We start from the raw sequence: 223,648 nt of genomic DNA, 5'->3' as shown, positions 1-223,648 counted from the left end.
TCGATGATCTTGATGCCGAGGTCGATTAGGCGGTTCTTGATCTCGAGGATCGCCTTCTCGTTGCCGGGAATGGTGCGTGAGGAAAACACCACCGTGTCGCCCGCCGTCAGCGACACCGATTTCATCTCGTCGCGCGAAAGTTTTGCCAGCGCCGCCAGAGACTCGCCCTGGCTGCCGGTGCAGATGATGACCAGGTTCTCGCGCGGGATGAAGCCGAAATCCTCTTCGGCGATGAACTCCGGCAGCCCGTCCATGTAGCCGAGTTCGCCGGCGACATCGATGACCCGCTTCAGCGAGCGGCCGAGCACCAGGCACTGGCGGCCGGCATCGCGCGCCGCCTTGGCGATGGAGACGATGCGTCCGACATTGGAGGAGAAGGTGGTGACGGCGACACGGCCGACAGCGCTCTGAATGACGCCCCTGAGGCCTTCGCCGACCGCCACTTCCGACGGCGATTCGCCTTCCCTGAGCGCATTGGTCGAATCGCAGACCAGCGCCAGCACACCCTTGTCGCCATAGGCGCGAAACCGCGCCTCGTCGGTTTTCGGACCGATCGTCGGTTCCGGATCGATCTTCCAGTCGCCGGTATGGATGACGGTGCCGGCCGGCGAGGTGATCGCCAGCGACATCGGCTCGGGGATCGAGTGCGCCACCGGAATGGCCTCGATCGAGAACGGGCCGACAGTGAATGTTTCGCCTGCCCGGTAGATCGTCACCGGAATTTTCTTCGGCGCGCCCTGCTCGCCCTGGCGCTTGGCGTCCAGCAGGCCGGCGCTGAACGGTGTCATCCACACCGGCGCCTTCAGCTTCGGCCAGATGTCGAGCAGCGCCCCGTAATGGTCTTCATGCGCATGGGTGATGATGATGCCGCGCAGGCCGGCGAGGTTCTCCTCGATGAAGCGGGTATCGGGCAGGATCAGGTCGACGCCCGGGTGCGCTGCGTCGGGAAAGGTCACGCCGACATCGACGACGATCCACTCGCGCGCGCTAGGCGGCCCATAGCCGTAAAGGGCGAAGTTCATGCCGATCTCGCCGACGCCGCCGAGCGGCACGAAGACGAGTTCGGCGTTTTGCGCTTTCGCCATCAAATTTCCCTTCCCGGCCCTTGCGACCAGCCCTAAATCTTTGCCGACGCGACGGCGCCGAAATGCACGTCGCCGGCGGCTACCGTCACGACCGACCCCTCATCATCGCGGATCACGAAACGGCAGTCCGCGTCAATGGTCTCGAAGGTACCGCGCACCACATTCCCGTCAATCCTGACAGCAACCTCGCCGCCAAGCCCCGCCGCGCGCGCCAGCCAGCGACGCCGGATGGCGTCGAGCCCGCGTCCGTCGTCCCACAGCCGGGCATTGTCGGTCCAGGCATCGGACAGCGCCAAGAACAGCGTTTCGGCGTCGCATGTCGCGCCCAGTGCCTGAAGCGATGTCGCCGGATACGGCAAATCCGGCGGATGCGCCACCACATTGACGCCGATGCCCACCGCCACCGCGAAACGGCCGCCATCGAGAATGGCCGATTCCAGCAGGATGCCGGCCAGCTTGGCGCCGGAGGCCAGCACATCGTTCGGCCATTTCAGCTCGAAGCGGTTCTGCCCCTGGCTGGCGCCGTCGAGGCCGATGGCGATCCTGCCCTTCGGCACCACGGCGTCGAGCGCATCGGCCAGCGACAGGCCGGCGACGAAGCCCAGCGTCGCCGCCAGACGCAACTCACCGCCGGTGATGACCAGCAATGTCGCCGCCAGATTGCCCTCGGGCGATACCCAGGCCCTGCCGCGGCGGCCACGGCCGCTTTCCTGCTTCTTGGAAACGACCCACAATTTGCCGGGATCGCCTGCCCTTGCATGGTCCAGCGCCAGCGTGTTGGTGGAACCCACACTGTCATGCGCCTCGAGCCGGAACCCTTCCGTCTCAGAGGTTGGAGCCAGCCGAAATGCCATCCGGTCAGAAAAATGTCTTGGCGGCGGCTTCGGCGTAGGTCGCGATCGGACCGCCGATCAGCACATAGAACAGCACGAAAGCGCCGGAGACACCAAGCACGAGGCGCAGCTCAACCGCCATCGGCACGAAGCCGCCGGCCGGTTCGTCGAACCACATGATCTTGATGATGCGCAGATAGTAGAAAGCGCCCACCACAGAGGCCAGCACGCCGATGATCGCCAGCGCATAGAGGTTGGCGTTGATGGCGGCGAGGAACACGTACCATTTCCCCCAGAAACCGGCGAGCGGCGGGATGCCGGCCAGCGAGAACATCAGGATGGTCAGGATCGTCGCCATGATCGGGTTGGTCGACGACAGACCGGCGAGATCGCTGATCTGCTCGACATTGCCTTCCTTGCGCCGCATGGCGAGGATGAAGGCGAAGGTGCCGAGCGTCATGACCAGATAGATCAGCATGTAGATGGCGACGCCGCGCACGCCGGCCTGGCTGTTGGCGGCAAGGCCGACCAGCGCGTAGCCCATATGGCCGATCGAGGAGTACGCCATCAGCCGCTTGATGTTGGTCTGGCCGATGGCGGCAAAGGAGCCGAGCGCCATCGAGGCGATCGAGATGAAGACGATGATCTGCTGCCAGTCGGAAGCGATCGGCTTGAAGGCGCCCATGGTGACGCGCACGATCAGCGCCATCGCCGCCATTTTGGGGGCAGCCGCCAGGAAAGCGGTGACCGGCGTCGGTGCGCCCTCGTAGACATCGGGCGTCCACATATGGAACGGCACCGCCGAAATCTTGAAGGCGAGGCCGGCCAAAACGAAGACCAGGCCGACGACGAGGCCGAGCTGGCGCTCACCGCTGCCAAGCGCCGAGGCGATTTCCTGGAAGCCGACATTGCCGGTGTAGCCGTAAATGAGGCTGATGCCGTAAAGCAGCATGCCCGACGACAGCGCGCCCAGCACAAAATACTTCAAACCGGCCTCGGTCGAACGCAGATTGTCGCGGTTGATCGCGGCCAGCACGTAGATCGCCAGCGACTGCAGCTCGAGGCCGAGATAGAGCCCGATCATGCCGTTGGCCGAGATCATCAGCATCATACCGAGCGTGCAGAGCAGGATCAGCACCGGGTATTCGAACTTGTCGAAATGCTCCTGCCTGGCGAAGCGCATCGACATCACCAGCGTCACCGCCGAACCGATCAGCGACAGCACCTTCATGAAGCGGGAGAACGGATCCTGGATGAAGGCGTTGCCGTAGGCTGCGCCCTGTCCCGTGGGAAAGATCAGCCATAGGCCTGCGATCACCAGCACGGCGACGGCAAGGACAGTCACCAGAATGGCAGTGTTGGCGCGCGAATAGGCGCCCACCATCAACAGCGCCAGCGCGCCGATGGCGAGGATCAGCTCCGGCGTCGAGAGCGAAAGGCTGGAATAAAGGTCCGGCGTCATGGTTCGCAAAACCTCTGGTCAGTTCGCCGCCGCGGTCTGCGCGGCGCCGATGGATGCGGTGACATTGGTGACGAGCGCCTTGACCGACTGGGCCGTGGCATCGAAGACGGGAGCGGGATAGACGCCGAAGAAGATGACCAGCACGACCAGCGGGTAGATGATCGCCTTCTCGCGCGTCGACAGATCGAGCAGGCCCTTCAGGCTTTCCTTGGTCAGCGCGCCGAAGATCACCCGGCGGTAGAGCCAGAGCGCGTAGGCCGCCGACAGGATGACGCCGGTGGCGGCGAAGAAAGCCACCCAGGTGTTGACCCGGAACACGCCGAGCATGGTCAGGAACTCGCCGACGAAACCTGACGTGCCCGGCAAGCCGACATTGGCCATGGTGAAGATCAGGAACACCGTGGCGTATTTCGGCATGTTGTTGACCAAGCCGCCATAGGCGTCGATCTCGCGCGTGTGCATGCGGTCGTAAATGACGCCGACGCACAGGAACAGCGCGCCCGAGACGAGGCCGTGGCTCAGCATCTGGAAGATCGCGCCCTGCACGCCTTCCTGGTTCATGGCGAAGATGCCCATGGTGACGAAGCCCATATGGGCGACGGAGGAATAGGCGATCAGCTTCTTCATGTCCTCCTGCATCAGCGCCACCAGGGAGGTGTAGATGATGGCGACGACCGACAGCGTAAACACCAGCGGCGCGAACATTTCCGAGGCCAGCGGGAACATCGGCAGGGAAAAGCGCAGGAAGCCGTACCCGCCCATTTTCAACAGGATGCCGGCCAGGATCACCGAGCCCGCCGTCGGCGCTTCGACGTGGGCGTCGGGCAGCCAGGTGTGCACCGGCCACATCGGCATCTTCACCGCGAAGGAGGCGAAGAAGGCCAGAAATAGCCATGTCTGCATGTGGGCCGGGAAGTTGTGGGTCAGCAGCGTCGGGATGTCGGTGGTGCCCGCCTGGAAGAACATCGCCATGATGGCGAGCAGCATCAGCACCGAGCCGGCCAACGTGTAGAGGAAGAACTTGAACGAGGCATAGACGCGGCGCTTGCCGCCCCAGACGCCGATGATGATGAACATCGGGATCAGGCCGGCCTCGAAGAAGACGTAGAACAGCACGATGTCGAGCGCGCAGAACACGCCGATCATCAGCGTTTCCAAGAGCAGGAAGGCAATCATGTAGGCCTTGACGCGCTTGTCGATCGCTTCCCACGACGCCAGGATGCAGAGCGGCATCAGGAACGTCGTCAGGATGACGAACAGCATCGAAATGCCGTCGACGCCCATATGGTAGGAGATGCCGGAATCCAGCCAGGCAAACTTCTCGACGAACTGGAAGCCGGCCTGCGAATTGTCGAATCCGGTCCAGATGAACAGCGAGATGATGAAGGTGGCCGCCGTCGTCGTGAACGCGATGGCGCGGATGTTGCGACGCGCATTCGGGCTGTCATCCCTGATGAACAGGATCATCAGCACACCTACGAGCGGCAGGAAGGTGACCAGCGAGAGGATTGGCCAGGCGGTCATCAGAGCATCATCCAGGTGACGAGTGCGGCCACGCCGATCAGCATGGCGAAGGCATAGTGATAGAGATAGCCGGTCTGCAGCTTGACGACGCGGTCGGTGACGTCGACGACACGCGCCGAAATGCCGTCAGGGCCGAGCCCGTCGATGATGGTGCCGTCGCCGGTCTTCCACAAGAACCTGCCCAGCGCCTTTGCCGGCCGCACGAACAGGACGTCGTAGAGCTCGTCAAAGTACCATTTGTTGAGCAGGAAGGCATAGAGCAGCCGATGGTTGGCGGCGACGCTCCGGGGCAGTTCCGGCGAGCGGATGTAGAACTTCCAGGCGACGGCAAAGCCGATGATCATGGCGACGAACGGTGCCAGCTCGACCCACAGCGGCAATTCATGGATCTCGTGCAGGATGTGGTTGTCCGGCAGCGTGAACAGCGAGGCCTTCCAGAATTCGGCATAGGCTTCGCCGATGAAGGCACCATGGAAGATAACGCCGGCAAACAGCGCGCCCGCGGCCAGGATGAACAGCGGCACCAGCATCACCGGCGGCGATTCATGGACATGGTGCATGACGTCGTGGCTCGCCCGCGGCTCGCCGTGGAAGGTCATGAAGATCAGCCGCCAGGAGTAGAAGGAGGTGAAGCAGGCGGCGATGACCAGCAGGACAAAAGCGAGGCCGGCGACCGAATTGTGGCCGGCAAAGGCAGCCTCGATGATGGCATCCTTGGAGAAGAAGCCGGCGGTGCCGATGACGGTCACCGGAATGCCGACGCCGGTCAGCGCCAGCGTGCCGATCACCATCATCCAGTAGGTCTTCGGAATGAGCTTCCGCAGGCCGCCCATCTTGCGCATGTCCTGCTCGTCGGAGACGGCATGGATGACCGAGCCGGAGCCCAGGAACAGCAGCGCCTTGAAGAAGGCATGCGTGAACAAATGGAAGATCGCCGCGCCATAGGCGCCGACGCCGAGCGCGACGAACATGTAGCCGAGCTGCGAGCAGGTCGAATAGGCGATGACGCGCTTGATGTCGTTCTGAACCAGGCCGACGGTCGCCGCGAAGAAGGCGGTGAAGGCGCCGATGAAGGTCACCACCGTGAGCGCCGAATGCGACAGTTCGAAGAGCGGCGACAGCCGCGCCAGCATGAACACGCCGGCCGTCACCATGGTGGCGGCATGGATCAGCGCGGAAACCGGCGTCGGGCCTTCCATCGCGTCCGGCAGCCAGGTGTGCAGCGGCACCTGCGCCGACTTGCCCATGGCGCCCATGAACAGCAGCAGGCAGACGATGGTCATGGCCGCCTGCTTGTCCAGCGCATAGCCGAGGAAGGTCAGCACGGCGGCCCCTTGCGGCGCGCCTTCAGCCGGAATGAACGTCGCGGCATTGGCGAAGATGGTGCCGAGATTGACCGAGCCGAACAAAACGAAGACGCCGAAAATGCCGAGCGCGAAGCCGAAATCGCCGACGCGGTTGACGACGAAGGCCTTGATGGCAGCGGCATTGGCCGACGGCTTCTTGTACCAGAAGCCGATCAGCAAATAGGACGCGAGACCCACCCCTTCCCAGCCGAAGAACATCTGCACCAGATTGTCCGCCGTCACCAGCATCAGCATGGCGAAGGTGAACAGCGACAGATAGGCGAAGAAGCGCGGCCGGTTCGGATCGTGGTGCATGTAGCCGATCGAATAGATGTGGACCAGCGCCGACACCGTGTTGACCACCACCAGCATGACCACCGTCAGCGTATCGATCCTGAGCGCCCAGGACGCGTCCAAGCCGCCGGATTGGATCCAGCGCAGTACCGGCACGGTGAACACCTCGCCTTCGCCGAAGCCGACGGAGAAGAAGGCGACCCAGGACAGCACGGCCGAGATCACCAGGAAGCCCGAGGTGATATATTCCGATGCCTTGGCGCCGAGCGCATTGCCGAACAGGCCGACAATCAGGAAGCCGAGCAGCGGAAGGAAGACGATCGCTTGATACATGTTAGCCCCGTCAACCCTTCATCTGGTTCACGTCTTCGACCGCGATCGAGCCGCGGTTGCGGAAGAAGACGACGAGAATGGCAAGACCGATGGCCGCTTCGGCGGCCGCGACCGTCAGCACGAACAGGGCAAACACCTGGCCGACGAGATCGCCCAATGCCGCCGAGAAGGCGACGAAATTGATGTTGACCGCCAAAAGGATCAGCTCGATCGACATCAGGATGACGATGATGTTCCTGCGGTTCAGGAAGATGCCGAACACGCCGAGCGTGAACAGGATCGCCGATACGGTCAGGTAATGTGCGATGCCGACGACCATCTCAGAGCCCCTCGCCCGACTTGACCTTGCGGATTTCCATGCCTGTCGCCGGCGTGCGGCCGACCTGGGCGGCGATCGACTGCCGCTTGACCCCTTCCTTGTGGCGCAGCGTCAGGACGATGGCGCCGATCATGGCGACCAGCAGGATGAGGCCCGAAATCTGGAAGTAGTAGAGGTAGTCCGTATAGAGGATGTCGCCGAGTGCTGCGGTGTTTGTCCGCGCGGCAAGATCCGGGATGGGTTTGGAGACCGTCGAGGCCAGTTGCGGCGCGAAGGTGTAGCCGCCGAGCACCACGATCAGCTCGGCCGCCAGGATCAGCCCGACCAGCGCGCCGATCGGCGCATATTGCAGGGCGCCTTCCTTCATCTCGGCGAAGTCGACATCGAGCATCATGACGACGAACAGGAACAGCACCATGACCGCGCCGACATAGACGACAAGCAGGATCATCGCCAGGAACTCGGCGCCGGTCAGCATGAACAGGCCGGCGGCGTTGAAGAAGGTCAGGATCAGGAACAGCACGGAATGCACGGGGTTGCGCGACGAAATGACCATGAAGGCCGACGCCACCGCGACAAAGGCGAAGAGGTAGAAAAAGGCCGCCTCTAGTCCACTCAGCATTGGGGATCCCCCGGGTTCCTGTCCAAACAGGACATCCGTCCTGTTTGATTTCTGCGACCGCCTCCGGCCGGCAAGTTGCGTTGTCCTTAGACGAGGCCCCTCGCCCCGTCCATGCGTCAAATGTCAGCGGTAGGGCGAGTCCAGCGAGATGTTGCGCGCCAGTTCGCGCTCCCAGCGGTCGCCATTCGCCAGCAGCCTGTCCTTGTCGTAGTAAAGCTCTTCGCGCGTCTCCGTCGCGAACTCGAAATTCGGCCCCTCGACGATGGCGTCGACCGGGCAGGCTTCCTGGCAGAAGCCGCAATAGATGCACTTCACCATGTCGATGTCGTAGCGCACGGTGCGGCGAGTGCCGTCATTGCGGCGCGGGCCGGCCTCGATGGTGATCGCCTGCGCCGGACAGATCGCTTCGCACAATTTGCAGGCGATGCAGCGTTCCTCGCCATTGGGATAGCGGCGCAGCGCATGCTCGCCACGGAAGCGCGGGCTGGTCGGCCCTTTCTCGTGCGGATAGTTGATCGTTTCCTTCGGCGCGAAGAACTGGCGCATCGACAGGAAGAAGGCGCTGACGAAATCCTGCAGCAGCAGCGATTTTGCGGCCTGGCCAAAAGCGGACATCACGCAAACCCCGTGATTTTGAGGAAGGCCGCGGTGGCAACGACCATGAACAGGGAGATCGGCAGGAACACTTTCCAGCCCAGCCGCATCAGCTGGTCGTATCGGTAGCGCGGCACGAAGGCCTTCACCATGGAGAACATGAAGAACATCAGGCAGATCTTGAGCACGAACCAGATCACGCCGGGCACCCAGGTGAAGGGGGCGAAGTCGAAGGGCGGCAGCCAGCCGCCGAGGAACAGGATGGTGGCCAGCGCGCACATCATCACCACGGCGACATATTCGCCGAGGAAGAACAACAGGAACGGCGTCGAGGAGTATTCGACCATATGGCCGGCGACGAGTTCCGACTCGGCTTCCACCAGGTCGAAGGGCGGGCGGTTGGTCTCGGCCAGCGCCGAGATGAAGAAAATGACGAACATCGGGAACAGCGCCAGCCAGTGCCAGTCGAGGAAGCTGTTGGGCAGGCCAAGCTTGGTGCCCAGCCCATCCTGCTGCGACAGCACGATGTCCGACAGGTTGAGCGAGCCGACGCAGAGCAGCACGGTGACGATGACGAAGCCGATCGAGACTTCGTAGGACACCATCTGCGCCGCCGAGCGCAGCGCGCCGAGGAACGGGTATTTCGAGTTGGACGCCCAGCCGCCCATGATCACGCCGTAGACCTCGAGCGAGGAGATGGCGAAGACGTAGAGGATGCCGACATTGACGTTGGCGATCCCCCAGCCCGCATTGACGGGAATGACCGCCCAGGCCGAGATTGCCAGCACGGCCGACACCAGCGGCGCCAGCAGGAACACGCCCTTGTTGGCGCCGGACGGAATGACCGGTTCCTTGAAGACGAATTTCAGCAGATCGGCGAAAGCCTGCAGCGTGCCCCACGGGCCGACGACGTTCGGGCCGCGGCGCAATTGCACCGCCGCCCAGATCTTGCGGTCGGCGTAAAGCAGGTAGGCAACCCCGATCAGCAAAACGACGATCAGCACGACCGACTTTAAAAGGATGATCAGCGTCGGCACCACATAGAAGGAGAAGAAAGTGTCCATGTCTACTCTGCCGCCTGCCTGAAGCCGTTTTTCGCCAGCGCCGAGCATTCCGCCATGACGGCGGAGGCCCGCGCGATCGGGTTCGTCAGATAGAAATCCGTGACCGGCGAGGTGAAAGTGCCCTTGTTCAGCCGCCCGCCGAGCTTCGCCACCCTGGCGATGTCGTCGGGGTTGCCTGAGACAACATGATCGATGCGGGCGAGATGCGGGTATTCGCCATAGAGTTTGGCGCGCAACTGCTGCAGCGAATCGAAGGGTAGTTTCTTGCCCAGCACATCGGACAATGCCCTCAGGATCGCCCAGTCCTCGCGCGCATCGCCCGGCGCGAAGCCGGCGCGGTTGGTCTGCTGCACGCGTCCCTCGGTGTTGACATAGGTGCCGGACTTTTCGGTGTAGGCGGCTCCCGGCAGGATGACATTGGCGCGGTGCGCACCGGCGTCGCCATGCGTTCCGACATAGACAACGAAGGCGCCGCCGGTCTTGGACATGTCGATCTCGTCGGCGCCGAGCAGGAACAGAACCTCGCTCTCCCCCAGCATGCCGGCAACGTTCTTGCCGCCCTTGCCAGGCACGAAGCCGACATCGAGACCGCCGACGCGCGCGGCCGCAGTGTGCAGCACGGCAAAGCCGTTCCAGTCGGCGCGGGCAGCGTTCACGGCCGTGGCGAGTTTCGCCGCCTGGCCGAGCACCGCCGCGCCGTCGGCACGCGATAGTGCGCCCTGGCCGACGATGATCAGCGGATGCGTCGCCTTCTTCAGCACCTGGAAGAACTTGCCGTTGCCATCGGCCAAGTCTTTCAGCGACTCCGGACCGGCGCCGAGCTGTTCATAGTCGTAACGCGTGTCGCCGACCTCGCCGATGACGCCGACCGGCAGATTGCCGATCCGCCAGCGCTTGCGGATGCGGGCATTGAGCACCGAGGCCTCGAAGCGCGGATTGCCGCCGATGATCAGCACCGCGTCGGCCTGCTCGATGCCCTCGATGGTGGGGTTGAAGATGTAGCTGGCGCGGCCGAGCGCGGGATCGAGTGCGGCGCCGTCCTGGCGGCAATCGGTGTTCTTCGAGCCCAACGCAGCCATAAGCTGCTTAAGCGCGTAGATTTCCTCGACGGCGGCAAGATCGCCCGCAATCGCGCCGATTTTCTCGGGCGCCGCATTCGACACCGCATCCCTGATCGCAACGAACGCTTCGGCCCAGCTGGCCGGCGCCAGCTTTCCGTCCTTGCGGACATAGGGGCGGTCGAGGCGCTGCGTGCGCAATCCGTCCCAGATGAAGCGGGTCTTGTCGGAAATCCACTCCTCGTTCACCGCTTCATTGACGCGCGGCAGGATGCGCATCACCTCGCGGCCACGGCTGTCGACGCGGATTGCCGAGCCGACGGCGTCCATGACGTCGATGGATTCTGTCTTGGTCAGCTCCCACGGCCGCGCCTGGAAGGCGAACGGCTTCGACGTCAGCGCGCCGACCGGGCAGAGGTCGATGACATTGCCCTGCAGCTCCGAGGTCATGGCGCTTTCGAGATAGGTGGTGATCTCGGCATCCTCGCCGCGGCCGATCAGGCCAAGCTCGGAAATGCCCGCAACTTCCGTGGTGAAGCGAACGCAGCGCGTGCAGTGGATGCAGCGGTTCATAACCGTCTTGACCAGTGGGCCGATATACTTGTCTTCGACCGCGCGCTTGTTCTCGTGATAGCGCGAGGAATCGACGCCGAAGGCCATCGCCTGGTCTTGCAGGTCGCATTCGCCGCCCTGGTCGCAGATCGGGCAATCCAGCGGATGGTTGATCAAAAGGAATTCCATCACGCCTTCGCGGGCCTTCTTGACCATCGGCGTGTTGGTGAAGATTTCAGGCGCCTCGCCATTCGGACCCGGACGCAGGTCGCGCACATTCATGGCGCAGGAGGCCTGCGGCTTCGGCGGCCCGCCCTTCACCTCGATCAGGCACATGCGGCAATTGCCGGCGATCGACAGCCGCTCATGGAAGCAGAAGCGCGGCACTTCCGCGCCGGCGTCCTCGGCCGCCTGCAGCAGCGTGTAGTGGTCGGGTACAGTGATCTCTTTCCCGTCGACCTTGAGCTTTGCCATCAATTGCCCCCGGCGGTCTGCGCCGTCTCATATGCCTGAAACAGATCGCTCAGCCTGATGCCATTGATCATCATGCCGGCGACTTCAGCGTTTTCTATCTTCAAATTGCTCATATTCACATTGCTGAAAAACGCGTCCGAGAGGTTCGCGTCGTCCACAACGGCCGCCGACAGGTCGACGTTGTGAAACTGCGTGTTCGACAAGTTCACATCGTCAAATCTGGAGTTGCTGACGATGGCATTGCGCACATCGAGAACATCGCTCCTGTCGTGGATCTCCATGCCTGCCACCCCTACTTCTTCGCCTTGGCGGCCAGCGTCAGCGCCGCGGCCTGGCGGGTCCACTCGTCGCGGCCGATTCGGCCGGTGAGCGACAGGTAGTCCTCGACCCAGGCGATCTCTTCCGGCGTCCACGCCGCGATCTGGGCAAAGGTCCAGATGCCGAGGCCGTTCAGCACTTTTTCCAGCTTCGGTCCAACGCCGGTGATCGCCTTGAGATCCGACGGCTTGGCCGGACGAGCCACGGCCTTGGGCTGTCTGAAATCCTCCGGCATCAATCCGATCGTCGCGCCTTCGGCGACGGCATCGGTCTTCTCCGGCTCGGCATCGACGGTGCGAGCGGCAATATCGGTCACATCCTGGGCAAAACTCTGCGCCTCGGCGATCAGGGTTCTGGTCGCCGCGCGCGCCTTGGTGGCCGGCGCGGTCTCGGAGAACTCTTGGGTGCGCTGCTCGAAATCGTCGATGATCGGCTGGAAAATCCGCTGCGATGCCTCGGCAGCACCCGACAAGGCGCCTAGCCACACGCCAAAGGCATGGTTGGCAAGGCCGAAGCCCAGCGCCGACATGGCGGCGGCACCCGCGACAGGATGCGCGAGAAGGTTGACGGCGCTGGCCATCTCCTTCGGCATCATCCTTGTCAAATCCTGGTTCATCTTCTCAAGCTGGTCCAAATTGGGCATCAAAGGGTTCGAATAGGGCGCCATAGACATCTCCTGGTCGTTTCTTCGTCAGCCCCGCCCCTATATTTCCGTCCGGGGCTTGCGCCCGATTTCAATCTACTCAGCAGCCACCATCACCGGTTCGGCCCGGTGCGCGTTGCGCGAAAACTCGTCGATGCGCCGCTCCACCTCGCCGCGGAAATGCCGCATCAGGCCCTGGATCGGCCATGCCGCGGCATCGCCCAGCGCGCAGATCGTATGACCCTCCACCTGTTTGGTGACGTCGAGCAGCATGTCGATCTCGCGCTTCTGCGCCTCGCCGCGCACCAGCCGCTCCATCACCCGCCACATCCAGCCGGTGCCTTCGCGGCATGGCGTGCACTGGCCGCAGCTCTCATGCTTGTAGAAATAGGAAAGCCTGGCGATCGCCTTCACGATATCGGTCGATTTGTCCATGACGATGACAGCCGCCGTGCCAAGGCCGGATTTCAGGTCGCGCAAAGCATCGAAATCCATCGGCGCATCGATGATCTGCTCGGCCGGCACCAGCGGCACCGAAGCGCCGCCCGGAATGACCGCCAGGAGATTGTCCCAGCCGCCGCGAATGCCGCCGCAATGGGTTTCGATCAGCTCGCGGAACGGGATCGACATCGCCTCCTCGACGGTGCACGGATTGTTGACGTGGCCGGAGATGCAAAACAGCTTGGTGCCGACATTGTTGGGCCGGCCGAAGGACGAGAACCAGGCGGCGCCACGGCGCAAAATGGTCGGCGCGACCGCGATTGACTCGACATTGTTCACGGTAGTCGGACAACCGTACAAGCCGACATTGGCCGGGAATGGCGGCTTCAGCCGGGGCTGGCCCTTCTTGCCTTCGAGGCTTTCCAGAAGTGCTGTTTCCTCGCCGCATATATAGGCGCCGGCGCCGTGATGCATGTAGATGTCGAAATCGTATCCGGACGTGTTGTTCTTGCCGATCAGCCTGGCCTCGTAGGCCTCGTCGATGGCGCGCTGCAGCGCTTCGCGCTCGCGGATGAACTCGCCGCGCACATAGATGTAGGCGGCGACCGCGCCCATGGCGAAGCCGGCGATGAACGAGCCCTCGACCAGCGTGTGCGGATCGTTGCGCAGGATATCGCGGTCCTTGCACGTGCCGGGCTCGGATTCGTCGGCGTTGACAACGAGATAGCTCGGCCTTCCGTCGCTCTGCTTGGGCATGAACGACCATTTCAGCCCGGTCGGGAAGCCGGCGCCGCCGCGGCCGCGCAGGCCTGACGCCTTCATCTCGTTGACGATCCACTCGCGCCCCTTGGCGATGATGCCGGGCGTGTTGTCCCAGGCGCCGCGCGCCATCGCGCCGGCCAGCGACTTATCGAACAGGCCGTAGATGTTGTTGAAGATGCGGTCTTTGTCAGCCAGCATGACTTACCTCTTTCCCCGCAAGACGATCGAGAACCACACCAGCACGCCCATGCCGGTCGCGGCCATCGATTCCAGGGTATCCGAAAACGGCAATTCGACGAGGCGCCGAAGCCCCTCCAGAAGGATGTTGGCAGCAGCGATGCAGACAACGCCGATGACAATGCTGCGCAGCGACAGCAAAGATCCGGTGCTTTGCGCTTCAGCCATCAACGTGGCTCCTTGCCGAAGACGCGGATGTATTCGGCGACGCCGCCCTTGGCGAGCGCCTTGGCCTGCTTGCCCCAGTCGTCGCGCTCGATGCGACCCTGGAAAGCGAGATATCCATCCACCCAGTCGCGCTCGGCCTTATTCCAGGATGCGACCTGTGTGAAGGTGAAGATGCCAAGCGAATGAAGGATGCCCTCGATCTTCGGGCCGATGCCCGAGATCAGCTTGAGATCGTCGGCCGCAGCCGGCCTGTCGATTCCGGCTGGACGGTTCTTGTCCTCGAGCGACGGCTTTGCGGGCCTGGCTGCCGGCGCCTTGACGGCCGGGGCCACCGCGGCCTTGGCCGCTGGCGCCTTGAATTCCGGAGCGATGAAGGCAGCTGCCGGCGTGGCGGTGGTCTTCGGGCCATTACGCTGCTTGGCGACCTTCTCGACTTCAGGCGCCGCGGTGTTGGCGTTGGCGGCAGAATGCAGGGGCGCCGGGACGCTCGCCGCTTTTTCCGCCGCCGGTGCAACCTTGGCCCTGGAGGGCGACTTCAACGCCGAGCTGGTTTCCGGCGCATCGGTTTTCGGTTTGCCGGCGTTGGATGGCGCGACCGGGGCGGCCGCTGCAGGAGCGGCAGGCGCCGGAACAGGCGCTGCAATGATCGCGTCGGGCGCCGCGTGGGCAGCCTTGCTCGCCGCCCTGGCTTCCTTGTCGCGCGTCGCTTTGAGGATCGCCTTTTCGCTCTTCAGCGTCGTCAGGCCAGGCGCCGGCTCCGAGCCGGTTCTGCCATTTTGCGGTCCCGTGGGAACCGAGGCGCCCTTGCCTGCATCATAAAGATCGATGATTTCGGCCAGCCGCTCAGGCGTCAGATCCTCGAACGTGTCCTTGAAGACCATCACCATCGGCGCGTTGACGCAGGCGCCGAGGCATTCGACCTCCTCCCACGACAGCGTGCCCTTGTCGTTGGTGTGGAACTGGTCGTGATGGATTTTCGAGCGGCACACATCCATCAGCGCTTCCGAGCCGCGCAGCATGCAGGGCGTGGTGCCGCAGACCTGGACATGCGCGCGCGTGCCGACCGGATTGAGCTGGTACTGCGTGTAGAAGGTCGCGACTTCGAGCCCGCGAATGCGCGGCATGCCGAGCATGTCCGAAATCGTCTCGATCGCCGCCTTGGTGACCCAGCCTTCCTGCTCCTGCGCAATCATCAGCAAGGGAATGATCGCCGACTGCTCCCGGCCCTTCGGATATTTCTTGATCCATTGCTTCGCAACCGCCGCATTCGCCCGGTTGAAGGCGAAGGAGGCTGGCTGGACGCTTGCTTCTGCGAGACGGCGGACTGACATTTAGCGATCGGGCCCCTGCTCTGCTACGAGAGCTATTGCGGTTTCACATTCTTTCTGATGAGAAAACGGAATGCGTTCGGCAGATCGAGCAACACTCGCAAATCGCTCTGCGGGCAACATGTATTGCCACAGCCCCAGAACAGTTTGCCTTACTTGAGGCGAGATCCATGCCATGACCGCATCAGCGTCGATGTCATCGTCGAACAAGTGCTCGTAAAAAGCGACACCAGCCGCATTCCAAATCTGTTTGTTCGGGTGAACGGCAGCCCATTGGGCGAACCCGTGCATTCTACCCAGCTTGTCGACGTCATTGTCGCGGTGGGCAAGGCGCGTCTTGGGTAGCAGGGTAAAAAAGAAGTCATAGATCGAACAGTGCTGAGTCGAGTTGTAAGAAGCCTCTGCGAACTCGACCGGCAGCATGGCTTTTGCCAATTCGCGCCACCGCGGTAGGGCAGCGTCGGCATTCCCTCGAACACCGACCTGAGAGCGCACTGTAGGATTGGCTGCCGCCATCACCGATCAACCTCCCCGAAGACGATATCGAGGGAACCCAGGACGGCAGTGACGTCGGCCAGCATGTGGCCGCGGCAGAGGAAATCCATGGCTTGCAGATGCGCGAAGCCGGGCGCGCGCAGCTTGCAGCGATAGGGCTTGTTGGTGCCGTCGGAGACGAGATAGACGCCGAACTCGCCCTTCGGCGCCTCGACGGCAGCATAGACCTCGCCGGCCGGCACGCGATAGCCCTCGGTGTAGAGCTTGAAATGATGGATCAGCGCTTCCATCGAGCGCTTCATCGCCTGGCGCTTCGGCGGCACCACCTTGCCGTCGAGGTTCGACACCGGCCCGGTGCTCTCCTTGCCGAGCAGAAGGTCGACGCACTGGCGCATGATTTTCGCCGACTGGCGCATCTCTTCCATGCGCACGAGATAACGGTCGTAGCAGTCGCCGTTCTTGCCGATCGGGATGTCGAAATCCATCTCGGAATAGCATTCATAAGGCTGCGACTTGCGCAAATCCCAGGCCGCACCCGAGCCGCGCACCATGACGCCGGAAAAGCCCCAGGCCCAGGCGTCGGCAAGCGACACGATACCGATATCGACATTGCGTTGCTTGAAGATGCGGTTGCCGGTAAGCAGCCTGTCGAGGTCGTCAAGCGACTTCAGGAACGGGTCGATCCACTTGCCGATGTCCTCGACCAGCTTCGCCGGCAGATCCTGGTGCACGCCGCCGGGACGGAAATAGGCCGCATGCATGCGCGAACCGGAAGCGCGCTCATAAAACACCATCAGCTTTTCGCGTTCGACGAAACCCCACAGCGGCGGCGTCAGCGCGCCGATATCCAGCGCCTGCGTCGTCACATTGAGGATGTGCGACATGATGCGGCTGAGCTCGGAATAGAGCACGCGGATCAACTGGCCGCGCTTCGGCACTTCGATGCCGAGCAACCGCTCGGTGGCGAGCGCGAAGGCATGCTCCTGGTTCATCGGTGCGCAATAGTCGAGCCGGTCGAGATAGGGCACTGCCTGCAGATAGGTTTTGTGCTCGATCAGCTTTTCGGTGCCGCGATGCAGCAAGCCGATATGCGGATCGACGCGGTCGACCACCTCGCCGTCAAGCTCCAGCACAAGACGCAAAACACCGTGCGCCGCAGGGTGCTGCGGTCCGAAGTTGATGTTAAAGTTGCGGACGGAGGTTTCAGCCATTCTGGCGCCTCTGGCGAAGAGTCAGTAGTGAGTAGTGAGTAGTGATCATCAATCTCAATGCCTGCTTCATTCCGCCTGCTTGGCCTGCACCGTTCGGATAAGAGATCTCATCATTTTTCCAATCTCTTCGCATCGCAGCAGCAGCTCAATCTCATTGTCTTTTCGCAGCAGGCCAACCCGACATGCCAGCAGTATGTGTGTCTCCAGTTCCTTCAACGAGCCTTGCGCCATGCGCAAAAATTGAACGAACGACCCTCTGTTCTCCCGACCGTATCCCTCCGCGACGTTCGCTGCGACCGAAACCGCCGATCGGCGCATCTGAGAGGTCATGCCGTAAATCTCATCCCTCGGAAACTCTTTGGTGAAACGGTAGCAATCCTCAGCAAGCGTCATCGCCGATTGCCACACCTTCAAGTCGCGATAAGATTCGATCCGTTGCTCCAAATCTTTTGCTACTGACTACTCACTACTTCCTACTCACTGTTTCGCCTTCTCATCGCCCGGCAGGACGTAGTCCGTCCCTTCCCATGGCGAGAGAAAATCGAAGTTCCTGAATTCCTGCTTCAATTCCACCGGCTCGTAGATCACGCGCTTGGCTTCGTCGTCGTAGCGCACCTCGACGAAACCTGTCAGCGGGAAGTCCTTGCGCAGGGGATGGCCCTCGAAACCGTAATCCGTGAGGATGCGGCGCAGGTCCGGATGGCCGGAGAACAGCACGCCATAGAGATCGTAGGCTTCGCGCTCATACCAGTCGGCGCCGGGATAGACAGCGGTGAGCGACGGCACCAGCGTCTCTTCGTCGGCCTGCACCTTGATGCGGATGCGCAAATTCTGCTTCGGCGACAGCAGATGATAGACGACATCGAAACGCTTGACGCGCGACGGGTAGTCGGCGCCGCAGATATCGATGATCGAAATGAACTGGCAGCCCGAATCGTCACGCAGGAAGCTTGTCACCTCGATCAGATTGTCTGTAGCAACCGAGATCGTCAGTTCGCCATAGGCAAGCACCGCATCGGTGACGCGGCCCGGCAGCTTTTCGCCGAGATAGGTCGACAGTTCGCTCAGGGATGCGGCCATGGGTCTACCGTTCGATCGTGCCGGTGCGGCGGATCTTCTTCTGCAGGAGAAGAATGCCGTAAAGCAGAGCTTCGGCGCTCGGCGGGCAACCGGGCACATAGATGTCAACCGGCACGATGCGGTCGCAGCCGCGCACCACCGAATAGGAATAGTGATAATAGCCGCCGCCATTGGCGCAGGAGCCCATCGAGATGACGTAGCGCGGCTCCGGCATCTGGTCGTACACCTTGCGCAAAGCCGGGGCCATCTTGTTGGTCAGCGTTCCCGCCACGATCATGATGTCGGACTGGCGCGGCGACGCGCGAGGAGCCACGCCAAACCTTTCAGAATCATAGCGCGGCATCGAGGTGTGGATCATCTCGACGGCACAGCAGGCGAGACCGAAGGTCATGAACATCAGCGAGCCGCTGCGTGCCCAGGTGATCAGCGCCTCGGTCGAGGTGACCAGAAAACCCTTGTCGGCCAGTTCATTGTTGATCTCGAGGAAGAACGGATCGTCGGAACCGACCGGACGTCCGGTATTGGGGTCGATCAGGCCTTTTGGCTTCGGCGCGACGAGCGTTCCGGAACTGTCGTTCAATCCCATTCCAGCGCTCCTTTTTTCCATTCATAGGCAAAGCCGATGGTCAGCACCGCCAAAAACACCATCATCGACCAGAAACCGAGCATGCCGATCTTCGAGAACGACACCGCCCACGGAAACAGGAAGGCCACTTCCAGATCGAAGATGATGAACAGGATCGACACCAGGTAGAAGCGGATGTCGAATTTCATCCGGGCATCGTCGAACGAGTTGAACCCGCACTCGTAGGCGGAAAGCTTCTCCGGATCGGGATTGCGATAAGCCACCAGGAACGGCGCGATGATAAGCGCCAGGCCTACAACCGCGGCCACGGCGATAAAGAGGACGATGGGCAGGTATGAACTGAGGAGTACGTTCATGCTCGGCTTTCCGTTGGCGGCCAATCCACTTTGATTACAGCAACCAACCCTAATGCGGAAGCGCGACAGTTTAACCGCTGAACCGTTTTAGGTGCCTTGCTGCAACGCGGCGAGGGTTAGCGCAGGGCTTTCAGCGAAGCAAGTCAAACCTTGTTCAAAAGACAGTGCTGGACGGCAGGCCGGGAAAAACTGGTCCGATCTCCTCCTGTTTGATTTCCTTCCTTTCACTCAACTTTTGTCTCCTGACACGTCTCCCGCCATTTGCCTGCTAGAATGACCGGAATCGCCGGCTAAAGTCGGGAAAATGGTTCGAGGCAAGACACTTTGACGAAGGACAAAATCTCACTCCCCACGGCCAGGCGCATCGCGCTCGCCGCGCAAGGATTTCTCGATCCCCGCCCGGTCGGCACGCCCGATCGCCGCCACCTCGCCCGCGTGCTGTCGCGCACCGGCCTGCTGCAGATCGATTCCGTCAGCGCCGTGGTGCGCGCCCACTATATGCCGCTCTATTCGCGCCTTGGCCCCTACCCGCTCACCCTGCTCGACAATGCCGCAATCACCCGCAAGCGCACCGTGTTCGAGTACTGGGCGCATGAGGCCTCGTTCCTGCCGGTCGAGACCTACCCACTGATGCGCTGGCGCATGCAGCGCGCTGAAAGCGGCGACGAAATGTATCTGGGCCTCGCCAAATGGGGCCGCGAGCACGCCGCCTATATCGAAGAGATCTACCGCGCGGTCGCCGAGCGCGGCCCGATTGCCGCTTCGGCACTGGAGGGCCAGAAAGGTTCGGGCGGCTGGTGGGGCTGGAGCCACGCCAAGCACGCCTTCGAATGGCTCTTCTGGGCCGGACGCATCACCACGGCGCACCGCCGTGGCTTCGAGCGTTTCTACGACCTGCCCGAGCGCGTGCTGCCGCAGGCGATCCTCGACCTGCCGGTGCCGGCGGCCGAGGACGCGCACCGCGAATTGCTGCGCATTTCCGCCCGCGCCCACGGCATCGCGACGTCGGGTGACCTGCGCGATTATTTCCGCTTGTCGCCGGCCGACATGAAGGGCCGGCTGGAGGAACTGGTCGAGATGGGCGAACTGCTGCCGGTAAACGTCGAAGGCTGGGACAAGCCGGCTTACCTCTATAGGGACGCCCGCCTGCCGCGAAAGATCGAGGCCCGCGCCTTGCTGGCCCCCTTCGATCCGGTGGTCTTCGAGCGCGCGCGCACCGAGCGTCTCTTCGATTTCCGCTACCGCATCGAGATCTACACCCCGGCCGACAAGCGGCAATATGGCTATTACGTGCTGCCTTTCTTGCTCGGCGACAAGATCGTCGCCCGCGTCGACCTCAAGGCCGACCGGCCTGCGAGTGTCTTACGCGTCCACGCCGCCTATGCCGAAGCAGGCGCACCGCCTGAGACCACCGCACAGCTTTTCGAGGAACTAAAGGAGATGCAGGGCTGGCTTGGCCTTGAGCGCATCGAAGTGACGCCGGCCGGCAATCTGGGGCCGGCATTGGCTAGCGAGAGAGATGGCCAACCCTTGCAGCGTCTGTCATAGAGGCCTCAATAAGCCTCGTAGGTTGTGCAATGGCATCGGACAAAGTGCTCGACATGATCCATGGCGCCCTCATTGCGCATGGAATAGATGCAGTCCGCAGAGATAGGGACGTCATGCTCCAATCGAAGCAGCTTCGGTTTGAGGCTGAGGTGTTCGAGACGAGTTCTGACCGGCTGGTCCTGGAAATCTACATTTTTTCTCCGCTGCTTGATGTTCAGCCGGTCATTGAATCCTTTGCTGGCTTCGGCGACACGCGCGAACAGGAACTGAACCAGGCGTTTGAAAAGTTTCTCCGTGGTGTTTTCCATGTTGCCATTGAGGGACTGGCCGATCACGTCTGCGAGAACATGCAGGCCGAAATAGAGCTTTGGCAGCGAAGCAGCGCCAGTTGGAAGATCTGGCGAAAAGATGCCCGCTGGAAAATCTATAGCGGCCCGGTCATTTCCCAGGCCACAACCGAGCTATGCTCGCTGACACCAGGCTATCCAGCATTCTATGCCAAGCTGGAAAAGCTGTTCACAGCTTCGGTACCCCCCGAAAGCCATTTTGTCCGGACCTTTCTGGCAGGCTTGAAGGGCACGCTGATTAGTGCCGAAGTCCTTCTGGACAACGCGGTTTGGCATGAGGGACAGAATCTGGCTGTCGGTCATGACTGGGACTATGGCGATGGCTATCAAGCTATCCGACAGGTCATCCTGGCACTGCCGGAAGCCGGGACATGACAGCCCCTGCCGACATCGCCATGTCGTAGCCTTGCGTTGACACCGCCGCCCGCAAAAGCCTAAATCCGCTGCAGACGGTCCCCTGCCCGCAACGGCAAGGGCCAAGAGGGAATGCGGTGCGGGATTTCGGTCCCAAATCCGCGGCTGTCCCCGCAACTGTAAGCGACGAGCCAAGGCCGAAAGCCACTGGGTAACACCGGGAAGGCGGCTAACCAAGGCGACGACCCGCGAGCCAGGAGACCTGCCGTCTGAGACAAAGTATCCGATCGCCTGGCGGGTTTCCGGGCAAGGAGCACGGTTTTTGGACCAGAACAGCAGTTTTTCGGCTGGCACAGCGGACATTGCGTCCGGGGACAACGACGCCCTGACCGGCGTGACCGTCATCGTCTGCGCCTCCTGCCGCGATGAGACCGGTTCCGACGCCCATCCGCGCGCCGGCGAATTGCTGGCTGAGGACACACGCCGCGCCGCTGCCGGCGATATCCGGGTCCGCACCGCCGAATGTCTCGGCAATTGCAAGCGCCGCCTCAGCGCCGCGATCCTGCGCGATGGCTGCTGGAGCTATGTCTTCGGCGATCTGACCGCAACCAGCGGCGCCGACCTCGTTACCGGCGCAAAGCTCTTCGCGACTTCGGCCGACGGCCTCATCCCGTGGCGCGGCCGGCCCGATAGCCTCAAGCGCGGCCTAGTGGCCCGCATCCCGCCCCTCGACATCCTGAAGGACTGACCATGACCGCCAACCTCTCCCGTGTTCCCTGCACTGTCGTTACAGGCTTCCTCGGCGCCGGCAAGACGACGCTGGTCCGCCATCTCCTGGAAAATGCCGGCGGCAAGCGCATCGCCATCATCGTCAACGAGTTCGGCGACATCGGCATCGACGGGGAAATCCTGAAAGGCTGCGGCATCGACACCTGCCCCGAGCAAAACATCGTCGAACTGGCCAATGGCTGCATCTGCTGTACAGTCGCCGACGATTTCGTGCCCGCCCTCGACAAGATCCTCGCGCTGACACCGAAGGTTGACCACATCCTGATCGAGACCTCGGGCCTCGCTCTGCCCAAGCCGCTGGTCCAGGCGTTCCAGTGGCCAAGCGTGAAGAGCCGGGTGACCGTCGATGGCGTCATCGCCGTGGTCGACGGCCCGGCGCTGGCCGAAGGCCGCGTCGCCAACGACATGGACGCTTTGCAGGCACAGCGCGCTCAGGACGAAACGCTCGACCACGACGATCCGGTCGAAGAAGTCTTCGAGGACCAGATCGCCTGCGCCGACCTGATCATCCTGTCGAAAAGCGATTTGATGGATTCAGCCGGTTCGGCCCGCGCCAACGCCATCATCAATGAACATTCCGCTCGCGCGGTAAAAATCGTGCCGACTGCGCATGGCAAGGTCGACCCGTCGGTGCTGCTTGGCCTCGGTCTCGCCGTCGAAGACGACATCGAGAACCGCAAGTCGCATCACGACGGCGCTTTCGATCATGAGCATGACGATTTCGACACCTTCATCGTCGACATCCCCTCGATCGCCAATCCCGACGACCTGGCCAAGCGCGTCGCCACCGCCGCCGAACAGGAAAACGTGTTGCGTGTAAAAGGCTTCGTCGATGTCGGCGGCAAGCCGATGCGGCTTTTGCTGCAGGCCGTCGGCCCACGCGTCAACCATTACTATGACCGCGCCTGGACGGCCGAGGACGATCGCCGCTCGCGTCTCGTCGTCATTGGCCTGAAGGGGCTGAACCGTCCGGCGATCGAGCGTATACTCGCCGGTTGATCTCAGGCACGAGCCGCGATGCATATACTCGCCACGACCTCCGCCTCGCTCGACGATCTCGCCGAGCCAGTTGATCTCCGGCAGACGCCGGCGGATATCGTGGCGCTGTCCTTCACCGACAGCGACCTCGCCGGCCTCGCGGCGGCCTGGAAGGCCGATGCCGTCCGCCTGCCGTCGATGCGGCTGGCGGCGCTGCGCGACCTGCGCCATCCCATGTCCGTGGACCTCTGGATCGACAGCGTCGCCCGCCACGCCAAGGTGATTTTGGTGCGCATCCTCGGCGGCTACGACTGGTGGCGCTATGGCTGCGACCAGCTTGCCGCGACTGCCCGTGCGAACGGCATCAAGCTGGCGCTGCTGCCGGGCGAGAGCCACGACGAGGATCTCAGGCTGATCGAAGCCTCGACGCTGCCGCGCGAGGATCTGGACGGCCTGCTTGGTTATTTCCGCGAGGGTGGCCCGGAGAATATGACGGCGCTGGTGCAAAGATTGGCGGGGCTGGCGGGACGGGATGCGGGGGCGGCTGACCCGGTTAGCGTGCCGAAAGCTGGCTACTACGAGCCTGGCCGCGGCGTCGTAGGCAAGTTGAATTTTGCCGATGTCGGCGTTCCTTCACACCCCCCTCTGTCCTGCCGGACATCTCCCCCCCAAGGGGGGAGATCAGCCGTTACCAAAGGCGGCTCCTCTCCTGCTCCTTTGGAGATCTCCGCAAGGTCTGCGATTGGCGAAAACATTTATGAGAGCACAATCTGCCCCCTTGCGGGGGAGATGTCCGGCAGGACAGAGGGGGGTGGGCGGGAACTCGGCGCAGACAACATCAACCTTCCCATCATCCCCATCCTATTCTACCGCTCGATGCTGCTGGCCGCCGATGTCGCGCCAATCGATGCCCTCTTTGATGCACTCCGCCAGCGCGGCATGAGACCGATCCCGATCTTCGTCTCCAGCCTCAAAGACCCGACCTCCCTGGCCTTCGTCGGAACCGCGCTGGCCACGCTCAAGCCCACCGCCATCATCACCGCAACCGCCTTCGCTTCCGGCGCCGAACCCGGCGTCGAAACGCTCTTCGACCGCGCCGGCGTGCCTGTCTTCCAGGTCATCGTCGCCACCACCCGCCGCGACGTCTGGGACAACAACCAGCGCGGCCTGGCGCCCGCCGACCTCGCCATGCATGTCGTGCTGCCCGAACTCGACGGCCGCATCCTCGCCGGCGCAATTTCCTTCAAGGGCGAGAGCGAGACCGACCCGGCGCTCGGCCACCGCGCCTTCGCCAACCGGCCGGAACCGGATCGCGTGGCGCAAGTGGCGGACAGGCTAGCGGCGTTCACACGGTTGCAGCAGACGCCCCGCGCGACGCGTAAGTTGGCGATCCTCATTCCGGATTATCCGAGTGCGCCCGGCCGCACTGGCTATGCCGTGGGCCTGGATGTGCCGTCCAGCGTGTTGGCCATGCTGCATGACCTGAAGGAGCAGGGCTATCGCGTTGACGGGATTCCAGAAACGCCGCGTGCGCTGCTGGACGCGTTGGAGCGGAGCGATGGTGGGCTGGGGCTGGATGAGTATCTGGACTTCTCAAAGGATTTGCCGGCTGAGGCACTGGCTGCAGTCGAGGCGGCATGGGGCGCTCCTTCACCCTCCCCCTTGTGGGGAGGGTCGGTTCGCGACATTCGCGAAGCGGATGGCGCGAAACGGGGTGGGGGTAGCGGTGCACCACCCCCACCCGGCCCTGCGGGCCACCCTCCCCACAAGGGGGAGGGTAAGAGCGGCTTCCCCTTCCGCGCCGCCACCTTCGGCAACATCACTGTCGCTCTCGCCCCCGACCGTGGCCGCTCGGCCGACCGGCGCGCCGATTACCACGACCCGACGCTGCCGCCGCGCCACGATCTGCTGGCCTTCGGCCTGTGGCTGCGCAAATCGCTCCGCATCCATGCTCTCATCCATGTCGGCGCCCATGGCACGCTGGAATGGCTGCCCGGCAAGACGGTTGCGCTCTCACAAAACTGCTTCCCCGAGATCGCCACCGGCTCGCTGCCCGTCATCTATCCCTTCATCGTCTCCAATCCCGGCGAGGCGGCGCAAGCCAAGCGGCGCATAGCAGCCGTCACGCTTGGCCATCTGCCGCCACCACTGGCAGCTGCTGGCCTTGATGAAGAGCAGCACAAGCTCGAGCGCCTCGTCGACGAATACGCCCAGGCCGACGGCCTCGACCGCCGCCGGCGCGATCGTCTGGCCAAGCTGATCGTCGACACCGCGCAAAAGACCGGCCTCGCCTCCGAAGCCGGCGTCGCCGGAACCGATGCGCCCGACGAGGCGCTGCGCCGCATCGACGCCTGGCTCTGCGACCTCAAGGATTTCGCCATCAAGGACGGCCTGCACATCTATGGCCGCGCTCCCGACGACGAGCCCGACGCCGTGCGCCGGCAAAGCGCCGAAGCCGAGAAGGCCGCGCTGCTGGCGGCGCTCGACGGCCGTCACATCAAGGCGGGTCCGGCGGGCGCACCGGCGCGTGGCCGCTCCGACGTGCTGCCCACCGGCCGCAACCTGTTCACCTCCGACCCGCGCACCATGCCGACGCCGACCGCCTACGATCTGGGAAAGGCGGCGGCAGAAGAAGTCGTGCGCGGCTATATGCAGTCGCATGGCGACTGGCCGCGCTCGCTGGTCATCGACCTCTGGGGCTCGGCCTCGCTGCGCACCGGCGGCGAGGAGATCGCGCAAGGCCTGGCGCTGATGGGCTGCCGGCCGCAATGGGATTCGGCCACCGGCCGCATCACCGGCATCGAAGTGCTGCCGCCGGCCACGCTCGGTCGCCCGCGCATCGATGTCACCTGGCGGATTTCGGGTCTGTTCCGCGACATGTTCCCGACCCAGATCGCGCTGATCGACGCCGCCGCCAACGCCGTTGCCGCGTCCGACGAGGACGATTCGGAAAACCCGCTCGCCGCCAGAACCCGTGCCGATGGCAAGATCGGCCCGCGCATCTTCGGCACCTCGCCCGGCACCTACGGCGCCGGCGTCGAGGACCTGCTGTCCAGCGGCGACTGGGTCGGGCGCGAAGAAATCGGCCGCGCCTATCTCGATGCGACATCACATGCTTATGGCGGCGCAGAGGGCGAAGGCATCGCCTCCCCCGGCGCTTTCGAGACCCGCGTCGCCGAGGCCGATCTGCTGGTCCACACCGGCGACGATCCCGGCCGCGACATTCTCGAGGGCTCCGCCGACGTCGCCTTCATCGGCGGCTTTTCGGCCGCCCTTGCGGCATTGGGCCGAAATGCCGACGTCATCGTGCTCGACACCACCGACCCGCAAAAGCCGAAGCCGCGCTCGGTCGGCGAGGCTGTGTCGCGGGTTGTGCGGGCGCGAGCCGTCAATGCGCGCTTTATAGCCGGCCAGATGCGGCATGGTCCGCGCGGCGCTTCCGAGTTTGCCGAAACCGTCGACCGCCTCATCGGCTTTGCCGAAACCACGCACGCCATTTCGGGCGCGTTGATCGAGGCCGTGCATGACGCCTATGTCGGCGATCCCGATGTCCGCGCCTTCATCCTGCGTGAAAATCCGGCCGCTGCCAAAGTCATCGCCGAGCGCTTCCTGTCGGCGCGCCGGCGCGGTCTCTGGCATCCCTTGCGCAACGCGATCGACGACGATCTCGCGGCGTTGATCGCCGAGGCCGAGGCGCTCGGGGTCGCGGCATGAACGCCTTCTCGCGCCGCGGCGCCTGTCCGGCTCTCTCGGCGCCGATGCAGACCGGCGATGGCCTGCTGGTGCGGCTCAACCCGGTTGCTGGAGGGCTTTCCCCCAAGTCGCTGATCGGACTCTGCGAATCCGCCTTGAAGCGCGGCAACGGCATCATGGAAGTGACCGCACGGGGCAGCCTGCAGATACGCGGCCTGACGGCGGAAAGTGCCGTGCTGTTGGCGGCGGAGGTCGATGCACTGGGGATTGCAGTGCGTACCGGCGTGCCGGTCGAGACCGGGCCGCTGGCCGGCATCGATCCGCGGGAGATTGCCGATCCGCGAGCTTTGGCTGAGCGGATCAGGGCTGCGGTCGAGGAAGCTGGGCTGACGCCAAGGCTCGGACCGAAGGTGTCGGTGGTTGTCGATGGTGGTGGGCAGCTGACGATGGATGGGGTGACGGCCGATGTCAGGCTGAAGGCGGTGCGGGAGGGCGGCAACGTTATGTGGGCTTTGTCTGTTGCCGGCGATGGCCAAAGCGCGAGGCCGCTTGCGACGGCCGATGAGGATGCAGCGCGCGATATTGCGGTTGCTGCCCTCAGGATGACCGCGGAGAAAGGCCGGGAGGCACATGCGAGGGATTTGTCGGAGAGGCAGCTAGCGTCTCTCGCAGGTTGGCATTCCTTCGCGCCCCCCTCTGTCCTGCCGGACATCTCCCCCACAAGGGGGGAGATCAGCAGCTTCGCTGTCAGCTCTTCGCCTTCGACGTTGAAAACTGGCGAAACCGGCGGCGACAGCACAATCTCCCCCCAAGTGGGGGAGATGTCCGGCAGGACAGAGGGGGGCGCCGTAGAGCGCTCTCGCTCGCCGATTGGCCTCTTCGACTTGAACACCGGCCACGCCCTCGGCATCGGCCTGCCCTTCGGCAGCATGCCAGCGCAAAACCTTATCGACCTTGCCAGCCGAGCGTCGAACCTCGGCACCGCCGAAATCCGCCTCGCCCCCGGCCGCGCCTTGCTGTTCCTCGGCCAACCACCAGCCGCGAACCCCCTCCTCCAAACCACCGCCGCCGCGCTCGGCTTCGTCACCGCCGCCGCCGACCCGCGCACCCGCATCGCCGCCTGCCCCGGCACTCCTGCCTGCGCATCCGGCCAAATCGCCACGCGCGACATCGCCGAGACAATCGCCGCCGAAAACGCTGATATCCTCGACTTCACACTGCACATTTCCGGCTGCGCCAAGGGCTGCGCGCACCCCGGTCCGGCGGCGCTGACATTGGTCGGCGGCGAAAACGGAGCCGGACTTGTCGTGAACGCGACGGCAAAGGCCCTTCCTGCGGGCTACAGGCCGGGCTATGACGCCGCACGCGGCGTCAGTCGCGTCGCGGCGATGGTCCGCAGCGCACGATTTCAGGGCGAAACCGCCGCCGCTTGCCTGACAAGGCTCGGGCCGGCGGCAATCGCCGAAAGCTACCGACAGGAATAAGCATGGCCGCCTACGATTACATCCATGACGGCAACGCCATCTATGAGCGCTCTTTTGCCATCATCCGCGCCGAGGCCGATTTGTCCCGCTTTTCCGAGGCCGAGGCCGACGTTGCCATCCGCATGATCCATGCCTGCGGCCAGGTCGAAGCATCAAGTCATTTTGTTTTCTCCAGCGATTTCGTCGCCGCCGCCCGCAGCGCCTTGGCGGCCGGCGCGCCGATCTTCTGCGATGCCGAAATGGTCTCGCATGGCGTCACCCGCGCCAGGCTGCCGGCCGGCAATGAGGTGATCTGCACCTTGCGCGACCCGCGCACGCACGACATTGCCAAGGAGATCGGCAACACCCGCTCGGCGGCGGCAATCGATCTGTGGGGCGAGCGTATGGCCGGTTCGGTGGTCGCCATAGGCAATGCGCCGACGGCACTGTTCTATCTCCTGGAAAAATTGCGCGACGGCGCGCCGAAGCCGGCGGCGATCATCGGCATGCCGGTCGGCTTCGTCGGGGCCGCCGAATCCAAGGATGCGCTGGTGCAGAATTCCTATGGCGTGCCCTACGCCATCGTGCGCGGCAGGCTTGGCGGCAGCGCCATGACTGCAGCCGCGCTCAATTCGCTGGCGAGGCCCGGCCTGTGAACGCAGCTGTCAAAGAAGATCTGGCAAAAGGCCGCCTCGTCGGCGTCGGCACGGGGCCTGGCGACCCCGAGCTGCTGACGCTGAAGGCCGCGCGCGTTCTGGCCGAGGCCGATGTCGTCGCCTACTTCGCCAAGCGCGGCAACAACAGCAATGCGCGCGCCATCGTCGAGGCGCGCTTCCGGCCGGATATGCTGGAACTGCCGCTTCTCTACCCCGTCACCACCGAGATCGACAAGGATCACGACGACTACCGTTCGCAGATCACCGATTTCTACGAGGAGTCGGCCGAGAAGGTCGCCGAACACCTCGAAGCCGGCCGCATGGTCGCCGTGCTCTCCGAAGGCGACCCGCTGTTCTACGGCTCCTACATGCACCTGCATGTCCGCCTCGCCCATCGCTTCCCGACCGAGGTCATCCCCGGCGTCACCGCCATGTCCGGCTGCTGGTCGCAGACCGGCGTGCCTATCGTCCAGGGCGACGATGTGCTGACGGTTTTGCCCGGCACGATGAGCGAGTTCGAGCTGACACGCCGTCTCGCCGACACGGATGCCGCCGTCATCATGAAGGTCGGCCGCAATCTGTCCAAGATCAGGCGGGCACTGGACGCCACCGGCAAGCTCGCCCGCGCCGTTTATGTCGAGCGCGGCACCATGGCCGGCAGCATCTCGATGAAGCTTGCCGACAAGCCGGATGACAAGGCCCCCTATTTCGCCATCGTGCTGGTCGCCGGCTGGTCCGGCCGGCCTGGCGTTATGGGAGCCAAGCCATGAGCGGCCGCCTCACCGTCATCGGCCTTGGGCCCGGCAATGCCGATCAGGTGACGCCGCAAGCCAGCCGCGCCGTCGCCGAGGCAAAGTTCTTCTATGGCTACAAGCCTTATCTCGACCGGCTGGAGCTGCGCCCGGACCAGACCCGCGTCGCCTCGGACAATCGCGAGGAACTCGCCCGCTCCAAGGACGCGCTGGTAAAGGCGGCGGACGGCCATGACGTCGCCGTCGTCTCCGGCGGCGATCCCGGCGTGTTCGCCATGGCGGCCGCCGTCTGCGAGGCGATCGAGGCCGGTCCGGCCGAATGGCGCACCGTCGATGTCACTGTCGTGCCGGGCGTCACCGCCATGCTGGCGGTTGCCGCCCGCATCGGCGCGCCGCTCGGCCATGATTTCTGCGCCATCTCGCTGTCCGACAATCTGAAGCCGTGGGACTTGATCGAACTGCGCCTGCTGGCGGCGGCCGGCGCCGGCTTTGTCATCGCGCTCTATAACCCGATCAGCAAGGCGCGCCCTTGGCAGCTCGGCCGTGCCTTCGAATGCCTGGCCGCCATCCTGCCCGGCACCACGCCGGTCATCTTCGGCCGCGCCGCCGGCCGCCCGGACGAGCGCATCGAGGTCTTTTTGCTGGCCGATGTCGACGCGCAAAAAGCCGACATGGCGACCTGCATCATCATCGGTTCGCCGGAAACACGGATCATCAAGCGCGGCGACAAACCGGCGCTGGTCTACACGCCGCGCTCCGCGACGGGGTCGAGCAAATGATCGACCCAAAATTTATCAACAAGAGCGGCGAGTTCATCGACGGTCTCGGTCGAAGGCACCTCCGGCAGGAAGGGCCTGCGCACCATCACCACCTCGATACCGAGCGCCCGCGCCGCGGCGATCTTGCCGTAGGTGGCCTCGCCGCCGCTGTTCTTGGATACGACGACATCGATGCGGTGCTCCTCGAGCAGAGCGCGTTCATCCGCCTCGCGAAACGGCCCACGCGCCAGCAGGTAGGCCGCATCCGGCACCGCCAGTTTCGGCTCGACCGGATCGACGCTGCGGATGAGGTAGTGATGCTGCGGCGCCGCCTCGAAAGCCGCGACCTCTTGCCGGCCGAGCGCCAGGAAGGCGCGGCGCGGCGTCGATCCAAGCGCGTGCACCGCATCGCCTGTCCTATCGACCTGCGTCCAGCGGTCGCCGTCGACAGGCTTCCAGCCGGGACGGCGCAGCGCCAGGATCGGCACACCGGTCAGGCGCGAGGCTTGCGCCGCATTGGCGGATATCTGCGCCGCATAGGGATGTGTGGCGTCGATCAGCAGGTCGATGCCCGCCTCCCTGAGATAGGCGGCCAGCCCGTCGGCGCCGCCAAATCCGCCGCTGCGCACCGGCACGCCTTGCGCGACCGGGCTTTCGGTGCGGCCGGCCAGCGACAGGGTGACACGGAAATCTTCCACCAGTTTTTCGGCCAATTGGCGCGCTTCTGTCGTGCCGCCAAGGATCAGAATCTTCTTCATGAGCACCATGTTGAACAGCGTCGGCGCTGCCCCTCACCCCTACCCTCTCCCCGTGAAGAACGGGGAGAGGGAGGCGTCAGCGCCGGAGCGTCTCCCTTCTCCCCGTCACCACACGGGGAGGTGAGGAGTGGTCTGGCTGGCAGACGAAAAGTCAATTGCTTGACTTTTCGAACGACGAACGCCTCAGGCGAATGAGGGGCGGCGCGACATGTCAAAAAAACAGCCCACGCCAAAATGGCTCGCAATCGTCGGCATCGGCGAGGACGGTTTAGCGGGTCTCGGCGACGAGGCCAAGCGGCAGATCGCTGACGCCGAGACCGTCTTCGGCGGCAAGCGGCATCTGGCGCTGGTGGCTTCGCTCATCAAGGGTGAGCAGCGCCCATGGCCGGTGCCATTCGATGCCGACATGGCAGACGTGCTGGCGCTGGCCGGCCGGCGCGTCTGCGTGCTCGCCTCCGGTGATCCATTCTTCCACGGGGTCGGCGCCACCCTTGCCCGCAAGGTCAAGCCTGAAGAGATGCATGTCATCCCCGCGCCATCGGCGATTTCGCTGGCTGCCGCCCGGCTCGGCTGGGCGTTGCAGGACATCGAGACGATCTCGCTGCATGGAAGGCCGCTCGACCTGATCCGGCCGCTGCTGCATCCCAGGGCGCGCATCCTGGCGCTGACATCGGACGGCGACGCACCAGCGACAATAGCGCGCCTGCTCGTAGAGCTCGACTTCGGCGGTTCGCGGCTGACCGTTCTGGAAGCGCTGGGCGGACCGAACGAGAAGCTTCGCTCGGCACGTGCCGACGCTTTCGATCTCAGAGACATCAATCCGCTCAACGTGCTGGCGTTTGAGCTTGAATCGACACAAGAGGCCCGCATCCTGCCGCTGACCGTTGGCCGCGCCGACCATCTGTTCGAGCACGACGGCCAGATCACCAAGCACGACATCCGCGCCATCACGCTTGCGGCGCTGGCGCCGAGGCGTGGCGAATTGCTGTGGGACATCGGCGCCGGTTCCGGCTCCATCGGCATCGAATGGATGCTCGCTCACCCCTCGATGCGCGCCATCGCCATCGAGGCCAACAGCGACCGCGCCGCCCGCATCGTCCGCAACGCCGCGCATTGCGGCGTGCCCGGTCTTGTCGTGGTGGAAGGGTCGGCGCCCAAGGCACTGGCCGGGCTGGACACGCCGGATGCGATCTTCATCGGCGGAGGTGGCAGCGACGCCGGCGTACTGAACGCCGCCATCAAGGCGCTGCCATCCCGTGGCCGTCTCGTTGCCAATGCGGTGACGCTGGAGATGGAGGCGCTGCTTCTCGCGGAGCACATCAAGCGCGGCGGCGACCTTACCCGCATCACCATTTCCCGCGCTTCTCCTGTCGGTTCGATGCAGGCCTGGCGCCCGGCCATGCCGGTCACCCAGTGGAGCTGGGTGAAGCCATGATGGTGGCGGGCATCGGCAGCCGGAAGGGCGTGAGCGTCGAAGACGTGCTCGCGGCGATCGAAACCGCCCTCGAAGCGCACGGGCTGGCGATAACGGCGCTGTCGGCCTTGGCGACCGCCGCGCTCAAGAAAGACGAAGAAGCGATCTCTGCCGCTGGCCGCACGCTTCACCTTCCCGTCATCATCGTTGATGACGCAGCACTTCAGGCCGTCTCGTCGGAGGCACTCAGCAAATCCGATCTCTCGCAGGATCTCGCCGGCACACCCTCCGTCTCAGAAGCCTCCGCCCTTGCCGTTGCCGGCCCCGGTGCAAAGCTGCTTGGTCCACGCACCGTGCTCGGCCCGGTCACCTGCGCCATCGCCATCAGCGGAGACGCGCCATGACCGTGCATTTCATCGGCGCCGGTCCCGGCGCCGCCGACCTCATCACACTGCGCGGCGCCAAGCTGCTGGCAAGCTGCCCGGTCTGTCTGCATGCCGGCTCGATCGTCGCGCCGGAATTGCTGCAACACTGCGCACCGGGGACCAAACTGATCGATACGGCGCCGATGTCACTCGACGAAATCGAGGTCGAATATGTGACAGCCCACCAGGCCGGCCACGATGTCGCCCGCCTGCATTCCGGCGACCTCTCGGTGTGGAGCGCCGTGGCCGAGCAGATCCGCCGGCTGGAAAAACACGGCATTCCTTACACGCTGACGCCGGGCGTTCCCTCTTTCGCCGCCGCAGCCGCAGCCCTTCGCCGCGAACTGACCATTCCCGAGGTGGTGCAGAGTCTGGTGCTGACCCGCGTCTCGGGCCGCGCCTCGAAAATGCCGCCGGGCGAAACGCTGGCCGGCTTCGGCCGCACCGGCGCGACGCTGGCCATTCATCTCGCCATCCACGCCATCGACCGAGTCGTCGCCGAATTGTCGCCGCATTATGGCGGCGATTGCCCGGTGGCGATCGTCTTTCGCGCTTCATGGCCGGACGAGCGCGTGCTGACCGGCACGCTCGCCACGATCGAGGCACTGCTCGCCGCCGACCCGATGGAGCGCACGGCGATCATCTTCGTCGGCCGCTCGCTGGCAGCGGAAGGTTTTGGCGAGAGTTCATTGTACGACGCCCACTATCAGCGGCGTTTTCGCGGACGGGACGGATTGTGAGCGGTAAAAGCGAAAACACCACGCTCGAACAGGCCCTTGCCCGGCTGAACTTCAAGCCGCGCCGGCTTGAGCCGGGCCATGTCTGGCTGGCCGGCGCCGGCCCGGGCGATCCCGGCTGCCTGACGCTGGAAGTGCTGGCGGCATTGGCCGAGGCCGACGCCATGGTCTATGACGCGCTGGTCTCCTCTGACGTTGTCGCCGTTGCGGACAATGCCCAGCTGTTCTTTGCAGGAAAACGCGGCGGCAAACCGTCCATGAGGCAGGACGATATCACCGCTTTGCTGGTGCGGCTGGCACGCGAGGGCCGCCGCGTCGTCCGGCTGAAGGGCGGCGATCCCTATATTTTCGGCCGTGGCGGCGAAGAGGCGCTGGCGCTGGCGCGCGAAAAAATCCCGTTCCGCGTCCTGCCCGGCCTGACATCGGGGCTGAGCGCGCTGGCCGCCACCGGCATTCCCGCAACCATGCGCGGCATCAACAAGGCGATCATCCTGGCGACAGGTCATGCCGCCGGCACAGATGACGATCTCGACTGGGGCGCGATCGCCCGCACCGGCCAGCCGGTGGTCATCTATATGGGCATGGCCAATCTGCCTGTTATCGCCGCGTCGCTGCTCGAAGGCGGGCTGGCGCCGTCGACGCCGGCGGCTGTCATCGTTTCGGCGACGACACCGCAGGAGCGGACCGTCGTCGCGACACTCGCCACCATTTCCGAAGCGGCCGCCGCGGCGGAATTGGCCTCGCCGGCCCTCATTGTCGTCGGCGGCATCGTCGCCATGCGCGCAGCACTGGCGGGTAACGCATGACCCGCGCCATCATCATCGGCGCGCCGCGTTCCGGCTCCGGCAAGACCAGCGTCACCATCGGCATTTTGCGCGCGCTCGCCCGGCGCGGCATCAAGGTGCGCGGCGCCAAGTCCGGCCCCGACTATATCGATCCGGGTTTTCATACCGCCGCAACCGGTCTGTCCGGCGTCAACCTGGACAGCTGGGCGATGTCGCCTGACCTGCTCAACGCGTTGGCCGGCAATGCCACCGAGGATGCCGATTTTATCTTCCTCGAAAGCGCGATGGGCCTGTTCGACGGCATCCCGGCCGGACAAGGCCGCACCGGCTCGGCCGCCGATCTGGCGCGGCTCTACCACCTGCCGGTGCTTTTGGTGCTCGACGTCTCGGGACAGTCGACGACGGCGGCCGCCGTCGCCAAGGGTTTTGCCACCTACGACCCGGATGTGCGCATGGCCGGAATCGTGCTCAACCGTCTCGGCAGCGAGCGCCACCGCAAGCTGTGCAGCGAGGCGATCGAAACGCTCGGCCTGCCGGTCGTCGGCGCCATCCTGCGCGATCCCACGCTCAATTTGCCGGAGCGCCATCTCGGCCTCGTCCAGGCCGGCGAATATGCCGACCTGATGACGCATCTCGACCGCCTCGCCGACATGGTCGAGAAATCCCTCGACCTTGACGCCATCATGGCGCTGGCCGCGCCGTTTTCGCCGGCATCAGGCAGTTTCGAACATGCCTTGCAGCCGCCCGGCCAACGAATCGCGCTCGCCGAAGACGCCGCCTTCACCTTCCTCTATCCGCACGTCGCCGCCCACTGGCGTCAGGCCGGCGCCGAGATCGTGCCGTTCTCGCCGCTAGCCGACGAAGCACCGGTGCAGAATTGCGATGTCTGCTGGCTGCCCGGCGGCTATCCCGAGCTCCACTCCGGCAGCCTCGCGGCGGCGACCAATTTCCGAGCTGGCATGGCCAGGTTTGCCGAGACCAAGCCGATCCATGGCGAGTGCGGCGGCTTCATGGTGCTGGGCGAAGCGCTGGAGGACGCGGCCGGCGAGACGCACGCCATGCTTGGCCTGCTCGGCCATTCCACCAGCTTTGCCAAGCGCAAGATGAACCTCGGCTACCGCGAGGCACGCCTGCGCGTCGCCTGTCCGCTGGGGCCGCAAGGCGCGCTGATCCGTGGCCATGAATTCCACTATGCGCAGATGATTGCGACCGGCAATGACGAGCCGCTGGCCGACCTAGCCGATGGCCAGGGCAATCCACTCGGCGCCTCCGGCTACCGGCGCGGCCATGTCAGCGGCACCTTCTTTCATGCCATTGCGAGGAGTGCATGACCGCCGTGCCCTCGCCCCGGCAAGCGCTCGAGGACGTCGCGCTTTGCCTCGTCTTCTTCACCCGGCTGCCGCTGCCGGTCTTCGACTTTCGTGGCCGCAGCCTGGCCGATGCGATCTGGGCGGCGCCTGTCGCCGGCCTCGCCATCGCTGTGGTTGGTGCTGTCGTCTACGCAGCGGGCGTACAGCTCGGCCTTGCCCCCGGCCCGGCAGCAGCCCTTGCGCTTGCAGCAACCCTGCTCGCCACGGGCTGCCTGCATGAGGACGGGCTGTCGGATGTCGCCGACGGTTTTGGCGGCGGCAAGACGCGCGATAAAAAACTGGAGATCATGCGCGACAGCCGCATCGGCGCCTATGGCGCAGCAGCTCTTGGCCTGTCGATGCTCATCCGCTGGAGCGCGCTGTCGCAACTGGCCGATCCGACAAGCGTGCTCTTCGCGCTGATCGCCGCACACGCCGCATCGCGCGGCCTGCTCGGCGCGTTCATGCATCTGGCGCCGGCGGCGCGCAGTGACGGCCTGTCTGCCGGCGCCGGGACCGTCTCGGCCCAGACAGCTGTTCTCGGCGCCGTGCTCGGCGCCATCCCCCTTCTGACGCTGGGGCTCGGCGGCGCCTGTGCCGCACTGATCCTGCTCGCTCTCGTGTTCAGCGCCTTGCGCGCGCTCTCCCTCAACCAGATCGGCGGCCACACCGGTGACACGATCGGCGCCCTGCAGCAGCTGGGCGAGATCACTGTCCTGCTCGTCGCTTCCGTTTCCCTGTCCTGATTCTTCCCCGGAGATTCCTTCCCCATGCCATTCAAATCATTCGACGAACTGCGCGCCGCCTGTCTCGATCTGCCTGCCGGCAGCGATACCGCCGCCAACGCCGTCGCCCGCCGCCAAGACACGCTGACCAAGCCGCAAGGCAGCCTGGGCCGGCTGGAAACTCTCGCCGCCTGGCTGGCGCGCTGGCAGGGTCGCGACATGCCGAAACTCGACCGCGTCAAAGTCTTCGTGTTCGCCGGCAACCACGGTGTGACGGCGCAAGGCGTGTCGGCCTTCCCGTCGGAAGTGACGGTGCAGATGGTGGCGAATTTCGCCGGCGGCGGCGCCGCCATCAACCAGCTGGCCCGCATCGCCGGCGCGGAACTCGACGTCATCCCGCTCGATCTCGATCATCCGACCGGCGACTTCACTGACGTGCCGGCAATGGACGAAAAAACCTTCCTCGCCGCCGTCTCGGCAGGCTACGACGCGGTGACGAACGACCTCGACCTCGTCTGTTTCGGCGAGATGGGCATCGGCAACACCACGCCGGCGGCCGCCATCTCGACCGCCCTGTTCGGCGGCGGCGCTGAAAAATGGACCGGGCGCGGCACCGGCGTCGACGATGCCGGGCTGAAGCGCAAGGTCACCGCCATTGAATCCGGCCTCAAGCGCCATGCCGACGCGCTGTCCGACCCGCTGAAGATCGCCGCCGCCCTTGGCGGACGAGAACTCGCCGCCACCTTCGGCGCCACGCTCGCCGCCCGCCGCAACAATGTCCCGGTGCTGCTCGATGGCTTCGTCTGCACGGCCGCGGCAGCGCCCTTGGCGCGGCTGCACCCGTCTGGCCTCGCCCACACCATCGCCGCCCATGTCTCGGCCGAATCCGGCCACCGCCGCCTGCTCGAAGTGCTCGGCCTGCCGCCGCTGCTCGACCTCGGCATGCGGCTCGGCGAAGGCTCCGGCGCCTGCCTAGCCGTCAACATCGTCCGCTCGGCGCTGGAGTGCCACACGGGCATGGCGAGCTTTGCCGAGGCTGGTGTTTCGGAGAAGTAGCTAGAGCGATTTGACGGGAGGGCGCCGGCCCGAACCTTCACTGACCATCGTCGGGCCGATCACTGGCATTCCGGGCTGGTGGCTCGAACAGCACGGCCGCTGAAAGATTCCCCACCTTGGGGTTGGCCCGCTGCTTCTGTGGTGGGCTCTTTTTACTGGCACTATTCGCCGCCGTTGCCGACAAAATGTGATTGACGTAACGGTGACCAGGCGCAATCATTACGGATTGGGCAGGGTGAGGGCGTTTTCAATGAAACTCGTTGTCTTTGGCGTAGCAATAGTATTGGCCGCTACCGGAGCAGCTGCTGCGAAAGAGAAGAAAAAGGTGGCCACCGCTCAGGCTACAACCTCGTGTTCTACAGCTCATAAGAAGGCTGGCAGCAAGCCGACCGCGAAACCGGATTGCAAATCGACGGGCACCGTGGTTGCGCGACCGTCAAATAGGGCCGAAAACTTCCTGGATCATTATAATCCGCGCTTAGGGTATGACACCAGTCCGTGGTTTCAAACTGGCTTTAATTGATGGCGGCTTCGGCTTCCGGGCTTTTCTTAATCCAGCGCGGCCTTCACTCCTTCGCCAAATAGCGCACCGGCTTACCGGCCGCCGAGTTTAAGGCAAACCTGCCCCAGCATGTCGAGGCGCGTCAACGCGTCCGGCATTCCAAGGTCTTCCACCAACTCTTCTAGAAATTTGGTGGGTGCGCACAGGATTGAACTGTGGACCCGCTGATTAAGAGTCAGCTGCTCTACCAACTGAGCTACGCACCCACTCGACCGGTAAAACCGGCGTTGGCGGGCATATAGCCGCCGATACCGGTCCTGTCCAGCCCTGCCGGAATCATTTCCCGACAAATCGCTGAACTGCCGCAGGCGGTCACACGAACAGCCTGCCTTCCGCCACCTTGATGGCATGGCCGCCGATGCGCGCGGAGGCCAGTTTTCCGCCTTCGACAGTGAGTTCCAAGCGGATACGTGACGGGCGGCCCATCTCCAGCCCCTGCTCGATCCACAGCTGCGAAATGCCGTCGGTGGGCGCATCGAAATGCATGATGGCGCCGGCAAAGGCGGCTGCCGCCGAACCGGTCGCCGGGTCTTCATAGGACGGCGTGCCCGGCACGATCATGCGGACATGGAAGGCGCTGTCATGGTTCACCGTCTGGCGGCAATAGACATACGGGCTGGCGAAAGCCCATTCGCTCTTGCGCGGCGCCAGTTCGGACCAGGCCTGGTTATCGAGCTTGACCCGGGCCGCAGCCTCCAGATTGGCGACCGGGATGGTGACGTAAGGCACGCCTGCCGACCAGAACGACACCAGGTGATTCTCGAAGCCGATCTCGTGCGGCGCCAGCCCGAGGGCGGCGCCGATCGCCTCCGGGTCGGCATCGAGCTTCAGCGGCTCCGGCAGCTTCGCCAGGTCGAACTCGGCAAAGGTGGCGCCATCGTGCCGGCTGACGGCGCAGCGCACCGGGCCGATATTCTCCTCCAGCACGAAGATGCCGGCTTCGCCCTCGCCTGTCAGTTCGGCCAGCGCGATCGCGGCGCCAACTGTCGGATGTCCGGCGAACGGCATCTCATAGTCGGGCGTGAAAATGCGGATGCGGTTGCGATGTTTTGGATTGTCCGGCGGCAGCACGAAGACCGATTCGGACAGGTTGAACTCGCGCGCAATGGCCTGCATGGCGGCTGTATCCAGCCCTTGGCTGTCGAGTACGACAGCCAGCGGATTGCCGGCCAGCCGCTCCGTCGTAAACACATCGTAGAGCAAGTAATTGCGGGTCTGCATCTTGAAAAACCTTCCGCCTCAATCCGAACATGGCCGAAATTTAATTTGATATTCGAACCACCAAGCCTGATCTGTGCACAACTAGGGACATTACGCTTTCATAGGGGTCCGGCGTGGACCAGCTTGTCAATCTGCCAAAGACGGAATCGGATTCCGCCATCGAGGCGGCGCTCGGGCTTGATCAGAGCGGCGTGCGCAAGACGCGCCGCCGGGGCTGGCTTTACGCGCTGCTGGCGCTGATCGCACTTGCCGCCGGGTTGGCTGGCTACCAGTGGTTTGCCGGCTCCCCGGCCAAGATCGACTACACCACCACGCCGGCTACCATTGCCGACCTCACCGTCGCGGTTTCGGCGACCGGCACGCTGCAGCCCCTCACCCAGGTCGACATTTCAAGCGAGCTGTCCGGTATCATCCGCTCGGTCTCGGCCGAAGAGAACCAGCAGGTCAAGAAGGGCGACGTGCTGGCGACGCTCGACACGGTGAAACTCGAGGTCCAGATCGAACGCGCCGAAGCCTCGGCCAAGGCCGCTGCCGCCAATGTCGAGGACGCCACGGTAACCCTGAAGGAGAACGAAAGCGCCCTCACCCGCGCGGCCGAACTGACCAGGCGTGGCATGGCGACCGATCAGTCGCTCGAGGCGGCGACTGCCACGCGCGACCGCTCCAAGGCGGCGCTCGATAGTGCGCAGGCCAATCTCGCCATCGCCCAGGCCGATCTCAAGGCGCAGCAGACCGACCTTGCCAAGAGCACCATCTATGCGCCGATCGACGGCATCGTCTTGACGCGTTCCGTCGACCCCGGCCAGACGGTCGCCTCCTCGCTGCAGGCGCCGGTTCTGTTCATCATCGCCGCCGATTTGAGGAACATGGAATTGGTGGCGGCGGTCGACGAGGCCGATATCGGCGCGGTCAAACCAGGCCAGCATGCACGCTTCACCGTCGATGCCTTTCCCGAGCGGCCGTTCGACGCCGAGATCCGCGACATCTCCTACGCCTCGGTCACCACCGACGGCGTCGTCACCTACAATGCACGGTTGGAAGTCAACAATAACGAGCTTTTGCTGCGGCCCGGCATGACCGCCACGGTTTCGGTCGTCACCAGGCAGGCCAAGAGCGTGCTCACCGTGCCTTCAACAGCGTTTCGCTATCGGCCATCGGCACCTGCTGCCCGCGCGTGGAGCCTCAGCGATCTGTTCACCGGCCGCATGGGCCGTGGCGGCAACCGCCGCCAGCCGGTGAAGGCGCCCACCGACGGCTCACGCACGCTCTATGTGCTGGAGAACGGCCGGCCGCACCCGGTCAACGTGAAGATCGGCTCCACCGACGGCGAACTGACCGAGATCACCTCCGGGCTGGATGAAGGTGCAGAGGTTATCACGACCTCGCAGCTGCGGAGCTGACGCCATGGCCGCGGGCCTCATCGGTTTCGACTCGGTCTGGAAGAGCTATGGCCAGGGCGAAGCCAAGGTCCATGCGCTGGCCGGCGTCGACCTCGCCATCCAGCGTGGCGAATTCGTCGCCATCATGGGCCCGTCCGGTTCGGGCAAATCGACCGCGATGAACATCATCGGTTGCCTCGACACGCCGACGGCCGGAACCTACTCCTTCATGGGCATCGACGCCGGGCGGCTCGACCGCAACCGCCGGGCGCTTCTGCGCAATCTCTATATCGGCTTCGTCTTCCAGGGTTACAATCTGTTGCCGCGCACCACGGCGGCGGAAAATGTCGAGCTGCCGCTGATCTATCGCGGCGCGCCGGCCCGCGAGCGCCGCGATCTTGCCATGCAGGCGCTGGCGGAGGTCGGCCTGGTCGGGCGCGAACACCACACGCCGGCCGAACTCTCCGGCGGCCAGCAGCAGCGCGTGGCGATCGCGCGCGCCATCGTCACCAGGCCTACGCTGCTCGTCGCCGACGAGCCGACCGGCAATCTCGACACCGCCCGCACGCATGAGATCATGGAGTTGTTGACGCGGCTGAACCGGGAGCTCGGCTTGACCATCGCCATGGTCACCCACGAGGCCGATGTCGCCGATTATGCCGAGCGCACCATCCGCTTCCTCGACGGCCACGTCGCGTCCGACACGGCCAAGTCGGAGTTGGCGTCATGATCTGGGAAACCGTCCGCCTCTCTCTGCGCTCCATCCGCCGCAATGTGCTGCGCTCGTTCCTGACGCTGCTCGGCATCGTCATCGGTGTCGCCGCCGTCATCGCCATGCTGACCATCGGTTCGGGCACCACGGCCAAGGTCAAGTCGGACATCGCCAAGCTCGGCTCGAACCTGCTCGTCGTCCGTTCCGGCCGCCCGGCAGGCACCGGCGGACCAGGCGGGCTCGACCAGGCGGTACGGCCTCTGGCCGACAAGGATGTAGCCGCCCTCGTAGCCCACCTGACCGGAGCGCGCGCCATTGCGCCGGCGTCGCAGAAACAAGTCCGCGTCATTTTCGGCACCGAGAGCCTGACCTCGGGCGTCACCGGCACCGACAGCGCCTATCTCGACGCCCGCGACTGGAAGCTGGTGTCGGGCCGCCCGTTCTCGGATTCGGAAACACGCTCCGGCACCGGCGTCTGCCTGATCGGCGAAACGGTGCGCCAGCAATTCTTCGGCGCCGGCGAACCCGAGGGCGAGATCATCCGCGTCAACCGCACCTCGTGCAAGATCATCGGCCTGCTCGAACCCAAGGGCTATACCGGCTTCGGCCAGGACCAGGACAATGTCGTCTTGATGCCGCTTGCCGCCTATCAGCGCCGCATCGCCGGCAACCGCGACATCGACAACATCTACGTCGCCGCCGACGATCGCACCCCGACCACCGAATTGCAGCCGCGAGTCGAGGACATTTTGCGCGACACCCGCCGCATCACGCCGGACCGCGAAGACGATTTCTCAATCCGCGACATGACCCAGATCGCCGACGCCATGGCCAGCGCCACCACCACCATGACCGGCATGCTGGGCGCCGTCGCGGGCGTCAGCCTGCTGGTCGGCGGCATCGGGATCATGAACATCATGCTGGTCTCGGTCACTGAGCGCACCCGCGAGATCGGCATCAGGCTCGCCATCGGCGCGCATGAAAAGCACATCCTCATCCAGTTCCTGGTCGAGGCGACGGTGCTGTCGCTGCTCGGCGGCATTATCGGCATCCTGATCGGCCTGGCGCTGGCCGGCCTCGCCTCGGCAACGCTGGCCATACCGTTTGCGCCGAGCCCGGCGGTCATCCTGCTCGCCGTCGGTTTTTCGGCGCTGATCGGCATGGTGTTCGGCTTCTTCCCGGCGCTGCGCGGCGCCAGGCTCGACCCGATCGACGCGCTGCGCCACGAATAAGCGCCAGATCAGCTCCACCGCAACCAACCGCTATCCACAAGGATGGGTGCTTGTCGACATCGGCAATACTTGTTGTCGTCCGGTCTGCGATGCTAATTTTAGAGCAAAGCATCTGGTCAAGGAGTGGCAATGAGCAAGAAGGCGCGGCTGATTCTGACGATGGTGATCATCGAAGGCGCCCTTGCGGGACTTTGGTGGTATCTCGCCCGCTACGGCATGGCCAATCCCGATCGTGTCACCGCCGATTTTCAGGCAGTCGTCGGCCAGACGATGGGCATGGTCATGGGTGGATTGCTGGGCATCGGCGTCATCCTGTTCCTCGTCGCCGCCCGCAACAACCGCAAGGCGGCGCAGAACAATCCGCGCCGTTAGCCCCCGCCACCGCCAAAATGCCACTCGACCAGCGGCTTCATATGCGGCGCCAACCCTTCCGGCAGGTCGGCGGCGTGGCGGATGATCACCGGCCCCTCGATCTCCGGCTCGGTCTCGGTCGCGACGAAGGCGCCGATGCGCCGCGCAATCTCGTCGGCCGGCGCATCGACGTGGTAGCGGCGGAAGAGGACCGTGCCGGTCGAAGTCGACAGCGCATGGTAGCGCTTGCCGCGCGCAGCGCCTGTCAGGTCAAGCCCGGTCTCCTCGCGCACTTCACGGATCATGTTGAAATCGACATCGACGCGGCCATCGCGAAAATCGATCGGCTCGAACGAGCCGGCAGCGAAGTAGACACTGCCGGCCGGGACCGTGTGCGCGCCCATGCGGATCGCCACCAGGGCGTTGTCGCCGGCGACCAGCATGGCGTGGCCATAGGCATGCTCGGCGCCCGTCCCCTGCCGGTTCTTTCGCCACAGCAGGAAGGTCGAGTACTTCACCGCGTGACAACGCCCGACGATCCGGTTGTCGCGCCAGGCGAGCGCCGAGAGCAGCACCACCGTGCCGTCGAACAACGCCGGATTGGCCGTGACCTCGCGCCGCCAGTTGTCAGTGATCGCCTGCGCGTTGTCGCGCTCGAACGGATGCGGGCCGGGGTCGAGCCGGACGTCGATTTCGTCGACGGGCAGGATGACGTTGCGCGGCAGGTTGAAGCTCACCGTGCTCAAGCCATGTCCAGGGTAATTGCGACGGGACAATGGTCCGACGCCTTCGGCCGGTCCCAGCCGGCGCGCGGAAAGCGCTCCACCGCCTGTCCGGCCGGAAAGATGGTGCGCCAGGGCTGGCCGTTGCGGATGATGTCGGGAACCGCCGTCGCATTCTTCGCCGCCAGCCCTTTCGACAGCAGGATGTAGTCGAGCTGGCACAGATGCCGCTCCTTCGGCCCGCGCGTGTGGTAGAAACTCCAGCGGTCCATCTCCGGCCGGCGTTCGACGACATTCTCGCAAAAGCCGCCGGCGGTGAGCACATCGATACAGGACTGGCTCTCGTCGATCACCTGGAAGCGGTAGCCGTCGATAGCGTCGCCCTCGATCTTCACCCGCTGGCGGTAGTCGTTCATGTCGCCGCAGATCGCCCAGTTTTTGTCGGCTGCGTGCTCTTTGCCGAAGCGCTCCTCGATAATGCGGCGCACGGCTTGCGCCTCGGCGATGCGCACCGGCATCGTCGCCTCGCGTCCGTCGAGCCCGTTGCGCGGCGAGCCCATCGATTTGAAATGGACGAGATAAAGCGTCAGCGGCACGCCGCCGACCTTGATGTCGACCTCCAGGCAATCGCGCCGGAAGATGCGTTCATTGGCCAGGTTGCCGAGCGCCTCGAGTTCGGGCGTGTGCAGCCCGAACTGCTCGAACGTGACATAGGCATGGCTGGTCATGCGCACGAATTCGATCGGCTGACCTTGCGCTGTCTCGTTGCGCATCATCACGGCAACGTCGATGCCGCGCGAATCATTGCCGGCGGTGGTGTATTTCTGCCGGTAACCCTCGCCCACCATCTTGAAGAGATAGCCGTACTCGAAGGCCTTCAGCGCCTCGATGTTGTCGACCTCCTGCATGCAGATGATGTCCGCACGGGTGGCGGCAATGGCGAGCGCGGTCAACTGGCGCGTATCGTCGGATTGCGCGATGGCGCGCGCCTGCTCCAGCATCCGGTATTCGGCTTCGCTCTGAATGTCGAAAAGCGCCAGCGTGCGGTCTTCGTTGAGCTGGTTGCGGAAGCCCGAGTAATCGAACCTGTTCATCAGGTTTTCGACATTGAAAGTGGCGAGGCGCAGCGACATGGACTGACCTTTGCCCGCAAGCGCCAATGAAAACAAGGGCTGCTCGTCATGGCTGATGGAACCTTTCTGTTCATCCTCCGTTCAGACGCCAAGGTCCATCAATAGGCCACTTCCCTGGGGTATCCGGGCGTGGGGCCTGTATCACTTGGAGAGTGCAATGAGCTCGCTCTTTTCGTCCACAGTCAAATCCGGGCTGTTAGCGCTCGGTCTTTTCTCGGGTCTCACGGCGCCATCCGCCGCGGGCCCGATCCTGCAGCCGGACTTGTCGATGCCGGCAAGCACCGCATTGTCTGACATCACACCGGTTCGCGACAGCTGGGCGGGCGGCAATGACCGCCGCTCCTTCAACGATTGGCAGTGGCGCCGCCACGACAGCCGTCGCTTTGCCCGGTCAGGCAACTGGAACAACGGCAATTGGAATGGCGGCAACTGGAACGGCGGCGACAACTGGCGCTGGCGCCATCACCGCCACCATCGCGGCCGTGATTTTGACACCGGCGCCGCAGCAGTTCTCGGCCTCGGCCTGGGTCTCGGCCTCGGCAGCATCTACAACAACGGCTACTACAATAACGGCTATTACAATGACGGCTATTACGTGCAGCCGGCGCCCCGCCGCTATTACCGCACGCAGCGTCTGTCCAGCGCCCATGTACAGTGGTGCTACGACCGCTATCGGTCCTACCGGGCCTGGGACAACACGTTCCAGCCCTATGGTGGCCCGCGCCAGCAATGCTGGTCGCCCTACAGCTGAACTATAAACGACAATAAACGACGGCGCCGCCCCATCGCGGCGCCGTTTTCATTTGGGAAAGACGGCTGGTCTCGGTCACCGCTAACCATATGTTTATCGGCTCAGCCTATCCGTGATATCGTGCCCCATCTGACGATCGCGCCGATCCGGTCGCGAAGGACGTGCCGTCATGGCCGACAACGAATTGCGAAACAAACACCGGCAGCGCGTGCTGAAAGGCGCGACGATTCTGACCGGCCTCACCAATTCCGAGGTCAAGTGCACGGTGCGCAACATGCATGCCGGCGGCGCCGAGCTGAAAGTGTCTATAGACGCGCGCGTGCCGGACGAGTTCCTGCTCTATGTGCCGGTCGACGGCATCGGCTACAAGGCCATCGTGCGCTGGCGCCGCGACGACCGCATCGGCGTCGAGTTCACCGGCACCGAGCCGAAGCCGCATTGGCACTATGGCTGAGTATCCTGATCGATAAACCGGCATCAAAAGCCGGCGGATCGCTCCGCCGGCTCTTTGCTCCCAATCCCGACGACTGCGGGTTAGTTCTTGGCCTTGTCGACCAGCTTGTTCTTGGAAATCCAGGGCATCATGGCGCGCAGCTTGGCGCCGACTTCCTCGATCTGGTGGCTGTCATTGTTGCGGCGGATGCCCTTGAAGCGCGACATGCCGGCGCGGTATTCCTGCATCCACTCCGAGGTGAATTTTCCGGTCTGGATGTCCTTCAGCACGCGCTTCATCTCGGCCTTGGTCTCGGCGGTGATAATGCGCGGGCCAGAGACATATTCGCCCCATTCGGCTGTGTTCGAGATCGAGTAGTTCATGTTGGCGATGCCCCCTTCATAGATCAGGTCGACGATCAGCTTGACCTCGTGCAGGCACTCGAAATAGGCCATTTCGGGCGCATAGCCGGCTTCCACCAGGGTCTCGAAACCGGCGCGGATCAGTTCGACCAGGCCGCCGCAGAGCACGACCTGCTCGCCGAACAGATCGGTCTCGCATTCCTCGCGGAAATTGGTCTCGATAATGCCCGAACGGCCGCCGCCGACGCCGCAGGCGTAGGACAGAGCGAGATCGAGCGCGTTGCCGGAAGCATCCTGGTTGACGGCGACCAGGCACGGCACGCCCCCGCCCTTCTGGTATTCGCCGCGCACCGTGTGGCCGGGGCCTTTCGGCGCGATCATGACGACATCGACGGTCGACTTCGGCTCGATGAGGCCGAAATGCACGTTGAGGCCGTGCGCGAAGGCAATCGCGGCGCCGTCACGAATGTTTGGCGCGATTTCGTTTTTGTAGATGTCGGCCTGCAATTCGTCAGGCGTCGCCATCATCATCAAATCGGCCCATTTGGCAGCGTCCGTCACGCTCATCACCTTGAGCCCGTCGGCCTCGACCTTCTTGGCGGTCGCCGATCCAGCCTTGAGGCCGATGGCGATTTCCTTGGCGCCGGAATCCTTGAGGTTGAGCGCGTGCGCCCGGCCTTGGCTGCCATAGCCGATAATGGCGACCTTCTTGCCCTTGATCAGATTGAGATCGGCGTCGCGATCGTAATAGACACGCATCTTTTGCTTCCTTCCCACAGAGATTAGAGGCCTTGCGGCCCGGTTTTTGCTCCATAAAGAGCGAGAAACTGCTGCGTCGCCCGGGCGGCATCGCCGCCGATCGCCGCTTCAGTCAATTCCAGCCGGTCGCCGAGCAGGAGACGGATCTGCACGTCGCGGGCGACCAGCCCGAAAAAGGTCCGGAACGCCATTTCGGCGTCCGTAAAGTCGAGCAGCCCGGCCTGCTTGCCGGCAAGCAGCACCGGCTTCAACCGTCTGGCCAGCGCGAAACGGCCATTCTCCAGCACGATCGCGCCGAGATCGTCCTTTCCGGATCCGGTATGGCCGACCGCGACGCGGTTCAGCGCGATCGAGGTATCGCTCGAAATCACCTTCAGCCAGTCCGAGGCGAAGCCTTCCAGGCTTGCCGTCAGCGAGGCAAGATCGAGCCGCTCACCGTCGACCGGCACCACGCGCACTTTCGATGCCTGCCACTGCACGGTCGCCGTCAGCAGTCCGTCGCGGTCGCCGAACCATTTGTAGAGCGTTTCCTTCGAGCAGCTGGCGCGGCGCGCCACCGCCGTCATGGTCAGATTGTCGCCCTTCTCGACCAGCAGCCGCAAAGCCGCGTCCAGGACGGCCGTTTGCCGCTCTGTCAGCACTTCGCTGGTATCGATCTCGGCCCTTGCCTGCAACAATTTCCTGCCCATTCGATGAGCTCGCCGGGTCGCCTCAAACGGCGTACCGTACGTTACGGTTCGGCATATTGCGCAATCCTGTGCTCGACGCAAGGGGTTAGGTAGAAAAATCGTCGACGTGAGAGCCGCCGAGCAAACCACGAGATTCTGACGGATCAATCATCGGCGGGCGGATGGCGCAGCTCTCCAAGCAGGCTCGCCAGTATCTTCAGCTCCTCCGCGGAGAGTTTTGCGCCGACCAATTCCGCAATCGACCGTCCATAGACAGCCCACATCCGTCGCCGCGTCTGACGGCCCTTGGCCGAGATGCGGATGGTCTGGCCGCGGCCGTCATCGGCAACCCTGAGCTTCTCGACCAGTCCATCGGCCTCGAGGCGCGCCAGGAGCCGCGAGATGTTGTACTGCGCAAACAGAGTGCGCTCGGTCAGCTGGAATGGCCGCAGCCCGCCCTCGCCCGCCTCGGCGAGTTCATGCAGCACGTCATACCAGTCGAGCGGCGGCAAGCCGCTGGTCTTCAAAGCCTCTTCCGCCTTTTCGATGAGCTGGCGCGAAACCCGCATCAGGCGGGCCCAGGCCTTGACGGCTTCGGGCGAAGGCGTGGTTGTTTTGGTCATGACCCATCCTAGGCGATAGATGCAGTTGCATCAAGCTTGACGGTCAATGCACTTGCATCTATATGCATGCAATTGCATCAATCCGGGAAAGATCCATGAAACACGAAATCTGCAAAGTCGCCGACGTCCCACAGACGGGCAGCCTGATCGCGCCATTCTTCGGCCGCGAGGTCCATATTTGGCGCAGCGGTGAGCGCATCCGCGCCGCCGCCAATGTCTGCCTGCATTTCGGCGGGCCGCTCGACTGCAAGGACGGCAAGCTGGTCTGCCAGTGGCACGGCGCCGCCTTCGACATGACATCAGGCGACCGGATCGAAGGTCCGGCGCCAAAAGCGTCGCGACTGATGTTCCTGTCGACGCGCGTCGAGGACGGCGCGTTGAACTATGTCTGGGGAGAGTGACATGCCTGAGAAGAATGAAATGCCTGATAAGAATGAAATGACTGGCAAGCTCATTCTCGTCAGCCATCATCTATGCCCCTATGTCCAGCGCGCCGCGATCTCGCTGACTGAGAAGGGCGTGCCGTTCGAACGCGTCACCATCGACCTCGCCAACAAGCCGGACTGGTTCAAGGCGATTTCGCCGCTGGGCAAGGTGCCGCTGCTGATCGTCCACGCAAATGGCGAGAAGACAGTGATCTTCGAATCCGCCGTCATTCTCGAATTCCTCGAGGAGACGCAAGCCAATCCTCTGCATCCGGCCGACGCCTACGCCCGTGCCCGGCATCGCGCCTGGATCGAGTTCGGCTCGGCGACATTGAACACCATCGGCCGGTTCTACTCGGCTTCGACGGAGGCCGCCTTCCTGGCAGAGTCCACGGCACTTTCGGCCATGTTCGATCGTCTGGAGGACGAACTGGCCGACCAGACCGGACCGTGGTTCAACGCGAGCGCTTTTGCCTTGTCGACGCCGTCTACGGCCCGGTCTTCCGCTATCTCGACGCCTTCGACGGGATCGGCAATTTCGGCATTCTGGACGGCAAGCCATTGGTCCAGGCCTGGCGCAAGGCGTTGAGCGAACGCGCCTCGATCAAGGGTGCCGTGGCGCCGGGCTATCCGCAGCGGCTGCGTCTATTCCTGCGTGCGAGAAATTCGTTTCTCTCGACCCTGATCCCGCCGGATGATCTGGCCAGTGCACCTCCTCTAGCCCGATCCGCCTGAACGGATCGATCAGCGTGCCGGCCACCATCGAGGCAAGCACGCTTGGCACTGGCGGGATTTTGGCGATGGTTGCCACCAGCCTGTCGCGGAAGAAGGGCAGCATCGTGCCGTCCGACTGGTAGAACGGCGTCAGCGCCAGCGACAGCAGCTGGAAGATCCAAACATGCCATCGCCGCGCCCGGGCGTAGCTTTCCAGCGCTGCCTCGACGTTGCCCGTTTGTGCCAAGGCATGGCTGAGTGCTGCCGCGTCGAGCAGCGCCATGTTGGCGCCTTGCCCGAGCTGCGGGCTGGTCGAATGCGCGGCATCGCCGATCACGGCCAGCCTGCGGCCGGCCGGCAGCTTCATCGTGTGGTGGCCGTAGCGCGCCAGCGACAGCTGGTCGAAGCTGTCGATCTGGCTGGTGAACGCCTCGCACTGTGGCCACAGCGAGACCAGTCGCGCCTTCCATGCGTCGAGCCCTGCCGCGCGCACGTTTTCGGCATCCGCCGGCTTCAGGCTCCAGAAGAACGCCGCCATCTTGTCCCCGCCCGGTTCCGGTCGGCCGATCGGCAGGACGCCGATCATCACGCTGGCCTTGTCGTAGCGCTGCAGCAGCGCATTTTCGTCGAAGCCTTGGCGCCAGCCGAGCGAGGCCCAGAACGCGCCGTAAGTGAGCTGCCGCGGCTCGGCCGGATCGTTGAGGCACCGGCGCAGCTTCGAACGCGAGCCGCTGGCGTCGACCACGAGGTCGAACGGCCCTGCCCTGCGGCCCCCCACCGTTCGGTTCTGGTCGAAGATCAGGATCGCCCGCTCACCGACGTCCAGCGCCTCGATCTCGACACTGGTTTCGATGGCGATGCCTTGGCGCTGCGCGGCGCGAAACAACACGTTGAACAACGCCGCCCGGTGCACCGCCAGCCCGAAACGGCCGCCAGGCTGCGCATCGTAGCGCACGGCGAGCACGGTGCGGCCGCTCGAGGCATCGGCGCCATGCAGACGCTCGATGCGGCTCCCCAGCGCCAGAATGTCGTCGAGCAGGCCGAGATCGGCGAGCACGCTCAGCCCGGTCGGCTGCAGGATCAGTCCGGAACCGACGGGCTTGGGTTCCTCGAAACGTTCGAAGATGGTGACGTTGTGGCCCGCGCGCTTGAGATAGAGCGCGGTGGCGAGCCCCGCCGGGCCGGCGCCCGCAATCGCGATGTCGAGAGATTTTTCCATTGCCCGCCCAACTACTGGCCGGACAATCCTTCAGCGCCATTGTCAAATCAAGCCTTTGCTGCATGGACCAAAATATAGCCACCGGCGTCGAAGGCAGCGCGCGCCTTGCGCACCGCACCATGGTTGAGTTCGGCCCACAGGATCAATTGATGCAAGGCGCCGAACATCGAACGGCCGAGATCGGTCAGGCTGTATTCGACGCTTGGCGGCTTGGTCGGGAACACTTCGCGATGAACAAAGCCGTCGCGCTGCAGATCGTGGAGCGTCTGGGTGAGCATGCGCTGCGAGATGTCGGGCACCAGGCGCCGAAACTCGCCGAAACGATAGGGCTGCTCTGCGAGCGCCGCCATCAGCAGCGAACTCCATTTGCCGTTCACGCCCTGCATCACGTCGCGAACCGGGCAATCGGCAATGTTTGCGCCATCGCTGGTGGCTTTGAATATATTGAGCTTGGTTCTCAGATTGACGACCTTGCCGTCCATGGCTGCTGGTTCCCTGGCGGTGCCTACCTCCCTAAAAACTGCCTTCTTTACGGTGGCCGGTCAATTCTTATTTTAGTGCTGGTCTCTTTTTGAGACTGTCAGAAGCACCCGCCACCCGGCGCAATTTCAGGATCCCCCATGACCGCAACCCTTCTCGTCACCGGCGCTTCCGGCCAGCTTGGCCGCGGCGTCATCAACCACCTGCTGGACACATTAAAGATCTCCGCAAACCGCATCATCGCCACCACCCGTACACCCGCCAACCTTGCCGATCTGGCGGCGCGCGGCGTCGTCGTCAGAGCCGCTGACTTCAACGACCCGCAATCGCTTGCCGAGGCCTTCGCGGGAGCCGACCGGGCACTCGTCATCTCGACCAACGAACTTGAGGTACAGGGGAAGCGGCGCGAGCAGCAGCTTGCGGCGGTGACGGCGGCCAAACAGGCTGGCGTCGGCCACCTGCTGTACACCTCGATGCCCAACCCCGAGCCTGGTTCGCCGGTTGTTTTCTCGCCCGACCACTACGACACCGAACAGGCGATCAAGGCGAGCGGGATCCCCTACACAATATTCCGCAATGGCTGGTATAACGAGAACCTGTTCATGGCGTTGCCGCAGGTTCTGGCGTCGGGTCAGTGGTACACCTCCGCCGGCGACGGCGCCATTTCCTACGGCACGCGTGACGATTTCGCGGCGGCGATCGCAGCGGGGCTCGCCTCGGACAGCAGCGAAAGCGCGACTTACACGCTCACCGGCCCCAGTGCGTATACGGCTGCCGAAGTGGCGGCGTTGGTCACCGAGGTCACCAGCAAGCCGATCAAGGTCATCCAGCTTTCCGACGAAGCCCTGACCGAGGGAATGAAGTCGGCCGGCCTGCCTGAACCCTTCGCCAAGGTGCTGGTTTCATTCGACGCCGCCGCCCGCGCCGGTGACCTCGGCATGGTGACCGACGCGGTCGAAAAACTCTCCGGCCGAAAGTCGGTGCCGCTGAAGCAGTTTCTGGAGACGAACAAGGCTGCACTGGCCGGCTGAAAGCTGCCATTGCGGGACGCCGAGCCCTTAAGGTCCGGCCTCCCGCACAATTACTTACGTCGCTTGACCAGTCCCAGCCGGATCAGGCTTTCGCCCGTGGCAATCAAAGCATCTTCGCGCGAGCGTGGCGCCCAGCCGAGCACGCGCACCGCCTTGGCGTTGGTGGCGTTCTTGATCTTGCCCAGTTCCGTTGCGAGTTGTGCCGCTTCCGGATTGAACAGCCCGATGATGCGCACCAGCCAATCGGGAAACTCCCGCGTCGAGACGCGCGACGCCGCCGGCCCGAGCCGCGTCTTCAGGGTCCGCGCGATCTCGCGCACCGTCATGAAATCGCCGGCGACAGCCAGGAACCGTTCGCCCTTGGCGGCGGGGTGGGTCATGGCGCGAACATGCAGATCCGCCACGTCGCGCGCATCGACGACGCCGAAGGACAGGCGCGGCAGCCCAGGCACGGCGCCGTTCAGCATGCGCTGGACAAATTCGGTCGAGGTCGAATGGTCCGCGCCGAGCACCGGTCCAAAGATGCCAACGGGATTGACGACCGCAAGCTCCAGCGCGCCGCTCTGCTCGGCGATGAAATCCCAGGCCGCGCGCTCGGCGAGCGTCTTGGACTTCACATAGGCGCTGACCTTGCCTGCCGGATCGGTCCAGTTTTCCTCGTTGAAAGGCTGCCCATCCGCGCGCATCTTGCCATAGCCGACGGCCGCGAAGGATGAGGTGAGCACGACGCGCCTGACCCCGGCATCCCGCGCCGCCCGCAGCACGCGCAACGCGCCCTCGCGCGCCGGAAGGATCAGGTCATCCTCATGCGTGGGCACGCCGGGCGGAAAAGGCGATGCGACATGCAGCACGTAATCGCAGCCGGCCACCGCCGCCGGCCAGCCTGCGTCGGCCATCAGATCGGCATGGGCGAATGAAAGGGCGTCACCGGGCTCCGTGCCACCTGCCTTGAGCATGGCGAGCACATCGGCTTCGCGCCTGGCCGATCGCACGGAGGTGCGGACGCGGTAGCCGGCCTTCAACAGTTCGAGGATGCAGTGAGCGCCGAGGAAGCCGGACCCGCCGGTGACCAGCACCAATTCGCCGCTCATATTAGCCTCCTCGACGATTTATCCGTTCGAGACCCTCAGATCGCCACCTGCGTGCCGATCTCGACCACACGTCCGGTCGGGATCTGGAAATACTCCGTCGCATCGGCCGCCGAGCGGGCGAGCCCGATGAACAGCTTGTCCTGCCACACCGGCATGCCGGAATTGGGCGATGCCTTGAGCGAGCGCCGCGACAGGAAGAACGACGTCGTCATGATGTCGAACTTCCAGCCCTGCTTGCGGCAGATCGCCAGCGCGCGCGGAATGTTGGGCTGCTCCATATAGCCGAAGGTCAGCGTCACCCGCATGAACAGCTCGTTGACTGTCTCCATCTTGACCCGCTCGCTGTCGGGCACCAGCGGCTGCGGTGCGGTGACCACCGACAGAATGACGTTCTGCTCGTGCAGCACCTTGTAGTGCTTCAGGCTGTGCATCAGCGCTGTCGGCGCGCTTTGCGGATCGCTGGTCAGGAACACGGCGGTGCCGGACACCAGCTGCGGCTTCTTCTTCAGCAGATTGCCGGCGAGGAAATCGAGCGGGATTTCGTTGCGCCGGGTCTTGTCGAACAGATAGCGGCTGCCGCGCACCCAGGTCCACATCGCCAGAACGATGGTGAAGGCCACCGCAAGCGACGCCCAGCCGCCCTCGAACACCTTCACGATGTTGGAGGCGAAGAAGCCGATGTCGATGAAGCCGAACAGCGCCGTCATGGCGACCGCCACCCACAGCCGCCATTTCCAGATGCGGGTCATGACGACGAACAGCAGCACCGTCGTCACCAGCATGTTGCCGGTCACCGAGATGCCATAGGCGGAGGCGAGCTTGCTCGATTCGCCGAAACCGACGACCAGCAACATCACCGCCAACGCCAGCAAAACATTGACGCGCGGCATGTAGATCTGGCCCGACTGCCGTTCCGACGTGTGCAGGATTTCGAGGCGCGGCAGCATATTGAGCTGCACCGCCTGCCTGGTCAGCGAGAAGGCGCCCGATATGACCGCCTGGCTGGCGATGACCGTCGCCGCGGTTGCCAATACCACCATCGGGATCAGCGTCCAGCCTTCGTTCATCTCGAAGAATGGATGGCCGACGTGACCGTTCTTCGCCAGCACGAAAGCGCCCTGCCCGGCATAGTTTAGCAGCAGGCAGGGAAACACGATGGCCAGCCAGGCGAGCACGATGGGCTTGCGGCCGAAATGGCCGAGATCGGCATAAAGCGCTTCGGCACCGGTGACGGCGAGGAAGATGGCGCCGATGGTGACGAAGGCGACATCGGGCGAATTGATCAGGAAGGCGACGATGTAGTGCGGGCTGACCGCCCACAGGATTTCGGGATCGGCGATGATGTGGTTCAAGCCCGAAAGACCGATGGCCAGGAACCAGACCGCCGTGATCGGGCCAAAGATCAGCGCCACGCCGCCGGTGCCGAAGCGCTGCACCGAAAACAGGATCGCCAGGATGACCAGCGTCAGCGGCACGACATAGGGCTGGAAGGTCGGGGTAACGACATTCATGCCTTCAACCGCCGAAAGCACCGAGATTGCCGGCGTGATGACGGCGTCACCGAAGAACAATGACGCGCCGACAACACCGATGGCCAGGATGATCGCCGAGCGGGTCGGGAAACTGCCGCGCGCCAGCGCCATCAGCGACAGCACGCCGCCCTCGCCTCGGTTGTCGGCTCTGAGCACGAACATGATGTATTTGATGGTGACGATAATCGTCAACGACCAGATGATCAGCGACAGCACGCCCAGAATATCGCCGCGCTCGGCGATTTCGCCGCCGGAGGACGCAACAAGCGCTTCCCGGAAGGCGTAGATCGGGCTGGTGCCGATGTCGCCATAGACCACACCGAGCGCGCCCAGCATCAGAACTTTGGTGCTGTGCTGTTCGATTTCGGGATGGCTCGATTGTTCGACGGGTTCTGCCTCAATACCAGCATTGGTAAGGGCCATGGACGACACTCCGATAAGCGCGCGGTGCTCTACGCTTGCTGCGATGCAATATCAAGTGCCGTGACGGTAGGGCTACCATGTTCCCAGCGCAGGGCTTGCCCCGCAATGACCGGTGCGTGGCGTCAAAGGCTGCCGGAAACCTCAGATCGCCACCTGCGTGCCGATCTCGACCACACGTCCGGTCGGGATCTGGAAATACTCCGTCGCATCGGCCGCCGAGCGGGCGAGCCCGATGAACAGCTTGTCCTGCCACACCGGCATGCCGGAATTGGGCGATGCCTTGAGCGAGCGCCGCGACAGGAAGAACGACGTCGTCATGATGTCGAACTTCCAGCCCTGCTTGCGGCAGATCGCCAGCGCGCGCGGAATGTTGGGCTGCTCCATATAGCCGAAGGTCAGCGTCACCCGCATGAACAACTCGTTGACTGTCTCCATCTTGACCCGTTCGCTGTCGGGCACCAGCGGCTGCGGTGCGGTGACCACCGACAGAATGACGTTCTGCTCGTGCAGCACCTTGTAGTGCTTCAGGCTGTGCATCAGCGCTGTCGGCGCGCTTTGCGGATCGCTGGTCAGGAACACGGCGGTGCCGGACACCAGCTGCGGCTTCTTCTTCAACAGATTGCCGGCGAGGAAATCGAGCGGGATTTCGTTGCGCCGGGTCTTGTCGAAGAGATAGCGGCTGCCGCGTATCCAGGTGGTCATGATCAGCCCCATGAGGCAGGCAACGGATATTGACACCCATCCGCCTTCCACGATCTTGACGACATTCGCCAGGAAGAAACCCATGTCGATGGTGCCGAACAGCAGCGCCAATGCCAGGGCGAGCCCAAGCTGCCATTTCCACAAATTGCGCATGACAACGAACAGCAGAATGGTTGTCATCAGCATCTCGCCGGTCACCGAAATTCCGTAAGCGGAAGCCAGCGAACTCGAGCTGCCGAAGCCGACAACCAGCAGCATCACTCCCAGGGCGATGAGCAGGTTGACGCGCGGCATATAAATCTGGCCGCTCTGCATTTCGGACGTGTGCTGCACCTCGATGCGGGGCAGCAGGTTGAGTTGCACTGCCTGGCGTGCCAGCGAAAAAGCACCCGAGATCACCGCCTGACTGGCGATCACGGTGGCGGCCGTTGCCAAGCCGACCATTGGCATCAGCGCCCAATCCGGCAACATCTCGAAGAATGGATTGGTCGGCCTGCCGCCATTCGCCAATACAAAGGCGCCCTGGCCGAAGTAGTTGAGCAGCAGGCAAGGAAACACCACGGAAAACCACGCGAGCACGATCGGCTTGCGCCCGAAATGTCCAAGGTCGACATAAAGCGCCTCGGCCCCCGTTACCGCCAGGAACACTGCACCAACGGTCACGAAAGCGGCGGTCGGCGTGCCGGCTAAGTAGGCGATCGCATAATACGGGTTGATCGCCAACAGCACCGAAGGATCGTCCATCAGGTGGTAGAGCCCGGAAACGCCGATGGCCAGGAACCATAGCGCCGTCACCGGCCCGAATACTGCCGCCACCTTCCCCGTGCCGAAGCGCTGCACGGAGAACAGAAATGCCAGGATGACCAAGGTGATCGGAACGACATAGGCCTCCAGCGTCGGTGTCACCACTTCCAGGCCCTCAACTGCCGACAGCACGGAAATGGCCGGAGTTATGATAGCGTCTCCGAAAAAAAGCGACGCCCCGCAAAGTCCGATGCCGAGGATAAGCTTGGCGCCTTTTGGATAGGCGCTGCGCGCCAGCGCCATCAGGGACAGCGTGCCGCCCTCGCCCTTGTTGTCGGCGCGAAGCACGAAAGCGACGTATTTTATGGTGACGATAATCGTCAGCGCCCAGACGATCAGCGACAGCACGCCCAGGACATCTATACGCGTGTCGGTACCAGGCGAAGCGTGAAGCGCCTCGCGGAAGGCATAGATCGGGCTGGTGCCGATATCGCCATAGACGACGCCAAGCGCGCCCAGCATCAGAACTTTGGTGCTGTGCTGTTCAGTGTGGGAGTGGTTCGGTTGTTCGACGGGTTCAGCCTCGCTACCGATGCTGGAAAGAGCCATCGACTACTCCCCGATCACCGCGCGGTGCGCCTTGCTTGCTGTCATGCGATATCACCTTCGACACGAGCCTTCCACCGCTACCAACCGCAAGCCTTCAGAAACCGCCCCACCGTGCCGGCCATGCCATACTCCAACGCATCGGCTGTCAACCCGTGTCCGATAGACACTTCGGCCAATGCCGGAATGCGCTTTGCCAATGCCGGAAGGTTGTTCACCACCAGATCGTGCCCGGCATTGACCTGGAGCCCGGCGGCGAGTGCGGCATCCGCGGTTTTTCCCAATCTTTCCAGCTCCTTCCGCGCCTTGGCGGAATCGGAATGGTAGCTGCCGTAGGGCCCGGTATAGAGCTCGATGCGGTCGGCGCCGGTGTCGCGCGCGGCATTGACGCCGGTGGGATCCGGATCGGAAAACAGCGACACGCGGAAGCCCCCTTTTTTCAGACGCTTGACGATCGGGATAAGGAACGCCGCCTCGGCGGCAAAGTTCCAGCCATGGTCCGATGTCGCCTGCGCCGGATCGTCGGGCACCAGCGTCACCTGCTCCGGCTGGTGCCTTTCCACAAGCGCCAGAAAATCCTCGGTCGGGTAGCCCTCGATGTTGAATTCCGCCTTGGGAAACTCGTCGTCGATCAGCGCCCGGATCTCCGGCAGGTCGGAATGCCTGGTGTGGCGCTCGTCGGGCCGCGGATGAACCGTCAGCCCGTGCGCGCCGGCCGCCAGCGCCAGGCGGCCGAGCCCGGTGACGCTCGGCCACGGCAGGTCGCGGCGGTTGCGCAGCATGGCGATGGCGTTGAGATTGACCGAGAGTTTCGCGGGCATGGCGTGAGGTCCGGCTGTTTGTGCAGCGCATCTATACTGCCTTTGATGGGAACAGACAGGGGCTTTCGGGTGTTCCAGTGATGACATCTGCTCGCAAGGGGGAACCCAGCCAATGAATTTTCTCCAATCCGTGCCCGCGATCCGCCGCCTCGAAACCAACCGTGAGGACCTTTTCGCCATCGACGTCGTCGGCCATGTATCGGCCGCCGACGGCGAAAATCTGTTCGGATTGCTGGAGGCTGCCTACGCGCTGCACCCGAGGATCGACGTCTTGGTGCGGCTGGTCGACCATGAGGGCGTCGACTGGATCGATATGGACGACGAGACGCTGAAACAAGGTACGGTTCATGCGCTAGAGCATATCGCCCGGTGCGCGACGATCGGTGAGCCGGACTGGATAGCGGATGCGCGGAACTTCCTTCCGGCTTCGCCACCCATCGAGTTCAGGCACTTCGCGGCCGAGGACGAAGCGGATGCCTGGCAATGGCTGGGTGCGACGCCACTCAGCCCTGCTGCGCCGGCTGCTACCTGACGCCGGCTATCTAACGCCAGCTATCCAACGCCAGTTATCTAACAATCGTCAGCCGCTCTGCCGCCCGCGTGATGGCGGTATAAAGCCAGCGCTGGCGGGTTTCCTTGAACGCCCAGCTCTCGTCGAACAGCACGACGTCGTTCCACTGCGAACCCTGCGCCTTGTGCACGGTCAGCGCGTAGCCATAGTCGAAATCGTCAAAGCGCTTCTTCTGCTGCCAGGGGATATCGGCGTCCGGATCCTCGAAAGCCGACTTGAGCAGCTTGATCTTGGCGACGCCGCGGTCGGGATCGTCCTCCTCGGGCGAGACCAGAAGGTTGATGCCCGGCTTCACCGTCTCGCGCGACGAGGTCATCACCTTCCACAGCGAACCGTTGAGCAGGCCCTTGGCGGGGTCGTTGCGCAGGCAGACCAGCTTGTCGCCGGCCTGCGGATAATCGGCATTGAAACCCTTCAGCTCGCGCAGGCGCTGATTGTAGCGGCGGCGTGTGCGGTTGGTGCCGACCAACACCTGGTCCGCCTTCAGCACCAGCTCCTGGGTGACGTCCTCCTTGCCGATGACCTGCGCGGTGCCGTAGTCGCCGCGCATGAACTCGCGGCCCTCGCGCACGTCGAGCGCCAGCTGGATAATCGGATTGTCGCGCGCCTGGCGGTGGATTTCGGTCAAGAGCACATCCGGCTCATGCTCGGTGAAAAAGCCGCCGCCCGAGATCGGCGGCAGCTGCGCCGGATCGCCAAGCACCAGGATCGGCGTGCCAAAACTCAGAAGGTCGCGGCCAAGCTGCTCGTCGACCATCGAGCATTCGTCGATGACCACCAGCTTCGCCCGTGAAATAGGGCTTTGCCGGTTGAGCGAGAAGGTCGGCGACATCGAGGTCTTGCCCGTCACCTCGTCCGACACCGATTCCTCGCCCTTCGGCCGGTAGATCAACGAATGGATGGTGCGAGCATTGACCGCGCCCTTGGAACGCAGCACCTGCGCCGCCTTGCCGGTGAAGGCGGCGAACTGCACCTGCCCGTCGACATGCTCGGCAAAATAGCGCGCCAGCGTGGTCTTGCCGGTGCCGGCATAGCCGAACAGCCGGAAGACCTGCGGCCGGCCCTCTTTCAGCCAGCGCGCCACCGCTTTCAGAGCCTCGTCCTGTTGGGGGGAGAATTCCATCGGTTCGACAGACCGGATTCGCGAGAGAAAGACAAGCTTGGTGCTAACACCGCTTAAAACGATGGGATTGCCTCACCTTCAACGGGACAAACTAGCAGGCGCAAATGCGAACGTAAAGTGAACATGCAAGCGGATAACGAACGATTTGAATTCAGGCATTTGAACCTAGATCGGGCAATGCCACTATCACGGACATGATCGAGATGCAGATCGGCGCAGACACCTATAAGCGAGGATATTGATGAGGTCGTTCGCAGACAGGCTGATCGGAAAGTCGATAAAGAAGATCGAAATCGGCGAACCTGGTTATGGCATCGTTGTCTCCTTGTCGGATGACGCAGGGTTCGCGATATATACCGAGGTCACGGCCTGTCTGAGTGACGAAAATGCCAGAACCATAGAACGTGTTACCATCAGCGACGAGCAAGTGATCCTCCACTTGGCTGACAACGACTTCGTCGCCATTTCCAAAAACCGTGGCCGCTTCGCCGTCGTTGAGGCGTTTGTCTATGGGGACGACGAAGGCATGGTCGTCGAAAATTAGTTGCATCGGCCGCCAGATTTCAAACACCAACCACAGGCGGACTATATGTTCGCGCCGCCGCCGCTACCTCTGGTCGGCCCGGGATCGTTCTCCAACAAAATCGGCTTGCCGTGCGGGGTTGCATGCGCGGCGCGTTCCCAGGCGGCGGCGAGCGTGTCGACGTCACTTTTTCCCGCGACGCCCTTGGCCTCCAGCAGCGTCTCCAGCGCAGCCAGCCAATGCTCGTAGTAGTCGTGGCCGTCGCTTGCGGCGCCCGGCTTCTTCACTTGCGCCGACAGCGCATCGGCCCATTCGCTCCACGAAAACAGGCCCTTGTCATGCAGCGCCACCGTCATGGCGAAGGCTTCGGCCTGCCAGGGTTCTGCGAATACCGGTTCGTCCAGACCCGCCGGCAATGCACCTTCAGGCCGGCTCAAGATAGCTCTCCCAGGCATCGATCGAGACGGTCAGCGTCGGGTCGGCGCCCTCGCCCCAGATTTCCGAGCCATCGAAGACCACGGTATAGACCCATTGCGGGTTTTCACCGTTGCCATGCGCGTTGCTGTCGGGGAACACAAAACCGTCACGCACGGCCTCGACAACTCCGTGCTTGCCGCGCGCATAACGCGGCAGCCTCGTGTGGGCGGTGGGATTGAAATTCCTTGTCCGCACCGGGTCGCCGGCCTTGAAGCGCGGCGCCGTCTCGACCGGCCGGTCGCAGGGACTGCCCTTGGCCAGCACCGCCGGAACGTTTTCGGCCTTCAACACCCTTTTGGGCGTCGCCGCCGGATCGACCGCCCGACCTTCCGTCAGATCGCGCTCGCTGACGAAGCCATGGCGCTTCAGCAGCACCTCGAGCGCTTTGATCCATATCTGGTAGTAGCTTGAGGAATAATAGACGGCCGGATGCAGCGATTCCCTGGCGTGCCGGCTCTCGTCGATGTTCCACGCGCCCATGGCGCCGGCAGTCAGCGTCACGCCGAGCGCCCGCCTCTCCCAATCCGCATGAAAATACGGTTCGTCCTTTTCGGGCGCGACCGGCCCGAAACCCATCTGCCCACCGAGATCCTGCGGCCCGTTCATGCCGGTACCTTCTTTGTCCCGGGTTCTTTGGCCACCGCCGTGCCGATCATCGCATCGCGGCTGACCAGTTCGGCGAGTTGGTCCTCACTCCAGCCTTCGGTACCGTCAGGCCGCATCGGCACCACGAGATAGCGCAGTTCGGCAGTCGAATCCCAGACGCGGATGTTTTTCTCCGCCGGCAAGGTCAGCCCGAACTCCTCCAGCACGCCGCGCGGATCGATCACGGCGCGCGAGCGATAGGGCGGCGCCTTGTACCAGACCGGCGGCAGGCCGAGCACCGACCACGGATAGCAGGAGCACAGCGTGCAGACGACGAGGTTGTGCGTCTCGTCCGTGTTGAACACCGCCTGCATGTGCTCGCCCTGGCGGCCGGTGTAGCCCAGCGAGGTGATCGCCGCAGTCGCGTCGCGCTTCAGCCACTCGGCAAAGGCCGGATCGCTCCAGGCTTTCGCCACCGCCCTGGCGCCGTTGCGCGGCCCGATCTTGGTCTCGTAGGTGTCGGCGATGACGTCGATCGCCGCCGGATCGATCAGGCCTTTTTCGGTGAGGATGGTCTCCAGCGCGCGCACGCGCGCCGCAAATGGGTCGAGCTCATTGTCGTGGTCATGATCATGGGACATGACCCTCAGATTAGGATCGGCGGCACGCGGCCGCAAGCATGACAGCTTGGGCCACGGGCTATCGCCTATTCGGCGGCGGCCCTTTGCGGCTCGAGCCGATCCTCGGGAGCGAACAGCGAGGCCTGCTCGCCGCTCTCGACCGCATGCAGCTCCGGCCTGTTCTTTTTCCAAGAGAAGAAGCTCACCAGCCAGCCGGAGAAATTCTCGAAATAGACATAGATGACAGGGGTGACGAACAGCGTCAGCGCCTGCGACGCCAGGAGACCGCCAACCACCGCGACACCGAGCGGCTGGCGCAGCTCAGCACTGGCGCCGGTGCCGAGCGCGATCGGGAACGTGCCCATCAGCGCCGCCAACGTCGTCATCATGATCGGCCTGAAACGCATCAGGCACGCCTTGTGTATGGATTCCTTGGCCGACATGCCTTCTCGTCGCAGCTCCAGCGCGACGTCGACCATCATGATGCCGTTCTTCTTGACGATGCCGATCAGCATCAGGATGCCGATCACCGCGATCACCGACAGGTCCATGCCGGCAAAGCGCAGCGCGACCACCGCGCCCAGCACCGCCGAAGGCAGGCCGGTCAGAATGGTCAGCGGATGGATAAAGCTCTCATAGAGGATGCCGAGTACGATATAGATGGTCAGAACGGCGCCGCCGATCAGCAGGCCCTGATTGGCCAGCGAATCCTGGAAGGTCTTGGCGGTGCCGGCAAAGCTGGTCGAAATCGCCGGCGGCATGCCGATCTGCTCCTTCAGCGCGGCGATGCGGGCCGTGCTGTCGCCCAGCGCCACGCCTTGCGGCAGGTTGTAGGAGATGGTCACCGCCGGCAGCTGGCCGAGCTGGTTGACCGTCAGCGCGCCGGCGGTGCGGTCGACGCGGGCAAAGGCGCCGAGCGGCACCAGGCTGCCGCTTGCCGTCCTGACCTGGATGGCCAGCATGCGCTCGGGCGACCATTCGATGTTGGGATCGAGCTCCATGATGACTTCGTAGCTGTCGGCCGAGCCGAAGATCGTCGAGACCTGCTCCGTGCCGAAGCCGCCATAGAGACTGGAGCGCAGCGTGTCGGTGTCGATGCCGAGCGAGGCCGCCTTGTCGCGATCGACCACCAGCGTCGCCTGCAATGAATTGTTCTGCAAATCGCTGGTGACGTCGGTGAAATTCGCATGATCGGCCGCCATCGCATCGTCGAGCTTTTGCGCCCATGTGTCGGTCAAGCCGGTATCGAGGCCCTGAACGACGAGCTGGTAGGCGCTGGCGGAAGAACGCGCGCCAAGCCGCAGGTTCTGCACCGGCTGCATATAGGCATCGATCCCCGGCACAGTGGCCAGTTGCCGCCGCAGATCCGAGAGCACCTTGTCGATGTCGGGGCGCTGGCTCTTGTCCTTCAGCTGCACATAGAGCTGGCCCTGGTTCAGCGCATTGTTGCCGCCGCCGGCTGACCAGGCGACATGCGAGACATAGGGCGAATGCGAGAAGACACTTGCCGCCTGGTTCTGCAGCTTGACCATGGCGTCGTAGGAGATGTCCTGCCTGGCGATCGTCGTAACCGAGATCTGGCCGATATCCTCTTGCGGGAAAAAGCCTTTCGGCGAGACCTCGATCAGCCAGACCGACCCTGCCGCCGTGCCGGCGAAGACGAGGAACACCAGAAAAGTGTGGCGCAGGCAGAAGGTCAAAAGCCGGTCATAGCCGCGGGTGACGATATCCTGCTTGTGGCCGGGGGCATGCTTGTCGCGATCGGCCTTGGTCACCGACAGCAAGCGCGAACACAGCATTGGCGTCAGTGTCAGCGACACGAACATCGAAGCCAGGATGGCGACCGTCACCACGACGGCGAATTCGTTGAAGATGCGGCCGATGACGCCGCCCATTAGAAGCACGGGGATGAACACCGCCACCAGCGAGATCGAGATCGAGATGATGGTGAAGCCGATTTCGCGCGCGCCCTTCAGCGAGGCATCGAAGGCCGAGAGACCGTCCTCCTCCATGTGGCGAAAGATGTTTTCCAGCATGACGATGGCGTCGTCGACGACGAGGCCGACTGCGAGCGTCAGGCCCATCAGCGAGATGTTGTCGATGGAGAAGCCGAACAGGAACATGGCGCCGAGCGTCGCGATCAACGAGATCGGCACCGCCACGGCCGGAATGATGGTTGCAGTCACCCGGCGCAGGAAGACGAAGATCACCATCACCACCAAAGCGATGGTCAGAAGCAGCGTGAACTGGACGTCGTCGACGGCCTGGCGGATCGAGGTCGAGCGGTCGTTGAGCAGCTTTATGTCGGCTGCGGCCGGCATCTGATCCCTGAACGACGGCAGCATCGCCTTGACCTTGTCGACGACGTCGACGGTGTTGGCGTCGGGCTGGCGCTGCACCGCCAGGATGATGGCGCGCGTGCCGTCATACCAGCTTGCAGTCGTCGTGGTCTCGACCGAGTCGATGACGCGGGTCACCTCGCCCAGCCGCACCGGATGGCCGTTCTTGGTGGCGATGATGAGGTTGGAGAACCCGGCGGCATCGGTGAGCTGCGTATTGGCCGTGATGGTCAGCTGCTGCTTGTCGTTCTGCAACACGCCAAGCGGCGTGTTTGAGTTGGCCGAGGCGATCGCCGTCTGCAGCTGATCGATCGAAATGCCGCGCGCGGCAAGTGCGGTCGGATCGATCTGCACGCGCACCGCATATTTCTGCTGGCCGAAGATCGACACCTGCGCCACGCCGTCGATGGTCGACAGCGAGGGCGAGATGACGTTTTCGGCGAAGGCGTCGAGGTCGGTGAGCGGAACCGTGTCGCTGACCAGCGACATCAAAAGGATCGGCGCGTCGGCCGGATTGACCTTGCGATAGCTCGGCGGCGCCGTCATCTCGGGCGGCAGCTGGCGCTGCGTGCGCGCGATCGCTGCCTGCACATCGGCGGCGGCAGCGTCGATATCCCTGTTGAGCACGAACTGGATGGCGATCGAGGTGCGTCCCAGCGAATTGCTGGTCGAGATCGAATCGATGCCGGCAATGGTGGCGAACTGCTTGATCAGCGGCGTCGCCACCGAAGTGGCCATGGTTTCGGGCGAAGCGCCGGCCAGGGTGGCCGAGACGTTGACGACCGGGAATTCGGCGCTCGGCAGCGCCGCCACCGGCAGGAACTTGTAGGCGAACAGCCCGCCCAGCACGAGGGCGAACGACATCAGCAGCGTGGCGACAGGCCTGCGTATGCAGAATTCGGAAATCATTGGGCAGCCGCCTTGCCGGCCTCGGCGACCTTGGGAGCAGCTTGATCACCGCCGGCCGCCTTGCCTTCGTGAATGGCGGCGCCGTCCTTCAGCCTGGTCTGGCCCTCGACCACCACCTTCTCGCCTGATTTGACGCCCTCGCTGATGGCGCTGTTTTCGCCTTCGGTCAGCGCCACCTGCACCGGTCGCATCTCGACCGTGTTGTCGGGCTTGACGACATAGACGAACGGTCCCTTTTGGCTGGGCTGCACGGCAACGGTCGGGATGGATGTCATCTGCGGCATGATGCCGGCGTCGAGCACGACATTCACATATTGGCCGGGCCACAGTGAAAGATCGGCGTTGGGAATGCTCGCCCGTGTCGCGATGGTGCCGGACGCGGTGTCGACGCTGGAATCGACGAAGTCGAGCGTGCCGTTGCCGATCGGCGTCGGATCGCCATCCTTGGTCAGCGTCACCGCGCCTTGCTGCGGGTTGGCCAGCGCCTTGTGCAGCAGCGCCAGGTTGCTCTCCGGCAGGTTGAAGTTGACTTGCAGCGGATCCATCTCGGTGATCGTCACCAGCGGCGTGGCCGTGCTCGAGTTGCCGTTGCTCAAGGTGACGAGGTCACCGACCGAAACGTTGACCGCGCCCAGCCGGCCGGCAATCGGCGCCTTGATGCTGGCAAAGCCGAGCTGGACATTGTCGGCGTCGATCGTCGCCTTGTCGGCATCGACCGTCGCCGCGGCAGCCTTTTGCGCCGCCACCGCCTGATCGTAAGTCTGCTGCGTGCCGGCCTGCTTGGCGACGAGATCCTTGGCGCGCTGAAGGTCGGAGCCCGAACTGGTTAGCAGCGCCTGGTCCTTGGCGAGCGTCGCCTGATCCTTGGCAAGCTGCGCCTTGAGCGCCCTGTCGTCGAGCGAGAACAGCAGGTCGCCGGCCTTCACCATCTGGCCGTCCCTGACGTCGATCGATACGATCTGGCTGGACACGCGGGCGTTGATGTTGACCACGGCCGGCGACGACACGAAGCCGATGGCGTAACGGCGGATCGGAAAATCGGCCGTTGTCGCGGTGGCCGAGACGATCGAGGCCGAACGGGCGGCATTGCCGCCGGCGCCGGATTTGCCCCCTGCCTTGTCGGCCGAAGCCTTGTCCGATCCAGCCGGCTTGTCCGCCGCTGCCGTCTGCCTGGCGCCCGGCAGCATCTGCTGCAGACTGCTCATCGCCGCCGGCGAAAAATAGACCCATGCCGCGGCGACACAGGCCGCTGCCACCACCACCGCCAGAACGACTTTACCGCGCATCGACTAAAAGCCCTATGATCCGACACGCCGAACCCGGTGGTCTCATTCTACGCAATCACGGCGCCTTGCCGCGATCTCGCCGAAGTAGATAGGACGCACATTTGTCGGAAAAGGGCCAAAACACGGCATTACGAAGATTTAATGTGCACTGCACAATGACTATGCAGCCGGCTCAGCAGTCGGAAAACCAGCCAGGATGCGGTTGAGATCTCAGGCGGGATGCGTCTATTTCAGCATCGGCCAGAGCGTCGCCGCCAAGAGCACGCCCATGGCGATGTTGAACCATTTCAGCCGCACCGGATCCGACAGGAACCCGCGCAGCGCTGTGCCGAAACCGGCCCACATCGAGACGCTCGGCAGGTTGACGACGGTGAAGGCGATCGCGATCAGCGCCACCGACAGGAACGGGTGGTCCGGATTGGAGTAGACGGCCATGGCGGTGATCGCCATCACCCAGGCTTTCGCATTGACCCACTGGAATGCGGCTGCCTCGATGAACCGCATCGGCCGTGCCTCCGTCTCACCCTTGCTGGACAGCGAGCGCGACATGGCGATCTTCCAGGCGAGATAGAGCAGATAGGCAGCGCCGGCGATCTTCAATCCGGTGTGCAAGGCCGGAAACGCCGTAAGCACCGCGCCCAGGCCAAAGCCGACAGCAAGCAACAGCACCAGGAAACCCATGCTGATGCCCAGCATATGCGGGATGGTTCTGACCAGGCCGAAATTCACGCCCGACGCCAAGAGCATGAGGTTGTTCGGCCCCGGCGTGATCGAGGTCACGAAGGCGTAGACCAAAAGGGCAAGGAAAGCGTCGAGGGTCATGACGGCTCACAAAGGTCAGCAATGCTGACTTAAATCGACAGAGCGCTGGACGCAACCTCATTCCATTGGTCCAAAGCGCTCCGCCGTGATCCGCCTATCCCGAGCCAGCCAGGCCGGCACAGTCTACCTGCCGTGGGCCCGCGCCGACAACAGGCTGGGAGCGGCGGCGGCCTCCTGACGGCCAGCCACACGCCGCAGGCCTTTGCGCCTCGGCGTGTTCCCGGGAAGCTTCACGCCATGCGCGAGGCCGAGGGCAGCCAGGATGCGGATGAAGAGCCAGCCGAGATCGATCTGCCCGCGTTCCAGGCCGAGCTTTGCGGATTCGGGAAAAGCATGGTGATTGCCGTGGAAACTCTCGCCAAAGGTCACCAGGCCGAAACGCGGCAGGTTGTAGCCCTGCACGGCAACGCCATCGACGCGCCAGCCCTGCTGCCCGCTGCGATGTGCGAAATGCCCGACCAGCCAATGCCCGGTCAGCGACACGGAGATACGCACCGCAATGCCCCAGACCACCCAGCTCCACCCGCCGAGGAGCAAGAAAAGGATCGCCCACGGCAGTTGCTGCAGCATCCAGGTCCGCTCGACGAATTTGTAGAAGCGGTCGTTTCTGATCGACGGCTCGATGACGAAGTCAGGCGGATTGCGCAACGCTACGGCGCAATGCATTTGCCAGAAAGCGTCGGTGAAGAAAGGCCGGCGGTGGGCGTGCAGGTCGTGACAAGCCGTCTGGCGCTGCGCCCAGTCTCGTATGTCATGCGCATAGATCATGCCGAACGGACCGGCCATGCCGACGAGCGTGCCGAGATAGACCAGCGCGTGTTTGAGCCAGATGTGAACCTTGAACGAGCGATGGATGAGCAGGCGATGCATGCCGACCGAGTGTCCGGCGCAGATCGTCACCGCCGTCGTCGCTACGAACAGGGCGAAAGCGCTCCAGCTGAAGGTCAGCGGCCCGAACACCAACGCAATCAGCGTCATCGCACCGACCCAGATCGACTTGGCCGGCATCCAGACGACCTCGCCATCTTCGGCATCGCTCAAGGGCTGCGAGATCATTCTGCCTGTGGATATGGTCTTCATCGGTACCCCTCCTCTGCAGGAAACATTTCCGGACCAAAGAGCCTTGCCTTCCGGCGCGCCGGCGCTTATTTAGGCAATAAGCTAACTATCTACTATTCCGATTTAGGTATTTAGGCAATAGACTAAATACCGGAAGCGAAACGACAGAGGCAGGCGGTGATCGAAGACAATGCAGCGGATGGCGACACGGCTATCGGGGCAAGCAGCGCCATACAGCGCGTGTTCGAGGCGCTGTCATCGCAGCCGAGGCGCAAGATCCTCGCCTATCTCGCCCACTCCTCGCTGACCGCGGGCGAGATCGCGGCGCGCTTCGACATGTCGAAGCCGTCGATCTCGCAGCATCTGAGCATCCTGGAGACGGCCGGCCTCATCGCCAGGGAGCGGCAGGGACAATTCATCCGCTACTCGCTGGTCCAGAACAATCTGGTTAACACGCTGAACGGCTTCGTCCAGGACGTCTGTCCGGTATCGCGCCCGATCAAAAGGGAGAGTAAGAATCTGGCGAGCGGCAAGGTCGATCCCAAGCCGGTAAAATAGTTGGACTGAGACTACATCCCTTGCGGGCCGCGGTTCATCGCCGCCACGCCGGTGCGGCAGATCTCGACCAGGCCGAGCGGCTTCATGATGGCGATGAACTGGTCGAGCTTCGAACCCTTGCCGGTAATCTCGAAGATGAAGTGCTCGGTGTTGGCGTCGATGACCGAAGCGCGAAAAGCGTCCGCCAGACGCAGCGCCTCGACGCGGGCTTCGCCGGTGCCGGCGACCTTGACCAGCGCCAACTCGCGTTCCAGCGGCCGCTCCTGGCCGAACTCGTGCGAGCGCACGGTGAGATCGACGACGCGATGCACCGGTACGATGCGTTCGAGCTGGTGCTTGATCTGCTCCAGCACATGCGGCGTGCCGCGCGTCACGATGGTGATGCGCGACAGGTGCTTCTCGTGTTCGGTCTCGGAGACGGTGAGGCTCTCGATGTTATAACCGCGGCCGGAAAAGAGGCCGATGACCCGGGCAAGCACACCGGGCTCATTGTCGACCAGCACGGAGAGCGTGTGGTTCTCCGGCTTTTCCGTTTCCTTGGCGATGAAATAGGCGGAGCCGGTCGGTTGAAGCTGTGCGTTCATGACATGAATCTCGATTTCAGACTTTGAGCTAATTCTCTGTTTGCGCACGGCTTCTCGCGACAGCCCTGCCCCGGCTTGGACCTAGACCAGTTCCCTGCCCTTGGCGTCGATGGCGTTGGCCACGGCTTCGTCGGTCGCCTCGTCGGGCAGGAGCATTTCATTATGCGCCTTGCCCGACGGGATCATCGGGAAGCAGTTGGCGAGCGTCGCCACCCGGCAATCGAACAGCACCGGCTTCTTCACCGCGATCATCTCCTTGATCGCATCGTCCAGCTCGTCCGGCTTCTCGCAGCGAATGCCATGGCCGCCATATGCGTCGGCCAGCTTGACGAAGTCGGGCATCGCTTCGGTGTAGGAATGCGACAGACGGTTGCCGTGCAGCAGCTGCTGCCACTGGCGCACCATGCCCATATACTGGTTGTTGAGGATGAAGATCTTGATCGGCGCATTGTGCTGCACCGCCGCGCTCATCTCCTGCATCGTCATCTGCACCGAGGCATCGCCTGCGATGTCGATGACCAGCGCATCCGGGTGCGCGATCTGCACGCCGAGCGCAGCCGGCAGACCGTAGCCCATCGTGCCCAACCCGCCCGACGTCATCCAGCGGTTCGGCTTCTCGAAATGATAGTGCTGCGCCGCCCACATCTGGTGCTGGCCGACCTCGGTGGTGATGTAGGTGTCCATGTCCTTGGTCAGTTCGTAGAGCCGCTGGATGGCATATTGCGGCATGATCACATCGTGGTTCATCTTGAACGCGAGCGAGTCACGCGCGCGCCATTTGGCGATCTGCTCCCACCAGGGATGGAGCGCCTTCTTGTCGGCCTTGGCGCTCGCCCGCCACAGCCGCACCATGTCCTCCAGCACCCGGCCGACATCGCCGATGATGGGCACTTCCGTGTGCACGTTCTTGTTGATCGACGATGGATCGATGTCGATGTGGATCTTCTTCGAGTTGGGCGAGAAGGCGGTCAGCCGTCCGGTGATGCGGTCGTCGAAGCGCGCGCCGATGCAGATCATCACGTCGCAATCATGCATCGCCATATTGGCTTCATAAGTGCCGTGCATGCCCAGCATGCCCATCCAGTTCTTGCCCGATGCCGGATACGCGCCGAGGCCCATCAGCGTCGAGGTGATCGGGAAGCCGGTGAGGTCGACCAGTTCGCGCAGAAGATGGCTGGCCTCCGGACCGGAGTTGATGACGCCGCCGCCCGAATAGATGATCGGCTTCTTGGCGCTGGCCATCAGTTCGACGGCGGCCTTGATCTTTTCCAGGTCGCCCTGGACCTTCGGCTGGTAGCTGGTGCGCGGCGCCGCCTGCGGCGGCACATAGATGCCTTTGGCGAACTGCACATCCTTCGGAATGTCGACCACCACCGGGCCGGGGCGGCCGGTCGTCGCGACATGGAAGGCCTCATGGATGGTGGCGGCCAATTCGTTGACGTCCTTCACCAGCCAGTTGTGCTTGGTGCAGGGGCGCGTGATGCCGACCGTGTCGCACTCCTGGAACGCGTCGGAGCCGATCAGCGAAGTCGGCACCTGCCCGGTCAGGCAGACCAGCGGGATCGAATCCATCAGCGCATCCTGCAGCGGCGTCACCGCATTGGTGGCGCCCGGGCCGGAGGTCACCAGCATGACGCCGGCCTTGCCGGTCGAGCGGGCATAGCCTTCGGCCGCATGCCCTGCGCCTTGCTCGTGGCGGACGAGGATGTGCTCGACCTCGTCCTGCTGGAAGATTTCGTCATAGATCGGAAGCACCGCGCCGCCGGGATAGCCGAAGACATGCTTGACGCCATTGTCCTTCAGCGCCTGCACCACCATTTCGGCGCCAGTCATTTCCCTGTTTGGCATTTCGCGCCGTTCGTTCTGTCCGTTGCTCATCGGTCTGGTCCCGTACTTCTAGCCATGAGGCGATTGCTGGTCGTTTAGTCGTGTTTCGGGCAATAAAAAAGGCCCCCGATGGGAGCCTGTGTGTTGCGCATGGGAGGTTTTCGCCCGGCGGTTACACCGCCTTGCCCACGCGCTTTCCTACGAGAATGAGTGCCTTTTTCATCGTGGCGGACACTACGAGGGTGAAAGGCAAGGTGTCAACGGGAAAAACGCGCGATGCGAAAGACAAAGCAAGTGGCCCGCCGCCTCTGGTCGGCGGGCCACCGCGGCGCATACGATACCCCTCAATCGCACCGCGCCGGGAACAAGAGCCACTGCCGTGTCACGTCAGGATCAGCACGATCTTGTACGTGTCCGGGTCGACGATGACGATGCGCCCGTCGGCCAGCACGAAGTACTCATAGGATTCGTAAGCCGGGACGATCTTGACAATGCGCGCCGGCAGACGGTGCAGGCGCACTTTGTGCCGCGGCACCTCGATGCCGACCGAAATGTCGAAGTCGACGTTCTTCACCGGCTCAACCCTGGTCTCGTGGATGATCTGCGTGACCTGCGTCTTCTGCTCGACTGTCACGTTGTTGATCGAGGCCGTATTGCCCTGGTCGGTCTGGACGTTTGTGTTGCCCTGAGCGTTCTGCTCGGTGGTGGTCCCGGCCTTGCCCTGGGCCTGCTGGTCCGTGCTGGTGCCGGTCTGGCCCTGAGCGTTCTGCTCGGTGCTGGTCCCGGCTTTGCCCTGAGCCTGCTTCTCGGTGCTGGTGCCGGTCTGGCCCTGAGCGTTCTGCTCGGTGCTGGTCCCGGCCTTGCCTTGGGCCTGTTCATCCGTCTTGAGCTTGGCCTTGCCCTGAGCCTGCTTCTCGGTGCTGGTGCCGGTCTGGCCCTGAGCATTCTGCTCGGTGCTGGTCCCGGCCTTGCCCTGGGCCTGTTCATCCGTCTTGAGCTTGGCCTTGCCCTGAGCCTGCTGATCGGTCGTGGCGCCGGCCTGACCCTGAGCATTCTGCTCGGTACTGGTCCCGGCCTTGCCCTGTGCCTGTTCATCCGTCTTGAGCTTGGCTTTGCCCTGAGCCTGCTGATCGGTCGTGGCGCCAGCCTGGCCCTGTGCATTCTGATCGGTCTGTGACTTCATCTTGCCTTGCGCCTGTTCGCCGGCCTTGCCGCCCTTCTGGCAATCGGCCGCGCCGGCGGCGCAGTTGTCGCCGCCGCTCGGCTGCACAGCCTGGGTCTGGGCGATCGCGGCGCCGCACCCGACGCCAAGCGCAATCATGCTCGTGATCAACACATGTTTCATCTGCTTTCTCCTTAAAGAGTCGGTCCCTCAGCCTAGCCAACTCTGTCAAAAATACTTTGTTCCGCATTTTGCGAATAAAATCGGGCTTCTAAGAAGACCAATAAATGTAGGCAGAGTTTTGCCAACAATCAGCTACAAATTGCATCAAAAAATTAATGCAACGCAAGATTTTTGCTTTTTTCTGAGCTTGTGATCCCATAGCGATGACACCAGCCTCACAAGCTTAGAAGTACTCCCGTCGTCATGACCAGGATGGCTACCCCGAAACAGGCAAGAGCAACCATCGTGCCTGATGGACGCTGTTGTCCATTAACGCCTCCCACAAGTGCTGATCTCAACGATGCCGAGAACCCTGTGTTCCGCCCTGAGGAGGCTCTAGGACCTCTACAGCCTGGCACCAGACTTTGGTCCCTCTCCCTATAGTCCATTGGCCCGATGACGCCCGGACCGAAGCCCCACGCGGGAACGCAGCCGCGAAAAGCCCGTTCGGCTTGCGGTGTGCATCAACCTCACCAACAACCACCGTATCGGAATCGAGCTCGCGCAAGATGCATGAGCGTTGATGAAGGAGAGAATCATGACGACCATGTACCAGTCGACCGCAATTGCCGGATTCTTGCTGCTCGCGAGCGCGGGCGTAGTTGCCGCTCAAGACGTCATCATCGCGCCGGAGCAGGAAACGGTTGTGCGCGAATACGTGAAAAAGCAGCCCCTTGCGTCGGTGAAGATTCCAGGTGTCGAATTGAACGTGGGGACCGCCATTCCCGACACGGTGGAACTGCATGAAGTGCCGAGCGTCAAGTATCGCTACGTTGTGGTCGACGGGCGAACCGTGCTGGTCGACCCCGGCACGCGGAAGATCGTCAAGATCATACAGTAACGCTGATCCCACCGCCGTTCCCCGCGGGTGGCGGTGGGATCATGCCCTGAAATTGCGGTTTCCCCGGCAATTCAACCTAGCGCTTGCTCGCACCATCGACCGTTCTAGATGTAGGATGGCTTAGGCATTTTGGCGCGGCCAAAGTCGCGGGGTCGGTTGAGACGTGCGCTACATTGATAGTCTCTATCAAAACTGGAACAGGCTATCGTTGGCTTGGCAGTTCATCATAGTCGGAAGCATTGGGCTGCTGTCGCTGATGCTGGTCGTCGGCCTATGGGTCACCTCGCAAATACGAGATGGAGTGATCCGCAACTCTGCAAGCACGACCGCGCTTTACGTCGACAGTGTCATCGCGCCAATCCTGCCGGATATGCGCAAAAGCCAGCAGCTCAGCGACACCGTTAAACGGGCGCTCGATGAAACCCTGGACCAGGGTGCTCTCGGCAAAAAACTGGCGTCATTCGTGCTTTGGCGGCGTGATGGCAAGGTGCTGTACGCCAAAGACGCGGCTCTTATCGGCCAGACCTTCGAGCCAAATGCGAACTTGCTGCATGCGTTCGGTGGAAACGTGGTGGCGCAATTCAATGATCTGGACGAAAATGAAAGGAAGGAACGGAAGAGCCCCACCGCCTCGCTGCTCGAGATCTACAATCCGGTTCGAGAGCCGTGGTCGGGCGATGTTGTGGCCGTTTCCGAGTTCTACGAGATAGCCGACGATCTTCAGGGCACTTTAAACTCGGCACTATGGTCGAGCTGGCTGCTCGTGGCTGGCGCGACCGCGGTCGCCTTGGCGATGCTCTCGGGAATCGTGCTTCGCGGCAGCAGCACTATCGAAACGCAGCGTTCAGCGCTTGAGACACAAGTGGCCGAACTTCAGTTGCTTTTGGAGCAGAATTCCGCTTTGCGGGAGCGCGTCCAGCAGGCGTCGCGCCGCGCAACGGCAATCAACGAGCGTTACTTGCGTCGCATCGGGTCTGATTTGCATGACGGTCCAGCTCAGCTGGTCGCACTGGCTGCGCTGCGCATGGACAGCCCTCTGCTGCTCGATCCCGCCGCATCCCCAAGCCACCGGAAGACCGAGATCGCCGATATCCATCATACGTTGGACGAGGCGATGCGGGAGATCCGCGCCATCTGCACCGGCCTCGTGCTGCCACAGATCGAAGCTTCGACAGTCGCGGAGATATTGCGGCTTGCGGTTGCCGAACATGAACGCCGGACGGCCTCCTCCGTATCGCTTTCACTGCCATCTCGCCTGCCCGACCTGGGGACGTCCGAGAAAATAAGCATCTTTCGCTTCGCGCAGGAGGGGCTGAACAATGCCTGGCGACACGGTCTGGGCAAGGGGCAGGCTGTCAAGGCGAGAGTGACGCAGGGCAAGCTCCTCATTCAAGTGCTTGATCACGGCCCTGGATTCCAGTCGGGATCGTGTGAAGGACTTGGACTCGCCGGTATGAGGGAACGTATCGAAAGTATCGGAGGTCACTTCGAGACCTTTTCGAGCCCCAGGGGGACCCGGCTGACCATAACGCTCAACATCGAGGACCAGAAATGACCGCTCCCATAAGGATTGCCATTGTTGATGATCATCCGCTGTTTCGCGAGGGTGTGGCTCGCAGCCTCGCCGAAATCGGCGGCTTCGAAGTCGTTGGTGCGGGCGAAACCGCGACGGATGCCGAACAGCTTGCGGCCTTGGCAAATCCCGACATATTGCTGCTAGACATCAGTTTGCCGGGAGGGGGTCTGGCGGCAGCGGAAAATATTCTTGCAACTCAGCCTGACTGCAAGATCGTCATGCTCACCGTCTCGGAGGCGAACGCCGATTTGGCAACGGCGCTCAGGCTGGGCGTACGCGGATATGTGCTGAAAGGGATTGGGGCGGCATCGCTGGCCGAGGTGCTGACTTATATAGCCGCAGGAAAAAAATATGTTTCGCCGACCCTGTCAGCGCAGCTTTTGAATGAACTGATCCGGCCGGAAAAGCGCACTACCGATCTCGTTGCCAATCTCTCGGGACGCGAGCTTGGGATAATCTCCTTGGTAGGCGAAGGACTGAGCAATAAAGAAGTCGCCAAACGTCTCAACCTGCAGGAGAAAACGGTAAAACACCACATGACTCGGATATTTCAAAAGCTAAAGGTGCGAAACCGCACCGAAGCAGCCATTCTTATGCACGCGCCCAAAACGGGTCTTGTATAGGGAGATCGGGGCTTGTCTGAAGGTCGGATGCTGGTTGGCGAACCAACAGTTACAGCCCTTTCAGACGAGCAATGTCGGAGGCCCTTACGGCGCGTTCGACAATTGTCCTTCCAAGCGGATCCTTCATAGTGAAGCGGCCGGCCTCGATGCTTTCGCTGAATCCATCGCGATGCACGACCTGGATTTTGGCGCCCTGTACCGTCACCGTGTCGCCAGCGGCATTGACTTGGCTACTGGGAGCTTGGCTACCGGCGGCGTTGTCGCCGGCACCATTTTTTCCCTTTCCGTTGGCGTTGCCATTCCCGGCGTTGCCGCCTGAGCCATTACCGTTACCACTACCGTTGCCACCACCGTTACCATTGCCATTGTTTCCGCTCTTGGCGCTGGCAGCGGCGAATTCGATCTTGTAACCGTCGACATGGCTCAACCGCAGACCAAGCACCGGCATCGTCACCGCAACCGCCGCGAATACGCGCAAGCTAAAGTACGCCCGGCGACGCACGGATGAAAACAGGGGCTGCCTTTCTCCATTCATGCCACCATCACATCATGATGTGTCACGGTATTCAAGAATGAACAGCCCAAAATTGCGGCTCACAAACGCTGAGGAAACTCTCCTTTCGTGCTTGCAGCTCGATTCTCAGACCTTCGTCTGAGTCAAATATACACCGAAGTCTGACCTACTGATCTTGGGCCGCGCCGACGGATGTCGCAATAAAATCCGCGGTGACAAGGCTCGTCACCGGTAGGGATCGGCAGCGAGGCGCGAGCGCCTGCGCACGCAGACGCTCGCGGCAAGTCTGCGGCGGCATACGGTTTGCGCATGCTCGCCGTCGAAGCGGTAGCACATGCCGTTCCTTCCCCGGATTATGATCAGGCGCGATTGGCGAAGTCGCGGACAACCCGTTGCAGCAGCGGCATGTAGTCGCGAAATGCCCGGGTCTTCATGTTGGCGATCTTGCCGGCCTCGTCCCAGATGCGGACCCGAACCGCTTCCTCGTGGAACGGGTTCTTGCGGAACTCGGCCACCTCTTCGGCATTCATCGGCCCGCCTTGCAGCGACAGCGTGTGGACCGAGGCCTGCGACAGCCTGCCGAAATAGGTCGGGTCGGTAGCGCAGAGGTAGCGCTTGGCCGCGACATGCAGCCTGACGCATTCGACGATCACCGGTGGAAAGAACGGCGCCAGCACCTCGCCGCCGGCTTCGTCATGATGCTTGTCCTCGACATCGTCGGGCGAATAGGTGCCGAACTCGCTGGTGTAGTGGCCGATATCGTGCAGCAGTGCTGCCGCCACCAGCACATCGGGCGCGCCGTCCTTTTCGGCGAACCAGGCGCCCTGCAACATGTGCTCCGACATGGTGACGGGTTCGCCGAGATAGGATTCCGCCCCTCGGCGTTCGAAAATATCGGCGATGAATTCGACGATGTTGCCCGCGTTCAAATCCTGGCCGCTCATTCCGCAGCCTCCTTGAAGCTGTGTTCGATCGCCGACAGCGTCGACAAAAGGCCATCCTTGTCGGCGTAGCAGCCCTGCAGCCAGCGCTTGCCGGCGCCGGAGAATTGCTTGCGGGCATGCATGACGCGGGTGTTGTCGACGATGAAGGCCTGGCCTGCCTCGAGCCTGAAGGTGACTTCGAAGGAAGGATCCTCGATCAGTTCGGCAATCCGGCGATAGGCGGCGTAGTAGGCCTCCATCTCCGCGAACGGCACATCGACGGTCGGCGCCAGCGAGCGGTTGTTGAAACGGATGGCGATGAGTTCGCCATCCGGCCCGAGCTCGATCATCGGCCGTTTGGCCTGCAATCGCACGCCCGACGACCCCGCATATTCGAAACGCGCCGGGTATGAACTCAACAGCCGGAAGCCTTCGGGGTTTTCGGCCTGCAGCGCGGCCGCCACGGCAAAACCATCGACGACGCTGGATTCGCCGCCCTCCACGGTGTTTTCGATGCAGGACAGGATCTGCAAGGTCGGCACCGGATCGCGATAGGGATTGTCGGTATGCGCCTGCAGGCCAAGATTGGTGTAGGCCAGATTGGTTGGATTGACCTCGGCGCGCACCTCGAACCATCGGCCGTAATTGGTCTCCCTGATATAGCCGAACAGATCGGACACTTTGCACAGCGCCCCGGATTCGGGCGGCAAATCGTCCATCACCGCGAAGCCGTAGGTCTTCACCGCCGACAGCCATTGCCGCAAGACGGCGCGGTCGCGGCTGGCAGCGAGATAGCCGGCGCGCGGCACCGAATTCTGCATAGAGGCCCTGGTCCATCGCACGGTGCCCTCGCCTGTCCAGCCGGGCTGTCGGGCGGCATCGCGGTCATAGGCATTGGCGCTCAGCCATGCCGCAGGAAAGCGCACCGTCTTTCCCTCCGGTTCGAAACTGACTTCAAGCGCATCGCCCTTGATCGCGGCTGCGCCGATCCATGTCTGCGCGGGAATGTCGAGAATGGTGATCAGCCGCTGGCCGTTGCCGGCGCTGCGCGTCTTGTCGTCGAGCGCATTGTCGCGCAACCACACTGCGTGAAAGCGAGTGCGCGCGCCGTCCTTCCACCCGAGGTCGATCGTTCTTCCTTCGTCGCCGATCAGCGCCTGGCTAAGCATGGGGATCCGTTCCTGTCCGCTGCGCCCCGCAGCCAACTCCGCAGGGTTTGCGGTTGCATCGTGATGATGTCGAAGGCATAACTCAAATTATCATTTTGCAGCCAAAGGCCCTAAACGGTTTATGACTGAAACAACCCTGCCCTTGCCCCCGCTCGACTGGCTGCGCAGTTTCGAGGCCGCCGCTCGGCTGTCGAATTTCACCGCCGCCGCGGCCGAGCTTGGCCTGACCCAGGCTGCGGTCAGCCAGCACATCCGTTCTCTCGAAGAGCGGTTGAAGCAGCCGCTGTTCATCCGCCTGGCGCGCGGCGTCGAACTGACGCCGGAGGGTGCCGCCTACCTGCCGCATCTGCAATCGGCCTTCGCCGTGATCGCCAACAGCACGCGCGAGCTGTTTGAACCCAAGACCGTCCAGAGCGTGACGATACGCTCGCCGATCTCGTTTGCCGTGCTGATGATCGCGCCGAAGCTGCCGCAAATGGCCAAGGACCTGCCCTTCGTCCAGCTGCAGATCGAGACCATCCACACACCGGCCGATTATGGCGAGCGCTTTGTGGGTCTCGACATCCGATTCGGCATTGGCTCCGGCTCTTTTGCCGGACGGCAGGCCGACCGCCTGACCCGCGAAACCTTGACGCCGATGGCGTCGCCGCATCTCGCCAAGGCCAAGGATTGGACAGGATTGCCGAGACTTACAGTGGTCGGCGCGCGGGAAATGTGGGGCGAGTGGTTCGCCGTCGCCCGGATGAAGCCGGCGCTGGGGCCGACGCACAAATTCGACAGTTTCGTTACCGCACTGGAGGCGGCGAAGCACGGCGCCGGCATGGTGCTGGGATCGCGACCGTTGGCCGACGCGGCACTGCGCGAAGGATCTCTCGTCACCCTGTCCGGCTTTACGCTGTCGAGCGGTGCCGGCCACTATCTGACCGCACCTTCGGGCGCGCATCTGAGCCCGGCCGAGGAAGCGGTCCGCCGCTGGTTCGCAACGGTCTTCGGCGTCCCGATTTCCCGATAAGCCCCTGAATACGCGGCAAACTATTGGACGACGTGACGCGGCGCATAATTTGCCGCGATACTGCGCCAGGCCGGACGTCAAGCTTCGGCAGGGTTCCGCTCGCTACGGGCGGCCAGGAAAAATCGCGGAGGAAATTCAATGCTCGACAAGGCCCCCAACAAGAAGCTTTCCGACCTGCTCGATCGCTTCGGCGCGGCACTCGCCGCCGGCGACATCGACAAGGCGGTCGCCTGCTTCCAGGAGGATTGTTACTGGCGCGATCTCGTCACCTTCACCTGGAACATCAAGACGATGGAAGGCCGCGATCAGGTGCGCGACATGCTGGTCAGCCAGTTGGCCAGGACCAAACCGTCGAACTGGGCGATCGCCAGGGGCGAGGATGCCACGGAAAGCGACGGCGTGCTCGACGGCTGGATCAGTTTCGAAACGTCTGTCGCGCGCGGCTTGGGCCACATCCGGCTGAAGGACGGCAAGATCTGGACGCTGCTCACCACCATGGTCGAGCTCAAGGGCCATGAGGAGCCGGCCGGTTTCGACCGCCCGCTCGGCGCCAAGCACGGCCATGGCAAGAACCGCCCGACCTGGAAGGAGGAGCGCGAGAAGGAAGCCGCCGAGCTCGGCTTCAAGACGCAGCCCTATACGCTCATCATTGGCGGCGGCCAGGGCGGCATCGCGCTCGGCGCGCGGCTGCGGCAGCTCGGCGTGCCGACCGTCATCGTCGAGAAGAACGAACGGGCCGGCGACAGCTGGCGCAAGCGCTACAAATCGCTCTGCCTGCACGATCCGGTCTGGTACGACCATCTGCCCTATATCGACTTTCCCAGGAACTGGCCGGTCTTCGCGCCCAAGGACAAGATCGGCGACTGGCTGGAAATGTACGCCAAGGTAATGGAGCTGAACTACTGGTCGTCGACCGAGGCCATGAGCGCTGTCTATGACGAAGGGAAGAAGGAATGGACGGTGGTGGTGCGCCGCGACGGCAAGGACATCACGCTGAAGCCGAAACAATTGGTGCTGGCCACGGGGCAATCCGGCAAGGCCAACATGCCGAACTTCAAGGGCATGGACACATTCAAGGGCGACCAGCATCACTCCTCGAAGCATCCGGGACCCGATGCCTATGTCGGCAGACAAGCCGTCGTCATCGGCTCGAACAACTCCGCCCACGACATCGCCGCAGCCCTTTGGGAAGCCGGCGCTGATGTCACCATGGTGCAGCGCTCGACCACGCATATCGTCAAGTCCGACACGCTGATGGAGATCGGGCTGGGCTCGCTCTATTCGGAAAAGGCGGTCGCGAGCGGCATGACCACCGCCAAGGCTGACCTCGTCTTCGCCTCCCTGCCCTACAAGATCCTGCACGAATTCCAGATCCCGGCCTATGCCGAGATGAAGAAGCGCGACGACAAATTCTACAAGGGCCTGGAAAAGGCCGGCTTCATGCTTGACTGGGGCGATGACGGCTCCGGCCTGTTCATGAAATATCTGCGGCGCGGCTCGGGCTATTACATCGATGTCGGCGTCCGACCTGATCATCGACGGGTCGATCAAGCTGAAAAGCGGTGTCGACGTGAAGGAGATCAAGGAGCATTCGGTCCTGCTCAGCGATGGATCGGAACTGCCGGCCGATCTCATCGTCTACGCCACCGGCTATGGCTCGATGAATGGCTGGGCGGCCGATTTGATCTCACGGGAGGTCGCAGACAAGGTCGGCAAATGCTGGGGCCTCGGCTCCAACACCACCAAGGACCCAGGCCCCTGGGAAGGCGAGCTGCGCAACATGTGGAAGCCGACGCAGCAGGAGGCGCTGTGGTTCCATGGCGGCAATTTGCACCAGTCACGCCACTATTCCCAGTTCCTGGCGCTGCAGCTGAAGGCGCGCATGGAAGGCATCGCGACGCCGGTCTACGCGCTGCAAGAGGTTCATCACAAGGGTTAGGTAGCGCCGCCGATGCGCTTCCAGTAGATGAGCGTGCCGGTCAGCCCGCCATGGGGTTTCAAGGCAAAGTCCGGTATTTCGCCAGTGAGCGTGAAGCCGAGTTTTTCGTAAAGGCCGGAAGCGCCCTCCTCGGTTGCGGTGTCCAGCACCAGAAGCGTGCGGCCTTTCTCGACGGCGAGCGTTTCGGCCGCCCGCATCAGCCGGCTCGCTATGCGTTTGCCGCGGTGTTCGACGCGGGTCATCAGCTTGGCGATCTCGGCCCGGTGCGGCTGATTATCAGGAAAGTCGAGCAGCACGGTCACGGTGCCGACCAGAACCTCGCCCTTCCATGCACCCAGCACCGCTCTTTCACCTCTCTCTGCTGCCACCAACGAGTTGCCCCAGAAGGCCTCCGCCGATTGCCTGGATAAGGGATGCATGAAGCTGACGGAGCCGCCGGCCGCCACCGTCTCGATCAGGAGGTCGGCCAGCATGCCGCGCGTTTCAGCAGTCAGCGACCTGATTTCGATGGAACTCATGCCGGCACCTTCCCTTGCTAATCCAGACGCGCGACGCGGCGCCGTTTTCGTCTCGCCTTGATCGCGGCGATGCGATCGGTGTCTTTCGGCTGCAGATGCAGCCCGCGTTCGAGGATTTCGAGCGTGTATTCCTCATAGGTCAGGCCAAGCCGCTCGGCCTTTTCCATGCGCATCAGCATCACGTCACGGCTTGGCGCCTTCCACGCCTTGGCATGCGCTGCCTGCCAGGCCAGGAAGATGTAGGGATCGCCCTTGCCCCATGGCGGGCCCTTGTAATCATCGAGCGGCGGTCCGCCATTGTCGGAGCGCTTGGGACGTCTTGCCACGATTTCAGCCCCTGACCAGCGCGACCAGATAGTCGGCGGGCAGCTGCCCGACGGCATGGAACGTGCAGTCCGACGGCGCGCCGAGCGCCAGGCAGTCGCCGGGCTCGAGACTATGCACCATATCACCCTCGGTGAATTCGAGCCGCCCGGAGATCAGCCACATCTGCTGCTTGATGAAGGCATAGGACGCCGCCGGGAAACTCACACTGGCGCCAGCCGGCAGTTGCACCCGGATCAATTCGAGCGGCGTGTCTGAAACCGGCGACAGATGCCGACGGACATAGCCCGTACCGGGGTCGCGCCAAACCGGCTGCTCACTCTCGCGCAGCAGGCCGCCACCTTGCTGCTCGGCGCGTGCTATCAGCGTCGACAGCGTCATGCCGAAAGCAGCGGCGATGCGCACCAGCAGCGCGGCCGTCGGGCTGGTCATGCCGCGCTCGATAGTGCTGAGCATGGCTTTGGAGACGCCGGAGCGGTTCGCCAGGTCGGCCAACGACCAGTCCCGCAAGGCTCTTTCGGCGTGGATTCGTCTGCCTATCGTGGCCGACATGTCATTCGCTATATCAGTCATTCGTCCAATATATCGAATATTTGGATTCGGAAAAGAGGTCGGCCGGTTGAATTTTCGCTGACGGGTTAACCGCTGCTACACCATCCCGCATCACGCCACCTTAACCCCGTCTGTGTAGGATCCAGGCTCCACGGGAATGGGGATCGGATCGTATGTTTGTCGAGCGCGAAGCCTCCGTCGGCGAACCGACCTCGCAGGAGCGCCGCCGCGCAGAGCAGAGCGACAAGCGCATTCTCGGCAACGTCGTGCAGTGCGACGGTGCGCGCGCCACCATCAGCGCCTATGCCGACGACATCGAAGGCGCGGTCACCGGCCTGTGGACCGTCGGCAAGATGATCTCCATCAATCTCGGGACATCGCGCACCGTTGGTCTGGTCTACGAAATCGGCAAGTCGGATCGCGCCTGGAGCAATGAGGGACAAAACCCCATCGAGGTCAGCGTCGAGCTGATCGGCGAAGTGCGCGACGGCGCCGAACCGGGGGCCAAACCGGTGTTCGACCGCGGCATCACCACCTATCCTCATATCGGCGCCATAGCGCACCGCATCCGTACCCGTGATCTGCAGGCGATCTACGATCTCGCCGGGCGTCATTCGATCACCATCGGTACGCTGTCGCAGGATGAGTCGATCGACGCCAACATCGCTATCGACGACACGCTGGCGCGCCATTTTGCCGTTGTCGGCACAACCGGCGTCGGCAAATCCACCGCCATCTCGCTGCTGCTGCGCAAATCGATCGCCGCCCGGCCCGATCTGCGAATCCTCATTCTCGATCCGCACAATGAATTCGCGGCGTCCCTGCCTGAGTTCTGCGTCCGGGTCGATTCCAAGACGCTTGACCTGCCGTTCTGGATGTTCAGGCTTGAAGAATTCGCCGAAGTGCTGTTTCGCGGCCGAGAGGTCGTGCCGGAAGAAGTCGATGTCCTGCGCGACCTGATCCCCGCCGCCAAGAACCTCTATCGCAATCCGAGTTCAGGCTCTTACGTGCGCCGCGGCAGCGATGCGCTGACCGCCGACACGCCGGTGCCCTACCGCATGGTCGATCTCATCAAGCAGATCGACGAGCGCATGGGCCTCTTGGAAAGCAAGAACGACCGCCCGACGCTGAAATCGCTGAAGACGCGCATCGAGTCCGCCGCGTCCGACCCGCGCTATCGCTTCATGTTCAATTCGCGGCTGATCGAGGACACGATCCACGAGACGATCGGCAATATTTTCCGTGTGCCGCATCATGGCCGCCCGGTGACCTGCTTCGAGATGGCCGGCATGCCGTCCGAAGTGGTCAACTCCGTCTGTTCGGTGCTGGCTCGGCTCGCCTTCGACCTTGCGCTGTGGAGCGAGGGCCGGCTGAAGCTGTTGCTGCTGTGCGAGGAAGCACACCGCTATATGCCGGCCGATCCACGCCTTGGCTTCGCCCCGACAAGGCATGCACTGTCGCGCATCGCCAAGGAAGGCCGCAAATATGGCTGCTATCTCGGCGTCGTCACCCAGCGCCCGGGTGAACTCGATCCGACCATCCTGTCGCAATGCTCGACCTTCTTCGCAATGCGGCTGGCCAATGAGCAGGACCAGGCGATCATCCGCTCGGCGATCGCCGATTCCTCCGCCTCGACGCTGGCCTTCCTGTCCTCCATGGGCCAGCGCGAAGCCATCGCCTTCGGTGAAGGCGTGGCGACGACCATGCGGCTGAACTTCGAAAAACTGGCGGAGAACCTGATCCCCGGCACCGCCAAGCGAGAGCAGGACGAGTTCTCGCAGGACGGCAACGACGTCGATCTCGCCGCCATCGTCGAGCGGCTGCGCAACGTCCCGAAACCGCAGCAGCAGATGGCCTTCGCCGAAGCAGTGGATTCCGGCCGCCAGGCCGGCGATCCCGATTACCGCAAGCCGGCGACCGCCCAGCGCGTCCAGCCGGACGACGATTTCGACCTGCGCTACGGCCTCAAGCCCACAACCTTCGGCATGCGCCCGCAGAACGATTAGCCTGCACACCCTTCTGGCCACCGGCAAGCCGCGTCAACTTCCGAGATCAGCTTCGTCAGCCAGCTTGGGTAAATCACGCCAGAAAATTCGTCAGGCTGAGTCGGTCGGTGTCGACCTCGAGAACCGGAGCGGAGCGGACATTGAGTCCGTGAGCACCGGCCTACGCCGGCCGTAGCCATAGCTGCCGCCACCACCTCATGAGTGCTTCGGCCGGCGAAGGCCGGAAGCGCAGAAGACGGCATCAAACGGCCAGCCTCACGAATTTAATGCCGGGATTTCAGGCGCAGACGCGGTTGCGGCCTTGCCTCTTCGCCTCGTAGAGCTGGCGGTCGGCGCGGCGGTAGAATTCCTCGGCGGTTTCCTTCCGATCCCAGACGGCTAGTCCGACGCTGGTGGTGATCTTGAGGCGGACATTGCCCGACAGCACCGACATGTTGGCAATCGCTTTGCGGATGCGTTCGGCGAACTTCCCCAACAACTCCGCATCCATGTTGGGCGTAACGACGGCGAACTCCTCGCCCCCAAGCCGCGCCACCACATCGTGGTAGCGCGTCATGCCTTTGAGGCAATTGGCGACTGCCCTAAGCACCTCGTCGCCGACATCGTGGCCATGCGTGTCGTTGACCTGCTTGAAATGATCGAGGTCGAGGATCATGAGCCCGACGGGCTTTTCGATGCGGCGGAATTCCTCGAGATATTCCTTCAGCGCATCATCGAAATAGCGCCGGTTCTGCATGCCGGTAAGGCCGTCGGTCAATGCCGCATGTTGCAGCGTTTCCGAGCGGGCGCTGAGCGAAACCGTCATGGCGCGCAGCTTGCCCTCTTCCGTGGCCTGCCTACGAATCAGCGGGTAGATGAAGAACACGCCGAAGAACAGCGCTGTCGCCAGCAGCACCCCGGTGACAAACAGCAGCGTGTTGAGATAGGCGATCCTCTCGACCCGGGACGTCGCATCGTGACCGACCGCGATGGACTGCAATTGACCATAGGCATAAAGCGTCACCAGGCCTGCGGCCAGGATCACGAAAATAAAGACGAAAAATGCGGATTCCGCCTTGTGGAAACGCATCTGCTCCCCGTTGGAAAAGTACCCCCCGGATCTATGGCATGCCGGCGCCTTACGGACGGTTAATCCAGACAACCGGAGCGGGAATGTTCATTCCTACTTCTGTTTCTTTAATTGTATCAGCAGCACGAAAATCAAATCACGGCTTGCAGGCCGTCGCCGGGCTGCAATCTCAGCCATTCCGGTCCCAGCTGATGGCGAAACCACGTCGTTTGCCGTTTGGCATATTGCCGCGTCGCTGCCTTGCAGCGCGCGATGGCCTGAGGAAAGCTGATGTCACCCGCCATGGCAGCCGAAAGTTCGCGAACGCCGATCGCCTTCATCGCCGGCAGGTCGGGATCGAGGCCAAGCGCCGCAAGCCGTTTGACCTCATCGAGCGCGCCGAGATCGAGCATGCGGTCGAACCTTGTTTCGATCCGCTCGACAAGGGGGGCGCGGTCCGGCTCGATAACGAAGAACCGAGCGCTGTCGCGGTCGATCAGCGGCCGGCCGCGCGCTGCCTGCCATTCTAGGATGGAGCGGCCGGATGCGTCGAGCACCTCCAGCGCCCGCACGATGCGCTGGCCGTCGGTCGGCTTCAGCTGCATGGCGACCGCCGAATCTTCATGCATCAGGATGCGGTGCAGCTTGGCTGCGCCTTGCTCCTTTAACTCGTAGCGCCAGCGGTCGCGTACCTGCTGCGGAATGTCGGGCATTTCCGAAATGCCCTCGGCAAGTGCGCGAAAATAGAGCCCGGTGCCCCCGACGAAAATCACCGGACGTTCGAAGCCGGCGCCATCGGGTCGCCGGGCAAGCGTGCCGTCATCGATCAGCTTCATCACGTCGCGCAGCCAGGCGCCGGTGGAATAGGCGGTCGAGGGATGCACGTGGCCATAGAGAAAGTGCGGCGCGCGGGCGAGATCGGCGGCATTCGGCCGCGCCGTCAGCACGTCGAGCACCGAGTAGCCTTGCATGGAATCGGTGTTGACGATGACACCGCCCTTGCGTTCGGCGAGATCGAGCGCCAGCGCCGACTTGCCGCTGGCGGTCGGCCCGGCTATCAGGATCGCGTTCTTCACGCGGCCCTCGCCCGCCTGCCCGCCCTCGCCTAGCTGCTTGGAAGTCTCGATGCCGCTCATTGCCACGCTTGTGTCTCACCCCGTCCGCCGCGCGATGTCGGCCTCGCTTGCGAATATGGCCTCACGGTCGGTCGGCGCAAGCGCTGTTCGCTGGCTGGGCGAAGGCGTCGCCTGCGATCTGGTGTTGCCCGAGGGGGCAGAAGCCGCTGAGGCAAGTGCGGCCTTGCGCACAGCACTTGGTTCAGAGCCGGTCGACGTGATCGTTCAGCAGGCCGAAAGCCGCCGCAAGACAATCCTGCTTGCCGATATGGATTCAACCATGATCGACCAGGAATGCATCGACGAACTCGCCGACGAGATCGGCGTCAAGGACCGCGTCGCCGCCATCACCGCACGCTCGATGAACGGCGAGATCGCTTTCGAGCCGGCGCTGCGTGAACGCGTGGCGCTGCTGAAAGGCCTCGATGCCGCCGTCGTCGACCGCATCATCGCGAACCGCCTGACGCTGGCGTCGGGCGGCCGCGCTCTGGTGCAGACGATGCGCGCCAATGGCGCCTGGACGGCGCTTGTCTCCGGCGGCTTCGACGTCTTCACCAGCCGTGTCGCCGCCATGCTCGGCTTCGAGGAAAACCGTGCCAACCGCCTGATCGAGGAGAACGGGCGCTTTGCCGGCCTGGTCGCCGAGCCGATCCTCGGCCGCGCCGCCAAGGCCGATGCGCTGAACGATATCTCGGCCCGCCTCGGCCTGACGCCATTCGATGCGATTGCGGTCGGCGACGGCGCCAACGACCTCGACATGATCCGCCTGGCCGGCACCGGTGTCGCGCTCCACGCCAAGCCGGCCGTTGCTGCCGAAGCCAAGGTCCGCATCGACCATGGCGATCTCACCGCGCTGCTTTATCTCCAGGGCTACCGCCAGGAAGAGTTCGCCCAATGAAACCGATGCGCACCGAGCGCCTCATCCTGCGCAACTGGGAAGACCGCGATCGCGAACTCTTCCACCGCATCAATTCGGACGAGCGGGTGATGGAATTCTTTCCGTTCCGCCGCGACCGCGCCGAGACGGATGCCAAGATGGACGAGTTTCGGGGCTGGATCGCCGAGGACGGCTTTGGTTTTGCCGCCGCCGAGATCGCCGCGACTGGGGAATGCATCGGCTTCGTCGGTCTCTTAAAGACCGATCACGTGCCGTCCCTGCCTTCCGATACGATCGAGATCGGCTGGCGGTTGGCGCCGGAATTCTGGCGCAAGGGCTATGTCACGGAGGCCTCCGAAGCCTGGCTCGCCTTTGGCTTCGAAACGCTTGACCGCGACGAGATCGTCTCCTTCGCCGTCGCGGCCAACCGCCGCTCGACGGCCGTCATGGAGCGTCTTGGCATGAGCCCTGACCCGGCTCGCGATTTCGATCACCCATCCATCCCTGACAGCCACCCGCACCTCAAGCGGCATGTCCTCTACAAACTGTCGCGCACGGACTGGCAGGCACGAAAAAGGGCGGCTCGCTAGCCGCCCTTTCCCTGAAGACAATCGGTTATGGGGCTTTCCGGACTCAATCCATCCGGATCGTCACGAAGCGCAACTCGCCTGTCTTGGACGCCAGCATCAAGAGCGCATTCTTGCGGCCCTGCTCCTTCAGCGCGCCGATCCGGTCCATCACGTCCTTCGGGGTCGCGACCGATTCCTGGGCGATTTCGGTGATCACCTCGCCGGCCTGGATGCCGCGCTCGGCGGCGGCCGAATCCTTGGTGACGTCGGTGATGACGACGCCGGAGACGTCGGCCGCGATGCCGAATTTTTTCCGTGTGTCGTCATTGAGCTCGCCGACGGTCATGCCGAGCACCGAGGCCGTGGAGACCGCGGGCGCCTTGTCGCCGCCCTTGTCCTCATCGGTAGTGCCGTCCTCACCGGCAGCGACCTTCTCGCCGTCCTCAAGCCGGCCGAGCGTCACCTTCACCGTCTGCTCGACGCCCTTGCGCACGATGATCACGTCGACCGCCTTGCCGACCGGGCTTTCCGCCACGACGCGCGGCAGGTCGCGCATTTCATGGATGTCCTTGCCATCGAACTTGATGATGACGTCGCCGGCGAGAATTGTGCCGTTGTCGACCGGTCCGCCCTTGATGACGCCGGCCACCAGCGCGCCCTTGGCGGTCGCCATGCCGAGGCTCTCGGCGATGTCGTCGGTCACCGGCTGGATGCGCACGCCGAGCCAGCCGCGACGGGTCTCGCCGAACTGGCGCAGCTGGTCGACGACGCCCGAGGCAAGCTGCGAGGGGATGGAGAAACCGATGCCGATCGAGCCGCCCGACGGCGAGATGATCGCCGTGTTGATACCGATGACCTCGCCCAGGCTGTTGAACAGCGGCCCGCCGGAATTGCCGCGGTTGATGGCGGCGTCGGTCTGGATGAAGTCGTCGTAGGGGCCGGAATTGATGTCGCGGTTGCGGGCCGAGACGATGCCGACCGTCACCGTGCCGCCAAGGCCGAACGGATTGCCGATCGCCATCACCCAGTCGCCGACGCGCATCTTGTTGGAATCGCCGAATTTCACCGCCGTCAGCTTGTGGCCCTTCGGGTCGACCTTGAGCACCGCCACGTCGGTCTTGGTGTCGGTGCCGACCAGCGTCGCCTTCAGCGTCACGCCGTCGGAGAAATTCACCTCGATATCGTCTGCATCGGCGATGACGTGGTTGTTGGTGACGACAATGCCTTGCTCGGCGTCGACTACGAAGCCGGAGCCCAGCGACTGCACCTTTTGCGCGCCGCCATCCTTGTCGCCGCCACGGTTCTTGAAGAAGTCGTCGAAGAAATCCTGGAACGGCGAACCCTCCGGCAGCTGCGGCATCGGCACCGCGCCCGGACCTTCCGTGCCCTTCACGGTCTGCGAGGTCGAGATGTTGACCACCGCACCGAGCAGGCCTTCGGCGAGGTCGGCAACCGAAGCCGGTCCGTCCGCGGCCACCGTCGGCGTCACGAAAGCCGGAACGGCAAGCGCGCCGACCATAAGTGCCGCAGCACCTGCGATGAACGTCCGCCGCGCCGCGCGCAGAAGGGTGTTGGATGTCATCGAAAGCCTCCCGGAATCTGAAAAGAAAAAGCGCTTCGGCAAAACGCCGCGTCGCGTCATGTTGGCAAGAAATACGGCACGTTTGCGGCTATGGCCACATCAGGAGGATAAATCCTCCGTTACACCTTAGAGCGGTTCGCCGTTTCGCGGAAACGGCGAACCGTTCAATCCCTTTGCTTTTACGCAATTCCGGACGGAAAACCGCTCACACTTTCCTGGAATTGCAGATCAGCGGTCTTCAGCCACGCACCAACCAGACGATGCCGACGCCGATGGCGATCGCCACCAGCCCGACGATGCGCAGCGCAATTTCCGGCGTCGACAGCACTTCGCCGGCAAGACGTTTGGCAAGGCCGGGAAAGCCGCCATAGACCAGGCCCTCGACAACGAGGACCAGGCCTATGGCCGCAAGGAAATCCTGCACCGCCCTACTGGGCGGGTGCAGGTTGTGCAGCCGGCGCGGCAGGTGCCGTCGCCGGAGCCGCAGGCGCCGCCGGCTTCGCGTCCGTCCCGTCCGGATTGCGGAAGAAGCGGAAGAACTCCGAGTTCGGCGACAGCACCATCGTCGTCCCGGAGTTGTCCAGCGCCGTGCCATAGGCATTCATCGACCGGTAGAAGTCGAAGAACGCCGGATCGCGTTTGTAGGCGTCGGCAAAGGTCGCGCTGCGCTGGGCTTCACCTTCACCACGCAGGATTTCCGATTCCTTGCGCGCTTCGGCGACGATTTCCACCACTTCGCGGTCGGCGCGGGCGGTGATGCGCTGCGCGGCCTCTTTGCCGCGTGCCCTCAGCCGTTCGGCCTCGGCCAAACGTTCGGCCTTCATGCGGTCGAAGGTCTGCTGCGAAACCTCGGCCGTCAGATCGGTTCGGCGGATGCGCACATCCTCGATCTGCAGGCCGAGCGAGGTGGCGTCGGGCCGAAGCTGATCGCGCACTTCGCGCATCATCACGGCCCGCTCTTCCGAAAGCGCCGCCTCGAAGTCGCGCAGACCGTAGACACGGCGCAGCGCCGCATCGAGACGCGTCCTCAGTCGTGCTTCGGCCAGTGTGATCTGACCGGACACGGCTGAGCGGAACACGCGCGGATCCGAGATGCGGTACGCGATGAAAGCGTCGACCTCGTAGAACTTGCCGCCCGAAACCTGGACGCGGATGTTGTCGAGATCGAAGCGCAGCACCCTGTTTTCGATCAACTGCACGCTGTCGGCGTCGAAGAAGGCGAAAGGCGCCTTGAAATAGATGCCGGGTTCATTCTTGACGTCGACGATCTCGCCGAACCGCAGCACGAGCGCCTGCTGGCGCGCGTTGACCACGAAGACCGAGGAGTAGAGCAGGAACAGAAGCACGGCCGCGATGACCGCGATGATGGGATGACGATTGGCCATCACTGGGCTCCTCCCGTGGTCGCAGGCGGCGGCGCCTTCGGTTGCAGTGCCGGCAGCGGCAGATAGGGAACGACCCCTTGCCCATTGCCCTGTTCGACGATCACCTTGTTGGAATCCTTCAGCACCTTCTCCATCGTTTCCAGATAAAGCCGCCGGCGCGTAACATCGGGCGCCTTGGCGTATTCGTCATAGACCGAGATGAAGCGCTGCGCCTCACCTTCGGCTTCCTGGACGACACGGTTCTTGTAGGCTGCCGCGTCCTCGCGGATCTGCGCCGCGGCGCCACGCGCCTGGCCAAGCTTCTGGTTGGAATACTGGTTGGCCTGCTCGACGAACTTGTCTTCGTCCTGCTCGGCGCGCTGCACTTCGTCGAACGCGTCGGCCACTTCACGCGGCGGCGCCGCGTCCTCGATCGAAACCGCGTTGACATTCAGGCCGGCCTTGTAGCCGTCCAGCGTCGTCTGGATGATTTCACGCACCGACGCGGCGATGCCCTGACGGTCGTCGCGGAAGATGTCCTGGGCCGGTCGCCGGCCGACCGCTTCGCGCATGGCGCTCTCTGCGACCTGCTGCAGCATGCCTTCTGGGTCGGAGACGTCGAACAGATAGGCCCGGGGATCGGAGACCTGGTAGGCCACCGAAAACTGGACGTTGACGATGTTCTGGTCGCCGGTAAGCATCAGCCCCGACGAGTTGCCGCTCGTCGCGCCGCCACCACCGATATCGACGAGTTGTTCGGCGATGTTGGCCGTCTCGACGGTTTCGACGGGCCACCAATGGAAATGCAGACCTGGCTGCGACAGCTCCGCCTTCGGCTTGCCGAAGCGCAGCTCGACCGCAACCTCGTCCGGCTGCACGGTGTAGACCGCCTTGAACGCCCACAGCACGATCAGAGCCGCTGCGATCAGCGCAAAGACGGCCGGGCTGGCGCCGCCACCACCGGGCAGCGCGCGCCGCAGCCGGTCCTGGCCGCGGCGGATGATGTCTTCGAGATCGGGAGGTGACCCCGGCGGGCCGCTAGGCCCCTTCGGTCCCTGCCCCCAGGGTCCCTGATTGTTGCCGCCGCCGCCCCATGGGCCGCCGCCGCCGCTCTTGTCGTTCCAGGGCATGAATGTCCTTTCGCTTGGGATTCCCTCAGCGCCGACGTTGCGGCGCAAAATCCAGTTGTTCTTCTATAGGGACGCAGCGATGCGCTTTCAACGCGATCCGCTGCCGAGCATGTCCGTTTTGGACGTTCGCGACCCTTTTATCGTCTCAATGCACGCCGCGGCGTCGCTCGTAAACCGAATAGCGCGTCGCATGGCTGTCCTTTTCACCGGCCGGAACGTCCTGAGCGCTGACAAGGCGCCACAAATCCGGATCTATGTCGGGAAAATGCGCGTCGCCATCGACCGTCGCCAGCACATGGGTGACGTGCAGCCGGTCTGCCAGCGGTAGCGCCTGCGCATAGATCTCGCCGCCACCGATGACGCAGATTTCGTCGACGCCGGCCATGCAACGCCCGCGCACCGTGGCCAGCTGGATCGCGGCTTCCAGCGAGTGCGCCACCTCGATGCCCTCGGCGCGCCAGGCCTTGTCGCGGGTCACCACGATGTTCAATCGGCCCGGCAGCGGCCGGCCGATGCCTTCATAAGTCTTGCGGCCCATGATGACGGGCTTGCCCATCGTATCGGCCTTGAAGCGCTTGAGATCGGTGGACAGCCGCCACGGCAAGCCGCCGTCGCGCCCGATGACGCCGTTCTGAGCAATGGCGACATAGATTGCGACGTCCATCAGTTGGCTTCCCCGGCGCCGTCATCCGACGGCTCCAAAAGCAATATGTCGATGTTGTGCTCGGGATAGAAATCCTGCGCCTTCGTCTCGAAGGTCGTCGGCCCAACCTTCTTGACATTGCCGCCGCAAAACGAGATCAGCGCTTTCGGGTTGCCCTTGTCGACGGTCAGCTTGAACTTGCCGATGCTGCCATTGGCCCAGTTGCCGCCGGTGGTCAGGATATAGGCAATGCGGTTCTCGTAAAAATGCGGATAACCGTCGGCCTTGGCGGCCTGCCGCACCGCATTCTCGAAGCTGTCGTCCATGCAGTAGCGGGTCTTGTAGTTCGTGTACTGGCTGCCCTCGGTGAACTTGCCGTCATAGAAGAAACTCACCGATGACGTGCCGCCGACGCTCGGTTTGTAGCGGTGCGAGACGTGGACATCCTTGTTGGCCGGAAATATCGCGCGCCACCAATAGGTCGAGCGCAACTGCCACCACGGCGTATAGACCTTGTTCGCCTCGGTACCGTCGCTGCCCGTATCCTCGATGATGATGCCGCGGTTTTCCCAATCCTCGGCGACCGTTTTCGGCAGCTTCGCCAGGGCCGCCTTGGCCGCATCGCCGAACGGATTGAACGGCACGTTCTGCGCCTTCAGATCGGCGCCGATATCGATGCCGACAGCAAACACTTTCTGCTCGAGCTGCGGCTTTGCCGGCGCTCCGTCGATCGTCACCTCGAAGCCAAGGAAATTGTCGCTCTGGTTTTCCGGGATGGCCGGCATTTCCTCCGGATTGCCTTCGATGTCCGGCAGCGGAAAAGCGACGATGGCATTTACATCCTTGTCGGTGTTGTTGTGGAAGACGTAGTCGACCGTGATCTTTTCCGGCGAGATATAGAGGTCCTCGCTTTGCATCGACACCGCGTCGCTACGCGACAGGATCAGGCCACCTGTGCCGAGTTCGGCGGTCGTATCATTGGCCAGCGCGGGCACAGCTAAAAGCGCCAGCGCTACGGACAGAACATATTGCAACATCGAAGCCCCTCGCCAAGAATGCCGCGACCCTAGCCGTTTCAATGTGGCGTTTCAAAGCCTTCCGTCTCCCAGCAGGACGCCACAGTGTCTGGACACGCCAATCGGCGGTCTGGACTAACAGGTTTCGATCGGGCAGGAGTTCGCGTCATGCGCAAGCTTCTCGTCATCGGCATCGGCGCCGGCAATCCCGACCATATGACCGTGCAGGCCATATCAGGCCTAAACCGGGCGGACGTCCTGTTTATCCCCGACAAGGGGGCGAAGAAGAACGACCTTGCCGAATTGCGCCGCCATATCTGCGACCGTTTCGTCAGCAATCCGAAATCGCGCCGCGTCGAGTTCGACGTGCCGGTGCGCGCCGAGCCGGCGCCTTCCTATCGCTCGACCGTCGATGACTGGCACGAGGCCATCGCCCAGATTTATGAGAGCCTGGTCCGCGACGACCTTGCCGAGGACGGCTGCGGCGCCTTCCTGATCTGGGGCGACCCCTCGCTCTATGACAGCGCGCTGCGCATCCTCGCGCGCGTACGACTGAGGGGCAATGTCGCATTCGAACTGGAGGTCATTCCCGGCATCACCGCCGTCCAGGCGCTAGCCGCCGGCCACAAGATGGCGCTGAACCGCATCGGCGACCCCGTGCTGATCACCACCGGCCGCCGCCTCGCCGAACAAGGCATGCCGCACAATGCCGGCAGCGCCGTGGTCATGCTCGACGGCAAATGCGCCTTCAACACGCTGGCAGACAAGGATCTGATCATCCATTGGGGCGCCTATCTCGGCACACCGGACGAGATCATCGTTTCCGGTCGCCTGGGTGATGTCGGCGAGGAGATTGAGAGGACGAGAGAAGAAGCCCGGAAAAGAAAGGGCTGGATCATGGACACCTATCTGCTGCGTAAAGCAGGAGAGCCCGAGGAATAGCGCGCTCAAAGGTCGAGTTCCTTCGCGCCCCCCTCTGTCCTGCCGGACATCTCCCCCTCTAGTGGGGAGATTGGCCGTCACGGAGGATTTCGCCAATCGCCTAACAGATTAGCGCCCGTCTACGGGCTAGCTGATCTCCCCCCTTGCGGGGGAGATGTCCGGCAGGACAGAGGGGGGTGTGACGGATCGCAAGCTTCAACCCTCACCCAGCATCAATCTCCGCCTGCAAGGCGTCCATATGCGTGGCCGCCGCTGCCGCCGCAGCGCGCTCGATAGCGCGAAAACGGCTGACAACTGCAAGGCCAACTGAGGTCAGCTGTGCGCCGCCGCCCTTTTTGCCGCCGGTCTGCGCCGCGACCAGTGGCTTGCCGAACACACGGTTCATATCTTCCACCAGATCCCAGGCGTGCTTGTAGGACATCTCCATGCCGCGTGCCGCAGCCGAGATCGAGCCGAAAGTGTCGATCTGCTCCAGCAATTCGATCTTGCCCGGACCTATGCGCCCGTCCGGATCGAGATTTATCCGCAGGCTCAGCGACGGCATCTCTTGTCCTCCACAGTCACACTAGCCCCTCTCGACCCATAGCGCTATTCCAAAACGATATAGCGGCTATCAGCCATCCGCTTCGGCCGGCAGGCCGGCGCCGGTGTTGGCACGGTCGAAACTGACCGTCTTGATCACCGCGAACACCTTGCCGCCGAGTTGAAGGTTCAGTACCTGCCTGGATTGTTCGGTAATGCGCGCAAGCACGGTTGCGCCATTGCAGTCGATGCCGATTTCGACCGTCGGCCCCTCGCCCGAGCCGATTGCGACGATGGCGCCCGGCAGGATGTTGAGCGCACTGAGACCTTTCGGCTGTTCGGTGGCTATCATCACGTCGCGGGCGCGGATTCGGATGCGCACAGGCGCGCCGACCGAGACCGCCAATTGCGGCACCCGGATTTCGCCCGCCGCCGAGCCGAGCACGGTCATCCCGAAGATCTCATCATGGCGCAGCACCTTGGTGTCGAGAACCGCGCCGCCCTCGCCGCGTTCCTCCGCCGGCAGCAATTCGAGCCGTTGCATGATCGCGCCGGTCGGGCCTGAGGCAGCGACCTTGCCTTGCGCCATCACCACCACGTCGCTGGCCAGCCGCGCCACCTCGGCGACGGAGTGGCTGACATATACGATGGGCAGCTTGGTCTCGTCGCGCAGCCGCTCGATATAGGGCAGGATCTCGGCTTTGCGCGCATCGTCGAGCGAGGCCAGCGGCTCGTCCATCAACAGCAGTTTCGGGCTGGCAAGCAGCGCCCGGCCGATCGCCACGCGCTGCTTCTCGCCGCCCGAGAGCTTTGCCGGTCGCCGGTCGAGCAGAGGACCGATGCCGAGCAGTTCGACGACCGCGTCGATATCCGCATAGCGCTCCGCCGGTGGCGTGAACCAGCGGCCATAGCGCAGATTGCCGGCCACGCTCATATGCGGAAACAGCCGCGCGTCCTGGAACACCATGCCGATCCGGCGCTTGTGCTTCGGCACGAAAATGCCGGCATCGGTGTCGACCAGCACACAGCCGTCGACCGCGATACGGCCCTTGGTCGGCCGGATCAGGCCGGCGATCACGTTGATCAGCGTCGTCTTGCCGGAGCCCGATGGCCCGAACAGCGCCGTCAGCCGCCCGGCGCTTTCGAAACGCGCGTCGACGGCGAAACCGCCGAGCCGATGGCTGATGTCCACCAGCACGCTCATTCGATGTCCATCCGCCGGCCGACGCGCCGCGCCAGCACTTCCGAGGCGACCAATGCGGCCATCGAGATGACGATGGAGATCAGCGTCAGCCTGAGCGCCCCGTCATCGCCGCCAGGCACCTGCGTGAAGGTGTAGATCGCCGAAGGCAGCGTCTGCGTCTCGTTGGGAATGTTGGAGACGAAGGTGATGGTGGCGCCGAACTCGCCCATCGCCTTGGCGAAGGACAGGATCGAGCCGGCGATCAGCCCGGGCAGGATCAGCGGCAGCGTGATGGTGGCGAAGACCCAAATCGGGTTGGCGCCGAGCGTTCCCGCCGCTGCCTCCATTTTGCGGTCGACCGCCTCGATCGACAGCCGGATCGCCCGCACCATCAGGGGAAAGCCCATGATACCGCAGGCCAGTGCGGCGCCGGTCCAGCGAAACGAGAAGACGATGCCGAAATGCTCGGCCAGGAACGCTCCCGCCGGCCCGCGCCGGCCGAAGGTAAGCAGCAAGAGATAACCTGTCACCACCGGCGGCAGGATCAACGGCAGGTGAACCACACCGTTGAGCAGCGTCTTGCCCCAGAATTTTCCGCGGGCCAGCAAAAGCGCCATCAAGATGCCCGGCGGCAGGCTGAACAGCATCGCCACCGTCGCCACCTTGATCGACAGCCGGACCGCATTCCATTCGTCGGGAGTGAGGTCCAGCAGCCAGTTCATGCGTCAGCCGCTACCTTAATTGCTCGGCGTGAGCACGGTGAAACCCTGATCCCTAAACAGCTCCACCGCCTTGGCGGACTGCAGGCACTTCAGGAAAGCCGGGGTATCCTTGTCCTTCGAATCGGTGGTCTGGGCAACCGGATAGATGATCGGCGGGTGCGAATCCTCCGGGAAGGTGCCGACCACCTTGACTCCCTTGTCGGCATGCGCGTCGGTGGCATAGACGATGCCGAGCGCGGCCTCGCCCGTTGAAACCAGCTTCAGCGCGGCGCGCACATTCTCGGCCTGCGCCACCTTGCCTTCGACCGACGACCAGACGCCGAGCGATTCAAGTGCCGCCTTGCCATACTTGCCGGCCGGCACCGCCTTGACGTCGCCCATGGCGAGCTTGCCGTCGCTGATCAGCTTGGCGAGGTCGAAGCCTTTCTCGATCCTGGTCTCGACCTTGGAATCCTGTGGCGCCACCAGCACGATCTGGTTGCCGAGCAGTTTCACCTCGGTTTCCGGCTTGGTCAGTCTCTTGTCGGAGAGGTACTTCATCCAGTCGAGATCGGCCGAAATGAACACATCGGCGGGCGCCCCGCTTTCGATCTGCTTGGCCAGCGCCGAGCTCGCGGCGTAGGAGACGGTCGCCGCTTCACCGACATCGGCTTCGCAGGCCTTGGTGACGGCGTCGAGCCCGTCCTTGAGGCTGGCTGCGGCAAACACGATCACCTTGTCTCCCGCGTGAGCCGCCGGCATCGCGGCCATCAGAGCTACGGCAAAGCCGCCAATCGCGATTGCCCTCATACCAAAACCTTTGTGCCCCAACATGAAAACTCTCCCTGGGCTTGAAATCTGCTGGCTCGACTCCTGCCGACCGATATATCTGGATGAATATAACAAGGGAAGGCCGCCTCCTGCGAAAGCGTATGTTCGGCATCGATTGTTCTGGTTTGGACGTGCACCGAAACCCGGAAAGGAACTCCGATGAAGATCAGCGCCCGCAACATCCTCAAGGGAACGATCGTCGAGATCGTCAAAGCACCTCGCCTGTCCGCGGTGATGTCGCCGGCTCCGTCGTCACGCTTCGATCACCAACGAGGCCGTTGCCGATCTCAAGCTCGAAAAAGGCAAGCAGCCTATGCCATGATCAAGGCAACCGACGTCATGGTCGACATCGATTGAGGGTCGGAATTGATTGACGGTGGACGGATCAGACCGCGATCGGCGCCTTGATCGACGCGTCGGCAAAATAGTTTTCCAGCCGGAAATCCTCGAAGCGGAAGGCGAACAGGTCCTTCACCTCCGGATTGATCCACAGCGTCGGCAGCGCCTTGGGCGTGCGACGCAATTGCTCGCGCGCCTGCTCGAAATGGTTGGAATAGAGATGCGCATCGCCCAGCGTATGGACGAACTCGCCGGGCTTTAGCCCGGTCACCTGCGCCACCATCAGGGTCAGCAGCGCGTAGGAAGCGATGTTGAAGGGTACCCCGAGAAAAATGTCGGCCGAGCGCTGGTAGAGCTGGCAGGACAGCTTGCCGTCCGAGACGTAGAACTGGAACAGGCAGTGGCAGGGCGGCAGCGCCATCGCCTCCACTTCGGCCGGGTTCCACGCCGAAACGATCAGCCGGCGTGAATTCGGATTCCTGCGTATCTCCTTCAGAACATTGGCAATCTGGTCGATCGACCCGCCATGGCCATCCGGCGAGGAGCGCCACTGCTTGCCATAGACCGGGCCGAGATCGCCATTCTCGTCGGCCCATTCGTCCCAGATCGAAACGCCATGATCTCTAAGGTATTTGATGTTGGTGTCGCCGGCCAGGAACCACAGGAGTTCATGGATGATCGACTTCAGATGCAGCTTCTTGGTGGTGGTGACGGGAAAGCCGCGCGACAGGTCGAAGCGCATCTGGTACCCGAACACCCCACGCGTGCCGGTGCCCGTGCGGTCGCCACGGTCGGCGCCATTGTCCAGCACATGCTGCAAAAGGTCGAGATACTGGCGCATCGGCTTCGCCTCGATTCGGGGTTACCGCCATCATAACCGACTGGCCGCCGGCCGAACACAGCAAAAGGACCAGAACGCGGCTTGCCCCATCACTCTTCAAGGGTTAGCGTTGCCCCTCACCTGCCTGCCGGCATCCTCTCCCCGTATAGGGACGGGGAGAGGGGCGCTGTGATCAGCGGTTTCGCCAATCACAAGCGTTCGAGAGAGAGAGCCAAGGCTGCGGTCAGCCCTTTCTCCCCGTCACTATACGGGGAGAAATGCCCGGCAGGGCAATGAGGGGCGGTGCTGACCTCCGGTGAGGAGCAAAATCAAACGCGCGCTCTGCCTATCGGCAATAATCTCTACAAAGAGCCGAGCTTGCCCAGATCCTTGGCGACCAGATAGTAGAAAGTCACGCGGCTCTTGGAGCTGTCGGCGGCCAACGCCTTGCAGGTCTTCTCGATCGCTGAGTCGGCTTTCGCCCCGTCGGTCACGCCAAGTTTCTTGGCAACCCAGTTGGTCTTGACGCGCTCCAATTCCTTGGGGTCGGTGCAGGATACCAGCGAGGAATCGCGGTTGCGCAGCGCGATGCCCAGATGTTTCACAATCTTGGCAACCACATCGGCATTTGCGGCGGCGTCGTATTTCTTCACGTCTGCGAGATAATCGGCCATCAAATTTCCCCATGTCGGCGCCACGGGATCCGATCGATGAGGGCTGTGGCGCGCTGCCGCAACTTGTGCGCTCGGTCGATACTCCTCACCATCGCAAAGCTTCGGTTGAGACCGCCCGCGAGTCAACCCTCGGCGCCGCAGTTTGGTGCGGCCAAGAAGTGTCATTGCGGCCTTTCATTTTGTGCGCCCGCCCCCTATATTCGTTTTGTCGGCTTGACCGACTATGGCGATAAATGGGCGATGTAATAAGCCGTTCGGACCCGGGGGCGGTACCCGGCGCCTCCACCAAGAACCGTTCTGTGATCAGAGCGGCTGTTGCTGGGGGCGAAATAGGATCGACGAAGGTGTAAAGATCGTACTTTTGCCCGGCATGGTACCACCGTCATCGGGCTAAACCTGTAGTTGCAAATGACAACTATGCGGAAGCACGTCTCGCCGCGTAAGCGGTGCGATAGCTTCAAATCAAGCCCTAGAGGTTCGCACTTCTAGGCGGGGTTCGGAGGTACCTGGCAACAGAAACCTCCACTTCTCCCCTCCTCGATATCGTACGCTCAATGCCGGCTGCCGCTGGCCGGATTTCGCATGACGATGGGCCGCGAAGCCTACACCAAATTGAGCCATGAGCTGGTGCAATTTGCCGCTGGCGTCGGTCGAAGGCCGTGGTTCTGGCCGGGGCCGGATTACCCCAGACGTGAAAAAGGCCGGGATGACCCGGCCTTTCCGGTCGATTGCGGTCAGCTTACTCGGCCGGCGCTTCAACGGCTTCGCGCGAGCGGCCAAGCGTCAGTTTGGCCAGCGTGAACGAGATCACCGCGCAGAGCGTGATGCCGGCCACCATGGGCAGCGGGGTGCCGTCGAAGAAGATGCCGGCGACGCCCATCGCCAGCGCACCGATGGCGAAGTGCAGGGTGCCCATCAGCGCCGAGGCCGTGCCGGCGATCTCGCCATGCTCTTCCATGGCCAGCACCGACGTCGTCGGGATGACCAGGCCGAGGAAGCCGTAGCCGACGAACAGCAGTGCCGCCATCACATCGAGCCGGTCGACGCCGGTCGCCATGACTGCGAACAGCACCACCATCGTCGTGGCATAGCCGGTCACCGCCACCCAGACGACGCGCTTCAGCCCGAAGCGCTCCGACAGCAGTCCCGTCAGCTGCGACATGCCGATGAAGGCGACCGCATTGATCGAGAAGAACACGCTGTAGACGGAAGGCGACAGCCCGTAATGGTCGATCAGAATGAAGGACGAACTCGAGAGGTAGACGAAGAAGCTGGCGATGCCGAAGCCGGCGATCGCCACCAGGCCGAGGAAATTGCGGTCACCCATGAGGAAGCGATAGCCGGCGAGTGCGGTTCCGAAGGAGGAACCGACGCGTTCTTCCGCCGGCCGCGTCTCCTTCAGCGAGGTCGCCAGCAGAATGGTGGCCAGCAGGGCCGCGCCCGTCACCGTCCAGAATACGGCGCGCCAGCCGAAATTCTCGATGATCTGGCTGCCGGTCAGCGGCGCCAGGATCGGCGACACCGAAAACACCAGCATCAGCAGCGACATCAGCTTGGCGGCTTCGGTGCCGGTGTGCAGGTCGCGCACGATGGCGCGCGGCACCGCCATGCCGGCGCTGGCGCCCAGTCCCTGCAGAAAGCGGAAGGCGATCAGCCATTCGATGGTCGGGCTCATGGCCGAACCGATACCGCCGACCATGAACAGCGCAAGGCCGCCGTAAAGCGGCAGCTTGCGGCCGACCATGTCGGAGATCGGTCCGACGACGATCTGGCCGAAGCCCATCGACAGGAAGAAGATCAAAAGGCTCATCTGAACGGCGGCGGTGCCGGCATGCAGATCCTCGCCGATCGAAGGCAACGCCGGCAGATACATGTCGATGGCGAAGGGGCCGATAGCGGACAACAGGCCGAGCACGACCGCGATGCGGAGGAATTTGGGACTCATGATAAATTCTTTCAAGTCTGGTTGGCGCCGCCAACGCGACGACTAACCCTAGGACGTTCCATCCCGTTGAAATCCGACGGCTCAGAGCGAGATTATTCGTCTCTACGGAGCGAATTCCCATTTATTGTGTCCACAAATTTAGACAGCCTTGTCTAATTCGTCAATCACCTCTATATAGATTTCTATGAAGCTTGCCGTTTCTCCTGACATTTTCCCGCCACGCGGCCACGAGGCCAAGCGTATGTCGATCATCGATGCGGCGGCTTCGGTCTTCTGCCGGGAAGGCTTTGCCGGCGCCAATATCGACCTGATCGCGGTGGAGGCCGGCGTGTCGCGCCAGACCATCTACAATCACCACCGCGACAAGGAAAAGCTCTTCATGGCTGTGGTGCGCGATCTGACGGAGCGCTGCAATGCCGGCATCTTCGCCACCTTCGCCTCTTTCCCAGACCAGCCGAAGGATCTGGAAGCCGACCTGATCGGCTTTGCCGTGCGCATGAATCAGAACTGCATCTGCAACCGCGACGGACGCTTCCTGCGCAAGCTGATCCAGACCGAAGGCGAGCGCTATCCCGAGCTCTTCGCAGAATGGCGCGACCAAGGGCCGGGCCGGACCTGGCCCGCACTTGCCGCCCGTTTTGCCCGCCTCGCCCATGCCGGCCATCTCGCGGTCGACGATCCCGATGTCGCCGCACGCCAGTTCCTGGCGCTAGCCAACGCCGAACTGCAGACCACCTTCATGCTGGGCGGCATGCCGTCGGAAGACGAAGTGTTGCAATCCGCCACCCACGGCGTGCGCACATTCCTGCGCGCCTTCGGCAAGCGCAGATCAGCGGCAGCGGTGGAAAAACAGCTGGCCAGCGCCTGAACGTCAAAGCCGGCGATCAAATCGTCCGTTACGGGCTTCGCTTCGGCGCATCAGCGATCTATATCCGGTTTACGCCGCGCTCAAGCTTGATTACAGCTATGCGGACGATTCAACGGAACCCGACCAGCACATGGCCGACGACCACATCCGCTACGACATTCTGGCCCAGGAGGCATTGCGCGGCGTGATGCGCAAGGTCCTGGCCGAAGTCGCGCGCACCGGCCTTCCCGGCAATCATCATTTCTTCATCACATTCCTGACCGGCGCGCCGGGCGTGCGGGTGTCCTCCAGGTTGCGCGAGCGCTATCCCGAACAGATGACCATCGTCATCCAGTTCCAGTATTGGGACCTCAAGGTGACCGATACCGGCTTCGAGGTCGGGCTGTCCTTCTCCGACGTGCCGGAGAAGCTGGAAATCCCGTTCTCGGCCGTACGCGGCTTCTACGACCCATCGGTCAATTTCGAACTCGAATTCGACGTCAAGACCGACGTCCCGGCGGAAGACGATGCAGCCGCCCAGCCGGCTCCCGAGCCCTTGCCTATCGTCTCCGAGAAAAAGCCGAAGGCCGAGAAGAAGGCAGCTGCCACTGAGGCGGAGAAAAAGCCCGCCGTGGCCGATGCCGGCAAGGGCGCCGACGTCGTGTCGCTCGACGCCTTCCGCAAGAAGTAGCGGGACGGACGGCGCGACATGGGCGAAATCGTCAACCTTCGCCAGGTCCGCAAGCAGAAGGCGCGCACCGAAAAGGAAAAGCTCGCCGGCGAGAACCGCGCTCTGCACGGCCGTTCCAAAGCCGAAAGAACTCGTGACCGGCTGACATTGGACAAGGCCGAAAAATTCGTCGCCGGCCACCGCCGCGAACGCCCGGAAGACCAGGGCGATTGATGGACCGCCTGCGGTGAGCCCGGTCGAAAAACGCTCCGTGACCATCCGCGGCCATCGCACCAGCTATTCCCTCGAAAAACCCTTTTATGACGATCTCGTCGCCATCGCCGCCGCGCGCAAGCTGACCCTTGCTGCCCTGGTCGCGGAGATCGACGAGACAAGACCGCGAGATGCGAACCTGTCCTCGGCGCTCAGGCTTCATGTGCTGGACTGGGCCAAGCGCGGCGCGGTCTGAATGGTTCTTAATTGCCCAGCGACTTCAGCAGATTGTCGACGGAGAACGGATTTGTCCTGGGCTTCGGCGGCGCCGGGGCCGAACCGTCATTGACGCCGGGAAGTGAGCGGTCGACCTTCGGCGCCTGCTCCTGAGCCTTGCGCTCGGCCTCCAGCCTGGCTTTTTCCTGCGAAGCGATCCGAGCCTGTTCGGCCTTCTTCCGTTCGTCCTCGGCCTTGGCGGCGTCTTCGGCAGCCTGCTCTTCGGCCTGGGCTTTCGCTTTCGCATCGGCATTGGCCTTTGCTTCGGCATCCGCCTTGGCCTTCGCATCCGCTTCGGCCTGTGCCTTCGCATCGGCCTGTGCCTTCGCCTTGGCGTCGGCCTCGGCTTTGAGCCGTGCCGCTTCCTCCTGCTTGCGCAATTCCTCGGCGGCCTTGTCGCGCTCGGTCTGCAGGGCGGCGTAGTAGCGCACCTCGCGCCGCAGCCGCTGCTTCTCGAGCAGTGCGGCCTGCATCGCCTCGACCCGCTGCTGCTCCTTTTCCAGCGCGCGCTGGGTCAAAAATTGCGCCAGCGGCTCGCTGTCGAACTGCTTCTTCAGCGCCCCGAACGGCCCATCGACGCTGAAATTGACCGTCGGATCGGAGCCGATCAGCGCCTCGTCGCCAGGCTTGTAGGTGACAGCGCCCTTGGTGGCGACGGTGCCGTTGTTGAGGTCGGCCGTGATGTCGGCAGAAAGCGTCGCCGCCTGGTTTTCGAATTTGATCGGTGGTGCCCGCAACGTGCCGCCGGCGACCGTGAAGGCGATGTCGGCATCGCCGGCAGCAAAGCTGCCGTCGCCAGCGATCTCAGGTGCAAAGCCCGCGGTCTTGGCCACGTCGATGTCGCGCCCGATCGCATCGGCCTTGGCAATCAACGCGCCGAAGGCATCGGGATTGACGCCGGCAATGGTGAGGCCTTTCAGCGCCGCCGTGCCCGAGCCGGAGAGTGCGGCAATCATCGCGTCGACCGATTTGCCGCTGGTCGACAGCCCTGTCGAGAAATCGCCGTTGCCACTCAATCCGGCAGCCGGCAGCACAGTCGCCAGGTCAGCGCCGGCAAGCCTCATCTGGCCGGAGAACAGCCCCGTGCCGTCTGTGTTCTTCAACTCGAACAATCCGGTGAGCGCGCCGCCGAGCAGTTTTGCCTTCAGGTCCGAAACGCGGATGCCTTCCTGGTCCAGTTTCAACGACAGCGACGCATCATAGGCTGTCGCCAGCGGTCCGGCGGCAAGCGTCGCCGTCGTCAGGTCGAGATCGGCGCTGAACGGCAGGCTGGATTTCTGGCTGAATGGCGCCGTCGGCCAGTTCGCGTTGCTGCTGAGGAACGACTGGTCACCGAACAGCGCAACCGCAATCGGGTCGAGGTCCAGTTCGTCGAGCGCCAGCGCACCGGCAAAATGCGGCAGCCCCTGCTTCGCATCGATGTTGACGTCGCCCGAAATCTCCGACTCGTTGATGGATCCGCTGAGACCGCTCAACACCAGCAGGCCATTGCCGAAATCGGCATCCGCGCTGAGCGAGGTCGAGGTGCCCGTTCCCATGCCCGGCAGGCCGGCGCCGGTCGTCATCAGCCAGGGCTCGATGTCGGAGGCGTCGAGGCCGATCTTGCCCTTGGCGGTGGCGCCTTGCGGTGTCTGAGCAACGGTGCCGTCGAACGTCGCCCTGAAGTCGTCGGCGGCGAAATTGAAGCTCGTCGCCAGGCCGCCGCCAAACGTGCCTTTGGCCGAAATATCGGTGCTTGCCTGGCCGAGCATGCCGAGCGGCAGCGCCGGCAGGCCGTAGAGCGCCAGCAGCACGGTGGCGTCGGGATTTTTGGCGTTGAAGGTCAGCGTCACCGGCGCGTCGAGCAACTGGCCGACGGCACCCTTGCCCGACAGCGACGCCGAAAAGGCCGAACCGCCGGCCTTGCCTTGTCCGCTCACCGCCAGCCCGGTCGTGCCGTCGCCATTGTCGGCGGCGCTCGCCACCAGATCGACGCGCGCGTCCTGGAACAGTTCAGGATAGGCGGCCGTGCGGCCAGCCAGCCCCTTCAGCACCTGATTGTCGGGATAATGTTGCGCGGCAATGTCGATCAGCGGCTTCAGATCGACGGCGACCACCGAGGCATCGAGCTTGCCGGTCGGGCTTGCCGGAAAATCCTTGATCCGGCCGGTGGCGCTGATCGAGGCGCCGGCAAGGCCGCCAATCGACAGCCGGTCGATTTCGAGCAGCCCGTCGCGGAGCCGGAGCGCTGTGTCGACCGTGTCGGCGGTGAGCCCGCCGGCATTGACCGGCCCTGCCTTGATCTGAAAATCGAGGTCACGGTCGGAAAAGCGGTTGGCGCCCTTGTCGCTGACGAAGATCGAGGCGAAGGCCGTCAGCCCGTCGACATCGAGTTCGCCGCCCGCGAGCCGCATCAGCACCGAGGACTTGGCGGCGTCGGGCTGGTTGGAATCGATGCGGCCGGTGAACTTCGACTTGCCGAGGATCAGTTCGAGATCGCTGAACGCCTGGCGCTTCTCCGACAGGTCCACCTTGGCCTTGAAGCCGGCGGCCGGCAGCCGGCGGATCGCCTCGTCGACATCTTTCGACAACCAGGCAGCAAAGCCGGAAGGCTGCGCCACCGCCAGCAGCATGGAGCCGCTGAAACGGAAATGATCTTCGACGCTGAGCATGCCGCTGGCTTCCAGCGTCGTGCGCCCGGGCAAGGTCGCGGCCAGCGATTTCACCGACCAGCCGCCCTCGACCGGCTCGGCCGAGAGATGCACGTCGCGCACCGTGGTGTCGCCGGCCACCACCGCCGGCAGCTTGACCTCGACAGTGCCGGGGATGCTCGGCTTCGGCAGTTCGAGCAGCGCCTGCTCGATCCCGGCAATGCGCTGGTCCAGCGTCAGGCCGGCGCCCTTCTCAGCGCCCACCGCCTCGTCCAGTTGCACCTGCGCGCCATTGGCCTCGATGGCGAAGTTCGGCCTAAGGCCGAGATCGACCGAAGCCTTGCCGTCGGCTGTGTAGGGATTGTCGAGCGGCCCGGTCTCGAAGCGGAATTCGTCGACGCCAAGCTTCTGGTGGTCGAGCGAGAACTTGCCGTTCAGCCTGAACCCCGGATCGGGTTTGCCGGCGCTGATTTTGACGCTCTCGCCATCGCCGCCGCGCAGTTCGGCGCTGTTTTTGTCGTTGCCGGAAATCTTGAACTGGCCGGAATAGACGGCAGCCCCATTGACGATGCCGGCATTGCCGTCGGTTTCGATGACCAGTGGATAGGCATCGGGATCGACCTTGAGCCTCAGCCGCATCTGGCCGCTGCCTTCGGCCTTGCCGGTCGAAGCCGCAACCGTCGAACGCAGTCCGTCGAGCAGCAACGTTCCGTCCATGCGCCACGGCCCGGCCAGCGACTTGGCAGAGATGGTCGAATTGATCTCGGAAATCAGATGGCTGCGCCCGCCTGCGGCATGGCGGAGCGCAATTTCTCCCTCCGTCACCGTGAGCTTCTCGATCGAGATCTGGTTGAGATCGAAGGGCGAGGACGGCCGTATCGCCCAGTCGACCGTGCCGTTATCGGCGATGTCGATCGTCGCCTTCGGATGCACCAGCCGCATGTCGAAAATCAGCACTTCGCCACGCAGGAACGGCGCCAGTTCCGCGTCCATCGAAAAGGTCTCGACGGTCATTGCCGGCTGGCCGCCGGGGCCGCCGGCGACCGTGACGTTTGAGAAGGTCACCGAGGGGAACGGCAACAGCCGCGCCGTGGCGTCGCCTTGCACCGTCACCTTGCGGCCGAGAATGGCGCTCGCCTCGCGCTCGAATTGGGCGCGGTACCCGGTCCAATCGACAAAATACGGCACCACCAGCGCCGCTACCAGCACCAGCACAAACAAGCCACCGAAGATCACGAACAGGCGTGCGAGCATCAGCTCCGAACGGGTTGATTGAAAGTCAGCCGCACTCTACCCGCATCAGCGTGTCGATAAAGAGGCAATTCATCCAGAGTTGCTTGATCTCTGATGTATCTGGAAGAGCAGAGATTTTTGGACGCCTTTGACCGCGGTCCGGCCTGTGCGTAAGAGACTATCCTGCCATGGCCCGTCGGTGATATTCGTTCAGCAGCACCACCATCTCCTCGGGGGACAATGTCCAGCCCTGGGGTAATGCGGCTTCGGCGCCCAGGCTTTTGGTCACGCTGCCCATGACGGAGCTTTTCTTGACCCCCGGTGCGAAATTGTACCCGATCATATCGCCTATCCTGCGCCGGCGATGGACGACGAAGAAGCTTTCGATATCCTTCCAGGGGACCAGCTTGGGCGATCGAACAAGGCCTCCGCCGAGACTGAAACCTTGTCCGTTCAGCACCAGAATCTGCGGCCGCACAAGCTGCCAGGCAAACACCAACGCGACCAGCCCGAAAAAGGCCACGCACCACCAAAGGCCGGCGGTGTCGCCGTCCTCGGAGACATAAATCAGGAAAGCGCAGGCCAGGACAAAGAAGAGGCTGGCCGACAGCAGTAACAGTGTCTTGCCAAGCGATGCCCTTATAATCAGAGTATCCATTGCCGCTCCTCACATTTCGGCTATGCAGGTAATATCTTGCCTGGGTTCATGATGTCTTGCGGGTCGAGCGCTTTTTTTATGGAGCGCATGATGTCGACAGCATGGCCGAGCTCATGGCGCAGGAAGCCGATCTTGCCCTGGCCGATGCCGTGTTCGCCGGTGCAGGTGCCGTCCATGGCGATCGCCCGCATGTTCAGCCGCGAGACGAATTTCTCCGCTAGCGCGATCTCTTTGGGGTCGTTGACATCCATCAGCACCAGCACATGGAAATTGCCGTCGCCGGCATGGCCGACGATCGGCGCAACCAGGCCCATCTCGGCAATGTCGGCCTCGGTTTCGGCAACGCATTCGGCCAGCCGCGAGATCGGCACGCAGACATCGGTCGACAGGCCCTTGGTGCCCGGCCGCAGCGTCAGCGACGCCCAATAAGCATCGTGCCTGGCCTTCCAGAGTTTCGTGCGCTCCTCGGCGACGCTCGTCCACAGGAATGGCCCGCCGCCATTGTCTTCAGCAATGGCACCGAAGGTTTCGGCCTGTTCGGCGACACCGGCATCGCTGCCGTGGAACTCGACGAACAGGCACGGGCTCTCGGGGTAATCGAGCTTCGAGTAATTCTTCATCGCCCGCATCTGCAGTCCATTCACCAGTTCGATGCGCGCCACCGGAATGCCCATCTGGAAGGTCGCGATGACCGCGTTGCAGGCCGCCTCGAGGTTTGGAAACGGGCAGACGCCGCCGGAGATCGCCTGCGGAATGCCTTGCAGCTTCAAGGTCAGCGAGGTGATGATGCCGAGCGTGCCTTCCGAGCCGACCAGAAGCCGCGTCAGATCGTAGCCGGCCGAACTCTTTTTCGCCCGCTTGCCGGTCGTCACCGTCTCGCCATCGGCCATGACGGCCGTCAGCGACAGCACGTTTTCACGCATCGTGCCGTAGCGCACCGCATTGGTGCCGGAGGCCCGCGTTGCCGCCATGCCGCCGAGCGAAGCATTGGCGCCGGGATCGATGGGGAAGAACAGGCCGGTATCGCGCAGGTGCCGATTCAAATCCTCGCGCGTTACGCCAGGCTCGACCGTGCAGTCGAGATCCTCGGGGTTGACCGACAGGATGCGGTTCATGCGCGAGGTGTCGACCGAGATGCCGCCACCCGGCGCGTTGGTGTGGCCCTCCAGCGAGGAACCGACGCCGAAGGCGATGACCGGCACGCGGTGCGCGGCGCAGGCACGTACGATCTCTTGCACCTCTTCTGTCGTCTCCGGGAGCGCGACACCGTCAGGCGCCTGCGTCGGAATATAGGTGGTGGTGTGCGCATGCTGCGAGCGGATCGCCGCGCCGGTCTGGAAGCGTTCGCCGAACTGCTGCTTGAGGATGCCGAGCACCGCCGCAATGCCTTCCTCGTTGCGTTCGACCGGATTGAGGTCGCTCAGAGCCATGAATTCCTCCGCGAATGGACCAGCGTCCATGCTTGTTATGCGATTATGGATGCACATGACGCAATTCCAGGAAAAGTGTGAAGCGGTTTTCCGTCCGGGATTGCGTCAAAACAAAAACTAAAGCGGTTCACCGTTTCCGCGAGACGGTGAACCGCTCTAGTCTCAGCGGCCACGCCCTGTCCAGCACCTGAACTCGGTCCAGCACCAGAACAAGGAAGTTTCCATGCCCATCCCTGCCCCCTTCGTTTCCAAACCGATGGACATCGAGAAGGACTGGATCGACTACAACGGCCATCTCAACATGGCCTATTACAACGTGTTGTTCGACCGCTGCTCGGATGAGGCGTTCGAGGCGATGGGCATGGGGCTGGACTATGTCAAAGAGCGGCGCCTGACCATCTACACGGCCGAAGTCCATGTTTGCTATGTCCAGGAACTGCACCTCGAACACAAGGTCGTCGTATCCTTCCAGCTGATCGATCACGACGACAAGCGGCTGCGGGCCTACCAGGAAATCCGCCATGTCGATGGCTGGCTCGCCGCCACTTCCGAAACCCTGTCGCTGCATGTCGACATGTCCGGGCCGAAAGTCGCGCCCTTCCCCGCCGACGTGCAGGCCAAGGTGGAAGCGATGCGCGCCGCCCACTCTGCACTGCCGATGCCCGAACGCGCCGGCCGTTCGATCGGTATTCGCCGCAGGACCGCTTGAAGCGCTGCTGCGCCCGCGTTAACCTTACCAAGGTTTTAACGTGAACAAGCCATTTGAGCCATTGAACGACTCAGCGGACCGTTTGAGAACGGTGCCATGCGAGTTGCGATGCGGGCGGCGGGCAACAGGCGGTTCGAGGAACGTGCATGAAAACCGACATCAAGGTCGAGGTGGACAGGCTGGCTGCCGATCCGCGCATCACCGACTATGATTTCTGGCGCTCGTTGAAGAACGTCAACAACGAGATCTTCCACATCGCCAACAACAACGAGCCTATCCCCTTCGACATGATCCGCTGGCGCGCCATCCTGAAGCAGGCGCGCATGAAGCGTGGCCACGCCTGACGTTTCCCCTGCTCTGAGAAAGCCGCCACCGGCGAGCGCCGCCACGGACCATTGCGACCTGATCATTTCTATAGGTCGGCGCCAGCCCTGCTTTCAGCGAATCGACTACATCCGACAACCTTCAAAAACCGTTCATTTCGACAGTTTGCGCAACCGGCGATTCGGTTTCGCAAACGGCTGCCTGCGACAAGAAGATCAAGATTGAACCAATTCCACGTCTAAGCCGTTGTGACCCCTGAAAAACGGCTTGGAGTGAAAGCATGGACTGGAAAAGGACCAGGGAACCGGCCGACGCATGGCACATGACGGACAATCTGCATGCCGAGCACGGCAAGGGCGATCCGTTCGCGGCCGCCATCCGCGCCACCCGCATGTCGATGGTCATCACCGATCCCCGTCAGGCGGACAATCCGATCGTCTTTGCCAATGACGCGTTCCTGCGCCTGACCGGCTACGAGCGCGACGAGGTCATGGGCAAGAACTGCCGCTTCCTGCAGGGGCCAGAGACAGACAAGGCAGCTGTGGCTAGCGTGCGCGACGCGATAGCAGCGGGAACCGATATCGCCATCGATCTGTTGAACTACCGTAAGGACGGCTCGACATTCTGGAATGCGCTCTACATCAGCCCGGTTTCCAACGACAAAGGCGAACTCCTGTTCTTCTTTGCCTCACAGCTCGATGTCTCCGATCGCAAGCGCTCCGAGGATCGCATCACCGCCGACAAGAACCGCTTTGAAAAGGCTGTCAAGGAACGCACGCGCGAGCTTGAGGCCGCCCTTGAGGCGCAGACCACGCTGCTGCACGAGGTCGACCATCGGGTGAAAAACAACCTGCAGATGATCTCCTCGCTGATCATCATGCAAAGCCGGGCAATCAAGGATGAAGCGACAAAGCGATCGCTGACCACCATGCTGGAGCGCATCGAGGCGCTGAGCACGGTGCATCGCCGTCTCTACCAGTCAAAGGATGTCAGCCGCTTCGATGTCTCAGATTTCGCCAGGGATCTGGTCACCGACCTGCTGACCGCATCCGGACGCGCCGAGATCAAGCCGACGCTGGACCTCGAACCCATCGTCATTCCGGCCGAAAAAGCCACGCCTGTTGCCTTGATGGTCAATGAGCTTGTCACCAACGCGCTGAAGCATGCCTTCAAGGAAAAGCCGGACGGCACCACCGCGGGGCGCATCGGCATCAAGATGAGCCAGCCCGACGGCCACTTCAACATCGAGGTTTCCGATGACGGCGTCGGCATGGCCGAGGCCAGTGGCGATGCTTCTTTCGGCATGCGGCTGATCAAGTCGCTTGCCCGTCAGTTGCATGCCGACATCGAATGGCGCGACGCCGGCCCGGGCACAAAGGTCGTCATCTCGATGCCGAACGAACCGCAGCAGAAAGGGAAGCTGTCATGAACGAACCGCTCAAGGTCCTGATCGTCGAGGATGAGGCGTTGCTGGCGATGGAACTGGAAAGCCTCGTCGAGGAAGCCGGCCACAGCGTTGTGGGTTGGGCGACATCGTTGGCCGAAGCAAGAGGTATGATTGATACCGCCGATGCCGATATTGCCTTTGTCGATATCCACCTCGCCGACGGACCAACCGGGGTCGAGGTTGCCGAGCATATCCGCGAGGGTAACCGTTCCATGGTGGTGTTCATGACCGCCAATCCAAAACGCATCCCCGACCATTTCGCCGGCGCGATCGGCGTCATCGCCAAGCCCTACACGATGAACGGACTGGTGTCGGCGTTGCGCTATCTGCAGGAGGGCGTGCGGCGCCCGCCCCCGGTCTCGGTGCTGCCGGCCGGTTTTACGCTGTCGCCGGCCTATGAAAGCGTATGGGCGTCGTCGGCGGCCTGAAGCTTACACCAGCTTCTCCTTGAGGAAAGCGATCGTCCGTCCCCAGGCGAGATCGGCTGCCTTCTTGTCATAGCGCGCGGCCGAGGTGTCGTTGTTGAAGGCATGGTTGACGCCGTCATAGACATAGACGGTGTATTCGACATGGGCGGCGTCGAGCGCCTTCTTGTAGGCATCGATGCCGGCGTCGATGCGCTCGTCTAGGCCGGCATAGTGCAGCAACAGCGCCGCCCTGATCTTCGCCACATACTCGGCCTTCGGCTGCATGCCGTAGTAGGCGACGCCGGCGGCGAGATCGGGCGCGTTGACCGCCAGATTGTTGACCGTGCCGCCGCCCCAGCAGAAGCCGACAGCACCGACCTTGCCGTTGCCGTCCTTCTCGCCCTTGAGATAGGCGATGGTCGCCACACCATCGGCGGTGACCTGGCTGGCGTCGAACTTGGTGAACATGTCGCGCGCCTTGTCCTCGTCGGCGGGCGTGCCGCCGAGCGGCGACAGGAAATCCGGCGCCAGCGCCACGAACCCCTCCAGCGCAACGCGCCGCGCCACATCCTTGATATGCGGGTTGAGCCCCCTGTTCTCATGCACCACGATGACGGTGCCGAGCTTGCCGGACTGGTCCGCCGGCCTGACCAGATAGCCCTGCATCTCACCGCTGCTGCCGGAATAGGTGATATCTTCAGCCTTCACGCGCGGATCGTTGTCGGCGACGATTGCCGCCTGCGCCGAATTCGCCGCAAGCAGCGGCGCGATCGCGGCCGCCGCCGCGCCCGATCCGGGAAGCCTGGTCAGCTGTTCCATGAAGCGGCGGCGGTCGAGCGTCAGATGCGTGTATTCGTCATAGGCATCGATCATCGCCTGGGTGATGGCAGGTTTGGCAGGTTTGACGGCTTCGGCGGTGGGTTTCGTCATGGCGTGCTCCTCGTTAGGAGATGATCTCACGGTCACTCCGGGATGACCTCATGGTCACTCCGGGATGACCTCGCGGTCACTCCGGGATGACTCGCGGATCAAGATAGGGTGCAAGCTCGCACGGTCCAGTCTCGGATGGGTGACGCTTGCGCCATCGAACGATGCGGCGGCCCCGCGGAACGCGCCCATCACATTTTGGTCATTTCAGAGAATGTCGATGGTGCCGCCACAATATGGAAGGAAGCTGATGATGGTCTCGCTCGTAGCGGCGAGCCCGACGAGAAGGAACAACGCCATGACCTTGTCTACTCCGATCCTTGCAAGCGCGCTCGTGCTTGCTGTTGCTGCCTTGCTGGCAATGCGCTCCGCTGCTGCCGCAGCCGCCGCTCGGATGGTGAATGTCCGCGTCGACCGGCGTCGGCCGTCACCACGCTGATCCAGCAGGCCGAAACAGGGCCGCAGCTAACCAATGAAGTACTGGGCTCCGTGCCCAGCCTCAAAGGCCATCTCTTACGCAAGCTGACCAAGGCTGCTGCTGCCCCTCATCGCCCTGCCGGGCACTTCTCCCCGTATAGTGACGGGGAGAAGGATGCCGTCATCGATGATTTCGCCAATCGCCAGCGTTGCAGGAAAGGGCGCCAACGCTGAAGCTGCCCCTTCTCCCCGTCACTATACGGGGAGAAGATGCCGGCAGGCAGATGAGGGGCGGCGCGACATTGCCAGAATATCTGCCGGGCCGATCACCTACCTAAGTCGCATCGCTGCTACTTCGGCAGCGTATAGGCCATCACATAGTCGCCCGGCTTGGTGCCGACCGAGCCGTGGCCGCCGGCGACGATGACCAAGAACTGGCGGCCGTCGGCGACGGTGTAGGTCATCGGCGTCGACTGCCCACCGGCCGGCAGCCTGGCCTGCCAGAGCTGCTTGCCCGATGTCAGGTCATAGGCGCGCAGATAGTCGTCGACCGCCGCGCCCAGGAAGACGACGCCGCCGGCGGTGATCATCGGCCCGCCAATGCCGGGAACACCGACCTTCAGCGGCAAGGGCAACGGCGTCATGTCATAGACGGTGCCGTTGCGGTGCTTGTAGGCGATCTTGCCGGTTCTGAGGTCCGCTCCCGCCACATAGCCCCATGGCGGCGCCTGGCAGGGCACGCCGAGCGGCGACAGGAACGGCCCCATCACCACCGCATAGGGTGCGCCCTCATTGCGGTTCAGCCCCTGCTCGCTGCCGCGCCCCTCATCCGGGGGCGGCACCTGGTCGCGCGGAATGAGCTGCGATTTGAACGCCAGATAGGTCGGCATGCCGAACATCACCTGCCGCACCGGATCGACGGCGACGCCGCCCCAGTTGAAGGTGCCGAAATTACCGGGATAGACCAGCGAGCCCTGCACCGATGGCGGGGTATAGCGGCCCTCGTAGCGCAGACCCTGGAATTCGATCCGGCAGGCCAGCTGGTCGAACATGGTGATGCCCCACATGTCGGCGCCGGTCAGCGGCCTCGGATTGAAGGAGAGATCCGAGACCGGCTGCGTCGGCGACGTGTGATCGCCCTCGACAGCGCCGCCCGGCGCCGGCACTTCCTTGATCGGGATGATCGGCTCGCCGCTGCGCCGGTCGAGCACGTAGAGGTCGCCCTGCTTGGTCGGTCCAACCAGGCCCGGAACGACGCCGGCAGCGGTGGTGATGTCGACCAGGGTCGGCTGTGCCGGCACATCCATGTCCCAGAGGTCGTGATGCACGGTCTGCCGCACCCAGCGCACTTGTCCGGTGGCCAGATCGAGCGCGGTGATCGAGGAGGAAAACTTCTCGACATTGGCGCTGCGGCCCATCCCGAGCTGGTCCGGCGTCTGGTTGCCGAGCGGCACATAGAGCAGGCCGAGCTTCTCGTCGGCGCTTGCCGTCGACCACATGTTGGGCGAGTTGTGGGTGTAGGTCTGGCCTGCCGCCAGCGGCGTTGTCTGGTCCGGATTGCCGGAATCCCAGTTCCACACCAGGGCGCCGGTGTCGACGTCGAAGGCCCGGATGACGCCGGACGGCTCTTGCGTCGAATAATTGTCGTTGACCGCGCCGCCGATGATGATCTTGCCGCCGGCAATCAGCGGCGCCGAGGTCGAGTAATAATAGCCCGACTTCGGATACGGCATGTTGGTCAACAGATTGAGCGTGCCGGCCTCTGCGAAGGACGGGCAGACCTGGCCGTTGGCGGCGTCGAGCGCGATCAGCCGCGCATCCGAGGTCGGCAGATAGACGCGCGTCGCGCAAGGCTGGCCGGCGGCGATCTTGGCATCGGCATAATAGGACACGCCGCGGCAGGTCTGGTGCTGGCGGTCCTTGTCGAGCTTGATCTTGGGATCGAAACGCCATTTCTCCTTGCCGGTGGCGGCATCGATGGCGATGGCGAAATTGTGCGGCGTGCAGATATAGAGCGAGTCGCCCACCTTCAGCGGCGTCACCTGGTAGGTGGTTTCGCCGACATCGTCCGGCCCTTTCACGTCGCCGGTCTGGTAGGTCCAGGCCGGCTGCAATTTGGCGACATTGTCGGGCGTGATCTGGTCGAGCGGCGAATAGCGCTGGCCAAATTGCGTACGGCCGTAGAAATGCCATTCGCCCGGAGGCACATTGCCGCCGAGATCGGCAGTCGGCGTCACCTTGTCGGCGCTGAGGTCGCCGGCGATGTCCTTGGGATCGGCCGTCATCGAATAACCGGCGACGGCGAGCGAAGCCAGCACGGCCAGAATGAGCGGCGCGCGCGCGTCGGGGCCGGTCAGGCCCCGTCTTGCCCATGGCGTCAGCAGCCACAGCGCCAGAAGCACGATGATGCCGCCGCGCGGTCCGAGTTCCCACCAGTCGAAGCCGATTTCCCACACCGCCCAGGCCAGCGTGCCGAGCACGATCGCCGCGTAGAGCCAGAGCGCCGTCGATTTGCGCCGGAAGAGCAGCCATGCGGCGATCAGGAAGGCGAGACCGGTGATGACATAGTACCAGCTGCCGCCCAGCATCACGAGCCAGACGCCGCCGCCGCCAAGTGCGAGGCCGATGAGGAACAGGATGAGGGAGGTGATGACGACAGCCAAGACGATACTCCTTCGACTGATGCGCATTCCGCGACGCGGCCGTGGGCAAAGGTATGCCAATCCTGCCCCCGGCGGTACAACCTTCTCCCGACCGCCGTGCCTGTCAAGCCGCCGGGGAGCGATCCATGGCGAAACCAAAAGGCCATGCCGCAGGCTCTCTTGCGTAACAGCGCGTTTTTCGAGGCCACACGCCAAGGTGGCAATCCCGCCTTGCCGGCATCCGGGTTTTCCAGCAGTCTGCTTTCGACCAATCATCAGGAGCAACCAGAGTGATGTCATTCGCCTCGCCTCTGACGCGAGTAGTCCTTGTCCTCTGTAGCTTCGTCGCGCTCACGGCCGGCACAGTGGCCGCGCCGGCACAGACGCTTAGCGAGATCAATAAGGCAAACGGCTTTCACGAGATGCTGATGGGCATCGGTCCCGGCATCGCCGCAGCCACGAAATCCATACCCGAACCGTTACCGGCAAATTTCCAGGACGCCTTGTCGGTCGCGCTGGAAGGCGCCTTCGACGCAGTCAAAATGGAGACTGCCATCGAATCGCGGATGGCGGACAGGCTGTCGGCCACCGATCTGTCCGACCTCGCAGCGTTTTACGCTTCCCCGTTGGGCAAGCACGTCACCGCTTTGGAAATCCAGTCGTCTGGCCCGGAAGGCAGGCAAAGCAAGAAGACAGAGGGCAAGCAAATCCTCGCCGAGCTTCCGACCAAGGATCCAGCCCGGCTCGAATTGTACCGCAAGATCATCGACGATATCAGCGCTGTCGACACCGGCGAGGCGATAGCGCTGAACATGAGCTACGCGATGGTTACGGGGATGCTGGGCGCAGCCGGAAAGCCTCTGTCGGACGAACAGATCATGGTGCTGGTGCGTCAGCAATCCGTGAAAATTCGCCAGAACATCGAACAGAATGCCATGCAGGGTAGCGCTTATACGTACCGGGATCTCCCGCTCGGCGATCTCAGACTGTACTCGACATTCCTGGCGTCACCCGCGGGCAGCCGCTATTACGACCAGATGCTGACGGCCTTTGGCATGGTGATGACAGAGGAAGCGCGCTCGTTCGGACATCGATTGTTCGTCGCGCTCGGTTACCGAAAGGCCTGAGCCGCAGTATCGGGCACTTTAGCAGAACAAAACGTAGACACTTCTGGTCTTTCGCTCCCGAATCACTACATTCGGGGGAGATGTCCGGCTTTGCGGAAGACATGCCCTTTTTTGACGAACCCAATGCGCGGCCCGCGGCCCCGTCGGGCATAGCCGCGCGCGCCATGGCGGCCCGCAGCGGCCCCAACAGCGCGCCCGATTATCTCAACGGCCTCAACCCCGAGCAGCGGCTGGCGGTGGAAACCACCGAAGGCCCGGTCCTGGTGCTGGCCGGCGCCGGCACCGGCAAGACCCGCGTGCTGACCACCCGCATCGCCCATATCCTGGCCACCGGCAGGGCTTTCCCCTCGCAGATCCTGGCGGTGACCTTCACCAACAAGGCCGCGCGCGAGATGAAGCAGCGCATCGGCCATCTCGTCGGCGAAGCCGTCGAGGGCATGCCGTGGCTCGGCACCTTCCACTCCATCGGCGTCAAGCTCTTGCGCCGCCACGCCGAGCTGGCCGGGCTCAAATCCGATTTCACCATCCTCGACACCGACGACGTCGTACGGCTGATCAAGCAGCTGATCCAGGCCGAAGGCCTCGACGACAAGCGCTGGCCGGCCAAGCAGTTCGCGCAGATGATCGACGGCTGGAAGAACAAGGGCCAAGGCCCCGCCGACATTGCCGAGGGCGACGCGCGCAGCTTCGCCAACGGCAAGGGCCGGGAACTCTACAAGGCCTATCAGGAGCGGCTGAAGACGCTGAACGCCTGCGACTTCGGCGATCTGCTCTGCCACCCGATCCGCATCTTCCGCGCCAATCCGGACGTGCTGAAGGACTACCACAAGCGCTTCAAATACATCCTCGTCGACGAGTACCAGGACACCAACACCGCGCAATACATGTGGCTGCGGCTGCTGGCGCAAAGACCTACCTCCCCCTCGATGGGGGAGGTCGCGCCCCCGTTAGGGGCGGGGGGGGGGCGGGCCCCCCGGGGCCCGGGGCCCCCCCCCCCCCCCCCCGCCCGCGCCCCCCCCCCCACCCCGGGGGGGGGGGCCGGCCCCCCCCCCGCCCCCGCCGGGGGGGGGCCGCCCGGCAGCGCCGGCGCCAGTCACCCCTCCCCCCCGCTTCGCGGCGACCCTCCCCATCCAGGGGAGGGTAAAGTGCGATCGGCCGAAGGCCGCAAGCCCGACCAGGCGTCCGAGCCGTTGCGAGGCGACTCCCGCGACGCCGAAGGCGCGCAAAAAAGAGGGGGCGGAGGGCCTGAGCCGGCAGGCGCGGAACGGCCCGTGAGCGAAAACAAAGTCAACATTTGCTGCGTCGGCGACGACGACCAATCGATCTATGGCTGGCGTGGCGCCGAGGTCGACAACATCCTGCGCTTCGACAAGGATTTCCCGGGCGCCACCATCATCCGGCTGGAACGCAACTACCGCTCGACGGCGCACATCCTCGGCACCGCCTCGCACCTCATCGCCCACAATGAGGGTCGCTTCGGCAAGACGCTGTTCACCGAGAAGGTCGCCGAGGACGACGAGAAGGTGCATGTTCACGCCGCTTGGGATTCCGAGGAGGAAGCCCGCGCCGTCGGCGAAACCATCGAGACCTACCAGCGTGCCAAGCACAAGCTGAACGACATGGCCATCCTGGTCCGCGCCTCCTTCCAGATGCGCGAATTCGAAGACCGCTTCGTCACGCTCGGCCTCAATTACCGCGTCATCGGCGGCCCGCGTTTTTATGAGCGCATGGAAATCCGCGATGCGCTGGCCTTCTTCCGCGTCGTCGCGCAGGGCGCCGACGACCTCGCCTTCGAGCGCATCGTCAATGTCCCCAAGCGCGGCCTGGGTGAAGCCACCATCCGCCAGATCCACGACACGGCGCGGAGCTTGCGCATCCCGATGCTGGAGGCAGCCGCCAAGCTTGCGGAAAGCGACGAGCTGAAGCCGAAACCGCGCGCGGCCTTGCGCGAAGTGGCGGCCAATTTCGAGCGCTGGCAGAAGGCGCTGGAAACCACGCCGCACACCGAGCTCGCCGAGACCATTCTGGAGGAGAGCGGCTACACCGACATGTGGAAGAACGACCGTTCGGTCGAGGCGCCGGGCCGGCTGGAAAACTTGAAAGAGCTGATCCGCTCGATGGAGGAGTACGAATCGCTGCGCTCCTTCCTCGAGCATGTCGCGCTGGTCATGGACGCCGAGCAGAATGCCGAGTTGGATGCCGTCAACATCATGACCCTGCATTCGGCCAAGGGCCTCGAATTCGAGACGGTTTTTCTCCCCGGCTGGGAGGAAGGCCTGTTCCCGCATCAGCGCGCGCTGGACGAAGGCGGCCGCTCCGGCCTGGAGGAAGAGCGCCGTCTCGCCTATGTCGGCCTGACCCGGGCCAAGAAGAACCTGCATCTGTGGTTCGTCTCCAACCGCCGCATCCACGGCCTGTGGCAGTCGACCATCCCGTCGCGCTTTCTGGACGAACTGCCGGAAGCCCATGTCGAGGTCGCCGAAAGCGGCAACTCCTATGGCGGCTACGGCAATTCCTATGGCGGCGGTTCGTTCGCGTCGGGCCGTGGCGGCCAGGGCGCAGGGCGGCAGAACCCCTACGGCGCCTCGCGCTTCGACAATGTCGGCGCGGAAAAATCCGGCGCCTTCTCCAACACCTATGCGACGCCCGGCTGGCAGCGCGCGCAGGCCAACCGCACCGAGGCGACCGACCGCAACTGGGGCTCGCGCTCCGGCCACCAGGTCGAGCGCATCGGCTATGGCGAGACCGACTCCGGCTACGGCGCCGGCCGAACCAGCGTCAAAGGCCGCACCATTGACGGCGAACTGGTCGCCAAATCCGTCGCCGACACGCCGTCGCCCTTCAGCGTCGGCGACCGCGTCTTCCACCAGAAATTCGGCAACGGCAACATCTCCAACATCGAAGGCAACAAGCTGACCATCGACTTCGACAAGGCCGGCCAGAAACGCGTGCTGGACGGGTTTGTGGCGGCGGTGTGAGCGCCCGCTTGTCCTGTTGTCCTACAAGCGACCACATTGTTGTAGTCTGGCGGAGCCCTCCCCGCCTCGTCATCCACGGGCGGAGCAAGGAGCGTAGCGACGCAGCGTAGACCCGAGGATCCATCCCGCGTCTTCAACGCGTTGCCACGGTGCGGAATCCTGCGCAGCTGCACGCCAAGGTCGCGGAATGGATTCCAGGGTCTACGCGACGGAGCTTCGCTCCTGCTCCGCCTTAGAATGACGAAGCGACGGGCGTCTGCCCAGTCGTCGGGGCATGCGGTCCGCAACATGAGCGTCCCCGTCAATTTAGCCCGCCCCTCACCTGTACCGCGCCTGGTTCCACTTGTGCCCCAGCAGCGACAGGATGATGATCAGCCCGTTGAAGAACTGGACGTAGAAGCCGCTCAGGCCCGCCGCCACGACGCCGGTCTGGATGAACGACACGGTGACCGCGCCGATCGCTCCACCGGCAACCGTACCGATGCCGCCCCAGGTCGGCGTGCCGCCGACGAACACCGAAGCCAGCACCGGCAAGAGATAGCCGTCGCCCGCGGTCGGCCACCAGGTGAAGTTGATCATCACCGAAAACGTGCCGGCGATCGCGGCCCCGATGCCGGTGAAGATGAACACTTTCACCCGCACACGCTTGACGTCGATGCCCATTTGCCGGGCGCTGTCGGGGTTGTCGCCGACGACCCTCACCTGCGCGCCGAAGCGGTGCCGGTTGTAGAGCATTGCCGAAAAAATGACGAAGGCGAGTGCCCATAAGACCTGTACCGGAAAACCCCACACCTGACCGGAGAAGATGGTGTACGCCCAGCTGTCGCTGAGACCGGTCAATGCCGTCGATCTGCCCTCGTTGATGATCTGGATCAGTCCCCGCAGCAGGAAATTCATGCCGAGGGTGGCGATCAGCGACGACAGCCCCCCATAAACGACCAGGGATCCGACGAGAAAGCCGAGCAGCGTGCCGGTGAGAATCGCCGCTGCGATGCCGAGAAACGGATCGTAGCCGGCCTGCACCACCAGCGCGAACACCCAGGAGGCAAAGCCCATGGTTGCGGGAAACGACAGGTCGATCTCGCCGCAGGTGACGACGAAGACCAGCGGCACCACCACGAACAGGGCAACCGGCAGCGTGGTCAGCACGGATCTGTAGAGATACCAGGTGGTGAACACGGTCGGGTTGGCGATCAGGAACGCCGCCATCATGATGATGAACACGGCGAGCGTGCCGAGCGCTGCGCGGTTGTCGATGACGAAACCGCGCAGCCAATGGTCGGACGGGTGCTTCCACTCAGGCCGGGCCGCCTTGCCGCCGAGCGGGCTCTGCAGATCGGGTTCCATGGTCTTGCTCATCGTGCTGCCCTCTCCGCGTCGCCGGCCTCGTGCAGCCCCGGCAATCCTCCGGGATGCGCAACGTCTTCCATGAAATTGATCAGCTCTTCGGCCGACTTGACCTCGGTGCGATCGGCGGTCAGCGCCACCTTGCCGCGGTCAATCACCACGAAGCGGTCGGCGATGTCGAAGACATGGTGGATGTTGTGGCCGATGAACAGGATCGAACGGCCGCTCGCCCGCACCTGGCGCACGAAATGGAAGACCTTGGCGGTCTCGGTCAGCGACAGCGCCGTCGTCGGCTCGTCAAGGATGATCAGCTCGGCCTGCTTGTAGATGGCGCGCGCGATCGCCACGCCCTGGCGCTCGCCGCCCGAGAGCTGGCCGACGATCGAGTGCGGCGTGAACACCTTCGAGGTGAAGCCGATCTCGCGCATCAGCCGGCTCGCCTCCTCTATCTCTTTATTGACCTTCAGAAAGCCCATGAAGCCGGTGAGTTCGCGGCCCATGAAGATGTTGCGCACAATGGTCTGCTGCACGGCCAGCGCCCGATCCTGGAAGACCGTCTCGATGCCGGCGTCGCGCGAGCGTGCCGCACTCCAGCCGGTCACCGGCTTGCCGCGCACCAGGATCTCGCCGCTGGTCGGCTTGACGACGCCGGACAGGATCTTGATCAGCGTCGATTTGCCGGCGCCATTGTCGCCGATCAGGCCAACCACCTCGCCGCGGTCGACCGAGAGATTGACCCCGCCCAGCGCATAGACCTGGCCATAGGATTTGCTGATGTCGCGCAGTTCGATGATGCGTTCGGCCATGGCGATCCTCGCTCCTGTGGTATCATCCCGGCCTGGTGCCGGCGGTCCTGCCGGCCGGGCTTGCGCCCAGCCGGCAGTTTGGGAGTCAGCGCAGCGCCTGCTTGGCGAGCTCGGCGACGATCTCGTAATTCTGCGGCGTGACGAAGCCCGCCCCGGTGTCGACATTCATCGGCGCCAGGCCCAGCACCACCTGCTGGCAAAGGCTGAGGATCGGCAGATAGCCTTGCAGAAACGGCTGCTGATCAGCCGTCAGCTGCACCCAGCCGCCCTTGAACGCCTCGACGATCTGCGGGCTGGTATCGAAGCCGAAGTTGAAGATGTCGCCGGGCTTGCGTCCTGCCGCCTGCATGTAGGTGGCGACGTTGCCCAGCATCTGGCCGCCGGGATAGCCGACCGCCTTGACGTCGGGATTGTTGAGCAGGGCCGCGGTGATCACCGGTATCGCCAGATTGGGGTCGGACGCCCATTCGCCGCTCGGCGGCGACGACAGCTGGATGACCTCGACGCCGGCTTCCTTGAGTGCTGCCACCGTGCCGCGCTCGCGCGCGCCGCGGGCCTCGTTCTCGAACGGACCGATCATGATTGCCTTGTCGCCGGACTTGAGCTTCCCGAGCTTGAACGCCTCAGTGCCGAGCGCGCGGCCCTGCTGCTCCTGCTGGGCGCCGACATAGCCGCCGCCGAACGCGTCCACCACCTTCGGCACCGGCACGTTCTGGTACATCATCTTGATGCCGTCCTTATGCGCCTGTTCGGCCAGCGGCATGATCGCGGCGTCGCCCGGATGGCCCATCATGGCAATGCCGTTTGGCTTCACGGCGACGGCCTCACGCAATTGCTGCACCATCTTCTCGACGTCCCACTGCGAGAAGATGTAGTCGACCTTCGGCCCGAGATCGGACGCCGCCTGCTTGGCGCCATTGTAGACGATGGTGCCGAAAGCGTCGCCCTCGGCGCCGCCGACGAAAAAGCGGATGTGGACATCCTTGCACCACTGGGCGTCGAGCGCCTGCGCCGGCAGAGTGGAGATGGCAGCGCACAGCGCCGTGGCGGCGGCCACGACGGTCGAGCGCAGAAGTGTCGTTCTCATTGCGATGCTCATGCACGTTCCTCCCTTTTGTCCTCGGTGAGCCGAGGGGTTTCGTCGTTCGCCTGTCGGCAGTGCTTGTCGGCAGTGCTTGGCAATCTGTCAGGCCGGCTCCTCCCACCGGCCCTCGGTCACGCCGGGTTCGGCAGGTAGGTCGCTCCTCCCCGGCATTGCTTGAGGTATTCCAGCCCGCGCACCTGGCCTGTGATTTCGAGGTCGCCGCGATAGACCGGGTCGTGCCAGCCCTCGATGTCGATGGCGCCCTTGTAACCGGCCAGCCGCAATTCGCTGATCACCCGCGTCCAGTCGCTGTCGCCAAACCCGGGCGTGCGCATCTGCACGAAGGGCAGCTTGCCGAACACGCCGTGCTCGCGGATCACATCCCAGCGCACCGTCGCGTCCTTGCCGTGGACATGGAAAATGCGCGGCGCCCATTTGCGGATCTGCGGCATCGGGTCGATGAGGTAGACAAGCTGGTGGCAGGGCTCCCATTCGAGGCCGAGATTGTCGTCGGGCAATTCGTTGAACATCAACTCCCAGGCATCGGGATTGTGGGCGATGTTCCAGTCGCCGGCCGCCCAGTTGCCATCCATGGCGCAATTTTCGAAGGCAATGCGCACGCCCTTGTCTGCGGCGCGCCTGGCCAGCGGACCCCAAACCTCACGGAAGCGCGGCAGGCTGTCTGTCAGCTTCTTGCCACGCAGACGTCCGGTGAAGCCGCTGACGATCGAAGCGCCGAACAGATGCGCATTGTCGATGACGGTTTCCCAGGCCGCGAGCACGCCGCGATCGACCTCGCCATCCTCCAGCGGATTGCCGAACACGCCGATCGACGACACGGCGACATCGGCATCGCCGATCGCCTCGCCAATCTCACCGGCGAGCCGCGCCAAATCCTTGCCGCCCAGCGTCTGCCAGAAGAAGGGCTGGATGCTCTCGAAGCCGAGCGGCAGAATCTCTTTGATGTAGGCGGCCGGGTCTTCGAGATTGGCCCGCACCATGGTGCCGATCCGGATGTCGAGAAGCGGGTTTGGCATCATGATGCTTCCTGTGTGATTGCGACGCGCCGTCCGGTCTCGGCGCTTTCGATGGCGCCAAAAACCATGGCCAGGCTTTTGATGTTGTCGCTGCCACGCGTTTCCGGCTCGCTGCCGGTCTCGATGGCGTGGATGAAATCCTTGATGATGCCGAGATGACCGCCGACGCGGTCGGCGGAATCGAGCGGCGGTACTGTGATGGGCTGGGTCAGGTCGAACAGGCCGTCGCGGACCGACAACACAACCTCGGCCTTCAGTCCGTCCTCGCCGTCCCAGACCAGGCTGCCGTGCTCGGCGACGATGCGCCACGTGCTCTCCCAGCTGGTGCGGAAGCCCGCCGCGCACCAAGAGCCTGCATAGGTGAACACCTTGCCGCCGCCGAGATCGAAGATAGCGCTGGCCGACGATCCCTGCCGGTACCAGGAATTCGCCGGCTCCCATTCCTGGCAAAAGACGCCGGCGGGATCGCCGCCGACCATGTAGCGGGCGGCGTCGAAAGTATGGATCGCCATGTCGAGCAAGAGCACATGCGCCATCTCCTCGCGGAAGCCGCCGAAATGCGGCGCGACGAAGAAATCGGCATGGATGCTGGTTGGCTTGCCGATGGCGCCGGAGTCGAGAAAGCGCCTGATGCGCCGGACATTGGCGACGTAGCGGCGGTTCTGCACGACCGCATGGATACGCCCCGCGTTACGTGCCGCATCGACGATGGCGCGGGCATTTTCCGGAGTATCGGCCAGCGGCTTTTCCGTCAGCAGATGGCAATTATGGGCAAAGGCGGCAAAGGCGACGTCGCGCCGGGCGGCGGGAACCACGACATCGAACACCGCGTCCGGCCTGGTCTGGTCGAGCACCGCATCCAAGCTGGTGCCGATGACGGCGCCGTCAAGCCCGTATTCGCGCGCCCTCGCCTTCGCCCGTTCGGCGTCGAGATCGACCAAGCCGACAATGGCCAGCCCGTCGATCTGCCTCGCGGCATCGAGCCAGGCCTTGCTCATCGCACCACAGCCGACGAGGACGGCATTCATCATCCAGCATTCCTCCCGTCCGGTCCTCCAGACCGAATGTCACGGCATTTCCGGCATCACCGTAAACGTTTCTCCGTAAACGTTTACGAGAACACACCCGATGGCGTAGAATGTCAATCGGCTGCCAGCGAAAATCATCCCGAAGCCTTGGCCTGGGCGGCAGCCGGTGCTAGCCAAGACAGGGGGAGAACTGTCCTTGGCGTCCAGCATCCATGACCTTGCGCGTCACCTGAACATTTCGATCGGCACCGTGTCGCGGGCGCTGAACGGCCGCGCCGACGTCAATGCCGACACCCGCCAGCGCGTGCTCGCCGCCGCCAAGCAATTGAACTATTCGCCCAACCAGTCCGGCCGCAGTCTGCGGCAAGGCACCACCCATTCGATCGCCTTCATGCTGCAGCCGCATCCGGGCGACCAGCAATATGGCGAACCGTTCTTCATCCCGTTCCTGATCGGTCTGCAGGGCCGACTTGCCGAGGATGACCTGGATCTGATGGTCGTCATGGGCGAGCCCGGCCAATATCAGCAGGAGAGGCTGCGCCGCGTGGTTGAGACGCGCCGGGCCGACGCGGTCGTGTTGGCCAATACACGGCGGGAAGACGATCGAATCGACTATCTCAGCAAGGCCGGCTTTCCCTTCGCCACGCTTGGCCGAAGTCAATCCGGCGACGACACCTATCCTTCGCTCGATATAGATTTCGAGAGGGCGGGTGATGAAGCCGTCGACCGGCTGGTCGCGCGCGGCCACCGCCGCATTGCCGCCATCCGCCCTTCGCTTGATCTGAACTTCGGCTACCTGTTCCTCGACGGCTACCGCAAGGCGCTGAAGCGGCATGGTATCGAAGTCGACCCCGGCCTGATCGCCGACGGCTTCATCAACGAGGCCGGAGGCTACCAGGTGACGCCGCGCGTGATGCTCTCCAAGGACCGGCCCACAGCCATCATCTTCAACAATGACGCAATGGCGCTCGGCGGCTGCAAGGCACTGGCCGAGATGGGCATCAGGCCCGGCCACGACATCGCGGTGATCGTCATCGTCGACACGCCGCTCTGCCGCTATTTTTCACCGGCGCTGACCGCCTTCCGTCCGTCGCTGGAGCCGATGGGCCGGCGACTGGCCGAAATGCTGCTGGCCTCGCTTCCCGCCTTTGCCGGCCCGGAAGGTCCGCGCATCATCCGCGAAGTCTGGCCGCTGGAGCTGATCGCCCGCGACAGCGATTGATAGTGCGTCTCTCCCTTCTCCCACAAGGGAGAAGGAAGAGGCCCGCTCTGTCACGCAAGTATCATGTTCGCGTCCTAGACCGCTTTGCGAGAGGGCGACATCGTCGATGCGATGCGGTGGCCCCTTTGCGCCGCTCAAGGCTTGTCACAAAGAGGATCTCCATGAAAAATCTGCACCGAACCGTGTCGCTCGGCGCCGTGCTGGCGCTGTTTACCGCCCTGACCCCTGCCCTTGCCGGCAGCACCGCCACCGTTGGCGGCTTCGTCAACAAGGGCCTGGTCGGCGTCGGCCGCATTCCGGCCGATCAGAAGGACAAGTTCGGCGAGACCTTCGGCTCCGGCTCCGGCATGTCCATCGACGCCGCAAGCTGGACCCGTGGCGCGGACGGCTACAAGGGCTCGCTCTGGTTGCTGCCCGACCGCGGCTACAATGTCGTCGGCACCACCGACTACCGGCCGCGCCTCAACACTATTCGCATCGAGTTCACGCCGGTAGCACTAGGCGCCACGCCCACCTCCGGCCAGGAACAGACAGGCGTCAAGGCGACGCTTGCCGATTCCCTGCTCCTCACCGACGACAAGGGCGCTGACGCCACCGGCCTCGATCCGCTCAACGGCGTGCGCGCGGCCAATGGCGACCTGCCGATCCTGCCCGAGGCCAATGGCAAGCTGGCGCTCGACAATGAGGCGATCGCGCGGCTGCCCGACGGCACCATGTTCATCTCTGACGAATACGGCCCCAACATCTACCGCTTCTCGGCCGACGGCCATCTGTTGTCGGCAACGCAGCCGCCCGCCGCTTTGGTGCCGATGCGCAAGGGCGCGCCGAACTTCGCCTCCGACAATCCGGGCCCCGGTGCAGCCGAACCCGATCCGAAGGATCCCGAAACCGGCCGCCAGAACAATCAAGGCCTCGAAGGCATGGCGCTGACGCCGGACGGCAAGTCGCTGATCACTGTGCTGCAGTCGGCGCCCCGCCAGGATGGCGGCGATTCGCCCGCGACGCGCCAGAACACCCGCGCGCTGGTCTACGACGCCTCCGACCCGGCCCATCTCAAGCTGGTGCATGAATATGCCGTGCCGCTGCCGGTGTTCAAGGACGCCAAGGACAAGACCAAGGTCGCCGCGCAGAGCGAAATCGTGGCGCTGTCTGACAAGACCTTCCTGATGCTGGCGCGCGACAGCGGAAACGGCCAGGGGGTGAAGGGCGATACTTCGCTGCTGCGCCAGATTTTCGTCGTCGACGTCTCTGGCGCCACCGACATTGCCGGCGGCGCCTTCGATGCCGCCGACAAGCCGCTGGCGCCCAAGGGCGTGCTCGACCCCTCGGTGACCCCGGCCAAGCTGACGCCGTTCATTGACATCAACGACAACAAGGAACTCGGCCGTTTCGGCCTGCATGACGGCAAGCCGAACGACAAGAACAATCTCTCGGAGAAGTGGGAAGCAATGTCTGTGGTCAGCCTGCTCGATCCGGCGCTGCCCGACGACTATTTCCTGTTCGTCGGCAACGATAACGACTTTCTCACCCAAGACGGTTTTCAGGTCGGCGCGCCCTACAAGGCCGACGACGGCGCCGATGTCGACACCATGTTCCTGGTCTATCAGGTCACGCTTCCGGGCCTCGCCAAGAAGTAGCCGTTTACGGAAAGGCGGACGCGCCCGGCGCGTCCGCCTCTAAACGTTTGTCGGCGATCAGCGATGCCGTGAAGGCACCTATTTCAAAATCTCCGCATCCCTTGGCACGCCGGCATCGATCGGCTCGGCGGTCCGGCTCGACACGGCCATGATCTTGCCTGCGGCCGACAGGTTCGGGCGCACATAGACCTGGGCTACGCCGTTGACCCGGCTGTAGAGGTCGATAATGTCCTGGTTCATGAAGCGCACGCAGCCCGACGACGCGTTCTTGCCGATGGAATCCCATTCCGGCGTGCCGTGCAGCCGGTACATCGTGTCCTTGCCGTCGCGGAACAGATAGAGCGCACGCGCGCCGAGCGGGCTCTGCGGTCCCGGCGGCATGCCGTCCTTATATTTCGCCAGTTCCGGCCGGCGCTGGATCATTTCGGGCGGCGGCGTCCACACCGGCCATTTCTTGCGCGCCTGGATCACGGCGCTGCCGGTCCAGCCAAACCCGGCCTTGCCGAGGCTGACGCCATAGCGCATTGCCTTGCCGCCGTCGCGCACCAGATAGAGAAAATGCTCGGATGTATCGACGACGATCGTGCCGGGTTTTTCGCCGGTCGGATCGTCCACGATCTGGCGCACGAACTTCGGATCGAGCTTGGCCACGGGGATTGCCGGCAATGAAAAGCCCTCATCGACGCGCGCCGAATACATGGTGGCGGCATCGCCCAGAGCCGGTTCGGGCGCCGGAGCGGGCGTTGGCGGCACCACGACGTCGGTCGTGGTGCAGGCTGAAAGCGCCATGGTAGCGGCACCCAAAGCGGATATTCCAAGAAACGCGCGCCGGTTCAGGCGCTCGGAAAAAAGCGGATTGTCGGACATGATCCCCCCAGCCTATTCATCATATCCAACAGGATATGCGACCCCACGCGGCGACGACCCATATCCCATTCCGAATGTTTTGAGAACTGATTAGCTTGAAGCCGCCAGGTGGCATGTTCCAATGCCGCATCGACCTTGTCCGTCAAATCGGCGATCATTGCCGGGCGGACTTTGAGATGAACCTTCGCCGAACAGCCCATGGACGAAAAAATACCACCGCGCCGGCGCACCGGCGACCTGACCAGCGGCCCGATTCCGCGCACGCTGCTTTTGTTCGCTCTGCCGGTGCTCGGCTCCAATGTGCTGCAGTCGCTCAACGGTTCGATCAACGCTGTCTGGGTCGGCCGCTTCCTCGGTGAATCGGCGCTGACCGCCACCTCCAACGCCAATCTGGTTCTGTTCCTGATTCTTGGCACCGTATTCGGCATCGGCATGGCCGCCACCATCCTGGTGGCGCAATCGGTCGGCGCCCGCGACCTGCCCGAGGCGCGGCGCATCGTCGGCACCAGCGCCAGCTTCTTCTTCCTCGTCTCGGCTATCTTCGCCGTCTGCGGCTGGATCTGGGTCGACGCCATCCTCAACACACTGGGCACCCCGCCCGATGCGCTGCCGCTGGCGCGCTCCTATCTGCGTATCATCTTCGTCGCCGTGCCGATGATGAACCTTCTGTCCTTCGTCATGACGGTGCTGCGCGGTGCGGGTGATTCGCGCACGCCATTCTTCTTCATGGCGCTCGCGGTCGTGCTCGACATCATCCTCAATCCGCTGCTCATTCGCGGCATCGGCCCCTTCCCCGAACTCGGCATCGCCGGCTCCGCCACCTCGACGCTGATCGGCCAGACGGTGAGCGTGATCGCCATCCTCGTCGTGCTTTATGCCAAAAAGCATCCGTTGCGGCTCGCCGGCGCGAACCTCGCTCTGCTGCGGCCGGATCCGGCGCTGCTCAGGATCGTCGTCTTCAAGGGCGTGCCGATGGGCCTGCAGATGATCGTCATTTCGGCGGCGGCGCTGACCGTGATGGGCATCGTCAACTCCTACGGCTCGCAGGTCGCCGCCGCCTACGGCATCGCGGCGCAGCTGTGGACCTATATCCAGATGCCTGCACTGGCGATCGGAGCCGCAGTCTCGTCGATGGCGGCCCAGAATGTCGGCGCCGGGCGCTGGGACCGCATCGGTCGCATCGCGGCGTCCGGCGTCGGCTTCAACCTGGTGCTCACCGGCGCCCTGGTGGCGCTGCTGTTCCTCTTCGACAGGCCGGTGCTCGGCCTGTTCCTTAGCCGCGACAGCACCGCAATCGACATTGCAGCCCACATCAACAAGGTGGCGTCCTGGTCGTTCATCCTGTTCGGCGTCACCATCGTGCTGTTCGCCACCGTGCGCGCCACCGGTGCCGTGATGCCGCCGCTGATCATTCTGGTGATTTCCGTGCTGGTCGTGCGTACCGGCTTTGCCTACTTCTTCAGGAGCTACATCGGCGAGGAAGCGCTGTGGTGGAGTTTTCCGGCGGGATCGATCACCTCGCTGGTGCTGGCCGCCGCCTATTATCGCTTCGGCCGCTGGCGCACCATGCACATGATCGAGGACCGGCCGGCCGCCGGCGAGCCGCCCGACACCGGCCTCGGCATCCCGCGCGGACGGGCAAACATGGCGCCCGGGACGCCAAACGGGTGAGGCTCAGCGCGCGTATTTGACGCCGAACCCCAGCGCTACGACAGAGAACAGCGTGATCATGCCGGCGAAGGCCAGGCTTGCCGTCGTCGGAGTGGCCCAACTCGACAGCAGCCCAATGCCGATCACCGGCAGCGCATTGCCGCAGAAGCAGCAGATGAAGAACGCCGACACCAATTCGGCGCGACGCTCGGCAGGTGCGATCTGGTTCACCACCTGCAGGCCGCCGCGATAGCCGAGCGCCGCCGCCACGCCGCACACAGCGGTGGCGGCAACCATCAGGGACATTGACGCGAAAAACTGAGCAGCAACCATCAGCCCTACGGCCGGGATCATCAGCGCCAGCGCGGCTAGCATGCCGGCGCGGCTGGACAGTCGGACCGTGGCCAGAATGGTCGCGGCCGCAACGATCGACAGTTCAAAGAACAGCCCGCCGGCCTCGGCATGGTTGGCCACATGCAGCTGCTGCGCCAGGATGCTCGGCGCCAGGGCTGCATAGAAGCCGACCAGCGCCATGGCGCCGAAGCCGGTGACGGCCGGCGCCACGAAAGCGGCGCGGATATCAGCGGGCACCGACAGCCGCGGCCGCAGCGAAACATCGGCCAGCCTTCCCGGCCGCGAAACGGTTTCCCTGGTGCGCCAGATCAACAGCGTCACCACCACGAGCAAGGCAAGATAGACCGCAAACGTTAGTCTCAACGGCCAGGGCGCATATTCGGCGAGCAGGCCCGATGCCAGCGCGCCGAGGCCAAGGCCAACGAAGTTGGTGCTGGTGGCGATGATTGCCGCGCGCGATTTGTCCTTACCCTCGATCAACTCGGCAAGCCAGGCCGTGCCGGTTCCCGCGCCGACGCCGATGCCAAGGCCGCTCAATATGCGGGCGACATCGAGCCATGCGACATTCTCGGCCAGCAGGAACACCACCGCGCTGACCACCGCTATGGCCATCGACGCCAGCGCCGCAGGACGGCGGCCAATGCCGTCGGACAAGCGCCCGAACATCAGCAATGCGCCGAGATTGCCGACGACATAGACGGCGTAGACCAGCGTCAGCGTGATCTGCGAGAAACCGAAGGCCTGCTTGTAGATGACGTAAAGCGGCGTCAGCACCGTGCTGCCGGCGAACAGCGCGGCGATCATGGCGGCAACCGCGGCCATCGCGGGCCGGCCATCGAGTCCGTTGTCGCGCGTCGTGGTCTCGGCATAGCTGGTCATGGCAACCTCCGGCCAATCGCCCAACGCCCAATTGCGCCCCAACGTCCATGTAAGGATGGCCGTTCCACGCGCCGAACTTCATCCTGACAACCTTGTCAGGATGGTCTTGCCCGAAGTCCTCGCTTAACGTCTTTCCATCGAGAGGGAGAATCCATGGGAAAAGGTAGAGTCGAGGCATTCACCGATGGGGTGGTCGCCATCATCATCACCATCATGGTGCTGGAGCTGAAAGTGCCGCATGGCCAGGATTTTTCAGCGCTTCTGCCGCTGTGGCCGATCTTTTTCAGCTATGTCTTGTCGTTCATCAATGTCGGCATCTACTGGAACAATCTGCACAACATGTTCCACACCGTCCAAAGGGTCGACGGCCGCGTGCTGTGGGCCAACCTCAACCTTCTGTTCTGGTTGTCGCTGATGCCGGCAACGACGGCCTTCATGGGCGAGAACCATTTCGCGCCCGTCCCCGTCGCGGTCTATGGCATCGACCTGGTGCTGTGCGCGGTCGCCTACACCTTTCTCGCCACCAAGCTGCACCATTTGCACGGCAACGACACCGCCTTCGCCAAGGCGCTGGGCAATGACCGCAAGGGCAAGATCTCGGTGGCCCTCTACGCCGCAGCCGTCCCGCTTGCCTTCGTCAACCAATGGATCGGCGTTGCGATCTTCGTGCTGGTGGCCGCCGTCTGGTTCGTGCCGGACACGCGTTTTTCGCGGGTGCTGGAAAAGTAGCGTAGGACGTCTCTACTTGCGCATCGCCTTCAGCTTTTCGGCAACCGACGCCGCAAGGTCGGCATAGCGCTCCTCCAGCCGCTCGGCCGCCTTGATGATCGAAAAATCATGGCCGAATTTTTCCAGCGCCATGCGCAATTTCTCGACGAACTCGGCCTGTTTTTCGAGTGCCGAAAACAAGGTCTTCACCTGCGCTTCGCTTATGTCCGGATTGGCAAGCATCTGCGGCACCTCGCGGCCCATCTGGTCGCCGGTGGCGGTCTGCTCCTTCAGGATCGCAACCCAGTCGGTCAATCGGCAGTCTCCCTGTTCGGCCGCAGCATGCACGGCCGCCGTTGATGCGGTCAACCCGAACACGCGGGACGGCCTTGCACGATGCGCGTCCCGCGCTAAGTTCGGCGCCACCCGAACCCTAGGAAAAAGATCATGACCTCCGACGCCGAAATCCAATCCGCTTTGCCCGCCCTCAGCCGAGGCAACGTCGCCATCGTCACCGGGGGCGCCAGCGGCATCGGGCTTGCCGCCGCCAAAAGGCTGGCGGCTATGGGCATGAGACTGGTGCTGGCCGACATTGGCGGCGCGCGCCTCGATGCGGCCCGCCAGGCAGTCGCCGCGATCACCGGCGAGAATGCCGCGCTTGCCGTCGCCACCGACGTGTCGAAGGCCGACGAACTCGGCCGGCTGGCGGAAAAGACGCATGCCGCTTTCGGCGCCGTATCGCTCCTGATGAACAATGCCGGCGTCGGCAACAATCCGGGAAAACCGTGGGAGAACGGCGACGCCTGGAAGCGGCTGATCGACATCAATTTCTGGGGCGTCGTACATGGCGTCGAGGCCTTTGCGCCGGCCATGCTGGCCTCCGGAGAGCCGGGCCTGATCATCAACACCGGCTCCAAGCAAGGCATCACCACGCCACCCGGCAATCTCGCCTACAACGTCTCCAAATCGGCATTGAAGACTTTCACCGAAGGCCTGGCGCACGCATTGCGCAACGAGCCGGGCGCGAAGGTCGCGGCGCATCTTCTCATTCCCGGCTTCACCTTCACCGGCCTCACCGAAGGAGCGGTCGAAAAACCCGCTGGCGCCTGGACCGGCGAGCAGGTGGTCGACTTCATGCTGGCTTCGCTGGCGCGCGGGGACTTCTACATCCTCTGCCCCGACAATGAGGTGATGCGGCCGACCGATGAAAAGCGCATGGCCTGGGCGATCGGCGACATCATCGAGAACCGGCCTGCTCTCTCGCGCTGGCACCCCGACCATAAGGACGCTTTCGCGGCCTTTATGGGAAACTGATCGTCGAACTCAGCCAAAGCCGAGACTCAGGCGGGCGCGCGTTTTTTCGCGGTGCGCTTTTGCGCGACGGCCTTCTTGCCCGCCAGTTCGGCGAGCTCGTGGTCATGGCGTTTTGCCGCCCGCTCGCATTTGTCTCTGATCTCCTCGACCTCGGATTCGGTCAGGTGCTCGATGCCGATGAAATGATTGTGGCCCTCGCTGACGCGGATCAGTTCGTCGAGCTTGGCCTGAACCGCGGCGCCGTCGCGGTTCTGGGTGTTCTGGATCAGGAACACCATCAGGAAGGTGATGATCGTCGTTCCCGTGTTGATGACGAGCTGCCACGTATCGGAAAAGCCGAAGAATGGCCCGCTTACCGCCCAGACGATAACGATGGCGCAGCAGGCGATGAAAGTCGGCGGCAGGCCCGCCAAGTGCGAAACGGTGTTGGCGATTCTGGTAAACAGCTTTTCGATCATTCACATCCTCGACCGTTCTAAGCGCGACGAGCTGACCAAGGCCGCATTCATCGCTCCAACAATAAACAACCGGCAGCCGCTTCCGGTTCCCTGTCGCAGAGGGCATCGCTGATGCAATTGTATGCACGCCAAAGGCGCAGCGCCGTGAAAAGCCGCCTTATCGGTTTGTTGCCATTAGTCACCATGCAGGCAAAAAACCTGTTCCTTCCGCTTCACGCGGATTTGTCTCCAAGCCCCTTCCGCTGGGCCACCCCCGCATGGCGGAAGGGGTTCGTTGCGTTGCCGCAGACCAGCGGAACTCCTCCCGACACGTGCCGTTCAGAATTTTGGCGCCAGGATTTCGGCCAGCCAGTCGATGAAACCGCGCACGCGCGGCGAGCTCTCAGGAATGCTCTTGCTCCCAGCGATGGAGAAAATCCTCAATCGGCAAGGCCTGCATGTCGGGAACCGCTTTGGCGAGTTTCTCCGGCGGCCAGTCCCACCAGGCGAGGCTTTCGATCCGCGCCGCGATCTCGGAGGGAAAGCGCATGCGCAACGGCTTCGCCGGTACGCCGGCGACGATTGTGTAGGCCGGTACATTCCGCGTCACCACCGCATTGGCGCCGACGATGGCGCCATTGCCGATGCTGATGCCGGGCATGATGACGGCGCCATGGCCGATCCAGACATCGTTGCCGATGCTGACCGCCTTGGCCTGCCGCCGCGCGCGGAACGCCGCGTCGACGCCCAGCCAGCGGAAATACTCGTTCGGCCGGTAGCTGAGCTTGTGCTGCGTGATCCGCTCGATCGGATGCTCCAGCGCATTGATGCGGCTGTTGGCGGCGATCGAGCAGAATTTTCCGATCGTCGTGTAAATCGCCTCGGCGTGGCGCTCGAAATAGGAGAAATCGCCGACATTGACCTCGCGCAGCACCACCCGTTCGCCGATCGAGGCATAGCGGCCAAGCTTGCACGCTTTCAGCTCCGCGGTCGGATGGATGCGCGGCTCGGGATCTTTCAGGACGAGGTTTTCGGTACGGTCCATCTGGCGGATTTACCCCCGCGCAATTGCGGAAGCAATTGTCGCGTCGCGATTGGTCCCGCAAGCGGGCCAATCGTCCGTCAGAGCAATTGCGCTGACACAGGATCCGCTATTTCGGCTTGCCGCCGGTCCACACCACGTTCTGGCCGAACAGCGGCACGGTCGTCACCGACATTTTCGCCGAGCCGTCCTGCACCTGGCGCGAATGCGAGAGATAGATCAGCGTCTCGTTCTTCTTGTCGTAGATGCGGTTCACCACCTGCTTCTTCCAGATCAGGCTGATGCCTTGCTTGAACACCTCTTCGCCGCCCTCGCTCATGTCGATGTCGCCGATGGTGATCGGCCCGGTCTGGCGGCAGGAGATCGAGGAATCAGACGGATCCTCGAACCAGTTGCCCTTGTGCAGCCGGTCGATGACGCTGCGGTCGAAATAGGAGACATGGCAGGTCACGCCGTCGATCTTGGGGTCCTTGATGGCCTCGACGATGATGTCGTTGCCGACCCAATCGACGCCGACCTTGCCGACCTCCTCTGCCGCTGCGGCACCGGCGCCAAGGGCAATGCATGCGGCCAGCGCGCCGCCGATCAGTTTCTGCCCAATCCGTCTCTGCCCAGTCCGTCTTTGCAAGGGAGCCTCCTCAGGTTCGGTTTGCCGGTCTCAGGTGGGATAAGGGCCAGCTGTTTGCAAGGTAGCGCTCAGCCCCGTTGCGGCAACGCGGCATCTTTGCCTTGCTCCCTGCGACCGGCTAAGACTGCTCGCCAACAGGAGCGCCGATCCGGCGCTCGATTTCTGCGACGGACACTTCCTGATGATGCGTTCAATTCTGGTCGGCATTCTGGTTCTGATGGCGGCGGGCATCGGTTGGCTCACCTTTGACTTCTATCGCGGCCACTATGGTGGCGAGCCGTATGGTGCGCCATTCACGCTGGTCGACCAGAAAGGCGCGCCAATCACCGAAGCCGCCTTCAGGGGAAAACCCAGCATCGTCTTCTTCGGCTTCACCCATTGCCCGGAAGTCTGCCCGACCACTTTGTTCGAAATGGCCGGCTGGCTGAAGACGCTGGGCGACGACGGCAAGAACCTCAACGCCTACTTCGTTACCGTCGATCCAGAGCGCGACACGCCGCCTGTGATGAACACTTACGTCAGCAATTTCTCCGACCGGATCGTCGGCATATCGGGCGATCCCGACAAGGTGCACGCCATGGCGAAGTCCTTCAACATCTACTGGAAGAAGGTCGACACCGGCGACGGCGATTACACGATGGACCACACCGCCTCCGCGCTGCTGCTCGATGCCAAGGGCGAGTTTTCGGGCACCATAGCCTATGGCGAAAGCGCCGACACCGCGATCGCCAAGCTGAAGCGGCTGGCGGCAGGCTAGGCATGATCCCGAAACGTGGATTCCGGTTTTCTCGGACAGAAAAGTGTTGTCCAGAGATCATGCTCAAACAAGAGACCAGCTGATGGGTCAGACCAGGCTCCACTTCATCGCTGGGAAGATCGAGGCCGACCGCATCTTTGCCGCGCTCGAACCGGCTTTCGAGGATGAAGGCCTGCCGATCGCCGTGCTCGAACTCGATGAAGACCGCGACATCTACGAGGTTTCGCTCTACACCGACGGCAATGTCGACGCGGTTGAGGCGCGGCTAAGGGACAGCCTTGCCGGACTGTCCCTGTCGAAGCCGATCGAGCGCGAGGTTCTGCCCGATATCGACTGGGTGGCGCGCTCGCTGGAGGGACTGAAACCGGTGCGCGCCGGACGTTTCTTCGTCCATGGCGCGCATGACCGCCGGAAGCGCCACAGCGGCGAACTCGCCATCGAGATCGAGGCCGGCCTTGCCTTCGGCACCGGCCATCACGGCACCACTGCCGGCTGTCTCGAAATGCTGGAACGGGTCGTGCGCCGCGAACGTCCCAGGAATGCCCTCGACCTCGGCACCGGCAGCGCGGTGCTCGCGATCGCGGTCGCCAAGCTGGCGCATATTCCGGTGCTGGCGACCGACATCGATCCGATCGCCGTCAGGGTCGCCGCCGCCAACGCCCGCCTCAACCACGTCAAGGCGCTGGTTGAAACGGCGACGGCGCCCGGCTTCCACCACCCGATCTTCGGCAAGCGCGCGCCTTTCGACCTCATCGTCGCCAACATATTGGCGCGGCCGCTGATGCGGCTGGCGCCTGAGATGGCCAGGCACATCAGCCTCGGCGGCTCGATCGTGTTGTCCGGCATCCTCGAGCGCCAATGCAATGCGGTGATCTCGGCCTATGTCGGCCAGAATTTCCGGCATGTCAGGACCTTGCATCGCGAAGGCTGGGTAACGATCCACCTGAAGCACTGAGACGCAACGCGCTTTGGACCATCCGAGGCTGTTTGCGATTGGCGAAAATCGATTCCGGTTTTCCGGGTCATGCGCTACGGTCGCGCCCGATACAGGAGGCATACGATGTTCCAGACCTTCGATTCCGCAGGCGACCCGAGCGTCGGCAAGCCGCGCGTGACGTTGCTGCGGCGATGGCTGGCGGATAATGGCCTCGACGGTTTCCTGGTGCCGCGCGCCGACGAGCACCAGGGCGAGTATGTCGCCGACCGCTCGGCGCGGCTGAAATGGCTGACCGGCTTCAGCGGTTCGGCCGGCGTCGCGCTCGTGCTGCGCGACCGCGCCTTCATGTTCGTCGATGGCCGCTATACCTTGCAAGTGCGCCACGAAGTCGATCTCGACATTTTTGCAATCGAGAGTCTCGTCGACAACCCGCCGGCCTCCTGGATCAAGGACAATCTCGGCAAGGGCGCCAGGCTTGGCTTCGACCCCTGGCTGCACACGATCGCTGAGGTCAAGGCGCTGAAGGCTTCGGCCGAGCAATCCGGCGCGACGCTGGTGCCGCTGGACAATAACCCGATCGACATCATCTGGAAGGATCAGCCCGAGCCGCCGGTGGCGCCGGTCGAGATCCACCCGATCGGCTTTGCCGGGGAACTCGCCAAGGACAAGCTGGCGCGGCTGGCGGCGGCAATCGGCAAGGACGGCGCGACGCACGCCGTGCTCACCGACCCCTCCTCGATCGCCTGGGCCTTCAACATCCGTGGCGGTGACGTGCCGCACACGCCGCTGGCGCTCGGCTTTGCGATCCTCGCCGCCGACGGCAAGCATCAGCTGTTCATGGACAGCCGCAAGTTTTCGCGCACGGTCGCCGCCTATCTCACCCAACTCGCCGATCTGCACGAGCCCGGCGAATTCGAGGCGGCGGTCGCAGCCCTTGCCAAGGGCGGCGCCAAGATCGGGCTCGATCCGGTGCTGGCGGCGGAAAAGCTCAAAATGCTGGTCGAGGACAATGGCGGCGCATTTGTTTCAGCGGCCGATCCCGCCCGCATTCCGCGCGCCACCAAGAACCAGGCGGAAATCGCCGGCAGCCGCGCCGCGCACCGCCGGGACGGCGCGGCGGTGGCGAAACTGCTGTGCTGGCTGGAACGGCAGGAGCCGGGCACGCTCGACGAAATAACCGTTGTCACCAAGCTGGAGGAAACGCGCCGGCAGACCGGCGAGGAAACGCAGATGCCGCTGCGCGATGTCTCCTTCGACACCATTTCCGGCGCCGGGCCGAACGGCGCCATCATGCACTACCGCGTCTCGCGCGCCACCAATCGCAAGCTGGCAAAGGGCGAGCTGTTCCTGCTCGATTCCGGTGCCCAGTATCAGGATGGCACCACCGACATCACCCGCACCGTGCCGATCGGCCAGCCGACCGAGGAGATGCGCGAGCGCTTCACGCTGGTGTTGAAGGGCATGATCGGCATTTCGACGCTGCGCTTTCCCGCCGGCACGCGCGGCTCGGAAATCGACGCGGTGGCGCGCATGGCGCTGTGGAAGCATGGCTGCGACTTTGCCCATGGCACCGGCCATGGTGTCGGCTCGTATCTGGCCGTGCATGAAGGGCCGCAGCGCATCGCCCGCACCGGCACCGAAAAGCTGCTGGCCGGCATGATGCTCTCCAACGAGCCCGGCTATTACAAGGAAGGCTCCTACGGCATCCGCATCGAGAACCTGATCCTGGTGACACCGGCTGAACAGGTGGAGGGCGGCGACATCGCCATGCACGGTTTCGAGACGCTGACACTGGCGCCGATCGATATCAGGCTGATCCGCACCGACCTGCTGACGCGCGAGGAGTTGCAGTGGCTGGATACTTACCATGCCTGGGTGCTGGCCGAGATCGGCCCGATGCTCGACGGCGAGACGCTGGCCTGGCTGGAGAAGGCAACAGCGCCGCTGCCGCACGACGCCAAGATCTGAAATGAGCTTCTTTCTCCCCGTCACTATACGGGGAGGTGAGGAGCGGTCCGCGAAGCGGACGAAAAGCCAATTGCTTGGCTTTTCGAGTGACGAACGCCCGGCAGGGCAATGAGGGGCGGCGCCGACCGTTCGAAACTGATCTGCCGGCAGGCGCCCTATGCCACAAACTGCCGCGCGAGGATCAGCACCACCGCCCCGGCCAGAAACATCGCCATCAGGCCGGCGCGCAGCGAGACCACAGCGGCGACGACCAGTGCCGCCCATTCCGCCGGTCCGGCGCTGAGTGCGGCGGGCGCCACCAGCGTCGTCAGCACCGCCGCCGGCACGGCGTTCAAGCCGGCCTCGACGCGTGGATGGATGTGGTCGAAGCGCGAGATCACCAGATGGCCGCCGACGCGGGTGAGATAGGTGGCGATCGCGCCGGCAATGATGATCCACAAAGTCGCGCTCATCGTTTTGCCTCCACACCGCTATGGTGCGGCGGCAGGATGACGGCCAGAAGCACGCCTGCAACGGCGCCGATGGAGACGTGCCATGGCGATCCCACAGTCTTGTAGGCAATGATCGACGCCGCGGCGCTGGCGATCACCACCGGCAGCCACAGTGGCCGGTTGCGAAAGCCCATGACCAGCCCGAGGAAATAGATCGGCAGCAGGAAATCGATGCCCAGCGCATGCGTGTCGGGGATCAGCTTGCCGAACACCGCGCCCAGCGCGCTTTCGATCCCCCAGAACACATACACCGGCAGGCCAAGGCCCATATACCAGGCAAAGCCAACGGTCTCGCCGGCTTCGGCCCTGCGCTCCGCCACCGCGAACTGCGGATCGGTGAGCACGAAATAGCCCAGCGCTTGGCTGATAACCGGCCAGTGCGCGATTCGCCGGCCGATGCTGGCGGAGTAAAGCACGTGGCGGAAATTCACCGCGAAGATCGACAGCACGATCAGCCATGGCGCGACATGCTGGCCGAACAATTCGATGCCGACCATCTGGCTCGCGCCGCCGAAGATCAGCGCGCTCATCAAGAAAGCTTCGAGAACGGAAAAGCCGTTGTCGACGGCGATGGCGCCGAACAGCAGCCCAAATGGTGCCGCAGCGACAACGACCGGCATCGACAGCCGCACGCCGTCCCAGAAGTCGCTGGCCACGGAATTTTCGCTTAAGGTCTCTGCCGACATGTCACATTCCCATCTCGCGCTGCTATGTAGGAGCCGGCGTTTGAAAAGTCAGACGAATTCGCTTGAGCCAACAAATCAGCGAAACTGATGTTGTAAAAAAATGAGGGGTTCGGATGATCGCTTATGATTTCACCGGCAGGCACGCGGTCGTCACCGGCGCCGGTGGCGGTATGGGCGACGCGATCTCGCTGGCGCTGCTCGAGGCCGGCGCCTCGGTCACCGCCATCGACGTCAAGCCGCGTCCGGCGTCGCTTGCCGTCTATGACGACCGGCTCACCTTTGCCCAAGGCGACCTCACCGACGCCGCCTTCGTCGAGCAGACCATCAATGCCGCGGGCCGCGAGCGCGGCGGCATCGATTATCTCGCCAATGTCGCAGGCGTGCTCTGGTTCGGTCGCGACAAATCGGCCCTCGAGATGGACCTCGATGTCTGGGACCAGGTCTTCAACATCAATCTGAAATCCTTCGTCCACACCGCGCGGGCGGTGGTTCCCCATATGCGGGCCGGCGGACGCGGCGGCGCCATGGTGCACTTCTCCACCATCCAGTGGTATCGCGGCGATCCGACCCCGCAGGATGCCTACCAGGCATCGAAGGCCGGCGTCTGTGCGCTGTCGAAGTCGCTCGCCATGCAGTTGGCGGGCGATGGCATCCGCTCCAATTCGATCTGCCCGGGCATGGCGTTGACGCCGCTGCAGGCGCGCTGGGACACCGAGGAGAAACGCGCGGCCGTTGCCAATTATGCGCCGCTCGGCCGCATCGGCACGCCGCAGGACATGGCCAATGCCGCGCTATTCCTGCTTTCCGATGCGGCAAGCTACATCACCGGCATCGAACTGGCAGTCGACGGTGGTCTTTTGATGCGGATGTAGCCGTGCAGTGCGCCGGGCTGATTTAGCTCCGCGGTGCCGTGCCCTGGATCGCCCTGCCCCAGTCGAGCAGCGGCTTGGCGCGCAAGGCGAAATCGACAAGCTCGTCGACCAGCGTCGGCGCGTGAATTCCAGCCGGATCGATCATGTGCTGGACATAGAAGTGCCGGTTGCGGATGGCGTCGACAAGATCGGGTTCGTTGACCTGCTCGAAGCCACGCGGCGTGCGCTTCATGCGGCCCTCGGTTTCAAGTTCGAAGCCGTTTTTCTTCAGCGTTGAGAGCAGTTTTCGGAACTCGGCCGGCCGGGCGACGATCGCCTTGCGCATCGCCAGCAGCAGGGACGGCTCCGGATTCCACCAGGCGACATCGGCAAAGCAGCGGTCGATCCCGACATAGACGAAGAACACGCCCTGCTCCATCTTGGTGCCATCCGGCGACAGCATGGCCGACAAATGCTGGTTGTAGGGCCGCTTGTCCTTGGCGAAGCGCACGTCGCGGTTGATGCGAAACAGTGACTTCTTGCGGTCTCCGCGCAAGCCCAGACCCGCCGCCGCGAAGCGCTCGGTCAGCGTCTCGACCAGATCGCAGAACGGCTCATGCAACTCGCTGTCGTAAAGCGCGCGGTTTTCCTGGAACCATTCGCGGCTCTGGTGGAAGTCGAGCGCCTTGAGGAACGGTATGGCCTTTTGCCCGAACCCTTTGAACGAACCGGCCATCACGCCTTGCCGACCCGTTGCAGCCAGGTGTCCTCGTCGATGACTTCGACGCCGAGTTCGCTGGCCTGCTTCAGTTTGGAGCCGGCGCCCGGCCCGGCCACCAGCAGATCGGTCTTCGTCGACACCGAACCCGCCACCTTGGCGCCGAGCCGTTCGGCCATCGCCTTGGCTTCGGAGCGTGTCATCTTTTCTAGCGTGCCGGTGAAGACGATGGTCTTGCCGGCAACCTCGCTGTCGGTCGACACGGTGACGACATACGGCTTCGGCTTGACCTGTTCGAGCAGTCTGTCGAGCACGTCGTCATTGCGTTCATTGCCGAAGAAATCGCGCAACGCATCGATCACTGTATCGCCAATGCCGTTGATGGAGGGGAAGACGCTGTGCGGATCCTCAGCCGCCGCCGTTTCCTTGCCGACGCGGATCAGCTCCTCGACGGTCGAAAACGTCCGCGCAAGCACGGCCGCCGTCGTTTCGCCGATATGGCGGATGCCGAGTGCGAAGATGAAGCGGTCGAGCTCCGGCTGGCGGCGCGAATCGATGGCCGCGAACAGCTTGTCGAGACCTTCATAATTGCGGTCCTCGACACCGCGCACATTCTTGCGCGCCTTGCCCGATGCCGCCTCGCGCAGCCGCGCCTGCTCCTCGCGCCGCTCGGCCAGCGCCCTGGTGACGGCCGGGCGGCGATCCCTGAGGGTGAAGATATCGGCGGCGGTCTTGACCAGTCCCGAATTGAAGAACAGGTCGATATTCTCGGCGCCCAGCCCCTCGATGTCGAGCGCGCCGCGCGACGCGAAATGACGCAGCCGCTCCACAGCCTGCGCGGCGCAGATCAGCTCGCCGGTGCAGCGCCGGCGCGAATCCTCCTTGCCGGTCTTCTCGTTGATTTCGCGCGTCGCCGGCGAGCCGCAGACCGGACAAATGTGCGGGAATTCATAAGGCACCGCATCAGCCGGCCGCTTATCGACGACCACGCTGACGATCTGCGGAATGACATCGCCCGCCCGTTGTATGACAACCGTGTCACCGATGCGGACATCGATGCCGTCGCGAATCGGCAGGCCGTTGCTGTCGAAGCCCTTGATGTAGTCCTCATTGTGCAGCGTGACGTTTTCGACCACCACGCCGCCGACCGTGACGGGCGCCAGCCGCGCCACCGGCGCCAGCGTGCCGGTACGGCCGACCTGGATGTCGATCTTCTGCACCGTCGTCATCGCCTGTTCGGCCGGGAATTTGTGCGCAACGGCCCAGCGCGGCTCACCGGTGACAAAGCCCCAGCGACGCTGCAATTCCAGCTGGTCGACCTTGTAGACGAGACCGTCGATGTCGTAGCCGAGCGACGAACGCAGCTCCTCGATCTTGTGGTAGTGCGCGATCAGCTCCTCGACAGACTTCGCCCGCACCATCAGCGGGCTGACCTTGAACCCCCATTCGGCGAATTTCTGCACCGAATCGTATTGGGTCGGCGCCGGATCCGCTGTCGTGTAGCCCCAGGCATAGGCAAAAAATTTAAGATTGCGGCTGGCGGTGACGGACGCATCCTTCTGTCGCAAGGAGCCCGCTGCCGTGTTGCGCGGATTGACATAGTCCTGGCCGCCCACCGCCGCCGAGCGGGCCTTCAGTGCCTCGAATTCCGCATAGGTCATGTAGACTTCGCCGCGGATCTCGATGGTCTCGGGCCAGCCCGATCCTTTGAGCTTGGCTGGGATGTCGGCGATGGTCCTGAGATTGGCGGTGATGTCTTCGCCGATAGCGCCGTCGCCGCGCGTAGCACCCTGCACGAACACACCGCGTTCATAGCGCAGCGACGCCGACAGGCCGTCGATCTTCGGCTCGGCCGTAAACGCGATGTCGAGATCCTTGTCGCGGTCGAAGAAGCGCCGGCCACGCTCGATGAAATCGGTGACGTCCTCGTCTGTGTAGGCCTTGGCGAGGCTGAGCATCGGCACCGCATGGCGCACCTTGGCAAAGCCTTCCGCCGGCGCGGCGCCGACCCGCAGCGAGGGCGAATCCTCGCGTACCAGACCGGGAAACCGCTCCTCGATGGCAAGGTTGCGCCGCCGCAGCGCGTCATATTCCGCGTCCGTAATCGTCGGCGCGTCCTCGGCATGATAGCGCCTGTCATGACCGGCGATCTCCTCGGCCAGCCGCTGGAGCTCATCCGCGGCTTCGCTTTCGCTCAACGATTCGACTGGTTTTTCAGACATGCAGCGGTCCCTGGACAGTGGCGCGACACCATAAATCAGGATTTCGGAAAAAGCATTCCTGAACAGCGGGATGGAGCCATATCCTGACTCAGTCCGAAAGCCTTGCGACGACTACGCTGCAGCAATATTCTCGCGTAGCAGCCGTTCGGCGGCTGCGCGCGCCTCTTCGGTGATGGTGGCGCCGGCCAGCATGCGCGCAATCTCTTCCTGGCGCGCCGCCCGGTCCATCTCGGCAATGCCGGTGGCGACCCTGTCGGTGCCACCGGATTTGGAAATCAGGAAATGCGTTGCCGCGCGCGCCGCCACTTGCGGAGCATGCGTGACCGACAGCACCTGCACGCGCTTCGACAGCCTGGCCAGCCTTTGGCCGATCGCATCGGCCACGGCGCCGCCGACGCCGGTGTCGATCTCGTCGAAGACCAATGTCGGCGCCGAGCCACGGTCGGCCAGCGCCACCTTGAGCGCCAGCAGGAAGCGCGACAGCTCGCCGCCGGAAGCGACCTTCATCATCGGGCCGGGCCTGGTACCGGGATTGGTGCGCACCCAGAACTCGACCTGGTCGATGCCCTCTTCCATGCGGTTCTCGCCATCGCTGGCCAGTTCAACGATGAACTCGGCCCGTTCGAGCTTCAGCGCCGGCAGTTCGGCCATCACAGCCTTGGTCAGACCGACCGCCGCGGCGTGGCGAAGCGCGGAGAGCTGGGCTGCGGAAATATCGTAGGCTTCGCGCGCCGCTGAGGCCTGCTTTTCCAAGAGATGCAGGCGCCCCTCGCCGGCATCGAGATCGGCGAGATCGGCGGACATGGTGTCGCGCAGTTGCGCCAGATCGTCGACGGCCACACTGTGCTTGCGTGAGGCCGCACGCAGCGAAAACAGCCGCTCCTCCGCCTTCTCCAGCCGCTGCGGGTCGTATTCGGTGGCGCGCAATGCCGCCTCGACGCCCGATTGCGCGGCATCCAGCGACAGCATCGCCTCATCCAGCGACTTCACCACATCCTCGAGCAGGCCCGGCGCTTCGCTGGCCTTGCGCTGCAGGCGCCTGAGCAAACTGGCCAGTTGCGGCAGTGGCGAGGACGGGCCTGACAGCACATCCTGCGCATCGTGTATTTCCGAGGCGATCTTTTCCGCCCGCATCATCGTTGCACGCAATTCCGCCAGCTGTGTCTCTTCGCCGGGCTGCGGATCGAGCTTTGCCAGTTCCGCCACCGAGGCCCTGAGATAATCGGCCTCGCGCGCCGCTGCCTCGACCTTGGCGCGGTGCCTGGCAAACTCCTGCTCGGCGCCGCGCCAGTAGCGCCACGCCTCGCCGGTCGCGCGGGCGGCGCCGAGATGGCCGCCAAAACTGTCCAGCAATTCGCGATGCGCGCCTGGATCGACCAGGGCGCGCTCGTCATGCTGGCCGTGGATCTCGACCAGCGCGTGGCCTATGTCGCGCATCAGCGTGACGCTGGACGGCTGGTCGTTGACGAAGACACGGGTACGGCCATCCGCGGTCTGCAGCCGGCGCAGGATGATGTCGCCGTCATCCTCGATGGCGTTTTCGGCCAGCAGCGCGCGCACCGGGTGGTTGCGCGGCACATCGAAGACGGCAATGACCTGGCCCTGGGCAGCACCGTGCCGCACCAGCGAGGCGTCGCCGCGGGCGCCAAGCGCCAGCGACAGCGCGTCGAGAAGGATGGATTTGCCGGCGCCGGTTTCACCGGTCAGCACAGAAAGGCCGGGCTGGAAGTCGATATCCAGCTTCTCGATCAGGACGATATCGCGGATCGACAGTCTGGAAAGCATCAGAACCTGGACCTCAAGCAATTCCAGGAAAAGTGCGTAGCGGTTTTCCGTCCGGAATTGCGTAGAACAAAAAGTTAGGACGGTTCAGCGCCTCAATCAAACCACTGAACCGCTGTGAAGCGGCATGCGACCGATGGAGTCGCAGCGCCGCACTATCTTTTTGTTTGAGCGTCGGATCAATCCGAAAAGCGCGTTCCGCCTCAGTCGATGCTCGGGCGTCAGGCGCCGGTGATCAGCTTGCCGGCCTTGGATATCCACGATCCGGCATTCTCGCGCGGCTCAAGCCCGTTGCTCTGCAACAGCTTGTAGGTATCCTTGTACCATTGGCTGTCGGGATAATTGGTGCCGAGCACCGCAGCGGCGGTTTGCGCTTCCGAGGTCAAGCCCATCGCGTAGTAGCTTTCGGCCAGACGCGCCAGCGCCTCTTCGACATGGCGGGTGTTGGAATAGTTCTCGACCACGTTGCGGAAGCGCTTGACGGCAGCAATGTATTCGCGCCGCTCGAGATAATAGCGGCCGATCTGCATCTCTTTGCCGGCCAGCTGGTCGTTGGCGAAACGGATCTTTTCCTTGGCGTCGTCGACATATTCCGACGTCGGCCAGCGCGTCACCAGATCCTGCATCGTCTGCACGGTCTGGCGTGCTTCCTTCTGATCCTGGGTGACGTCCTTGATCTGCTTGTAGTAGCTCAGCCCGATAATATACTGGGCGTAAGCCGCGTCGTCGGTCGACGGATAGAGCGTGAGATAGCGCTTGGCCGAGCCGATCGCTTCGTCATAACGGCCGGCGCGATAGTCGGCGAAGGCGCCCATCACCATCGATTTGCGGGCGAATTCCGAATAGGGGTGCTGGCGGTCGACGGCGTCGAACTTCTTGCTCGCCTCATCCAGGCGGCCGGCATTGAGATTGGCAAGGCCTTGATTGTAAAGGACGTCGGCCGGTTCGGTCTGGTCGACATAGGTCGACAGGTCGACGTCTTTCTCGGACGACATGCAGGCCGAGAGGAAGAGCGATGGCACAACCACCGAAAGCGCCAGGAAAACAGCCCGATACGGCGCTTTCGATTGACCAACTCGCTTGAAGAACATGATTGGATTGCGCCCTTTCGGCGTTAGTTCAATGCCTTTCGCATGGCGTTCCCTCAAAACTGATCCCCACTTTTGAGCGACATGCGCCTAACAGACGGCAGCAGCCATAAACCATAACTGCCTTGCCCAGCAACGCTATGTCTAGCCAATCGCACATTTTTGTGGCGGCTTGGTGTTGCCCCGAATGCTACGCACTTTCACTGGCCGGTGATGCTTTCGTGCAACACCGGCCAGCGTTCAGAAAGCCAGAAAATCGTTAAGAATCAGATCACCCAGGGCGCAAAGACAGGGCCGGTGACGGCGCTCATCTCGGCGGTGCGGCCGCGCTCGCGGCGCGTGGTCTCGACGACCTCGAAGGCCGAACGGTCGGACAGAAGCCGCCGCAAAGCAGCCGCATTCATCCGGTGACCGCCGCGATAGGAGCGGAAGCAACCGATGAAACGGGCGCCGGCCAGCGCCAGGTCGCCCATGGCGTCCATCGTCTTGTGGCGAGCGAACTCATTGGGATAGCGCAGGCCACCCATGTTGATCACCCGGTTGTCGTCGCCGATCACCAGCGAGTTCTCCAGCGAGGAGCCCAGCGCATAGCCGGCCGCCCACAGCCGCTCGACATCCTTCATGAAGCCGAAGGTGCGGGCGCGCGCGATATCCTGGCGAAAGATGTCGGGGTTGATGTCGGAGGCGAATAGCTGGCGGCCGATCGCCGGGCTTTCGAAATCGATCTCGACCTCGAAGCGCGTGCCGCTATAGGGCCTGAACTCGGCCCAGGACGCGCCATTCTCGATGCGGACGGGCTTGACCACCCTGATGTAGCGGCGCTTGACCGCCAGCGTCTCGATGCCGGCCTGGTCGATGGCTTCCACGAACGCCACCGCACTGCCATCGAGGATCGGAACCTCATGACCGTCGATCTCGATGACGATGTTGTCGATGCCGAGCCCGAAAAGCGTCGCCATCAGATGTTCGACGGTGGCGATATGCTCGCCTGCCGGATCGCCGAGCATGGTGCAGAGATCGGTCGCGCCGACTTCGGCAACCAGCGCGCGGAACTCGCGGCTCTCGCTTCCGTTCGAAAGGTGGAAGAGCACGCCGGTGTCGGCGTCCGCAGGGAGGAAATTGACGGTGACCGGTTTGCCGCTGTGAACGCCGGTACCGGTCAGCGTTGCACGCGATTTCAGTGTCGTCTGATAGTCTTGCAAGACAAACCCCATAGCCCAAACGCCTAAGTCCGCTTTAACCCAAAAGGCGCGGCTCTTTTTTATCGGCAGGCAGGGCCACTTCCCCGAATCCCAGCACACCGAAAGTGCTGCGGCAAAGATAATGGTCTGTCAGGGAGACTCCAAATCACGGTTTCTTACTCTGTGTAACCGCGACAGACCTTGAGCGTCACATCGTAACGCCTTGTTATTAAACTCCTTTAAACGTTAACAGGCCGACAATCTCTCGTCTGCCTGTTAACAAGTGTTACATACCGTTAACGGCTCAGTTGGCCTGGCGGCGCAGGAAAGCCGGTATCTCCAGCTGGTCGTCTTCTTGGGTCGACCTGGTCTGCGGCGTCAACCGGCCCTGATCGTCGAGCTGGCCGCGGCGCGGCGCGTAAAGCTGCGGATCCTGGCTGGCAAGGCGGCGCATTTCCGGCGCCGCCTGGCGCAGTTTCGGTTCGCGCGGCTGTGCCGGCTGCAACCGGGCCGGCTCTTCTTCGCGGCGCGTCAGCCCGTTGGTCAGCCGCTTGAGCAGCCCCATCGGCCCGCTGTTTTCATGGTCGGCCGGACGGCCCTTGGCCTCCACCTCGGCCCGCACCACCGGCGGAAAATCCTCCACCCGCGGCATGCGCTGCGGTGCGGCAGCCACCGGCTGCGGCATTTCCCGCAGCGGCGCCGGTTGCATCACCTGCTGCACGACAGGCTGCGGCTGGGCAGGCGGGGCCTGGAAGATCTTGCTCTGCGGGCGGAAATCTTCCGCCTGGGCCATCGGCGCCGGACGAGCCATTGCCGCCGCATTGGCCTCGGCAAGCTGGATCGCCTCGGCCACCGGATCGGCCGCGCGCTGCTCATAGGTCTGCTGCTGGACCGGTGCCGGACGGCCTTCCGCCCCCGGAGCCGCTGGGCGGCTGACCGGCTTCTGCTGCGGCGGCACGGCCCGGATCGAGATCGGCGCCGCGGCGATTTCAGCTGCCGATTTGTCGATGCCGGTGGCGACCACCGAGACGCGGATGACGCCTTCGAGTTCCTCGTCGAAGGTGGCGCCGAGGATGATGTTGGCGTCCTGGTCGACTTCCTCGCGGATGCGGGTCGCGGCCTCGTCGACTTCGAACAGGGTCAGGTCGCGGCCGCCGGTGATCGAGATCAGCAGGCCCTTGGCGCCCCTCATCGAGGTCTCGTCGAGCAACGGATTGGCGATCGCCGCCTCGGCGGCGGCCATCGCGCGGCCCTCGCCCGAAGCTTCGCCGGTGCCCATCATCGCCTTGCCCATTTCGCGCATCACCGAACGCACGTCGGCGAAGTCGAGATTGATCAGGCCTTCCTTGACCATCAGGTCGGTGATGCAGGCAACACCGGAGTAGAGCACCTGGTCGGCCATGGCGAAGGCGTCGGCAAAGGTGGTTTTGTCATTCGCCAGCCGGAACAGGTTCTGGTTGGGGATGACGATCAGGGTATCGACACATTTCTGCAGCTCCTCGATGCCGAGATCCGCCGTCTTCATGCGGCGCTGGCCTTCGAAATGGAACGGCTTGGTGACGACGCCGACGGTGAGGATACCCCGTTCGCGCGCCGCGCGGGCAACCACGGGAGCCGCACCGGTTCCGGTGCCGCCACCCATACCGGCGGTGACGAAGCACATATGGGTGTTGGAGAGATGATCGATGATCTCATCGATGCACTCTTCCGCCGCCGCACGGCCCACTTCAGGCTGCGAGCCGGCGCCGAGCCCCTCGGTGACATGCGCGCCGAGCTGGATCAGCCGCTCGGCCTTCGACATGGTCAGCGCCTGTGCATCGGTGTTGGCCACGACGAACTCGACACCGCGCAAGCCCGCGGTGATCATGTTGTTGACGGCATTGCCGCCGCCGCCGCCGACACCGAATACGGTGATCCGCGGCTTGAGCTCGGTGATGTCCGGCTTTTGCAGATTGATCGTCATTGTCTCCGTCCTTTGCCTTTCCCGCCGCTTCGCCGCCGCGGCCGCCTATGGGGCTGTCCCCGTCAATTAGAAACTGTCTCTCAACCACTGACTCATGCGATGCAGTTTTCCGCCCGTCCCGGTCATCCTGAGACCGGAAATTCCTTTCGCCGGATGGCTCTCGAAGCTCGCCATCTGCGGGTAGATCAGCAGCCCGACCGCCGTCGAGAAAGCCGGCCCCTTGGCAGCTTCCGGCAGGCCCGCCACGCCGAGCGGGCGTCCGATGCGCACATTGCGTCCCAGAATGCGGCGCGCCGCCTCGGGGAGACCCGCAAGCTGGCTGGCGCCGCCGGTCAGCACGACGCGTTTTCCCACGGCATTGCCGTAGCCCGACTTGTTCAGCCGGTCGCGCAACAGTTCCAGCGTCTCGTCGATGCGGGCGCGGATGACGCGCGTCATCACCGAGCGCGGGATCTGCAGCGGCATCTCGCCGTCTTCGCCGATCGGCTGGATCGAGACCAGGTCGCGATCGTCGGCACTGCCAGGCAGCGCCGAACCATGCATCACCTTCAGCCGCTCCGCGGCGTCGAGCGAGGTCGACAGGCCCTTGGCCATATCGAGCGTCACATGATTGCCGCCGATGGCAATGGCATCGGCGTGGACGAATTTGCCTTCCGAAAACACCGAGATGGTCGTCGTGCCGCCGCCCATGTCGATGCAGGCCGCACCCATTTCCAGTTCGTCGTCGACCAGGGCCGCAAGGCCGCTGGCATAGGGCGTCGCCACCATGCGCTCGACCGAAAGATGCGAGCGGTTGATGCAGAGCTCCAGATTGCGCAGCGGCGCGGCATCGCCCGTCAGCACATGCATATCGACGCCGAGCTGGTCGCCGACCATGCCGCGCGGATCGCGCACGCCGCGCTCGGCGTCCAGCGAAAAGCCGACGGGCAGCGAATGGATCACGTCGCGTTCGGCCTTGAGCGCCTGCTTGGCGCCGGCGGCAAGCACGCGCTTGATGTCGGCTTCGTCGGCCTGATGGCCACCGAGATTGATGGTGGCCGAATAGGTTTCGCTCTTCAGCCGGCCGGCCGTCATGTTGACGATCAGCGAATCCACGGTCAGTCCCGCCATGCGTTCGGCTGCGTCGACGGACAGGCGAATGGCGTGCTCCGCGCGGTCGAGATCGACGACCACGCCCGACTTCACGCCGTGCGATTTCTGGTGGCCGATGCCGATCACCTGGATGCGGTGCGAGCGGCCGCGCAACAGCTTGCCGTCCTCGCGCGGCTTCAGTTTCGCCACCACGCAGCAAACCTTGCTTGAGCCGACATCCAGCACGGTGAGCGTGCCGGAACGCCGCGAAGAGGCATCGCTGTTGCCGCCAAGCCAGCTCATATCTTCGTCCCCGACTTGCGCTTCAGATTTTGCGGCTTTTCATTGAGCGCGGCCTGGCGCTGCGTCGCCGCTTCCGGCGTCAGCTGCACCACCAGGCGATCGGAGATGCGCATGTCGACGGCGGCGATGTCCCGCGTCAGAAGCCCGTTGTCGTGGTCCATCCGAACCAGATCGGCGATCGCCTGATCCTCGCCATCCTCGGGCAGCTTGATCGTGATGCCGTTTTCCAGCTTAAGGTCCCAGCGCCGTTCGCCGATGCGGATATAGCCTTTGACCCGAGCCGCGAGCTCGGGAAATTTGTTGATCTTGGCCACGAAGTCGGGGGCCTTGGCCGGCGCGCCGGTGCCGATGATCAGCGGCAGCAGCGCCTGCTTGCCGCCGGAGAACGGCGCGATCACCGCGCCGGAGCGTTCGATGACCGAAAGCTCCGCGCCCTGCTGCCAGAGCGCGAAGGGCTCGCGCTCCTCGACACGCACTTCCAGCGTATGTGGATAGACCTTGCGCACCGCCGCCACTTCGACCCAGGGCAAGGTATCAATACGTTCACGCGCGGCCTCGGCATCGAAGCCGATCAGTGACGTCCAGCCGTCGAGCTCGAGCCGGTCCAGTATGTCGATCTCCGAAGTCTGGCGGTTGCCGACCACCTTGATCTGGTCGACGGCAAAGCCGGTCCGGGCGGTGATGCTCTGGACGATGTCGTCGGCATGACCGCCGAGAATGGCGCCATAGAGGCTGCTTGATGCAATGAGCGAAGCCGACAGGATGGCCGCGGAAAAGCGCGGCGCGACGAAGTCGCCGCCGCCCAGGCGCGCCAGCACGCGCACCGGCCGGCGCAGCACGCGCGGCAGCACGAAATGGTCGAACGACAACGGCATGCCGAACAGCGCCGGCCCGGCGCCGCCCCTGCCCTTGTCCTGCCCCCATTTCAACGCAGACACGAAGCGTCCTCCACCATCCAACTCAACAATTTGCCAAACGAGTGCCCGGCCTGGGCGGCGATTTCAGGCACCAAAGACGTCGGCGTCATGCCCGGCTGAGTGTTGATCTCGAGCCAGACAATCTCGCCGTTTTCGGAGTGACGGTCGTCATAGCGGAAGTCCGATCGGGAAACGCCCCGGCAGCCGATAGCCAGATGTGCCTTGAGCGCCAGTGTCTGTATTTTTTGGTAAATATTTGATGAAATTTTAGCAGGGATTTCGTGTTTTGATCCGCCGGCGACGTATTTTGAATCATAGTCGTAGAAGGAATGGCCGGTCGGAATGATCTCGCAGACGCCGAGCGCCACGTCGCCCATGACGGCGCAGGTCAGCTCGCGCCCATGGATGTAGCGCTCGACCATGACGGTCTCGCCATATTTCCATTCGGACGAGCCGATGACCTGCGGCGGATGCGACTGCCCTTCATGCACGATGACGACGCCGAAGCTTGAGCCTTCATTGACCGGCTTGACCACGTAGGGCGGCTTCATCGGATGCTTGTTCTGGATGGCAAAGCGGCTGGCAACCTTCGATTCCGCCACCGCGATGCCGGCAGCCTTGGCGACCTTCTTGGCTTGCTCCTTGTTCATGGCGAGCGCCGAGGCGAGCACGCCCGAATGCGTGTAGGGAATGGCCAGATATTCGAGGATGCCCTGGATGGTGCCGTCTTCACCGAACGGGCCGTGCAGTGCGTTGAAGACGACATCGGGCTTGAGTTCGGTGAGCACGGCGCCGACATCGCGCGCAACATCGACGCGGGTAACCTGGTAGCCTTCATTCTCAAGCGCATCCGCACACGCCTTTCCCGAAGACAGAGACACGGGCCGCTCGGACGAGAATCCGCCCAGGAGGACAGCCACATGCTTGTTCTTCATATCCCGTCATCCCTCTCACGGCGGGCCCGCAACCACGCATTCAGCGACCAGATTGAGTCCGAGTCTCCCGGCAGGTTGCCCCCCAGACGGAAAACGCGGTCGACGCGTCGAACGACTCAAATCAGGAAACGCTTTAAGGCAGAGAATCAGAGAGTTGATTCGCTGGCAAGTGCTTATGATTCCGACAGATTCACTTTCCGCGAAAACGGCCGGAAAAAGCGTGTTGTGAGTCTTTGGAGCAACGGTGGCGCTGTTGTTTCAGACCGTTTGAAGTTCAAGCATCACATGAACTTCAGCTTGCGCTAAAGAAGCTGTCCGAGGAATTCCTGCACGGCATGGCCGGGGCGGAAATTGCCGAGCCGCTTGATTTCCCACTGCAGGCGGATGCCTGAATTTTCAAGCACGCGGGCGCGCACCGTCTCGCCGAGATATTCGAGGTCGTATCCGGTCGCTGTTCCGGTGTTGATCATGAAGTTGCAGTGCATCGGCGACATCTGCGCGCCGCCGATCATCAGCCCGCGGCAGCCGGCCTTGTCGATTTCCTTCCAGGCCGAGGTGCCTTCCGGATTCTTGAAGGTCGAGCCGCCGGTCTTCTCGCGGATCGGCTGCACCGTCTCGCGATGCGTCTGGACGGCGTCCATGGCCGCCTTGATCGCCTCCGGGTCTTCCAGAACACCTTCGAAAACGGCGGAGGTGAAGATCAGCCCGGCAGGTGCGGCCGAGTGACGATAGGCATAGCCCATGTCTTCATTGCTGAGGGTGTGGAGATTGCCCTTGCGGTCGAGCGCCCGAACCTCGACGACACGTTCCCGCGTCTCGACGCCATTGGCGCCGGCATTCATCCTCAGCGCCCCGCCGATGGCGCCGGGAATGCCGTGATAGAAATGAAAGCCGCCAATACCGGCCTCATAAGCGACGGCCGCGACGCGCTTGTCGGGCGTCGCAGCACCGGCCTTGATGACGGTCGGCGAAACCACCTCGGCCTCGCCAAAGCCCTTGGCCGAAAGCCGGATGACGAAACCTGGAATGCCGCCGTCGCGCACCAGGAGGTTGGAGCCGACACCGACGATGGTGAGCGGGATGTCCTCCGGCACGGCGCGCAGGAAGGCAGCCAGATCCTCCTCGTCGGCCGGCTGGAACAGGGCGTCCGCCAGACCGCCGGCGCGGAACCAGGTGATCTTGTCCATCTCGGCATTGGGCGTGATGCGGCCGCGCAGGCCGGCAAGCCGGTCGCCAAGTTTGTCGAGCAGGTCCTGGCCGCGCATCATGAGACGGTACCGCCGAGTTCCCCAGGCAGCGCATAGGCCCATTGGGTGATGTTGCCGGCGCCCAGGAAGATGACGAAGTCGCCCGGTTTCGCCAACGCGCGGATGACGGGCGAAATCGCGGCAGGGGTTTCGACGTAGCGCGCATCGCGATGGCCGCCGGAGCGGATGCGCGACACCAGCGCCTCCGAGGTCACGCCGTCGATCGGCTCCTCGCCCGCCGTATAGACCGGCGCCACCATCACCGTGTCGGCATCGTTGAAACAGACCGAAAATTCGTCGAACAGATCGTGCAGCCGGGTGAAGCGGTGCGGCTGCGCAATGGCGATGACGCGGCCCTTGGTGGCGCTGCGCGCCGCTTTCAACACCGCCGTGATCTCGACCGGGTGGTGACCGTAATCGTCGAAGATGTCGACGCCGTTCCACGAGCCGGTGTGGGTGAAGCGCCGCTTGACGCCCGCAAAGGACGACAGCCCTTTCTTAATCGCTTCGGCCGACAGGCCGAGTTCATGCGCGACCGCAATTGCGGCGGTGGCGTTGGAGACGTTGTGGCGGCCGGGCATCGGCAGCCGCAGATCCGATATCGTCGTCTGGCCGCCGGTCTTGCGGTCGCGGATCACCACGTCGAATGCCGAGACGGCACCGGCCATGCGGTGGTTGGTGAAACGCACATCGGCCTGCGCGTTCTCGCCATAGGTGATGACGCGGCGGTCCTCGATACGGCTGACCAGCGCCTGTACTTCCGGATGGTCGGTGCACATCACGCCAAAACCGTAGAACGGCACGTTCTCGACGAATTGCCGGAACGCCTCGCGCACCTTTTCGAAACTGCCATAATGGTCCAGATGCTCGGGATCGATGTTGGTGACGACGGCGATCTCGGCCGGCAGCTTGAGGAAGGTGCCGTCGCTTTCGTCGGCTTCGACCACCATCCACTCGCCATCGCCCATACGGGCATTGGTGCCATAGGCATTGATGATGCCGCCATTGATCACCGTCGGGTCGAGCCCGCCGGCATCGAGCAGCGTCGCCACCATCGACGTGGTTGTTGTCTTGCCATGCGTGCCACCGATCGCAACCGCCTGGCGGAAGCGCATCAGTTCGGCCAGCATTTCGGCGCGGCGCACGATCGGCAGCAGCTTTTCGCGCGCGGCCTTCAGTTCGGGATTGGATTTCTTGATCGCGGTGGAGACGACAACCACTTCGGCCGCGCCGATATTCTCGGCCTTGTGGCCGACAAAGCATTCGATGCCCTTGTCGCGCAGCCGCTGGACATTGGCGCTGTCGGCCTGGTCCGAACCCTGCACCTTGTAGCCGAGATTGTGCAGAACCTCGGCGATGCCGCTCATGCCGATGCCGCCAATGCCGATGAAATGCACAAGGCCGATGGTCTGCGGCATCTTCATCAATGCGTCCCTTTCCTGAAATCCGAAACGGTTTTTCTGGACGCAATAGCCTCTGTGAGATCAGCGAGCAACCGTGCCGCGTTGGGCCGGCCAGCCGACTTCGCTCCGGCAGCCATGGCCGTCAGCCGCTCGGGAGTGTCCATCAGCCCGCCAATGAGAGCCGCGATGCGCTCCGGCGACAGTGACGATTGCGGATGCACCTCGCCGCCGCCCGCCGCGGCAAGGGCGGCTGCGTTCGCCGCCTGATCGTGATCCAGCGCATAGGGATAAGGCACCAGCAGCGCCGGCCGGCCGATGACGGCGATCTCCGAAACCGTCGAGGCGCCGGAGCGCGAGATCACCAGATGCGCCGCGCCCATGCGCTGTGCCATATCGGTGAAGAAGGGCGAGACCTCGACATGGACGCCGAGTGCCGCATAGCCAGCCTTCACCCGCGCCACGTCGTCGGCGCGGGCCTGCTGGGTGATCACCAGCCGCTTGCGCTGCGCCTCCGGCAGAAGTGCGATCGCCGTCGGCATGGCGTCGGAAAAGAACTGCGCGCCCTGGCTGCCGCCGAACACCAGGAGCCTGAACGGATCCGCCCCTTGGGATGCGGTGTAGGGCGTCTTGGCCGCCTCCAGGATTGGCGGCCTGACCGGATTGCCTGTCGTCACCGTCTTGGCGCCTGTGGCACTTTCATCTTGCGGCAGGAAGCCGCCGGCAATGGCATCGACGCGCCCGGACAGCGCCCGGTTGGCGCGGCCCATCACTGCGTTCTGCTCATGGATCAGCGTCGGCAGCTTGCGACGCGTCGCGGCATAGAGCGGTGGCAAGGTCGGATAACCGCCAAAGCCGACGACCGCATCAGGCTTGATCCTGGCGATGACGGCGGAGGCCTGGCGCACGCCGCGCCAGATCTTCCAGAACGCGCCAAGCAGCGCGACAGGGTTTTTCGAGCCCATCGTCGCCGACTGGATCGGATGGATGGCGGCGGCCGGGAAATGGCCGGCAAAGCGCTCGGCGCGGTCGTCCGTCGCCAGATGCACGCCCCAGCCGCGCTCGATCAGCTCATGCGCCAGCGCCTCGGCCGGAAACAGATGTCCGCCTGTTCCGCCAGCAGCGAGAAGGATGACACCCCGCGCCATATCACTCCGCCGGCAGGGCGCGCTGCGACAGGGCAAAGCCCATCTGCTTGCGCTTTTCCGGTCGCTTGCGCGTCAGCGCCAGCACCATGCCCATCGAGATGGCAATGGCGATCTGCGAGGAGCCGCCATAGGAGATGAAAGGCAGCGTCATGCCCTTGGCCGGCATCAGCTGCAGGTTGACGCACATGTTGATGACCGACTGCAGGCCGAACACGGTGACCAGACCGCCGACGGCATAGCGGGTGAAATCATCATGTTCCTTCAATGCCGTGCTCAAGCCGCGCAGCACGATGAAGGCGAAGATCGACATGATGAAGAAGCACATGATCAACCCGAACTCTTCGCCGGCGACCGAAAACACGAAATCGGCATGCGCGTCGGGAATGACCCGCTTGACCGTGCCCTCGCCCGGCCCGACGCCGAACCAGTGGCCGTTGATCAGCGCCTCGCGGCCCATGTCGACCTGGAACGTGTCGCCTTCGCCGGTCAGGAATTTGTCAATGCGGGCGGCAACGTGCGGGAACACAGTGTAGGCGGCAAACAGGCCGCCGGCGCCGGTGGCGCCAAGCGCGATGATCCATAGCCAGGGCAGGCCGGCCATGAAGAACATGACGCCCCAGGTGCCGGTCACCAGCATGGTCTGGCCGAGATCGGGCTGCGCCACCAGAAGCGAGATGACCAGGATCAGCAGCAGCATGGCAAACAAATTGCCCGGGATGTCGGGCTGGCGCTTGTGTTCGGCGAACAGCCAGGCGCAGACGATGACGAAGGCGGGTTTCAGGAATTCCGACGGCTGGATCGACATGCCGACAAACGACACCCAGCGCCGTGCGCCTTTCACTTCGACGCCGATATAGAGCACGGCCACCATCAGCACCAGCATGATGCCCAGGATGATCAGCGCCATGCGCCGGATCTGCCGCGATTCCAGGAAGGACACTGCCAGCATCACGCCGAGCGCCGGCACGGTGAAGATGATCTGCCTGGTGGCAAAGTGGAAACTGTCGAGGCCGATGCGTTCGGCCACCGCCGGGCTTGCCGCAAAGGACAAGACAATGCCAAGCCCCATCAGCGACAGGAACGCCGCCAGGAACCAGCGATCGATCGTCCACCACCAGGTTGCAACCGGGCTTTTGTCGAGACGGCTTTGCATTATCGTGCCCCTCCGATGGGTTTGACACCCTCGATAGCATTCGCAGCTTGCCTGAAGGCTTCGCCGCGAACTTCGAAATTCTTGAACTGGTCGAAACTGGCGCAGGCCGGCGACAGCAGCACCACCGCCTCGCCGCTGTCATCCTTGGCCGCGTCTTTCGCGGCATGGTCGACCGCGGCGGCCAGGGTGCCCGAGATTTCATAGGGCACGGCTTCGCCGAGCGTCGCCGAGAACGCGGGCGCCGCCTCGCCGATCAGATAGGCCTTGGCGATGCGTGGGAAAAAACCGCGCAGCGGCTCGATGCCGCCTTCCTTGGGCAGTCCGCCGGCGATCCAGTAAATGCGCGAAAAACTCGACAGCGCGGGTGCCGCCGCATCGGCATTGGTCGCCTTGGAATCGTTGACGAACAGCACGTGGTCCTTGCGTCCGACCTGCTCCATGCGATGCGCGAGGCCTGGAAAGCTCTCCAGTCCCGCCTGGATCTCGCCCAGGCTCAAGCCGACCCTGAGGCAGGCGGCAACAGCGGCAAGCGCGTTCTGCGCATTGTGCTGGCCGCGCAACGAACCGATGCCTTCGAGGAAGGCGACGCGGCTGTAGCGGCCATGGACGGCTTCCATCAGATCGGAACCGTCTGCGAAATAACCGTCGGTCAGCGGCAGCCGCTTGGAGATGCGGATCACCTCCCGGCCCGCCCTCTCCAGCCGGTCGGCGATCTGCGCGCACCAGGAATCGTCAACGCCGACGATCGCCGTCTCGCTGCCGGCAACCAGCCGCTCCTTGATCGAAGCGTAATGCTGCATGGTGCCGTGGCGGTCGAGATGGTCGGGCGTCAGGTTGAGCAGGATGCCGGCCGTCGGGTTGATCGAGGGCGCGAGATCGATCTGGTAGGAAGAACACTCGACGACATAGTCCCGGTCAGCCTGCGGTGGATCGAGCGTCATGATGGCCCGGCCGATATTGCCGCCCATCTGCGTGTCGCGCCCTGCCGATTTGAGGATATGCGCGGTCAGCGCCGTGGTCGTCGACTTGCCGTTGGTGCCGGTGATAGCGATGAACGGCGCATCAGGCGCGCGCGCAATCCGCTCGCGGCAGAACAATTCGATATCGCCGATCACCTCGACGCCGGAGCCACGCGCCAGCTCCACCGTCCAGTGCGGCTTGGGATGCGTCAGCGGCACGCCGGGCGAGAGCACGAAGGCCGAGAATTTCGACCAGTCGGCGCCGCGCAGATCGGCGGTCGCAATGCCTTGGTCAGCAGCCTTGGCGACGCTATCGGGATTGTCGTCCCAGGCAAGCACGTCGGCGCCGCCCTCGATCAGCGCGCGCGCCGTGGCGATCCCCGAGCCACCGAGCCCGAAGAGCGAAACGCGTTTGCCCGAAAAGGATGCGGCGGGGATCAAGCGGGTTCCTATCTCAGCTTGAGGGTCGACAGGCCGACCAGCGCCAGGATGACGGCGATGATCCAGAAGCGGATCACCACCTGGCTTTCGGTCCAGCCGAGCTTTTCGAAATGATGATGGATCGGCGCCATCAGGAACACGCGCTTGCCGGTCATCTTGAAGTAGCCGACCTGAATGATGACCGACAGGATTTCCACGACAAACAATCCGCCGACAATGACCAGCACGATCTCGTGCTTGGTGGCGACCGCGACCGTACCGATCAGGCCACCCATGGCCAGCGAACCGGTGTCGCCCATGAAGATCGCCGCCGGTGGCGCGTTGAACCAGAGGAAGCCGAGGCCGGCGCCGATGACGGCGCCAAGCACGACAGCCAGCTCGCCGGTGCCGGGCACGAAATGGATCTGCAGATATTCGGCGAACACCGCATTGCCGGAGAGGTAGGCGATGACGCCAAAGGATGCCGCCGCAATCATGATCGGCACGATCGCCAGCCCGTCGAGGCCATCGGTCAAATTCACCGCATTGCCGGCGCCGACAATGACGAAGCAGGAGAACGGCACGAAGAACCAGCCGAGATTGATGATGAATTCCTTGGCGAAGGGGAAGGTCAGCGACGACGAGAACGGCGCCTGGCCATTATGCATGATCGCCCAGGCGGCGATGCCGGCGATGACGAATTCCAGCGCCAGCCGCGCCTTGCCGGAAAAGCCGAGATGCGACTGCTTGGTTACCTTGAGATAGTCGTCGTAAAAGCCGATCGAACCGAAGCCCAGCGTCACCAAGAGCACCACCCAGACATAGATCGAGGAGAGGTTCGCCCATAGAAGCGACGAGCCGACGATGCCGCACAGGATCATCAGCCCGCCCATCGTCGGCGTGCCGGCCTTCTTGAAATGCGTCTGCGGGCCATCGGCGCGGATCGGCTGGCCCTTGCCTTGCCGCAGCCTAAGCGAATTGATGATGGTCGGCCCGAAGATGAAGACGATCAGCGCCGAGGTGATCAGCGCACCGCCGGTGCGGAAAGTTATGTAGCGGAAGACATTGAAGACCGAGACCTTGTCCGCAAAATCGACGAGCAATGTAAACATACGATTCCGTTCCCCGGACTAGTTCTGTTTCGTGCCTGCGGCTTCCGCCGGATATTTGCCGAGCAAGGCCTCGACCAGCTTTGAAAAGCCGATGCCTTTCGACGATTTGATCATCACCACGTCGCCGGCCTTCAGCGTCGACAACAGCAGCGGCTTCAATTCCTCGGCGCCGGCGCGGTATTCCGTTTTGATCTCGTCGGGCAGGATGTCTGCCAGCGCCTGCATTTCCGGACCGCCGAGAAAGACCGTGTTTGTGCCGGTGCCGACGATCAACTCGGCAAGGGCTGCATGGAGCTTGGCCGAATGGTCGCCGAGCTCGAGCATGTCGCCGAGCACGGCGATGCGCCGGCCCTCGCCCGTGACAGGCGTCGCGTTGAGCAGCGCCATGGCAGCAGCCATCGAGGCCGGATTGGCGTTGTAGCTCTCGTCGATCAGTGTGATCGGTCCCTTGGGGTGGCGAAGCATATGGCGCTTCCCACGGCCACGCTCGGCCGACAGATCGGCCAGTGCCAAGGCCACCTTGCCGATATCGGCTTCAACCAAATGCGCGGCGCCGAGCACCGCCAGAACGTTCTGTACCATGTGGCGGCCGGGCGCGCCGATGCGCGCCGTCACATCCTGCCCGCCGATCCTGGCGGTGATGTCGGAATGATCGGCATGCAGCTCGCATTTGGTCAGCTTGTAGGTCGACCGTGCATTCTCGCCGAAGCCAAAGACATGTTCGACGCCGGCGGCTCGCGCCATCTTGTCGAGCAGCTTCCATCGCGCATCGTCGCGGTTGAGCAAGGCCGCACCGCCGGGCTCGATGCCTTCAAAAATCTCGGCCTTGGCCTTGGCGATCTCTTCGAGGTTTTTGAAGAAGCCGAGATGGGCGGCGGCGATCAGCGTGACGATGGCGACCTGCGGGCGGACCATCTTGACCAGTGGCCGGATTTCGCCGGGATGGTTCATGCCGATCTCGAACACGGCGTAATCGCAATCGTCGGGCATGCGCGCCAGTGTCAGCGGCACGCCCCAATGGTTGTTGAACGACTGCGCCGACGCGTGCACCTTGCCAACGGCCGACAGCACATGACGCAGCGCCTCCTTGGTGGTGGTCTTGCCGGCCGATCCGGTCACCGCGATGATTTTTGCGTTGGAACGGGCGCGGGCGGCAACACCGAGTTTCTCCAGTGCTGCCAGCACATCCTGCACGACGATCATCGGCGCCGTCAGCCGCCCAAGCGACGGCAATTTGCCTTCGGCGACGACCAGAACGCCGGCGCCGGCCTTGATCGCCGCGGTCGCGAAGTCATGGCCGTCCATCGCCTCGCCCTTGATGGCGAAGAAGGCGTCGCCCGGCTGCAGGCTGCGGCTGTCGATCGAGATCCCCGAAATTCCCTCCGGCATCGGCCCAAGCGGCCGACCGCCCATGGCGTCGACCAGCGCCTCGGAAGTCCAGAGCACGCTCATGCGGCCCGCTCCCGCAGCGCCGAGCGGACTTCTTCGTGGTCGGAGAACGGAAACGTCTCGGCGCCGATGGTCTGGCCCTCTTCATGGCCCTTGCCGGCAACGATCAGCGTATCGCCCGCTTTGAGCATGGCGACCGCTTCGTGGATCGCCTTGCGGCGGTCGCCGATTTCAATGGCGCCGGGTGCGGCTGCCAGGATCGCGGCACGAATCGTTTCCGGCACTTCCGAGCGCGGATTGTCGTCGGTGACGATGACGACATCGGCGAGCCGCGTGGCGATTCCGCCCATGATCGGCCGCTTGCCCCGGTCGCGGTCGCCACCGCAGCCGAACACGACGATGACGCGGCCGGTGGTGAACGGGCGCACGGCGGCCAGCACATTTTCCAGCGCATCCGGCTTGTGGGCATAGTCGACATAGACGGGCGCGCCATTGGCGGTGGCGCCGACAAGGTCGAGCCGTCCCGGTGCCCCCTGAAGTTCCTCTAATGCCATCAAAGCTTTGGCGACCGGCGTTCCAGTGGAAATGGCCAGCCCGGCCGAAACCAGGGCATTGGCGATCTGGAAGTCGCCGGCGAGCGGCAGGTCGATCTCGTAGAGCACGCCGTCGGCTTCGACCTCGGCGCGCTGGCGGTGGCGCTCGTGCTCGACCCGCTTCAGGCGCAGGAAATCGCCATGGCGGCCGACCGTCAGCACCTTGAGCCCGGCGGCCTGCGCAGCCTGGATGGTCGGCGCCGACCACGGATCGTCGGCAAAGATGACCGCCGGCGCGCCTTTCGGCAGCAGCGTGTCGAACAGGCGCAATTTCGCGCGATGGTAATCCTCGACCGTCGGATGATAGTCCATATGGTCGCGGCCGAGATTGGTGAAGCCGCCCGCGGCGAGCTTGACGCCATCGAGGCGGCGCTGGTCGAGACCGTGGCTGGAGGCTTCCATCGAGGCGTGTGTGACGCCGGCCTCCACCAATTCCTTGAGCAACTGGTGCAAAGCCACTGGATCGGGTGTGGTCAACGAACCGTAGTCGTTGCGGCCCGGCGCCACCACGCCGGTGGTGCCGATGGACGCGGCGGCAAAGCCGGCCTGCTCCCAGATCTGCCGGATGAAGGCGGCGACCGAGGTCTTGCCTGCGGTGCCGGTAACCGCGACCATGGTCTCCGGCTGGCTGCCGAAGAAACGTGCCGCGCTCAGCGCCAGCGCCAGGCGTGCGTCGTCGACACTGAGCACCGGGACGGACAGACCGGAAACGGCGCTGGCCTTGCCAACGACAACCGCCGCTGCGCCGCGCTTTGCCGCATCGGCGGCATAGGCCGAACCATCCGCCTTGCTGCCGGCGAGCGCGAAAAAGACCACGCCGGTCTTGACCGAGCGGGAATCCGACGAAATCCCGGTTACCTCCACATCGCGGGAAGATGTTCCCTCGACAGGCAGGATACCGGCTAAATCTCTCAGGTGCATCGAACCCCGTTTATCTCAACAAAATGGCGCGCAGTTGCCGGCGCGCCCTAAGAATCACTGATAGGAAACCAGCGTTGCGCCATTTTCATGGCTGAAATCTGGCTTCACGCCAAGCATGGCGGCTGCCCGCCTGATGATGTTTCCGGCCATGACACCCGCATTGTTGGCGGCGACGTCGGTCATTCCGGGCTTTTCCGGGTGCGGAGCGTCAGCGATCGTAAACACCAGATACTGCGGATCGTCCATCGGGAAGGCGGCGACGAAGGTGTTGAAATTCAGTTCCTTCGAGTAGCGGCCATTGATCACCTTCTCGGCGGTTCCGGTCTTGCCGCCAACGCGGTAGCCGGGGGCCCTGGCGTTTCTGGCCGAGCCTTTCTCGGCATTGAGCGTGTAGAGGTAGCGCATGCCCTCCACAGTCTTTTCGCTGACCACTCTCTTGGCCACCGCCATGGCATCCTGCTCGCTGCGGACCAGGAAAGTCGGCGGGATCAAATAGCCCTGCATCAGCGCCGCGCAGCCGACGGCCGCCTGCAGCGGCGTCGTCGACACGCCATGGCCGAAGGCGATGGTGAAGGAGTTGACCTGCTTCCAGACCTTCGGTTCGGTCGGGCGGGCGACTTCAGGCAGTTCGGTCTGCATCCTGTCCAGAAGGCCAAGGCGATGCAGGAATTCGCGGTGCCCCTCGATGCCGACCATTTCGGCCTCACGGGCCGATCCGATATTGGAGGAGTAAAGGAACACCTCCGGCAATGACAGCACGCGGTTCTTGCCGTGGAAATCGTGGATGGCCTGATGGCCGACCCGGATTGGGTGCGAGGCGTCGAAACGGCTGTTCATGTTCGCCTTGCCGGAATCGAGCGCCATGGCCGAGGTGAAGCTCTTGAAGGTCGAGCCCATCTCGTAGAGGCCGGCCGACATGCGGTTCAGCCGATCCTTGTCCTGCGCATTGAAGGGATTGTTCGGATCGAAATCCGGCACCGAGGCCATCGCCACCACTTCGCCGGTCTTGATGTTGAGCACGACGGCGCCGGCGCCCATGGCCCGATAGCGCTCGAGGCCGGCGGCAATCTCGTCGCGCACCACATGCTGGACGCGCAGGTCGATCGACAGCTGAACCGGCTTCAGATCCTTGGCGATCGCAAGGCCTGAGGCCTGCAGGTCGCTCAGGCCCTGCTCGTCAATGTATTTCTCCATGCCGGAGATGCCCTGATTGTCGATGTTGGTGAGGCCGACAATGTAGGACGAGGTCACGCCGGCAGGATAGAAGCGGCGCTTTTCGGTGCGAAAGCCGATTCCGGGAATGCCGAGCTGCATGATGTCGGCCTGCTGCTTGGGCGTCAGCTGCCGCTGCAGCCAGACGAAGCCGGCGCCGCTTTTCAGCTTGTGATAGGTCTGCTCGGGGTCGATATCTGGCAGAATGGTCGACAGCTTTTCGATCGCCTCGTCGGCATCGACGATGCGGCGCGGCTCGGCAAACAGCGATGCCGTCTTGATGTCGGTCGCCAGCACCTCGCCGTTGCGGTCGACGATGTCGGGACGCGACGCCGTCACCCGGCTTTGCGGCCCATTCGACATGTCGGGGGACTGGAAACCGAGATAGACCAGCCGCCCGGCGATGGTCGAATAAATGCCGAAGAACACCGCCATCGTCATCACGATGCGGGTCTTGGCCTTGCCGCCGGTCGCCTTGCGCGCGCCTTCGACCACGATGGAGCCGTCCTCGCCGGTCCGTGCGTGGCGCTTCAGCAATTTGCCGACCGACGGAAGTTTGGCGCGCATTGGAAATCCAGCGATCATTGGACGATGGCTCCGGTCACCACGGGATCCTTGTCGGCTGGTCCTTTGCCGGAATTGTCGGCCATGCCGCCAAGCCGCTGCGACGACAGGTCCTCGATGTTGAGCGGTTTTGCCGGCAGGTCGTCGAGCCCGACGATCTGCCGCGCATTGACCGGCTCGAGTGCGAGCTGCGATTTGTAGATTTCAGCCAGCTTCTGCAGGCGCGACGGCTGGGTCAGCAGGCTCCAGTCGGCCTTGAGCAGGTCGATCGTGTCCTCCTCATAGCGGATCTGCGCCTCGATCTTCTGCACCGAAGCCAGCTGTTCCTCGGCCTCGCGCTTGGCCTTGTAGGTCAGGGCCGCGGCCGAGACCATGACGGCGATCAGGACTATGTCGCTGGTTCGAAACACGTATTCACCTCTCTCGCGGCGCCTGGATGCCGGGAAGCTTTGGAAGGCCGAAAATGGTGAGATCACCGGCGCGCGCCGGCGCCTCGGTGCGGATGGCGGTACGCAGCCTAGCCGAGCGCGCCCGCGGATTGGCAGCGACCTCGGCATCACCTGCCGTCACGCCGCCACCAGCCTTGCGGAAGGTCGCAGTGCGCGCGTGCGCCTCGGGCAAATGACGTGAGCCGGTGGCGACGTCGGCGCGGTCGGCGATGAAGCGCTTGACGATGCGGTCTTCCAGCGAATGGAACGTCACCACCGCAAGCCGCCCGCCGGGCTTCAATACCCGCTCGGACGCCATTAGGGCTTTGGCCAATTCGCCCAGCTCGTCATTGACGAAAATGCGCAGCGCCTGGAAGACGCGGGTGGCCGGATGAATCTTGTCCTTCGGCGCGCGGCCGATATGCGTTTCGATGGCGTCGGCGAGATCGAGCGTGCGCTCGAACGGACGTTTTTCGCGGCGTGACTCGATCATGCGGGCAATGCGCCCGGCATTCCGCTCTTCGCCGAGGAAGCCGAAGATGCGGGCAAGGTCGCCTATCTTGAACGAATTGACGACGTCGGCAGCACTCAAACCCGCCTGCGCCATGCGCATGTCGAGCGGCCCGTCCGTGCGGAACGAAAAGCCGCGCTCGGGCTGGTCGACCTGCATGGAGGAAATGCCGATGTCGAGGACAACGCCGTCGGCGCTTTCGACCTGTTCGTCCAGCGTCGAGAACGGCGCCTGCACCAGCCTCAGCCTGCCGCCGGATTGCTGTTCCAGGCCGCGCCCGGCGGCAATCGCATCGGGATCGCGATCGATCGCCACCACCGAGGCGCCGCTCGCCAGGATCGCCTTGGTGTAGCCGCCGGCGCCAAACGTGCCGTCGACGATCACATCGCCGGCTTTGGGTGAGAGCGCCTCCAGCACTTCGGCGAGGAGGACCGGAATGTGGCGGACCGGTCCGCCAACGGCGCTAAGATCATCGCCGTGATCCGCCATCATTCCGGCCGCTCCCCAGCCTTGGCCTCGTGAGCCTTCGTCCCCTGCCGAAGCTGCAAAAGCCGAGCGCGCGCCTGCGCCCCATAGGCGGCCAGCCGTCCAGGCTCCCAAACTTGAAAGAAATTGCCACGGCCGACAAAGGCCACTTCGCTCGTGATGCCCGTATGCTCGCGAATGAAATCGCTCATCGTGATGCGGCCATCCTGATCGAGCTTCAGGAACGTCCCGTCGCCATGGCAGAAGAACGACATATCGTCCGCCGTCTGCAAAAAAGGGTCTTCCAGCGCGATGCGCTGCTCGTAGCGGTCGAGCAGATCGAGCCCGCCGACATCCATCGCAGGCACGTCCAGGCCGCGCAGCGCATAGAGTTCCGAATAGCCGCGCTTCTGCACGACCGCGCGGAAATGCGCCGGAACGGAGACCCGCCCCTTCGCATCGATCCTGTTCACCGCGCTTGACAGAAACCGGTCCATGACACGCTGCAGCCGCTTCCGCCGCCGCACCCCTCTCCATGTTTTCGTCCGCGCCGAAGCGCGTCCCCTGCCGAAAATCCGCTTCGCTCCCAGCGGCAAAACGCCGCAAACGCACAGCCGCCGCGGCTGCCCGATTGGCGTACGCTTTACCCTGACGCGGAACGAAGGCTTTGGTATCGAAATGGGATATCATGGGGCACTATGGGCGTCAACGGGAACAGGCTTCACAAACGCGCGCGCCACAACCGGTGAGAGCAGCTCTGACAACACTCCCGTCTTTATCTCCCATTAAGCCTAACGAACCGTTTAGAGCGGGCTGGCCCAAGCGGAAGCGGCTTGCCGCGCATCACTGCCGCGAATAGCGTCGTCAGTCTTTTCGCTGAGCAACAAGGTCAGAAATCCATGTCCGAAACAGCCAGGTCCCGCGCGGCCTCCCTTGCCCATCTGCGTCGCGACGGACTTGTCAAAGGCGACCCCATCCCATTGCCGCTGACCATGGCCGCTATTTTCCACAACCCGGGCGACGGCGCCGGCTACAGTCAGTACGGCCGTTACAGCAACGCCACCTGGGATGCGGTCGAGCACATGCTGGCGCATCTGGAAGACGCGCCATGCGTCGGCTTCCCCTCAGGAATGGCGGCAATCTCGGCGGTGTTTTTCGGCCTGTTGAAATCCGGCGACCGCGTGCTTTTGCCTTCGGACGGCTACCATGCCACACGCGCGCTGGCCGAACGTTTCCTCAAGCCCTTCGGCGTCGCCTATGATCTGCGGCCGACAGCTACATTCCTCGACGGCGGCTTCGACGGCTACCGCCTTGTCTACGTTGAAACCCCGTCAAATCCGCGATTGGACATTTGCGACATCACAGCCGTCACCGAGGCCGCGCACCAAGCGGGCGCGATCGTCGTCGTCGACAACACCACGATGACGCCGTTCGGCCAGCGTCCGCTCGATCTCGGCGCCGACATCATCGTTGCTGCCGACACCAAGGCGGCCAACGGGCATTCCGACGTGCTGTTCGGCCATGTCGCCAGCCGCAATCCAGATATCATCGCGGCCGTCACCGGCTGGCGCGAGACCGCGGGCGGCATACCCGGCCCGTTCGAGGCTTGGCTGGTGCATCGCGGCCTGGAGACGCTGGACGTACGCTTCGACCGCATGTGTTCTTCTGCCGAGGTGATCGTGAAGCGCCTGAAAGACCATCGCGCCGTTAGCGGCTTGCGCTACCCCGGGCTGGAGGGCGACCCGTCGCACAACCTCGCCCGGGCGCAGATGGAGCGCTTCGGCTTCCTCGTGTCCTTCGAACTCCTCTCCCAGGAAAAGGCCGAGGATTTCATCAACAACTGCACGCTGATGCAGGCGGCAACGTCGTTCGGGGGTGTCCACACCTCCGCCGAGCGGCGGGCCAAGCGAGGAGATTCGGTTCCGCCCGGCTTCGTGCGCCTGTCGGTGGGCTGCGAGCCGGTGGAAGAACTCTGGCAGGCGATCGAGGCATCGCTGGACAAGATCGGCGTCTGAACTGGTGGATTAGGTCACCAAGTCGTCGGCGCCAATATCGCGCCTGCCGTGCAAAACGCGGACGATCTCGATCGCGTCTTCGCCCATGCGATACAGAGTGACATATTCGCCGACGATCAGATGACGAATGCCGGGCGCGATATCATCGCGCGGCGCACCTGAGAACGGGTGCAAGGTGAGCAGTGTCTAGCGCCTCTCCAAAGCGTCCACAAGGCGCATGGCTCCCTTTGGGCTATGTTCCGCAATGTAGTCACCGATGCCTTCGACATCTGATATCGCCTGAGGAAGCAGCCGATATTTCACTCTTCCGAGCCTGCAGCTTCCGACATCCTCTGATATTTGGCTCGCAGCCGGTCCATGAAGGGCTGGCCGTCCACCGCCGGTCCGCTGTCGATCCCCTCCTGAATCAGCCTGCGCAATTCCTCGACCGTGTAGCCGAGAAGATCGCGGCGGTCTTTCCATTGCCGCAGCGCATCACGGATGACTTCGCTGGCCGAGGCATATTCGCCGGCGGCCACGACATCGTCGACCGCCGCCGCCAGTTCCGGCGAAAGCGTGATGCTGCGTTTGTCGACGTGACCTATGATGCGCTCCTGATCAAACCATGACAATCATGGTACGATTAAATCGTACCAGCTTCAAGGATGCGTTTGTCTCGACCCCAGCATGCGTACTTGATTCAATCGCTCAAGCACCTGAATCGCCAGCTGCGCCCGAAGGCGCAGACTGCTGATCCAAAGGATTAATCGCGATATGGGGGAGAAATTGCCAGCTGGCCTGTAAGCCGGGTTTTGTATGGCCCTCGCCCCTTTCGGGGCGAGAACGTGGCGGCCATTCATCTTGGGCGCATGTTGCCATGCGCCTCACGCAACCTACCCGGACGGTGAGCCGGAAACAGCCCTCGAAGGTTTCCCCTCGCACCGTCCCTATTCGGTCTTGCTCCCGGTGGGGTTTACCGTGCCGCTCCTGTTGCCAGTCGCGCGGTGGGCTCTTACCCCACCCTTTCACCCTTGCCCCGATAAATCGTGGCGGTTTGCTTTCTGTGGCACTTTCCCTGGGGTCGCCCCCGCCGGCCATTAACCGGCACCGTGTCTCCATGGAGCCCGGACTTTCCTCACCCGCAGCCTTTCGGCTTTGCGGGTGCGGCCGCCCGGCCAGCTGGCAGAGCGTATAAAGGGGTTCACGTTCCAAAACGCAAATGAAAAAGCAGACTTATGCCGGCGATCCCAATGCCGCCAACTGCACCTTGACCTTGCCGCAATAGGCCGCCGACACCGGGTTCATCCGCGTCGCGGCATGGCCGGCATTGTATTTCAGGATCGTGCCGCAGGTGGTGCCGCCGCCGAGATTGCGCGCCATGGCAAGGTACTTCATGCCGTATTTGATGTTGGTGTCGGGATCGAACAGACCCTTGGCCGAGCCGCTATACCCCATCATCCGCGCCGTTGCCGGCTTGATCTGCATCAGGCCGATTTCACCCGCGCTGCCGACGATGTTCGGCCGGTAGTTGCTCTCGATCTTGATGACCGCCTGGGCCAGCGACACCGGCACGCCTTCGGCCGCAGCATAGCGGGCAATGATTGCCGAATACTGGCCGCCAAGCGCGGCTGCCGCAGTCGACTCCGCAGCGGTGCTTGGGCGGATCGATGCGGTCGTCGTCAGGTCGACGCTCTTCCTGTTGCGCTTAAAATGCCTCTTGGCCGTGGCTTTTCTGGCCTTCACCACGGCTGCTTTGCGCACTTTCGCGGTGGTTGCCCTTTTTGCTTTCGGGTTTGCCTTCGTCATGGTGGCCTTGGCGGGTGCGGCGATGAAGCCCTGGTCTGCCCTCTGGCTCACTGGTGCGGCATCGGCCGTGCTGAAGGCAAAAGTCATTACTCCGGCAGCAATAGCTGCCGTTACAACGGTCAATTTCTGCATGTGGTCCTGTTCTGTTTGGCCGCGCGAAGATCTTCACGCAGCAACGCCTAATCAATATCGGAGCATCCGGGGGGCTGGAGGTCCGATAACTTGCACGAACTGCCTTTGAGGGCGGAATTTGTGTCGAACAAGGCGAGGCAATTCACTTTCAGTGACAGGCTGTAACTTTGATATCAGGAAAAGATTATTTAGACGCAACTGACCTAAGGGAAGTCAGCAGGCTTTGCAGCGTGCTAGACGTAGAGCCGTCGGCGACGCCATCCACCAGGCGTGGTCGGAAATGCCGCTGAAAAGCTTCGACGACGATTTCGGTCTGGCGGTCGAAGACACCTGATATCTCGACGCCATAGCCATAGAGCGCCAGCATCGACTGCAGTGCCTCGACCTCGGCGCCGGTATCGCCGGCTTTCAGCACCGCGCCGCGCCGGACCGGCGCCGCAGGCACGAGATGGCCGACCCCGGCCGCAAACAGCGCCTTCCAGGGGAATTTCTCGCCCGGGTCGATCTTGCGCCCCGGCGCGATGTCGGAATGGGCAAGCACCCTTTGCGCCGTAATGGAATGGCGTTCGATGACACCAAGGCAAAGACGGATCACCGCTTCCACCTGCCGCTTGGGAAAGGCCGAATAGCCGAGCGAATGGCCGGGATTGACGATTTCGATGCCGACCGAACAGGAGTTGATGTCGCGACGACCGAACCAGGAACTTGCACCGGCGTGCCAGGCGCGGTCGCTTTCGCGCACCATCTGGATGATGCGACCGTTCTCATGGACGAGGTAGTGGGACGAGACTTCGCTTGCGGGGTCGCACAGCCAGGCTTCCGCGGCAGCACCCGTCGCCATGCCGGTATAGTGCAGCACGATCATGTCGGGCCTGAGCGTTTCGCGCCGCGGGCCGAAATTCGGCGATACCCTGACCTCCGCGCTTGGCTCGTCGGGCGGGAAGCCGCTCATGCGTGCCTGAGGCCCCGCTCGATCATTTCATAGGCCGCGTTGATCGCCGCGACCCTGGTCGTTGCAATCTTGATGAATTCCTGCGGCAGGCCGCGCGCGATCAGCCGGTCCGGATGATTGTCGGAGACCAGCTTGCGGTATCGCTTCCTGACCTCCTCGAACGGTTTCCCGCGCTCAATGCCGAGCACGATATAGGGATCGCCGGCGCCGAGATTGACGTGCCTGGCCAGGATGGCCTCATAGTGCACCTCGTCGATGCGGAAAATCTCGGCAATACGGTGCAGGAAAATCCCTTCGCGCTCATGCACCAGCCCGTCCGCCTTGGCGATATGGAACAGACCGTCGAGTATGTCTTCCAGCATGACGCAGTTCGAATGGCCCGAGCCGCACATCTGCGCCATACTCTCGGCATAGGTCTCGAACCCGGCGACGTCGCGCTTGGCCAGATCGTAAAGCCGCGCCACATTGCGGGTCTGTTCTCGCGGCACCTCGAATATTTCCTGGAACGCGCGAACCTCGTCCTGGGTGACGATGCCATCGGCCTTGGCCATCTTGGCTGACAGCGCAATCATCGCCACAGAGAAGGCGACGCGCCGGCGCAGATCGGCGTCACCGGAGAAAACCGTGCGCACGGCCTCGACCACATCGGCGACGCCGGACGTGGCTGAAGATGAAACGCGGTTGATGAAGTCGCCGAGGCGATCCCAAATCGACATGAGCGCTTATTAGGGCCGCCGGCCATCGCTATCAAGCCAAGACAGCGCCGCAGAGGGGATCGAATTCACGCAAGCAACCGACGCGCCAGATCCCAAACCGTAGGAAAGAGCCGGTTCAAGACCCTTGAGCCCCGAATCGACCTAAACGCAGGAAGGCCGGCGCGAAGCCGGCCTCCTCTCTCGTCACGTCAAAGTGACCGAGACTGCTGCTACTGCGCGGGGGCAGGAGCAGGTGTTGCCGGAGCCGGTTCTGCAGGCTTCGGTGCATCCGGCGTCGCCGGCTTCATGGGCTCGGCGGCTGGCGGATTGGTGCTCTGGGTGGTGGTGTTATCCGTACCGCTGTCGCTGCAGGCGGCAACGCCGAACAGGGCCAGGGCGGAAACGGAAGCAAGAATGAGCTTTTTCATGACATCTCTCCTTCAACACACGCTCACATTGCGGTGAACGGTCGAAGGCAAAATGCATCAAACGGCCATGAGTTTCGTAACGTTGCGTTTCCTGATGTAACATCCGCGCACTACCGATTGCGGGCCGGGCGATGCCGAACTAACAGTCTGGACCCAAATGCAATGCCGGAGTTCTGCGTGGACAAGAAATGGGATTTTTGGATCGACCGCGGCGGCACCTTCACCGACGTGATCGGACGTGATCCGCAAGGCGGTTTGCATCCCAGGAAATTCCTGTCGGAAAATCCCGAAGCCTATCCCGACGCGGCCATAGCCGGTATCCGTGAGCTTCTGGGGCTGAAATCCGGCACCGCTATTCCTCCGGGCCTGGTCGGTGACGTCAAGATGGGTACCACCGTTGCCACGAATGCGCTGCTGGAGCGCAAGGGCGACCGTGTGCTTTTGCTCATCACCAAGGGCTTTCGCGATGCGCTGAAGATCGCCTATCAAGCGCGGCCAGACATCTTCGCCAAGGAGATCATTCTTCCCGAACAGCTTTATGAGCGGGTCATCGAGATCGACGAGCGTGTGCGCGCCAATGGCGAGGTCGAGCGCTTGCTCGACATCGCCGCCTGCCGGCCCGCCATCGAACAGGCGAAGGCCGACGGCATCAATGCGGTGGCCATCGTCTTCATGCATGCCTGGAAATATCCCGACCACGAGAAGGCGGTGGCGAAAGTCTGCCGCAAGATCGGGTTCAGCCAAGTCTCGGTCAGCCATGAAGTCTCGCCACTGATCAAACTGGTCGGCCGCGGCGACACCACCGTGGTCGATGCCTATCTGTCGCCGATCCTGTCGCGCTATGTGCAAAGAGTAGCGGGAGAACTGGGCGCGACGCCAATCTCCCCACTTCTGGAGGGTGAGGAGCGGTCGGCCAAAGGCCGAGAAAAAGCCAACGATTTGGCTTTTTCAGCGACGAACGCCCGGAGCCATAGCGAAGGGCAGTCCGCAAAGCGGCCAGAGGGGGTCCTCTCGGAAGGCACCGCCAATGCGCTGAGCCCGGTCGATCCAACCCCACCCGGCGGCTCCGCCGCCACCCTCCCCTCGAGGGGGAGGGAAAACCCTCGCCTGATGTTCATGATGTCGTCGGGCGGGCTTACCGCCGCCGACATGTTTCAGGGCAAGGACGCGCTGCTGTCCGGCCCGGCCGGCGGTGTCGTCGGCATGGTCGAGACGGCGAAACTCGCCGGATTCGAGAAAGTCATCGGTTTCGACATGGGCGGCACCTCGACCGACGTCGCCCATTATGACGGCGATTATGAGCGCGCCTTCGACACCGAGGTCGCCGGCGTGCGCATCCGTGCGCCGATGATGCGCATCCATACCGTCGCTGCCGGCGGCGGCTCGATCCTGCACTACGAAGCCGGCCGTTTCCGCGCCGGCCCGGATTCCGCCGGCGCCAATCCCGGCCCCGCCGCCTACCGGCGCGGCGGCCCGCTGGCCGTCACCGACGCCAATGTCATGCTGGGCAAGCTGCAGCCCGATTTCTTCCCGGCAATTTTCGGCCCAGACCAGGACCAGCCGCTGGACGTCGCCGCCGTGCATAAAAAATTCGCTGCGCTCGCCGCCGAAATCGGCGATGGCCGCACGCCGGAAGCCGTCGCCGAAGGGTTCGTTACCATCGCGGTGGAAAACATGGCCAATGCTATCAAGAAGATCTCCGTGCAGCGCGGCTACGATGTCACCGAATATCTCTTGAACTGTTTTGGCGGCGCCGGCGGCCAGCATGCCTGCCTGGTTGCCGACGCGCTCGGCATGGAGGCGGTACTGATCCACCCCTTCTCCGGTCTGCTCTCAGCCTATGGTATCGGCCTGTCGTCGGTTTTCGCGTCGCGCCAGCAGGCGCTCCTGAAGCCGCTTGCCGAAGAATCCAGGACCCAGATCGGCAGCCTCGTCGGCACGTTGAAAAAAGCCGTCATCGCCGAATTGGCAGCGCAAGGCATCGCCGAGGACAAGATTGCGGCAAAGCCGGTGCTGCACATCCGCTATGACGGCACCGACACCACGCTGCCGGTGAATTTCGAAGGCGACTCGATCTTCCAGGCCAGGCGCGATTTCGAAATCGCCCACAAGGCGCAGTTCGGGTTCGTCTATGATGACAAGCCGATGATCGTCGAGACCGTTGGCGTGGAAGGCGCCGAGATCGTCGAGACCACGGCCGAAGCCGTTGCGCCCGCCGGACCGGCAATGGTTGAAGCGGGTGCGTCGGGAACGCGGCGCATCTACACCGAGGGCCGCTGGCATGAGGCCGGCATCCATCGCCGCGAAAACCTGCGCCCATCCAATCTGGTCCCAGGCCCCGCTTTGATCATCGAGCCGAACCAGACCATCGTCGTGGAGCCGGGCTGGCAGGCCGAAATCACCAACCTCAATCACGTCGTCATTCGCCGCACGGAACGGAAAGTTCGCACGGCTGCCCTCGGTACCGAAGCCGATCCGGTGATGCTGGAGGTCTTCAACAACCTCTTCATGTCGATCGCCGAGCAGATGGGCGTCACGCTGCAGAACACCGCCTATTCCGTCAACATCAAGGAAAGGCTGGACTTTTCCTGCGCCGTCTTCGACCGTCATGGAGCGCTGGTCGCCAACGCGCCGCACATGCCGGTGCATCTCGGCTCCATGGACCGCTCGGTCGAAACCATCATCCGGCTGAACTCCGGCGACATCCATCCCGGCGACGTCTTTGCGCTGAACGCCCCCTACAATGGCGGCACGCATTTGCCTGATATCACCGTGGTGACGCCGGTGTTTTCCCTCCCCCTTGAGGGGAGGGTGGCCGCGCAGCGGCCGGGTGGGGTCCTCTCAGAAGGCACCACAAGAGCGTCGAGCACTGCCGCAACGACCCCCTCCGGCGGCTCCGCCGCCACCTCCCCCTCAAGGGGGGAGGAAGTAATCTTCTACGTAGCCTCGCGCGGCCACCATGCCGATATTGGCGGCACGGCACCGGGCTCGATGACGCCGCTTGCCACCACGGTCGACGAGGAAGGCGTGCTGTTCGACAATTTCCGCGTTGTCGATCGTGGAAAATTCCGCGAGACGGAGTTGCACACGCTGCTCACCGACCACGCCTATCCTGCCCGCAACCCACACCAGAACATCGCCGACCTCAAGGCGCAGATCGCCGCGAATGAAAAGGGCGTGGCGGAATTGCGCAAGATGGTCGCCCATTTCGGCCTCGACGTCGTCGAAGCCTATATGGGCCATGTCCAGGACAACGCCGCCGAAAGCGTGCGCCGCGTGCTGGAGCGGCTGCCAGATAGTTCCGAGTACGAATACCCGACCGACACTGGCCAGGTGATCAAGGTGAAGATTACCGTCGATCGGCAAAAGCGCGAGGCGACCGTGGACTTCACCGGAACGTCGAAGGTCGAGAAGAACAATTTCAATGCGCCCGAGCCCGTCGCCCGCGCAGCCGTGCTCTATGCCTTCCGTGTCATGGTCGAGGACATGATCCCGATGAATGCCGGCTGCCTGCGGCCGATCAACATCATCATCCCCGACGGCTCGATGCTGAAGCCCGCCTACCCCGCCGCCGTCGTCGCCGGCAATGTCGAGACCTCGCAGCATGTCACAAACGCCCTGTTCGGCGCCATGGGAGCCATGGCCAATGCGCAAGGCACGATGAACAACCTGACCTTCGGCAACAAGCAGTACCAGTATTACGAGACCATCTGCTCCGGCTCGCCGGCAGGCCGGATGAACTCCGGCCGCGGCTTTGCCGGCACATCCGGCGTCCACACCCACATGACCAATTCGCGCCTCACCGATCCGGAAGTGCTGGAACTGCGCTTTCCCGTCATGCTCGAGGATTTCCACATCCGCGAAGGTTCCGGCGGCAAAGGCAAATGGAGCGCCGGCGACGGCACCAGGCGCACCATCCGCTTCCTCGAAAAGATGGAATGCGCCATCCTGTCCTCGCACCGCAACCGCCCGCCGCAAGGCCTCGATGGCGGCGGTGACGGCGAGGTCGGCTCGACCAAGGTCCGCCGCCAGGACGGCAGCGTCGAGACGCTGAAGGCCTGCGACCAGACCGTGCTCGACGCCGGCGACGCCGTCATCCTGACGACGCCGACGCCGGGCGGGTTTGGCAAGCAATGACGGAGTCTTGCTAGGTGCCGATCAACGGACAATCTGGGCGCGCGAGAATTGCGTTTTGAGGATAAGTACCCATGACCGGGTGACGAACATTCCTGAGGTACTCGGCCGGCGATCTGAGCTTCAACCCGAACTTTTCGGACTCGTTGATGGGATGGCCGATCGGCTGTATCCGCCTTTGCAACCAGTAATGGGGTGGTTAGCCTGGCTGCAGCGGATGCGTGGCGAACTCTTAAAGCTGCCCATTTTGCCGACAGATTTAAGTCACATTAAACGGCCTTTCAATGGGACTCGACTCATCGACCTGCCGGCGTGATAGTCCGCTTGGGTTGAGGGTTTGGCCATGACAGCAGACGTAGAGATGCTAGGTCCTACTATGGACCGCTATTTGACCGAAAACAAAGCTGCTGCGTGCATCTCGATCAAGGCTTCTATCGCCATGCTGAGGGATCGAACTGGCACCATTCTCTCCGACGTTGATCTGGAACAGTTCATCGGGACGATCGCAACAACACTCGGCAAAGCCATCCTGTTCGACCACCATGGCGACAAGGCCTTCAGACTTGGTGCAGGCTGATGCGCAAGACTTTTCACGGATTCTACGAGCCTACGGCGGCAGAGTTTGAAAAAATCTGGTCAGAAGGGCTGCTCGTTCCCGACACCAATGTGTTGTTGCATCTTTTCAGATTCAGGCCGAAACAACGGGCGGAGGTCCTGGCTGCATTCCAATCGTTTGGTCAAAGGCTTTGGCTGCCGCATCAGGTAGGTCAGGAGTTTCAGTTGAACTGGCGCTCGGCCGACAGTTCCAACAGAGGCGAGTATCGAAAACTGAAGGACAAGCTCGCGACGAAAAAAGGGGAAGTCGAATCTCTCGTGAGCGCTTTCAGTCGATACGATCCGTGGCCCGCTGGTTCTGGGATGAAGAATATCGGTGGGTTCTTCGATCACCTCGCGAAAGAGGTTGACGATGCCGTCGGCGAGCTCCCCGACGCCCAAGGCGTGTTTGCTGCTGTGACAGATCTATTTGAAGGAAAGGTCGCCGATCAGCCCAAAGATATAGAGGGTCGCGCTAAGGAGGGAACTCGGCGTGCAGCTGCCGAGATACCTCCCGGCTACATGGACAAGCGACCGGGCGACTATCTCATTTGGGCCGAGATGAAGCAAAAGGCCAAATCGACCAATGCACCGATCCTCTTCATCACAGACGACGCCAAGGAGGATTGGTGGCTTATCCAGTCCGGAAAGACAGTAGGTCCGCGCCCTGAGTTAAGGCAGGAATTTTTCGCAGAAACTGGACAGCTGTTTTACTCTTATGCGCCAGCGCGATTCCTGGCGCTGGTTGCAGACCGCACGAAAAATATCGTCTCGCCCGAGACGGTGAAGGAGATGCGGCGAGCTGAACTCGACGCCGTCGCTTCGTCGTGGGCGCATGCTGCGAACTCGCTGAAAAACCGCTCTGTTGAGTGCACAGCAGAACCTGAGCGTTTTATACGGCTGTTGATGAGGTACTGCAATTTTGTGGGAATGCGGGACAGCATCGGGAATGGCTCAGACCGGGCGGAAGGTATTCGACTGGAAATGGAGAAACTGAGGGTTGAACTTTTTTCGCTTCTTAAAGCCGAGACGTTGGAAGAAAGAGTTGGCGTATTTAATGAGTTTGTCGGCTTGGGTGTCAGAGCTCTTCCAGGTCGATGGGGTCATGAAGGGGACGCAGCGCGGTCCAGACTTCAAATGCTTTACGACAAGGCCCATCTCTCGGCCATATCGGATGGTTCACCGTCTGCTTGGGGACCTGGAGATTGAAGCGTTTGGAGGCATAATCCACCATAGCCACAAACATCCCGCCGGTAAAAGGGGCGGGTGATGGCCTTGCGTAGAGCAGCATAGTCCGACAAGCCTGCGTCATTCAGGACAACGATCTCGCCGTCGATAATTGCGCCAGCATGACCTCTATTTCGTCGCATTCGATCTGCTGCACCTTAACGGCCATGACTTGCGGGGTATGGACCTCGACGACCGCCGCGGGCTCAGTTCATTCAATGGAACGGGACAGGCCCGGCGCAGCGGCCTATAGCTGGTAAGCCGGGCTAGACGCTGTGGTGTCACGAGGTCTAGCGGGGATGAATACCAGGGATGCATGGAGGGTGACGTGCTAGAAGAAACCGAAGAGCTTCTTTTCCAGTCAAACTTGGTGCGCCGGGTCAAGAACCTCGCGCTCGGTCCGACGACGCCTTCAAACGCCCTGGTCCCTCTTTACGAGGCAATTTATAATTCAATTCACGCCGTTCAAGATCGCTTCCTACAGGAGTGGGTGAGAGGCGGCCGGATCGGCGTCTCAATTTTCATGGATAATGGCGCTCCAAGCGTTGAAATCAGAGACAACGGAATCGGCCTAGACAACGATAATTTCACGTCTTTTCGGACCTACGATAGCGATCACAAAGCTAAGCGTGGTGGCAAAGGAGTTGGCCGGCTCTCCTGGCTTAAAGTTTTCGATTCCGCCGAGGTCACGAGCGTCTTTGCGCTGGCCGGAGAACTGTATGTTCGGCACTTCTACATTTTGCTGGACAACCTTAGACCGATTCAACAGCACACAGTGAAGCCGGCTCCAGATGGCCAGATCGGCACGGTCGTTAAGCTCATTCGAATGAAACCGGAATATGCGCGACATATGCCGTCACGCACCGATACCATTTTACGGAAAATTGCGGCTCACTTCCTACCCTACCTTGTTTCAAAGGCGAAACCGTCCATAACGATCGAGACCGCGACTGAGAGCTACGATCTAGGCGAGTTTTTGGGTTCCCAAGGAGTAGAACTGGGAGAGCTCGACTTCCCAGTTTCTGAGACCGAGGAGCTGCATCTTGAACACAATCTTCTTCGGCAGGGCGTCCTCGAAGGCAAGGTAAGTCATACGCTGTATCTTGCGGCCCATGATCGAGTGGTAGCATCCTTCGACATCGGCTTGGCGCTCGGCCTAGCGACATATATCGAACGCGACGGACAGCGTTATGCCTATGCAGGCGTTGTGAGTGGAAGCCTTCTGGATGAGGCTGTGAATTCGGAAAGGACAGCATTCGACCTGGATGCGGAAACCATCGAATTGACAAAGAGGGGGGCACTTGCTGAGATCAAAATTATCTTAGGCCCGCAACTCGACAGGGTCATAGACAAGCAAACAGATCTCTTGCGAAATGTGGTCAAAAAATATCCTCGCTTTTCATATCTGCTGAGCAATCCCAGGGATTTCGTGGCCGATAAAATCCCGCGCAATTTTCGCACTTCCGAACAAATCTACCAGCATCTGGCATTGTACGATTTTCGGGAGAACCGCGACATTGAACGTAAGGTCGAGGTGCTCTCGAAAGAGAAAGTCTCTGATGAAGATCCGGTCCAAAGCGGTGTTCAAGCTATTGTGAGCCGGTTGACAGCCCAAGAATTCTCAGTGCTTGCGGACTATACGGTACGAAGAAAGGTGGTGTTGGACCTGTTGGAAAGAAGGCTGGGCTACCGGCCTGACGGCACAATGAAACAGCATGCGGAGGAGGCTCTGCATAGCTTCGTCGTTCCTATGAGGGTTACGAATAGCGAAATCCATATCGACAAGCACAACCTTTGGATCATCGATGACAAACTTACGTACTATGAGCATTGGGCCTCGGACAAAAAGCTGAAAACCCTTTTGGCCGAGAGCGATTCAGGCAGTCGGCCGGACGTTCTCCTGTTCGGAGGCAGAACTGCCTATCACCGCCCAGGAACTGACCAACCGGTCGTCATCATTGAATTTAAAAAGCCGGTTCGAAACGACTACAATGATGACGAGAATCCATTCACTCAGATCTACGGCTATATCGAGGAGCTTCGCGCTGGCAAAGTCCTGGACCGGTCTGGCGGCCTTATCCAAGAGATTTCGGAAACCACACCGTTCTTTTGCTACATCATCGCGGACCTAACACCCAATCTCCGAAAATGGTTGAGGATGGCCCAGATCAACGTCCCGCTACCCGGAGGCGGCGGGTTCTACGGCTATAACGATGACTATAAGGCATTCATTCAAGCGCTGAGCTACCGCTACGTGCTGAAAGACGCACGAATGAGAAACGAGGCGTTCTTCAAGCAACTCGGTATTTGAAAGCTGATCGCGGCCGCCGGCCGAGAGTAGCTTTCTGATGCCAAATGAAGTTGCGCGGAGGTGCCAAACGATTTTGCGCGCTACAGCCTGAACTCGCGTCAACAGGCTGTCACCCGCCTGTCATGCCCCTGAGTTACCCGCTTGCGGCAAAGCAAATGGGGAATCACTTTGCCATGACGGACGTCTCCTCGGATCTCGTTTTTCGCCGCGGCAAGGAAGTTGGAAAGGCCGTCTACCAGAACCGCCCGCTGTCGAAGGCCGGCCTTTCCGAACGGCTGTTTGCGCTTCTGTTTTCCGGTCTCGTCTATCCGCAGATCTGGGAAGACCCTGAAGTCGACATGGAGGCCATGCAGCTTGGCCAGGGCCACCGCGTCGTCACCATAGCGTCGGGCGGCTGCAACATCCTCGCCTACCTCACCCGCTCGCCTGAACGCGTCGATGCGGTCGACCTCAACGCCGCCCACATCGCCTTGAACCGGATGAAGCTGGAGGCGGTGCGGCATCTGCCCTCGCAGGGCGATCTGTTCCGTTTCTTCGGCGCCGCCGACACCAACCACAATTCGCAAGCCTATGACCGCTTCATCGCGCCGCATCTCGACCCGGTCAGCCGCCACTATTGGGAGCGTCGCAGCTGGCGCGGCCGCCGGCGCATCACCGTCTTCGACCGCAATTTCTACCAGACCGGCCTGCTCGGCCTGTTCATCGCCATGGGCCACCGCATCGCCAAATTCTTCGGCGTCGATCCCGCCGGTCTCATGGCGTCGAAGAGCCTCGCCGACCAGCGCCGCTTCTTCAACGAAGAGCTGGCGCCGGTCTTCGACAAGAAGCTGTTGCGCTGGGCTACCTCGCGCAAGGCCTCGCTGTTCGGCCTTGGCATTCCGCCGGCGCAGTACGATTCGCTGATCACCTCGGGCGATGGTTCGATGGCCAGCGTGCTGAAGGCCCGGCTGGAAAAGCTCGCTTGCGATTTTCCGCTGAAGAACAACTACTTCGCTTGGCAAGCCTTCGCCCGTCGCTATCCCAATCCGGGTGAGGCCGCCCTGCCCGCCTATCTAGAAGAGGCCAACTACAAGGCGATCCGCAACAATGTCGATAGCGTCGGCATCCACCACGCCAATCTGATCGAATTTCTGGCCGGCAAGGACGCAAGCACCGTCGACCGTTTCGTCCTGCTCGACGCGCAGGACTGGATGACGGACGACCAGCTCAATGCCCTTTGGTCGGAGATCACCCGCACCGCCTCGGTCGGCGCCCGAGTCATCTTCCGTACCGCCGCCGAGCCCAGCCTGCTGCCGGGCCGCGTCTCGATCTCGCTGCTCGACCAGTGGACCTACGAGGACGAGGCCTCGCGCGACTGTTCGGCCCGCGACCGCTCGGCCATCTATGGCGGCTTCCACCTCTATGTGAAGCGCGCGGCATGAGCGCGAGCGAGCCGCCGGCCGACCATGCCGAACTGATGGACGGCGTCTACCGCTGGCAGCGCCACATCTACGACCTGACCCGCAAATATTACCTGCTCGGCCGCGACCAGATGATATCCCGGCTGGATGTGCCGGCGAATGGCAGAGTGCTCGAACTTGGCTGCGGCACCGGCCGCAACATCGCGCTTGCCGCCCGCCGCTATCCCGACGCCCGCCTCTACGGCCTCGACATCTCGGCTGAGATGCTGGAGACCGCCGGCAAGGCGATCGGCCGCGACGGCCTGTCCGGCCGCGTCGTGCTGGCGCGCGGCGACGCCACCGATTTCGACGCCAAGACGCTGTTCGGCATCGAGCGCTTCGACCGCATCTTCGTGTCCTATTCGCTGTCGATGATCCCCGGCTGGGAAAAGACGGTTTCAGCAGCCCTTGCGGCACTCGCACCCGGCGGCTCGCTGCATGTCGTCGATTTCGGCCAGCAGGAAGGCTTGCCCAACTGGTTCCGGACATTGCTGCGCGGCTGGCTCAAGAAATTCCATGTCACGCCACGTGAATCATTGCGCGAAGTCTTGGAATCGGAATCTCGGCGAACCGGCGCAAGCTTCTGTTTCCGCGCGCTTTATCGCGGCTATGCCTGGCTGGCGGTCGTCAAGATCGCGCACTCTTACCTCCCCCTCGATGGGGGAGGCCGCGCCGAAGGCGCGGGTGGCCAGGCACCCCGCCCCGGCGCTACGCGCCGACCCTCCCCATCAAGGGGAGGGTAAAGGGAGCTAGCGCAGTGCCTTCATCAGCGCGCCGACCATCACCTGCGGCCGGTAGCCGAGCTTGGCCGGCGTCAACCCCAGCCGCACCACCACCAGTTGCTCCGACGGGATGATGGCGACCGTCTGGCCGTCATGGCCCTCCATCCAGTAGGTATCGTTGGGCAGGCCGGCGGCGACGCCGGCGCCGGGATTTCCTTCGTCCCCCGGGGCTTCGATCCAAAGTTGCCCCTTGCCGTAGACTTTCGAGGCCGGTGCCGGTTCGCGCATCCAGTCGACGAAACCGGCCGGCAGGATCTGGTTGCCGTTCCAGACGCCGCCCTGCAGCAGGAATTGGCCGAACCGCGCCCAGTCATGCCCCGTGGCATAGAGGTAGGATGAGCCGACAAAGGTACCCTCCTCGTCGGTTTCGAGCACCGCGCTTTGCATGCCGAGCGGCCCGAACAGCGCTGCCCTTGGCCACATCAGCGCCTTGTCCTTGTCGCCGATAGCATCCTGCCACAGCCGCGACAGCATCACCGCCGTGCCGCTCGAATAGGAAAAGACCTTGCCGACGTCGCCGGTCAGCGGCTTGGCCTCGGCGAAGCCCGCCATATCCGGTTCGAGGTAGAGCATGCGCGTCACATCGGCAACGTCGCCATAATCCTCGTTGAACTCGAGTCCGCTCGACATCGCCATCATATCGGCAAGGCTGATGGCGGCGCGGCCGTCCGCCTTCCATGAGCCGAACAGGCCCTGATTGGTCACCGCCATCTTGCCGTCCTTGACCAGCGTGCCGACGAGCGCGGCGTTGACTGTCTTGGTCATCGACCAGCCCAGCAGCGGCGTTTTCGCCGAAAAGCCGTCGCCATAACGCTCCGCAACAATGCGGCCATTTTTGACCACCACCACGGCGCGCATGCCGATGCCGGTCATCGCCGCACCGTCGAGGATCTTGTTGATTTCGGGATTTTGCGAGGCATCGACTCGATCTCCCTCGGGCCACAGATCGCCCTTGGTGGCCGCCGACGCCTCGGCAGGGATTGACGTGCGCCGTGCCTTGCCGACGTCGCCATCAGGAACCGAGGCGCAACCCAGGCCGGCGCGCGCAACAGCAACGCTCTTGCCGAGGAAGCCAAGCAGCCCGGCCGAGACGGTCCCCCTGTTCTTGTCGACCGACACCTTCATCAGCCTGAGAAGCGGATGGCCGGGCGCCTGCACGTCGATGGCAAGCACCTCATTGGGATCACGGCCGGCGATAAAAACATTCGAGCAGACAATCTTGGCGGAATAGCCGGAACCGACGCGGATCAGTTCGGGCGGCGCGACGTAGAGCCAGGTAAACAGGGCGGCTATGGCCAACACGACCAGGCCGAGCAGCCATTTGATGATCTTCACGGCGATCCGCATCTTTCCGTCCCTGCTTTTCCGCTGCCCGTGGCTTGCGGCCCGATTTATGTCATCGATTTGCCGCCATTGCTTCCGCAAAATCGGTGTTCTTGTCGAGCGCCGTCAACCTGTTATCAACCATGATCGGCGATCACTGGTGCACGTCGCCCAAAAGTGCGCAGCGGTTTTGGAACAACGACATGCACGAAAATAGCGTATCAGGCGATGCTGTGGGGCGATCGCCTGAGGGGCACCTGCAACGACAACCCAACAGCGACCGGCTGATTCCGGCTCGGGAAATGCGATGCGCCGTTTCGCGGCCCTCATCACGTTGACGCTGCTGGCCGCCTGCTCGACCGCCGGCGATCTCGTGCCCTCGATGTCGCCATCCAGCAGCCCGACGGTTGCCGTGCGCGCACCGCGTTTCGAAGACTCCAAGCCGCATGAATGGGATAGCGGCGCGCCTTGGAACTATGCCGTTCACGGCACCGACGTCTCCAAATACCAGACCTCGGTCGACTGGCCGACGGCCAAGGCCAGCGGCATCTCCTTCGCCTTCATCAAGGCGACCGAGGGCGGCGACCGTTTCGACGAGTATTTCAACGAGCATTGGTCGCGCACCAAGGCCAATGGCATTCCGCGCGCGGCCTACCATTTCTTCTATTTCTGCACGCCTGCCGCCACCCAGGCGCGCTGGTTCATCCAGAACGTGCCCGTCGACCGCTCGGCCATGCCGCCGGTGCTCGACATGGAGTGGAACCCGCAATCGCCGACCTGCCGGCTGCGCCCGGATTCAGCGACGGTGCGGGCCGAAATGACCACCTTTCTCGAGATGATCGAGCGGCACTATGGCAAGAAGCCGATCATCTACACCTCGGTCGACTTCTTCGACGATAACGACCTTGCGACCTTCCGCGGCTATCCCTACTGGCTGCGCTCGGTGGCCGGCCACCCCCGCCAGAGGTACGGCAGCCACCCTTTCACCTTCTGGCAATACACCGGAACCGGTATCGTGCCCGGCATGAACGGCAAGTCCGATATCAACGTCTTCAACGGCACTGAGGCAGCCTGGAAAAAGTGGCTGCGGCAGAACACCCGTTGACACCGGCTCTACCGCCTGCTTTTCGACGTCCCATGCGCACCTACCTGCAGCCACTGGGATATTTACGCCGGAAACAGTCGAAGAGCCGCCTGCGCTCCGGGCTGCTCGCGGCCCTGCTGCTCGGCGCTACGGCGATGCCGGCGGCGGCGCAGGAATGCGGCGGCGACTTCGAAACCTGGAAGCAAGGCGTGGCGGCGGAAGCCAAGGCAGCCGGTGTCGGCGCTGTCGGCCTTAACGCGCTGGAGGCCGCCACCATCGACGACAAGGTGCTCGCGCGTGACCGCGCCCAGGGCGTCTTCGCCCAGACCTTCATTCAGTTCTCCAACCGCATGATCTCGGCCTACCGGCTGAAGCAGGGCGCGGCCAATCTGAAGAAATACGCCGAAATCTTTGCGCGCGCCGACCAGCAGTTCGGTGTCCAGGCGCCGATCATCACCGCCTTCTGGGGGCTGGAGACCGATTTCGGCGCCGTACAGGGCGATTTCCACACGCTGAGCGCCTTGGTGACGCTGTCGCATGACTGCCGCCGCCCGCAGCTGTTTCGGCCGCAACTGCTGCCGCTGTTGACGCTGATCGATCGCGGCGTCGTTCCGGCCGACGTCACCGGCGCCTGGGCCGGCGAGATCGGCCAGACGCAGATCCTGCCTTCCGACTATCTCGCGCGCGGCGTCGACGGCGACGGCGACGGCATCGTCGACCTCAGGCGCAGCGTACCCGACGTGATCATGACCACGGCCAACAAGGTGCTGTCGCGCGGCTGGAAACGCGACCAGCCGTGGATCGAGGAAGTGCGCGTGCCCGAGGACATGCCCTGGGAGCAGACCGGCCGCACCAACAAGCTGCCGCTGTCTCAATGGGCCGCGTGGGGCGTCACCAATCCCGATGGCACGCCGCTGATCGACAATGGCCTGAAGGCCGGCCTGGCGCTGCCGATGGGCCGCAAAGGTCCGGCCTTCCTCGCCTACGACAATTTCGACGTCTATCTCGAATGGAACCAGTCCTTCACCTACGCGCTGACCGCCGCCAACTTCGCCAGCCGGCTGGCCGGGGCAAAGCAGTTCGACCCGCGCAATCCCGAAACCGGGCTCAATGGCGACCAGATGAAGGAATTGCAGACCAAGCTCGAAGCCAGGGGCTATGACGTCGGCACCGTCGACGGCATTCTGGGCACCAACACCCGCGAAGCCATCCGCAAGGAACAGATGCGGCTCGGCATGCCGGTCGACGGCTGGCCGACGCCGGAGCTTTTGGGGAAACTGTGAGTAGAATCTGCCCAAGCTGGGTTCCTTATTCCCTACTCCTTGCCCGGACGAAGTCGATAAATGCCCGCAAAGCCGGGGGGACGTGCCTCGAACTCGGGTGATACAGGAAGAAGCCTGGAAAGCTGGGCGACCAGGGCTCTAGAAATCTCATCAGCCTGCCCGCATTGATCCAGGACTGGACCTGATAGTCGATCATGTAGGCAACGCCTGCTCCACCCAGCGCCGCGTTCAGCATCAGCTCGGTGTCGTTAACAGTCAGGCTGCCCTCGACGGCGATTTCCAGAGACCGTTTGCCGCGCGCGAACTCCCATCGATAGAGGTTGCCGCCACCAGGCCACTGGAATGTTATGCATTGGTGCTGATGCAACTCCTGCGGATGGCGCGGTATGGCCCGATTTTCGAGATAGACGGGAGCGGCCACCGCCGCCATCTGCAAATCCCCGCTCAGTTTCACTGCCACCATGTCCTTCTCCAGCCGCTCGCCAAGCCTGATTCCGGCATCGAACCGTCCTCGAACAATGTCGGTCAGCGTATCGTCGACGATGACGGTCAGCGCGATATCAGGATAGGCGCGTTGGAAGTCGCCAAGGATCGGGCCGATGAACCGCACCGCGGCAACACGCGGCACGTTTATTCGTAGCGAACCCGCCGGCCGATCACGCGCGGCTTGAATGTCCGCTACGGCGCCCTCCAGCTCTTCGAACGCAACGGCAAGGCGCGCAAACAGCGTCTCGCCGGCACCAGTGGGTGAAACACTACGCGTCGTGCGATTCAGCAACCTGATGCCGATGCGAGCCTCCAGTTGCCGAATCGACTGGCTGAGCGCCGGCGGGGAAACACGCAGCCGGGCGGCGGCGCGGACGAAACTACGCTCTTCCACGATTGCGGCGAATGCCTTGAGCTCGGCGAATTCAGAACCGCGCATTGTGTATCCCTAGATTAACAAGCTAGTCAGATAATAGGCCATTATCTGATCAGTTGCATGGCCCTATTTCTCGACTAGCGGACCCGTCAGATGAAACCGGCACGGGCCTGAATGATTGAAGGAAACGTATCATGCCCAAGTCCTTGCAAGGCAAAACCGCACTCGTCACCGGCAGTTCGCGCGGCATTGGGCGAGCCATCGCCGAAGGACTCGCCTCCAAGGGCGCTGCCGTCGTCGTCAACTATGTCGGCAACCACGAAGCCGCTGACGAGGTCGTGGCCGCCATCGCCGGCAGGAGAGGAAAGGCGATCGCCGTCCAGGCCGACATATCAAGCGTCTCGGATATTCATCGCCTGTTTGACGAGGCTGAGAGTGAGTTCGGCGCGATCGACATCGTGGTTGCCAATGTCGGCGTCGCCGTCATCAAGCCTCTGACGGAGGCAACCGAAGCCGATTTCGACCATGTCTTCGGCACCAATGCCAAGGGCACCTTCTTCGTGCTTCAGGAAGCAGCGCGCCGTGTGCGAAACGGTGGCCGCATCATCGCGGTCTCCACCGGCGGCACCAAGATGTTCTTCACGCAAACGGCGCTCTATCTCGGCAGCAAGGGCGCCGTCGAACAATTCGTCCGTGTGCTCTCGCGTGAACTCGGACCGCGCGGCATCACCGTGAATGCGCTGTCGCCTGGCTTCACCGACACGGACCTGCTTCCCGAGCGCGATCGCGCCGTGGCGGCCGGCATGTCTCCATTTGGCAGGATCGGCGCGCCCCGCGACGTTGCCGATGTCGCGGTCTTCCTGGCCAGCGACGAGGCCCGCTGGCTGACCGGCGAGAATATCCAGGCCGGTGGAGGCGTCGCCTAATCCGCCATTGTCTCCAGGCTGGCGAATCCCTGCGGCGCATCGCCTTCATCGAAGGGTGTCGTCACCTCGACGAAGGTATCGGGATAAAAGCCGTTGAAGCGGGTTCTCAGCGACAGCGAATAGGCACCGATATGGCCGATCTCGATCCAGTCGCCGGTGTCGACGGTTTCCGGCAGCCAGAACGGCCGCGACAGGATGTCGACGGAATCGCAGGTCGCGCCGCAGACCTTGAACGGCACGATGTTCTTCTCCTCGCCATTGCGCGAGCGGATCGCCGGATCGGGGATGAAGCGGGCCGGCAGTGTGATCTTGCCGGTCCAAGAATCCGACAGCGACGCCCAGATGCCGTCATTGATGTAGAGCCGCTTGCCCTTGCGCAGCAGCACCCGCACGATCAGCGAGAGGCAGCGCGCCACGATCACCCGGCCGGGCTCGGCCACCAACGGGATCTGGTCGAACTGGTATTCCCTGAGGTCGCCCGACAGCCGCGACATGATCTGGCCGAGCGACGGCATCTCGATCTGCTTGCGATTGGGGTCATGGCCGTACTCGGCGGGAAAGCCGCCGCCGACATCGAGCCCCGCAATGTCGAAGGTCAGCCGGTTGCGCACCCAATCGGCGGAGGCCAGCGCCCGTTCATAGGTGTCGGGATCCTCGATCTGGCTGCCGACATGGAAGCACAGGCCGACCTTGTAGCCGGTGCGGTTGAGCCGCTCGGCGAGTTCCACCGCATAGGCCGGCCCGGCGCCGAATTTCTTCGACAGTTCATAGGCCGCCGAACCCTTGGTCTGGATTCGCACGAACACGCTGATGGAGCCCGGATCGATGTCAAGCGCCCGCACCACCCGCGTCAGCTTGGTGATCTCGTCCTCATGGTCGAGCGAAATGACGCGGATGGCGTATTTTTCCAGCGCAAGCTTGATGTCCGACTGCGCCTTGACCGGATGCATGTAGAGCATCTCGGCGTCGGGTGAGACGGCGCGCACTGCGGCGAACTCGCCGGGCGAGGCCACATCGAAGGCGGTGACGCCGGCTTCGACCAGCGCCTTCAGCACGATCTGCTCGCCATTGGTCTTGACTGCGTAGGCTGTCTTGCCGGGAAACATGCCCATGAACTGTTTGGCATCCGCCTTCAGCACCTGCGGGCGAAAGCAGTAGACCGGATCGTCCGGCCGAAGCGCCAGCGCCGCCTCGCGGGCATTCTCGAATCGCTGCATGGACGAATCCCCTGACTTCTCGGCTGCGCACAATTAATCCAAGCTAGCGGCCAAAGAAAACAATTCTGTGTCTGGCGGGCACTGACCCAGCGGCGCACCCTCTGGCAGCATTGTTGCCAGCAATCAGGTTTCGGGTGGCTCTTGTCGCCGGACCCGATATGCCTTCTGCCTGAGTGGCTGGCATTGATGCCGCGGGGAAGGACGTTCACGATGGCAATAGCCACGACAGCCGTGCAGCGCGGACCGATGACGCTGAGGGACTGGGGACAGCTTCTGCTGCTCGGCGCCATCTGGGGCGGCTCGTTCTTCTTTGCCCGCATCGCCGTTGCCGAAATGCACCCGCTGGTGCTGGTGCTGTTTCGCGTTGCCATTGCGGCCATTGCACTGCAGCTCTATCTCGGCATTCGCGGTCCGTCCTTCCGCCTCGCCTTCCCGCATGCCGGCCTGTTTTTCCTTTTGGCGCTCGCCAACAATGTCGTCCCGTTCTCGCTGATCTTTGCCGGCCAGACCGCGCTTGGCGCCGGCGTCGCCTCGGTGCTCAATGCGACGACGCCGTTCTGGACGCTGATCCTCGCCAACGCGCTGACAGCGGACGAAAAGCTCTCCTGGAACAAGCTTGCCGGCATCGGGCTCGGCATCGCCGGCACCGCTGTCATGATCGGCCCCGGCCTGCTGGCCGGGCTCGGCGGCCCGGTCTGGGCGAAATTCGCGCTGATCGGCGCCTCGCTGTCATACGCCGTCGCGCTGATGATTGCCCGCCGCTTCAAGGGCGTGCCCTCGCCGGTCATCGCCACCGGACAATTGACGGCGTCGACCATCATCATGATCCCGGTGGTGCTGCTCACCTATGGCCCGGCCGGCCTGTTCTCGGCCTCGCCGCCGGTCTGGACGGCGGTGCTGGCGCTGGCGCTGCTCTCCACCGCCTTCGCCTACATCCTCTATTTCAACCTCGTCGCCTCGGCCGGCGCCACCAACGCCTCGCTGGTCACGCTCATCGTCCCGGCCAGCGCCATCCTGCTCGGCCTCCTGTTCCTCGGCGAGCGGCTCGCTCTGTTCGAGTTCTGCGGCATGGCACTGATCGCGCTTGGCCTGTTGACGATCGACGGGCGGTTGTTTGGTCGGCGCTAATGCCTGTCGACCAAAAGTGCGCAGCGGTTTTGGGACAACGACGCGCTTTAGGTCTGGTAGCGCTGCCATGCCTCGCTTTCGCCACGGCCGCGTCACAATTTATTCACAGGCTGCCAGCGGCTTTTGCCGAAGAGTTTCAATGCCTAACGACAGGTGGCAGGTCGCAAATTCCACAATCGCGTCGCATTGCAGCATATTTTCCGCTTGCCTGTGGCACAAATGCCCCTAGACTCCACCCATAGCTCTTGAAGAGGAGACTATGACATGGGACTTACGAGGCCAATCAACGCATTGATGATCTGTGCTGCATTTGCCTTCATTGGCGCCCTTATCATAGGTGTTCTTCCGTAACCGCCGGAGCGGAAGAACAGCAGCAATAGCCCACAAATTCGAAAGGCCGGGTGTTTCGCCCGGCCTTTTGCATTTCAGATTTCATACCACGATGAAGCTCAGGCGGCGGCGGATCCAGCTGCCTCTGTTTCGTGGGAGCGGATGCCGATCATATGGCAGATGGCAAACACCAGGTCGGCCCGGTTCATGGTGTAGAAATGGAAGTCGCTGACGCCGCGCTCGACGAGATCGAGCACCTGCTCGGCCGCCACGGCAGACGCCACGAGCGCATGCGTCTGCGGATCGTTGTGCAGCCCTTCGAACCGCTCGGCCAGCCATGCCGGCACCAGCGCGCCGCAGCGTGCGGAGAAATTGGCGACCTGGGTGAAATTGTGCACCGGCAGGATGCCGGGCACGATCGGGATGTAGATGCCGGCGCGGCGCGCCTTCTCGACGTAACGCTCGTAGAGATCGTTGTCGAAGAAGAACTGGGTGATCGCCCGCGTCGCGCCATTGTCGGCCTTGCGCTTCAGCATGTCGAAGTCGGTGGCAAAGTCCGGACTTTCCGGATGCTTTTCGGGATAGGCCGAGACCGAGATGTCGAAATCGCCGGCGTCCTTCAGCGCTCCGACAAGTTCGGCGCCATTGGCATAGCCATCGGGATGCGGCCGGTAGGCCGTACCGACACCCGCCGCCGGATCGCCGCGCAACGCAACGAAGCGCTTCACGCCCATATCGGCGAATTCGCGGACGACGGCATCGACCTCATGGCGGGCGGCGTCGACGCAGGTCATGTGCGCCGCCGGCGTCAGCGCCGTCTCGTTCAGGATGCGCTTGACCGTGCGCGCCGTGCGCTCCCGCGTCGAGCCGCCGGCGCCATAGGTCACCGAGACGAATCTCGGCTTCAGCGGCTCCAGCCTGGTGACGGTGTCCCAGAGCCTGGCTTCCATCTCGTCGGTCTTCGGCGGGAAGAACTCGAAGGAGACGCGGACCTTGTCGCCAATGTCGGGACGGCGGGAAAAGCGGAACTGGTTCATCAGGCGATTTCCCCCATAGGGTACGCTTTGGTGGGTTGGGTGTCATTTGAAGGCTCGGCGATCAGCATGCGGCGGTCGCGGCCGAGCCACAGCTTGACGGTGAGCCTGGCTTCGTTGCCGCCGCGCGGCTCGAATTCCTGGGCATCCTCGAGATCGAGCCCGGCATCGGCAAACCATTCGGAGATCTGGCGGTCGGAAAAGCCCAGCCTGACATGCGCATGCAGGTCGCGCAGGAATTCCAGTGCATGCGGCGCGAAATCGACGATCACCAGCCGGCCCGACGGGCGCAGCAGCCTTGCCGCCTCGCGGATGGCGCGGGCGGGATCGTCCAGATAGTGCAGCACCTGATGGATGGTGACGAGGTCGAAGGCGTCGCGCTCGACCGGCGGCGCGAAAATGTCGCCTTGGCGGACCTGGGCATTGGCGATGCCTGCCTTGTCGAGATTGGCCCGCGCCACCGTCAGCATTTCGCGCGACATGTCGATGCCGACACCGCGCCGGTAGAGCGGCGAAAATATCTCCAGCAGCCGCCCGGTACCGGTGCCGAGGTCTAGCATCGACTGGAATGGCCGCTTGCCGACCAGCTTGAGGAGTGCGGCTTCCACCGCGCGGTCCGGCACATGCAGCGAGCGGATGTGATCCCAGCTGGCGGCGTTCTCGGAGAAATACTCGGCGGCACGGTCCTGGCGCTTGCGCTTGACCGATGCCAACCGCTCGAGATCGCGCTCGACCTGTGGATCGGCGCCGCGAATGCCAGAGACCAGCCCCATGACGAAGTCGCGCGCGGAATCCGTATCCGACAGCCGGAAGAAGGCCCACGAGCCCTCCTGGTAGCGGCCGATCAACCCGGCCTCCAGCAGCAGCTTCAAATGCCGCGACACCCGCGGTTGCGACTGGCTGAGGATCTCGGTGAGGTCGGACACGGTGAGATCGCCGCGCGACAGCAGCGCCAGGATGCGGAGCCGGCTCGATTCGGCCGCAGCCTTCAACGTATCAACCATCGTATCGAGCGAAACATGCATCGGCGCGTTCTCGTTGAAAAAGATATAAACATATGTTTATGTCAGCTTTGACGACATGGCAAGGCCTATGTCGCTTCCTGACAAGAAAATGCCGCACACATGATCCCCGCCTGAGAGAACCGCTTTTCCCTGACGATCGGCTGGAAACTTGTGCTAGGGCGAAAGCCATGTTCGAGAAGCGCGACGGCGAAAAGCTCCTGCAGACTGACCCGGCTGACATGCCGGCGGATGGCCATATCGTGTTCATCGGCCGCATCGCCTCGCCATGGAAATCCAGGCAAACCTGCCCAAAGAACATGCGCGCGGCGCGCGAGGCCGGACAGGCGGCCACGGTTCTCATCGACCCTGCCTATCGCGACGGCCTGCTTGCGCTGGAGCGGGCCAGCCACATCGTCATCCTGTCCTGGCTGCATCACGCGCCGCGGGCATTGATTGTCCAGAGACCCCGCCATGCGGCTGAGCCGAAAGGCGTTTTCTCGCTGCGCTCCCCTGCCCGGCCGAACCCAGTCGGGCTGCATATCGCCGGCCTGATCGCCGTCGACATCGACCACGGCCGCATCGCCATCGACGCCATCGATGTGCTCGACGGCACCCCGGTGATCGACATCAAGCCCTATTTCGCCTCGACCGACGCCTTTCCCGAGGCGACCATTGCCGGGCGTGACGAAAAATGAGCGCGCCCACCGGCCGCCGCCGCGCCATCGCCAAGGCGCTGACCGCACTGCTGCCCCTGGCACCCTATGCCGATATGGAGAAAATCCGCACCGAGGCCGGCGCCGTGCACATGAAGACGCTGCCGCCGGGCATCGCGGTCTGGCTGGCGACGATCGCCCATATCAGGCACGGCCATACCGACTATGAAAAGCTGCTGGCCGAGGGCTATGACCGCGACTCGGCGCGGTTCTTCGTCATCGAGCAAACAAACATGGTGCTGACCCGTTGGCGCGCCACGCGCCTGCTCGATGCAGAGGACGAAGAGGAATAACTTCAGCTACCGTCGCTTCAATACGGCAACCGCATTGTAGGGCTGGCCGTCGGCCTGGCCAACCCAGGTCCAGGACAGGTTCCCTTTGAAAAATCGGACGGTGATGCCGCCACCGTCGATGCACTTGTCCTGGCCGTAGCTGATGTTTTCCCGGTATTCCGCCGAACTGTCGTCGCGAGAAATCTGGGTCAACGATCCGCCGCAGCCGAGCGACGGATAGTCGATCGACGCGGCGCCATCGCCGATTGTCATTGCGATCGCCCAATCGGCGCCGGCAGCACCGGCCGGACTTTGATGACCGCTGCCGGTCCAGACGCCGTTGAGCCCCGCCGCGTTGACCACGCAAGGCACGTTCTGAAAGATCGGCGTCAGCTCGCTGCCCGTCTTCTCGCAACGATAGGTCTGGCCGTTCTGGCACAGCGCCTCGCCCTCGCGAGCGCATTGCGCGAAGGCATGGCCAGTGACGAAGACGAGGAAAATTGCAAAGCTGATGGTCCGAAAAGATCTGCCCATTTTGCCCCTCCCGGCCGGATATTTTCAAGCCGGACCATAGGGCATATCGAATGTGCTACCTAGGACAAACAGCGATGGTTGGGTGGCCCTATGCCGCCTGCAGGGGACCACTAGCTTGAATCTGCCGCATCAAGCCGAAGGGACCAATCGCCATGAACCGAAGCGCAGCAGCCGGTAGCATTGTGCCATTGCCGGCTTTGTCGGATCGCCATATCGATCCGCATTCCTATCCCGACGGCATCGCCTTTCTCGATGGTCAGTATCTGCCGATGTCGCAAGCCAAGATCTCGGTGCTGGATTGGGGCTTCCTGCATTCCGACGCCACCTACGACACCGTGCATGTCTGGGACGGGAGCTTCTTCCGACTCGACCTGCATCTCGACCGCTTCTTCGCCGGCTTGCAAGAACTGCGCATGACGATCCCGTCCGACCGCGATGGTGTGGCCGAGATTCTGCACAATTGCGTGGCGCTGTCGGGCCATCGCGCCGCCTATGTCGAAATGCTGTGCACACGCGGCGCCTCGCCGACCTTCAGCCGCGATCCGCGCCAGGCGGTCAACCGCTTCATGGCCTTCGCAGTTCCCTTCGGCTCGGTCGCCAATGCCGAGCAGTTGCGGCGCGGCCTGCATGTCGCCATTAGCGACAAGGTGCGCATTCCGCCGGTCTCGATCGATCCGGCGATCAAGAACTACCACTGGCTCGACCTCGTGCGCGGCCTCTACGACGCTTATGACCGTGGGGCCGAAACCGCATTGATTCTCGACTTCAACGGCAATGTCGCCGAAGGCCCCGGCTTCAACGTGTTCTGCGTCAAGGACGGCAGGCTGTCGACGCCAGCCGCCGGCGTGCTGCCCGGCATCACCAGGCGCACCGTCTTCGACCTCTGCGCCGAGGCAGCGCTTCCCACCACGGCCGTCGACGTCAGCGTTGCCGCGCTGAAGGCTGCCGACGAAGTCTTCATCACTTCCACCGCCGGCGGCATCATGCCGGTGACAGTGATCGACGGCGCTGCTGTCGCCGACGGCAAGATAGGCGGGATCACAAAGCGCTTGATGGCGCTCTACTGGCAAAAGCATGACGACCCGGCCTGGTCGAGCCCGGTGCGCTATCCCTGACCGGCGAAGGTCCTGCTCCACACGATGACGTGACCAAAAAGATTCCCCCTCGCCTCTGGAAAATCGCTCGACGCACCGTATATCGCGGAAGCGGAGAAGCCTCCGCTTCCCAGTTCACGGCCCGCATGGGCAAGGATTCCACGTCATGACAAGCAAGGTTTGGTTCATCACCGGATCGTCGAAAGGTTTTGGCCGAGTCTGGGCCGAGGCCGCACTCGCTCGCGGCGACCGTGTCGCCGCAACCGCGCGCGATGCCGGCACGCTCGCCGATCTCGTCGCGAAATACGGCGATAATGTCGCCGCGATCAAGCTCGACGTCACCGACAAGAAGGCTGTCGATGCGGCCATCGCCGAGGCGCACAAGCGCTTTGGCCGGCTCGACGTCGTCATCAACAATGCCGGCTATGGCCATTTCGGCGCCATCGAGGAAGTCAGCGAACAGGAAGCTCGCGACCAGATCGAAACCAATGTGTTCGGCGCGCTCTGGGTCACACGGGCGGCTTTGCCGATCATGCGGGCGCAGGGCTCCGGCCATATCATGCAGATCTCGTCGATCGGCGGCGTCAACGCCTTTGCCTCGCTCGGCCTTTACCATGCCTCGAAATGGGCGCTCGAAGCCTTCAGCCAGTCGCTCAGCATCGAGGTCGCCGAATTCGGCATCCATGTGACGCTTGTCGAACCGGGCGGCTTCTCCACCGATTGGTCCGGCGCCTCGGCCAAGGTCTCCAAAGCGATCGAGGCTTACGCGCCGGCCCGTGCCAAGATGGCGGAACGCCGCGCCAACTCGGTCGCCGGCGACCCCAAGGCCACCGGACCGGCGATGCTTGAAATCGTCGACGCGGCCGAGCCGCCGCTGCGCGTCTTCTTCGGCGATGGCGGCCTACCGATGATCAAGCAGGAATACGCCAACCGCATCGCGCTGTGGGAAAAGTGGGACCACGTTTCCGTCGAGGCGCAGGGCGCCAAGAAGAACCGCAAGGCGGCCTGAGCGCGTCTTGAAATCCGGCTGCGTCGCCCCGGCGGCGCAGCCCGTGCCCTAGCCCGGTACTAGGATCGATAAATCCACTGCTCGGGCACGCGCACCGAGATCTCTTCCCCTGTTGTCATACGACCCGGTTTCTCGACCCAAGCAACGAGGCCGCGCAGCCGTTTCGCCGCCTTCGGGAAGGCCAGCGCGCCGGCCTCCCGATCGGCCATCTCGGCGTTTTCGGCGATCGAACGTCCAGCAAGCCGGCAAGGCCCGTTCTGCGCATCGACCTTGATCGTCACGCCACTTCTAAAGAACAGCAGCGTGCCTGACGGCAGCATCGAGAGATGCGGCACGCCTTCGATCAACAGATTGGCGCCGATCCATTCCGGCTTGATCTCGGCCAGCCCCATCCGCTCGGCAACGACGGCGAGTTCATCCGCGGCTACGATTGATATCTGCCGCTCGTTGCGGATTTCGGTGCCGCGCGGATACCAGGGTTCGTGACCGCCCGAACGACGGGTGGCGCCGGCGTGGAAGTCGCCGTCGATGCCTTCGAAACCGAGCTGCAATGCTTCCACTGGGCGCGTCTGAAAGTGATTCGACGGTGCGGCGTAGAGCGCCGTCACCCTGGCTACGAGTTTTCGCGCTGAAATGATCTCGATCGGAGCCTCAGGGAAAAGATCCAGCATGGCTTACTCCTTGTGCAAGATCGCATTAGCGATAGCCATGAGCCCGGTCCAGTCCAAAGCAATGATGATCCGATCAAGCGGGCTGATGGCAGCCGATCACGATCTTCTTACCGCGGATCGCATATCCTATCGTACTGCGCCGCATTGCAGCCGTGCTGCACCGGCCTCATGGTGAGACAAGTCTGCGGAGGTTTCCATGCGTCCCGGGACTGCAATCGCGCTGCTTTGGCTGATCTGGGTCGTGTCCTGGTTTCTAGCCGCCTTCTGGGCCGACCCGGCGAAAAAGCGTGCCGGCATCCAGGAGGAGCTTCGCTATCGCGCTTTGTGGTTGTTCGGCGCGGTGCTGCTGTTCATTCCCGCGCATGGCTATGCCGGCCGGCTGCGATTCTGGTTTCCGACCCTTGCCGAAGCGTGGATCTGCGCAGGGCTTGTTGCCGTTGGCCTGTTGTTCGCCTGGTGGGCGCGGTTGCATCTCGGCCGTTTCTGGTCGGCTTCGGTGACGGCCAAGGCCGAACACCGTGTCGTCGACACCGGTCCCTACAGAATGGTCCGCCACCCGATCTATACCGGACTGCTTCTGGCGATCCTTGCCACAATGGCGGCCAAAGGCACGGTCTGGGGCATCGCCGGCGCGATTCCTCTCACCATCGGCATCGTCATGAAGGCAAGGCTGGAGGAACGCTTTCTGCGCGGAGAACTCGGCAACGCCTATGACGATTATGCCCGCAGCGTACCGATGCTGGTGCCGTTCATGCCGGCCTGATTACAGCATCCGCAAAAGCGCGCCGCCGATCGAATAGCCGGCGCCGAAGGCGCACAGCACGCCGAAATCGCCGGGCTTCATGTCGGCGTGGTTTTCCGACAGCGCGATGATGGCGCCGGCGCCGGCGGTGTTGCCGAGCCGCTCCAGCACCATCGGCGCGCGGTCGTGGTCGACCTCGTGGCCGAAGGCCAGTTTCAGGATCATGGCGTTCATGCGCGCATTGGCCTGATGCAGCCAGAAGCGCCTGATGGCTTGCGGCGTCAGCCCGTGCTCGGCGAGGAATTCGACAATGAATTTGTGGCCGGCGACGGTGACTTCCTTGAACACCTTGTTGCCGACCTGCTTGATCAGATTGCCTTCGAGGTTGATCATGTAAGGATCGTCCTGGGCGGTGCGGGTGTGATAGCCCAGATTGGTGCGGATATTGTTCGACATCTGCGTCCAGGTGCGCGTGTCCAGCACCTCGAAGCGCCCCGGCCGCTTCTCGCCCCTGGCCAGCCCCTCGACCACCATCGCCACCGACGCATCGCCGAAGATGAAATGCGTCTGCCGGTCGCGGAAATTGAGATGGCCGGTGATGATCTCCGGCGTGGCCACCAGCACGCGTTTGTGCGCGCCCGCCCGCACCAGATTGGCCGCAATGTGCAAAGCGGCCGCGGCCGATGAACAACCAAGCCCCATATCGAAGCCGGCGCCCTTGGTGCCCAGCGCCTGCTGCATTTCGATGGCGATCGCCGGATAGGGCCGCTGCTGGTGCGAGGCCGAGCAGATCACCAGGTCGATGTCGGACGGCTTCAGGCCGGCATGGTCGAGCGCCTTCCTGGCTGCGGCGACGCCGAACTCGGCCTGCAGCGACAGCGCATCGTCGGGCCGCGCCGGAATGCGCGGCGCCATGCGGGTCGGATCGAGAATGCCTTCGCGCTCGATCACATGCCGGGTCTGGACGCCCGAGGCATGAACGATGAAGGCGCTGTCGGATTTCTGCAGCAGCGTCTCATCCGTGCCTTGCCGGCGTGCATTCTCGGTGTCGACCCAGGCATTGAAGCTGGCGACCAGTTCTTCATTGGTGATCTTGGCTTCAGGGATTTCAACGCCAATGCCGCTGATGATGACGCGATGCATATCCAGTCCGTCCATGCGCAGGCGTTGTCGTTCTCATGTGAACGACGAAGGGGCGCGACACAACACTTTTCTCACCCCACCGGTTTACGCCGGCTTAAACCATAGGCTGTGGCCGGATGTCATCGGGAGTGCTAGCCGGCCCGCTTGGCGACGATGAAGATACGCGGAAAGCGCAGCAGCACCTTGCCGTTTGCGGTCTTCGGATAGGCCTCGGTGATCTTGGCCGTGTAGCTGTCGAGGAAGGTCTTGCGCTCGCCGGCGTCCAGCGGATCGAGGAAAGGCTTCAGCCCCGTCGACTTCACCCATTCGACGATCGCCTCGGCGTCGGTCAGCGGATGATTGTAGGCTGTATGCCAGATATCCACCCGGTCGGAGAGCGGCGACAAGAGATCATAATAGAACGACACCGCCGGCAGCGGTCCGCGCGCAGCACCTGCCATCTTGGCGGCGAACGGCATTTCGGCGGCCGTCTCGCGCATCACCTGATGCGACGGCTCAAGCAGATTGTCGGGCATCTGGACGGCGAGCGCGCCACCGGGGGCGAGAAAGCCCATCAGCCGCTGAAACACAGCCGGATGGGTGGGCAGCCACTGGAACACGGCATTGGCGAAGATGACATTGACCGGCTCGGCCGGCTGCCACGTCGAGGCATCGGCGAGGTCGAAATTGACGCTGGGCAGGCGCGCCCTCGCCTTCTCGATCATGTCGGGCGAGGTGTCGAAACCGCTCACCTCGGCATCCGGCCAGCGCTCGACCAGCAGCTCGGTCGAATTACCCGGCCCACAGCCGATGTCGACGACCCGGCGCGGGAAATCCACCGGCACCTGCGCAACAAGATCGCGCGCGGGCCGCGTGCGCTCATCCTCGAATTTCAGATATTGGGCGGCTGACCAGTCGGTCATTCAAGCTTTCCTCGTATCAGTTGAGAAATTCGCCGCCCCGGTTGCTCCCTTACCGCGTCAGCCTCTTGTAGGTCATGCGGTGCGGGTTGACGGCCTCGGGGCCGAGCCGGCGGATCTTGTCCTGCTCATAATCCTCGAAATTGCCCTCGAACCATTCGACATGACTGTCACCTTCAAAGGCCAGGATGTGCGTGGCCAGACGGTCGAGGAACATACGATCATGCGAGATGATGACGGCGCAGCCACCAAAATTTTCCAGCGCGTCTTCGAGCGCCGCCAGCGTTTCTGTGTCGAGATCGTTGGTCGGCTCGTCGAGCAGCAGCACATTGCCACCGGTCTTCAGCATTTTTGCCAGATGCACGCGGTTGCGCTGGCCGCCGGAGAGGTTGCCGACCTTCTGCTGCTGGTCGCCGCCACGGAAGTTGAACGACGCACAATAGGCGCGCGTGTTGGCCTCGAACTTGCCGAGCTTGACCACTTCTGCGCCGCCGGAAATCTCCTCCCACACCGTCTTTGACGGATCGAGCGCATCGCGGCTCTGGTCGACATAGCCGAGCTTCACCGTTTCGCCGATGCGGACAGAGCCGGCATCCGGCGTTTCCTGGCCGGTGATCATGCGGAACAGCGTCGTCTTGCCGGCGCCGTTCGGGCCGATGACACCGACGATGCCGCCCGGCGGCAGCTTGAATTCCAGGCCTTCGATCAAAAGCGTGTCGCCAAAGCCCTTCGACAGGCCTTCCGCCTCGATCACCACATTGCCGAGCCGCTCGCCATGCGGAATGACGATCTGCGTATCGCTCGGCCGCCGCTTGTCGGCTGCATCCAGCAGGTCCTGGAACGCCTGGATACGCGCCTTGGACTTGGTCTGGCGGGCTTTCGGGCTGGACTGGATCCACTCGCGTTCGCGACCGATGGCGCGCTGGCGGGCGTCGTCCTCGCGACCTTCCTGCTTGAGGCGCTTGGCCTTGGCTTCGAGGTACTTGGTGTAGTTGCCCTCATAGGGGATGCCGCGGCCGCGATCGAGCTCGAGAATCCATCCGGTGACATTGTCGAGGAAATAGCGATCGTGGGTGATGATCATCACCGCGCCGGGATAGGCGCGCAGGTGTTTTTCCAGCCACGCCGTGGTCTCGGCGTCGAGATGGTTGGTCGGTTCATCGAGCAGCAAGAGGTCGGGCTGACGCAGCAGCAGCTGGCAGAGCGCGACGCGGCGGCGCTCACCGCCCGAAAGCTTGGTGACCTCGGAATCCTTGGGCGGGCAGCCCAGCGCTTCCATCGCCATCTCGACCTGCTGTTCGAGATCCCACAGGTTCAACCGGTCCATCTCGTCCTGGAGCTTGGCCGACTCGTCAGCCGTCTCGTCGGAGTAGTTCATCATCAATTCGTTGTAGCGCTCGATGATGGCGGTCTTGGCGGCGACGCCTTCCATGATGTTCTCGAACACCGTCTTGTTGGCATCGAGCGCCGGCTCCTGCGCGAGATAGCCGACGGTGGCGCCTTCGGCGAGCCACGCTTCGCCGTTCCACTCCTTGTCGAGCCCGGCCATGATCTTGAGGATCGTCGACTTGCCCGAGCCGTTGGGGCCGAGGATGCCGATCTTGGCGTCGGGATAGAAGGAGAGATGGACATTCTCAAGCACCTTCTTGGTGCCATAGGCCTTGTTGAGGCCGGCCATGTGATAGATGAACTGGCGTGCCACGCGCGCTTTCCTTGATGATTGACCGAAAATGTCGGATTGAATGGAGGTTGGCCGCTATGTAGGCGATGCCGGGCCGAACGGCAATCGCTTTTGCCATTTCAAGCCGGGTGTACACCGCACGTTAAGTTTTCCGCCGGTTGTAGGGAGCGTTGAAATCCCCGGTTAACCCTTCAGCGTCAAAACAGGATCGATCGCTGGCCTGTCGCGATCGAAAGTAGAGATCGGACCGAAGGTAGTGCTGAACAGTTTCCTGCTCCTTGCCGAAGCGGTCGTCTACTTCAGCGTCATGGTCACGCTGTTCCGCTTCAGGGATCGCATCGGCCTCGGCGTCTTCGTATGCGCGCTGGGCGCCATGCATTTCCTCGAAACCTATCTCGCCAGCGTCTTCTATGTCGCCCTGCCCTTCGGCATGGTCTCGCCAGGCTCGGCGGTGCTGTTTTCCGGCAAGCTGGTGATGCTGCTTCTGCTCTACATGAAGGAAGATGCGGCCACGGTGCGCCAGCCGATCTATGGCCTTTTGCTCGGCAACGCCTTGATGATCGGGCTGGTCCTGATCCTGCGCCTGCACGATATTTCAGCCCTTTCCGACGGCAAGCTTCCCGATATCGGTTTCATCGACCAGTTGGGCTGGCTGATGGTGTGGGGCACGACGCTGCTCTTCATCGACGCCATCCTGATCATCCTGCTTTACGAAAAGCTCGGGCGTTATCTGCGCAAGGCGCCGTTCTCCCGCATCCTGATTTGCGTCGCCTGCGTGCTCACCTTCGACCAGGCCGGATTTTTCACCGCCCTGCATTTCGTCGCCGGCGCACCGATTGCGGTCTTCTTCGGCGGCTGGTTGGCCAAGATGGGTGCCGCTTTTGCCTACAGCGCCATGCTTGTCGCCTACCTCAGATGGTTCGAAACGCGTCAGGTCGTGGCACCCCGCGGGCTGTCCGACGTCTTCGACACGTTGACCTATCGCGAGCGCTACGAAGCCCTGGTCGAACATGTCGGCCGCGACGGCCTCACCGGCCTCTTGCACAGGGGACGCTTTGACAGCGACGGCGAACGTCTGGTTGCTGTCAGCTTGCGCACGGCCCAGCCGCTCAGCCTGCTGATCGTCGACGTCGACCATTTCAAGTCGATCAACGATCGCTTCGGCCATGCCGAGGGCGACAGGGTGCTGAGATCGATCGCCCAGGTACTGACCCAGGCGGCCGGCGCGCACGATCAGGTTTTCAGGATCGGCGGCGAGGAGTTCGCCATCCTTTGCTCGCAGCCGCATGCGGTCGCCAGGTTGCTCGGAGAAAACCTCCGCCAGGCCGTCAAGGCGTGCGTAAACCGGTTCGACATCAGCGTCAGCGCCGGCATCGCCACTGTCGACGAGACCGTAGCCTCGCTTGCCGATCTCTTCGCCCTTGCCGACGAGCGTCTCTACAGGGCCAAATCCACCGGGCGTGACCGCGTCGTCGGCGAAGCGCATGACGATGCCGAAGACCTCAGTGCCTGGACATTGTCCACACGTGGCGTCAGCGGATAAGGTTGTCAGCTCCGCTTGCGCTGCTGCAACGCGCCGACCGCAACTGAAACGGCTATCAGCGCGATGGCCAGCCATTTCAGCGTGGTGATGATCGGACTGGCGTCGATGTCATAAGCGATGAACAACAGAATGCCGGGCACCAGCAGGCCGCACATGACCAGCATGATGCGGTTGATCTGCCAAGACACTTTTGCTGCCAGCGCTTCGTCACCGGCTTCGCCGACAAGACCGGCGCGCATCTCCCGGGAGATGGCCAACGCGCTCGACAGGCGCATGGAGATCGGCAAGCCGAGCCCGATTATGAGAAAGGCACACGCCGCCAGCAGAGCCGAGAATTTGAGCGCGCTGGTGTCGGCCGGCACCGGAAACAAAAGTGTCGCCAGCGGCAGGAAGACACAGACGATGCCGAGCGCGGCAATGGCGATGAAGATCGCGGCATTGACCCAAGTGAACAGCTGGTAGCGGCCTGCCCCGATCGGCGCGGCAAGCACGCGCATGCGCGCCCACTCGGCATCGGTATAGGAAAAGCCCGGCCATTCCATGCGGCCGTCTTTTATGGCGGTCATCCCCCTGGCCCAGAAAGCCAGCCGCGCCAGCGCGCCTGATGTCATGCCACTCATCGCCACCCCCGCCGAATGAAACACATCCAGACCATATCACCGCGTCACTGCCAAGCGACAGACGGATATCCTACTGGAACCCGGCCGCATCGACCGAGCCCTTCGGACAGCCCGCCTTGGTCGTCGGCGCCGAGGCGAGCATGAGAGTGCCCAGCGAACTGTCGGGGCCGATCGGGCCGGTCAGGCCGAGCGTCAGCTCGCCGATCAGCCGCCTGCCGCTCGACGGATCGACCAGGCAGGAGACACGCACCCGCGCGCCGGCTCCATTGCCGAAGGCGCTGTCGAAGGCGCTGCGGATCTGGTCCGAGGTCAGCTGCTTGCCGACGTTCCTGGTGAAGAGCTCGCGCACAGGCGAGGCATTCACCGCCCGCATCAGGTTCAGCGCCTCGGCAAAATACTCCTGCTGGCTCTTGCCGTAGCAGGTGCCGTGCTTGGTCCATTCATGCCGCTCGAGCTTGGATGCGGTGCCGGGCATCACCTGGTCGAGTTCGGCGCGCGTATTGGCATCGAGATCGACCGGCGGCAGGTCGGCCCAATGTGCCGGATTATCATTGGCCTTGTCGCCCGCCGGCACCTGGCAATAAAAATTGCCGTTCGGCTGCGGCCAGAGCCCATGCAACGTGAAATGCGACGCGTCGAAGCCGCCCGCCGTCTGCGCCTGGCATTCGGGCTTGCTCGACTTGGTTTCGCAGAAGGCCGGCTGCCAGCTCAGCGCGAAAACATATTCGGGTTTTCCCGAAGCCGCAGGCTTGCCCTGATCGGCGGGCGCGGCCGGCAGGGCGGCTGCGCTGCCGCCGGCGACGTGACCGCAGCTGATCTTGACCCAGCGACGCTCAGGATCGGCGCCCGGCACGCGGATGAGGTAATGCGTCGGCGCATCCTTGTTGCCGGCCAGGAGGTCGTAGCTCTGTCCAGCCGTTGTCGCGATATTGCCGGGGTTCTTGCCGCTCTTGATTGCCTGCGTTGCTGGACAGGCAGCATCGGCCACGAAGGAGCCGCTCATCTTCACATCGGCGCGCGCTAGGCCGACACCGGCCAGCGCCACCAACACCGCACCCCATATCGCCGATATCCGCATTCCAGCACTCCTAGCGTTTCATAGCGCAAGCTAGAAACGTGTGACATGTCAGAATTACGATTTCTTTCGTCCGCCGCAAAAAACAATCGCTCGGTCGATCAGACCCCGCCCTCCTCGACCCGCTTCGTCAACATACGCAGCAGATCAAGCGCGGTCTCAAGCACGCGAGGCTCGATGCCCTCGCTGATGCGGTTGGCCCAGACATGCTGGCGCGTGCCGATATCCCTGATCGCGGCCCGGCCCGCATCGGTCATCGCCAGGAGCTTGGCGCGGCGGTGCGCCGGGTTGTCCGCATAGGCGGCGAGCCCTTCGGCGGCCAGAATGTCGGCAAGGCGCTGCACGCTCTGACGGGCAAGCCCCATGTCGCGGGCAATGTCGGCCACCGATTTCGGCTCCTTCAGCACCGCGCCCAGAACCTGCCAGCGCGCCGCCGTCAACCCGGCAGGCTCCGCCAGCCGGTCGGCCGCGTCGAGAAACCCGCCATTCAGCCGGAACACGGCAAGCACCAGTTCGGTGAGCACATCTCCGGCTTCGGTCCTGCTTGTCATTTCTGGCCGGCCTCGATGGTGGAAACGAAAGTGTTGACGGCTTCAGCCACCGCCTCCGGCTTGTCAAGCATCACCCAATGGCCGGAACCGGCGACGGTTCTGTGGCCAATTCCGCTGCGCAGCCGAAACAGGGCCGCCGCATTGTCATTGGCCTCCGTGGCCAGCACGAAGATCGGCCCGTGATAGGCGTCGAGCGTCGGTTCGGGATTCCATTCCGCCAGCGCCTTGCCGACGCCTGCCCGAGCCGCCGGATCGACCACCGCCGCATCGGCGATGACCTGTTTGCGGACATCTTCATTGGAGCCGGCGATCGAGGTGTAATAAGCGCTCAGGACATCGCCGCCGTTTGGCCCCGCCAGATCGCGCACGAACCCGTCGCGAATCTCTTTGGGCAGGGCGCGCGGATCGGTCGCCGGATCGACCAGCAGGATGCCGGCAACACGGTCGGCATGGCCGGCGGCATAGGCGAGCGCGGCCCCACTGCCGCCGCTATGTGCAACGAGGACAAACCGCTTCAGGCGGAACGCATCGGCCACCGCACCAATATCGTCGGCACGGCCGTCATAGCCGTAGTCGGCATCAGCTGCAGGCGCCGATGCGCCATGGCCGCGAAAATCGAAGGCGACCGCCTCACGGCCACCTGCGGTGAGCTGCATCACCCGGTTCCACTGTGTGGCGCGGCTGCAATCACCATGCGCGAACAGGATCGGCAGGCCGTCGCCGGATTTGATGTCGTAGCCGGCAAGCTGGCCCTGCGGGCCGGCAATGGTCTTCATGGTCATCTCCCTGGTTTGGCTGGAAGCAATGCCGGGCAGGAGCATTGCGGATGAAAGGCTCGCCAGCAGAAACGCGCGGCGCGAAACGGTTTTCATGGTCATACTCCGATCCAATTGACAGTATGCTGTCATATAGCCAAATTGACAGCAAGCTGTCAATAGTGGCCCCGGCTGATTTCGACCTCCCCTTGACGTCGGTCCCGCGTCGCTCAACAGTCGCCGAGGAGCGAGACATGGCATTTGACAAGCAGACGACGCTGGCCTCACCGACCGGGGCCACGCTCAACCTCTATGTGAAGCACGCGAGCGGCTCTCCACGGGCCGTCGTCCAGATTAACCATGGCTTGGCCGAACACGCCGCGCGCTATGCCCGCTTCGCGGATTACCTCAGCACCCGCGGTTTTCACGTCTACGTCCACGACCATCGCGGCCATGGCGCGACCAAGGCGCCCGATGCCCCGCTCGGCAGGTTCGCCGGCACAGGCGGCCCGGCCAAGGTGATCGCCGATGTCGATGCCGTCCACGATTTGATCGCAAGGGAGCAGCCCGGCCTGCCGGTCATCCTGTTCGGCCATTCGATGGGTGCGTCGGTGGCGCTCAACTACCTCCTGGCGCACTCGCCGCGCGTCCACGCCGCGGCGATCTGGAACGGCAATTTCTCACAAGGCCTGCTTGGTCGGCTTGCACTCGCCATCCTCGCTTATGAGCGCTTCAGGCTCGGCTCCGATGTTCCCTCACGCGTCTTGCCCAGGCTGACCTTCCAGGCCTGGGGCAAGGCGGTGCCCAACCACAAGACGCTGTTCGACTGGCTGTCGCGCGACGAGGCTGAAGTGGCCAAGTACATTGCCGACCCGCTGTGCGGCTGGGATGCCTCGATCTCGATGTGGCGCGACGTCGTGGAGATGACGCAGAAGGGCGGCAAGGATGCGGGCTTTGCCGGCATCAGGCGCGACCTGCCCGTCAGCATGGTCGGCGGCGAGAAGGATCCGGCCTCCGACTATGGCAAGGGCATCGACCATCTCGCCAAACGCATGCGCGCGATGGGCTTTTCGAATCTGGTTTCAAAAATTTACGCCGACACCCGCCACGAAAGCCTGAACGAGGTGAACCGCGACACCGTCATGAACGATTTTGCCGCGTGGGCCGATGGTGTTGAAACGCTGACATCGCTGGCCTACCGCAAGGCCCGTGACAGCGGCATCCCGGGTTGATAGAGGCTGCGGTTACGACCCGTTTTTGGTGATTTATGGCTGAACCTCCGCTGAAAGGCATCCGCGTCGTCGAACTCGCCCGCATCCTGGCCGGCCCGTGGGCAGGACAATTGCTGGCCGATCTCGGCGCCGATGTCATCAAGGTCGAGAGCCCCGATGGCGGCGACGATACCCGCAAATGGGGTCCGCCCTTCGTCATGAGCCATGATGGCGAGAACCTGTCGGCCGCCTATTACCACTCCTGCAATCGCGGCAAGCGCTCCATCGCGGTCGATTTCTCGACGCCCGAAGGGGCCGAGACGGTGCGCCGGCTGGTTGCCACGGCCGACGTTCTGATCGAGAACTTCAAGTTCGGCGGCCTCAAGAAATACGGGCTCGATTACGAGAGCCTGAAGGCGATCAATCCAAAACTCGTCTACTGCTCGATCACCGGCTTCGGCCAGGACGGACCTTACGCCCCACGCGCCGGCTATGATTTCATCATCCAGGCCATGGCCGGCATGATGTCGATCACCGGCGAGGTCGGGCGCGAGCCGCAAAAGGCCGGCGTCGCTATTTCCGACATCTTCACCGGCCTTTACTCTGTGATCGCCATCCAGGCAGCGCTTCGCCATGCCGAAAAGACCGGCGAAGGCCAGCATATCGACATGGCGCTGTTCGACACGCAGATTTCCGCACTCGGCAACCAGAACCTCAACTATCTCGTCTCCGGCAAGGCGCCGGTGCAGATGGGCAATGCGCATATGAACATTGCGCCCTATGAGGTTGTCCCGGTCAGGGACGGCCACATCATCCTGGCGGTCGGCAATGACGGCCAGTTCGCCAAATTCTGCGCTGCCGTCGGTCTCGACCATCTCTCAGCGAATCCCGATTTCGCCACCAATCCGGCCCGCGTCGCCAACCGGGTGAACTTGCGCGAGCACTTGATCGAGACGCTGAAGAATTGGGATCGCGACCCGTTGCTGGCCAGGCTCGAAGCGTCAAGCGTGCCGGCGAGCCCGATCAACGACATCGGCCAGATGTTTGCCGACCCGCAGACGATCGCACGCGGCATGCGCCTCGACCTCGACGATGGCCATGGCAATCGTCTGCCCTCGGTGCGCGCGCCGATGGTGATGTCGGGCACGCCGCTCGTCTATGAGCGTCCCTCGCCTCGCCTTGGCGAACATACCGAAGAAATTCTTGCCGAACTGGAGAAGTCTGGACGATGAAGACCGGTGGACAACTGATTGTCGACGCACTCGAGGCGAACGGCACCGACCGCATCTTCTGCGTGCCTGGCGAATCCTATCTCGCTGTGCTGGACGCGCTGCATGACTCGCCCATCCGCACCATTGTCTGCCGCCAGGAAGGCGGCGCCGCCATGATGGCCGACTGCCAGGGGCGGCTGACCGGCAAGCCCGGCATCTGCTTCGTCACCCGCGGCCCCGGCGCCACCAATGCGTCGGCCGGCATTCACATTGCCATGCAGGATTCGATACCCGTCATCCTGTTCATCGGCCAGGTCGCCAGCCACGCCAAGGAGCGGGAGGCTTTCCAGGAGGTCGACTACAAGCGCTTCTTCGGCGACATCGCCAAATGGGTGGTGGAGATCGACGATGCCGCGCGCATCCCCGAACTCGTCACCCGCGCCTTTGCTGTCGCGACATCGGGCCGCCCCGGCCCCGTCGTCGTCTCGCTGCCGGAGGACATGCTGACCAGTCTTGTCGACGCGCCCGCGGCCTTGCCGCACACGCCGGTCGAAACCCGGCCCGGCGAAGCCGAACTCGATGCTTTGGAAAAGCTTCTGGCCAAGGCCAAGCGTCCCTTCGTCATCCTCGGCGGCACACGCTGGGACGAGGAAGCGGTGGCACGTATGCGCACCATTGCCGAGGCCTGGTCGCTGCCGGTCGGCTGCTCCTTCCGCCGCCAGATGCTGTTCGACCATCTGCACCCGAACTATGCCGGCGATGTCGGCATCGGCATCAACCCGAAGCTGGCCACCGCCATCAAGCAGGCCGACCTGGTGCTGCTGATCGGCGGCCGCATGGGCGAGATGCCGTCCTCCGACTATACGCTGCTGAAGAGCCCTTACCCCGACCAGACGCTGGTCCATGTCCATGCCGATGCCGGCGAACTCGGCCGTGTCTACCGGCCGACCCTGGCGATCAACGCTGCGCCGTCAGCCTTCGTCGAAGCCTTCGCCAAGCGCAAGCCAACCTCCACGCCAGCCTGGGCGGATGAGACAGCGAAAGCACACGCTGCCTACCTCGACTGGTCGACGCCTCCTGAGACCGGCCCCGGCACGGTCCAGATGGGGCCGATCATGAACTATCTGGAAAAGATTTTGCCCGATGACGCCATTTTCACCAACGGCGCCGGCAATTACGCCACCTGGGTGCACCGCTTCCACCGCTTCCGCCGCTTCGCCACGCAAGGCGCGCCGACCTCCGGTTCGATGGGTTACGGCACCCCGGCTGCGGTCGCCGCCAAGGCGCTCCATCCCGACCGCACCGTGATCGCCTTTGCCGGCGACGGCTGCTTCCTGATGAACGGACAGGAATTCGCTACCGCCGTGCAATACGACCTGCCGATCATCGTCATCGTCGTCAACAACGGCATCTACGGCACCATCCGCATGCACCAGGAGCGCGATTATCCCGGCCGTGTCGTCGCCACCGATCTGAAGAACCCTGACTTTGCCGCTCTTGCCCGCGCCTATGGCGGCCACGGCGAGACGGTCGAGAACACGGCAGATTTTGCCCCTGCCTTCGAGCGTGCCCGCGCCAGCGGCAAGCCGGCGATCGTCGAGATAAGGCTCGATCCCGAGGCGATCACGCCGACGCGGACGATGACGCAGATCCGCGACAAGAGCTGAGAAGTTGGCAGCTAAAGCCGAGTTCCGTCACACCCCCCTCTGTCCTGCCGAACTGTCCGGCAGGCCAGAGGGGGGTGGTCCCGCCGACGCTGCCAAGGCGATCGCCCCTTTCCTGATATCTACAAGCGAGCTATCAGACCGCTGCCAGCGCCTGCGTCAGGTCGGCGATAAGATCGTCCGGATGCTCGACGCCGATCGACAGCCTGACCGTGGTCTCCAGCACGCCGATGCGCTGGCGCACGTCGAAGGGAATGCCGGAGTGCGTCATCGCCGCCGGGTGGCTGGCGAGTGACTCCGTGCCGCCAAGGCTCACCGCCAGCTTGAATATTTGCAGCCCGTTGAGAAAGGCGAAGGCCGCCTTCTCTCCGCCCTTGATATCGAAAGAAAATGTCGAGCCGGCGCCGCTGCATTGCGCTTTGTAGGCCCGTCCCGCTGCCGTGTCCTCGCCCAGGAACGGCAGGTAATGCACCTTTTCCACCTTGGCGTGATCGCGCAGGAATTCAGCCACGAGCCGCGCATTGTCGTTGGCGCGCTCCATGCGGATCGACAGCGTTTCCAGCGAGCGGCCGAGCATCCAGCAGGAATGCGGATCGAGCTGCGTGCCGATTGCGCCGCGCAACGCCTTGATCGGCTTGGTCACCGCCTTGCTGCCCATCGCCGCACCGGCGATCAGGTCGGAATGGCCGCCGACATATTTGGTCAGCGAATAGACGGAGACATCGGCGCCATGTTCGATCGGCCGCTGGAACACCGGGCCGAGCAGCGTGTTGTCGCAGACGATGATCGGCGTTGATCCTTGGCTTGCGCCGATCTCGTCGGCAAACTTCCGGATCAGTGCGATGTCGACCAGGCTGTTGGTCGGATTTGACGGCGTTTCGATGAGAATGACCGAGACACGCCCCTTCGCCACCGCTGCATCAGCAGCGGCCCGCACCGCCTTCTCGTCGACGCCGTCGGCGAAGCCGACAGCGCCGATGCCGAAGCCGGACAGCGTGCGCGTCAAAAGCGTCTCAGTGCCGCCGTAAAGCGGCTGCGAATGCAAGATGACATCGCCCGGGCGGGCATAGGCGAGCAGCGTCGTGGCGATCGCCGACATGCCCGACGAGAACAGGATGCAGGCGTCCGTTCCCTCATAGACCGCCAGCCGGTCCTCGACGATCTCCGAGTTGGGATGGTTGAAGCGCGAATAGACCAGGCCGGACGCCGTGCCGCTCGGCGGCTCCTTGCGGCCGGATGTGTAGTCGAAGAAGTCGCGCCCCTCCTCCGCCGATTTGAACACGAAGGTCGAGGTCAGGAACACCGGCGGCTTGACGGCGCCTTCCGACAGTTGCGGATCGAAGCCATAGCTCAACATCAACGTTTCCGGATGGAGCTTGTGGTTGCCGATGTGGGTTTTCGACGGGCGCGGCGCGGTCATGGCTTTTCCTGCGTTCTAGAGGAGTCTCGTCCAGCAATTTATGCGATCCCGGTCCACCAGTCCTTGCTATTTTCGGCCTCGCATGGCTGCATCCCGGCAACAAATTGCCGAGCGAGAGCAAAAGTGCAGCAGAAGATAGCCGACGATTTCGACCGCAAGATCCTGCGCGAGCTGCAGGCCGACGCCCGCATCACCAACAATGAGCTTGCGGAGCGCATCGGCCTGTCGCCGTCGCCATGTTTGAGGAGGGTACGCCGGCTGGAGGAGGCCGGCATTATCCGGGGCTATACCACGCTGGTCGACCCGGCCGCCTTCGGCTGGAACATGGTCGCCATCGCCACCGTTCGGCTCAGCCGCCAGAACGAGGACGAGATCGTCATGTTCGAGGACGCCATCCGCGGGTGGGAGGAGGTGCTGGAATGCCACCTCGTCACCGGGTCGCGCGACTATGTGCTGAAGGTGGTGACCGGCAGCCTCGAACAGTACGAGCGCTTCATCAAGGAAAAGATCGCGCGGCTGAAATGCGTCGCTTCGATCGAGACCAGCTTCGTCATGAACACCATAAAGGAACGGCGCCTCTGACATTTGGTCAAAGGCGCCGCTCTCGAGGTCGAAATTGCCTGGCCAGGCTTATTTGATCGCCTTGTCGGTGATGGCCGTGGTGTAGGCGCCGGTCGGCGCCTTGGTGATGATCTTCTGGTCGAGCAGCGCCTTGGCGGTGCGCTCGTAGGTCGCCGGGTCGAGCTTGCCGTCGGCATTGTCGATCAGCTTGGCGACTTCGCTCATCATCCGCTTCTGGTGGTTTTCGTCCTGGCCACCGCCGTCCATGACAATGCCCGCGGCCTCGTCATTGTTGTCGATGGCATATTTCCAGCCCTTCATCGAGGCGCGCACGAAACGCACCATCTTGTCTTCGAAAGCCGGATCCTTGAGCTTGTCTTCCGAGGCATAGAGCCCGTCCTCAAGCAGGTCGTTGCCCATCGCCGAGTAGTTGAACACGGTGAGCTGGTCCGGCTTGTAGCCGGCATCGATCAGCTGCCAGTACTCGTTGTAGGTCATGACCGAAATGCAATCCGCCTGCTTCTGGATCAGCGGCTGCACGTCGAAGCTCTGCTTCAAAACCGTGACGCCATCCGGGCCGCCTTCGGTCTTCAGGCCGAGCTTGTTCATCCAGGCGTAGAAAGGATATTCGTTGCCGAAGAACCAGACGCCGAGCGTGTGACCCTTGAAATCGGCTTCGGTCTTGATCGGGCCATCCTTCGGGCAGACCAGCTCCATGCCGGCCTTCTTGAACGGCTGGGCGATGTTGACCAGCGGCACGCCCTTTTCGCGCGCGGCGAGCGCCCCACCCATCCAGTCGACGATGACGTCGGCGCCACCGCCGGCGATCACCTGCTCGGGTGCGATATCGGGACCGCCCGGCTTGATGTCGACGTCGAGGCCTTCGGCTTCATAAAAACCCTTGGCCTTGGCGACATAGTAGCCGGCAAACTGCGCCTGCGTGACCCATTTCAGCTGCAAGGTCACCTTGTCGGCGGCCATTGCCTGGAACGCGCCCAGCGACATCGCGCCGGCCAGCATCGGAATGATCAGTCTTTTCATGTTTTTACCCTCTGAAGTTAACACCCGAACCCACCGCCCTATCCACCACGGACAGAGGGATGCCAAAACGTGACGGCTCTCTCGACGAGAGCGACCACGCCATAAAAGACCGAACCCGCCAGTGCTGCAACTGCGATTTCGGCCCAGACCATATCGATGTTCATCCGCCCGACCTCGGTCGAGATGCGAAAGCCCATGCCGACCACAGGCGTGCCGAAGAACTCGGCGACGATGGCGCCGATCAGCGCCAGCGTCGAGTTGATCTTCAGCGCGTTGAAGATGAAGGGCGCTGCCGCCGGCAGCCGGAGCTTCAAGAGTGTTGGCCAGTAGCCCGACGCATAGGTGCGCATCAAATCGCGCTCCATATGGCCGGAGGCGGCAAGACCGGCAACCGTGTTCACCAGCATCGGGAAGAAGGTCATGATGATGACGACCGCGGCCTTGGACGGCCAGTCGAAGCCGAACCACATCACCATGATCGGCGCCACACCGATGATCGGCAGCGCCGAGACCATATTGCCGATCGGCAGCAGACCGCGGCGCAGGAACGGCACGCGGTCGGCCGCAATCGCCACCAGGAAGCCGGCGCCGCTGCCGATGACATAACCGAAGATCACCGCCTTGAAGATGGTCTGCCTGATATCGGCGCCGAGCACCGGCAGGGAACTGGCGATGCGCACACCGATGGCGCTCGGCGGCGGCAAAAGGATGAAGGGAATGCCGGCGCCACGCGTCACCGCTTCCCATATGATCAGGATCCAGGCGCCGAAGATCGCCGGGATGATGAGGCGCAGCGCCATCCGCGCCCCTTTTGCCATCGGGCGAAGCCCCGACAGCACCGCCACACAGCGCCAGGCCAGCAGCCAGGCAGCGGCGAGCAGCAGGAAATACGGCGCCAATGCCGTGCCTTCGAAACCTGTAATGCCCGAGATCAGCATCCAGGCGACGAGATGAGCGCCGATGAACAGCACCGCAGCCTCGGCCAGCGGCGAAATTCTGATCATCGAGATCAGCCCTGCCAGCACGGCCAGGCCGATCATCGGGGTCTTTATCCCGAAATAGGGGTAGTCGAAGCTTGCCGTCGGGTCTGCAAGGGCGGCCCCTTCCGGCTTCGACATCGCACCGAGCGCGACGGCGACGAGGCACAGCGCAACCGCCAGCACGGCTTGCCAGGAGGGCTTCAGCCAGTTCATGCCGGCCTCCCGCCCATGGCGCGGTCAACGAGGCGCCCGGCTATGCCGACCACCATGACCAGAAGGGCCGCCACCACCGAGCCCGCCACAAGGGCGGACCAGATGTCGATGGACTGGCTGTAATAGGCACCTGCCAAAAGCTTGGCGCCGATGCCGGCGACAGCACCGGTCGGCAGTTCGCCGACAATGGCGCCGACCAGGCTCGCCGCCACCGCCACCTTCATGGAGGTGAACAGGAACGGCACCGAGGCCGGCACCCGCAGCTTCCAGAAGATCTGCGAGACACTGGCATTGTAGGTGTGCATCAGGTCGAGATGCATGAGTTCGGGCGAGCGCAGGCCCTTCACCATGCCCACCGTCACCGGGAAGAACGACAGGTAGGTCGAGATCATCGCCTTTGGGATCAGACCGCTGATGCCGATCGCCCCCAGCACGACGATGATCATCGGCGCCACCGCCAGAATGGGAATCGTCTGGGAGGCGATGATCCACGGCATCAGGCTGCGGTCGAGCGTCGCCACATGCACGATGCCGACCGCGATGACGATGCCGAGCGCCGTGCCGAAGGCAAAGCCGAGCAACGTCGACGACAGGGTCACCCAGGCATTGTAGACGAGGCTTCGGCTCGATGTGATGGGCCGCAGGAAGGTGTTCTCGAAGAAGTTCACCGCCACCTGATGCGGCGCCGGCAGCGTCGGCTTGGGCTGCGACAGCGTCTTGCCGATGAATTCGCTCAAGGTATGGGTTTCGCCGGCGCGCCGGTCGAGGTCGCGCTGGAACGGCGCGTTTAGGATGACGGCGAGGACATACCAGAGCACCACCATGCCGAGGAGGATGGAGGTCACGGGGATGAGTTTTTCGCGGAAGGTGTCCATCTAGCGCGCCTCGCCAGCGGGGCGCCCTCCTCTCCCCAACGGGGAGAGGGTGGCCGGAGCGAAGCGGAGGTCGGGTGAGGGGGTAGAAATCTTTCCGTCGAGACAAGCCAAGATCGTATCCAGGACCGCTCGGCGCTCAGCCAAAACTTCGTGATTCCAGAAGCGCAGAACCGAATAACCTTGTCCGTTCAGCCAGGCTGTCCTGGCGGGATCGGTCAGTGAATCCGCGTGTTGGCTGCCATCAAGTTCGACAATCAGCCCCTGCTCGCGGCAGACGAAGTCCGCGATGAAAGGTCCGAGCGGCACTTGCCGCACAAATTTGTAGCCGTTGAGATGACGTCCTCTCAATTCCCCCCAAAGCCGGTATTCAGCTTCGGTCTCGTCAAACCGCAGCTTTCGGGCGCGAGCGGTTGCCCCGACATTTCTCTTGGTCGGATCCGTCGGCGCCGCCCCCTCACCCGACCTCCGCTTCGCTCCGGCCACCCTCTCCCCGTTGGGGAGAGGAGCCAGCCGGTCGTTCGCCCCCTCAATCATCATAGCTGTGCCCTGCCCGCAACCCATCGCGCACCCTGGCCGCGATCGCCAAAAATTTCGGCGTCTCGCGGATATCCAGCGGCCGCTCCTTTGGCAGCGTCGATTCGATAATGTCGGTAACCCGACCTGGGCGCGGCGACATGACGACGATCCGCGTCGACAGATACACCGCCTCGGGGATGGAATGGGTGACGAAGCAGATCGTCTTGTTGGTGCGTGCCCACAATTCCAGAAGCTGTTCATTGAGATGGTCGCGCACGATCTCGTCCAGCGCGCCGAAGGGCTCGTCCATCAGCAACAGGTCGGCGTCGAAGGCGAGCGCGCGGGCGATCGAAGCGCGCTGCTGCATGCCGCCGGAAAGCTGCCAGGGGTATTTCTTCTCGAAGCCGGAGAGGTTGACGAGCTCCATCGTGCGCTTGATGCGCTCGGCCTGCTCCGCTCTCGAAAGGCCGATGATCTCCAGCGGCAGCGCCACGTTACGCTCGATCGTGCGCCACGGGAAAAGGGCTGCCGCCTGGAAGACGTAGCCATAAGCGCGTTTCTCGCGCGCCTGTTCCGGCGTCATGCCGTTGACCGAGATCGTGCCCGATGTCGGTTTTTCCAGATCGGCGATGACGCGCAGCAAGGTGGTCTTGCCGCAGCCAGATGGGCCGATGAAGGAGACGAACTCGCCCTTGCCGATGGTCAGGTCGACATTGGAGAGCGCCTCTACCGGACCGTCATTGGTCTGAAAGGTAAGGCCAAGTCTGCTTGCCGAGACAACGGCTGGCGATTGTCCCGTCATCGCTTGCTGCCTGCCTCTCGCAGCCGCCCAGGATGAAATGCCGTTGCATTCGCGTTGATGTTGCTTTCCACTCGTCCAATCCCACCCAATCGACGCCCGGAGCCTTGCCGATGTCGCCCAAACCCACTTGTCACCTTATCCGTCCTGAAAGCACATATGAAGGCAAGCAGGGATTGACCTATTTTGCCGGCATTGCCGCCGAGACGGTAGGCTCGTCCGGCATCTGCATGCATCTGCTCACCCTGCCGCCCGGCGCCCGCGCCAAGGCGCATTTGCATGAAAGCCATGAGACGGCGATCTATGTGCTCTCGGGCGAGGTCCACACATGGTATGGCGACAGGCTCGAGAACCACATCGTCGTCAAGGCCGGCGACCTCTTCTACATCCCGGCCGGCGTACCACATCTGCCGGCCAACCTGAGCAACGCCCCGTCCTCGGCCGTCATCGCCCGCACCGATCCCGATGAACAGGAAAGCGTCGTCCTGTTGCCGGAACTGGATGCGCTGGTGGCCTGACGCTGACGGGACTGCCGTCATTTGCACCGCGCCACTTCGCCCATGACATTGCCGTCGTCGTCGGCGACGGTCAGCTTCTTGGCGTTCCTGGCGCTGCGCTTGATGGTGAATTTCGTCGGCTCCTGCCCCTTTTCCCCTTCCGCCTCGCATGTCGCTGTCACCACCAGCGAACCATCAGCCTGCGCTTGCTTCTCCAGGAAGGTGCAGGCGCTGGCGGCGGTGACCAATGCCTCGTCGGTCAAAAGCAGCATCCGATCGGCGGCGACTTCCTGGCCGTTGCGGTTGATGCAGCCATATTTGTCGCCATAGGGCTTGGACAGGTCGATGCCTGCCGCAAGAGCCTGACCCGCAGCCAGAACGACTACCATCGCAACAGACGGCCCCAATCCGCGCACGCTCATTCCCCCAAATTCAACGTCACGAACACGGCAGCAGCGGCCCCATTTCTTCGAGGCCGGGGATGGTCACGAAGAACCCACCCTCGCCCTTGTTGGTGACCACAACGGTTTCAGCCGTCGTCCCCGCCTCGCCTTCGGCGGAACAGGTCGCATCAAGCGATTGCGTGCCCGGCGCCCAGGTCAATTGCTGCGCGAACCGGCAGCCGCTGCCATAGGTCTCGATGCCTTCGGCGGTCAGCACGATATAATCGTCCCGGCCCTGAAAACCGGCCTTTGCAAAGACACAACCGGCATCGTTGCCCCAGAAGCCCACCAGCCTTTCGGCCGCATTTGCCGGCCCCGCGATGACCATCGCCACGACCAGTGAAATGAGTGCTGCGGAGTTCCGCAACCTTCAAACCCCTGTCGCCGGAATGCCAGTGCGTTCCACCTTGCGCGGCGCGGTAATGTCCTTCCAGGTCGACAGCGCCCGGTTGACCGCGGCGTTCGGCTCGCGGGCGACGAATTCGCCATGGCCGGGCTTGGCCTTGACCTCCGCTTCCTCGACCGACAATTCGCCGCGCGAAAAGACGAAGCGCGGCAGCCCGGTCACCTCAAAACCTTCGAAGACGTTGTAGTCGATCACCGATTGCTGCTTCTTCGAGGTGATGGTCTTCTTGGCGCTGGGGTCCCACACCACGATGTCGGCATCGGCACCTTCGACGATGGCGCCTTTCCTAGGATACATGTTGAGGATCTTGGCGATGTTGGTCGAAGTCACCGCGACGAACTCGTTCATCGTCAGCCGCCCGGTGTTGACGCCCGTCGTCCACAGCACGGGCAAGCGGTCTTCAAGCCCGCCGGTGCCGTTCGGGATCTTCGTGAAATCGCCGACGCCATTGCGCTTCTGCTTGGTGGTGAAGGCGCAGTGGTCGGTCGCCACCACCTGCAGCGATCCCGCCTGCAGGCCGGCCCACAGCGAATCCTGGTGCAGCTTGTTGCGGAAGGGCGGGCTCATGACGCGGCGCGCCGCATGGTCCCAGTCCTTGTCGAAATACTCGCTCTCATCCAGCGTCAAATGCTGGATCAGCGGCTCGCCGAAAACCCGCATGCCCTTCTGGCGGGCGCGGCGGATGGCTTCGTGGCTCTGCTCGCAGGACACATGCACGACATAGAGCGGCACGCCGGCCATGTCGGCGATCATGATGGCGCGGTTGGTCGCCTCGCCTTCCACTTCCGGCGGCCGCGAATAGGCGTGTCCCTCGGGACCATTATTGCCGGCAGCGAGCAGCTTTTGCGACAGCGCCGCAACCACGTCGCCATTCTCGGCATGAACGAGCGGCAGCGCGCCGAGATCGGCGCAGCGCTGGAACGACGCGTACATCTCGTCGTCGTCCACCATCAGCGCGCCCTTGTAGGCCATGAAATGCTTGAACGAGGTAATGCCTCTGTCGACGACGGTGGCCATCTCGTCGAACACCTGCTTGCCCCACCAGGTGATCGCCATGTGGAAGGAGTAGTCGCAGGCAGCCTTCGAGGTCTTGTTGTCCCACATCTGCAACGCTTCCAGCAGCGATTGCTGCGGCGCCGGCAGGCAGAAATCGACCACCATCGTGGTGCCACCGGAAAGGGCCGCGCGCGTCCCGGACTCGAAATCGTCGGCCGAATAGGTGCCCATGAACGGCATTTCGAGATGAGTGTGCGGATCGATGCCGCCCGGCATGATGTAGCAGCCGCTGGCGTCGAACTCATGGTCGCCATGCAGGTTCGAGCCAATGGCGACGATCTTGCCGTGCTGCATCAGCACATCGGCCTTCCAGGTGCGGTCGGCGGTGACGATGGTGCCGTTTCGGATGACTTTGGTCATTGTCGTGTTCCCTTGTTCTCTTCGCGCTTCTTGTGAGCGTCGTTTTAAATACAGATCTTAGTTCACGCCACGATCCCCGCTGTCTCCACCACGGCATGGAACAGCACGTCGGCGCCGGCGCCGGCCCATTCCTTGGTGATTTCCTCAGCCTCGTTGTGTGACAACCCGTCAACGCAGGGGCACATCACCATGGCGGTCGGTGCAACGCGGTTGATCCAGCAGGCGTCGTGGCCGGCGCCGGAGACGATGTTGCGGTGGGAATAGCCGAGCCGATCGGCGGCGTCGCGGATCGCCTTGACGCAGCCGGCATCGAAGGTGACCGGATCGAAAGCGCCGACCTGCTCGACCTTGTACTGGATGTCGAGCGCCTCACAGATCGTGTCGATGCCTTCGCGTATGCGCCCATCCATCGCGTCCAGCACTTCCTTCTCGGGCGAGCGGATGTCGATGGTGAAGACGGTGCGCCCGGCGATGATGTTGCGCGAGTTCGGAAACACCTCCATGTGGCCGACCGCGCCGACGGCGTCGGGCTGGTAGTCCATGGCGATCTCGTGCACCAGTTCGATGACCCGAGCCATGCCGAGCCCGGCATTACGGCGCTTGGGCATCGGGGTCGAGCCGGTATGCGCCTCCTTGCCGGTCAGCGTTACCTGCAGCCATTTCAGGCCCTGGCCGTGGGTGACGACGCCAATATCGATGCCTTCATCCTCGAGGATCGGCCCCTGCTCAATATGCAGTTCGAAGAAGGCGTGGATCTTGCGACCGCCGACCTTCTCGGTTCCCTTCCAGCCGATGCGCTCCAGCTCCTCGCCGAACTTTTTCCCCTGTTTATCAGTGTGCTGATACACGTCCGCCTGCTCGAGCACACCGGCGAACACGCCGGACGCCATCATCGCCGGGGCAAAGCGCGAGCCTTCCTCATTGGTCCAGTTGGTGACGACGATCGGATGCCTGGTCTGGATGCCGAGATCGTTAAGCGAGCGCATAATCTCCAGCCCGCCGAGCACGCCGAGCACGCCGTCATATTTGCCGCCGGTCGGCTGCGTGTCGAGATGGCTGCCGACATAAACCGGCGGCAAGCTGGGATCAGCACCTTCCCGCCGGGCAAACATGGTGCCCATTTCGTCGAGCCCCATTTCGAGCCCGGCCGCCTCGCACCAGCGCTTGAACAGATGCCGTCCCTCGCCGTCCTCGTCGGTCACGGTCTGGCGATTGTTGCCGCCGGCAATACCGGGGCCGATCTTCGCCATCTCCATCATGGAATCCCACAAACGGTCTGAATTGATTCGCAGATTCTCGCCTGGGGCGGCCATGCTCTAAAACCTCATCGGTTGCGGGGCGGCGGCGTCCCCCTCCCCCTCGAGGGGAGGGTGGCCGCGAATCGGTCGGGTGGGGTCGCCCGCGACGCGCGCGACCTTCTCTTTGACCACCTGCGCGACGTGCCAAGCGCTGTTTATGACATCGGGCTCGTCAACACGGAAGACTTCAAATCCGAGCGATCGCAGATAAGCATCGCGAACGGCATCGTGCCGCATACCCCTGTCGTGTTCGTGCATGTCGCCATCGACCTCAACGATCAGCTTCACCGCCAAGCAGGCAAAATCCACG

Annotated in this window: 214 protein-coding genes, 1 tRNA gene, 2 other RNA genes, 4 pseudogenes and 1 riboswitch (2 of these 222 only partly in view); of the genes and pseudogenes, 83 read left to right on the top strand and 138 right to left on the bottom strand. The window is 63.3% G+C overall.

Translation table 11 applies throughout. The features are described 5' to 3' along the window. The 21 genes from NKJ75_RS12880 to NKJ75_RS12780 all read right to left on the bottom strand — a co-directional run. Nucleotides 1-1,085, bottom strand: the 5' portion of a protein-coding gene (locus tag NKJ75_RS12880; protein WP_352499751.1) for a ribonuclease J. The gene continues 589 nt to the left of window position 1, outside the view; only the first 1,085 of its 1,674 coding nucleotides appear in the window; its start codon is at nt 1,083-1,085; the stop codon falls past the left edge of the window. 32 nt (nt 1,086-1,117) lie between these two features. Then, nucleotides 1,118-1,939 (bottom strand): biotin--[acetyl-CoA-carboxylase] ligase, encoded by an 822-nt coding sequence (locus NKJ75_RS12875; protein WP_023670806.1) that lies wholly within the window; start codon nt 1,937-1,939, stop codon nt 1,118-1,120. Between the two features lie 4 nt (nt 1,940-1,943). Beyond that, nucleotides 1,944-3,380: an NADH-quinone oxidoreductase subunit NuoN gene (gene nuoN / locus NKJ75_RS12870; protein WP_023706136.1), complete on the bottom strand. Its 1,437-nt coding sequence runs from the start codon at nt 3,378-3,380 to the stop codon at nt 1,944-1,946. 18 nt (nt 3,381-3,398) lie between these two features. Then, nucleotides 3,399-4,904 (bottom strand): NADH-quinone oxidoreductase subunit M, encoded by a 1,506-nt coding sequence (locus NKJ75_RS12865; protein ID WP_023690959.1) that lies wholly within the window; start codon nt 4,902-4,904, stop codon nt 3,399-3,401. Then, the gene (gene nuoL, locus NKJ75_RS12860; RefSeq protein WP_023833862.1) at nt 4,904-6,877 is read right to left on the bottom strand and encodes an NADH-quinone oxidoreductase subunit L; all 1,974 of its coding nucleotides are present in this window, start codon (nt 6,875-6,877) and stop codon (nt 4,904-4,906) included. The genes NKJ75_RS12865 and nuoL overlap by 1 nt, the downstream gene beginning before the upstream one ends. Nucleotides 6,878-6,887: 10 nt before the next feature. Beyond that, entirely contained in the window at nt 6,888-7,196 is a 309-nt protein-coding gene (nuoK, locus tag NKJ75_RS12855) for an NADH-quinone oxidoreductase subunit NuoK (RefSeq protein ID WP_023670810.1), read from the bottom strand. A 1-nt stretch (nt 7,197) separates the two neighbouring features. Continuing rightward, nucleotides 7,198-7,818: an NADH-quinone oxidoreductase subunit J gene (locus NKJ75_RS12850; RefSeq protein ID WP_023690957.1), complete on the bottom strand. Its 621-nt coding sequence runs from the start codon at nt 7,816-7,818 to the stop codon at nt 7,198-7,200. Between the two features lie 123 nt (nt 7,819-7,941). Beyond that, nucleotides 7,942-8,433: an NADH-quinone oxidoreductase subunit NuoI gene (nuoI, locus tag NKJ75_RS12845; protein WP_023685203.1), complete on the bottom strand. Its 492-nt coding sequence runs from the start codon at nt 8,431-8,433 to the stop codon at nt 7,942-7,944. Next, nucleotides 8,433-9,476, bottom strand: a complete 1,044-nt coding sequence (gene nuoH, locus NKJ75_RS12840) for an NADH-quinone oxidoreductase subunit NuoH (RefSeq protein WP_023735918.1) — start codon at nt 9,474-9,476, stop codon at nt 8,433-8,435. Before nuoH ends, nuoI begins: the two co-directional genes overlap by 1 nt. A gap of 2 nt (nt 9,477-9,478) precedes the next feature. Next, nucleotides 9,479-11,560 (bottom strand): NADH-quinone oxidoreductase subunit NuoG, encoded by a 2,082-nt coding sequence (gene nuoG, locus NKJ75_RS12835; RefSeq protein WP_023735919.1) that lies wholly within the window; start codon nt 11,558-11,560, stop codon nt 9,479-9,481. Beyond that, complete coding sequence (locus NKJ75_RS12830) at nt 11,560-11,841, bottom strand: pentapeptide repeat-containing protein (RefSeq protein ID WP_023690954.1); 282 nt, start codon at nt 11,839-11,841, stop codon at nt 11,560-11,562. Before NKJ75_RS12830 ends, nuoG begins: the two co-directional genes overlap by 1 nt. Before the next feature lie 11 nt (nt 11,842-11,852). Next, nucleotides 11,853-12,545 (bottom strand): helix-hairpin-helix domain-containing protein, encoded by a 693-nt coding sequence (locus NKJ75_RS12825; protein ID WP_023690305.1) that lies wholly within the window; start codon nt 12,543-12,545, stop codon nt 11,853-11,855. Between the two features lie 72 nt (nt 12,546-12,617). Then, nucleotides 12,618-13,922: an NADH-quinone oxidoreductase subunit NuoF gene (nuoF, locus tag NKJ75_RS12820; protein ID WP_023670819.1), complete on the bottom strand. Its 1,305-nt coding sequence runs from the start codon at nt 13,920-13,922 to the stop codon at nt 12,618-12,620. A gap of 3 nt (nt 13,923-13,925) precedes the next feature. Beyond that, nucleotides 13,926-14,129 (bottom strand): hypothetical protein, encoded by a 204-nt coding sequence (locus NKJ75_RS12815; RefSeq protein WP_023712707.1) that lies wholly within the window; start codon nt 14,127-14,129, stop codon nt 13,926-13,928. Beyond that, entirely contained in the window at nt 14,129-15,460 is a 1,332-nt protein-coding gene (locus tag NKJ75_RS12810; protein WP_352499750.1) for an NADH-quinone oxidoreductase subunit E, read from the bottom strand. The genes NKJ75_RS12815 and NKJ75_RS12810 overlap by 1 nt, the downstream gene beginning before the upstream one ends. Beyond that, nucleotides 15,461-15,973, bottom strand: a complete 513-nt coding sequence (locus NKJ75_RS12805; protein WP_023700376.1) for a DUF7674 family protein — start codon at nt 15,971-15,973, stop codon at nt 15,461-15,463. Continuing rightward, nucleotides 15,973-17,163: an NADH-quinone oxidoreductase subunit D gene (locus NKJ75_RS12800; RefSeq protein WP_023685196.1), complete on the bottom strand. Its 1,191-nt coding sequence runs from the start codon at nt 17,161-17,163 to the stop codon at nt 15,973-15,975. The genes NKJ75_RS12805 and NKJ75_RS12800 overlap by 1 nt, the downstream gene beginning before the upstream one ends. A 66-nt stretch (nt 17,164-17,229) precedes the next feature. Further along, the gene (locus NKJ75_RS12795; RefSeq protein ID WP_031193090.1) at nt 17,230-17,607 is read right to left on the bottom strand and encodes a four helix bundle protein; all 378 of its coding nucleotides are present in this window, start codon (nt 17,605-17,607) and stop codon (nt 17,230-17,232) included. Between the two features lie 33 nt (nt 17,608-17,640). After that, entirely contained in the window at nt 17,641-18,243 is a 603-nt protein-coding gene (locus tag NKJ75_RS12790) for an NADH-quinone oxidoreductase subunit C (RefSeq protein WP_023670823.1), read from the bottom strand. A 4-nt stretch (nt 18,244-18,247) separates the two neighbouring features. Then, entirely contained in the window at nt 18,248-18,829 is a 582-nt protein-coding gene (locus NKJ75_RS12785; protein WP_023670824.1) for a NuoB/complex I 20 kDa subunit family protein, read from the bottom strand. Then, nucleotides 18,820-19,185, bottom strand: a complete 366-nt coding sequence (locus tag NKJ75_RS12780; RefSeq protein ID WP_023670825.1) for an NADH-quinone oxidoreductase subunit A — start codon at nt 19,183-19,185, stop codon at nt 18,820-18,822. The genes NKJ75_RS12785 and NKJ75_RS12780 overlap by 10 nt, the downstream gene beginning before the upstream one ends. Before the next feature lie 324 nt (nt 19,186-19,509). Between NKJ75_RS12780 and NKJ75_RS12775 the strand changes: the two genes are divergently transcribed. The 9 genes from NKJ75_RS12775 to NKJ75_RS12735 all read left to right on the top strand — a co-directional run bounded on the left by NKJ75_RS12775 (nt 19,510) and on the right by NKJ75_RS12735 (nt 30,544). Beyond that, on the top strand, nt 19,510-20,733 hold the full coding sequence (locus NKJ75_RS12775) for a winged helix-turn-helix domain-containing protein (RefSeq protein ID WP_352499749.1): 1,224 nt from the start codon (nt 19,510-19,512) through the stop codon (nt 20,731-20,733). A 29-nt stretch (nt 20,734-20,762) separates the two neighbouring features. Beyond that, nucleotides 20,763-21,455: a DUF6348 family protein gene (locus tag NKJ75_RS12770; protein WP_352499748.1), complete on the top strand. Its 693-nt coding sequence runs from the start codon at nt 20,763-20,765 to the stop codon at nt 21,453-21,455. Between the two features lie 58 nt (nt 21,456-21,513). Further along, a riboswitch (cobalamin riboswitch) is annotated at nt 21,514-21,718 on the top strand. Nucleotides 21,719-21,756: 38 nt separating this feature from the next. Further along, nucleotides 21,757-22,182: a DUF1636 family protein gene (locus NKJ75_RS12765; protein WP_352499747.1), complete on the top strand. Its 426-nt coding sequence runs from the start codon at nt 21,757-21,759 to the stop codon at nt 22,180-22,182. Nucleotides 22,183-22,184: 2 nt separating this feature from the next. Then, on the top strand, nt 22,185-23,222 hold the full coding sequence (gene cobW / locus NKJ75_RS12760; protein ID WP_352499746.1) for a cobalamin biosynthesis protein CobW: 1,038 nt from the start codon (nt 22,185-22,187) through the stop codon (nt 23,220-23,222). A gap of 18 nt (nt 23,223-23,240) precedes the next feature. Further along, the gene (gene cobN / locus NKJ75_RS12755) at nt 23,241-26,915 is read left to right on the top strand and encodes a cobaltochelatase subunit CobN (RefSeq protein ID WP_352499745.1); all 3,675 of its coding nucleotides are present in this window, start codon (nt 23,241-23,243) and stop codon (nt 26,913-26,915) included. Further along, a complete protein-coding gene (gene cobG / locus NKJ75_RS12750) occupies nt 26,912-28,378 on the top strand; it encodes a precorrin-3B synthase (protein WP_352499744.1) in 1,467 nt (488 codons plus the stop codon). Before cobN ends, cobG begins: the two co-directional genes overlap by 4 nt. Before the next feature lie 2 nt (nt 28,379-28,380). Continuing rightward, the gene (locus NKJ75_RS12745) at nt 28,381-29,013 is read left to right on the top strand and encodes a precorrin-8X methylmutase (protein WP_023818000.1); all 633 of its coding nucleotides are present in this window, start codon (nt 28,381-28,383) and stop codon (nt 29,011-29,013) included. Next, the gene (locus tag NKJ75_RS12740; RefSeq protein ID WP_031197672.1) at nt 29,010-29,783 is read left to right on the top strand and encodes a precorrin-2 C(20)-methyltransferase; all 774 of its coding nucleotides are present in this window, start codon (nt 29,010-29,012) and stop codon (nt 29,781-29,783) included. The genes NKJ75_RS12745 and NKJ75_RS12740 overlap by 4 nt, the downstream gene beginning before the upstream one ends. Continuing rightward, nucleotides 29,780-30,544, top strand: a complete 765-nt coding sequence (locus NKJ75_RS12735) for a precorrin-3B C(17)-methyltransferase (protein WP_023670833.1) — start codon at nt 29,780-29,782, stop codon at nt 30,542-30,544. Before NKJ75_RS12740 ends, NKJ75_RS12735 begins: the two co-directional genes overlap by 4 nt. Here the strand turns inward: NKJ75_RS12735 and NKJ75_RS12730 are convergent. After that, on the bottom strand, nt 30,508-31,281 hold the full coding sequence (locus NKJ75_RS12730; protein ID WP_352499743.1) for a cobalt-precorrin-6A reductase: 774 nt from the start codon (nt 31,279-31,281) through the stop codon (nt 30,508-30,510). The genes NKJ75_RS12735 and NKJ75_RS12730 overlap by 37 nt on opposite strands. Nucleotides 31,282-31,489: 208 nt before the next feature. Between NKJ75_RS12730 and NKJ75_RS12725 the strand changes: the two genes are divergently transcribed. The 8 genes from NKJ75_RS12725 to NKJ75_RS12690 all read left to right on the top strand — a co-directional run bounded on the left by NKJ75_RS12725 (nt 31,490) and on the right by NKJ75_RS12690 (nt 38,295). Then, on the top strand, nt 31,490-32,716 hold the full coding sequence (locus tag NKJ75_RS12725) for a bifunctional cobalt-precorrin-7 (C(5))-methyltransferase/cobalt-precorrin-6B (C(15))-methyltransferase (RefSeq protein ID WP_023690314.1): 1,227 nt from the start codon (nt 31,490-31,492) through the stop codon (nt 32,714-32,716). Then, on the top strand, nt 32,713-33,099 hold the full coding sequence (locus tag NKJ75_RS12720; protein ID WP_023712695.1) for a cobalamin biosynthesis protein: 387 nt from the start codon (nt 32,713-32,715) through the stop codon (nt 33,097-33,099). The genes NKJ75_RS12725 and NKJ75_RS12720 overlap by 4 nt, the downstream gene beginning before the upstream one ends. Continuing rightward, nucleotides 33,096-33,860, top strand: coding sequence for a precorrin-4 C(11)-methyltransferase (gene cobM, locus NKJ75_RS12715; protein WP_352499742.1), 765 nt, complete (start codon nt 33,096-33,098; stop codon nt 33,858-33,860). Before NKJ75_RS12720 ends, cobM begins: the two co-directional genes overlap by 4 nt. Then, on the top strand, nt 33,857-34,663 hold the full coding sequence (cobA, locus tag NKJ75_RS12710; RefSeq protein WP_352499741.1) for a uroporphyrinogen-III C-methyltransferase: 807 nt from the start codon (nt 33,857-33,859) through the stop codon (nt 34,661-34,663). Before cobM ends, cobA begins: the two co-directional genes overlap by 4 nt. Beyond that, nucleotides 34,660-35,973: a cobyrinic acid a,c-diamide synthase CobB gene (locus tag NKJ75_RS12705; protein WP_023670839.1), complete on the top strand. Its 1,314-nt coding sequence runs from the start codon at nt 34,660-34,662 to the stop codon at nt 35,971-35,973. The genes cobA and NKJ75_RS12705 overlap by 4 nt, the downstream gene beginning before the upstream one ends. Beyond that, on the top strand, nt 35,970-36,737 hold the full coding sequence (cobS, locus tag NKJ75_RS12700; RefSeq protein WP_352499740.1) for an adenosylcobinamide-GDP ribazoletransferase: 768 nt from the start codon (nt 35,970-35,972) through the stop codon (nt 36,735-36,737). Before NKJ75_RS12705 ends, cobS begins: the two co-directional genes overlap by 4 nt. 24 nt (nt 36,738-36,761) lie before the next feature. Further along, nucleotides 36,762-37,772 (top strand): nicotinate-nucleotide--dimethylbenzimidazole phosphoribosyltransferase, encoded by a 1,011-nt coding sequence (cobT, locus tag NKJ75_RS12695; protein WP_352499739.1) that lies wholly within the window; start codon nt 36,762-36,764, stop codon nt 37,770-37,772. Between the two features lie 250 nt (nt 37,773-38,022). Continuing rightward, a complete protein-coding gene (locus NKJ75_RS12690) occupies nt 38,023-38,295 on the top strand; it encodes a hypothetical protein (protein ID WP_155923538.1) in 273 nt (90 codons plus the stop codon). Nucleotides 38,296-38,464: 169 nt separating this feature from the next. On the opposite strand, the gene NKJ75_RS12685 is transcribed toward NKJ75_RS12690, so the two are convergent. Both NKJ75_RS12685 and NKJ75_RS12680 read right to left on the bottom strand, forming a co-directional pair. Further along, nucleotides 38,465-38,540 (bottom strand) — tRNA-Lys (locus tag NKJ75_RS12685). Nucleotides 38,541-38,646: 106 nt separating this feature from the next. Continuing rightward, entirely contained in the window at nt 38,647-39,555 is a 909-nt protein-coding gene (locus NKJ75_RS12680) for a PhzF family phenazine biosynthesis protein (RefSeq protein ID WP_352499738.1), read from the bottom strand. 113 nt (nt 39,556-39,668) lie between these two features. Here NKJ75_RS12680 and NKJ75_RS12675 point away from each other — a divergent pair, with 113 nt between their 5' ends. The 4 genes from NKJ75_RS12675 (at nt 39,669) to NKJ75_RS12660 (ending at nt 43,250) form a co-directional block, all read left to right on the top strand. Next, nucleotides 39,669-40,955, top strand: a complete 1,287-nt coding sequence (locus NKJ75_RS12675) for an efflux RND transporter periplasmic adaptor subunit (RefSeq protein ID WP_023744656.1) — start codon at nt 39,669-39,671, stop codon at nt 40,953-40,955. A 4-nt stretch (nt 40,956-40,959) separates the two neighbouring features. Next, nucleotides 40,960-41,664, top strand: a complete 705-nt coding sequence (locus NKJ75_RS12670) for an ABC transporter ATP-binding protein (protein WP_023744655.1) — start codon at nt 40,960-40,962, stop codon at nt 41,662-41,664. Then, the gene (locus NKJ75_RS12665) at nt 41,661-42,878 is read left to right on the top strand and encodes an ABC transporter permease (protein ID WP_023685173.1); all 1,218 of its coding nucleotides are present in this window, start codon (nt 41,661-41,663) and stop codon (nt 42,876-42,878) included. Before NKJ75_RS12670 ends, NKJ75_RS12665 begins: the two co-directional genes overlap by 4 nt. Nucleotides 42,879-43,007: 129 nt before the next feature. Beyond that, nucleotides 43,008-43,250, top strand: a complete 243-nt coding sequence (locus NKJ75_RS12660) for a hypothetical protein (RefSeq protein ID WP_023744654.1) — start codon at nt 43,008-43,010, stop codon at nt 43,248-43,250. Here the strand turns inward: NKJ75_RS12660 and NKJ75_RS12655 are convergent. Both NKJ75_RS12655 and NKJ75_RS12650 read right to left on the bottom strand, forming a co-directional pair. After that, nucleotides 43,247-43,966, bottom strand: coding sequence for an NUDIX hydrolase (locus NKJ75_RS12655; protein ID WP_023744653.1), 720 nt, complete (start codon nt 43,964-43,966; stop codon nt 43,247-43,249). The two genes, NKJ75_RS12660 and NKJ75_RS12655, sit on opposite strands and share 4 nt — an antisense overlap. A gap of 5 nt (nt 43,967-43,971) precedes the next feature. Further along, a complete protein-coding gene (locus NKJ75_RS12650; RefSeq protein WP_023744652.1) occupies nt 43,972-45,084 on the bottom strand; it encodes an endonuclease/exonuclease/phosphatase family protein in 1,113 nt (370 codons plus the stop codon). A gap of 157 nt (nt 45,085-45,241) precedes the next feature. Between NKJ75_RS12650 and NKJ75_RS12645 the strand changes: the two genes are divergently transcribed. Beyond that, the gene (locus tag NKJ75_RS12645) at nt 45,242-45,835 is read left to right on the top strand and encodes a BA14K family protein (RefSeq protein WP_023744651.1); all 594 of its coding nucleotides are present in this window, start codon (nt 45,242-45,244) and stop codon (nt 45,833-45,835) included. 169 nt (nt 45,836-46,004) lie between these two features. Further along, a complete protein-coding gene (locus NKJ75_RS12640; RefSeq protein WP_023685169.1) occupies nt 46,005-46,289 on the top strand; it encodes a PilZ domain-containing protein in 285 nt (94 codons plus the stop codon). Nucleotides 46,290-46,369: 80 nt separating this feature from the next. On the opposite strand, the gene ilvC is transcribed toward NKJ75_RS12640, so the two are convergent. From ilvC to NKJ75_RS12625, 3 genes are all read right to left on the bottom strand, one after another. Next, on the bottom strand, nt 46,370-47,389 hold the full coding sequence (gene ilvC, locus NKJ75_RS12635) for a ketol-acid reductoisomerase (protein WP_023744650.1): 1,020 nt from the start codon (nt 47,387-47,389) through the stop codon (nt 46,370-46,372). A gap of 23 nt (nt 47,390-47,412) precedes the next feature. Further along, a complete protein-coding gene (locus tag NKJ75_RS12630) occupies nt 47,413-48,078 on the bottom strand; it encodes a TetR/AcrR family transcriptional regulator (protein WP_502903860.1) in 666 nt (221 codons plus the stop codon). Between the two features lie 143 nt (nt 48,079-48,221). Next, a complete protein-coding gene (locus tag NKJ75_RS12625; RefSeq protein WP_023731255.1) occupies nt 48,222-48,680 on the bottom strand; it encodes a MarR family winged helix-turn-helix transcriptional regulator in 459 nt (152 codons plus the stop codon). Nucleotides 48,681-48,775: 95 nt separating this feature from the next. On the opposite strand from NKJ75_RS12625, the gene NKJ75_RS12620 reads away from it, so the two are divergent. Together NKJ75_RS12620 and NKJ75_RS12615 are read left to right on the top strand one after the other, a co-directional pair. Further along, nucleotides 48,776-49,081 carry a Rieske (2Fe-2S) protein gene (locus tag NKJ75_RS12620; RefSeq protein ID WP_023690332.1) on the top strand — a complete coding sequence of 102 codons (306 nt, stop codon included), beginning with the start codon at nt 48,776-48,778 and terminating at the stop codon, nt 49,079-49,081. 37 nt (nt 49,082-49,118) lie between these two features. Beyond that, a pseudogene (locus tag NKJ75_RS12615) lies at nt 49,119-49,780 on the top strand (glutathione S-transferase family protein); the annotation flags it as partial. Here the strand turns inward: NKJ75_RS12615 and NKJ75_RS12610 are convergent. Then, nucleotides 49,710-51,038, bottom strand: a complete 1,329-nt coding sequence (locus tag NKJ75_RS12610; RefSeq protein ID WP_023744647.1) for an FAD-dependent oxidoreductase — start codon at nt 51,036-51,038, stop codon at nt 49,710-49,712. The pseudogene NKJ75_RS12615 and the gene NKJ75_RS12610 overlap by 71 nt on opposite strands. Before the next feature lie 47 nt (nt 51,039-51,085). Then, nucleotides 51,086-51,520, bottom strand: a complete 435-nt coding sequence (locus NKJ75_RS12605) for a winged helix-turn-helix transcriptional regulator (protein WP_023744646.1) — start codon at nt 51,518-51,520, stop codon at nt 51,086-51,088. A 138-nt stretch (nt 51,521-51,658) separates the two neighbouring features. Between NKJ75_RS12605 and NKJ75_RS12600 the strand changes: the two genes are divergently transcribed. Further along, nucleotides 51,659-52,549 carry an SDR family oxidoreductase gene (locus NKJ75_RS12600; RefSeq protein WP_352499737.1) on the top strand — a complete coding sequence of 297 codons (891 nt, stop codon included), beginning with the start codon at nt 51,659-51,661 and terminating at the stop codon, nt 52,547-52,549. 50 nt (nt 52,550-52,599) lie between these two features. On the opposite strand, the gene NKJ75_RS12595 is transcribed toward NKJ75_RS12600, so the two are convergent. The 4 genes from NKJ75_RS12595 to NKJ75_RS12580 form a co-directional block, all read right to left on the bottom strand. After that, entirely contained in the window at nt 52,600-53,640 is a 1,041-nt protein-coding gene (locus NKJ75_RS12595) for an SDR family oxidoreductase (protein WP_352499736.1), read from the bottom strand. 35 nt (nt 53,641-53,675) lie between these two features. Then, complete coding sequence (locus NKJ75_RS12590; protein ID WP_352445548.1) at nt 53,676-55,595, bottom strand: potassium transporter Kup; 1,920 nt, start codon at nt 55,593-55,595, stop codon at nt 53,676-53,678. Nucleotides 55,596-55,736: 141 nt separating this feature from the next. After that, on the bottom strand, nt 55,737-57,650 hold the full coding sequence (locus NKJ75_RS12585) for a potassium transporter Kup (protein ID WP_023823130.1): 1,914 nt from the start codon (nt 57,648-57,650) through the stop codon (nt 55,737-55,739). A 77-nt stretch (nt 57,651-57,727) separates the two neighbouring features. Further along, nucleotides 57,728-58,468, bottom strand: coding sequence for a pyridoxine 5'-phosphate synthase (locus NKJ75_RS12580; RefSeq protein WP_023690926.1), 741 nt, complete (start codon nt 58,466-58,468; stop codon nt 57,728-57,730). A gap of 112 nt (nt 58,469-58,580) precedes the next feature. On the opposite strand from NKJ75_RS12580, the gene NKJ75_RS12575 reads away from it, so the two are divergent. Next, a complete protein-coding gene (locus NKJ75_RS12575; RefSeq protein WP_023690925.1) occupies nt 58,581-59,000 on the top strand; it encodes a SpoIIAA family protein in 420 nt (139 codons plus the stop codon). 34 nt (nt 59,001-59,034) lie between these two features. On the opposite strand, the gene NKJ75_RS12570 is transcribed toward NKJ75_RS12575, so the two are convergent. Then, nucleotides 59,035-60,162 (bottom strand): ATP-dependent DNA helicase, encoded by a 1,128-nt coding sequence (locus NKJ75_RS12570; RefSeq protein WP_023668361.1) that lies wholly within the window; start codon nt 60,160-60,162, stop codon nt 59,035-59,037. Nucleotides 60,163-60,403: 241 nt separating this feature from the next. Here NKJ75_RS12570 and NKJ75_RS12565 point away from each other — a divergent pair, with 241 nt between their 5' ends. Then, complete coding sequence (locus NKJ75_RS12565; protein ID WP_023714736.1) at nt 60,404-60,706, top strand: hypothetical protein; 303 nt, start codon at nt 60,404-60,406, stop codon at nt 60,704-60,706. Nucleotides 60,707-60,747: 41 nt separating this feature from the next. Here the strand turns inward: NKJ75_RS12565 and NKJ75_RS12560 are convergent, their stop codons facing one another. The 7 genes from NKJ75_RS12560 to NKJ75_RS12530 all read right to left on the bottom strand — a co-directional run bounded on the left by NKJ75_RS12560 (nt 60,748) and on the right by NKJ75_RS12530 (nt 68,803). After that, entirely contained in the window at nt 60,748-61,122 is a 375-nt protein-coding gene (locus tag NKJ75_RS12560; protein ID WP_023714737.1) for a nitrile hydratase accessory protein, read from the bottom strand. Further along, complete coding sequence (gene nthB, locus NKJ75_RS12555) at nt 61,109-61,768, bottom strand: nitrile hydratase subunit beta (RefSeq protein WP_023690921.1); 660 nt, start codon at nt 61,766-61,768, stop codon at nt 61,109-61,111. The genes NKJ75_RS12560 and nthB overlap by 14 nt, the downstream gene beginning before the upstream one ends. Then, nucleotides 61,765-62,388, bottom strand: coding sequence for a nitrile hydratase subunit alpha (nthA, locus tag NKJ75_RS12550; protein ID WP_352499735.1), 624 nt, complete (start codon nt 62,386-62,388; stop codon nt 61,765-61,767). The genes nthB and nthA overlap by 4 nt, the downstream gene beginning before the upstream one ends. A 65-nt stretch (nt 62,389-62,453) precedes the next feature. Further along, nucleotides 62,454-65,615 (bottom strand): efflux RND transporter permease subunit, encoded by a 3,162-nt coding sequence (locus NKJ75_RS12545; RefSeq protein ID WP_023707737.1) that lies wholly within the window; start codon nt 65,613-65,615, stop codon nt 62,454-62,456. Then, nucleotides 65,612-66,901 carry an efflux RND transporter periplasmic adaptor subunit gene (locus NKJ75_RS12540; RefSeq protein ID WP_023805518.1) on the bottom strand — a complete coding sequence of 430 codons (1,290 nt, stop codon included), beginning with the start codon at nt 66,899-66,901 and terminating at the stop codon, nt 65,612-65,614. The genes NKJ75_RS12545 and NKJ75_RS12540 overlap by 4 nt, the downstream gene beginning before the upstream one ends. A gap of 225 nt (nt 66,902-67,126) precedes the next feature. Next, nucleotides 67,127-67,723 (bottom strand): LysE family translocator, encoded by a 597-nt coding sequence (locus NKJ75_RS12535; protein ID WP_023688075.1) that lies wholly within the window; start codon nt 67,721-67,723, stop codon nt 67,127-67,129. A 123-nt stretch (nt 67,724-67,846) separates the two neighbouring features. Then, a complete protein-coding gene (locus NKJ75_RS12530; RefSeq protein ID WP_023714739.1) occupies nt 67,847-68,803 on the bottom strand; it encodes an acyl-CoA desaturase in 957 nt (318 codons plus the stop codon). Between the two features lie 156 nt (nt 68,804-68,959). Between NKJ75_RS12530 and NKJ75_RS12525 the strand changes: the two genes are divergently transcribed. After that, nucleotides 68,960-69,340 (top strand): metalloregulator ArsR/SmtB family transcription factor, encoded by a 381-nt coding sequence (locus NKJ75_RS12525; RefSeq protein ID WP_023702997.1) that lies wholly within the window; start codon nt 68,960-68,962, stop codon nt 69,338-69,340. Nucleotides 69,341-69,351: 11 nt separating this feature from the next. Here NKJ75_RS12525 and ilvN read toward each other — a convergent pair whose 3' ends face one another. The 3 genes from ilvN to NKJ75_RS12510 form a co-directional block, all read right to left on the bottom strand. Further along, the gene (ilvN, locus tag NKJ75_RS12520; protein WP_023668352.1) at nt 69,352-69,924 is read right to left on the bottom strand and encodes an acetolactate synthase small subunit; all 573 of its coding nucleotides are present in this window, start codon (nt 69,922-69,924) and stop codon (nt 69,352-69,354) included. A gap of 81 nt (nt 69,925-70,005) precedes the next feature. Beyond that, nucleotides 70,006-71,802 carry an acetolactate synthase 3 large subunit gene (locus NKJ75_RS12515; RefSeq protein WP_023668351.1) on the bottom strand — a complete coding sequence of 599 codons (1,797 nt, stop codon included), beginning with the start codon at nt 71,800-71,802 and terminating at the stop codon, nt 70,006-70,008. Nucleotides 71,803-72,133: 331 nt separating this feature from the next. After that, nucleotides 72,134-73,087 carry a DUF1236 domain-containing protein gene (locus NKJ75_RS12510; protein WP_502903863.1) on the bottom strand — a complete coding sequence of 318 codons (954 nt, stop codon included), beginning with the start codon at nt 73,085-73,087 and terminating at the stop codon, nt 72,134-72,136. A gap of 586 nt (nt 73,088-73,673) precedes the next feature. Between NKJ75_RS12510 and NKJ75_RS12505 the strand changes: the two genes are divergently transcribed. From NKJ75_RS12505 to NKJ75_RS12495, 3 genes are all read left to right on the top strand, one after another. Then, nucleotides 73,674-73,976, top strand: a complete 303-nt coding sequence (locus tag NKJ75_RS12505; protein WP_023731684.1) for a DUF1236 domain-containing protein — start codon at nt 73,674-73,676, stop codon at nt 73,974-73,976. Nucleotides 73,977-74,139: 163 nt separating this feature from the next. Next, on the top strand, nt 74,140-75,531 hold the full coding sequence (locus NKJ75_RS12500; RefSeq protein ID WP_023690914.1) for a sensor histidine kinase: 1,392 nt from the start codon (nt 74,140-74,142) through the stop codon (nt 75,529-75,531). Continuing rightward, on the top strand, nt 75,528-76,175 hold the full coding sequence (locus NKJ75_RS12495) for a LuxR C-terminal-related transcriptional regulator (RefSeq protein WP_023668347.1): 648 nt from the start codon (nt 75,528-75,530) through the stop codon (nt 76,173-76,175). Before NKJ75_RS12500 ends, NKJ75_RS12495 begins: the two co-directional genes overlap by 4 nt. 49 nt (nt 76,176-76,224) lie before the next feature. On the opposite strand, the gene NKJ75_RS12490 is transcribed toward NKJ75_RS12495, so the two are convergent. The 3 genes from NKJ75_RS12490 to tmpA all read right to left on the bottom strand — a co-directional run bounded on the left by NKJ75_RS12490 (nt 76,225) and on the right by tmpA (nt 78,781). Then, nucleotides 76,225-76,653 carry a hypothetical protein gene (locus NKJ75_RS12490; protein ID WP_023731683.1) on the bottom strand — a complete coding sequence of 143 codons (429 nt, stop codon included), beginning with the start codon at nt 76,651-76,653 and terminating at the stop codon, nt 76,225-76,227. Nucleotides 76,654-77,048: 395 nt separating this feature from the next. Further along, nucleotides 77,049-77,633 carry a (R)-1-hydroxy-2-trimethylaminoethylphosphonate oxygenase gene (tmpB, locus tag NKJ75_RS12485; RefSeq protein WP_023707197.1) on the bottom strand — a complete coding sequence of 195 codons (585 nt, stop codon included), beginning with the start codon at nt 77,631-77,633 and terminating at the stop codon, nt 77,049-77,051. Further along, nucleotides 77,630-78,781 (bottom strand): 2-trimethylaminoethylphosphonate dioxygenase, encoded by a 1,152-nt coding sequence (gene tmpA, locus NKJ75_RS12480; RefSeq protein WP_023744638.1) that lies wholly within the window; start codon nt 78,779-78,781, stop codon nt 77,630-77,632. Before tmpA ends, tmpB begins: the two co-directional genes overlap by 4 nt. A gap of 121 nt (nt 78,782-78,902) precedes the next feature. On the opposite strand from tmpA, the gene NKJ75_RS12475 reads away from it, so the two are divergent. Continuing rightward, nucleotides 78,903-79,793 carry a LysR family transcriptional regulator gene (locus NKJ75_RS12475; RefSeq protein WP_023744637.1) on the top strand — a complete coding sequence of 297 codons (891 nt, stop codon included), beginning with the start codon at nt 78,903-78,905 and terminating at the stop codon, nt 79,791-79,793. A 138-nt stretch (nt 79,794-79,931) separates the two neighbouring features. Beyond that, nucleotides 79,932-81,732: pseudogene (locus NKJ75_RS12470) on the top strand (NAD(P)-binding domain-containing protein). On the opposite strand, the gene NKJ75_RS12465 reads toward NKJ75_RS12470, so the two are convergent. Genes NKJ75_RS12465 through NKJ75_RS12455 form a run of 3 tightly spaced genes read right to left on the bottom strand, consistent with a single transcriptional unit; the run spans nt 81,729 to nt 83,147 of the window. After that, entirely contained in the window at nt 81,729-82,250 is a 522-nt protein-coding gene (locus tag NKJ75_RS12465; RefSeq protein ID WP_023833885.1) for a GNAT family N-acetyltransferase, read from the bottom strand. The pseudogene NKJ75_RS12470 and the gene NKJ75_RS12465 sit on opposite strands and share 4 nt — an antisense overlap. Before the next feature lie 17 nt (nt 82,251-82,267). After that, on the bottom strand, nt 82,268-82,576 hold the full coding sequence (locus NKJ75_RS12460) for a hypothetical protein (protein WP_023682084.1): 309 nt from the start codon (nt 82,574-82,576) through the stop codon (nt 82,268-82,270). 4 nt (nt 82,577-82,580) lie between these two features. After that, nucleotides 82,581-83,147: a helix-turn-helix domain-containing protein gene (locus tag NKJ75_RS12455; protein ID WP_023705521.1), complete on the bottom strand. Its 567-nt coding sequence runs from the start codon at nt 83,145-83,147 to the stop codon at nt 82,581-82,583. A gap of 152 nt (nt 83,148-83,299) precedes the next feature. Between NKJ75_RS12455 and NKJ75_RS12450 the strand changes: the two genes are divergently transcribed. Continuing rightward, the gene (locus tag NKJ75_RS12450; RefSeq protein WP_352499734.1) at nt 83,300-85,132 is read left to right on the top strand and encodes an ATP-binding protein; all 1,833 of its coding nucleotides are present in this window, start codon (nt 83,300-83,302) and stop codon (nt 85,130-85,132) included. 277 nt (nt 85,133-85,409) lie between these two features. Here the strand turns inward: NKJ75_RS12450 and NKJ75_RS12445 are convergent, their stop codons facing one another. Together NKJ75_RS12445 and miaA are read right to left on the bottom strand one after the other, a co-directional pair. Beyond that, entirely contained in the window at nt 85,410-86,201 is a 792-nt protein-coding gene (locus NKJ75_RS12445; RefSeq protein WP_023744633.1) for a GGDEF domain-containing protein, read from the bottom strand. 131 nt (nt 86,202-86,332) lie between these two features. Continuing rightward, complete coding sequence (gene miaA, locus NKJ75_RS12440) at nt 86,333-87,316, bottom strand: tRNA (adenosine(37)-N6)-dimethylallyltransferase MiaA (RefSeq protein WP_023833887.1); 984 nt, start codon at nt 87,314-87,316, stop codon at nt 86,333-86,335. Here miaA and serB point away from each other — a divergent pair. Then, nucleotides 87,306-88,193 carry a phosphoserine phosphatase SerB gene (gene serB / locus NKJ75_RS12435; protein ID WP_023725332.1) on the top strand — a complete coding sequence of 296 codons (888 nt, stop codon included), beginning with the start codon at nt 87,306-87,308 and terminating at the stop codon, nt 88,191-88,193. The genes miaA and serB overlap by 11 nt on opposite strands. Continuing rightward, nucleotides 88,190-88,762 (top strand): GNAT family N-acetyltransferase, encoded by a 573-nt coding sequence (locus NKJ75_RS12430; protein ID WP_023744631.1) that lies wholly within the window; start codon nt 88,190-88,192, stop codon nt 88,760-88,762. Before serB ends, NKJ75_RS12430 begins: the two co-directional genes overlap by 4 nt. A gap of 43 nt (nt 88,763-88,805) precedes the next feature. Here NKJ75_RS12430 and NKJ75_RS12425 read toward each other — a convergent pair whose 3' ends face one another. From NKJ75_RS12425 to NKJ75_RS12400, 6 genes are all read right to left on the bottom strand, one after another. After that, nucleotides 88,806-90,323 carry a DegQ family serine endoprotease gene (locus tag NKJ75_RS12425; RefSeq protein WP_023682088.1) on the bottom strand — a complete coding sequence of 506 codons (1,518 nt, stop codon included), beginning with the start codon at nt 90,321-90,323 and terminating at the stop codon, nt 88,806-88,808. 238 nt (nt 90,324-90,561) lie between these two features. Then, nucleotides 90,562-90,747 carry a DUF2065 domain-containing protein gene (locus NKJ75_RS12420; RefSeq protein WP_023668333.1) on the bottom strand — a complete coding sequence of 62 codons (186 nt, stop codon included), beginning with the start codon at nt 90,745-90,747 and terminating at the stop codon, nt 90,562-90,564. Between the two features lie 4 nt (nt 90,748-90,751). Beyond that, a complete protein-coding gene (gene hflC, locus NKJ75_RS12415) occupies nt 90,752-91,708 on the bottom strand; it encodes a protease modulator HflC (RefSeq protein ID WP_352499733.1) in 957 nt (318 codons plus the stop codon). Beyond that, nucleotides 91,708-92,817: an FtsH protease activity modulator HflK gene (gene hflK / locus NKJ75_RS12410; RefSeq protein ID WP_023682090.1), complete on the bottom strand. Its 1,110-nt coding sequence runs from the start codon at nt 92,815-92,817 to the stop codon at nt 91,708-91,710. Before hflK ends, hflC begins: the two co-directional genes overlap by 1 nt. A gap of 145 nt (nt 92,818-92,962) precedes the next feature. Further along, nucleotides 92,963-93,481, bottom strand: coding sequence for a dihydrofolate reductase (locus tag NKJ75_RS12405; protein ID WP_023744629.1), 519 nt, complete (start codon nt 93,479-93,481; stop codon nt 92,963-92,965). After that, the gene (locus NKJ75_RS12400) at nt 93,481-94,497 is read right to left on the bottom strand and encodes a DUF4424 domain-containing protein (RefSeq protein WP_023682092.1); all 1,017 of its coding nucleotides are present in this window, start codon (nt 94,495-94,497) and stop codon (nt 93,481-93,483) included. The genes NKJ75_RS12405 and NKJ75_RS12400 overlap by 1 nt, the downstream gene beginning before the upstream one ends. A gap of 147 nt (nt 94,498-94,644) precedes the next feature. On the opposite strand from NKJ75_RS12400, the gene cobF reads away from it, so the two are divergent. Next, nucleotides 94,645-95,418: a precorrin-6A synthase (deacetylating) gene (gene cobF / locus NKJ75_RS12395; protein ID WP_023682093.1), complete on the top strand. Its 774-nt coding sequence runs from the start codon at nt 94,645-94,647 to the stop codon at nt 95,416-95,418. A 202-nt stretch (nt 95,419-95,620) separates the two neighbouring features. Here cobF and NKJ75_RS12390 read toward each other — a convergent pair whose 3' ends face one another. From NKJ75_RS12390 to modA, 4 genes are all read right to left on the bottom strand, one after another. After that, on the bottom strand, nt 95,621-95,962 hold the full coding sequence (locus tag NKJ75_RS12390; protein ID WP_023682094.1) for a winged helix-turn-helix domain-containing protein: 342 nt from the start codon (nt 95,960-95,962) through the stop codon (nt 95,621-95,623). Between the two features lie 69 nt (nt 95,963-96,031). Further along, nucleotides 96,032-97,144: a molybdenum ABC transporter ATP-binding protein gene (gene modC / locus NKJ75_RS12385; protein WP_023668327.1), complete on the bottom strand. Its 1,113-nt coding sequence runs from the start codon at nt 97,142-97,144 to the stop codon at nt 96,032-96,034. Beyond that, nucleotides 97,141-97,845 carry a molybdate ABC transporter permease subunit gene (gene modB, locus NKJ75_RS12380; protein WP_023667413.1) on the bottom strand — a complete coding sequence of 235 codons (705 nt, stop codon included), beginning with the start codon at nt 97,843-97,845 and terminating at the stop codon, nt 97,141-97,143. Before modB ends, modC begins: the two co-directional genes overlap by 4 nt. A 15-nt stretch (nt 97,846-97,860) precedes the next feature. Then, the gene (gene modA, locus NKJ75_RS12375; RefSeq protein ID WP_155923552.1) at nt 97,861-98,655 is read right to left on the bottom strand and encodes a molybdate ABC transporter substrate-binding protein; all 795 of its coding nucleotides are present in this window, start codon (nt 98,653-98,655) and stop codon (nt 97,861-97,863) included. A gap of 159 nt (nt 98,656-98,814) precedes the next feature. Between modA and NKJ75_RS12370 the strand changes: the two are divergent. Then, nucleotides 98,815-99,012, top strand: a pseudogene (locus NKJ75_RS12370) (TOBE domain-containing protein). A gap of 28 nt (nt 99,013-99,040) precedes the next feature. On the opposite strand, the gene NKJ75_RS12365 reads toward NKJ75_RS12370, so the two are convergent. Next, nucleotides 99,041-99,835, bottom strand: coding sequence for a thymidylate synthase (locus tag NKJ75_RS12365; protein WP_352499732.1), 795 nt, complete (start codon nt 99,833-99,835; stop codon nt 99,041-99,043). A gap of 341 nt (nt 99,836-100,176) precedes the next feature. Beyond that, nucleotides 100,177-100,488, bottom strand: a complete 312-nt coding sequence (locus tag NKJ75_RS12360; RefSeq protein WP_023668323.1) for a DUF2853 family protein — start codon at nt 100,486-100,488, stop codon at nt 100,177-100,179. A gap of 168 nt (nt 100,489-100,656) precedes the next feature. Between NKJ75_RS12360 and ssrA the strand changes: the two genes are divergently transcribed. Continuing rightward, nucleotides 100,657-101,015: a transfer-messenger RNA gene (gene ssrA, locus NKJ75_RS12355) on the top strand. Nucleotides 101,016-101,227: 212 nt separating this feature from the next. On the opposite strand, the gene NKJ75_RS12350 is transcribed toward ssrA, so the two are convergent. After that, nucleotides 101,228-102,433 (bottom strand): multidrug effflux MFS transporter, encoded by a 1,206-nt coding sequence (locus NKJ75_RS12350; RefSeq protein WP_023667417.1) that lies wholly within the window; start codon nt 102,431-102,433, stop codon nt 101,228-101,230. A 184-nt stretch (nt 102,434-102,617) separates the two neighbouring features. On the opposite strand from NKJ75_RS12350, the gene NKJ75_RS12345 reads away from it, so the two are divergent. From NKJ75_RS12345 to NKJ75_RS12330, 4 genes are all read left to right on the top strand, one after another. Continuing rightward, entirely contained in the window at nt 102,618-103,301 is a 684-nt protein-coding gene (locus tag NKJ75_RS12345) for a TetR/AcrR family transcriptional regulator (RefSeq protein ID WP_023668320.1), read from the top strand. A gap of 130 nt (nt 103,302-103,431) precedes the next feature. After that, nucleotides 103,432-103,971 (top strand): SspB family protein, encoded by a 540-nt coding sequence (locus NKJ75_RS12340; protein ID WP_023744627.1) that lies wholly within the window; start codon nt 103,432-103,434, stop codon nt 103,969-103,971. An 18-nt stretch (nt 103,972-103,989) separates the two neighbouring features. After that, on the top strand, nt 103,990-104,184 hold the full coding sequence (locus NKJ75_RS12335) for a DUF4169 family protein (RefSeq protein WP_023699586.1): 195 nt from the start codon (nt 103,990-103,992) through the stop codon (nt 104,182-104,184). A gap of 13 nt (nt 104,185-104,197) precedes the next feature. Then, nucleotides 104,198-104,419, top strand: coding sequence for a ribbon-helix-helix domain-containing protein (locus NKJ75_RS12330; RefSeq protein WP_023668319.1), 222 nt, complete (start codon nt 104,198-104,200; stop codon nt 104,417-104,419). A 7-nt stretch (nt 104,420-104,426) separates the two neighbouring features. Here the strand turns inward: NKJ75_RS12330 and NKJ75_RS12325 are convergent, their stop codons facing one another. From NKJ75_RS12325 to NKJ75_RS12315, 3 genes are all read right to left on the bottom strand, one after another. Beyond that, a complete protein-coding gene (locus NKJ75_RS12325) occupies nt 104,427-108,323 on the bottom strand; it encodes an AsmA family protein (protein WP_352499731.1) in 3,897 nt (1,298 codons plus the stop codon). Between the two features lie 157 nt (nt 108,324-108,480). Then, nucleotides 108,481-108,960 carry a hypothetical protein gene (locus NKJ75_RS12320; protein ID WP_023833892.1) on the bottom strand — a complete coding sequence of 160 codons (480 nt, stop codon included), beginning with the start codon at nt 108,958-108,960 and terminating at the stop codon, nt 108,481-108,483. A gap of 20 nt (nt 108,961-108,980) precedes the next feature. After that, complete coding sequence (locus tag NKJ75_RS12315; protein ID WP_352499730.1) at nt 108,981-110,390, bottom strand: FAD-binding oxidoreductase; 1,410 nt, start codon at nt 110,388-110,390, stop codon at nt 108,981-108,983. A gap of 223 nt (nt 110,391-110,613) precedes the next feature. On the opposite strand from NKJ75_RS12315, the gene NKJ75_RS12310 reads away from it, so the two are divergent. From NKJ75_RS12310 to NKJ75_RS12295, 4 genes are all read left to right on the top strand, one after another. Beyond that, a complete protein-coding gene (locus NKJ75_RS12310; RefSeq protein WP_023712460.1) occupies nt 110,614-111,099 on the top strand; it encodes a thioesterase family protein in 486 nt (161 codons plus the stop codon). Nucleotides 111,100-111,245: 146 nt separating this feature from the next. Continuing rightward, entirely contained in the window at nt 111,246-111,443 is a 198-nt protein-coding gene (locus NKJ75_RS12305; RefSeq protein WP_013531006.1) for a hypothetical protein, read from the top strand. 260 nt (nt 111,444-111,703) lie between these two features. Continuing rightward, nucleotides 111,704-112,852, top strand: a complete 1,149-nt coding sequence (locus NKJ75_RS12300; RefSeq protein ID WP_023668314.1) for a histidine kinase dimerization/phosphoacceptor domain -containing protein — start codon at nt 111,704-111,706, stop codon at nt 112,850-112,852. Continuing rightward, nucleotides 112,849-113,298 (top strand): response regulator, encoded by a 450-nt coding sequence (locus NKJ75_RS12295; protein WP_023668313.1) that lies wholly within the window; start codon nt 112,849-112,851, stop codon nt 113,296-113,298. Before NKJ75_RS12300 ends, NKJ75_RS12295 begins: the two co-directional genes overlap by 4 nt. Before the next feature lie 3 nt (nt 113,299-113,301). On the opposite strand, the gene NKJ75_RS12290 is transcribed toward NKJ75_RS12295, so the two are convergent. Next, nucleotides 113,302-114,207 carry a dienelactone hydrolase family protein gene (locus tag NKJ75_RS12290; RefSeq protein ID WP_352499729.1) on the bottom strand — a complete coding sequence of 302 codons (906 nt, stop codon included), beginning with the start codon at nt 114,205-114,207 and terminating at the stop codon, nt 113,302-113,304. Between the two features lie 135 nt (nt 114,208-114,342). Here NKJ75_RS12290 and NKJ75_RS12285 point away from each other — a divergent pair, with 135 nt between their 5' ends. After that, a complete protein-coding gene (locus tag NKJ75_RS12285) occupies nt 114,343-114,855 on the top strand; it encodes a hypothetical protein (protein WP_155922556.1) in 513 nt (170 codons plus the stop codon). 116 nt (nt 114,856-114,971) lie between these two features. Here the strand turns inward: NKJ75_RS12285 and NKJ75_RS12280 are convergent, their stop codons facing one another. After that, a complete protein-coding gene (locus NKJ75_RS12280; RefSeq protein WP_196814976.1) occupies nt 114,972-117,311 on the bottom strand; it encodes a glucose/quinate/shikimate family membrane-bound PQQ-dependent dehydrogenase in 2,340 nt (779 codons plus the stop codon). Between the two features lie 245 nt (nt 117,312-117,556). Between NKJ75_RS12280 and NKJ75_RS12275 the strand changes: the two genes are divergently transcribed. Together NKJ75_RS12275 and NKJ75_RS32865 are read left to right on the top strand one after the other, a co-directional pair. Beyond that, entirely contained in the window at nt 117,557-118,390 is an 834-nt protein-coding gene (locus tag NKJ75_RS12275) for a DUF2059 domain-containing protein (RefSeq protein ID WP_023833895.1), read from the top strand. Between the two features lie 80 nt (nt 118,391-118,470). Further along, complete coding sequence (locus NKJ75_RS32865; RefSeq protein WP_502903857.1) at nt 118,471-121,368, top strand: ATP-dependent helicase; 2,898 nt, start codon at nt 118,471-118,473, stop codon at nt 121,366-121,368. A gap of 318 nt (nt 121,369-121,686) precedes the next feature. On the opposite strand, the gene NKJ75_RS12260 is transcribed toward NKJ75_RS32865, so the two are convergent. The 5 genes from NKJ75_RS12260 to NKJ75_RS12240 all read right to left on the bottom strand — a co-directional run bounded on the left by NKJ75_RS12260 (nt 121,687) and on the right by NKJ75_RS12240 (nt 126,673). Then, nucleotides 121,687-122,727 carry an ABC transporter permease gene (locus NKJ75_RS12260; protein ID WP_023833896.1) on the bottom strand — a complete coding sequence of 347 codons (1,041 nt, stop codon included), beginning with the start codon at nt 122,725-122,727 and terminating at the stop codon, nt 121,687-121,689. Next, nucleotides 122,724-123,521 (bottom strand): ATP-binding cassette domain-containing protein, encoded by a 798-nt coding sequence (locus tag NKJ75_RS12255; RefSeq protein ID WP_023668308.1) that lies wholly within the window; start codon nt 123,519-123,521, stop codon nt 122,724-122,726. The genes NKJ75_RS12260 and NKJ75_RS12255 overlap by 4 nt, the downstream gene beginning before the upstream one ends. Nucleotides 123,522-123,606: 85 nt before the next feature. Then, nucleotides 123,607-124,620 carry a substrate-binding domain-containing protein gene (locus NKJ75_RS12250; RefSeq protein WP_023699592.1) on the bottom strand — a complete coding sequence of 338 codons (1,014 nt, stop codon included), beginning with the start codon at nt 124,618-124,620 and terminating at the stop codon, nt 123,607-123,609. A gap of 116 nt (nt 124,621-124,736) precedes the next feature. Next, nucleotides 124,737-125,645: a sugar phosphate isomerase/epimerase family protein gene (locus NKJ75_RS12245; RefSeq protein ID WP_023832879.1), complete on the bottom strand. Its 909-nt coding sequence runs from the start codon at nt 125,643-125,645 to the stop codon at nt 124,737-124,739. After that, nucleotides 125,642-126,673 carry a Gfo/Idh/MocA family protein gene (locus tag NKJ75_RS12240; protein WP_023833898.1) on the bottom strand — a complete coding sequence of 344 codons (1,032 nt, stop codon included), beginning with the start codon at nt 126,671-126,673 and terminating at the stop codon, nt 125,642-125,644. The genes NKJ75_RS12245 and NKJ75_RS12240 overlap by 4 nt, the downstream gene beginning before the upstream one ends. A 193-nt stretch (nt 126,674-126,866) precedes the next feature. On the opposite strand from NKJ75_RS12240, the gene NKJ75_RS12235 reads away from it, so the two are divergent. Together NKJ75_RS12235 and NKJ75_RS12230 are read left to right on the top strand one after the other, a co-directional pair. After that, entirely contained in the window at nt 126,867-127,892 is a 1,026-nt protein-coding gene (locus NKJ75_RS12235; protein WP_023705534.1) for a LacI family DNA-binding transcriptional regulator, read from the top strand. 161 nt (nt 127,893-128,053) lie between these two features. Continuing rightward, nucleotides 128,054-129,529, top strand: coding sequence for an esterase-like activity of phytase family protein (locus NKJ75_RS12230; RefSeq protein ID WP_023833899.1), 1,476 nt, complete (start codon nt 128,054-128,056; stop codon nt 129,527-129,529). Between the two features lie 78 nt (nt 129,530-129,607). Here the strand turns inward: NKJ75_RS12230 and NKJ75_RS12225 are convergent, their stop codons facing one another. After that, complete coding sequence (locus tag NKJ75_RS12225; protein WP_352499728.1) at nt 129,608-130,396, bottom strand: L,D-transpeptidase; 789 nt, start codon at nt 130,394-130,396, stop codon at nt 129,608-129,610. A 198-nt stretch (nt 130,397-130,594) separates the two neighbouring features. On the opposite strand from NKJ75_RS12225, the gene NKJ75_RS12220 reads away from it, so the two are divergent. After that, on the top strand, nt 130,595-132,067 hold the full coding sequence (locus NKJ75_RS12220) for an MATE family efflux transporter (protein ID WP_023833900.1): 1,473 nt from the start codon (nt 130,595-130,597) through the stop codon (nt 132,065-132,067). A gap of 3 nt (nt 132,068-132,070) precedes the next feature. On the opposite strand, the gene NKJ75_RS12215 is transcribed toward NKJ75_RS12220, so the two are convergent. Further along, a complete protein-coding gene (locus NKJ75_RS12215; RefSeq protein WP_352499727.1) occupies nt 132,071-133,279 on the bottom strand; it encodes an MFS transporter in 1,209 nt (402 codons plus the stop codon). A 153-nt stretch (nt 133,280-133,432) separates the two neighbouring features. On the opposite strand from NKJ75_RS12215, the gene NKJ75_RS12210 reads away from it, so the two are divergent. Beyond that, nucleotides 133,433-134,008, top strand: coding sequence for a TMEM175 family protein (locus NKJ75_RS12210; RefSeq protein ID WP_023668299.1), 576 nt, complete (start codon nt 133,433-133,435; stop codon nt 134,006-134,008). 12 nt (nt 134,009-134,020) lie between these two features. On the opposite strand, the gene NKJ75_RS12205 is transcribed toward NKJ75_RS12210, so the two are convergent. Further along, a complete protein-coding gene (locus tag NKJ75_RS12205) occupies nt 134,021-134,302 on the bottom strand; it encodes a hypothetical protein (protein WP_023668298.1) in 282 nt (93 codons plus the stop codon). Between the two features lie 132 nt (nt 134,303-134,434). Between NKJ75_RS12205 and NKJ75_RS12200 the strand changes: the two genes are divergently transcribed. Beyond that, nucleotides 134,435-135,301 (top strand): SDR family NAD(P)-dependent oxidoreductase, encoded by an 867-nt coding sequence (locus NKJ75_RS12200; RefSeq protein ID WP_352499726.1) that lies wholly within the window; start codon nt 134,435-134,437, stop codon nt 135,299-135,301. A gap of 26 nt (nt 135,302-135,327) precedes the next feature. On the opposite strand, the gene NKJ75_RS12195 is transcribed toward NKJ75_RS12200, so the two are convergent. The 3 genes from NKJ75_RS12195 to NKJ75_RS12185 all read right to left on the bottom strand — a co-directional run bounded on the left by NKJ75_RS12195 (nt 135,328) and on the right by NKJ75_RS12185 (nt 137,408). After that, nucleotides 135,328-135,759 carry a low affinity iron permease family protein gene (locus tag NKJ75_RS12195; RefSeq protein WP_023750938.1) on the bottom strand — a complete coding sequence of 144 codons (432 nt, stop codon included), beginning with the start codon at nt 135,757-135,759 and terminating at the stop codon, nt 135,328-135,330. A gap of 382 nt (nt 135,760-136,141) precedes the next feature. Next, complete coding sequence (locus NKJ75_RS12190; protein ID WP_023697007.1) at nt 136,142-136,783, bottom strand: DapH/DapD/GlmU-related protein; 642 nt, start codon at nt 136,781-136,783, stop codon at nt 136,142-136,144. Between the two features lie 106 nt (nt 136,784-136,889). Further along, nucleotides 136,890-137,408, bottom strand: coding sequence for a CreA family protein (locus NKJ75_RS12185; protein ID WP_023753104.1), 519 nt, complete (start codon nt 137,406-137,408; stop codon nt 136,890-136,892). Nucleotides 137,409-137,589: 181 nt separating this feature from the next. On the opposite strand from NKJ75_RS12185, the gene NKJ75_RS12180 reads away from it, so the two are divergent. From NKJ75_RS12180 to NKJ75_RS12170, 3 genes are all read left to right on the top strand, one after another. Then, the gene (locus NKJ75_RS12180; protein WP_027050614.1) at nt 137,590-138,165 is read left to right on the top strand and encodes an SCO family protein; all 576 of its coding nucleotides are present in this window, start codon (nt 137,590-137,592) and stop codon (nt 138,163-138,165) included. 82 nt (nt 138,166-138,247) lie between these two features. Continuing rightward, the gene (locus tag NKJ75_RS12175; RefSeq protein WP_352499725.1) at nt 138,248-139,120 is read left to right on the top strand and encodes a 50S ribosomal protein L11 methyltransferase; all 873 of its coding nucleotides are present in this window, start codon (nt 138,248-138,250) and stop codon (nt 139,118-139,120) included. A 105-nt stretch (nt 139,121-139,225) separates the two neighbouring features. Then, nucleotides 139,226-141,070 (top strand): aminopeptidase P family protein, encoded by a 1,845-nt coding sequence (locus NKJ75_RS12170; RefSeq protein WP_023712444.1) that lies wholly within the window; start codon nt 139,226-139,228, stop codon nt 141,068-141,070. Between the two features lie 155 nt (nt 141,071-141,225). Here NKJ75_RS12170 and NKJ75_RS12165 read toward each other — a convergent pair whose 3' ends face one another. Both NKJ75_RS12165 and NKJ75_RS12160 read right to left on the bottom strand, forming a co-directional pair. Continuing rightward, nucleotides 141,226-141,522: an AzlD family protein gene (locus NKJ75_RS12165; protein WP_023712443.1), complete on the bottom strand. Its 297-nt coding sequence runs from the start codon at nt 141,520-141,522 to the stop codon at nt 141,226-141,228. Continuing rightward, a complete protein-coding gene (locus tag NKJ75_RS12160; RefSeq protein WP_023712442.1) occupies nt 141,519-142,247 on the bottom strand; it encodes an AzlC family ABC transporter permease in 729 nt (242 codons plus the stop codon). The genes NKJ75_RS12165 and NKJ75_RS12160 overlap by 4 nt, the downstream gene beginning before the upstream one ends. A 113-nt stretch (nt 142,248-142,360) precedes the next feature. On the opposite strand from NKJ75_RS12160, the gene NKJ75_RS12155 reads away from it, so the two are divergent. Beyond that, entirely contained in the window at nt 142,361-143,119 is a 759-nt protein-coding gene (locus NKJ75_RS12155; protein ID WP_023712441.1) for an SDR family NAD(P)-dependent oxidoreductase, read from the top strand. Nucleotides 143,120-143,141: 22 nt separating this feature from the next. Here the strand turns inward: NKJ75_RS12155 and NKJ75_RS12150 are convergent, their stop codons facing one another. From NKJ75_RS12150 to mraZ, 21 genes are all read right to left on the bottom strand, one after another. Further along, the gene (locus NKJ75_RS12150) at nt 143,142-143,834 is read right to left on the bottom strand and encodes a DUF2461 domain-containing protein (RefSeq protein ID WP_023712440.1); all 693 of its coding nucleotides are present in this window, start codon (nt 143,832-143,834) and stop codon (nt 143,142-143,144) included. Then, a complete protein-coding gene (gene ligA, locus NKJ75_RS12145; protein ID WP_352499724.1) occupies nt 143,834-146,038 on the bottom strand; it encodes an NAD-dependent DNA ligase LigA in 2,205 nt (734 codons plus the stop codon). Before ligA ends, NKJ75_RS12150 begins: the two co-directional genes overlap by 1 nt. A 111-nt stretch (nt 146,039-146,149) precedes the next feature. Next, entirely contained in the window at nt 146,150-147,823 is a 1,674-nt protein-coding gene (recN, locus tag NKJ75_RS12140; protein WP_027050616.1) for a DNA repair protein RecN, read from the bottom strand. Between the two features lie 218 nt (nt 147,824-148,041). Further along, entirely contained in the window at nt 148,042-148,911 is an 870-nt protein-coding gene (locus NKJ75_RS12135) for an outer membrane protein assembly factor BamD (protein ID WP_023668284.1), read from the bottom strand. Nucleotides 148,912-149,174: 263 nt separating this feature from the next. After that, on the bottom strand, nt 149,175-150,122 hold the full coding sequence (gene lpxC / locus NKJ75_RS12130) for a UDP-3-O-acyl-N-acetylglucosamine deacetylase (RefSeq protein WP_023668283.1): 948 nt from the start codon (nt 150,120-150,122) through the stop codon (nt 149,175-149,177). A 271-nt stretch (nt 150,123-150,393) separates the two neighbouring features. Continuing rightward, nucleotides 150,394-152,052 carry a cell division protein FtsZ gene (gene ftsZ, locus NKJ75_RS12125; protein ID WP_286488131.1) on the bottom strand — a complete coding sequence of 553 codons (1,659 nt, stop codon included), beginning with the start codon at nt 152,050-152,052 and terminating at the stop codon, nt 150,394-150,396. 66 nt (nt 152,053-152,118) lie between these two features. Beyond that, nucleotides 152,119-153,426 carry a cell division protein FtsA gene (ftsA, locus tag NKJ75_RS12120; protein WP_023697016.1) on the bottom strand — a complete coding sequence of 436 codons (1,308 nt, stop codon included), beginning with the start codon at nt 153,424-153,426 and terminating at the stop codon, nt 152,119-152,121. Then, nucleotides 153,423-154,364 (bottom strand): cell division protein FtsQ/DivIB, encoded by a 942-nt coding sequence (locus NKJ75_RS12115; RefSeq protein ID WP_023688033.1) that lies wholly within the window; start codon nt 154,362-154,364, stop codon nt 153,423-153,425. Before NKJ75_RS12115 ends, ftsA begins: the two co-directional genes overlap by 4 nt. Beyond that, nucleotides 154,352-155,278, bottom strand: a complete 927-nt coding sequence (locus tag NKJ75_RS12110; protein WP_023744604.1) for a D-alanine--D-alanine ligase — start codon at nt 155,276-155,278, stop codon at nt 154,352-154,354. The genes NKJ75_RS12115 and NKJ75_RS12110 overlap by 13 nt, the downstream gene beginning before the upstream one ends. A gap of 302 nt (nt 155,279-155,580) precedes the next feature. Next, complete coding sequence (gene murB, locus NKJ75_RS12105) at nt 155,581-156,546, bottom strand: UDP-N-acetylmuramate dehydrogenase (protein ID WP_031244260.1); 966 nt, start codon at nt 156,544-156,546, stop codon at nt 155,581-155,583. Continuing rightward, on the bottom strand, nt 156,543-157,949 hold the full coding sequence (gene murC, locus NKJ75_RS12100) for a UDP-N-acetylmuramate--L-alanine ligase (RefSeq protein WP_352499723.1): 1,407 nt from the start codon (nt 157,947-157,949) through the stop codon (nt 156,543-156,545). The genes murB and murC overlap by 4 nt, the downstream gene beginning before the upstream one ends. Further along, on the bottom strand, nt 157,949-159,073 hold the full coding sequence (murG, locus tag NKJ75_RS12095) for an undecaprenyldiphospho-muramoylpentapeptide beta-N-acetylglucosaminyltransferase (RefSeq protein WP_023815571.1): 1,125 nt from the start codon (nt 159,071-159,073) through the stop codon (nt 157,949-157,951). Before murG ends, murC begins: the two co-directional genes overlap by 1 nt. Nucleotide 159,074: 1 nt before the next feature. Further along, a complete protein-coding gene (ftsW, locus tag NKJ75_RS12090; RefSeq protein ID WP_023668275.1) occupies nt 159,075-160,226 on the bottom strand; it encodes a putative lipid II flippase FtsW in 1,152 nt (383 codons plus the stop codon). Next, the gene (gene murD / locus NKJ75_RS12085) at nt 160,226-161,626 is read right to left on the bottom strand and encodes a UDP-N-acetylmuramoyl-L-alanine--D-glutamate ligase (protein WP_023733073.1); all 1,401 of its coding nucleotides are present in this window, start codon (nt 161,624-161,626) and stop codon (nt 160,226-160,228) included. The genes ftsW and murD overlap by 1 nt, the downstream gene beginning before the upstream one ends. Nucleotides 161,627-161,634: 8 nt before the next feature. Next, nucleotides 161,635-162,717, bottom strand: coding sequence for a phospho-N-acetylmuramoyl-pentapeptide-transferase (gene mraY, locus NKJ75_RS12080; protein WP_023668273.1), 1,083 nt, complete (start codon nt 162,715-162,717; stop codon nt 161,635-161,637). A gap of 18 nt (nt 162,718-162,735) precedes the next feature. Beyond that, nucleotides 162,736-164,169 carry a UDP-N-acetylmuramoylalanyl-D-glutamyl-2,6-diaminopimelate--D-alanyl-D-alanine ligase gene (locus tag NKJ75_RS12075; protein WP_023815573.1) on the bottom strand — a complete coding sequence of 478 codons (1,434 nt, stop codon included), beginning with the start codon at nt 164,167-164,169 and terminating at the stop codon, nt 162,736-162,738. Next, nucleotides 164,166-165,620 carry a UDP-N-acetylmuramoyl-L-alanyl-D-glutamate--2,6-diaminopimelate ligase gene (locus NKJ75_RS12070; RefSeq protein ID WP_352499722.1) on the bottom strand — a complete coding sequence of 485 codons (1,455 nt, stop codon included), beginning with the start codon at nt 165,618-165,620 and terminating at the stop codon, nt 164,166-164,168. Before NKJ75_RS12070 ends, NKJ75_RS12075 begins: the two co-directional genes overlap by 4 nt. A gap of 54 nt (nt 165,621-165,674) precedes the next feature. Then, a complete protein-coding gene (locus NKJ75_RS12065) occupies nt 165,675-167,399 on the bottom strand; it encodes a peptidoglycan D,D-transpeptidase FtsI family protein (RefSeq protein WP_023833906.1) in 1,725 nt (574 codons plus the stop codon). Between the two features lie 14 nt (nt 167,400-167,413). After that, a complete protein-coding gene (ftsL, locus tag NKJ75_RS12060) occupies nt 167,414-167,806 on the bottom strand; it encodes a cell division protein FtsL (protein WP_023682142.1) in 393 nt (130 codons plus the stop codon). Between the two features lie 4 nt (nt 167,807-167,810). Continuing rightward, nucleotides 167,811-168,827 (bottom strand): 16S rRNA (cytosine(1402)-N(4))-methyltransferase RsmH, encoded by a 1,017-nt coding sequence (gene rsmH, locus NKJ75_RS12055; protein WP_023714771.1) that lies wholly within the window; start codon nt 168,825-168,827, stop codon nt 167,811-167,813. After that, nucleotides 168,824-169,297, bottom strand: a complete 474-nt coding sequence (gene mraZ / locus NKJ75_RS12050; protein WP_023682144.1) for a division/cell wall cluster transcriptional repressor MraZ — start codon at nt 169,295-169,297, stop codon at nt 168,824-168,826. The genes rsmH and mraZ overlap by 4 nt, the downstream gene beginning before the upstream one ends. A 402-nt stretch (nt 169,298-169,699) precedes the next feature. On the opposite strand from mraZ, the gene NKJ75_RS12045 reads away from it, so the two are divergent. After that, complete coding sequence (locus NKJ75_RS12045; RefSeq protein WP_023735971.1) at nt 169,700-170,815, top strand: cystathionine gamma-lyase; 1,116 nt, start codon at nt 169,700-169,702, stop codon at nt 170,813-170,815. Between the two features lie 9 nt (nt 170,816-170,824). On the opposite strand, the gene NKJ75_RS12040 is transcribed toward NKJ75_RS12045, so the two are convergent. The 7 genes from NKJ75_RS12040 to NKJ75_RS12010 all read right to left on the bottom strand — a co-directional run bounded on the left by NKJ75_RS12040 (nt 170,825) and on the right by NKJ75_RS12010 (nt 174,807). After that, entirely contained in the window at nt 170,825-170,989 is a 165-nt protein-coding gene (locus NKJ75_RS12040; RefSeq protein ID WP_245259999.1) for a type II toxin-antitoxin system RelE/ParE family toxin, read from the bottom strand. 125 nt (nt 170,990-171,114) lie between these two features. Next, nucleotides 171,115-171,399 carry a type II toxin-antitoxin system ParD family antitoxin gene (locus tag NKJ75_RS12035; RefSeq protein WP_023735972.1) on the bottom strand — a complete coding sequence of 95 codons (285 nt, stop codon included), beginning with the start codon at nt 171,397-171,399 and terminating at the stop codon, nt 171,115-171,117. Nucleotides 171,400-171,579: 180 nt separating this feature from the next. Next, nucleotides 171,580-171,977, bottom strand: an RNA gene (rnpB, locus tag NKJ75_RS12030) — RNase P RNA component class A. A 50-nt stretch (nt 171,978-172,027) separates the two neighbouring features. Beyond that, nucleotides 172,028-172,732, bottom strand: a complete 705-nt coding sequence (locus NKJ75_RS12025) for a lytic transglycosylase domain-containing protein (protein WP_023729353.1) — start codon at nt 172,730-172,732, stop codon at nt 172,028-172,030. A 184-nt stretch (nt 172,733-172,916) separates the two neighbouring features. After that, the gene (locus NKJ75_RS12020; RefSeq protein WP_352499721.1) at nt 172,917-173,684 is read right to left on the bottom strand and encodes an N-acetylmuramoyl-L-alanine amidase; all 768 of its coding nucleotides are present in this window, start codon (nt 173,682-173,684) and stop codon (nt 172,917-172,919) included. After that, complete coding sequence (locus NKJ75_RS12015; protein ID WP_023744594.1) at nt 173,681-174,400, bottom strand: J domain-containing protein; 720 nt, start codon at nt 174,398-174,400, stop codon at nt 173,681-173,683. The genes NKJ75_RS12020 and NKJ75_RS12015 overlap by 4 nt, the downstream gene beginning before the upstream one ends. A gap of 209 nt (nt 174,401-174,609) precedes the next feature. After that, the gene (locus NKJ75_RS12010) at nt 174,610-174,807 is read right to left on the bottom strand and encodes a hypothetical protein (RefSeq protein ID WP_023668260.1); all 198 of its coding nucleotides are present in this window, start codon (nt 174,805-174,807) and stop codon (nt 174,610-174,612) included. A 177-nt stretch (nt 174,808-174,984) separates the two neighbouring features. Here NKJ75_RS12010 and NKJ75_RS12005 point away from each other — a divergent pair, with 177 nt between their 5' ends. The 7 genes and pseudogenes from NKJ75_RS12005 to NKJ75_RS11975 all read left to right on the top strand — a co-directional run bounded on the left by NKJ75_RS12005 (nt 174,985) and on the right by NKJ75_RS11975 (nt 185,255). Next, nucleotides 174,985-178,944, top strand: coding sequence for a hydantoinase B/oxoprolinase family protein (locus NKJ75_RS12005; protein ID WP_352499720.1), 3,960 nt, complete (start codon nt 174,985-174,987; stop codon nt 178,942-178,944). Between the two features lie 340 nt (nt 178,945-179,284). Then, on the top strand, nt 179,285-179,518 hold the full coding sequence (locus NKJ75_RS12000) for a hypothetical protein (protein WP_155923539.1): 234 nt from the start codon (nt 179,285-179,287) through the stop codon (nt 179,516-179,518). Further along, entirely contained in the window at nt 179,518-180,744 is a 1,227-nt protein-coding gene (locus NKJ75_RS11995; RefSeq protein ID WP_352499719.1) for a PIN-like domain-containing protein, read from the top strand. Before NKJ75_RS12000 ends, NKJ75_RS11995 begins: the two co-directional genes overlap by 1 nt. A gap of 133 nt (nt 180,745-180,877) precedes the next feature. Beyond that, nucleotides 180,878-180,964 (top strand): annotated as a pseudogene (locus NKJ75_RS11990) (ATP-dependent DNA ligase); the annotation flags it as partial. Nucleotides 180,965-181,090: 126 nt separating this feature from the next. Further along, nucleotides 181,091-183,073 (top strand): ATP-binding protein, encoded by a 1,983-nt coding sequence (locus NKJ75_RS11985; RefSeq protein ID WP_196814977.1) that lies wholly within the window; start codon nt 181,091-181,093, stop codon nt 183,071-183,073. A 122-nt stretch (nt 183,074-183,195) separates the two neighbouring features. After that, entirely contained in the window at nt 183,196-184,494 is a 1,299-nt protein-coding gene (locus NKJ75_RS11980) for a BtaA family protein (protein WP_031204051.1), read from the top strand. Further along, nucleotides 184,491-185,255, top strand: a complete 765-nt coding sequence (locus tag NKJ75_RS11975) for a class I SAM-dependent methyltransferase (protein WP_023833910.1) — start codon at nt 184,491-184,493, stop codon at nt 185,253-185,255. The genes NKJ75_RS11980 and NKJ75_RS11975 overlap by 4 nt, the downstream gene beginning before the upstream one ends. Before the next feature lie 6 nt (nt 185,256-185,261). Here NKJ75_RS11975 and NKJ75_RS11970 read toward each other — a convergent pair whose 3' ends face one another. Then, nucleotides 185,262-186,641 carry a serine hydrolase domain-containing protein gene (locus tag NKJ75_RS11970; protein ID WP_023690860.1) on the bottom strand — a complete coding sequence of 460 codons (1,380 nt, stop codon included), beginning with the start codon at nt 186,639-186,641 and terminating at the stop codon, nt 185,262-185,264. Between the two features lie 283 nt (nt 186,642-186,924). Between NKJ75_RS11970 and NKJ75_RS11965 the strand changes: the two genes are divergently transcribed. Then, nucleotides 186,925-187,722, top strand: a complete 798-nt coding sequence (locus NKJ75_RS11965; RefSeq protein WP_023833911.1) for a glycoside hydrolase family 25 protein — start codon at nt 186,925-186,927, stop codon at nt 187,720-187,722. Nucleotides 187,723-187,754: 32 nt separating this feature from the next. Continuing rightward, nucleotides 187,755-188,984 carry a lytic murein transglycosylase gene (locus tag NKJ75_RS11960; protein WP_023682152.1) on the top strand — a complete coding sequence of 410 codons (1,230 nt, stop codon included), beginning with the start codon at nt 187,755-187,757 and terminating at the stop codon, nt 188,982-188,984. A 25-nt stretch (nt 188,985-189,009) separates the two neighbouring features. On the opposite strand, the gene NKJ75_RS11955 is transcribed toward NKJ75_RS11960, so the two are convergent. Then, the gene (locus NKJ75_RS11955) at nt 189,010-189,909 is read right to left on the bottom strand and encodes a LysR family transcriptional regulator (RefSeq protein WP_023682153.1); all 900 of its coding nucleotides are present in this window, start codon (nt 189,907-189,909) and stop codon (nt 189,010-189,012) included. Nucleotides 189,910-190,040: 131 nt separating this feature from the next. Here NKJ75_RS11955 and NKJ75_RS11950 point away from each other — a divergent pair, with 131 nt between their 5' ends. Then, on the top strand, nt 190,041-190,772 hold the full coding sequence (locus NKJ75_RS11950; protein ID WP_023682154.1) for an SDR family oxidoreductase: 732 nt from the start codon (nt 190,041-190,043) through the stop codon (nt 190,770-190,772). Here the strand turns inward: NKJ75_RS11950 and NKJ75_RS11945 are convergent. Then, nucleotides 190,769-191,989 carry an alanine racemase gene (locus NKJ75_RS11945; RefSeq protein ID WP_023668250.1) on the bottom strand — a complete coding sequence of 407 codons (1,221 nt, stop codon included), beginning with the start codon at nt 191,987-191,989 and terminating at the stop codon, nt 190,769-190,771. The two genes, NKJ75_RS11950 and NKJ75_RS11945, sit on opposite strands and share 4 nt — an antisense overlap. Before the next feature lie 210 nt (nt 191,990-192,199). Between NKJ75_RS11945 and NKJ75_RS11940 the strand changes: the two genes are divergently transcribed. After that, nucleotides 192,200-193,117, top strand: coding sequence for a DMT family transporter (locus tag NKJ75_RS11940; RefSeq protein WP_023699616.1), 918 nt, complete (start codon nt 192,200-192,202; stop codon nt 193,115-193,117). 449 nt (nt 193,118-193,566) lie between these two features. Here the strand turns inward: NKJ75_RS11940 and metF are convergent, their stop codons facing one another. Both metF and NKJ75_RS11930 read right to left on the bottom strand, forming a co-directional pair. Beyond that, nucleotides 193,567-194,484 carry a methylenetetrahydrofolate reductase [NAD(P)H] gene (gene metF, locus NKJ75_RS11935; protein WP_023690856.1) on the bottom strand — a complete coding sequence of 306 codons (918 nt, stop codon included), beginning with the start codon at nt 194,482-194,484 and terminating at the stop codon, nt 193,567-193,569. After that, on the bottom strand, nt 194,484-195,506 hold the full coding sequence (locus tag NKJ75_RS11930; protein ID WP_023833913.1) for an ArsR/SmtB family transcription factor: 1,023 nt from the start codon (nt 195,504-195,506) through the stop codon (nt 194,484-194,486). Before NKJ75_RS11930 ends, metF begins: the two co-directional genes overlap by 1 nt. Nucleotides 195,507-195,673: 167 nt before the next feature. On the opposite strand from NKJ75_RS11930, the gene tsaA reads away from it, so the two are divergent. Continuing rightward, nucleotides 195,674-196,180: a tRNA (N6-threonylcarbamoyladenosine(37)-N6)-methyltransferase TrmO gene (gene tsaA, locus NKJ75_RS11925; RefSeq protein WP_023714782.1), complete on the top strand. Its 507-nt coding sequence runs from the start codon at nt 195,674-195,676 to the stop codon at nt 196,178-196,180. Further along, nucleotides 196,177-196,491: a DUF2293 domain-containing protein gene (locus NKJ75_RS11920; RefSeq protein ID WP_023668245.1), complete on the top strand. Its 315-nt coding sequence runs from the start codon at nt 196,177-196,179 to the stop codon at nt 196,489-196,491. Before tsaA ends, NKJ75_RS11920 begins: the two co-directional genes overlap by 4 nt. Before the next feature lie 6 nt (nt 196,492-196,497). On the opposite strand, the gene NKJ75_RS11915 is transcribed toward NKJ75_RS11920, so the two are convergent. Beyond that, entirely contained in the window at nt 196,498-197,004 is a 507-nt protein-coding gene (locus NKJ75_RS11915) for a hypothetical protein (RefSeq protein WP_023682159.1), read from the bottom strand. Between the two features lie 152 nt (nt 197,005-197,156). Between NKJ75_RS11915 and NKJ75_RS11910 the strand changes: the two genes are divergently transcribed. Together NKJ75_RS11910 and NKJ75_RS11905 are read left to right on the top strand one after the other, a co-directional pair. Beyond that, nucleotides 197,157-198,119: a D-amino acid aminotransferase gene (locus tag NKJ75_RS11910; protein ID WP_023749907.1), complete on the top strand. Its 963-nt coding sequence runs from the start codon at nt 197,157-197,159 to the stop codon at nt 198,117-198,119. A gap of 145 nt (nt 198,120-198,264) precedes the next feature. Beyond that, nucleotides 198,265-199,107, top strand: coding sequence for an SDR family oxidoreductase (locus tag NKJ75_RS11905; RefSeq protein WP_352499718.1), 843 nt, complete (start codon nt 198,265-198,267; stop codon nt 199,105-199,107). Between the two features lie 59 nt (nt 199,108-199,166). Here NKJ75_RS11905 and NKJ75_RS11900 read toward each other — a convergent pair whose 3' ends face one another. Beyond that, nucleotides 199,167-199,778 carry an MOSC domain-containing protein gene (locus tag NKJ75_RS11900; protein ID WP_352499717.1) on the bottom strand — a complete coding sequence of 204 codons (612 nt, stop codon included), beginning with the start codon at nt 199,776-199,778 and terminating at the stop codon, nt 199,167-199,169. Nucleotides 199,779-199,974: 196 nt separating this feature from the next. On the opposite strand from NKJ75_RS11900, the gene NKJ75_RS11895 reads away from it, so the two are divergent. Continuing rightward, the gene (locus NKJ75_RS11895; RefSeq protein WP_023823181.1) at nt 199,975-200,541 is read left to right on the top strand and encodes a methyltransferase family protein; all 567 of its coding nucleotides are present in this window, start codon (nt 199,975-199,977) and stop codon (nt 200,539-200,541) included. Here the strand turns inward: NKJ75_RS11895 and NKJ75_RS11890 are convergent, their stop codons facing one another. The 3 genes from NKJ75_RS11890 to ettA form a co-directional block, all read right to left on the bottom strand. Further along, the gene (locus NKJ75_RS11890; protein WP_352499762.1) at nt 200,542-201,663 is read right to left on the bottom strand and encodes a beta-ketoacyl-ACP synthase III; all 1,122 of its coding nucleotides are present in this window, start codon (nt 201,661-201,663) and stop codon (nt 200,542-200,544) included. A 131-nt stretch (nt 201,664-201,794) separates the two neighbouring features. Then, nucleotides 201,795-202,565 carry a trans-aconitate 2-methyltransferase gene (gene tam, locus NKJ75_RS11885; protein ID WP_023682165.1) on the bottom strand — a complete coding sequence of 257 codons (771 nt, stop codon included), beginning with the start codon at nt 202,563-202,565 and terminating at the stop codon, nt 201,795-201,797. Between the two features lie 49 nt (nt 202,566-202,614). Beyond that, entirely contained in the window at nt 202,615-204,264 is a 1,650-nt protein-coding gene (gene ettA / locus NKJ75_RS11880; protein WP_023688009.1) for an energy-dependent translational throttle protein EttA, read from the bottom strand. 235 nt (nt 204,265-204,499) lie between these two features. Between ettA and NKJ75_RS11875 the strand changes: the two genes are divergently transcribed. Beyond that, nucleotides 204,500-205,786 carry a GGDEF domain-containing protein gene (locus NKJ75_RS11875; protein ID WP_023725380.1) on the top strand — a complete coding sequence of 429 codons (1,287 nt, stop codon included), beginning with the start codon at nt 204,500-204,502 and terminating at the stop codon, nt 205,784-205,786. Nucleotides 205,787-205,791: 5 nt separating this feature from the next. On the opposite strand, the gene NKJ75_RS11870 is transcribed toward NKJ75_RS11875, so the two are convergent. The 4 genes from NKJ75_RS11870 to NKJ75_RS11855 all read right to left on the bottom strand — a co-directional run bounded on the left by NKJ75_RS11870 (nt 205,792) and on the right by NKJ75_RS11855 (nt 208,904). Beyond that, nucleotides 205,792-206,406, bottom strand: coding sequence for a hypothetical protein (locus tag NKJ75_RS11870; RefSeq protein WP_155923541.1), 615 nt, complete (start codon nt 206,404-206,406; stop codon nt 205,792-205,794). A 70-nt stretch (nt 206,407-206,476) separates the two neighbouring features. Continuing rightward, entirely contained in the window at nt 206,477-207,484 is a 1,008-nt protein-coding gene (locus NKJ75_RS11865) for a ribonuclease T2 family protein (protein WP_023833916.1), read from the bottom strand. A 98-nt stretch (nt 207,485-207,582) separates the two neighbouring features. Beyond that, nucleotides 207,583-208,032, bottom strand: coding sequence for a MarR family winged helix-turn-helix transcriptional regulator (locus NKJ75_RS11860; RefSeq protein ID WP_023705574.1), 450 nt, complete (start codon nt 208,030-208,032; stop codon nt 207,583-207,585). Then, complete coding sequence (locus NKJ75_RS11855) at nt 208,029-208,904, bottom strand: alpha/beta fold hydrolase (RefSeq protein ID WP_023833917.1); 876 nt, start codon at nt 208,902-208,904, stop codon at nt 208,029-208,031. The genes NKJ75_RS11860 and NKJ75_RS11855 overlap by 4 nt, the downstream gene beginning before the upstream one ends. Before the next feature lie 137 nt (nt 208,905-209,041). On the opposite strand from NKJ75_RS11855, the gene NKJ75_RS11850 reads away from it, so the two are divergent. The 3 genes from NKJ75_RS11850 to NKJ75_RS11840 are packed head-to-tail and all read left to right on the top strand — an operon-like array spanning nt 209,042 to nt 212,876. After that, entirely contained in the window at nt 209,042-210,019 is a 978-nt protein-coding gene (locus tag NKJ75_RS11850; protein WP_352499716.1) for an alpha/beta fold hydrolase, read from the top strand. Nucleotides 210,020-210,054: 35 nt separating this feature from the next. Further along, nucleotides 210,055-211,230: a CaiB/BaiF CoA transferase family protein gene (locus tag NKJ75_RS11845; RefSeq protein WP_352499715.1), complete on the top strand. Its 1,176-nt coding sequence runs from the start codon at nt 210,055-210,057 to the stop codon at nt 211,228-211,230. Further along, nucleotides 211,227-212,876 (top strand): thiamine pyrophosphate-binding protein, encoded by a 1,650-nt coding sequence (locus tag NKJ75_RS11840; protein ID WP_352499714.1) that lies wholly within the window; start codon nt 211,227-211,229, stop codon nt 212,874-212,876. The genes NKJ75_RS11845 and NKJ75_RS11840 overlap by 4 nt, the downstream gene beginning before the upstream one ends. Before the next feature lie 133 nt (nt 212,877-213,009). Here NKJ75_RS11840 and NKJ75_RS11835 read toward each other — a convergent pair whose 3' ends face one another. Then, nucleotides 213,010-214,293 (bottom strand): cystathionine gamma-synthase family protein, encoded by a 1,284-nt coding sequence (locus NKJ75_RS11835; RefSeq protein WP_023688001.1) that lies wholly within the window; start codon nt 214,291-214,293, stop codon nt 213,010-213,012. Between the two features lie 123 nt (nt 214,294-214,416). Between NKJ75_RS11835 and NKJ75_RS11830 the strand changes: the two genes are divergently transcribed. Beyond that, nucleotides 214,417-214,875 carry an Lrp/AsnC family transcriptional regulator gene (locus NKJ75_RS11830; RefSeq protein WP_023682177.1) on the top strand — a complete coding sequence of 153 codons (459 nt, stop codon included), beginning with the start codon at nt 214,417-214,419 and terminating at the stop codon, nt 214,873-214,875. A 48-nt stretch (nt 214,876-214,923) separates the two neighbouring features. Here the strand turns inward: NKJ75_RS11830 and NKJ75_RS11825 are convergent, their stop codons facing one another. The 5 genes from NKJ75_RS11825 to NKJ75_RS11805 are packed head-to-tail and all read right to left on the bottom strand — an operon-like array spanning nt 214,924 to nt 219,281. Next, nucleotides 214,924-215,895 (bottom strand): ABC transporter substrate-binding protein, encoded by a 972-nt coding sequence (locus tag NKJ75_RS11825; protein WP_023668223.1) that lies wholly within the window; start codon nt 215,893-215,895, stop codon nt 214,924-214,926. 38 nt (nt 215,896-215,933) lie between these two features. Beyond that, a complete protein-coding gene (locus NKJ75_RS11820; protein ID WP_023817925.1) occupies nt 215,934-217,088 on the bottom strand; it encodes an ABC transporter permease in 1,155 nt (384 codons plus the stop codon). Next, nucleotides 217,085-217,963, bottom strand: a complete 879-nt coding sequence (locus NKJ75_RS11815; RefSeq protein WP_352499713.1) for an ABC transporter permease — start codon at nt 217,961-217,963, stop codon at nt 217,085-217,087. Before NKJ75_RS11815 ends, NKJ75_RS11820 begins: the two co-directional genes overlap by 4 nt. Next, the gene (locus tag NKJ75_RS11810) at nt 217,964-218,500 is read right to left on the bottom strand and encodes an endonuclease domain-containing protein (protein ID WP_023705579.1); all 537 of its coding nucleotides are present in this window, start codon (nt 218,498-218,500) and stop codon (nt 217,964-217,966) included. Further along, nucleotides 218,490-219,281 (bottom strand): ABC transporter ATP-binding protein, encoded by a 792-nt coding sequence (locus NKJ75_RS11805; RefSeq protein ID WP_352499712.1) that lies wholly within the window; start codon nt 219,279-219,281, stop codon nt 218,490-218,492. Before NKJ75_RS11805 ends, NKJ75_RS11810 begins: the two co-directional genes overlap by 11 nt. Before the next feature lie 110 nt (nt 219,282-219,391). Between NKJ75_RS11805 and NKJ75_RS11800 the strand changes: the two genes are divergently transcribed. Then, complete coding sequence (locus NKJ75_RS11800; RefSeq protein WP_502903856.1) at nt 219,392-219,796, top strand: cupin domain-containing protein; 405 nt, start codon at nt 219,392-219,394, stop codon at nt 219,794-219,796. Between the two features lie 17 nt (nt 219,797-219,813). Here NKJ75_RS11800 and NKJ75_RS11795 read toward each other — a convergent pair whose 3' ends face one another. From NKJ75_RS11795 to NKJ75_RS11775, 5 genes are all read right to left on the bottom strand, one after another. After that, nucleotides 219,814-220,164 carry a hypothetical protein gene (locus NKJ75_RS11795; protein WP_352499710.1) on the bottom strand — a complete coding sequence of 117 codons (351 nt, stop codon included), beginning with the start codon at nt 220,162-220,164 and terminating at the stop codon, nt 219,814-219,816. Nucleotides 220,165-220,213: 49 nt separating this feature from the next. Continuing rightward, complete coding sequence (locus NKJ75_RS11790; RefSeq protein ID WP_352499709.1) at nt 220,214-220,585, bottom strand: hypothetical protein; 372 nt, start codon at nt 220,583-220,585, stop codon at nt 220,214-220,216. 3 nt (nt 220,586-220,588) lie between these two features. Next, nucleotides 220,589-222,040 carry a dihydropyrimidinase gene (hydA, locus tag NKJ75_RS11785; RefSeq protein WP_352499708.1) on the bottom strand — a complete coding sequence of 484 codons (1,452 nt, stop codon included), beginning with the start codon at nt 222,038-222,040 and terminating at the stop codon, nt 220,589-220,591. 62 nt (nt 222,041-222,102) lie between these two features. Beyond that, nucleotides 222,103-223,353 (bottom strand): Zn-dependent hydrolase, encoded by a 1,251-nt coding sequence (locus tag NKJ75_RS11780; RefSeq protein WP_352499707.1) that lies wholly within the window; start codon nt 223,351-223,353, stop codon nt 222,103-222,105. Nucleotides 223,354-223,356: 3 nt separating this feature from the next. After that, nucleotides 223,357-223,648, bottom strand: the 3' portion of a protein-coding gene (locus NKJ75_RS11775) for an endonuclease domain-containing protein (protein ID WP_352499706.1). It continues 155 nt past the right edge of the window; 292 of the gene's 447 nt are visible here — the last part of the coding sequence; its start codon lies off the right edge, out of view; it ends in the stop codon at nt 223,357-223,359.

It is taken from the genome of Mesorhizobium sp. M0058 (assembly GCF_040323095.1).
Taxonomy (GTDB): Bacteria; Pseudomonadota; Alphaproteobacteria; order Rhizobiales; family Rhizobiaceae; genus Mesorhizobium.
This window is presented reverse-complemented; position numbering and strand designations above follow the sequence as displayed.

What these genes read in the sequence shown, in the direction of transcription:
- nthB (WP_023690921.1), bottom strand. Translation starts at nt 61,768, where the DNA reads ATGAACGGGCCGCAGGATCTCGGTGGGCAGATGGGTTTCGGGCCGGTC.
- NKJ75_RS12580 (WP_023690926.1), bottom strand. Translation starts at nt 58,468, where the DNA reads ATGCCCGCGAAACTCTCGGTCAATCTCAACGCCATCGCCATGCTGCGC.
- NKJ75_RS12620 (WP_023690332.1), top strand. Translation starts at nt 48,776, where the DNA reads ATGAAACACGAAATCTGCAAAGTCGCCGACGTCCCACAGACGGGCAGC.
- NKJ75_RS12150 (WP_023712440.1), bottom strand. Translation starts at nt 143,834, where the DNA reads ATGGCCGGTTCGTTCAAAGGGTTCGGGCAAAAGGCCATACCGTTCCTC.
- cobG (WP_352499744.1), top strand. Translation starts at nt 26,912, where the DNA reads ATGAACGCCTTCTCGCGCCGCGGCGCCTGTCCGGCTCTCTCGGCGCCG.
- NKJ75_RS11850 (WP_352499716.1), top strand. Translation starts at nt 209,042, where the DNA reads ATGGCATTTGACAAGCAGACGACGCTGGCCTCACCGACCGGGGCCACG.
- mraY (WP_023668273.1), bottom strand. Translation starts at nt 162,717, where the DNA reads ATGTTTACATTGCTCGTCGATTTTGCGGACAAGGTCTCGGTCTTCAAT.
- modB (WP_023667413.1), bottom strand. Translation starts at nt 97,845, where the DNA reads ATGAACTGGCTGCTGGACCTCACTCCCGACGAATGGAATGCGGTCCGG.
- NKJ75_RS12110 (WP_023744604.1), bottom strand. Translation starts at nt 155,278, where the DNA reads ATGAAGAACAAGCATGTGGCTGTCCTCCTGGGCGGATTCTCGTCCGAG.
- ftsZ (WP_286488131.1), bottom strand. Translation starts at nt 152,052, where the DNA reads ATGACGATCAATCTGCAAAAGCCGGACATCACCGAGCTCAAGCCGCGG.
- NKJ75_RS12875 (WP_023670806.1), bottom strand. Translation starts at nt 1,939, where the DNA reads ATGGCATTTCGGCTGGCTCCAACCTCTGAGACGGAAGGGTTCCGGCTC.
- NKJ75_RS12335 (WP_023699586.1), top strand. Translation starts at nt 103,990, where the DNA reads ATGGGCGAAATCGTCAACCTTCGCCAGGTCCGCAAGCAGAAGGCGCGC.
- nuoK (WP_023670810.1), bottom strand. Translation starts at nt 7,196, where the DNA reads ATGGTCGTCGGCATCGCACATTACCTGACCGTATCGGCGATCCTGTTC.
- ftsA (WP_023697016.1), bottom strand. Translation starts at nt 153,426, where the DNA reads ATGAGCTGGCTTGGCGGCAACAGCGATGCCTCTTCGCGGCGTTCCGGC.
- NKJ75_RS12605 (WP_023744646.1), bottom strand. Translation starts at nt 51,520, where the DNA reads ATGGACGGCAAGGTCGTCAATCTGAGAACCAAGCTCAATATATTCAAA.
- NKJ75_RS12705 (WP_023670839.1), top strand. Translation starts at nt 34,660, where the DNA reads ATGACCCGCGCCATCATCATCGGCGCGCCGCGTTCCGGCTCCGGCAAG.
- NKJ75_RS12065 (WP_023833906.1), bottom strand. Translation starts at nt 167,399, where the DNA reads ATGCGCGCCAAACTTCCGTCGGTCGGCAAATTGCTGAAGCGCCACGCA.
- NKJ75_RS12400 (WP_023682092.1), bottom strand. Translation starts at nt 94,497, where the DNA reads ATGTTGCAATATGTTCTGTCCGTAGCGCTGGCGCTTTTAGCTGTGCCC.
- NKJ75_RS12165 (WP_023712443.1), bottom strand. Translation starts at nt 141,522, where the DNA reads ATGAGCGCGACTTTGTGGATCATCATTGCCGGCGCGATCGCCACCTAT.
- NKJ75_RS12360 (WP_023668323.1), bottom strand. Translation starts at nt 100,488, where the DNA reads ATGGCCGATTATCTCGCAGACGTGAAGAAATACGACGCCGCCGCAAAT.
- NKJ75_RS11915 (WP_023682159.1), bottom strand. Translation starts at nt 197,004, where the DNA reads ATGGGCAGATCTTTTCGGACCATCAGCTTTGCAATTTTCCTCGTCTTC.
- NKJ75_RS11865 (WP_023833916.1), bottom strand. Translation starts at nt 207,484, where the DNA reads ATGCGGATATCGGCGATATGGGGTGCGGTGTTGGTGGCGCTGGCCGGT.
- NKJ75_RS12785 (WP_023670824.1), bottom strand. Translation starts at nt 18,829, where the DNA reads ATGGGATTGAACGACAGTTCCGGAACGCTCGTCGCGCCGAAGCCAAAA.
- tmpA (WP_023744638.1), bottom strand. Translation starts at nt 78,781, where the DNA reads ATGCTTAGCCAGGCGCTGATCGGCGACGAAGGAAGAACGATCGACCTC.
- ilvN (WP_023668352.1), bottom strand. Translation starts at nt 69,924, where the DNA reads ATGAACGCACAGCTTCAACCGACCGGCTCCGCCTATTTCATCGCCAAG.
- cobN (WP_352499745.1), top strand. Translation starts at nt 23,241, where the DNA reads ATGCATATACTCGCCACGACCTCCGCCTCGCTCGACGATCTCGCCGAG.
- nuoF (WP_023670819.1), bottom strand. Translation starts at nt 13,922, where the DNA reads ATGCTGGCTGACAAAGACCGCATCTTCAACAACATCTACGGCCTGTTC.
- NKJ75_RS12535 (WP_023688075.1), bottom strand. Translation starts at nt 67,723, where the DNA reads ATGACCCTCGACGCTTTCCTTGCCCTTTTGGTCTACGCCTTCGTGACC.
- NKJ75_RS11955 (WP_023682153.1), bottom strand. Translation starts at nt 189,909, where the DNA reads ATGCGCGGTTCTGAATTCGCCGAGCTCAAGGCATTCGCCGCAATCGTG.
- NKJ75_RS11920 (WP_023668245.1), top strand. Translation starts at nt 196,177, where the DNA reads ATGAGCGCGCCCACCGGCCGCCGCCGCGCCATCGCCAAGGCGCTGACC.
- NKJ75_RS12735 (WP_023670833.1), top strand. Translation starts at nt 29,780, where the DNA reads ATGAGCGGCCGCCTCACCGTCATCGGCCTTGGGCCCGGCAATGCCGAT.
- nuoL (WP_023833862.1), bottom strand. Translation starts at nt 6,877, where the DNA reads ATGTATCAAGCGATCGTCTTCCTTCCGCTGCTCGGCTTCCTGATTGTC.
- tmpB (WP_023707197.1), bottom strand. Translation starts at nt 77,633, where the DNA reads ATGAGCGGCCAGGATTTGAACGCGGGCAACATCGTCGAATTCATCGCC.
- NKJ75_RS11835 (WP_023688001.1), bottom strand. Translation starts at nt 214,293, where the DNA reads ATGACCGCGCCGCGCCCGTCGAAAACCCACATCGGCAACCACAAGCTC.
- NKJ75_RS12015 (WP_023744594.1), bottom strand. Translation starts at nt 174,400, where the DNA reads ATGTCGATTTGGGATCGCCTCGGCGACTTCATCAACCGCGTTTCATCT.
- NKJ75_RS12200 (WP_352499726.1), top strand. Translation starts at nt 134,435, where the DNA reads ATGACCTCCGACGCCGAAATCCAATCCGCTTTGCCCGCCCTCAGCCGA.
- NKJ75_RS12810 (WP_352499750.1), bottom strand. Translation starts at nt 15,460, where the DNA reads ATGTCAGTCCGCCGTCTCGCAGAAGCAAGCGTCCAGCCAGCCTCCTTC.
- NKJ75_RS12725 (WP_023690314.1), top strand. Translation starts at nt 31,490, where the DNA reads ATGTCAAAAAAACAGCCCACGCCAAAATGGCTCGCAATCGTCGGCATC.
- NKJ75_RS11810 (WP_023705579.1), bottom strand. Translation starts at nt 218,500, where the DNA reads ATGATGATTGAGGGGGCGAACGACCGGCTGGCTCCTCTCCCCAACGGG.
- murB (WP_031244260.1), bottom strand. Translation starts at nt 156,546, where the DNA reads ATGATGCGCGGCCAGGACCTGCTCGACAAACTTGGCGACCGGCTTGCC.
- NKJ75_RS12595 (WP_352499736.1), bottom strand. Translation starts at nt 53,640, where the DNA reads ATGAGCGGCGAATTGGTGCTGGTCACCGGCGGGTCCGGCTTCCTCGGC.
- NKJ75_RS12630 (WP_502903860.1), bottom strand. Translation starts at nt 48,078, where the DNA reads ATGGGCAGGAAATTGTTGCAGGCAAGGGCCGAGATCGATACCAGCGAA.
- NKJ75_RS11940 (WP_023699616.1), top strand. Translation starts at nt 192,200, where the DNA reads ATGGCAATAGCCACGACAGCCGTGCAGCGCGGACCGATGACGCTGAGG.
- NKJ75_RS11805 (WP_352499712.1), bottom strand. Translation starts at nt 219,281, where the DNA reads ATGACGGGACAATCGCCAGCCGTTGTCTCGGCAAGCAGACTTGGCCTT.
- NKJ75_RS12720 (WP_023712695.1), top strand. Translation starts at nt 32,713, where the DNA reads ATGATGGTGGCGGGCATCGGCAGCCGGAAGGGCGTGAGCGTCGAAGAC.
- NKJ75_RS12680 (WP_352499738.1), bottom strand. Translation starts at nt 39,555, where the DNA reads ATGCAGACCCGCAATTACTTGCTCTACGATGTGTTTACGACGGAGCGG.
- NKJ75_RS11900 (WP_352499717.1), bottom strand. Translation starts at nt 199,778, where the DNA reads ATGCTGGATCTTTTCCCTGAGGCTCCGATCGAGATCATTTCAGCGCGA.
- NKJ75_RS12515 (WP_023668351.1), bottom strand. Translation starts at nt 71,802, where the DNA reads ATGAGCAACGGACAGAACGAACGGCGCGAAATGCCAAACAGGGAAATG.
- NKJ75_RS12495 (WP_023668347.1), top strand. Translation starts at nt 75,528, where the DNA reads ATGACCGCTCCCATAAGGATTGCCATTGTTGATGATCATCCGCTGTTT.
- rsmH (WP_023714771.1), bottom strand. Translation starts at nt 168,827, where the DNA reads ATGATGGCGGATCACGGCGATGATCTTAGCGCCGTTGGCGGACCGGTC.
- NKJ75_RS12530 (WP_023714739.1), bottom strand. Translation starts at nt 68,803, where the DNA reads ATGAAGACCATATCCACAGGCAGAATGATCTCGCAGCCCTTGAGCGAT.
- NKJ75_RS32865 (WP_502903857.1), top strand. Translation starts at nt 118,471, where the DNA reads ATGTCCGGCTTTGCGGAAGACATGCCCTTTTTTGACGAACCCAATGCG.
- NKJ75_RS12135 (WP_023668284.1), bottom strand. Translation starts at nt 148,911, where the DNA reads ATGTTCTTCAAGCGAGTTGGTCAATCGAAAGCGCCGTATCGGGCTGTT.
- NKJ75_RS11995 (WP_352499719.1), top strand. Translation starts at nt 179,518, where the DNA reads ATGCGCAAGACTTTTCACGGATTCTACGAGCCTACGGCGGCAGAGTTT.
- NKJ75_RS11980 (WP_031204051.1), top strand. Translation starts at nt 183,196, where the DNA reads ATGCCCCTGAGTTACCCGCTTGCGGCAAAGCAAATGGGGAATCACTTT.
- NKJ75_RS12020 (WP_352499721.1), bottom strand. Translation starts at nt 173,684, where the DNA reads ATGAGCGGCTTCCCGCCCGACGAGCCAAGCGCGGAGGTCAGGGTATCG.
- NKJ75_RS12305 (WP_013531006.1), top strand. Translation starts at nt 111,246, where the DNA reads ATGAAAACCGACATCAAGGTCGAGGTGGACAGGCTGGCTGCCGATCCG.
- NKJ75_RS11970 (WP_023690860.1), bottom strand. Translation starts at nt 186,641, where the DNA reads ATGCGGATCGCCGTGAAGATCATCAAATGGCTGCTCGGCCTGGTCGTG.
- NKJ75_RS12625 (WP_023731255.1), bottom strand. Translation starts at nt 48,680, where the DNA reads ATGACCAAAACAACCACGCCTTCGCCCGAAGCCGTCAAGGCCTGGGCC.
- NKJ75_RS11905 (WP_352499718.1), top strand. Translation starts at nt 198,265, where the DNA reads ATGACAAGCAAGGTTTGGTTCATCACCGGATCGTCGAAAGGTTTTGGC.
- NKJ75_RS12160 (WP_023712442.1), bottom strand. Translation starts at nt 142,247, where the DNA reads ATGTCGGCAGAGACCTTAAGCGAAAATTCCGTGGCCAGCGACTTCTGG.
- NKJ75_RS12280 (WP_196814976.1), bottom strand. Translation starts at nt 117,311, where the DNA reads ATGCGCATCAGTCGAAGGAGTATCGTCTTGGCTGTCGTCATCACCTCC.
- NKJ75_RS11815 (WP_352499713.1), bottom strand. Translation starts at nt 217,963, where the DNA reads ATGGACACCTTCCGCGAAAAACTCATCCCCGTGACCTCCATCCTCCTC.
- NKJ75_RS11910 (WP_023749907.1), top strand. Translation starts at nt 197,157, where the DNA reads ATGAACCGAAGCGCAGCAGCCGGTAGCATTGTGCCATTGCCGGCTTTG.
- NKJ75_RS11860 (WP_023705574.1), bottom strand. Translation starts at nt 208,032, where the DNA reads ATGACAAGCAGGACCGAAGCCGGAGATGTGCTCACCGAACTGGTGCTT.
- NKJ75_RS12190 (WP_023697007.1), bottom strand. Translation starts at nt 136,783, where the DNA reads ATGGACCGTACCGAAAACCTCGTCCTGAAAGATCCCGAGCCGCGCATC.
- NKJ75_RS12540 (WP_023805518.1), bottom strand. Translation starts at nt 66,901, where the DNA reads ATGCGCGGTAAAGTCGTTCTGGCGGTGGTGGTGGCAGCGGCCTGTGTC.
- NKJ75_RS12770 (WP_352499748.1), top strand. Translation starts at nt 20,763, where the DNA reads ATGGCATCGGACAAAGTGCTCGACATGATCCATGGCGCCCTCATTGCG.
- NKJ75_RS12240 (WP_023833898.1), bottom strand. Translation starts at nt 126,673, where the DNA reads ATGATGAATGCCGTCCTCGTCGGCTGTGGTGCGATGAGCAAGGCCTGG.
- NKJ75_RS12450 (WP_352499734.1), top strand. Translation starts at nt 83,300, where the DNA reads ATGTTTGTCGAGCGCGAAGCCTCCGTCGGCGAACCGACCTCGCAGGAG.
- NKJ75_RS12285 (WP_155922556.1), top strand. Translation starts at nt 114,343, where the DNA reads ATGGGTGACGCTTGCGCCATCGAACGATGCGGCGGCCCCGCGGAACGC.
- NKJ75_RS12430 (WP_023744631.1), top strand. Translation starts at nt 88,190, where the DNA reads ATGAAACCGATGCGCACCGAGCGCCTCATCCTGCGCAACTGGGAAGAC.
- NKJ75_RS12645 (WP_023744651.1), top strand. Translation starts at nt 45,242, where the DNA reads ATGAGCTCGCTCTTTTCGTCCACAGTCAAATCCGGGCTGTTAGCGCTC.
- NKJ75_RS11890 (WP_352499762.1), bottom strand. Translation starts at nt 201,663, where the DNA reads ATGCATCGCGTCATCATCAGCGGCATTGGCGTTGAAATCCCTGAAGCC.
- NKJ75_RS12830 (WP_023690954.1), bottom strand. Translation starts at nt 11,841, where the DNA reads ATGGAGATCCACGACAGGAGCGATGTTCTCGATGTGCGCAATGCCATC.
- NKJ75_RS12650 (WP_023744652.1), bottom strand. Translation starts at nt 45,084, where the DNA reads ATGTCGCTGCGCCTCGCCACTTTCAATGTCGAAAACCTGATGAACAGG.
- NKJ75_RS12825 (WP_023690305.1), bottom strand. Translation starts at nt 12,545, where the DNA reads ATGGCGCCCTATTCGAACCCTTTGATGCCCAATTTGGACCAGCTTGAG.
- NKJ75_RS12465 (WP_023833885.1), bottom strand. Translation starts at nt 82,250, where the DNA reads ATGAGTTCCATCGAAATCAGGTCGCTGACTGCTGAAACGCGCGGCATG.
- NKJ75_RS12660 (WP_023744654.1), top strand. Translation starts at nt 43,008, where the DNA reads ATGAGCAAGAAGGCGCGGCTGATTCTGACGATGGTGATCATCGAAGGC.
- NKJ75_RS11930 (WP_023833913.1), bottom strand. Translation starts at nt 195,506, where the DNA reads ATGCATGTTTCGCTCGATACGATGGTTGATACGTTGAAGGCTGCGGCC.
- NKJ75_RS12325 (WP_352499731.1), bottom strand. Translation starts at nt 108,323, where the DNA reads ATGCTCGCACGCCTGTTCGTGATCTTCGGTGGCTTGTTTGTGCTGGTG.
- NKJ75_RS12850 (WP_023690957.1), bottom strand. Translation starts at nt 7,818, where the DNA reads ATGCTGAGTGGACTAGAGGCGGCCTTTTTCTACCTCTTCGCCTTTGTC.
- NKJ75_RS12815 (WP_023712707.1), bottom strand. Translation starts at nt 14,129, where the DNA reads ATGGCTGAAGCGCAAAGCACCGGATCTTTGCTGTCGCTGCGCAGCATT.
- NKJ75_RS12245 (WP_023832879.1), bottom strand. Translation starts at nt 125,645, where the DNA reads ATGATGCCAAACCCGCTTCTCGACATCCGGATCGGCACCATGGTGCGG.
- NKJ75_RS12800 (WP_023685196.1), bottom strand. Translation starts at nt 17,163, where the DNA reads ATGGCTGAAACCTCCGTCCGCAACTTTAACATCAACTTCGGACCGCAG.
- hflK (WP_023682090.1), bottom strand. Translation starts at nt 92,817, where the DNA reads ATGCCCTGGAACGACAAGAGCGGCGGCGGCGGCCCATGGGGCGGCGGC.
- NKJ75_RS12745 (WP_023818000.1), top strand. Translation starts at nt 28,381, where the DNA reads ATGGCCGCCTACGATTACATCCATGACGGCAACGCCATCTATGAGCGC.
- cobS (WP_352499740.1), top strand. Translation starts at nt 35,970, where the DNA reads ATGACCGCCGTGCCCTCGCCCCGGCAAGCGCTCGAGGACGTCGCGCTT.
- NKJ75_RS12390 (WP_023682094.1), bottom strand. Translation starts at nt 95,962, where the DNA reads ATGCCGTCGCTGAGCCTGCGGATAAATCTCGATCCGGACGGGCGCATA.
- nuoH (WP_023735918.1), bottom strand. Translation starts at nt 9,476, where the DNA reads ATGGACACTTTCTTCTCCTTCTATGTGGTGCCGACGCTGATCATCCTT.
- NKJ75_RS12670 (WP_023744655.1), top strand. Translation starts at nt 40,960, where the DNA reads ATGGCCGCGGGCCTCATCGGTTTCGACTCGGTCTGGAAGAGCTATGGC.
- NKJ75_RS12575 (WP_023690925.1), top strand. Translation starts at nt 58,581, where the DNA reads ATGAATTTTCTCCAATCCGTGCCCGCGATCCGCCGCCTCGAAACCAAC.
- NKJ75_RS12350 (WP_023667417.1), bottom strand. Translation starts at nt 102,433, where the DNA reads ATGAGTCCCAAATTCCTCCGCATCGCGGTCGTGCTCGGCCTGTTGTCC.
- tsaA (WP_023714782.1), top strand. Translation starts at nt 195,674, where the DNA reads ATGTTCGAGAAGCGCGACGGCGAAAAGCTCCTGCAGACTGACCCGGCT.
- metF (WP_023690856.1), bottom strand. Translation starts at nt 194,484, where the DNA reads ATGAACCAGTTCCGCTTTTCCCGCCGTCCCGACATTGGCGACAAGGTC.
- cobW (WP_352499746.1), top strand. Translation starts at nt 22,185, where the DNA reads ATGACCGCCAACCTCTCCCGTGTTCCCTGCACTGTCGTTACAGGCTTC.
- lpxC (WP_023668283.1), bottom strand. Translation starts at nt 150,122, where the DNA reads ATGGGGTTTGTCTTGCAAGACTATCAGACGACACTGAAATCGCGTGCA.
- NKJ75_RS11960 (WP_023682152.1), top strand. Translation starts at nt 187,755, where the DNA reads ATGCGCACCTACCTGCAGCCACTGGGATATTTACGCCGGAAACAGTCG.
- recN (WP_027050616.1), bottom strand. Translation starts at nt 147,823, where the DNA reads ATGCTTTCCAGACTGTCGATCCGCGATATCGTCCTGATCGAGAAGCTG.
- NKJ75_RS11975 (WP_023833910.1), top strand. Translation starts at nt 184,491, where the DNA reads ATGAGCGCGAGCGAGCCGCCGGCCGACCATGCCGAACTGATGGACGGC.
- murC (WP_352499723.1), bottom strand. Translation starts at nt 157,949, where the DNA reads ATGAAGATGCCGCAGACCATCGGCCTTGTGCATTTCATCGGCATTGGC.
- NKJ75_RS12000 (WP_155923539.1), top strand. Translation starts at nt 179,285, where the DNA reads ATGACAGCAGACGTAGAGATGCTAGGTCCTACTATGGACCGCTATTTG.
- NKJ75_RS12215 (WP_352499727.1), bottom strand. Translation starts at nt 133,279, where the DNA reads ATGACCAGCTATGCCGAGACCACGACGCGCGACAACGGACTCGATGGC.
- NKJ75_RS12365 (WP_352499732.1), bottom strand. Translation starts at nt 99,835, where the DNA reads ATGCGCCAGTATCTCGACCTTTTGCAGCATGTGCTGGACAATGGCGCC.
- NKJ75_RS12805 (WP_023700376.1), bottom strand. Translation starts at nt 15,973, where the DNA reads ATGGCGGCAGCCAATCCTACAGTGCGCTCTCAGGTCGGTGTTCGAGGG.
- NKJ75_RS11825 (WP_023668223.1), bottom strand. Translation starts at nt 215,895, where the DNA reads ATGAAAAGACTGATCATTCCGATGCTGGCCGGCGCGATGTCGCTGGGC.
- NKJ75_RS12210 (WP_023668299.1), top strand. Translation starts at nt 133,433, where the DNA reads ATGGGAAAAGGTAGAGTCGAGGCATTCACCGATGGGGTGGTCGCCATC.
- serB (WP_023725332.1), top strand. Translation starts at nt 87,306, where the DNA reads ATGCCGCTCATTGCCACGCTTGTGTCTCACCCCGTCCGCCGCGCGATG.
- NKJ75_RS12260 (WP_023833896.1), bottom strand. Translation starts at nt 122,727, where the DNA reads ATGAGCAAGACCATGGAACCCGATCTGCAGAGCCCGCTCGGCGGCAAG.
- NKJ75_RS12195 (WP_023750938.1), bottom strand. Translation starts at nt 135,759, where the DNA reads ATGATCGAAAAGCTGTTTACCAGAATCGCCAACACCGTTTCGCACTTG.
- NKJ75_RS12230 (WP_023833899.1), top strand. Translation starts at nt 128,054, where the DNA reads ATGAAAAATCTGCACCGAACCGTGTCGCTCGGCGCCGTGCTGGCGCTG.
- NKJ75_RS12610 (WP_023744647.1), bottom strand. Translation starts at nt 51,038, where the DNA reads ATGGAAAAATCTCTCGACATCGCGATTGCGGGCGCCGGCCCGGCGGGG.
- NKJ75_RS11870 (WP_155923541.1), bottom strand. Translation starts at nt 206,406, where the DNA reads ATGAGTGGCATGACATCAGGCGCGCTGGCGCGGCTGGCTTTCTGGGCC.
- ligA (WP_352499724.1), bottom strand. Translation starts at nt 146,038, where the DNA reads ATGTCTGAAAAACCAGTCGAATCGTTGAGCGAAAGCGAAGCCGCGGAT.
- NKJ75_RS12570 (WP_023668361.1), bottom strand. Translation starts at nt 60,162, where the DNA reads ATGGAATTCTCCCCCCAACAGGACGAGGCTCTGAAAGCGGTGGCGCGC.
- NKJ75_RS12300 (WP_023668314.1), top strand. Translation starts at nt 111,704, where the DNA reads ATGGACTGGAAAAGGACCAGGGAACCGGCCGACGCATGGCACATGACG.
- NKJ75_RS11840 (WP_352499714.1), top strand. Translation starts at nt 211,227, where the DNA reads ATGAAGACCGGTGGACAACTGATTGTCGACGCACTCGAGGCGAACGGC.
- ilvC (WP_023744650.1), bottom strand. Translation starts at nt 47,389, where the DNA reads ATGCGTGTCTATTACGATCGCGACGCCGATCTCAATCTGATCAAGGGC.
- NKJ75_RS12425 (WP_023682088.1), bottom strand. Translation starts at nt 90,323, where the DNA reads ATGACATCCAACACCCTTCTGCGCGCGGCGCGGCGGACGTTCATCGCA.
- murG (WP_023815571.1), bottom strand. Translation starts at nt 159,073, where the DNA reads ATGGCGCGGGGTGTCATCCTTCTCGCTGCTGGCGGAACAGGCGGACAT.
- nuoN (WP_023706136.1), bottom strand. Translation starts at nt 3,380, where the DNA reads ATGACGCCGGACCTTTATTCCAGCCTTTCGCTCTCGACGCCGGAGCTG.
- modC (WP_023668327.1), bottom strand. Translation starts at nt 97,144, where the DNA reads ATGAGCGTGCTGGTGGACATCAGCCATCGGCTCGGCGGTTTCGCCGTC.
- cobT (WP_352499739.1), top strand. Translation starts at nt 36,762, where the DNA reads ATGCCATTCAAATCATTCGACGAACTGCGCGCCGCCTGTCTCGATCTG.
- NKJ75_RS12690 (WP_155923538.1), top strand. Translation starts at nt 38,023, where the DNA reads ATGAAACTCGTTGTCTTTGGCGTAGCAATAGTATTGGCCGCTACCGGA.
- NKJ75_RS12320 (WP_023833892.1), bottom strand. Translation starts at nt 108,960, where the DNA reads ATGGATACTCTGATTATAAGGGCATCGCTTGGCAAGACACTGTTACTG.
- NKJ75_RS12275 (WP_023833895.1), top strand. Translation starts at nt 117,557, where the DNA reads ATGTCATTCGCCTCGCCTCTGACGCGAGTAGTCCTTGTCCTCTGTAGC.
- NKJ75_RS12865 (WP_023690959.1), bottom strand. Translation starts at nt 4,904, where the DNA reads ATGACCGCCTGGCCAATCCTCTCGCTGGTCACCTTCCTGCCGCTCGTA.
- NKJ75_RS12310 (WP_023712460.1), top strand. Translation starts at nt 110,614, where the DNA reads ATGCCCATCCCTGCCCCCTTCGTTTCCAAACCGATGGACATCGAGAAG.
- NKJ75_RS12220 (WP_023833900.1), top strand. Translation starts at nt 130,595, where the DNA reads ATGGACGAAAAAATACCACCGCGCCGGCGCACCGGCGACCTGACCAGC.
- hflC (WP_352499733.1), bottom strand. Translation starts at nt 91,708, where the DNA reads ATGGCCAATCGTCATCCCATCATCGCGGTCATCGCGGCCGTGCTTCTG.
- NKJ75_RS12290 (WP_352499729.1), bottom strand. Translation starts at nt 114,207, where the DNA reads ATGACGAAACCCACCGCCGAAGCCGTCAAACCTGCCAAACCTGCCATC.
- NKJ75_RS11845 (WP_352499715.1), top strand. Translation starts at nt 210,055, where the DNA reads ATGGCTGAACCTCCGCTGAAAGGCATCCGCGTCGTCGAACTCGCCCGC.
- cobF (WP_023682093.1), top strand. Translation starts at nt 94,645, where the DNA reads ATGCGCAAGCTTCTCGTCATCGGCATCGGCGCCGGCAATCCCGACCAT.
- NKJ75_RS12640 (WP_023685169.1), top strand. Translation starts at nt 46,005, where the DNA reads ATGGCCGACAACGAATTGCGAAACAAACACCGGCAGCGCGTGCTGAAA.
- NKJ75_RS11945 (WP_023668250.1), bottom strand. Translation starts at nt 191,989, where the DNA reads ATGCAGCGATTCGAGAATGCCCGCGAGGCGGCGCTGGCGCTTCGGCCG.
- NKJ75_RS11780 (WP_352499707.1), bottom strand. Translation starts at nt 223,353, where the DNA reads ATGGCCGCCCCAGGCGAGAATCTGCGAATCAATTCAGACCGTTTGTGG.
- NKJ75_RS12505 (WP_023731684.1), top strand. Translation starts at nt 73,674, where the DNA reads ATGACGACCATGTACCAGTCGACCGCAATTGCCGGATTCTTGCTGCTC.
- nuoG (WP_023735919.1), bottom strand. Translation starts at nt 11,560, where the DNA reads ATGGCAAAGCTCAAGGTCGACGGGAAAGAGATCACTGTACCCGACCAC.
- NKJ75_RS12545 (WP_023707737.1), bottom strand. Translation starts at nt 65,615, where the DNA reads ATGATTTCCGAATTCTGCATACGCAGGCCTGTCGCCACGCTGCTGATG.
- NKJ75_RS12590 (WP_352445548.1), bottom strand. Translation starts at nt 55,595, where the DNA reads ATGGCCCTTACCAATGCTGGTATTGAGGCAGAACCCGTCGAACAATCG.
- hydA (WP_352499708.1), bottom strand. Translation starts at nt 222,040, where the DNA reads ATGACCAAAGTCATCCGAAACGGCACCATCGTCACCGCCGACCGCACC.
- NKJ75_RS12600 (WP_352499737.1), top strand. Translation starts at nt 51,659, where the DNA reads ATGACCGCAACCCTTCTCGTCACCGGCGCTTCCGGCCAGCTTGGCCGC.
- NKJ75_RS12170 (WP_023712444.1), top strand. Translation starts at nt 139,226, where the DNA reads ATGTTCCAGACCTTCGATTCCGCAGGCGACCCGAGCGTCGGCAAGCCG.
- NKJ75_RS11800 (WP_502903856.1), top strand. Translation starts at nt 219,392, where the DNA reads ATGTCGCCCAAACCCACTTGTCACCTTATCCGTCCTGAAAGCACATAT.
- NKJ75_RS12225 (WP_352499728.1), bottom strand. Translation starts at nt 130,396, where the DNA reads ATGTCCGACAATCCGCTTTTTTCCGAGCGCCTGAACCGGCGCGCGTTT.
- nthA (WP_352499735.1), bottom strand. Translation starts at nt 62,388, where the DNA reads ATGTCCCATGATCATGACCACGACAATGAGCTCGACCCATTTGCGGCG.
- NKJ75_RS12790 (WP_023670823.1), bottom strand. Translation starts at nt 18,243, where the DNA reads ATGGCCGCATCCCTGAGCGAACTGTCGACCTATCTCGGCGAAAAGCTG.
- NKJ75_RS12315 (WP_352499730.1), bottom strand. Translation starts at nt 110,390, where the DNA reads ATGGCTCTGAGCGACCTCAATCCGGTCGAACGCAACGAGGAAGGCATT.
- NKJ75_RS12180 (WP_027050614.1), top strand. Translation starts at nt 137,590, where the DNA reads ATGATGCGTTCAATTCTGGTCGGCATTCTGGTTCTGATGGCGGCGGGC.
- mraZ (WP_023682144.1), bottom strand. Translation starts at nt 169,297, where the DNA reads ATGGACCGGTTTCTGTCAAGCGCGGTGAACAGGATCGATGCGAAGGGG.
- NKJ75_RS11855 (WP_023833917.1), bottom strand. Translation starts at nt 208,904, where the DNA reads ATGAAAACCGTTTCGCGCCGCGCGTTTCTGCTGGCGAGCCTTTCATCC.
- NKJ75_RS12665 (WP_023685173.1), top strand. Translation starts at nt 41,661, where the DNA reads ATGATCTGGGAAACCGTCCGCCTCTCTCTGCGCTCCATCCGCCGCAAT.
- NKJ75_RS12025 (WP_023729353.1), bottom strand. Translation starts at nt 172,732, where the DNA reads ATGCAGAAATTGACCGTTGTAACGGCAGCTATTGCTGCCGGAGTAATG.
- NKJ75_RS11795 (WP_352499710.1), bottom strand. Translation starts at nt 220,164, where the DNA reads ATGGTAGTCGTTCTGGCTGCGGGTCAGGCTCTTGCGGCAGGCATCGAC.
- NKJ75_RS12585 (WP_023823130.1), bottom strand. Translation starts at nt 57,650, where the DNA reads ATGGCTCTTTCCAGCATCGGTAGCGAGGCTGAACCCGTCGAACAACCG.
- NKJ75_RS12175 (WP_352499725.1), top strand. Translation starts at nt 138,248, where the DNA reads ATGGGTCAGACCAGGCTCCACTTCATCGCTGGGAAGATCGAGGCCGAC.
- NKJ75_RS12565 (WP_023714736.1), top strand. Translation starts at nt 60,404, where the DNA reads ATGAGGTCGTTCGCAGACAGGCTGATCGGAAAGTCGATAAAGAAGATC.
- cobM (WP_352499742.1), top strand. Translation starts at nt 33,096, where the DNA reads ATGACCGTGCATTTCATCGGCGCCGGTCCCGGCGCCGCCGACCTCATC.
- NKJ75_RS12250 (WP_023699592.1), bottom strand. Translation starts at nt 124,620, where the DNA reads ATGAGCATCGCAATGAGAACGACACTTCTGCGCTCGACCGTCGTGGCC.
- nuoI (WP_023685203.1), bottom strand. Translation starts at nt 8,433, where the DNA reads ATGTCCGCTTTTGGCCAGGCCGCAAAATCGCTGCTGCTGCAGGATTTC.
- NKJ75_RS12405 (WP_023744629.1), bottom strand. Translation starts at nt 93,481, where the DNA reads ATGGACGTCGCAATCTATGTCGCCATTGCTCAGAACGGCGTCATCGGG.
- NKJ75_RS11895 (WP_023823181.1), top strand. Translation starts at nt 199,975, where the DNA reads ATGCGTCCCGGGACTGCAATCGCGCTGCTTTGGCTGATCTGGGTCGTG.
- NKJ75_RS12445 (WP_023744633.1), bottom strand. Translation starts at nt 86,201, where the DNA reads ATGCGTTTCCACAAGGCGGAATCCGCATTTTTCGTCTTTATTTTCGTG.
- NKJ75_RS11950 (WP_023682154.1), top strand. Translation starts at nt 190,041, where the DNA reads ATGCCCAAGTCCTTGCAAGGCAAAACCGCACTCGTCACCGGCAGTTCG.
- NKJ75_RS12730 (WP_352499743.1), bottom strand. Translation starts at nt 31,281, where the DNA reads ATGAAGAAGATTCTGATCCTTGGCGGCACGACAGAAGCGCGCCAATTG.
- NKJ75_RS12475 (WP_023744637.1), top strand. Translation starts at nt 78,903, where the DNA reads ATGACTGAAACAACCCTGCCCTTGCCCCCGCTCGACTGGCTGCGCAGT.
- NKJ75_RS11965 (WP_023833911.1), top strand. Translation starts at nt 186,925, where the DNA reads ATGCGCCGTTTCGCGGCCCTCATCACGTTGACGCTGCTGGCCGCCTGC.
- NKJ75_RS12255 (WP_023668308.1), bottom strand. Translation starts at nt 123,521, where the DNA reads ATGGCCGAACGCATCATCGAACTGCGCGACATCAGCAAATCCTATGGC.
- NKJ75_RS12155 (WP_023712441.1), top strand. Translation starts at nt 142,361, where the DNA reads ATGATCGCTTATGATTTCACCGGCAGGCACGCGGTCGTCACCGGCGCC.
- NKJ75_RS12045 (WP_023735971.1), top strand. Translation starts at nt 169,700, where the DNA reads ATGTCCGAAACAGCCAGGTCCCGCGCGGCCTCCCTTGCCCATCTGCGT.
- ftsW (WP_023668275.1), bottom strand. Translation starts at nt 160,226, where the DNA reads ATGCAAAGCCGTCTCGACAAAAGCCCGGTTGCAACCTGGTGGTGGACG.
- NKJ75_RS12010 (WP_023668260.1), bottom strand. Translation starts at nt 174,807, where the DNA reads ATGAAAAAGCTCATTCTTGCTTCCGTTTCCGCCCTGGCCCTGTTCGGC.
- NKJ75_RS12295 (WP_023668313.1), top strand. Translation starts at nt 112,849, where the DNA reads ATGAACGAACCGCTCAAGGTCCTGATCGTCGAGGATGAGGCGTTGCTG.
- NKJ75_RS12070 (WP_352499722.1), bottom strand. Translation starts at nt 165,620, where the DNA reads ATGCACCTGAGAGATTTAGCCGGTATCCTGCCTGTCGAGGGAACATCT.
- NKJ75_RS12780 (WP_023670825.1), bottom strand. Translation starts at nt 19,185, where the DNA reads ATGAACGTACTCCTCAGTTCATACCTGCCCATCGTCCTCTTTATCGCC.
- NKJ75_RS11820 (WP_023817925.1), bottom strand. Translation starts at nt 217,088, where the DNA reads ATGAACTGGCTGAAGCCCTCCTGGCAAGCCGTGCTGGCGGTTGCGCTG.
- tam (WP_023682165.1), bottom strand. Translation starts at nt 202,565, where the DNA reads ATGACCGACTGGTCAGCCGCCCAATATCTGAAATTCGAGGATGAGCGC.
- NKJ75_RS12075 (WP_023815573.1), bottom strand. Translation starts at nt 164,169, where the DNA reads ATGAGCGTGCTCTGGACTTCCGAGGCGCTGGTCGACGCCATGGGCGGT.
- NKJ75_RS12345 (WP_023668320.1), top strand. Translation starts at nt 102,618, where the DNA reads ATGAAGCTTGCCGTTTCTCCTGACATTTTCCCGCCACGCGGCCACGAG.
- NKJ75_RS12340 (WP_023744627.1), top strand. Translation starts at nt 103,432, where the DNA reads ATGGCCGACGACCACATCCGCTACGACATTCTGGCCCAGGAGGCATTG.
- miaA (WP_023833887.1), bottom strand. Translation starts at nt 87,316, where the DNA reads ATGAGCGGCATCGAGACTTCCAAGCAGCTAGGCGAGGGCGGGCAGGCG.
- NKJ75_RS12455 (WP_023705521.1), bottom strand. Translation starts at nt 83,147, where the DNA reads ATGACTGATATAGCGAATGACATGTCGGCCACGATAGGCAGACGAATC.